Raw genomic sequence first — 225,087 nt, 5'->3', positions numbered from 1 at the left:
GGCGTAATGAGGACCCTGAATGGCACGATGGCGCCTGTCAGCCCCCGGTCCAAGCGGGCATGATGCCCTGAACCGCCGATCCTTAACATGCCGCCGATCACGCCCCCCGCATCGCTCCGCCCCCTGGATACGCTCTGGCAACCCCGGACCCTCGTCTGGGTCCTGCTGGCAGGTGAAGCCGTGGCGGCCGTGCTGGCCCTGGCGCCCGGGACGGACGGAGACCGATTGACCTACTTCGGCGTTGCCTCGCTGGCCATCCAGTGGATCTCGCTGACCGCACTGTGCCTGCTGTATCTCCTGCGCCGGCGACTCGGCTCCCTCAGCCCTCCCCTCGTCGCCCAGATCGGGCTGGGCGCGCTGCTGCTCAGTACGTGGATGGTCGTGGGCCTGGCATGGCTGACCCTGCGCGACTTCGCCCTCATCCCGCCTGACGCGTGGACGGGCTTCGCGCTGCGCATGACCGCGATCGCGCTCATCATGGGCCTCCTGGGGCTGGCCGCCTTCCAGGCGCAGTGGAATGCGAAGCAGCTGGCCGTCAGCGCGGAACAGGCCAAACTCCAGGCACTTCAAGCCCGCATCCAGCCCCACTTCCTGTTCAACACGCTCAACACCGGCATTTCACTGCTGCATGCTAAGCCAGACTTGGCGGAGCGGCTGCTCCTCGACCTGTCGGACCTGTTCCGCGCGGCGCTGTCGCAACGCGACTCGCTCCGCCTTGAAGAGGATCTTTCGCTGGCGCGCCGGTACCTGGAGATCGAGCAGCTTCGCTTGGGCGATCGCCTGCGGCTCGACTGGGATGTTCCCGCAGCGCTCCCCGCCCTGCAGGTGCCCACGCTGTCGATCCAGCCACTGGCCGAGAACGCGATCCGCCACGGCATCGAGCCTTCCACCTCGGGGGGCGAAGTCAGCATCCGGGTCGAAGTATCGGACGGGTACGTGCAGGTGTCCGTCTCCAATACCCTTCCACCGGCATCCGCGCGTGCGGCCGCCGGCCACCAGGTCGGTCTCAGTTCGGTGCGCGCGCGCATCCACGCCGCGACCCAGGGCCGTGGACGCGTGGACACACGGATCGCAGACGGCCTCTACTCCGCCGTCGTCCGACTGCCGCTCGACGCCCCGCGATAGTCCAGGGTCAGGTCACCACGCGGTAGCAGGGCTTGTACTCGCCTGCGATCTTCATGCGCCGCTGTTCGACGAAGGCACGCAGCAAGGCGTCCAGCGCCTGCATCATCGGCGCATCGCCGTGGATCTCGAACGGGCCGGACTCCTCGATCCGGCGCATGCCGTCTTCCTTGACATTGCCCGCTACGATGCCCGAGAACGCGCGGCGCAGATCGGCCGCGAGGTCGTGCACTGCACGGCCGGGATGCAACTGCAGTGCCGCCATCGCTTCGTGCGACGGGACGAACGGCTGCTGGTAGTCCTCTGGGATCTGGATGGCCCAGTTGAAGAAGAACGAATCCTTGTGCTCGATGCGGTACTCGCGCACCTTGCGGATGCCGGCCACCATCCTCTTCGCCACCGCAACAGGATCGCCGATGATGATCTCGTAGCGCTCGGCCGCGGCCTCGCCCAGCGTCAGCCGGATGAAGCGGTCGATCTGCTCGAAGTACGGCGCGGCAATGGTGGGCCCGGTCAGGATCAGCGGGAACGGCAGGTCCGCATTCTCGGGGTGCAGCAGGATGCCGAGCAGGTAGAGGATCTCCTCCGCCGTGCCCACGCCACCGGGGAACACGATGATTCCGTGGCCGATGCGGACGAACGCTTCAAGGCGCTTCTCGATGTCCGGCATGATCACCAGGTGATTGACGATCGGATTCGGCGACTCGGCCGCGATGATGCCCGGCTCGGTCACGCCGATGTAGCGCGTCTTCGCGCGGCGCTGCTTCGCGTGCGCGATCGTCGCGCCTTTCATCGGCCCCTTCATCGCACCCGGACCGCAGCCAGTGCAGATGTCCAGGCCACGCAGGCCCAGCTCATAGCCTACCTGCTTGGTGTAGAGATACTCGTCGCGCGAGATCGAGTGACCACCCCAGCACACCACCAGGTTCGGATCGTTGGGTTTCAGGATGCGCGCGTTGCGCAACAGACCGAACACCGCATTGGTGATGCCGGCGGAGGATTCCAGATCAGCGGCGTACTCCGGACCCAGCTCGATGGCCGTGTAGGCCAGGTCGCGCACGACGGCGAACAGTAGTTCGGCCACGCCGCGGATGATCTCACCATCCACGAACGCCATGGCCGGCGCATTGATCAGGTCGATGCGCACGCCGCGGTCCTGCTGCAGCACTTGGATGTCGAAATCCGGATAGAGATCGCGCGCCGCGCGCGGATCGTCGGACGCACTGCCGCTGGTCAGCACGGCCAGCGCGCAACGCCGCAGCAGCTCATGCATGCCACCACTGGAAGCATCGCGCAGGCGCGCCACTTCGGCGCGGGAAAGTACGTCCAGGCCGCCGCGCGGGTAGATCCTCGCGTCCTGCACCGGCAACGCCCTCGATGCCGTCTGATTCATGGGATTTTCCTGTCTTCGTTCGTCAGAGGCGGGACTGTAGCGCAGTCGCGCAAGCAAGAGGAGTCCGCCCAAAAGAAAACGGCCGGGTTGCCCCGGCCGTTTTCGGTACTGCGGTTGCGCGCTATCAGAACTTGTAGCGATAACCCAGCTGCAGCGACCAGCGCGACTCGACATCGGTCAGGAAACGCTTGTACACGGCGTTCTCATCGAAGTTGTACACATACTTGCCGGTGGCCTGGTCCAGGCCGATGAAGCGGACGGCACGCATGTCGCTGTACGGCGACTGGTACTCGATGTGGCCCCAATCCTTATTGATCAGGTTGCCGACATTCATGATGTCCAGCCAGATCTCGGACTTGTGGCCCTTGAAGAAGCCGGGCAGCTCCTGGCTGATGCGGATGTCGATGTTGTTGACCCACGGATTGCGGCTGCCGTTGCGCTCGGCCACCTGGCCACGGTAGCGGGCCAGGTCCGGGTTGCGCTCCAGCCAGTCGAAGAACGCGGTTTCCATCGTCGCGCCGCCGCTGAACAGCACGTCGCCCGGGCCGTTCGGCACGTACAGCAGGTCGTTGGTGTAACCGTCGCCATTCATGTCGTTGAGGTAGCGCCACGAGTGCGGCGTGCCCGAACGACCTTCATAGAAGGCCGAGACCGTGGTGTTGTAGTCGCCGAAGAACGCCTTGCGGAACTGCAGCGAGGCGATGATGCGGTCCTTGATCTCGTAGTTCGAGGTGGCGGCTTCATCGGAGTTGGGATCGAACACGCCGATGTTGGACCAGTTCGAGATGGCACGCGAGGACGTCAGCGGATTCACTTCCGTCGCGTCGGTGTAGGTGTAGCCGACCGACCAGCCCCAGGTGTCTTCCAGCGGCTTGCTCAGGCTGACCGTCAGCTGGCCGCTGCGACCCTTGTCGGTGTTCTTCATCAGGATCACGCCGTCGTTGTGCCAACCGGTGACGTTCTCGTAACCCGGGATGGTGTCGGCAATGGCGCCGATACCCGTGTTGCCGTTGGCACGCGTGCCGCTGGCGGTACCGTACAGGTTGCGCCAGTACAGATTGCGGCCGTCCACGCCAGCGGTGTACGTCGGCGCGCCGAGGTCCAGGCGCTCGAAGTAGATCGCATTATTGACCTTGGTGTAGAGCAGTTCGGCCGATGCCACCAGGCCGTGCCACGGCAGTTCGGTGTCGAACGCCAGGTTGGCCTTCCAGACCGACGGCTGCTCGATGCCGTCTTCCATCAGGTTGACCATCATCTGGTAGCCGGATGCCGGCGACGGACGGGTCGGATTGTCCGGATCAAGATTGACCGGCAGGCTCGCCCAGATCGCCTCGCGCTGCGCCTCGGTCAGGCCGGCGATGCCGTTGGGGAACGCGTTGTAACCGATCAGGCCGAAGCCCGAGTTCTGGTAGGAGTTGCCGACCCACACGTTGGCGGCCGCACCCTGGAACAGGCCCACGCCACCGCGCAGCTGGGTGGGACGGTCGCTGTCAAAGGTGTAGTTGAAGCCGAAGCGCGGCTGGATCAGCACGTCATCCAGCTTGTTGCGGTTGTCCAGGCCATAAACTTCCTGCACCAGCAGGTTGTGCACCGGCACGTCGTCCATGCTCGGCAGGTCGGCGCGCAGGCCGAACAGCAGGGTCAGGTTGTAGTTGACCGCCCAGCTGTCCTGCACGAACAGACCGGTGTTGCGGTGCTTGTAGCGCATCGCCACCGAGTTCAGGTCGTTGCCCGGCACCGGCGCATTCAGGCGGTACTCGCCGTACTCACCGTTGCGGAAGTGCTCCAGGCTGGCAAACGTGTAGGAGCCCCAGATGTTCTGGGCATACAGGTTGTAGACGTCGTTCTCTTCCAGATCGAAGCCGAACTTCAGCGTGTGGTCGCCCACATACCAGGTCGCGGCACCGAACGCGGTGTCGGTCGTGGTGTTGATCTGGTTGCCGTGGCGGAACTCGTCAGCACCGAAGTTCAGGTACGGCGAAGCCGCCTGATCAGGATCGTTGGCGGTGCCGAAGCCGATGCTGATCTGCGGCAGGCGCGAATTGACGCTGCTCAGCGAGTCATAGGTGCGGCGGCCGACCTTGAACTCGGTGGAGAAGTTGTCGGACCAGTCGCTGAACAGCTGTACGACCGAAGTCTCGACGTTCTTGGTGATGTCGTACCAACGGCTGTCCAGGCCGAGCGAAGAGCTGCTCGAACCGGCGAGGTTCGGCTCGATCTGCTCCAGCTTGGAGTAACGCGCCGACAGGCGGTGGTTGTCGCTGATGTTCCAGTCGATCTTGGCGGCGTACTCCTCGACCTCCTGCTTGATGCTGCTGGGCGCATTGAAGCCGCCGATATCCACACCGTAACGGGTGCGCGCGATTTCCTGCGCTTCCGCGATCTGCTCCTGCGTGATGTTGACGGTGTTGGTCGCGCCGGAGCCGACGGGGCCGAACGAGGCCGCCGCGCGGTCGCGTTCGAACTTCTCGTAGTTGACGAAGAAGAACAGCTTGTCCTTGACGATCGGGCCGCCGAAGGTCATGCCGTAGGTGCGCTCGTCGTTGAAACCGGTGAACGGAGCGTCATTGGTGGGGTTGTCACCCACCATGTCCTTGTCGCGGTACACGCCGTAGACCGAGCCGTGGAACTCGTTGGTACCCGACTTGGTCACCGCGTCGATCACCGCGCCGGTCGCGCCGGTGATGGTGGTGTCGTAGTTGGAGATGTCGACGTTGATCGCTTCGATGGCGTCCATGGACACCGGCTGGCGGATCGTCGGGAAGTTGTTCGATTCCAGGCCGAACGTGTCGCTGGTGTTCACGCCGTCGATGCGGATCGCGTTGTAACGCGGGTTCTGGCCACCCACCGTCAGCTCGCCGCGCGCCTTGTCGCTCTGCGAGATGCGGGGATCCATGCGGACGTAGTCCTGGATGTTGCGGTTGATCGACGGCAGGGCCTCGATCTGTTCGCGGTTCAGGTTGGTGCCCGCGCCCATCTTGCTCGAGCTGAACACTTCGGAGCCACCGGCGAAGCCCACGGCGGTCACCGTTTCCAGCGTCGCCACGTCGCCCGTCAGGGCGGCATTGACGGTGTTCACCTGGTTCAGACCCAGGAACACGTTGTCTTCGGTCTTGGTGCCCGAGCCCGACTTGGTGATCGTCACCTGGTAGGGACCGCCGACGCGCAGGCCGCGTGCGTTGTAACGACCACTGGCGTCGGTGGTGGCGCGGCTGACCGTGCCGGACTCGACGTGGGTGATGGTCACTTCGGCGCCAACGACGGGCTGGCCGCCATTGTCGGTGACCAGGCCGCCCACACCGGCCGAGGTGCTCTGCGCGAAGGCGGGAGCGGCGGCAAGCGCGACGACGAGGCCAAGGCTGAGCTTGGACAGGCGAAGACGACGGGATTGGTTCATTGGATAAACCTCAGTACGGGAGTGATGTGGCGAAGCTGGCTGACAGGACGTGCGCGGAAGCGACCTGGACGGTCGTTTCGAAGGGCGTGCTAGGGGTTCCCATGGCCCACGCGGCGTCCGCGGAGGTTAATAACAGGTTAACACGATAGGACCATTTTGTGACCGCGGCATGACAATTTTTCGCGGTGCAACATGACAGCCGGACGCCGTCTGGCCACACGTCGTTGACCTCAGGCAGAGGAGCTGCCAAGAGGGGGTGTCTCAGATGTTGGGCGGGGTCAGCTTGAGGTAGGTGCCGATGCCGTCCAGAACCATTTGGACGGAAATGGCGACCAGAAGCATGCCCATTAGCCGCTCGATGGCGGTCAGCACGCGTCGCCCCAGCCACTTGTACAGGACGGTCGCCGAGAACAGGATTACCGCCGTCGCGCCCCAGGCCAGCAGCAGGGCCAAGCTCCAGTCACCAAGCCGGGAGGGGTCGTTGCTGCCCATCAGCATGACGGCCGCCATGCCGGAGGGGCCCGCGACCAGCGGGATGGCCAGCGGCACGATGAAGGGCTCACCCCCGGGCACCTCGCCCATCAGCCCTTCCGGGCGCGGGAAGATCATCCGCACGCCGATCAGGAACAGCACGATGCCGCCGGCGATGGCCACCGACTCCTGCCGGAGGTGCATCATTTCCAGCGCGTACTTGCCGCACCACAGGAACGCCATCAGGACGGCCAGGGCGATCAGCAGCTCCCGCACCACCACGATGCGCTGCCGGCGGGGCGGCAGCGGCTTGAGCACGCTGAGGAACACCGGGATGTTGCCCAGCGGATCCAGGATCAGGAACAGCAGCAGGGCCGCCGACAGCACGGTCATGCCCGCACCTTCCATATCTGCCCCCTGTGCGTTGCGCCCTCAGATGACAGCAGGGTGACACAAGCCGAGGCGTAATCGCCGGCCTCGCGCGCCTGCGCATCGGTGTCGTCGGCATAAGCCCGCGAGCGCAGCCCCGTGCGCATCGGCCCGGGCTGCAGCGCGGATACCCGCACGGAACTCGCGGCCAGTTCGGCGTGCAGCATGCCAACCAGCGAAGTCAGTCCATGCTGGGCAATACCATAGGCGCCCCAGTACGCCTGCCCGACCCGGGCCAGGTCGTCGACGCTGAAGACCAGCGCCGCGTCATCGGACTGCTTGAGCAGCGGCAGGCACGCCTGCGACAGCCACCATGGCGCAGTGAGGTTGACGTGCACGACGCGTGCGAAAGCCGCGGGGTCGGTGTGCTCAAGCGGTGTCAGGCCCTTGAACTCGGCCGCACAGTGCAGCAAGCCGTCGAGTCGCCCCAGTTCGGCATGCAGGCGGTCGGCGAGTTCGGCGTAATCGTCGGGCGTCGCGCCCTCCAGATCGAGCGGATACAGCAGCGGCTCCGCGCCCGCCTGCGCGACCGCGTCATACACGCGGTTCAACTTCGGCACCTTGCGCCCCAGCAGCACGACGGTCGCACCCGCTGCCGCGCATGCAACCGCAGCCGCACTGCCAAGGCCACCGTGCGCACCGCTGACCAGCACGACGCGCTGGTCCAGCGCGCGTGGTGCGCGTGTCGGCAGCCCGATCAGGCTCACGGCGCGAACGCCTCGGTCACGATCCTTTGCAGCTCGCCCGACTCGTGCAGTTCCAGGGTGATGTCGCAGCCGCCGATCAGTTCGCCATTGATGAAGAGCTGCGGGAACGTCGGCCAATTGGAGAAGCGCGGCAGGTTGGCGCGGATCTCGGGCTCTTCCAGCACGTTGATGACGTGGAGATGCTCGGCACCCGCCTCGCGCAGCGCCTGCACAGCACGACTCGAGAAGCCGCACATCGGAAACTGCGGCGTGCCCTTCATGAAAAGGACGATCGGGTGGCCATCCACTTCGGCCTGGATGCGTTCCATCACCGGCATGCTGATTTCTCCTTCCTTGACGGTTTGGCAACCGCCGTCGGGTACACTTTCGGTCCGTTCCGCAGGCCACGCCCGCGGATTGCATAGTGTAAGCCTTTGCATCGCCCGCCGATGCCGGGCACGTCCCTCTGACCCGCCTAGCGTAAGGAATAAAGCCATGGCCATCGAACTGCCCCCCCTGCCCTACGACCGCACCGCCCTGGAGCCGCACATCTCCGGCGAGACCATCGACTTCCACTACAGCAAGCACCACAAGACCTACGTCGACAACCTCAACAAGCTGATCGAGGGCACCGAGTTCGCCGAAGCGTCGCTGGAAGAGATCGTGCGCAAGTCGCAGGGCGGCATGTTCAACAACGCCGCGCAGGTCTGGAACCACACGTTCTACTGGAACGGCCTGAAACCCAACGGCGGCGGCGAGCCGACCGGCAAGCTGGCCGAGCTGATCAACAAGACCTTCGGCGATTTCGCCAAGTTCAAGGAAGAGTTCACGAAGACGGCCATCGGCACCTTCGGCTCCGGCTGGGGCTGGCTGGTGCAGCGTCCGGACGGCTCGTTGGCGCTGGCCAGCACCTCCAACGCCGCTACGCCGCTGACCGGCGAAGACAAGCCGCTGCTGACCATCGACGTGTGGGAACACGCCTACTACATCGACTACCGCAACGCGCGTCCGAAGTACGTGGAATCCTTCTGGGCGCTGGTCAACTGGGACTTCGTGGCCGGCAATCTGCGCTGAGCGAAGCAGCACGCATCATGAAAAACGGCCGGGTATTCCCGGCCGTTTTCTTTTTGATCGCCTGACTGGACTGACCGATCAACCTGACAGGCGTGCGACGACCGGCGCCACCTGGGCTTCACGACCCAATGCGCGACCGACACGTTGCAGTGCTTCCGCAAGTTGCGACGCACTGTCTGCACGAAGCGTGGCATGACCCACCTTGCGGCCGGTGCGGGGCTCCTTGCCGTAGTCATGCCAGTGCCCACCTGCTTCCTGCAGCACCGCGCCGGCATCCGGCATCTCGCCGATCCAGTTGAGCATGCAGGCCTGCCCCAGTACGTCCGTATCGCCCAGCGGAAGGCCAAGCACGGCGCGCAGATGGTTCTGGAACTGCGAGGTCTCCGCGCCTTCGATCGTCCAGTGGCCCGAGTTGTGCACGCGGGGGGCCATCTCGTTGGCGAGCAGCCCGCCGTCGCGGCAGAACAACTCCAGCGCGAACACGCCCACATAGTCGAGCGCATCGGCCAGCTTGCGCGCATGCGCGCAGGCCGCCTCGGCCAACGCTGCATCGACGCGCGCCGGCGCGAGGCTCGCCGACAGCACGCCGTCGACATGCCAGTTCTCGGTCAGTGGCCAGGTGCGGAACTCGCCACCGCGACCCCGCACGGCGACCACCGACAGTTCACGCTCGAACGGAATGAAAGCTTCAACGATCAGGCCGACAGTAGTTGCCTGCGCACCCAGCGCCTGCCAGGCGGCATCGACATCGGCCGGCGACTTGATGCGGAACTGGCCTTTGCCGTCGTAACCCAGGCGGCGCGTCTTCAGGATGCAGGCGCCCCCCAGTCGTTCGACTTCGGCGCGCAGCGCGTCGAGGCTGCCCACGTCGGCGAATGCACCGACCGGAATCCCGAGCTCGCGGAACAGGGTCTTCTCGACCAGGCGATCCTGCGCCACGGCCAGCGCGCGCGGATTGGGAAACACCGGCACGCGACCGGCGAGCCACTCCGCGCTCTCCGCCGGCACGTTCTCGAAATCGAACGTGGCCACATCGACGCGGGACGCAAACTCGGCGAGTGCCGCTTCATCGCGATAGTCGCCCACCAGCAATGGCGCGAACTGGCCAGCGCAGGCATCCGGCGCGGTATCCATCACCAGGAAGCGCAGTCCGAGCGGCGCGCCCGAGAGTGCGAGCATGCGGGCCAGTTGCCCGCCGCCAAGGATGCCGACCGTGGTCATAGCGGCTGGCGGGGATCGTCGTGCGCCATCACGTCATCGGTCTGGCGCGTACGGAAGGCGTCGAGCGCAGCGCCGATGGCCGGGTGCTCCGGCGCGAGCAGTGCCGCCGCGAACAGGCCGGCGTTTGCAGCACCCGCATTGCCGATGGCGAAGGTCGCCACCGGGATGCCGGCCGGCATCTGCACGATGGACAGCAGCGAGTCCATGCCGTTGAGCGCTTTCGACTGCACCGGCACACCGAGCACCGGCACTGCTGTCTTGGCGGCGAGCATGCCGGGCAGATGAGCCGCGCCACCGGCGCCGGCGATGATCGCGCGCAGACCGCGTGTAGCCGCCTCTTCCGCATACGAGAACAGCACGTCCGGCGTGCGATGCGCGGAGACGACTTTCACTTCGTAGGGAACGCCCAACGCATCCAGTTTCTGCGCGGCATGCTGCATGGTCTCCCAGTCGGAGCGGGAACCCATCACGATGCCCACGACGGGGCTGGAAACGCTGGCGGTCATGGCCGTCCTCGGTCGCAAAGACGTATTCTACCCTCCTGACCGAACCGCTGATCGAGTCCCCCTCATGGACCGCAAACTGCTCGACCTCCTCTGCTGCCCCACCACCCGCCAGCCCTTGGCCTTGCTCGATGCGCGCGGCCTGGAAGCGCTCAATCGCGCGATCGGCGAAGGGGCGGTCAAACGCGCCGACGACACCGTGCAGTCCGACCCGCTGCGCGAAGCGCTGGTCACCCACGACCGCAAGACCGTCTACCGCGTGGACGATGGCATCCCCGTGCTGCTCGCCGAGGAAGCGATCGCCACCGCGCAGGCCGGCGACTTCCCCGCCCGATGAGCGAGCGTCCGACGCCCCCGCCCACGGAGGTCATCGCGTCGGACGTGGCACGCGCGCTGGCCGAAGACGTCGGCAGCGGCGATGTCACCGCCGCGCTCCTGCCCGACAGTGCGGACATCGCCTACCTGCTGTGCAAGGAGGCTGCCGTCGTCGCCGGGCGCCCCTGGTTCGATGCCTGTCATCGCGCAGTCGATCCCGATGTACGCATCGAGTGGCGCGTGCAGGACGGCGACCACGTCCCCGCCGGCACCGTGCTGGCCACGCTGTCCGGCCGTACGCGTGCGCTGGTCACGGCCGAGCGCTCGTCGCTCAATTTCCTGCAGACCCTGTCCGGCACCGCCACCGTCACGGCGACGTACGTCGATGCGGTCCGCGGCACGGGCTGTACGATCCTGGACACACGCAAGACCCTGCCCGGCCTGCGGCTGGCGCAGAAATATGCCGTGCGATGCGGTGGCGGACAGAACCATCGCATCGGTCTGTACGACGCCGTGATGCTCAAGGAAAACCATGTGCGTGCCGCCGGTTCGCTGGTGGCAGCTATTCGCCTGGCGCGTGCCGCGCAGCCGTCCCTTCCCCTCATCGTCGAAGTGGAAACGCTCGATCAACTGGATGAGGCATTGGCAGCAGGCTGCGACCGCATCCTGATCGACGACTTCGATGCGGGGACGCGGCGCGAAGCCGTGCGTCGGGCGAAGGCCGCGCCCTATCTTGGGCGCATCCCGCTCGAAGTCTCCGGCAGTGTCGACATGACGACGCTGCGCGGTATCGCCGAGGACGGCGTGGACTTCGTGTCGATCGGCGGCCTGACCAAGCATGTCCGCGCCATCGATCTGTCGATGAAGCTCGGCCCTGCCCCATGAGGCTGCCATGTCTCCATTGAGTGCGCTGCTGTGGCTGATCTTCGGCGGCGCCGCATTCGCCTACTGGAATGCCGCGCGCGCCGCTGCCGAACGTGCCGGCGTGCTGGGACAGAATGCCTGTCGGGCCGCCGGCGTCATCTGGCTGGACCAGAGCGTGCATGCGAACGGCCTGCGCCTGCGTCGAGGCGAGGATGGTTGGCTGGGGTTCGAACGCAGCTTCCGCTTCGAGTACTCGTACGACGGCGTTGATCGCCATGTCGGACGGCTGGTGCTGAGGAAGGGCCAGCTGGTTTCGTTCGTCGGTCCGGTCGCACCTTCGGTGACACCGATCGACCACTGAAGCCTGTCTCCCCGGCGCCTGGACGGGGAGACGCGTGGAGCCGTCCTACTTCACCACGCGCAGGAACGGAGGACGCTTGCCTCCGCCGCTGGGGGGCGGCGTGTCGTCGTCGGGCGGCGAGTCCTGCAGCGGAGCGCCATCATCGTCGTCACCCGCGGCCTCCGTGTCGTGCGGCACATCGTCCGGCAGCGCCATGCCCTGCCCGGTCTCGCGCGAGTAGATCGCCAGCACCGCACTGATCGGCACATGGACGGCGTGGCTGACACCACCGAAGCGCGCGGTGAAGCTGACAGCGTCGTTGTCGATCATCAGCCGCACGACCGCGCGCTCGGCGATGTTCAACACCACCTTGCCTTCCTTCACCGCGCTCGCGGGCACCTGCACGCCCGCCATCGTCGCGTCGACCAGCAGATGCGGCGTCATCCCGTTGTCGGCGATCCACTCGTTCAACGCCCGCAGCAGGTACGGGCGATGGCTGGTCATGCGGGAAGAGGCGTCGGTCATTTCACTTCTCGGCGGCCCATCACGACAGGGAATCGCGGCGGGCCTGGTCTTGCTCGGCGGTCGGTCAGACCGGGATCTCGCGCAGCTTCTTCTCCGCGTCCGTGAGGCTGCGCAGGAAACCGGGATGCCGGAAGATGCGGTTGCCGTAGTCCTCGATCGCCTTGCCATCCTTCGGCAGCGGTACATCAAGCGACGGCAGACGCCAGATGATCGGGGCCATGGCGCAATCGGCCAGGCTCATCTCGGGATTGAGGAAGAACTTGCTTGCCTTGAACAGCGGCACTGAGGCGGTCAGCAGTTCCTTCAGGCGCTTGCGGCCGGCTTCGGCCTGCTGCTTGTTGCCCAGCTGGATGGCCTGCACCTGCGGTACCCAGTCGTGCTCGATGCGCAGCATGGCCAGGCGAAGGCGCGCGCGCGAAAGCGGGTCGACCGGCATGAGCGGCGGATGCGGGTAGCGTTCGTCGAGGTATTCGCTGACCACCGAAGCGGCGTACAGCACCAGGTCGCGCTCCACCAGGGTGGGCACGGAATGGTAGGGATTCAGATCGATGAGGTCTTCGGGCGGATTCTGCGGATCCACCGGCACCAGGTCGTAGCTCACGCCCTTCGCGGCGAGTACCAGCCGCACGCGGTGGCAGAGCACATCATCGGTGGAGGAAAACAACGTCAGTGTATTGCGCATACGTGGACTCGCAGCCATTCACGGCTCTCCGACGATCGGAATCCGCCGATCGCACCGACGCCGCCAGCCCCTTGCTGACGGTCGCCACGGTCCCTGAGTGTGCAATCCCCGCCGGAAAAAGCCAAGCAATCCTGCCCGGCTTTCCCTCGCCGGAGCAGGCCTTCCGGCCTGCGTCCGTGGCGTCGGACGCGCGACGCCTTAGTGGACGTCTTTCCAGTACTCCTGCTTCAGCAGGTAGGCCAGGAACGTCAGCGCCGACAGGAACAGGATCACCCACACACCGATGCTCTGGCGCTTCAGGGCCGCCGGCTCGCCGACATACTCCAGGAAGTTGGTGATGTCGCGCGCGGTCTGGTCGAACTCGCGCGCATCCTGACGGCCAGCCTGCGTGACCTTCAGGCTTTCCACATGCCGCTCGCCGGTCGCCGGGTCGGGCGCACCGAACTCGGCGTGCTGCAGGCCCTGCAGCTCCCACAGCGGGTTGGGCATGGAGGCGTTGGGAAACAGCTTGTTGTTCCAGCCCAGCGGACGCGACTCGTCCAGATAGAACGACTTGAGGTAGGTATAGACCCAGTCGCTGCCACGCACGCGCGAGATGACGCTCAGATCGGGCGGCATCTTGCCGAACCACTTGGCGGCGGGGTCGTGCGGCATCGACACCTGGATCTGTTCGCCGAACTTGGCGCCGGTGAAGTTGAGGTTCTTCATCACCTCGTCTTCGGTCAGGCCCAGGTCCTCGGCCATGCGCGAGTAGCGCATGTACTTCAGCGAATGGCAGCCGGCGCAGTAGTTCATGTACAGCTGCGCACCGCGCTGCAGCGAGGCGCGGTCGCCCAGGTCGTTACCGGCCTGCAGCTTCTCGCCGCCACCGGCGGCGAACACGGAGAACGAAATCAGCAACCCGCTGGCGAAGACAGCTAGGCGAGAGGCGAAAGTCTTAGTCATGCGTCGTCACCCGCTCGGGCACTGGCTTGGTCTTGTCGATCTTGGTCCAGATCGGCATGGTCAGGAAGAACAGGAAGTAGAACGCGGTCAGGAAGCGACCGATGATCGTCTCCACCGGATCCGTACCCGGGCCGGCACCGATCTTGCCCAGCCAGACGAAGCAGATGGCGAACACGCCCAGCAGCACCTTCGACAGCACGCCGCGGTAGCGGTACGACTTGACCTTGGCGCGATCAAGCCACGGCACCAGGAACAGGATCGCGATGGCGCCGAACATCACCAGCACGCCGGACAGCTTGTGCGGCACCACGCGCAACATCGCGTAGTACGGGGTGTAGTACCAGACCGGCTTGATGTGCTCCGGCGTGACCAGACGGTTCGCCTCGGTGAAGTTGTCGTGCTCCAGGAACCAGCCGCCCATCGCGGGCGCGAAGAACACGATGAACGCCGCAAAGATCAGGAAGCAGCCGACGTAGAAACCGTCCTTGACCGTGTAGTACGGATGGAACGGCACGCCGTCCGCCGGCGCGGTGGGCGACCAGCGATTGCCCTTCGGACCCTTCTTGATCTCTACGCCGTCGGGGTTGTTCGAACCGACTTCGTGCAGCGCGAAGATGTGCAGCACCACCAGCAGCAACAGCACCAGCGGCAGCGCGATGACGTGCAGCGCGAAGAAGCGGTTGAGCGTGGCGTCGCTGGGCAGGTAGTCGCCCATGATCCACTCGGTCAGGCCGTTGCCGATCACCGGAATGGCGCCGAACAGCGAGATGATGACCTTGGCGCCCCAGAACGACATCTGGCCCCACGGCAGCACGTAGCCCAGGAAGGCTTCGGCCATCAGCACCAGGTAGATCAGCATGCCGAGGATCCACACCAGCTCGCGCGGCTTCTGGTACGAGCCGTACATCAGGCCGCGGAACATGTGGATATAGACGACGATGAAGAACAGCGAGGCGCCGGTGCTGTGCATGTAGCGGATCAGCCAGCCCCACTCCACGTCGCGCATGATGTACTCGACCGAGGCGAAGGCTTCCGCCGCGCTCGGCTTGAAGTGCATCGTCAGGAAGATGCCGGTCAGGATCTGGTTGACCAGCACCACGATCGACAGCACGCCGAAGATGTACCAGATGTTGAAGTTCTTGGGCGCGTAGTACTCGCTCATGTGCTTGCGGTACACGGGCATGAAGCCCGGCGCGCGCGCATTGAACCAGTCCACTACGCCATCGGCGGTACGGGTAAAGATGTTCGCCATGGCTTACGCGCCCCCTTGCGGATCGAGGCCGACGATGATGGTCGTGTCGTTCTCGTAGTAATGCGGCGGCACCACCAGGTTGGTCGGTGCGGGCACGCCCTGGAACACGCGGCCGGCCATGTCGAAGCGCGACTTGTGGCAGGGGCAGAAGTAGCCGCCCTTCCAGTCCGGATCGTACGGCTCGGGCTTGATCTCGGCGGCCATTTCCGGCGAGCAGCCCAGATGGGTGCACAGGCCGACCAGCACGGAGATTTCCGGCTTCAGCGAGCGCGTCTCACCGGTGATGTAGGACGGCTGCTGGTCCTTGTTGGCGGACTGCGGATCGCGCAGGTTCGCGTCCAGCGTCGGCAGCGCGTCCAGGATCGCCTTGGAACGCTTGACGATCCAGATCGGCTGGCCGCGCCATTCCAGGATCAGGCGTTGGCCTTCCTGCAGACCGGTGAGGTCGGCGGTCACCGGAGCACCGGCCAGCTTGGCCCGGGCGCTCGGATTCCACGACTTGATAAAAGGCACTGCTGCAATACCGGCACCCACTGCACCCACCACCGCGGTGGTTGCAGTCAGGAACCGGCGTCGGCCCGTATTCACAGGCCCATTGACCCCATCGATGGCCATCCGGCACTCCGCAAAACAATAGGTAGCTAAAAAGGCTGCCAAGGCTCCACCCCAAGACGCCGGGGCGGGCCGCAAAAGACGTCGAAGTGTAACGGAAGCCTTAATGGGCCGACAACGGCTGCCTTGAAATCAAAGGCTTGCATGCGCCCGAAGGCGCCCGCCGCGGCTCAGCGCGCGACGCCGGCCTGGCGGTAGCGGTCGGCCAGCACGGCCACGCGCTGCACGTAGCGCTGGGTTTCCTTGTACGGCGGGACGCCGCCGTGGCGATCGACCGCGCCTTCACCGGCGTTGTAACCGGCGGCGGCCAGGGTCAGGTTGCCGTTGAAGCGCTTCAGCAGCCAGGCGAGGTATTGCGCACCGCCCCGGATGTTCTGCCCGGCGTTGTAGGAATCGGTCACGCCGAACCGGCGTGCCGTGGCCGGCATCAGCTGCATCAGGCCCTGCGCGCCGGCATGCGACAACGCCATCGGGTTGTAGGAAGACTCGGCGTGCATGATCGCGCGCAGGATCGACTCCTCGACACCGAACTCGCGCGAGGCCGCGGCGATCTCGGCGGCATAGGCAGAAGTGTTCAGGCGCAGACGGCCGAAGTCGACGCCCGGGTTGCCGCAGGCGAAGCAGGTTTCGATGTAGCTGTACTTGATGGTGCGCAGGCTGGCGACCTGGGTGCTGCCCTGCGGACGCGTGCTGGTGTAGTGGCGCACGCCATCCTTGATATAGGAATAGACCTGCCCGCTGACCACGCGGCGCGGGCCGGTCGCCGCCGGCGCGGGTGCAGGCACCGCGGCGGGCACGATGGCGCTGGCGGAATCGGACAGGGCGGGTGCTGTGGCCGCGCCAATGGCCGGCGTCGACTCGGCGGGACGGGACACGGAGGCGACCTGGGCCGGACGGCTGCGGTCGGGCGTGTAGCGGCTGACAACCTCGCAGCTGGACCCACTGACGCGCTTGCTGACATAGGCCGGCACACCGTCCGCGCCGGTGCACTTGTACAGCGTGCCCGCGCTGGCCGGCAGTGCGGTCAACGCGGCCAGCGTGGCCAGAAGCGTCAGAGTCCCCCTCATGCCGCGCAGTGTCCCGAATTCCCGGGTGATTGCCAAGTCCTTGTCCAACAAAGGTTTCCTCCAATCTGTGCGGCGGGTCGGAGTTCGACACATCGGCGCACGGCGACCCTTGTCGGGTCCGATACCCCCTATCAACGCCATCCACTCCGGTTACCGGCCGCCCCGGCGGGCGCGTAGACTACGCGGCCCTGCCCGCCCACCCGACTGGATTAAGCGCCATGACCGGGACGCAAGCCCCCGAACTGCCGACCACGGCCGGCCCCGCCGTGACCGACCCTGCCCTCGTTCCCCTGCCCATCGGCCGCCCCCGTGCGCCGGACCAGGTCAGGGGCAAGCTCTACATCAAGACCCACGGGTGCCAGATGAACGAGTACGACTCGGCCAAGATGGCCGACGTGCTCGCCGCCTCGGACGGTCTGGAACTGACCGACAACCCCGAAGAAGCCGACGTGGTGCTGGTCAACACCTGCTCCATCCGCGAGAAAGCGCAGGAGAAGGTGTTCAGCCAGTTGGGACGCTGGAAGGCCCTGAAGGCCGGCGGACGCGACGTCATCATCGGCGTCGGCGGTTGCGTGGCCTCCCAGGAAGGCGAAGCCATCGTCAAGCGCGCGCCCTACGTGGACCTCGTGTTCGGCCCGCAGACCCTGCACCGCCTGCCGGAACTGATCCGCGCACGCCGCGAGCAGAACCGTCCGCAGGTGGACATCAGCTTCCCCGAGATCGAGAAGTTCGATCGCCTGCCCGAGCCGCGCGCCGAGGGTCCGTCGGCATTCGTGTCGATCATGGAAGGCTGCTCGAAGTACTGCTCGTTCTGCGTGGTGCCCTACACCCGCGGCACCGAAGTCAGTCGTCCGTTCGAGGATGTGCTGGTGGAAGTGGCGCAGCTGGCCGCCCAGGGCGTGCGCGAGATCAACCTGCTCGGCCAGAACGTCAACGCCTACCGTGGTCCGTACGGTGACGGTGAAGTCGCCGACCTCGGTCTGCTGATCCGTACCATTGCCGAAATCGACGGCGTGGGCCGCATCCGCTTCACCACCTCGCACCCGCTGGAATTCAGCGACTCGCTGGTCGACGCCTACCGCGACGTACCGCAGCTGGCCAACTTCCTGCACCTGCCGGTGCAGGCGGGCAGCGACCGCGTGCTGTCGGCGATGAAGCGCGGCTACACCGCGCTGGAGTTCAAGCAGAAGATCCGCAAGCTGCGCGCGGTGCGGCCGGACATTTCGATCAGTTCGGACTTCATCGTCGGCTTCCCCGGCGAAACCGATGCCGATTTCGAAAAGACCATGAAACTGATCGAGGACGTCGGCTTCGACCAGAGCTTCAGTTTCATCTACTCGCGCCGCCCGGGCACGCCGGCCGCGGACCTGGAAGACGACACCACCGACGCGGTGAAGCACGCGCGCCTGGACCGCCTGCAGCAGCACATCAACGCCTACGCCGCCGGCATCTCGCAACGCATGGTGGGTACCGTGCAGTCGGTGCTGGTGGAAGGCCCGTCGAAGAAGGACCCAAACCAACTGACCGGCAAGACCGAGAACATGCGCTCGGTGAACTTCGCCGGCCATCCGCGCCTGGTCGGCCAGTTCGTCGACGTCGTCATCACCGAGGCGCTGACCAACTCGCTGCGCGGCAGGATCGTCGGCGCCGACTGATCCTGGCTAGCCGACGGCGGGCAGAGGCACGCCGTCGCGCTCGTTGTCCCAGATCATGTGGATGATCTTCCAGCCCTCCTCGCTCCTGTAGAGCTGGATGCTGTTGATGCCGCGCCGCTCCGGCACGGCGTCGCCGGGCGCATGCCGTGCCTCATAAGCGCTCCAGACGTGCGCGATGTTGCCGAACACGCGGATCTCGCGGCCGGTCTCGACTTCGAAGAAGTCCACGTTCGCCAGCAGCGCGTCCGCATTCGCCCGGTATTCCGCCAGCGAGAACGACAGGCGCCACGGCTTGCCTTCCGCATCGACGCCGGTACGGATCTGCCGGCAGTCGGGATGGAAGACCGCATCCTGCGTCGACCAGTCGCGCGGACCCGCCGGGCCCGAGATCATCGCGTACATCGCGTCCACCACCGCACCGATCGCCGCTTCGTCCATCGCCTGCCCACCCATTCGGGAACGAAGTGCCAGCCTATCAGTCCAGCCGCTTGCGGAAGCGCAGGATCGCGGCCGTCATCAGCACGGCGGTGAAGGCCAGCAATGCGAGCACATCGGGCCACAGTTCCCACAGGCTGGCCCCGCGCAGCATCACGCCGCGGACCAGGCGCAGGAAGTGGGTCAGCGGCAACACCTCGGCGATCCACTGCACCACCTTCGGCATGCCGGCGAACGGGAACATGAAGCCCGACAGCAGGATCGACGGCAGGAACACGAAGAACGTCATCTGCATGGCCTGGAACTGCGACTGCGCACGCGTCGAGATCAGCAGTCCGAGCGTCAGGTTGGCCACGATCAGCAGGCATGCGGCGAGATAGACATGCAGCAGGCTGCCACCCAGCGGCACCTCGAACAGCCACATGCCCAGCGCCAGCACCACCGTCGTCTGCACCAACCCGATGGCCACGTACGGCAGCACTTTGCCGATCATAAGTTCCCCGCTGCTCACCGGGGTGGCGATCAGCAGCTCCATGTTGCCGCGCTCGCGCTCACGCACGATGGCCACGCCGGTGAACAGCACCATGGTCATGGTCAGGATCACGCCGATCAGGCCCGGCACGACGTTCACCGCCGACCGCCGCTGCGGGTTGTAGAAACCCACCACGCTGATCGGGCGCGTCGCCAGCGGACTGCTGCCACCGTCCAGTGGCATCTGCGCCAGCTGTGCCGCGGCGCTCTGCACTGCGTTGTCGCTGCCGTCGACGAAGATCTGCACCGCCTCGCGGCCCTCCGCGCGACGGCGTGCATAGTCCGGCGGGATGACGATGCCGATGCTGATCTCGCCACGCCGCATCGCCTCGACCAGTTCCTGCGGTGTTGCCGCTTCCCGTGTCGGCGTAACCACGCCGGTGGCGACGATATCCATCACCAGCGCGCGCGAGGCGGACGTGCGCGCCTGGTCGGCGATGCCGGCGGACAGGTCGCGCAGGTTGGTGTTGATCGCATAGCCGAACAGCAGCAGTTGCATCACCGGGATACCGACGATCATCGCCAGCGTGATGCGGTCGCGACGCATCTGGCGGATCTCCTTGACCATCACGGCCATCAGGCGGCGCAGGTTCATGCGGCCGCCTCGCGCGCCGGCTGGCCGCGCGTCGCCGATACGAAGACGTCCTCCAGATTGGCCTGCGACGCTGACACGTCCGCCTCGATCCCGGCTTTGCGCAGGCCCTGGGCGATGCGGTCGGCAGCATCGCCGCTCTCCGCCAGCAACACGCGCAGGACATTGCCGACCTGCGCCACGCTGAGGACGCCGGGGAAGTCGACCAGCACTTTCTGCGCTTGCCGCGGCTGCGCCGCGGTGACCACCAGCGTGCGACCGGCCAGTTCGCCGGTCAGCGCATCCGGCGTGCCGTCGGCCACCAGGACGCCGCGATCAAGGATGGCGATGCGGTGGCAGCGCTCGGCTTCGTCCATGTAGTGCGTGGACACGAGCAGCGTGGTGCCGGCATCGGCGAGTTCGAAGAGCTTCTCCCAGAAGTCGCGGCGCGACTCCGGATCCACCGCACTGGTCGGTTCGTCTAGGAACAGCAGCTCCGGCGAGTGGATGACAGCCCCCGCCAGTGCGAGCCGCTGCTTCTGGCCGCCGCTCATCGTGCCGGCCAACTGCTTCTGCCGGTCCTGGAAGTGGTACTGCTCCACCAGTTCGTCGATGCGACGCCGCGCCTGCGCGCGTGGGATGTCCTGCACCGCGGCGAGGAATTCCAGGTTCTCGCGCACCGTCAGGTCCTCGAACAGCGAGAACTTCTGCGTCATGTAGCCGATGCGCGTGCGCAGCTGCTCGGCCTGTTCGGGGATGCGCAGGCCCAGCACATCGATCTCGCCCGCCGTCGGCGTCAGCAGGCCGCACAGCATGCGGATGGTGGTGGACTTGCCGGAACCGTTCGGCCCGAGGAAGCCGTAGACGTTGCGTCGCGGCACGTTGAGGTCGACGTTGTTGACGGCAACCAGCCCGCCGAAGCGCTTGGTCAGCCCGCGGACGCGGATGGCGATGTCGCCGTCATTCGTCGCCATGGGACACCACCTGCAGTGGCGCGCCGACCGGCAGCTCGGCCGCCTCCTTGCCCAGGGTGATTTCGGCCAGATAGCTGAGCCGTGCGGCGTCCTGCCCGGTCAATGCGAAGTACGGGGTGAAGCTCGGCTCGCTGCGGATCATCCGCACGCGACCGGCGTACGTCGTGTCTTGGCCATTCAGGCGCACCTGCACGCGGTCGCCGACCTTCAGCGCGTTGCGCTGCGCCTGCGGCAGATAGACCCGTGCATACGGCGCCTCGCCCACCAGCATCACCGCCAGCGGTGAGCCGACCGGCGCCTGGTCACCCAGCTTGTACGGCAGGCTGTCGATGCGGCCCGCGCGCGGCGCCACGACATTGAGCTTGTCCAGCGTCACCGCCTGCACGCTGGCCTGCGCCTCGGCGGACACGACGGCGGCGACGCCCTGCGCCACCTGCTCGACGCGGGTGCCCCGCTCCAGTTCCAGCAATGCCGCCTGCGCCTGCCGCACCTGCGCCTGCGCGCTCTGCGACGACGCACGTGCACGATCCACCTCCGACGCCGCGACCAGTTGCTGACGACCGAGCGGCTGCAGGCGCGCGTAGTAGGCGTCGGCGTCGCGAGCCTGCGCTTGTGCGGCGGCCAGGCTGGCGCGCGCCTGCGCGATGTCCTCGCTGCGCGGGCCTGCGCGCAGTTCCGCCAACGCTTCCCGGCTCTGCGTGGCCTGCGCCTGCGCGGCCGCCAGTTGCGACTGCGTACGCGTCAGTTCCAACTGCAGCAGCGGTGCGCCGGCGGCCACTTGCTGGCCCTCGCGCACATCGACGCGCACGATCTTCTCGGCCACCGGCGACGGCAGCGTCACCCGGTCCCATTCCAGCGTGCCCAATGCGAGCGGCGCGTCGGCCTTGCAGCCGGCAAGCAGGATCAGCGCGACCGCCAGGGTCGCGCGCGGCAGTTCATTTCGCATGGTCCAGCTCCAGTCCACGGTCCAGCAGCACCAGCGTGTGCCGGCGCAGGTCGTTGAAGTCGATATCGTCGGCACCGAACAGCTGGCGCCAGATCGGCGCGCTCGCCATCGGGAACATCGTCAGCCCGATCAGCGACACCATCAGCAGGCGCGGATCGAGGTCGGGGTTGAGTTGGCCCGCCTGCTGCGCGGCCGCGAAGCGGCCCGCCATCATCTTCGGCAGCAGCGGGCCGACCTGGCTGATCATCATGTCGCGCAGCGCGCCGCCCTCGCAGAGGATCTCGCGCACCCACAGCGTAGGCAGCCAGGGATGCTGCTGGACCACGCCGGCGATGCCGTGCACGAAACCGGCGACCAGCGCGGCGACGTCGGCGTCGCCTGCCTGCATCAGCGGCGCGCGCATCTGGCCGATTACCGGCAACAGCCGCTCTGCCACGACCGCCTGCTGCAGCTGTGCCTTGTCGCCGAAGTAGTAATGCACCAGTGCGGGCGTGACGTGGGCTTCGGCGGCGATGTCGCGCAGCGACGTCGCGGCGATGCCCTTCCTGACGAAGCAGGCCAGCGCCGCATCGAGCAGGGTGGCGCGCAGGTCCGCCGACTCGGCCGTCGGACGACGGCCGGGACTGCGCTTGCGGGGAGGCGCACTTTTTTTTGGTGCGGTCTTTGCCGGACTGCCGGCGGTGTCTCTGGGGGGCTTGGGAGAGGTCATGGTTATATTTAATTTTCCGATTAATTAAATTTCAACCCCAACCCGACGAACGGCGGGCGGCTGGCCGCTGCCAAGGCGGCGCGCTACGCTGCGCGCCCGCCTTGCATTCGCCAGGAACGCCGCCATTTCCACCGACAGCTCCCCGTTGTGGGTGTTCACGCTGGAAGCCCGCCCCCTGCCCGACAGCCCCGATTTCACCGAGGCCGGCGGCGCCTTCGTCACCTGCTACCAGAAGCCCGGCTTCGCCGACGACCCGATGCGCCGTGCCAGCGAGTTCATCCGTGAACAGGGCTGGGAGGTCATCGCGGTCGAAGACGAGCCCGAACAGATCGGGCGCGAGGACGCCCCCGACACCGAGCCCTTCGATGTGGCGCAGCTGGACAACGAGGCCTATGTCTTCCATCAGTGGCCGGTGGACGACGCCGACGACCAGACACGCCACTGACTCCCCCGTTTACGACCCCTGCCCCATGACCGACCCCAGCAAGCGCGAATTCACCCTCGAACCCGAAAACACCGAGCGCCTGGCGAACCTCGCCGGCCCCTTCGACGCACACCTGCGCCAGATCGAACTGCGGCTGGGCGTGGAGATCGCCAACCGCGGCGCCATCTTCCGCGTCACCGGCCCCGAAAAAACCGTGCTGGCCACCGAGAAGCTGCTGCATGCGCTGTACGACGAGACCGTCAGCGAGACCTTCGACAGCGAAGCCATCCACCTGCGCCTCAATGCCTCCAACGTGGCGCACGTCGCCGACGACGGTTACGCGCCGCAGGACGTCGCCATCAAGGTCAAGCGCGGCACCGTGCGCGGTCGCGGTGCCAACCAGGCCAAGTACCTGCATGCCATCGCAACGCACGACATCAACTTCGGCATCGGCCCGGCCGGTACCGGCAAGACCTTCCTGGCCGTCGCCAGCGCGGTGGAAGCGCTGAACGAATCGCGCGTGCAGCGCCTGATCCTGGTGCGGCCGGCGGTGGAAGCCGGCGAGAAGCTCGGCTTCCTGCCCGGCGACCTGTCGCAGAAGGTCGACCCCTACCTGCGCCCGCTGTACGACGCGCTGTACGAGATGCTCGGCGTGGAAAAGGTGGTCAAGCTGCTGGAAAAGAACGTCATCGAGATCGCGCCGCTGGCCTACATGCGCGGCCGCACGCTCAACGATGCGTTCGTGATCCTCGATGAGGCGCAGAACACCACCATCGAGCAGATGAAGATGTTCCTGACGCGCATCGGTTACGGCAGCACGGCGGTGGTCACCGGCGACCTGACCCAGGTCGACCTGCCCAAGCACCAGAAGTCCGGCCTGAAGGACGCGCTGGAGGTGCTTCGCGGCGTCGACGGCATTTCGTTCAACTTCTTCACCAGTCGCGACGTCGTGCGTCATCCGCTGGTAGCGAAGATCGTGCGGGCTTACGATGCACGTGATGGCAAGGATTCCGAAACGGGACCTGCCTGATCCTCCACCGCCGGCCACGCACGCCATGACCCAAGGTCCCGTCCGTCTCGAAGTTTCCGTCAACTACGCGTTGCCGCGCACGGGCATTCCGTCCGCGGTGAGCTTCCGCAAGTGGGTGGCCGCGGCGCTGAAGGGTCGCATCCGCGAGGCCGACCTCGCCATCCGCATCGTCGACAGCAAGGAAGGACGAGCGCTCAACCGGCATTACCGTGGTCGCGACTATGCGACCAATGTCCTCAGCTTCCCGGCGGAAATGGCCGAAGGCGTCAAGCTGCCGAAAGGCGTGAAGATGCCGCTGCTCGGCGACCTGGTGATCTGCGCACCGGTGGTGGCGCGCGAAGCGAAGGAGCAGAAGAAGCCGCTGGCGGCACACTACGCGCACATGACCGTGCACGGCACGCTGCATCTGCTGGGTTGGGATCATGAGGACGACAAGGAAGCCGAGTGCATGGAGCAGCTGGAGCGCGAGATCCTCGCCGAACTCGGCATCGCCGATCCTTACGCGGAAGACTGACCGCATGCTGCGTGCCTTGTCCTTTGCGCCGCTGCTGGCGCTGTGGCTTCCGCTGACGGCGACCGCACAGGATCCACGACCGGACCTCGCCGCACTCATCGAGTGCCGTGGTGACCTCGGGCAGCTCGCCGCGCTGGCGCCCGTGCTGGAAGACCCGCTGAAGGCGGTCGCACTCGGCTGGGAGCCGCTGCCGCAGGCGAACATGTTCATGAGCGAGTACCGCCTGCTCGCGCCGATCCGGGTGTTCGGGCACGACACGCAGCACATCGCGTTCTCCGGCGGCGGCGTCGTCGCCCTGCTCGACCTGCCCGACCCGAGGCCGCTGGCGAAGCAGCTGGAGCTCGAAACCGCGATCGATACGCCCGCCAAGGCCATGTTCGGCAAGGAAGTACGCAGCGAAGAGGTCCGCGACGCCGCCACCGGCAAGGTGCTGATCGACTCGGCCGTACTCAACGTCAGCAACGTGTCCTCGCACCCCGACAAGACGCTGGCCGGCTGCAGCTACAGCCAGGATCTGCCCGAGGAGGACGTCGAAGACGAGGCCGAGGCGCCTGCGCAGGCCGTCCAACCGGGTTAGACTGGCCGCCACGCCCCCCGCGGGCGACCACTCCCCCGAGATGTCAGAAGACGACAGTACCCTCGCGCCGGAAGGCTCCGACAAACCGTCGGAGAAACGGCGCACTTGGCTGGACCGCCTCAGTTCGGCGTTCTCCGGCGAACCCAGCACACGCGACGACCTGGTGGCCATCCTGCGCGATGCGCAGTCCGACGGCCTGATTGCCAGCGACACCCTCAAGATGATGGAAGGCGCCATTGCGGTCGCCGACCTGACCGTGGGCGACGTCATGGTGCCGCGCGCACAGATGGTCTCGCTGCCGGTGGAAGCCCGCTTCCTCGACCTGATGAAGGACGTGGTGGAATCCGGCCACTCCCGCTTCCCGGTACACGGCGAAAACAAGGACGAGATCCTCGGCATCCTGCTGGCCAAGGACCTGCTGCGCGGCGTCGTGGCCGACAACGGTCCCGGCAGCGTGCGCGAACTGCTGCGTCCGGCGGTGCTGATCCCGGAGTCGAAGAAGCTCAACCTGCTGCTGAAGGAATTCCGGCTGTCGCGCAACCACATGGCGATCGTCGTGGACGAATACGGTGGCGTCGCCGGCCTGGTGACCATCGAGGACGTACTGGAACAGATCGTCGGCGAGATCGACGACGAGCACGACGAAGCCGAGGACGGTGCCGCGCTGATCGCGGCGCAGGCCGACGGCCAGTTCGTGGTGGATGCGCTGACGCCGATCGCCGACTTCAACGAGCGCTTCGGCGCCGACTTCCTCGACGACGAATACGACACCGTGGGCGGCCTGATCACCGCGGCCATCGGCCACCTGCCGGAAACCGGCGAGGAGCTGACGCTGGGCCGCTTCATGTTCCGCGTCGCACGTGCCGATGCGCGCCGCGTGCATGCCTTCCATGTCGGGGTGCTGTCCGATGCGTAGCGCTGCCGCGCGCCTGGCGTTGCTGGGCGTGCTGTGGCTGCTGGCGTCGGCCGCCTGGGCCGCGCCGCGGATCGGCGTGGCGACAATGGAACCGGGCGAAGTGTTCTTCGAACGCTTCGGCCACAACGCCATCGTCGTCGTCGACCCCGCCAGCGGCGACGCGATCTCGTACAACTTCGGTTTCTTCGATCCGGGCGAATCCGACTTCGTCGGCAACTTCGCGCGCGGCCACATGATGTATTACCTGGTCGCGCTGCCCTTCGAGCAGGACCTGCTTCAGTACCGCGACAGCGGGCGTGGCGTCTCGCTGCAATGGCTGGACCTGGCGCCCGCGCAGGCGCAGGCGCTCGCGGACGCGCTGGCTGAGCACGCGCGGCCGGAGAACGCGCGCTACCGCTACGACTACTTCACCTCCAACTGTTCGACGCAGGTGCGCGACGCGCTGGATGCCGCGCTCGGCGGCACACTGAAGTCGCAACTGGCCGGTCGCTCCCGCGGCAATACCTTCCGCAGCGAAGCGGTGCGCCTGGCGTCGCCGGCCACCTGGATGTGGCTGGGTTTCGACCTGGGCCTGGGTCCGAATGCCGACAGACCGATGTCGCGCTGGGAAGAAGCCTTCGTACCGATGCGCCTGGCCGACAGCCTGCGCGAGGCAAAGAATGCCGCGGGCCGTCCGCTGGTGCAGTCGGAAATGCAGTTGCTGCCGCACCGCATCGCGGCGGAACCGGCGGAAACGCCGCGCCGCTGGCTGCCGTGGCTGGGCGCGGGTCTGGTCATTGCGATCGCGCTCGCCGTCGCGGGTCGTCGCTGGCCACGCGCCGTGGCAGCGGTCGCCCTGCCGTTCTGGCTGCTGTGCTTCGTCGCCGGCGCCGTGCTGGTCTATCTGTGGGGCTTCACCGAGCACTGGGCCGCGTGGGGCAACCGCAACCTCCTGCTGCTGAATCCGCTCTGCGTGCTGCTGATCCCCGGCGCATTTTCCGTGTTGCGCCGCCGCACACCGGCGACGTGGTTCCGCTGGCTGACGGTGGCGATCGCGATCGGTGCTTCAGCCGCGTGGTTCCTGCATTGGCTGCCGTTGCGGCTGCAGTACAACCAGACATGGATCGCATTGCTGCTGCCGATCCATCTGGCGCTTGCATACGTATTCATGCCGCGACGCTTGTCGCACTGAGCCCTGCCACGCAGGATGCGGCCCTCTGCCTATCGCGAGGGTCGCATGCTCCGTTTTCTCTCCACGTTCGTCGCGCCACTGACGGTCATGTTCGCCGTCGCCGCGTCCGCGCATGCCGGACCCGGCCCGCGGATCGCGTCTCCCGACGGCTCCATCGTGGTGGACCTTTCAACCGACAACGACGGCCGTCCCGCCTATGCGGTCTCGCGCAAGGGTCAACCGGTCATCACGCCGTCCCGCCTCGGCTTCCTGCTGCTCGACGCGCCGAAGTTCGAGCGCAACATCGAGATCGTGCAGCCGCGCACGCGCACGTTCGACGAGACCTGGGAGCAGCCGTGGGGTGAACGCCGCTTCATCCGCAACCACTACAACGAGTTGACCGTCACGCTGAAGGAGAAGGCCAAGCCCTTCCGCAGCTACGACGTGGTGTTCCGCGTGTTCGACGACGGCGTTGGCTTCCGCTACCGCTTCCCGAAGCAGGCCGGCCTGGAGCAGGTGAAGATCAGCGAGGAACTGACCGAGTTCTCGCTGGCCCGCGATGCCACGGCGTGGTGGATTCCGGCGGGCGAATGGAACCGCGAGGAATACCTGTACCACCGCACGCCGGTGCAACAGGTCGGCGATGCGCAGACGCCGATCACCTTCAAGTTCGATGACGGCACCCATCTGTCGATCCATGAAGCCGCATTGGTCGACTACAGCGGCATGAACCTGACCCGCGTCGAAGACCGGCGCCTGAAGGCGGACCTGACGCCCGGCATCGGCGAAGGCAAGGTGGTCCGTGCAGCGCCCTTCGACACGCCATGGCGCACGCTGCTGCTCAGCGACGATGCGGCCGGGCTCGCCATGTCGAGCCTGACGCTCAACCTCAACGAACCCAACGCACTCGGCGACGTGTCGTGGGTGAAGCCGATGAAATACGTCGGTGTGTGGTGGGAAATGCACCTGGAGCTGAAGAGCTGGGCCTCCGGACCCAAGCACGGCGCCACCAACGAGAACGTCCGCAAGCACATCGACTTCGCCGCCAAGCACGGTTTCGGCGGCGTGCTGGTGGAAGGCTGGAACGTGGGCTGGGACGGCGACTGGTTCGGCAACGGCGAAGACTTCAGCTTCACGAAGCCGTATCCGGATTTCGATCTCGAAGCCCTGAGTGCTTACGCCCGCTCGAAGGGGGTGGTGCTGATCGGCCACCACGAGACCTCGGGCAACGCCGCGCACTACGAGTCGCAACTGGGCGACGCGTTCGACCTGTACCAGCGTGTCGGCGTGCCGGCGGTGAAGACCGGCTACGTGGCCGATGCCAGCCAGGCCAAGGTCACCGGCACCGACGGCAAGCGCCACTACGCGTGGCACGAAGGCCAGGACATGGCCCGCCACCACCTGAAGGTCGTGACGGAAGCCGCCAAGCGACACATCTCCGTCAATCCGCACGAGCCGATCAAGGACAGCGGTCTCCGCCGCACCTATCCGAACTGGATCACCCGCGAGGGCGCGCGCGGCATGGAGTTCAGTGCGTGGGGCCAGCCCGGCAATCCGCCGGAACACGAAGCCAACCTCGCCTTCACCCGCCTGCTCGCCGGCCCGATGGACTACACGCCCGGCATCTTCGGCATGAAGACGCGGTCCACCGACGGCATCGCGACCACCTGGGCCAAGCAACTCTCGCTGTACGTGGTCATCTACAGCCCGCTGCAGATGGCGGCCGACCTGCTGGAGAACTACGAGAAGAACCCGGCGCCGTTCCAGTTCATCAAGGACGTGCCGGTGGACTGGGACGACACCCGCGTGCTGAACGGCGAAGTGGGCGACTACGTCACCATCGCGCGCAAGGAGCGTGGCGGCGACAACTGGTACCTGGGCTCGCTGACCGACGAGGATGGCCGCACGCTGAGCGTGCCGCTGGCGTTCCTCGACGAAGGCCGCCGTTACACCGCGCAGATCTACCGCGACGGCGACAAGGCGAACTGGAAGACCGCGCCGCAGGACATCGTGATCGAAGAGCGCAGCGTGACGCGCGGTGACACGCTGACGCTGAAGCTCGCGCCAGGTGGCGGCCAAGCGATCCGGTTCGTGGCGCAGTGACGTGAACCTGGTTGTGGGAGCGACGTGAGTCGCGAGCTGTAGCTGGCGGTTTCCCTGGGACCGTCATCGCGACTTACGTCGCTCCCACACCAACCCTCGACTTGTCGGATACGGTCTTCTGGCGCACGATTCACGCCATGAATGACGTCGCGATCGCCGAAACCAGACCCGTCCTGCCCCAGTGCGTCATCAACTGCGTGGTCTACGACAAGGGCGGCAAGCGGCGCGACATCAGCCTGGACGAGATCAGCGACGTGCTGGCCGTCGACGACGGCAGTTTCATCTGGGTGGGGCTGTACGAACCCGCTGATGCGATCCTCGAGAAGCTGCAGGAGGAATTCTGCCTGCACGACCTGGCGGTCGAGGACGCGCAGAACGCGCACCAGCGTCCCAAGCTGGAGGCCTACGGCAACTCGCTGTTCGTCGCCGTGCATACCGCACAGGTGGTCGACGACCGCATCCGCTTCGGCGAGACCCATGCCTTCCTCGGTCCGCGCTATCTGGTGACGGTGCGCCATGGCGCCTCGCTGTCATACGCGCCGGTGCGTGAGCGCGTGCAGCGCGAACCCGAACTGCTCGCGCTCGGACCGTCGTACGGGCTGTATGCGGTGCTCGACTACATCGTCGACAACTACCGGCCGATCATCGACCAGTTCAAGCAGACGCTGGATGCGCTGGAAAAGGACATCTTCGCCGACACCTATCGGCGGGTGACCGTGGTGAAACTCTACGAACTGAAGCGCGAGCTGACCCAGATGCGGTTGGCCGTCGCACCGCTGCAGGACGTGCTGGCGCAGCTGACGCGCTCGCAGAGCACGCTGATTCCGGAAGAAGTCCGGCTGTACTTCCGCGACGTGCAGGACCACGTGCTGCGCGTCAACGAATACACCGACACCCTGCGCGAGATGCTGACCACCGCGCTGAGCGTCAACCTGTCGCTGGTGACGCTGGCGCAGGGCGAGACGGTCAAGCGGCTGGGCGCCTGGGCCGCCCTGCTCGCCGCGCCCACGCTGATCACCAGCTGGTACGGCATGAACTTCGAGTTCATGCCGGAACTGCATACCCGCTTCTCCTACCCGATCCTGATCGCTGCCGTCGCGTTGGCCTGCTTCGGCCTGTACCGCCTGTTCAAGCGCGTGCGCTGGCTCTGACCGCCCTACGCCGGCGGACTGCGACCAAAGTCGAAGGCTGAATCCAGCATTACGGATTGACCGGTTTCGCGCATGGGGTGACCCTTGTGCGGACCTGCTGGAGGGTTTCCGAATGAATGGTTTTTCCAAGATCGGCTGGGCGGCGCTCGCGCTGCTCGGCGCGGTGTGTCTGGGCGTGGTGGCGCTGCGCCAGGGCGAACAGATCAGTGCGTTGTGGATCGTCGTGGCGGCGGTCTCCATCTACCTGGTCGCCTACCGCTACTACAGCCTGTACATCGCCAAGAACGTGATGCAGCTGGACCCGACCCGGGCCACGCCTGCGCACATCAACAACGATGGCCTGGACTACGTGCCCACCAACAAGCACGTGCTGTTCGGCCACCACTTCGCTGCCATCGCCGGCGCCGGCCCGCTGGTCGGTCCCGTGCTGGCCGCGCAGATGGGCTACCTGCCCGGCATGCTCTGGCTGATCGCCGGTGTCGTGCTGGCCGGTGCGGTGCAGGACTTCATGGTCCTGTTCATCTCCAGCCGCCGCAACGGCCGCTCGCTCGGTGACCTCGTCCGCGAGGAAATGGGCCAGGTGGCCGGCACCATCGCGCTGTTCGGCGCCTTCCTGATCATGATCATCATCCTGGCGGTGCTGGCGATGATCGTGGTGAAGGCGTTGGCGGAAAGCCCGTGGGGCATGTTCACGGTGATCGCCACGATGCCTATCGCGATCTTCATGGGCATCTACATGCGCTACATCCGTCCCGGCAAGATCGGCGAGATCTCGGTGGTCGGCATCATCCTGCTGCTGCTGGCTATCTGGTTCGGCGGCAAGGTCGGCGCGCACCCCACCTGGGGCCCGGCGTTCACCTTCACCGGCACCCAGATCACCTGGATGCTGATCGGCTACGGCTTCGTCGCCGCCGTACTGCCCGTGTGGCTGCTGCTGGCACCGCGCGATTACCTGTCGACCTTCCTCAAGATCGGCGTGATCGTCGCGCTGGCCATCGGCATCGTCATCGCCAGCCCGGAAGTGACCTCGCTGAAGATGCCGGCGTTCACCCAGTTCGCCAGCACCGGTGACGGTCCGGTGTGGAAGGGCGGCCTGTTCCCGTTCCTCTTCATCACCATCGCCTGCGGCGCGGTGTCCGGCTTCCACGCGCTGATCAGCTCGGGCACCTCGCCCAAGCTGCTGGCCAATGAAACCCACACCCGCTACATCGGCTATGGCGGCATGCTGATGGAGTCGTTCGTCGCCATCATGGCGCTGGTCGCGGCTTCGATCATCGAGCCGGGCGTGTACTTCGCCATGAACAGCCCCGCCGCCGCCATCGGCACCACCGCCGTCGACGTGGCCGCCAAGGTCAGCAGCTGGGGCTTCGTGGTGACGCCGGAAATGCTGGAGCAGACGGCACACAACATCGGCGAGGGCACGATCATCTCGCGCGCCGGTGGCGCACCGACGCTGGCCGTCGGCATCGCGGTGATCCTGCATGACGCGTTGCCCGGTGGCGACGCGATGATGGCGTTCTGGTACCACTTCGCGATCCTGTTCGAAGCGCTGTTCATCCTGACCGCGGTGGACGCGGGCACGCGTGCCGGCCGCTTCATGCTGCAGGACCTGCTGGGCAACTTCATCCCGCCGCTGCGCAAGACGGATTCCTGGGGCGCGAACGTCATCGGCACCGCCGGCTGCGTCGCGCTGTGGGGCTACTTCCTGTACCAGGGCGTGGTGGATCCGCTGGGTGGCATCAACACCCTGTGGCCGCTGTTCGGCATCGCCAACCAGATGCTCGCCGGCATCGCGCTGATGCTGTGCACGGTGGTGCTGTTCAAGATGAAGCGCGACCGCTACGCGTGGGTCACCATCGTGCCGGCCGTATGGCTGCTGATCTGCACGACCTATGCTGGCCTGATCAAGATCTTCGACAGCAACCCGGCGGTCGGCTTCGTCGCCCAGGCCAAGAAGTACCAGGCCTCCATCGCCGATGGCCAGCTGCTCGGCGCTGCGAAGAGCATGAGCCAGATGCACCAGGTGGTGATCAACAGTTACGTCAACACCGGCCTGACCGTGCTGTTCCTGTTCGTGGTGTTCAGCGTGCTGTTCTACGCGATCAAGGCGATCCTGAAGGCGCGTGCCAGCAGCGAACGCACCGATCGCGAGACGCCGTACGTGGCGTTGACCGAAGAGCAGCAGAAGGTCTGGCTGTAAGGCCATGGGCACCGCACTCGTCCCGCTCTCGCACTTCGCCGCACACAAGCGTGTGTGGCGGAGGCTGGTGCAGACCGCGCGGCTCTGCTGCGGTGTGCCGGACTACGACAACTACGTCCGGCACATCCTGGAGAAACACCCCGACCGCGAGCCGATGGACTACAAGACCTTCTTCCGCGAGCGGCAGGAGGCCAGGTTCGGCGGCAAGAGCGGGTTCCGCTGCTGCTGAGTCAGCGGGATCCGGGAGAAACAAGAAGGGCGAAGCCGATGGCTTCGCCTTTTTCATTCCGGCTTTCCTGTAGGAGCGACGTGAGTCGCGACCGGAAACATCAACGTCGCGACTTACGTCGCTCCTACAGGGATTCCTTCGTCAGCCCTGACCCGCCATCCCCCGCAGTACGACACCGACCACGTAGGCGGCGACAGTACCGGTCGCGTAACCCAACGCGCCGAGCAACGCGCCCACCGGCGCCAGCGAGGGGTGGAAGACGGTCGCCACCACCGGTGCCGAGGCCGGGCCACCGATGTTGCTCTGCGATCCCATCGCGAAATAGAAGAACGGCACCCGCAGCAGCTTGGCGAGCAGCGCCAGCAGCACGATGTGGACGAGGATCCAGATCAGACCCAGTGCGATCAGCCACGGCTTGTCGGCCAGCGAGCCGATATCCATCTGCATGCCGATGCAGGCGATCAGGATGTACAGGAACAACGCGCCGATCTTGGATGCACCCGCGCCATCGAGCGTGCGGGCTCGGGTCAGGCTCAGGCCCAGGCCGACGAACGTCGACAGCACCACGACCCAGACGAAGGGCTCGTGCAGGCTGACCTGCTTCGCCCACGACACGTTCTGTGCGAACCACGACGAAGCGGGACCGGCGATGGCATGGGAAAGACCGACGACACCGAACGCGATACCGAGGATGACCATCAGGTCAGGCAGCGTCGTCACCCGTTCGTGCTGCTTCTGGTAGTTGGCCAGGCGCTCCTTGAGGTCCTCGATCGCGCGCGTGTCCGCACCGGTGCGCGCGTCGATCGCCTGCGCACGGTTGGCCAGGAAGATCAGCACCCCCATCCAGACGTAGCCCACGCTGACGTCGACGACGACAAACTGGCCGAACGTGGTCTCGTCGACCGCGAAGACTTCCTTCATCGCCAGCATATTGGCGCCCCCGCCGATCCAACTGCCCGCCAGCGCCGCCATGCCACCCCAGGTGTCGCCTGCGATGGTTTCCGGATGTATCAGTCCCATCAGCCAGAACGCCACCCACGCACCCAGCATCACGCTGATCGACGCTCCGGCGTACATGGCCAACAGCTTGGGCCCCAGCCTGAGCACGCCTTTCAGGTCGATCGTCAGCGTCAGCAACACCAGGGCCGCCGGCAGCAACACGCGGCTGGCGACCGGGTTGTAGAGGCTGCTGGCGTTGCCATCGATCAGCCCGACGCTGTTGTAGATGCCGGGAATGAAGTAGCACAGCAGCAACGCCGGCACATAGGTGTAGAACTTCTTGAAGAAGCCCGTTTCGCGCGAGGACGTCCAGAAGACGATGCCGAGCGTGGCGGCGATGAGGCCGAACAGGACGATGTCGTTCTGGATCAGCGCGGTGGAGGGTTCGGTGGCTTCGATCGCCATCGGCGGCGTACTCCTTCAGTCAAAGAAAAAGGGCCGGGGTGACCGGCCCTTCGATGCAGGCCTCAGCGGCCGATGTGCTGCTTCAGCCAGGCGTTGACGGTGTCGTGCCACAGGATGCTGTTCTGCGGCTTCAGCACCCAGTGGTTCTCATCGGGGAAGTACAGCAGCTTCGAGTCGATGCCCTTGCGCTGCAGCGCGGTGAACGTGGACAGGCCCTGGTCCACCGGCACGCGGTAGTCCTTCTCGCCCTGCACCACCAGCATCGGCACGCGCCACTTGGCGATATGGTTGACCGGGTTGAACTTCTCGACGTTCTTCGGCACGTCGTACGGCGTGCCGCCGTTCTCCCACTCGGTGAACCACAGTTCTTCCGTCACGTAGCCCATCGAGCGGATGTCGAACACGCCGTCGTGGTTGACCAGGCACTTCCACGGCTCGTTCCAGTTGCCCGCGATCCAGTTGATCATGTAACCGCCATAGCTCGCGCCCAGCGCGCAGGCGTTGTCGCCATCGAGGAACGTGTATTTCTGCTGCGCCGCGGCCCATCCCTTCTGCAGGTCTTCCAGCGGACGATCGCCCCAGTGCTCGCTGATCGCGTCGGTGAAGGCCTGGCCGTAACCGGTGGAGCCGTGGAAATCGATCATCACCACCGCATAGCCCTGACCCGCGTAAGTCTGCGGATTCCAGCGATAGCTCCAGCCATTGCCGAAGCTGCCCTGCGGGCCACCGTGGATCAGGAAGGCGACCGGATACTTCTGGCCTTCGACATAGTCGTGCGGCTTGACCACGTAGCCGTGCACGGTCTGGTTGTTCCAGCCCTTGAAGGTGAACTGCTCGAAGTCACCGAACGACACGTCCTTCAGCGATTCCCCCGCGCTCGGCGTGATAGCGCGCAGCGGCGCGCCCGCCAGCGAGGTGGTGTACAGCTGGTCGCCGCTCTTCAGCGTGTTGCGGGTGAAGGCGAGTGTGTCGCCGGCGATGTCGAACGCCGACACGCTGCCCTCGCCCACGACCTGCTTCACCGCGCCGCTGGCGACCTCGACGGCGAACAGCGGATGCTGGCCGACGTCCTGCGCACTGGTGTAGATCGTGGTGCCGTCCTTCGACAGCACGATGCCGTCGGCGGAGCGGTCCCACGACGGCGCGATCTCGCGCACCTGCTTGGTCGCCAGGTCCATCGCCATCAGGCCGAAGCGGTCGGCTTCGAAACCGGGTCGCTTCATCGCGCGGTAGAACAGCGTCTTGCCATCGGCGCTGAACACCGGGCCGGTGTCCCAGGCCGGATTCGATGCGGTCAGGTTGACCGGTGCGGCGCTGCCGTCTGCGGCGATCTGGTACAGGTCGAAGTTGGTCGACCATGCCTCACCCTTGCCCGCCACGCGCACCGCGGCCACGACGGAGGCGCCATCGGGCGACCAGGTGTATTCGTCGGCACCGCCGAACGGCTTGGACGGCGCATCGCCATCCAGGCGGTCGGTCAGCGACGTCGCGGTGGCAACCGGCTTGGCCTTGCCTTCCGGCAGCGCGGCCACGAACAGGCGGCTGCGGCGGCCATCGGCCCAGGTATCCCAGTGGCGGACGAACAGGCCGTCGTAGACCACGCCGGACGTCTTGCGCGCGGCGGTGTCGTCAAGCTTCTTCTTCGTGCAGGCGAAGTCGGCCTTGCAGTCGGCGAAGGTGTCGGTGCTGAACAGTACGCGGCTGCCGTCCGGGGAGAGTTTGTAGCTGGCGACATCCAGCGCGAAGTCGGTCAGCTGGCGCGGCGTCCCACCGGCGACGGGCAGCGCATACAGCTGCTGCGTGCCGGACTTGGCGCTGAGGAAGTAGACCGTCTTGCCGTCCGGCGAGAACGATGGCGAGTTGACGCTCCAGCCCTCCGGGGTCAGCCGCTTCGGCGGCGCCATGTCGCGCGTCAGCAGATGGCGGATCCACAGGCTGCTGCTGGCCTTGACCACGTCCGCATCGACCACGCGCTTGGCGAAGACGACCTGGGCGCCGTCCGGCGACAGGACAGGCGAGGACACGCGGTCCAGCTTCTGCAGGTCGCGGGCATCAAGGCCGCGGGCGGCTGCCAGCGACGGCAGCGCGGCCAGCAGGCAGAGGGGCAACAGGGCGGATTTCAGCTTCATCCGGGGCTCCGGCAACAGGGAAACCCCGATGGTAGGCGCTAAGCGCGCCGGGGCGCAAAGGCGTCAGGTCACGCCTTTGCGCCGTGTGTCAGTTCACTTGGGGCCCGGCTCGACCTCGCCCAGCGCCTTCGACTTGGCGCCGGTGCGGTAGAGCAACCAGCCGACGATCGCCAGGATCACCAGGCCGACGATCTCGCCCTGCTGGAAGGCCTCCGGCAGCACCAGCACGTCGCGGTCCTTGGTGGCGTAGATCGCCACGCCGACGGCGATGCCCATCAACGCTTCGCCCGTGATCAGACCGGCGGCGAACAGCGTGCCCGGGCGATGCAGGCGATCGCGTGCCTCCTCATCCTTTGTGCCGACCATGCCGTGGCGCTTCTCGACCAGGTAGGCCAGCAGGCCACCGAGGAAGATCGGCACCATCAGTTCCAGCGGCAGGTAGATGCCGATGGCCGCGGCCAGCACGGGAACGCGGAAGCTGCTGCCCTTGGCCTTCAGCGCCTCGTCGATCGCGATGATGATCGCGCCGATCACCGCGCCAATGCCGATGATGCCCCACGGCAGTTCGCCGCCGAACAGGCCCTTGGCGACCGACGCCATCAGCGTGGCCTGCGGCGCAGACAGCGGATTCGGGTGCTCGGCCGTCGGCGCGCCGATGCCGTAGGCCTCGGACAGGATGTTCAGCACCGGCGCCATGATCAGCGCGCAGGAGAACGCACCGATGCCCAGCATCAGCTGCTGCTTCCACGGCGTGGCACCAACGATGTAACCGGCCTTGAGATCCTGCAGGTTGTCGCCACCCACGGCCGCGGCGCAGCACACCACCGCGCCGATCATGATCGCGGCCACCGCACCCAACGGCGCGCCGCCCGCGCCGATCGCCATGCGTCCGCTTTCGCCGAGCAGCAACAACAGCACGACCGAAGCGAACAGGATGGTCGCGATGGTGATGCCCGACACCGGGTTGTTCGACGAGCCCACCAGACCGGCGAGATACGCGGACACCGAGACGAACAGGAAGCCGGCGACGATCATGATGATCGCCATCGGAATGCTGACGTGCCACATGCCGACGATGGCCTGGTACAACAGCAGCAGCGGCAACACGAAGACCACCAGCGCCACCAGCATCCACTTCATCGGCAGGTCGCGGTCGGTTTCGGCGACATCGGCGCCGCCCGAGCCCGCACGCGCGGCGGCGATGCCGCTCTTCACGCCGGACAGCAGCGACTTGCGCAGCGAGAACAGCGTCCACACGCCACCGATCAGCATCGCGCCGACGCCGAGGTAACGGATCTTGGCCGACCAGATGGCACCGGCCACGTCTTCCGCACCTGCGCCCGCGATGCTCTGCGCCAGCGCGGGATCGGTCCCCATGAAGAACATGTGGTAGAGCGGAATGGCGATGTGCCACGACAGGATGCTGCCGGACAGCACCACGATGCCGATGTTGAGGCCGACGATGTAGCCGACGCCGAGCAGCGCCGGCGACAGGTTGGTGCCCAGATAACCGAGGTACTTGCCGAAGAAGCCCGCGCCGGCCGCGGTGTCGGGGATCAGGCGCATGCCGCTGTGCGCGGCGACCTTCAGCACCGCGCCGATGGCGGCGGAGAACGCGAGGATCTTCAGGCCGGGACCGGGATTCTCGCCGGCCTTCAGCACTTCGGCCGCGGCCTTGCCCTCGGGGAACGGCAGCGGCTCTTCGACGATCATCGAACGGCGCAGCGGCACCGAGAACAGCACGCCCAGCAGACCGCCGAGGCCGGCGATGGCCAGCACCCACGAATACTGGAAGTCCTGCCAGTAGCCCAGGATGATCAGCGCGGGGATCGTGAAGATCACGCCCGCCGCGATCGACGAACCGGCCGACGCGCCGGTCTGCACGATGTTGTTCTCCAGGATCGTGCCGCCGCCGAGCAGGCGCAGCACGCCCATCGACACGACCGCCGCGGGAATGGCGGTGGCCACGGTCAGGCCGGCGAACAGGCCCAGATAGGCGTTGGCGGCGGAGAGCACCACGGCCAGCACGATGGCCAGCACGACGGCGCGGAAGGTAAGTTGCGGGGTCCCCGGCGAGCTCATGGCGCGTTCCCGAATGGCAGAAAGCGGACAACCTAGCGTCCGCTGCCCGGCAAGTCCAGCCGCGTGCACGGGCGTAGCGCCTATACTCGCCGGGTTTTCCGATACCGGAGCGGCCCTTGAGCCACCCTGCCCCCGCGGTAGCCGGCCGCGACGACTTCCTGGGCCATCCCAAGGGCGTCTACGTCTGCTTCTTCACCGAGATGTGGGAGCGCTTCTCGTTCTACGGGATGAAGGCGCTGCTGCTGCTCTACCTGACCAAGTACCACCTGTTCGCCGACGGCGCGGGCTACGACCTGATCGGTGCCTACGGCGGACTCGTCTACTGCATCCCGGTGATCGGCGGCCTGCTCGCCGACCGCTGGCTGGGCATGCGCAAGGCCGTCGTGTTCGGCGGCCTGCTGCTGGTCGCGGGTCATGCCGGCATGGCGCTGGAAGGTGCGGCGGCGGTGTCGAATGGCGGCGTGGTGACGCGCGACGAAGGCGCGCTGCGCACGATGTACCTGTCACTGGCACTGATTGTCATGGGCGTCGGCTTCCTGAAGCCGAACGTCACTGGCATCGTCGGGCGCCTGTATCCGGTCGGCGATCCGCGCCGCGATGGCGGCTTCAGCCTGTTCTACGCCGGCATCAACCTCGGTGCACTGCTCTCTTCGCTGGTGTGCGGCTATTTGGGCGAAACACTGGGCTGGAAGTACGGCTTCGGTGCGGCGGGCATCGGCATGCTGCTGGGCCTGGCGATGTTCCTGTGGGGCCAGCGCTATCTGCAGGGCCACGCGGAACCGCCTTCGCCTGCTGCGTTGCGCGTCAGCCTATTCGGGCTTCCGCGCGAGGTGGCGATCTACCTGGGTGCGCTGCTGGGCGTGCTGCCGTTGGCGTGGCTGATGTGGGCGGCGGCCAACGGCGCGTTCGCGCTCGCGGGCGAACTCTCGCTGGCGCTGGTGCTGATGCTCGTGGTGTTGATGCTGGTGCTGGGCTGGTTCGTCTGGTTCGTCACGACGCAATGCACGCCGGTGCAGCGGCGACAGATGATCGCGCTGATGGCGATGATCGCCATGTGCCTGGTGTTCTTCACCCTGTACGAGCAGACCTACGGCTCGTGGGTGATGTTCACCGACCGGCTCCTGACCAAGGATCTGTTCCCGTCGCTGGTCCACGCACCGGGCGTGCTGGTGTGGTCGGACAATCCGACATCGAATCTCGGCCTGTTCATCGGGACCGCGCCGTGGTCGACCTGGGGCCTGGTGGCGATGCCGGTGGCCTTCGTCATCGCCGTGCGCGCGAGCGAACGCCGTGCGGGCAGCCTGTTGCCGCGCGCGATCTTCCTGGCGACCGCGGCTCTGATGGTGCTGCTGGTGTTGCGCGATTCCGTCGTCCTGCCGCAGACGGCCGGCTCGCTGACCTATCTGGGCGCGCTGTTCCTGGTGGTGCTGGCGCCGGTCTTCGCGTGGCTGTGGGCGGCACTTGGCCGACGCGGACGCGACCCGTCCAAGCCCTTCAAGGGCGCGCTGGGCCTGGTGTTCGGCGGACTGTCGTTCGTGCCGCTGGCGCTTGCCGCGCAGCAGGTCGGCGACACCGGCGTGATGGCCAGCGTGTGGTGGCTGGTGCTGGCCTACCTGCTGCTGGAGATCGGCGAGATGTGCCTGGCACCGGTCAGCCTGGCGGCGGTCACCGAACTGTCGGTGCCGCGCGTCGTCGGTCTGATGATGGGCATGTGGCTGCTCGGCACCGCGTTCTCGGAGACGCTGGCCGCGCAGTTCGGCAAGCTGGCCGCGCTTGACGTGCCGGAAGGCGAGGCCTGGGACCTGGCACACGCCGCCGCCAGCTATGCCGACCTGTTCTGGCTGATGATGTGGATCGGCCTGGCCTGCGGCGCGCTGGCGCTGGTGGCCTCGCCCCTGCTGAAGCGGATGATGCGCCGCGCCTGAAATCACGACGGCGCTTTCCGGCGCCGTCGCTTTCTACCTACCACTGCGGCTTACTTGGCCTTCGCGCCGCCCAAGTGGCGATTAAAGAAGGCCAGCAGTTTGGTGTAGTACTCCCGCTGGTTGGCTTCCACGTAGAAGCCATGCCCCTCGGTCTTGTAATAGAGCGTCTCTACCGGGACGCCAGCCGCTTTCAGCCGACGCTCCATGAGTTCGGTGTGCTTGATTGGTGCAACTTCATCCTCGCCGCCGGCCGCCATGAACACAGGCACCTTGACGCGCTGCGCCATGTTGACCGGAGACACCGCGGCGAGTCCCGCTGCCTCACCAACCCAGTCTTTCGACCACCGTCCCAAGCGCAAACTCTGCCGCGCATCCTCCCGTTGCATCATCGGAAGGTCATAGACACCGACGTAGCCGGCTGCGCAACGATAGAGATCAGGCTCCTTGACTACGCCGCTCAGCGCCGCGTACGCACCATAGCTCGCACCGTAGATGCAGATGCGACGTGGATCGGCTATGCCTTGCCGGATCGCCCATCGGGTGGCATCGGTGACGTCATCCTGCATGGCCAGCCCCCACTGGCGCGCGCCTGCCTCCAGGAAGGCGCGTCCATAACCGCCTGAGCCACGGAAATTTGGTTGCAGTACGGCGTAGCCCGCGCCCGCAAGCATCTGCGCTTCATCGTTGAAGTGCCACGTATCACGGATGCCGAAAGGCCCTCCGTGCGGCAGCACGATCAATGGCAGATTGCGTGGCTCAGTCCCTTTCGGCACCGTCAGATAACCGTGCAGTACCAAGCCATCGCGGGCGATCCACTGCACTGGCTTAGACTCAGCCATCGCGTCAGGATCGAACCAGTCACGACGACTCAGCAGATAGTCCGCTTTCCTCTCGTTGGTTCGGAACAGGTAGAAGTCGCCGGGATTCCGATCGCTGGACACTTGGACCAGCGCGACACGGCCGTCCGAAGTGATGGACGTGATGCTGACGAGATGCCCGGCGAACGCGTGCTCGAGTTCCCGCTGCAGCAAGGCTTCCTTGGAATTCTTGTCGAAGAAGGCGGTACGCGGGCGACCATCCATGTAGAGCGCGCCCACCGGCACGCGTCCACCCCTACTGCCGGCGCCAAGACCCGTCACGCCATCGCTGAATATGATGCTGTGGGGATCGACCACCGCATCCTGCAGCACGGTCGTTCGCTGTCCTGTTTCTAAGTCATACGCAACGATCAAGGTGGGAGCGTTGCGTTGCTCGGTCAACAGGTAAGCCGTGCGATTGTCGGAGGAGAAGCCGATCGCGTACTCGCCGATGCCCGAAACCGACTCATCGTTGATCAACGTCCACTCGGAGGCATCACCGGGGCGGTAATAGAGTTTGCGGACATTGTCTGCCCCGGCACCACTAGTGAATCTCACGACGCCGGCATTATCGGTCACGAAGCTTGCGCGTCGGACAGGTGCACGCGCGACCTGGGTGCGCCGTCCGCTGTAAACGTCCATGCGTTCCGCGCGCGTATAAGGATCTTCGCTGAAGGGCCATACCGAGATAATGACGTTCTTGTCGTCGTCCGGCAGGGTGTCGACCAGGAACGCGGCGACATCCTCGACCTTCTTCGGCTGGATGCGGGTTCCTGCACCACGGCTCTCGACCCGATACCCCACCAGCATTTCCAATTGGGTGCCATCAGCATTGATGCCATACAGCTCACCGGTCGGTTGCGGCTCGTCGAGCGCACCGTACTTCTCCGAGATCGCGATCAGCACGCGCTCCGGATTGACCCACCAGAAACCGGAGACATGCGTGTTCTTGCCGAGCACGAAATGCGCGGTCAGCTTGTTGCCGCTCCGCAGCATGATCGCCAGCCCCGTCCGGTCCTCGAGCCGGACGGTGGCAGCGTAGAACTCACCGCTCGGCGATAGCTTGATGTCGGCAAACTTGTCCTTGCGGACGAAGGCCTCCACATCGACTTGCGCGGACGCGTTGAACGACGCGAGCGCAATACCGGCCACGATGGCAGCCAGGATTCCCCTGATCATCTCCCTTCCCCTTGAACCTATCCCTGATGGGTAGCGACGATAGCCGGCCATCACAACAAGGCGCAATCACCCGCTAGCCGTACGCTATCTGATCCAGCACGTGACCCACGCCCTCTTCCCAGCCGGGCATCGGCCCCAGCAACGACTCCAGCCTCCCCACCGCCATTCGGGAGTACGCGGGCCGCTTGGCGCGCGTCGGGAAGTCGGTTGTTCCGACGGGCACTACGCGTGGCGCCCGCGGCAGCAATCCCCGTTCGGTCGCACCGGCCACGATGGCCTCCGCGAAACCATGCCAGCTGGTACTACCCGCGGCAGTGACGTGCAGAGTGCCTTGTGCGGCCCGATGTGAGGCGAGCAGGCGTGCGGTGGTGTCCGCAATCAGATAGGCGGGCGTTGGCGTGCCGACTTGGTCGGCAACAACGCGAAGTTCGTCGCGCTCGACTGCCAGCCTCAGCATCGTCCGCAGGAAGTTATGTCCGCGCACACCGTACACCCACGCCGTACGCAGGATCAGGTGCGGCCCGCCTGCTGCGCGCACTGCCTCCTCGCCCGCCAGTTTGCTCGCGCCGTATACGCCGAGGGGCGCTGTCGCGTCGTCTTCGCGATACGGCCGGGAAGCCTCACCATCGAACACGTAGTCCGTGGAGTAGTGGACGAACGGAATCCCGCGCGCGGCGCATGCAAGCGCCAGCAAGCCAGGCGCCTCCGCATTCACCCGGAAGGCGGCGTCGACGTCGTCTTCAGCCTTGTCGACCGCGGTGTAAGCGGCAGCGTTGATCACCACATCGGGCGCTATGCGCTCGACCAGTCCGGCGAGCTCGCGAGGACGATCCAAATCGGCGACTTCGACTGTCCCGCCATCGGACAGCACGCCAGATCGCGTCGCCGCGACCGCGTCGCCCAGCGGTGCCAGGCTGCGCCTCAGCTCGTGGCCTACCTGACCATTCGCGCCGAGCAGCAGGATCTTCATGGATCGCAGGTCGGCAGTCGCTCCGACGCGACATCGGCCAACAACGGCGCATGCGTATCTTTCGGCGACAGAATGGGTTCCGTCACCGGCCAGCCGATGGCGATGGCAGGATCATCCCAGCGGATCGCAGCATCCGCCGTCCTGTCGTAGGGTGCGGTACAGAGATAGTGGAAGACCGCACGCTCCGAGAGCACCACGTACCCGTGCGCGAAGCCTTCGGGGATCCACATCTGGCGCCGGTTCGCCGCACTCAGTACGACGGCTGTCCAGCGACCGAACGTCGGCGATCCCTGGCGCACGTCGACCGCCACATCGTAGACCTCGCCTTCCAGCACACTCACCAGCTTTCCCTGCGGGTTGGGCCACTGGTAGTGCAGGCCACGCAGGACGCCACGCGCAGAACCCGCCACGTTGCTCTGGACGAAGGTCTCCGGCAATCCATGCTGCGCGGCGGTTTGCGCATTCCAGCTTTCGAAGAAGAACCCGCGATCATCCTCGAACACGGCGGGTTCGATCACGCGGCAACCGGGCAGCGAGGTTTCGATGATCCGCATCAGGTCGTCCCGCGCGTCACGAGGGCGCGGAGATAGTCTCCGTAACCACTTGCCCCATGGCGGGCCGCAAGCGCTTCCAGCCGGGCCGCATCGATCCAGCCGTTGCCGAACGCGATCTCCTCCGGGCAGCACACGCGCAGCCCCTGTCGCGCTTCGATGGTGCCGATGAAATTGGATGCCTCGAGGAGCGACTGCGGCGTGCCCGTATCCAGCCAGGCATGGCCGCGTCCCAGCATGTCCAGGTGCAGGTCGCCCGCGTCGAGATAGCAGCGGTTGAGATCGGTGATCTCCAGCTCGCCACGCGCGGAGGGCTTCAACGAAGCGGCATACTCGCTGGCACGCCCGTCGTAGAAATAGAGCCCCGTGATCGCGTAGTGGGACCGCGGATGCGCCGGTTTCTCTTCGATGCCCACGACCTTGCCGGTGGCGTCGAACTCGGCCACGCCGTAACGCTGCGGATCGTTGACCCAGTAGCCGAACACCGTCGCGCCACTCGGCTTCGCGTCGGCGCGTTTCAGCATCTCGGTCAGGCCATGTCCGTGGAAGATGTTGTCGCCGAGCACCAGGCAACTGGGGCCGCCGGCCACGAACTCCCGCCCGATCAGGTAGGCCTGCGCCAACCCGCCCGGACTTTCCTGCACGGCGTAGCGGAAGGTCATGCCCCATTGCGAGCCGTCGCCCAACAGCGTCTTGAACAGGGGCTGTTCGTGCGGCGTGTTGATGATCAGGACATCGCGGATGCCCGCCAGCATGAGCGCGCTCAGCGGGTAGTAGATCATCGGCTTGTCGTAGACCGGCAGCAGTTGTTTGCTGACCGCGTGCGTCAGTGGATACAGGCGGGTGCCGGATCCACCGGCGAGGATGATGCCCTTTCGTGTCGTCATCTCGTCTGCCTTCTCAAACCGCCGCGCCAATGCGCTGCAGGCGGTAACTGCCATCCAGGACACGCTCCACCCAGGCCTGGTTGGACAGGTACCAGTCCACCGTTTCGGCAATGCCCTGTTCGAACGTGTAGTGCGGTGCCCAGCCCAGTTCGTCCCTCAGCCTGGAGGCGTCGATCGCATAACGCCGATCATGCCCCGGCCGATCCTCGACAAGGACGATCCGGCTGCTGTGCGGCTGGCCGTCGCTGCGCGGCGCGCGGGTGTCGAGCAGCGCGCAGATCGTGCGGACGACCTCGATATTCTGCTTCTCGGCATTCCCGCCGATGTTGTAGGTCTCGCCCACCCGCCCCTGCTCGATCACGCGGCTGATCGCGTTGCAGTGGTCATCGACGAACAGCCAGTCACGGATGTTGCCGCCGTCACCGTAGACGGGCAGCGGTTCATCGGCCAGTGCGCGCGCGATGATCAACGGGATGAGTTTCTCCGGAAACTGGTACGGACCGTAGTTGTTCGAACAATGGGTCGTCAGCACCGGCAGGCCGTACGTGTGGTGGAACGCGCGGACCAGGTGGTCCGAAGACGCCTTCGATGCCGAATACGGCGAGTTGGGCGCGTAAGGCGTCGTCTCGGTGAACGCACCGGTGTCACCCAGCGAGCCGTAAACCTCGTCGGTGGACACATGCAGGAAACGGAACCGGTCGCTTCGCTCGCGATCCAGTGCTTTCCAGTAGTCCCGCGTCGCTTCCAGCAATCCAAGCGTGCCCACCACGTTGGTCTGGATGAAGGCGGCCGGCCCGTCGATGGAGCGGTCCACGTGGCTTTCCGCCGCGAAATTGACCACGGCGTCAGGCTGGTGCTCCTGCAGCAGTCGCGACACCAGCGCACGATCGCCGATGTCGCCATGCACGAACACGTGCAGGGAATTGTCCTGCACGGACGCCAGCGTGTCCGGATTGCCCGCATAGGTCAGGGCATCGAGATTGACCACCTTCACGCCCTGCGCGATGGCGCGCAGGACGAAGTTTCCTCCGATGAACCCGGCCCCGCCGGTCACCAGCCATGTCGACACCTTCACTGCTCCTCGTCAGGATGCCGGCAGCGTGTTGCTGACACGCGCGTGCGGGTCAGAACGGGATGTCGTCGTCCGCGAAGTCGTCCATCGGTGCCGGCTGCGAGGCCGGTGCGGGCGCGGAACGGCGCTGGCCGCCACCGCCCTGGTTGCCGTAGTCCTGCCGCGGCGCACGCGCCGGGCGATCGCCACCACCACCCGCACCACCGCCACCGCCTTCGCGGCCACCGAGCATCTGCATCTCGTCGGCGATGATGTCGGTGGAGTACTTCTCCTGCCCGTCCTGGCCGGTGTACTTGTCGTAGCGGATCGAGCCTTCCACGTACACCGAGCTGCCCTTGCGCAGGTATTCGCCAGCGATCTCGCCGAGCTTGCCGAAGAACACCACACGGTGCCATTCGGTACGCTCCTGCTGGTTGCCATCCTTGTCCTTGCGCACGCTGGTCGTGGCCAGGCTGATCCGGGTGATCGCCATGCCACCCTGGGTGTAGCGGGTTTCGGGGTCGTTGCCGAGATTGCCGACCAGGATGACTTTGTTGATGCCGCGGGCCATATCGATATCCGTTCAGGGATGCCCGCCGAGCGCGGGCAAAGACCAGTGAAGTATAACCGCCAGACCCCTCCCATCGGCCCCCGACCCGCCCGCATGTAGGGCATTGCCGCACACGGGCGCCTATAATTCAGCGACTTCCCGGCCCATCGTCCTATGTCCGTCGTCGAATCTTCCCGCACCGCCCTGGCCCTGCCTGCCATCCAATCGCTGGCCCAGGCCGACATGGTCGCCGTCGACGCCCTCATCCGGGCCCGACTGGCCTCGGACGTGGTGCTGATCAACCAGATCGCAGACCACATCATCTCTGCCGGCGGCAAGCGCCTGAGGCCCATGCTGGTGGTGCTGGCCGGACAGGCCTGCAGCCCGACCACGCCGGACCACCACCAGCTGGCGGCGATCATCGAGTTCATCCACACCTCCACCCTGCTGCACGACGACGTGGTGGACGAGTCCGACCTGCGCCGCGGTCGCAGCACGGCCAATGCGCTGTGGGGCAACGCGCCGAGCGTGCTGGTCGGCGACTTCCTCTATTCGCGCAGCTTCCAGCTGATGGTGGAACTGGACCGCATGGACGTGATGCGCCTGCTGGCCGACACGACCAACCGCATCGCCGAAGGCGAAGTGCTGCAGCTGCTGCACGTCCACAATCCGGACACCGACGAGGCCGCCTACCTGCGCGTGATCGAGCGCAAGACCGCCGTGCTGTTCGCGGCCGGCACACAGCTGGGTGCCATGGCCTCGGGCGCGGACGCCGACATCCAGCGCAAGCTCTACGACTATGGCATGGCACTGGGCTATGCCTTCCAGATTGCCGATGACGTGTTGGATTACACGGCGGACGCCGAGGCGCTGGGCAAGAACCTGGGCGATGACCTGGCCGAGGGCAAGGCCACGCTGCCGTTGATCCACGCGATCCGCCATTCCGACGCGACCGTTGCGGACCGTTTGCGCACCATCGTGCAGGAAGGCGATGCCGCGGCGATGCCCGAGGTGCTCGCCGCCATCCGTGGGACCGGAGGACTGGAGTACAGCCGCGAGCGCGCGCATCACTACGCCACCCTGGCCGAGCAGGCCCTCGAAGGCCTGCCGGAATCCGATGCGCTGGCCGCCCTGCGCGGCCTGGCACGCTATGCGGTGGAGCGCGGGCACTGACCCGCGCCGCACGTCATTTCGCGAAAACCTCGCTGAAGAAGTCCGCCATCATCCGATAGGCGCGCTTGGCCGAGCGCTCGTGATAGACACAGCCCGGCGGGTTCTGCGCATCCGACTCGGCGAAGCAGTGCACCGCGCCGCTGAAGTTCACGAACTGCCAGTCGGCACCGGCCTTGCGCATTTCGTCCTGGAACGCGGTGATTTCCGCGGCCGACACATAGGTGTCGTCGGCACCATTGAGCACGAGCACCGGTGACTTCGCTGCACCCGCCGCCGGCAGATCGGTCGCCAAGCCACCATGCAGGCTGACCACGCCGGCGAGCGAGTCGCCTGCTCGCACGAGTTCCAGCACCGTGCTGCCGCCGAAGCAATAGCCGAACGCGCCGATGCGCGCGTGATCCACCAGTGTGGCCGGCTGCTGCTTCAGCACGTCGACCGCCTTCTGCACGCGGGCACGCAGCTTCGGGCGATCGGCACGCATCGCGGTCGCAATCGGGCCGGCCTCAGCGTCGGTCTTCGGGCGGATGCCCTTGCCATAGACATCGGCGACCAGCACCACGTAGTCGTCGCCCGCGACGAGGTGCGCCTTCTCGATGGCGGAATCGTTCACGCCCTTCCAGTTGGGCACCATCACCAGGCCCGGGCGCGGCGTCGTCACGCTGTCGTCGTAGACGAGATAGCCGGAGAACGTGTCGGCGCCGATCTTCCATTCGACCGGCTTGGCGACCGGCGCCGCGAACAGCGCGGGCGACCACAGCAGCGACAACAGGCAGGACAGCAACAGGCGACGGCGCATGGCAGGTTCCTCGTGGGGGACCTGCCGAGTGTAAGACCGAATGCTTACAACGGCCGTGACGGCTCGTGTCCTCAGGCGATCCCGAGTCCGGGAATCGCAGTGATGTCATCAGGATTGAAGCCGGCCAGTTCGGCGAAATGCCGGCCGCGCGCCACGTAGTCGCGGTACTGGCCAAAGCTCGGCGCGCCAGGCGACAGCAACACGACACCCTCGCCATCCAGTGACGCATGGGCGGCAGCGACAGCCTCAGGCAGCGTCTCCACGCCCTGCAGGATGAAGCCACCCCCGCCTGTCACCGGCGCCAAGAGCTCATGGATGCGGGGACCATTGGCGCCCATCGTGATGATGGCGTGCGGTGCCTGGTCGCGCATATGCGCCGCGAAATCCGCCCAGTCCACGCCGCGGTCGTGACCGCCGACCAGCAGCGCGATGCGGCGGCCGGCGAAGCACTCCAGCGCCGCCAGCGTCGCATGTGGCGTGGTGCTGATGGAGTCGTTGACCCAGGTGATGCCGTCGTGCGTCCCCATTGTCTGCAGACGGTTCGGCAACGGACGGAAGGAGTGCGCATGCGCGGCCAGCGGCAGCGCATCGATGCCCGCCGCTTCCAGCGCCGTCAGCACCGCGCACAGGTTGCTGCGGTTGTGCCGCCCCGGCAGCGGCAGTGGCAGCGTGTCCATGACGAACACGTCGCCGCGATACAGATCATCCTCGCGCAGGTGCCAGCCGTCGGCACGGTTGAACCAGCGCACATCGCTGTGCGGAAGTGCCAGCGCGGCGAGGCGCGGATCGGCGGCGTTGAGCACCGCGATGCGCGGATGCGCGTCGGTGACCAGCTTCAGCTTGTCCTCGACATAGCGCGCTTCGCTGCCATGCCAGTCCAGATGTTCCGGAAACAGGTTCAGCACGACCGCGACGTCAGGATGCGCGCCGCTCGCCGCGACATCGCCGGTCTGGTAACTCGACAGCTCGATGGCCCATGCGTCGGGTGCCGCCTGCGGATCCAGCACCTCCAACAATGGCAGGCCGATGTTGCCGACCAGCGCGGTGCGACGACCCGATGCGCGCAGCAGATGAGCCAGCAGCGAGGTCGTCGTGCTCTTGCCCTTGGTGCCGGTGACGCAGAACGTGTTCGCGACCACACCGTCGTCGCCCGCATGCTCGGCGAACCACAGGCCGGTGCCACCAATGAAGCACGTCCCCATGGCCGCGGCCGTGAGCGCCACCGGACTGTTGGGGCTGATGCCCGGCGACTTGATGACGATGTCGAACGACGACAGGCGCTCGGCAGTCGCTTGCGTCTCCACCGCCAGCAGCGCATCGCCCAGCGAGGCCGCGTCCGCCGCCTCGGCGTCGTTGCAGAACAGCGTCAGCGGCAGCGCCGGCAGCCGCTCACGGATCGCATGATGGGCGGCGCGACCTTCACGGCCCCATCCCCACAGCGCGACGCGTTTTCCCTCAAGCTGCGAAATTCGCACGCAGGCGCTCCCACAGCGCGGCGGGGACGCGGTGCTCGCCGCCGATCTCCAGCAGCGGCGCCACGGTCAGTTCGACGGCATCGAGTTGCGGACGGATCTCGTGATTGAAGCGCGCTACGATCGTGTCTTCGCGCCATTCGGGGCGGTCGCCCAGCGTCGCCATCGCCGCGCGCGATTCCTGGCCTTCACCGACGCATTCGAACGGCTTGTGGTCCTGGTACTCCAGCAGCGCGTCGAAGCCGGCGGTCTGGTTCGCGTCATCCAGCAGGTTGCGGCCAAAGATGCCGACCAGCCGCGGCTTCGGCATGAACGGTGCCAGCGCCAGGAACACGAAATGGCACTTCGGGCACACGCCGCACCAGCGGTTGGTCGGACGCTCGCCCAGCAGGTGGAAGTTGCGGTTGCAGCTGGAGAAGTGCGCGTCGTAGTGGTCGGTCCGCGCGAACTGTCGCGCCACCGCCAGTTCCGACAGCGGACGCAGCAGCGAGTAGTAGTGCAGATCGGCAGCGACATGCGACTGCACGAACTCACCGAACGCCAGCTCGAACGCCCAGCCCTTCGACCACTGGTGGTTCACCTCGCCTGTGCCGGGGATCATGCTGCCGTAGCTGGCCGAGCGTTCGTTGGAGAACACCACCTGGTCCACGCCGTGCAGCAGCGCAGCCAGCACCATGATCGCCGAGTTGATCGCGGTCACCGGGATATGACCGTTCCACGCGCCCTGGCGGTTGTACTCGAACAGCTCCGGCGCCAGCGCGCGGCCGATGTTGAGCGTCGGCAGGCCGGTACGCGCGGCGCAGGCCGCGATCAGTTGCGAACCGCCGATCCAGGTCACGGTCTGGTCGACGCCAGCGCCACGCAGCGCCTCGATGCTGACCAGCGAATCCTTGCCGCCGCCGATGGCGACCAGCGCATGTTCGCCCAGCCCCGCGGTGGGTGCGGCCGGTTGCGCCGGCGCACCGACCGGGAAGCGGACACGGCCATGCAGGCTCAGGCCATTGCGATAGGCGAACTCGCCCAGGCCGTGCACGTAGACCTGCTCCATCAGCACGGCGGTCGCGGCATCGATGGCATACCCGTCGATGCGGATCTCGTTCGGCACCGCAGCCTTGTAATAGCTGACGCCGGTGATCAGGTGCAGCAGCCGCACCGCCTGCTCGACAGCCTGCGCGCGCGTTGCATCCAGCGTGAACGGCGCGCCCGGGATGGTCACCGTCTCGGTCAGCTCCGGGCCGTCGTCGAAGGCGTAGACCAGCCTCGCCACGCCGCTGTCCGCGTCGAAGTCGCAACGGACGAAACGGAAGATGCGGATGCTGGATTTGTCGAACGTCGTCATGCGTGATCCATGGAAGAAGCCGCCTGCCCTTCATGGCAGGCAAAACAATGAAGAAGAACAGCGGGCACGTCAGGCTGACGCATCGACGGCGATACCTTCGATGACATCTTCGCCCGGCAAGCCGCGCAGGTTGTAGTGGCTGGCCATCACGTAACCGTAGGCGCCGGCATCGGAGAACAGCAGCACGTCGCCTTCGTTGGTCGCGGACGGCAAGCGACGACGCTTGCCGAAGATGTCGCTCGATTCGCAGATCGGACCGACCACGTCGAACGGTTCCTGCGCCGTGTCGTCCAGCCGCGACAGGTTGGCCACGTCGTGCCAGGCGTCGTACAGCGCGGGGCGCACGAGCGTGTGCATGCCTGCATCGCTGCCGACGCGGCGGATGCCCAGCTTCTCGACGACCTGCGTGACGTGGGCGAGCAGCACGCCCGACTCCGCCACCAGGTAACGGCCCGGTTCGATCACCAGCTGGTAGGCGGGATAGGCCGCCTTGATCGCAGCGAGGCCTTCGCCCCATGCGGCCAGGTCGAACGGTTCGTCGCCCTCGGCATAGGGAATCGGCAGGCCGCCGCCGATGTCGATGGTCTCGATCGTACCGATCTGGTCGGCCAGCCCGCCGAGTTCGTCGGCGATCTGGTTCCAGTGCTGCGGACTGTCCACGCCGCTGCCGAGATGCGCATGCAGGCCGGTGATGCGCACATCCAGCGCGCGGGCGGCGACGAGGAATTCGTCCAGCTTGGCCAGCGGCAGTCCGAACTTCGAGCTCTTTCCGCCCGTCTTGACCTTGTCGTGGTGGCCATCACCGCGCCCCAGGTCCACGCGCAGCCACAGTCGACGCCCACGGAACACCTCGGGCCACTGCTGCAGCGCCTCCACGTTGTCGAGCGTGACGTTGATGCCGCGCTCCAGTGCGAAGGCGTACTCGGCGCGCGGGGCGAAGCTCGGGGTGAACAGCACGCGCTCCATCGGCAGCGACGGTGCGACGTCGAACACGCGTTCCAGCTCGCCGCGGGACACGCACTCCAGGCCGAAGCCCTCTTCCACCAGCGCGCGCAGGATGGCGGGGTGGGAGTTGGCCTTGATCGCGAAGAAGCGGTGATCCACCGCCGCAATGCCCGCCAGCGCACGGGCGCGGGCACGTACGACGTCCAGGTTGTAGACGTAGCGCGGGGTATCGCCCTGCGCCAGCGACAGCAGCTTTTCACGCGCAGTCGGCAGGCTCCACCAGCGCACGTCACGCTGGCGCACCGCGCCGTTGATCTCGCGCCAGCTGGGACCGAACACGCTGGCCTCGTCGGCCGGCATCGCACCGCTGTCGATCAGCGCCTCATGCAGCAGCGGCAGCATGCCGTCGGCGTCGGCCTCGTCGATGACGAAGGTCAGGTTGAGGTCGTTCGACGACTGCGAGATCAGGTGCACGCGCTCGCGACCGAACATCGCCCACACATCCGACAGCTTGTGCAGCAGCGAGCGCATGCCGCGACCGACCAGGGTGATGGCCGTGCACGGCGCGATCACCTTCACCCGGCAGATCTCGGCCAGATCGGCCGACAGCGCGGCCAGCACGTCGGTGTTGACCAGGTTCTCGCTGGGATCCAGCGACACGGTGACGTTGGTCTCGGACGAACCGATCAGGTCCACCGACAGACCGTGCTTCTTGAAGCGGGCAAACACGTCGGCCAGGAAGCCGACCTGCTGCCACATGCCGATGCCTTCCATCGACACCAGCACGATGCCGTTGCGGCGACTCACCGCCTTCACGCCCGGCACCGTCAGCGCGTTGCCGTCGATCGTCGTGCCCGGCAGTTCCGGACGCTCGGTGTCCAGGATCGCCATCGCCACGCCGGCGTCGCGGCAGGGCTTGATGGAGCGCGGATGCAGCACCTTCGCGCCGGTGGTCGCGATTTCCTGCGCTTCGTAGTAGTCCAGTCGCGTCAGCAGGCGCGCATCGGGCACTTCGCGCGGGTTGGCGCTGAACATGCCGGGCACGTCCGTCCAGATTTCCACACGCTGCGCACCCAGCAATGCACCGAAGTACGCCGCCGACGTGTCCGAGCCTCCGCGACCGAGGATGGCCGTGCCGCCGTCGGCATGGCGCGAAATGAAGCCCTGCGTCAGCAGCATCTGCGCCGGCTGGCCGGCGAAGGCACGGCGCCAATCCTGGTCCGGCGCGGTGTTGCACGACACCGACAGACGTTGCGCCCACGCGCTCTGGTTCGGCAGGAAGTTGGCCTGCAGCCAGTGGCGCGCATCGACCCAGCCGAAATCCAGTCCCTGCGCGCGCAGGTAGGCCGCGCCCAGCGTGGATGACAGCAGTTCGCCCTGCCCCAGCACTTCGGCCTGCCAGTCCAGCGCACGGCTGGCGGCGCGGGAATCGGTCAGCAGGTTGCGCAACGCCGCAAGGCGCTCGCCGAGTACCGCGTCGGCGTCCAGTTCCAGTTCGGCGAGGAATTCGCGATGGCGCTGTTCGAGCTTCGCCACGCGTTCCGCGCTGTCCGCGGCGCCGTCGGCGATGGCGGTCAGCTCGTTGGTGACGCCCGACAGCGCCGACACCACCACCAGCACGCGCGCTCCCTGTTCGTCCGCCCGCTGTTTCGCCAGTTTTCCGATCGTGTTCCAGCGGTGGCGACGCGACACCGAGGTGCCGCCGAACTTGAGGACGATCCAACGATCAGACGCGGGGGTGGCAGAGGGCATGGATAGAATGGGGAGGGATGCCCGAACCGTTCGGGCGTGAACCGTCGATTCTAGCCGAAGCCTCCCGGCGCGACCGGACCGTACCGCATGCAACGAACCTCCCATCGCTATCTGCAGGTCGACGTATTCGCCGACCGCCCCGGCGCCGGCAACCCGCTGGGCGTGGTGCTGGACGCCGCCGACTGGGACAGCGAGCGCATGCAGGCGTTCGCGGCCTGGACCAACCTGTCCGAGACCATCTTCTTCCTGCCACCGACCACGGCCGATGCCAGTTACCGCATCCGCATCTTTACGCCGCGCCAGGAACTGCCGTTCGCCGGCCATCCCAGCGTCGGTGCAGCCTGGGTGGCGCTGGAGACGGGCCTGGTCACCGACACCGCTGCCCTGATCCAGGAATGCGCCGCTGGCTTGCTGCCGGTCCAGGCCGACGACCAGAGCCCGCAGCGCACAATCAGGCTGCGTGCACCACGTGCGGGTCGTGTCGACCTCGCACCGCCAGACAACGCCTTGCAGGCCGTCCTCGCCACGCTGCCCACCGCTGGCCTGCCGGCGGCGCTATGGAACAACGGCCCCTCGTGGTGGCTGGTGGAACTGGAAAGCGAGGACGCCGTGCGCCAGCTCGCACCCGATCTGGCCGCGATCGCCACACTGACCCAGGCGACCGACGCCGTGGGGCTCGCGGTGTTCGGCCGCGCACCCTCGGGCACGGGTCACCAGCTCGCGGTGCGCGCCTTCTGCCCCGCCGACAACATTCCCGAAGACCCGGTCACCGGGAGCGTCAATGCCTGCATCGCCGCCGCCCTGCAGGCCGCGGGCACGCTGCCCGGCGACGACGGAAGCTACATCGCCAGCCAGGGGCGCGAACTGGGTCGCGATGGTCGCGTGGCCTTGCGCGTCGATGAGGAGGGCGAGGTCTGGATCGGCGGTCAGGCGCAGTTGGTCATCGACGGCCGGATGACTTGGTAAGCTGCGCGGCCCCCACGCGACAACATCCCCCATGACCCTCCGCCGCTACGTCCAGCTGGACGTATTCGCCGACCGTCCCGGTGCCGGCAACCCGCTGGCCGTCGTCCTCGACGCCGCCGGCCTGGATGACGCCGCCATGCAGGCCATCGCCCGCTGGACGCGCCTGCCGGAAACCACGTTTGTGTTCGCGCCCACGCAACCCGGCGCGAGTTATGCCGTCCGCATGTTCAGTCCGCGCCGCGAAGTCCCGTTCGCCGGCCATCCCAGCGTTGGCACCGCGCACGTCGTGCTCGACGCGGGACTGGCGACACCGGTCGACGGCCTGCTGATGCAGGAAGGCGCGGTCGGGGTGCTGCCGTTGCGCGTGGACGGCGACGGTGCCGGCCGCACCATCGCCGTGCGCACGCCACGCGCGCAGGTGGTGAAGGTGGGTGATCCTTCGAATAATGAAGCCCTGCGCGCGGCGCTCGCGAACCTCCCGGCCGGCGATCTGCCGCCTGCCCTCGTCGATGGCGGTCGCCGCTGGTGGCTTGCCGAGGTGAGCGACGAAGCCACGCTGCGTGGCGCCATGCCGGATTGGGACGCCATCGGCGCCCTCGCCCGTGCCACCGAAAGCATGGGCGTCTGCGCCTATGCCCGCACCCCAGGCCAACCGTATGACCTCGCCGTGCGTGCCTTCGTCGGTGCGCCTGCCGCGTTCGAAGATGCAGCCTCCGGCGCCGCCAACGCGACGCTGGCGGCCTGGCTGGCGTCACGCGATGCGCTGCCCGGCCGCGATGGGCGCTACATCGTCAGCCAGGGGCGCGAAGTCGGTTATGACGCGCGCCTGCAACTGCGCGTCGACGACGCCGGCGAAGTCTGGTCCGGCGGTCATGTGCGCACCATCGTCACCGGTCAGATCGACTGGTGATATCCGCTCCCACTGTAGGAGCGACGTAAGTCGCGACCGGAAGATTTCCGCTCACTTACGGCCTGATGTGTGCAGTCACTGCACACTTCATGGTTCAAGGGCCATCGAGGCACGCGGTCGCGACTGACGTCGCTCCTAGAGGAAGCAGCCGCTACTCGACTTCGTAGACCGCCTTGCCATCCACCCACGTGGAACGGACGTGCAAGTCGTCGAGCTGTTCGCCCGGGATCGCCAGCGGATCCTCGTCGAGGATCACGAAGTCCGCGCGCAAGCCCGGTGCTAGCCGACCAACTTTCGCTTCGTCGTGACCCGCCCATGCGGCGTCCGCGGTGAATCCGCGCAGCGCCTCCGCAGCACTCAGACGCTGGTCCGGCATCCAGCCGCCGTCGGGATGATCCTTGCCATCCTGCCGCGTCACCGCTGCATGCAGGCCGCGCCGCGGATCGACCGACTCCACGGGGAAGTCCGAACCCAGCGCCAGCTTCACGCCACTGCCCTGCAGACGCTGCCAGGCGTAGGCGCCGGTGATGCGTACGGGCCCCAGCCGATCCTGCGCCCACGGCATGTCGGACGTCGCATGCGTCGGCTGCATCGACGCGATCACGCCGAGCGCAGCGAAGCGCGGAAACTCCTCCGGTGCCACCACCTGCGCATGCTCGATACGCCAGCGATGGTCGGTTTTCGCCGCATCGCCCAGCACGCGCTGGTAAGCGTCCAGCACCAGGCGGTTGCCACGATCGCCAATGGCATGCGTCGCCACCTGCACGCCGCAGCCACGCGCCTTGCGCATCGCCGATTCCAGCGCCGCCGGCTCGGTCACCAGCAGGCCGCGGTTGCCGGGATCGTCGCTGTAGTCCTCCAGCAACGCCGCGCCGCGACTGCCCAAGGCGCCATCGGCGTACAGCTTCACGCCTGTCATCTGCAGGCGGCCACCCGCGTGGCGATACGTCCCGTGTTCGCAGAGGTCCGCCAGCGCGGCGCCATCGCCGTCGGCGTAGGCATCGATGCGCAGCGGCAGGCGACCCTCGTCGGCGAACTGCTTCATCAGCGCCAGATCCTCGCGCGACACGCCCATGTCGTGCACACCGGTCAGGCCGTTGCGCACGGCGGCCTGCGTGGCTTTCTCCAATGCCTGGCGCCGATATGCGGCATCGGGCGCCGGCACCACGGCATTGACCAGCGCCATCGCGGCATCGATGAACACCCCGCTCGGCTTGCCGCCGACGCGTTCGATGCGCCCACCCTCGGGCTGCCAGTCACCGTCGAGCGAACGCGTGGCCTTCGCCGCCACCGCACGCAGCGCCGCACTGTTGGCCCAGCCGGCATGGCCGTCCACGCGCTCAAGCCAGACCGGACGGTCAGGGAACGCGGCATCGAGATCCGCGGCGCCAGGGAAGGCCTTTTCCGGCCAATCGTTCTGGTCCCAGCCGCCGCCCAACAACCAGGCATTCGGCGGGAGCTGTTTTTCGAACGCGCGCAATCGCGCGATCACCTCGTTCTTGTCCTGCGCATCCACCAGGTCGGCGCGCATCAGGGCGTAACCCAGGCCCATGACATGGCCATGTGCGTCGATCAGACCGGGGATCACCGTCTTGCCGGCAGCGTCGATGCGTGTCGCATCGGGATAGCGCGCAAGCAGCTCGCGCGTGTCGCCCACGGCCAGGATGCGCCCCTGGGCGTCCCACGCCATCGCTTCGGCAACCGGTCGCGAGGGATCGGACGTATGCACGCGTGCGGCCGTCACCACCTGTACCTGTGCCTGCGCAATACCCGCACAGGCCAATAACCCGCCCATTCCCCATGCCAGACGCCGCATGCCGCACTCCTGTCCTGATCCAGCGCGGGACTATGCGCGGTGGCGCGCGCGACGGCAACGGGCGCAAAAAAGGGGCCTTGCGGCCCCTTTCGCGGCAATCCCCTGCCTACCGCCCCGGGCTCCCGCGTAACGCAGGAGTCATTCGGGACGTACGTCCACGCGTACGCGCATGCGCTCGCCCGGGTGGTAACCGGTGCGCGTGCGGTAGGTGCGGCCGCCGTACTCGTAGGTCACGTCGTAACCGGAGACCCGGCCATCGCCGTAGTAGTCGTCGCCATAGCGGCCATCGTTCACCGGCACCGGATCGCAGACGCGCACCTGGCCGCGTTGCACCTGGCGGTTGCGCTGGTTGTTGTCGTAGATGGAGCGACCGGCCATACCGCCGACCATCGAACCGACCGCCGTGCCGACGTAACGGCCACTGCCATCGCCGACCTTGCTGCCCAGCACCGCACCGGCGATGCCGCCGATCACGGTAGCCACGGTACGGCCGGCTTCGGTACCGCCGGTGGAGGTGCGGCGCTGGCCATAGCCGTCTTGTCCGTACACGTCGCGGTAGTCCCCGTTGTCGTACACATCGCCGTAGCCGCGGTTGGAATACGCATCGTCGCGGTAAACGTCACGCGCATATACATCGTCCGCGTCGCGGTAGTAGCACTGCTGGGAAGTCGTGCCACGCGTGTCGCGATAGCCGCCTTCGATGATGGGATCCACCCGCACGACACGCGCATAGTCGTAATAGGGTTCATCGCCGTACCGGTCGGAGGTGCCGTAGTGCCGCGTGGACTGCGCGGAGGCCACACCGGTGGCGAGCAGGCCGAGGGCCAGCACGGTGGCGGAAAGACGCTTCATGTCGGGTACTCCCCCACGCCGGATTGGCGTGAGCGCATGCTCGGCTCCAACGGGTGAAATCGGGCTGAACTCAGCCGACATGAACAGCGCGGTTTACCCATTCGACAGTTTGCGCGGCGATGCCTGCCGCTTCGCGGCCCAGCAACGGACCGACGTGCGAGCGTGAAAGCGTTTGCAGGATGTCCAGCTTCCACGCGGTGGCCATCGCCTGCGTGATCGCTGGCGGCACATCCTCGTCTTCGAGGGATGCGATGACCAGCGTCGGACAGGCGGGCCGCGCCAGTGGCAGGCCATCGCACGCCGTGCGCAACACCTTCCCGGACTCGTTGCGCCAGTGGCGGAACGCGAACAGCGCCGTCGCTTCATCGGCGCCCGGCAGCGCACGACGCGTCCCATCAAGCCGCGCATCGCGACGCCACGGCACGACATCCGGCCACACCCGCGACGGAAGCGATGCATGCCACGGGGCAGGCGGCAGCGGATTCACCAGGACCAGCGCATCGGCCGCATCGGCGATGCCCAGCGCGAGCAGGCCACCCAGGCTGGCGCCGACGAGGACGCGTGGGCGCGGCAGCGACTCCAGCGCATCGCGCGCCTGCTGCAGGTAATCATCGAAACCGGTGGCCGCGAGTCCCGCGGCCACCGGTTGCAGATCGGGCGCGACGACGGCGATCCCGTTCGCTTCGAGCACGCCGCGCCACACGTTCCACTCCCAGCCGCCGCCACCGGCGCCATGCACCAGCAGCGCGGCCCGTACCGCTGTCAAAGCAGCGTCGCCTCCAGCGACACCGGCACCGACAGCGCGCGCGAAATCACGCAACCGGCCTTGGCCTGCTGGGCGATCTCTTCGAACTGCGCCGCGCTGATGCCCGGCACGCTGCCCGACACGGTCAGCTTGATGCCGGTGACGGTCGGGCCTGGATCCATGCCCGGCTCCATCGTCGCTTCGGCGCGCGTCTGCAGCTTGTCCGCGGTGAAGCCGGCCTTGCCCAGCACCGCCGACAGCGCCATGGTGAAGCAGCCGGCATGCGCCGCCGCCAGCAGTTCTTCCGGGTTGGTACCTTTCTCGTCGCCGAAGCGGGTCTTGAAGGAGTAGTTCTGTCCTTCGAACAGGCCGCTCTGCGGCGTGCTCAGCGTGCCCTTGCCGGACTGCAGGTCACCGGTCCACACCGCATCCGCGTAACGCTTCAAAGCCATGGTCGTGCTCCATCAGGGTCAGGGGAACGCAGGGTACACCTCTGGATGTTCACGGCATGTACCGCAGTGCGGCTTGACCCCGCCCGGGCACATGCCGATGCTGGCCGTCCGCCATGACCGCCCGCCGAGCGCCACGCTCACGGGATGCGCTCTGCCCGGACAGCCATGACGGCCCTTCGACCCCAACCTTCGGGAGGAACGGCCTCATGTCGTACAGCACGCAACAGATCCGCAACGTGGCCCTGGCGGGCCACCCCGGCGCCGGCAAAACAACCTTGTTCGAAGCCCTGCTGCATGCCGGCGGCGCCCTCCAGGTGGCAGGCACCATCGAACGCGGCACCACCGTGTCGGACCACGATCCGATCGAAAAGACCCGCGGCCATTCCATCGACACCGCCATCGCCAGCACCGACCACGGCGGCATGCACGTCAACCTGATCGATACGCCCGGCTATCCGGAATTCCGCGGACCGGCGCTGTCGGCGTTCTCCGCCGTGGATACCGCGCTGATCGTCGTCGACGCCGATGCCGGTGTCGCGCACGGCACGCGCCGGCTGATGGAGCGCGCCCGCGAACGCAACCTGTGCCGCGCCATCGTCATCAACAAGATCGACCACGAAGGCGCCGACTGCGCCGGCGTGCTGGCCGCGCTGCGCGAGGAGTTCGGGCCGGAAGTGCTGCCGCTCAACCTGCCGGCCGACGGCGGCAAGGCGGTCGTGGACTGCTTCTGGCAATCGACGGGCGCATCCGACCTCGGCGAGGTGGCCGACTGGCACCAGAAGATCATCGACCAGGTCGTCGAGATCAACGAGACGGTGATGGAGCACTACCTGGACCTGGGCGAAGGCGGCCTGTCCGGCGAGGAACTGCACGATGCCTTCGAGCAATGCCTGCGCGAGGGCCATCTGGTGCCGGTGTGCTTCGCGTCCGCGCGCACCGGGACGGGCGTGAAGGAACTGCTGGACGTGGCGGAGCGCCTGTTCCCCAACCCGGCCGAAGCCAATCCGCCGCCGTTCGTGAAGCTCAATGGCAGCGGTCCGCAACCGATCGAAGCGGTACCGGATCCGCGCGCGCACGTCATCGCCGACGTCTTCAAGATCGTCAACGATCCCTTCGTCGGCAAGCTGGGGATCTTCCGCGTCTACCAGGGCACGCTGAAGAAGGACACGCAGCTGTTCGTCGACGACGGCAAGAAGCCGTTCAAGGTCGGCCACCTGTTCAAGCTCAAGGGCAAGGACCACGTGGAAGTCGACCAGGCGATTCCGGGCGACATCGCGGCCGTGGCCAAGGTCGACGACCTGCATTTCGATGCGGTGCTGCACGACAGCCACGACGAGGACCACATCCATCTGGCGCCGGTGGCGTTCCCCAAGCCGATGTTCGGCCTGGCGATCGAAGCCGCCAGCAAGGGCCAGGAACAGAAGCTGTCGATCGCGCTGCAGAAGCTGGCCGAAGAGGATCCGGCCTTCGTCGTCGAGCACCAGCCGGAGTTGAACGAGACCGTCATCCGCGGCCTCTCCGACCTGCACCTGCGCGTGATGTTGGACCGGCTGAAAGATCGTCATGCCGTGGAAGTGAAGACGCGGCCGCCGCGCATCGCCTACCGCGAGACGATCGGCGCGAAGGCCGAGGGACATCATCGGCACAAGAAACAGACCGGCGGCGCCGGCCAGTTCGGCGAAGTGGCCCTGCGCATCGAGCCGCTGCCGCGCGGCGGCGGTTTCGAATTCGTCGATGAAGTGAAAGGCGGCACCATTCCCGGCCAATTCCTGCCGGCGGTGGAGAAAGGCGTGCGCCAGGTGCTGGGCAGCGGTGCGGTGGCCGGCTATCCGCTGCAGGACATCCGGGTGGTCGTCCACGACGGCAAGCACCACGCGGTGGACAGCAAGGAAGTGGCCTTCGTGGCGGCGGGCAAGAAGGCCTTCCTCGACGCCATCGCCAAGGCGCGACCCCAGGTACTGGAGCCGGTCGTCGATCTGGAAGTGGCCGTGCCCGAGGCGCAGGTCGGCGACATCACCGGCAACCTCGCCGGCAAGCGGGCGCGCATCAACGGCACCGATGCGGCGCGCGGCGAGATCGTGGTGAAGGCGCAGGTACCGCTCGCCGAACTGGAGGGGTATGCCGCCGAGCTTAAGTCCATGACCGCCGGCCAGGGCCGCTACAGCCTGGATTTCAGCCACTACGAGCCCGTGCCCGCCGCCGTGCAGCAGAAACTGGTGGACAACTACAAGCCGAAACACGACGACGATTGAGCGTCACGGGGGTGCGGCATCCGGTCGCGCGATGCGCGCCGGACGCCGCTTCCGGTGCATGTGCGCGAGGTGATTTCGTCATGCCTGCGGGCAATTTCCGACGCGCGGCGACACGAAAACAGAAAAAAACCGAAAAAAAAGCCGTTTCAGGTGCTTTCTGCTCTTGGCGCAGCGAATGCTTTGCCCTACATTTCGCTTGCCGATGCGATCGGCCCGATTACCCAACCACTCGACATCAGAGACAGGACACATGGCAAAGAGCACCAAGAAGGCCGCGCCGAAAAAGGCCGCCAAGAAAGCTGCACCGAAGGCCGCCGCCAAGCCGGCCGCGCCGAAGCCGATCAAGGAAGCGCTGAGCAAGTCGGGCCTCGTCGCCCACATCGCCGAAGCCACCGCCGTTGCCGCGAAGGACGTCCGCGCCGTGCTGGCCTCGCTGGAAAGCGCCGTGCACGCCTCCGTCAACAAGAAGGGCGCTGGCTCCTTCACCCTGCCGGGCCTGCTGAAGATCAGCGCCGTCAACGTGCCGGCCAAGCCGAAGCGCAAGGGCATCAACCCGTTCACCAAGGAAGAGCAGTGGTTCGCCGCCAAGCCCGCCTCGGTGAAGGTCAAGGTGCGCCCGCTGAAGAAGCTGAAGGACGCCGCAGCCTGATCGCTGCGACACCCTGACGCGACACGAGATCGGGACGGCCATGCCGTCCCGATTTTTTTGCGCCGCCAGAAGTCACGGTTGCGAAAGACGGTCACCGCCCGCAGGTAGTCTGTGATCCCCACCACGCAAGGTAGTGACCGCATGAAGATCCAGGGTTTCCTCGACCACCTGCTGAAATCCTCCAGTGGCACCGGCAGCGTGCTCAATGCCGATTTCGGCAAGGGCGCGATTTCCGGCGGTGCGCTGGGCCTGCTGCTCGGCAAGAACAAGACCACGCGCAACCTGGCCACCTACGGCGGCCTGGCCGCGATCGGCGTGATGGCCTACCGCGCCTACGGTGACTACAAGCAGCAACAGGGGGGCTTCGCCGCCGGCGCCACGCCGCAGACGGTCGATCGTCTGCCGCCGCCGCAGGCCGAGTTGCACAGCCAGGCCATCCTCAAGGCGCTGGTGGCGGCCGCAAAAGCGGACGGCCACATCGATGCGCGCGAGCGCGAAGTGATCGAAGGCGAGTTCTCGCGCGTCGGCACCGACGGCGAACTGCAGCAGTGGCTGCACGCCGAACTGGAAAAGCCGCTGGACCCGGCCGAGGTCGCGCGCGCCGGCAGCACGCCGGAGATCGCGTCCGAGATGTACCTGGCCAGCCTGATGGTGGCCGACGAACAGAACTTCATGGAACGCGCCTACCTAGACGAGCTGGCGAAACAGCTGAAGCTGGATCCTTCGCTGAAGGCGCAGCTCGAGCGCCAGCTGTCGCAGTCGCAGCCGCAACCGCCGCCGCTGCCCTGACCGATGCGTCCGGCCGCACGTCGTTTGCGCCGGCTGGCCTGGACGCTGCTGTGGCTGGCGGCGCTCGGCGCACTGCTGGCCTGGGCGTGGGGCCAGCCGTTCATGGCGTCGGCACGGATGATGTGGGACATCTCCCGCGCGCCGCCGCCGACGAGCTTGCCCGTGCCCGTGCAGGACGTGCGCGTGCGGCAGATCGCGGATACGTTCGGTGCACCGCGCGGCCGCGACCGTACGCACCAGGGCGTGGACATCTTCGCCACGCGCGGCACGCCCGTGCTCAGCGCGACGCGCGGCGTGGTGGCCTCGGTGCGTGACGGCGGTCTCGGCGGCAAACAGGTCTGGGTGATCGGCCCCGGTCGCGAGCGCCATTACTACGCGCACCTGGACGACTGGGCGCCGGCGTTGTCGACCGGACAGGTCGTGCAACCGGGCGACACGCTCGGCTTCGTCGGCACCACCGGCAACGCGCAGGGCACGCCGCCGCACCTGCATTACGGCATCTACGGCGCCGACGGCGCGTACGATCCGCTGCCGCTGTTCAGGGCCCACGGCCGCCCGACGGCCGCTGACTGAACCACCGCGGCGCGCGGAACAGTCCATCGCGGCCCGGCCCCTCGTTCGTGCGCCGGTGGGGGCCTATCTTGGCCTTACTCCCCCACCGCGCCCCCGCGCACACCATCATGTCCACCACACCCCACCGTTACCGCATCACCGTCACGCCCATCGAGGACGACGGTCTGCAGTGCAACGGCCGTTGCACCATCGAATTCGAACACGGCTGCCACGACGACTGGATGCGCATCCTCGAGAACGTCCAGCGCCAGCGCGGCTTCAGCGGCGACGAGCGCGCCGCGCTGGTCGTCGGCACCAAGCTGCTCAGCGGCCTGATGCTGGACCATCGCAAGGACAGCGACGACCTGTTTGCCGGACTGCGTCCGCCCATGATGGAATTCATCCAGACGTTGAAACAGCGCAGCCGCGACGCCGGCTGATTCCTTCGCGCCCTCCCCGGAGCAGCAGGCCATGTTCGACACCACTACCCTGCTGGCCTACACCGCCGCCGCGGCCGTGCTGGTGCTGATTCCGGGCCCCGGCACGGCGTGGATCGTCGCGCAGAGCGCTTCCGGCGGCGTGCGCCGCGGCGCGCAGGCGGCACTGGGACTGGAAACCGCCACGCTGATCCACGCGGTGGCCGCGGGCCTGGGCCTGTCTGCGGTATTGGCGACATCCGCGCTGGCGTTCGAAATCGTCAAGTACGCCGGCGCCGCGTATCTGGTGTGGCTCGGCATCCAGGCGTGGCGCGAGCGCGATCCCGCGGCGGACCCTTCCGCCGCTCCCGTGGTGGCCGTGCCCGCGCGGCAGGTATTCCTGCGCTCCGTGCTCACCGGCGTCCTCAACCCGAAGGTGGCGCTGTTCTTCCTGGCGTTCCTGCCGCAGTTCGTCGATCCGGCGCGCGGCGCGGTGCCGCTGCAGTTCCTGCTGCTGGGGCTGATCCTGTCCGCCATCGGCCTGTGCCACAGCCTCCTGCTGTCCTGGTTGGTGGGCCGCATGGGGCGCCGCTTCGCCGGCAGCGCGCGCGGGGCACGCTGGATGCGCAGGATCACCGGCAGCGTCTTCATCGCGCTGGGCCTGCGGCTGGCGACACAGTCGCGCACCTAGTAAACCGGCCGCGCGCACACCGGGCGCACGGTTAGTTGCCGGACAGGCGGCGCCGGCTAAGGTGCGGCCATTCCTTCCGGAGCCGTCCATGCGCACACGCCGCCGTTTCCTGCTTGCCACGCTCGCCGCCGGCGCCACCCTGGTCGTGGCCGGCTGCAGCACGCTCAACGCCGTCACCGGCCTGTTCGGCAACGAGATCAACTTCACCCAGCCGCAACTGCAGCGCTATCTCAACCAGAGTTTTCCGCGCGAATTCGACAAGCTGGGCGGCCTGGTATCGGCCACGCTGACCAATCCGCGCCTGAGCATCCCGTCGGGCGACGACCGCCTGCGGCTGGATTTCGACATCGGCGTCAGCGCCCTCGGCGCGCGCGATGTCAGCCGCGGCCACTTCGCGGTCGCCAGCCGGCTGCGCTACGACCCCGCCACCCAGGGCCTGCACCTGGACAACCCCGAAATCCTGTCGGTCGACGTGCCCGGCGCCGGTTCGCTGATGTCCGGCGGCACGCGCCAGATGGTGAACACCGTGCTGGCCGAATACGCGCGCAGCGAACCGGTCTACCGCATCGACAGCGACGTGCTGAAGCGGCTGCCCGCCAGCAAGCGCATCGGCAGCACGCAGATCGACAACGGCCGCGTGGTCATCCACCTGCAGTGAGGACGACGATGATGAAGACCTTCTTCGCCCGTGTGGCGCTGGTCGCCCTGGCCACCCTGCCCCTGCTCACGCAGGCGGCGACCGACAACACGCTGCGCTTCACCGCGGCGCAGTTGCAGTCCGCCGCACGCGCCGGCTTCCCGATGGAACAGGACCTGCTGCAGGGCTTTGCCTCGCTCACGCTGAGCGATCCCGACGTGCGCATTCCCACGCCGGGCGAGCGCCTGCAGTTGCGGATGAACTACGACATCGCGCTGGTCAGCGGCGAGCGGCTGGAGAACGGCAACGTGGTGGTCAGCAGCGGCCTGCGCTACGACCCCGGCACGCGTGGCCTGCACCTGGTGGACCCGCAGCTGGAACATCTCGGCACCGGCGCCGGCGGTCGCGGCCTGCCGGGCGGTTCGCGCGAAGTGCTGCAGGACCTGATCCGCGAGTACGCGCAGACCCGGCCGCTGTACCGCCTGACCGACGAAGACCTGGCGCAGGTGCCCGGCACGCTGTCGGCGGAGTCGCTGCGCATCCGCGATGGCCACGTGGAACTGCAACTCGCGACCGGCGCTACGCCCTGATTGCGCGGGAACCGCCCGGCGGCGGTTCGTCTCACATTACAGAGGAAGATCCCGCGCCAGCACGGTAGCGCCGGGATCCTGCGCCTTGCGCGCAACCGCCTCCATGTCGCGCGCAAGCCTCGGAGGCTTGCGCGCAAGGCGTGGAAACCGACATTTGGGTCCGGGCGGCTTGCGCGCGAGTTCTGACGTCTTGCGCGCAAGACGGCCGCATCCCGCACGCGAGTTCCGCAGCCTTGCGCACGAGCCCCCACCGCTCGACGCGCACGTCTTTTCTGCTTGCGTGCAAGCCGTGGAGACTCGGCCGCAAGACGCCAGGGCTTGCGCGCAAGGCGCCCGAGGGTCGGGCGCGACTCCGTGACGCTTGCGTGCGAATCGCCAGGACTCGCGCGCAAGGTGCTCGATACCGGCGGTCGGGTTTCGGAGGCTTGCGCGCCGTGTTGCGACGGCGCCGCCGTCAGATCTCGAAGCGGTAGCTCAGCTTGACGACCAGCTGCTCGTCATCGCGCAGACGCAGGCTGTCCTGCAGCAGGTCGTCGACGCCTTCGGTACCGGTGCGCTGCTCATAACCACCGCGCGCGTACACCACGTACAGATAGGACAGCGGCGCCAGCTCGTAGCGGTAGCGGATCTGGAAGCCCAGGTTGCGCACGCTGAAGTCGTCGACGGTGTCGTTCACCGCCACCGCATGACCGCGCGGGTCGAAGCGCCACGCATCGTTCACGCGCGCATCCAGTGCGATGGCCTGCATCTTCACCCGCAGTTCGTGGCGCGGATCGATCACCCAGTCCAGGCCGGCGCTGAGGTCGAACTGGCGGCGCGTGAAGCCGCCCACCAGGTCTTCGCCCTGCCACACCAGCCAGTCCGGCGTGTAGATCGCGTAGCCGCCGGCGTACACGCTGAAGGCGTCGTTGACGAAGTACGTGGCGGTGTAGCCCAGGCCCGCACCCAGCTTGCGGTTGCCGGCCAGTCCGCCGGTGAACGCTTCGATTTCGGTCTCATGCGCCCAGTCGCCCTTGCGCGGCCGCTCGTACTCGAAATAAGTGTTGAAGTTGGCGGGCATGCGCACCACGCCGTTGCCACGCAGCAGCGTGTCGTTGAGGCCGGCGCTGTTGACGTTGATCTGGCCGTACTCGTAACTGCCGTTGCGCAACTGGCCCTCGCGGCTGACGCGGAACTGGTCGTTGAGCTTGTCGCCATGGTTGTTGTGGCTGCTGCTGACGCGCCAGCGCCAGTCCTTCGACGAATAGCGCGACGCCTCCGGCAGGCCGGTGAAGCGCTTGCGCAGTTCCCAGTGCAGGTAGTTGGTGCTGTTGCGCGACAGGTAGCCGAAGTCGTTGAGTTGCAGGTCGTTGCCGAAGTGCATGGCGATCCACTGCTGGCGCCAGCCGTGGTCCATCTCGTAGTCGGCCCACACCGTGGCGCCGACGTCGTCGGTTCCGGTGGTGGCCTGGTCGATGCGGCTGCCCAGCAGGCGGGTGCGGATGTTCCAGCGCGCGGTCGGCCGCCAGTTGTGGTCCACGCCCAGCACGGTGGCCTCGCGGTCGCGCCAAGGGTCGTCGACACGGGTCAGCATCGCGCCCAGGTTCTGCGTCTCGAAATCGCGCACCAGCCGCAGCGCGTGGTAGCTGCGTCCGGTCGTGCCGTCCTCGTCGGCGGTGAACAGGCCGTAGTTGACCTTGCCCAGGCTGCCGTTCAATTTCACCGCCGCGGTGATGTCGCCGGTGCTGCCCACGCGCCGCGTGTACAGCTGCTGGCTGTCGTCCGACGGCGTGGTCAGTTCGAAGATGCCCTGGTTCTCGGTGAAGAACGGGCGCTTGTCGCTGATGAAGGTCTCGGTGGCGCTGAAATTGACGACCAGGTCGTCCGCTTCCACCTGGCCGAAGTCCGGCTTCAACGTCGCGGTCAGCTGGAAGCGGCCGTTCGGCTTCCAGAACAGGTCGGCGCCGGCGTTGAAGTCGCTGCCACCGCCGACGTTGTCGTACAGGCCGGACACGTAGGGCGTGATGGCCAGCAGCGACTGGTCGTACTGGGGCACGGTGATCGGCGCGAAGTCGGACAGGAAGCGCGGCCGTTCGAAGCTGGCCGACGGCCACGCCATGCGCTCGCCGGTGGCGCCGATGACGCGCGCCAGGAAGATCTTGAGCGTGCGCTGGCCGTCGGTGCCATCGCGCATCGGCGCGGTATGCCAGGGGATCAGCAGTTCGACCGACCAACCCTGTTCGTCCTCGCTGACGGCATGCCGCCACTGGCCGTCCCAGTCGTCGCTGAACTGGTTTTCGTTGGTGATGATCTCGTCGGCGATGCCGCCGGTGGAGCTGACGGTGAAGGCGTAGCCGGTGCGGCCGTCACCATCGAAATCGATGAAGGCGTTGACGCGATCGACCTGCGCGTCGAAGTCGCGCTGCACCTTCTGCCGCGTGCGCGGCACGCTGGCCGGGTGCGTGGCGCGGAAGGCGATGGCCAGGCCGTCGGGCGTGGCCAGCACCCAGGCTTCGGTGGGCAGCGAGCCGGGTTCACCGGTCAGCGGCTGGGTCTTGCGGAAGTCGGCGATGTGCCGGGCGCCCTGCCATTCGGCGGGATCGATGCGGCCGTCGATTTCGACGGCGTGGACAAGGCTGCAGGGCAGGGCCAACGCGAGCGCGCAGGCAGAACGGAAGAGGTTCATGGAAGTCGGGTGGTGGTCCGGTGCGCGCAAGGTAGCGACGGGAAGGACGGACCACACCTGCCTTCGGTCATTTCAACCTTCGGGTGTTCTGCGGCATCCGTGCCTGCGAAGGAGCGTGCCGGGGTCAGCGGCCCTTCTTGGGTTGCAGCATCGTACCCGTGCACTTCTTGCTGCCGCAACGGCAGGCCCAGACCTTCTTGAGGCGGGCGGTGTGCGGCTCGGCCAGCACGATGCCGTAGTTGTAGGTCAGTTCCTCGCCCGGCTTGATCGCGCGGATCGCTTCGATGAACACCTTGTCCTTCTTGCGGTTCTTGCCGTCGTGCTCCTCGATGACCGCTTCGCAGTTCGGATCGCAGCTGTGGTTGATCCAGCGCGCCTTGTTGCCCTTGTGGTTCGCGTCGATGACGTATTCGTCATTGAGCGTGAACAGGAAGGTGTGGCCGGATTCCACGTCGCCGGTGTCGTCTTCGTCCACTTCGTCGTGGCTGCGACGCTTGCCCTTGTACTCCACCACGCGCTCGCCCTTCTCGATCGGGGCGATGGCGAACACGCCGTTGCCGTGGATGTCGGATTGGCGGGCTTCGATCTTGCGGGGCATGCGGCGTCCAGGGGGAAGGTGGAGGCGGGATTCTCGCCCATGCCCGCGGGATTCCCAAATCCATGACCTGAATCGCCGTCCGTCGAGCGGTGGCCGGTTCGCGTGGAACGGCGCGTTCGAAGCCGCATTGCCCCTGCAGAGCCTTCGCCATGCGCCCGATCCGTTCCCTGTCCCTGCCCGTGCTGCTGCTCGCGCTGGCCGCCTGCCAGTCCGAAGCGCCGCGTGCACTCGCGACGTTGCCCGCGGCGACGCCGTCCGACGCCGACCTGCGGGCGCGCGGCGAATACCTGGTGAAGATCGCCGGCTGCAACGACTGCCACACGCCGGGATATGCAGAGGCTGGCGGCAAAGTCGCCCAGGACACCTGGCTGGTCGGCTCGCCGATGGGGTTCAACGGCCCGTGGGGAACGACCTATCCCACCAACCTGCGGCTGCGCATGCAGCAGCTGACCGAGGCGCAATGGCTGGAGTACAGCGCCAACCTGCGCACGCGGCCGATCATGCCGGACTTCGCCGTGCGCGACATGACGGAAACGGACCGCCGCGCGATCTACCGCTTCGTGCATGCGCTGGGTGCCGCCGGCCAGCCCGCGCCCGAGGCGCTGCCGCCCGGCAAGGCGCCGCCGCTGCCGTACTTCGGCATGGTGCTGCCGGAGGCGCCGGCCGCGAAGTGAGCGGCCGGCGATGCCTCAGCCCCACGGAAACACGCGGCCGTTGAACATCCACACCAGGCCCATCGCCAGTCCGAAGACGGTCCAGAACACCTGGCCCAGGCCGCGGAACAGCTTCACCGCCAGGTAGACGCCGCCGATGGCCAGCAGCACGCGCCACAGGAAACCCTGGTCGAGGCCACGGGTGGAGGAGGTGGCGTCGGAATGACCGTGCATGGTGTTCATGGCGAGGATCCTGTGAAGAAGGCCGTCCGGGAGTGGACGGGGCCCATGTTCCCGATCCACGCCCTCCGGCATCAGTCGCAGCCGTCAGCCATCGCGGGTGACATTCGTCAGCCGGGCACGCGCCTGAACGGGGAAAACCCCGGGGTTTGAGCCCGGCGGCGTTAAAGCGTACAATTTCGGTACGTTTTCAGAGTCCCTTCCCCCCATGCTCCGCGTCACCAAGCTGACCGACTACGCCACCGTGGTCCTGACCGTGCTCGCCGCGCGGCCGGGCGAGGTGCTCAGTGCGTCCGACCTGGCCGAACACTCCGGCCTGGAGACCCCCACCGTCAGCAAGGTGCTGAAGCCGCTGGCCCAGGCCGGCCTGGTCGAGGGCCTGCGCGGCGCGCATGGCGGCTACCGCCTGAGCCGCGACGCCTCCGACATCAACCTGGTGGAGATCGTCGAGGCCATGGAAGGTCCGCTGGCGATGACCGAGTGCAGCCAGAGCGAAAGCCAGTGCGGCATCGCCCACCAGTGCGGCGCGCGCGCCAACTGGCGGCTGATCAACGACGTGGTGGCCGACGCCCTGCGCGGCTTCACCCTCGCCCAGATGATCACCCCTCCCCCTTCCTCTTCCGACGACGTGCGCAGGCGACCCATCGCCGTGCAGGTCGCGACCCGTTGAACCGTAGGCAGCCCGATGGCCACCGAGAACGCTGAAATCCTGGAACAGCTGGGACGTCGCTACGACGCCGGCTTCATTACCGACATCGAATCCGACTCGCTGCCGCCCGGCCTCGACGAGGACGTGGTGCGCGCCCTGTCCGCCAAGAAGGACGAACCGGAGTGGATGACCGAATGGCGCCTGGCGGCCTACCGCCACTGGCTGACCATGCCGGTCCCGCACTGGGCCAAGCTGAAGATCGCGCCGATCGACTTCCAGGCCGTCAGCTACTACTCCGCGCCGAAGGCCAAGTACGCCTCGCTGGATGAGGTCCCGCAGGAACTGCTGGACACCTACGACAAGCTGGGCGTGCCGCTGCACGAGCGCGCCAAGCTGGCCGGCGTGGCGGTGGATGCGGTGTTCGACTCCGTGTCCGTCGGCACCACGTTCCGCAAGGAGCTGGCCGAGAAGGGCGTGATCTTCTGCTCGATGAGCGAAGCCATCAAGGAATACCCGGAGCTGGTGAAGCAGTATCTGGGCAGCGTGGTGCCGGTGGGCGACAACTACTTCGCCGCGCTGAATTCGGCGGTGTTCTCCGACGGCAGCTTCGTATTCATCCCCAAGGGCGTGCGTTGCCCGATGGAGCTGAGCACCTACTTCCGCATCAACGCGGGCCACACCGGCCAGTTCGAGCGCACGCTGATCATCTGCGAGGACAAGGCCTACGTCTCGTACCTGGAAGGCTGCACCGCGCCGATGCGCGACGAGAACCAGCTGCACGCGGCAGTGGTCGAGCTGGTCGCGCTGGAAGACGCCGAGATCAAGTATTCGACGGTGCAGAACTGGTACCCGGGCGACGAGGAAGGCCGCGGCGGCATCTACAACTTCGTGACCAAGCGCGCCGAATGCCGCGGCGCGCGCAGCAAGGTGACGTGGACGCAGGTGGAAACCGGTTCGGCGATCACCTGGAAGTATCCGTCCTGCGTGCTGCTGGGCGACGACTCGGTGGGCGAGTTCCACTCGGTCGCGCTGACCCACCACCGCCAGCAGGCGGACACCGGCACCAAGATGATCCACGTGGGCAAGCGCACCAAGTCCAAGATCGTCAGCAAGGGCATCAGCGCCGGCCGCGGCCAGAACACCTACCGCGGCCTGGTGAAGGTGGACCGCAACGCCGACGGCGCGCGCAACTACACCCAGTGCGACAGCCTGCTGATCGGCAAGAAGTGCGGCGCGCACACCTTCCCCTACATTGAAGTGAAGAACCCCACCGCGACGCTGGAGCACGAGGCCACCACCTCCAAGATCAGCGACGACCAGCTGTTCTACTGCCGCGCCCGCGGCATCGGCCAGGAAGACGCCGTCAGCATGATCGTCGACGGCTTCTGCAAGCAGGTCTTCCGCGAACTGCCGATGGAATTCGCGGTGGAAGCGAAGAAGCTGCTGGAAGTGTCGCTGGAAGGCAGCGTGGGATAAGGCTTCTCCCTTCTCCCTCCGGGAGAAGGTGCCCGTAGGGCGGATGAGGGGCAACGAAGTCCGGTGGCCTCAAAGATCCGGACTCCATCGCCCCTCACCCCAACCCCTCTCCCGATGGGAGAGGGGCTCAAAAGAATCAAACGGAAACGAACATGCTGAAGATCGACAACCTCCACGCCAGCGTCGCCGGCAAGGACATCCTCAAGGGCCTTTCGCTGGAAGTGAAGCCGGGCGAAGTGCACGCCATCATGGGCCCCAACGGCGCCGGCAAGTCCACGCTGGGCAACATCCTGGCCGGGCGCGAGGGCTATGAGGTCACCGACGGCAGCGTCGAGTTCGACGGCAAGCCGCTGCTGGAGCTGGACCCGGAAGAACGCGCCGCCGCCGGCGTGTTCCTGGCCTTCCAGTACCCGGTCGAGATTCCGGGCGTGAACAACACCTATTTCCTGCGTGCGGCGCTCAACGCGCAGCGCAAGGCGCGCGGCGAGTCGGAGCTGGATTCCATGCAGTTCCTCAAGCTGGTGCGCGAGAAGCTGGCCGTGCTGCACCTGAAGGACGAACTGCTGCATCGCGGCGTCAACGAAGGTTTCAGCGGCGGCGAGAAGAAGCGCAACGAGATCTTCCAGCTGGCCGTGCTGGAACCGAAGCTGGCCATCCTGGACGAGACCGACAGCGGCCTGGACATCGACGCGCTGAAGAACGTCGCCGATGGCGTCAACGCCCTGCGCTCACCGGACCGCGCCTTCCTGGTCATCACCCATTACCAGCGCCTGCTCGACTACATCAAGCCGGACGTGGTGCACGTGCTGGCGGGCGGTCGCATCGTCGAGAGCGGCGGCCCCGAACTGGCGCTGGAGCTCGAGCAGCACGGTTATGCGTGGATCAAGGACCGCGTGGCGCCGGAGCAGGCAGCCTGATGAGCGCGTTGCTGGATTCCCTGTCGGCAGGCTTCAGCGGCGACGCCGCGCGCCGCGCCGTGTTGGACGAGGCGCTGCGCGACGGCCTGCCCGGCCCGCGTACCGAAGCCTGGAAGTACACCTCGCTGCGCCAGCTGGAGCGTCGCAGCTTCCAGCCGGTGGACACGCTGCCGGCGCTGGACCCGATGCTGCTGGCCGACATCCCGGCGCCGCGCGCGGTGTTCGTCAACGGCCGCTACTCGGTGGCGCTGTCGCTGACCACCGACCTGCCGGACGGCGTCAGCCTGCAACTGCTGTCCGAGGCGCTGTCCGAAGGCGGTGACGCCGCGCGCTTCCTGCAACGCCGGTTCGAGCGCAGCGATGAAGTGTTCGCGCGCCTCAACGCCGCGCTGGCCACCGAAGGCGTGCTGCTGCGCGCCGAGCCCGAGGTGCGCAGCGACAAGCCGCTACACCTGGTCTTCATCGGAACGGCCGACGATGCGGACCGCGCATGGCACCTGCGCAACCTGATCGAACTGCGCGCGGGCGCGTCGCTGTCGGTGGTCGAGCACCACATCGCCGCCACGCCACACGCGCACTTCATCAACGCACTCAGCCATGTGCACCTGGCGCAAGGCGCCACGCTGACGCATGCCCGCGTGCAGAACGACAGCGACCGCGCCACCACGCTGCTGCGCACCGACGCGGTGCTGGCCCGCGACGCGGACTACCGCCGCGTCGACCTGGAACTCGGCGCTGCGCTGTCGCGGCATGAACTGAACGTCCGGCTGGAAGGCGACAATGCGCGCCTCAGCGCGAACGGCGTGCTGCTGGCCGGCGGTCGACGTCATGTCGACACCCGCCTGGGCATCGACCACATCGGTCGCGACACCGGGTGTGCATTGACCTGGCGCGGCCTGGGCGCAGGACGCGGCCGCGTGGTGTTCCATGGCGGCATCCTGATCCGCGAAGGCGCCGATGGCACCGACGCAGCGCTATCGAACAAGAACCTGCTGCTGTCGGACAACGCCGAGATCGACACCCAGCCCGTGCTCGAGATCCACGCCGACGAAGTGAAGGCGGCGCACGGTGCCACGGTCGGCCAGCTCGACGCCACGGCGATGTTCTACCTGCGCTCGCGCGGGCTGTCGCAGGCCGAGGCACGCCAGTTGCTGACTACGGCGTTCTGCCGCGAGCCGCTGTCGGTCATCGAATCGGCCGACATGCGCGAGGCCCTGCTGGCGCGCGTGGACGGCGCTCTGGCGGCACTGGAAACGGCATGAACGGCGAAGCGCTGCCGCAGGCGAGCGGAATCGACTGGGCGCGCGTGCGCGCCGACTTCCCGCTACTGACGCGCCAGGTGAATGGCAAGCCGCTCACCTACCTGGACAGCGCGAATACCGGACAGAAGCCGGCTTCGGTCATCCAGACCGTCGATGACTTCTATCGTCGGCACAACGCCAATGTCAGCCGTGCCGTGCACACGCTGGGCACCGAGGCGACCGAGGCCTACGAAGGCTCGCGCAAGACACTCGCGTGCTTCCTCAACGTGCGGCCCGACGAGCTGGTGCTGTGCAGCGGCACGACGTTCGCGATCAACCTGGTGGCGTATTCGTGGGCGCTGCCGCGACTCAAGGCCGGCGACACGATCCTGGTGTCGCGCATGGAGCACCACGCCAACATCGTGCCGTGGCAGCTCGTCGCGCAACGCACCGGCGCCACCGTCAAGGTCGCCGAGATCCATCGGAACGGCACGCTCGACCTGGAGGCGCTGTACGCCGCGATGACTGGCGACGTGAAGCTGCTGGCCGTCACCCATACTTCGAACGTACTGGGCACAGTGAATCCGGTCCGCGACATCTGTCGCGAGGCGCGCAAGCGCGGCATCGTCACCGTGGTCGACGGCTCGCAGGCCGTGCCGCACCGTGCAGTCGACGTCACCGCGATCGGTTGCGACTTCTATGCCTTGACCGGCCACAAGATGTGCGGCCCGACGGGCACCGGCGCGCTGTGGGCACGCAAGGAACACCTGCAGGCCATGCCGCCCTTCATCGGCGGCGGCGAGATGATCAAGGAAGTCAGCTTCGACGGCACCGTGTTCAACGACGCGCCACACAAGTTCGAGGCCGGCACGCCGAACATCGCGGGCTTCATCGGCTTGGGCGCGGCCGTCGACTACCTCGATACGCTGGGCATGGCGAATGTCGAGGCGCGTGAAGCCGAGTTGCTGGCGCATGCCACGGAAGAACTCGACCGGATCGACGGCGTCCGCATCTTTGGTCGGGCGCCCGAGAAGGCCGCGGTCATCTCGTTCCTGATCGAAGGCGCGCACGCGCACGACCTCGCCACCCTGCTGGACCTGGAAGGCGTCGCCGTCCGCTCCGGCCAGCACTGCGCCCACCCGCTGCTGCAGTTCTACGGCGTGGCCGCCACGCTGCGCGCTTCGTTCGCGTTCTACAACACGCACGAGGAAGTGGAGCGCTTCATCGCCGCGCTGAAGAAGGCACGCGGCCTGCTGGCCTGACGCTGCGGTAGAACGGTCGGCCGCCCTACAATGGGCGGCATGGAACCCCTGACCTTTCGCCCCGCCGTCCACGCCGATATCCCGGCCCTCGTCACCCTGGTCACGTCCGCCTATCGCGGCGACGCCAGCAAGCAGGGTTGGACCACCGAAGCCGACATGCTGGACGGCCAGCGCATCGATCCCGGCGTCCTCGCCGGCGACATCGACCGCGATCGCAGCCGCATCGTGCTGGCCGAACGGGCCGGCTTGTTGCTGGCCTGTGCGCATGTGGCGGAAGAGGACGGCGCGGGCTACTTCGGCATGTTCTCGGTACGTCCCGACCTGCAGGGCGGCGGCGTGGGCAAAGCGCTGCTGGCGGAAGCCGAACGCGTCGCCGGTGAGGAATGGGAGCTGCCTGCCATGCGGATGACCGTGATCGACATCCGTGACGAGTTGATCGCTTTCTACGAGCGCCGCGGCTACGCGCGTACCGGCATCAAGAAGCCATTCCCCTACGGCGACGAGCGTTACGGCATCCCTAAGCGCGACGACCTGCGCTTCGAAGTGCTGGAGAAGCCCCTGACGGGAGCCCCCGCATGAGCGAGACCTGGACCTTCGTCTGCGCCACCGGCGAATTGCTGCCGGGTGAAGTGAAGTCCGTCTTCGACGAGGTCACTGGCACGCCGATCCTCGTCGTCAACCACGACGGCGAGGTGTATGCGCTCGAGGACAAGTGCAGCCACGAGGACTTCGAGCTCTCTTCCGGCAGCTACGACCCAGCGGAAGCCAGCATCGAATGCGTGCTGCATGGGGCGCGCTTCGATGTCCGCGACGGCCGGGCCCTGTGCGCACCGGCCTACTCCCCGGTGGTGAAGTTCCCCACCAAGCACGAGCATGGCGGGGTCTGGACCCGCGACGACCGGGACTGAGCCCTTGGTCCGATCGGGCAGCTAGCCCAGCGACTTGTAAAAGTTCCGTTGCAATCGCGAATAATTCTCATTATTCTGGCGCCCCGCCTGCGACCGGCTGTCGCAGTCCTGCGCTGGACACGCTTGGCCTCTTCGCCCTCCCTCGTTGCCCGGATTGCCTCCCGCCTGCTTTTGGGCTGGATGTTGCTGATCGTGGCCGGCGCAGCGATGGCCACCGGCAACACCGTCGCAGCGGACTACGCGACACCGCCGTCCCAGCACGGGAAGGCGTTCGCCGAGCCGGGGACGGCTGATCGTGATGACGCGTCCTGCTCAAAGGCACCGTCGATCCAGCGGATCCAAGAATCCGACTTCGCGAAAGCCGAAGCCGAGCCTGAGCTTTCTCTCGATAGCATCCGCCTCGCGCGCTGCGCGCTGGCGCCTCGCGTGCCCGACGGCCTCCACGACGCTGCCTGTGTCGTACGCCGCAACACACCCTTGGGCCGTGGCCCCCCGCGCCTGACCTAAGGCTCCACGCACGTCATCGACGTGCGCCTCGCGTCACTCCCCTGATCCGTTTTGCCCCTCGGTCGTCGCCCGACCGCGGCCGCGTCAGCGATCCCCCATTCCCCCGCCAGCCTTCGCCACCGGGTGCTTCCATCACCTTGAGGATGCTCATGAACCTTCGTCACTCCCCGCTTGCCGCCGCCCTGATGCTGGCGATCACCGCCCCGGTCCTCGCCGCCCCCGCCGGCGACGCACCTGCCGATGCCTCTGGCCAGGCCAAACAGCTCGATACCGTCGAAGTGCACGGCGAACGCGTGCGCAAGGCCAGCTCGCCCAAGTACACGGAAGAGCTCGTCGACACGCCGCAGACCATCACCGTGGTCACCAGTGAGGTGATGGCACAGCAGAACCTGTTGGGCCTCCGCGACGTCCTCAGCACGCTGCCCGGCATCACCTTCGGTGCCGGTGAAGGCGGCGGCGGCTACGGCGACAGCATCAACCTGCGCGGCTTCACCGCCAGCAGCGACATCACGACCGACGGCGTGCGGGATAGCGCGCAGTACACCCGCACGGACAATTTCAACCTGGAAGCCATCGAACTGATCAATGGCGCCAACTCGGCCATGTCGGGCGCCGGCTCGGTCGGCGGCAACATCAACCTCGCAAGCAAGGTCGCGCGCGAAGGCGAATTCCAGACCTACACCCTCGGCGCCGGCACGGATGGCTACGGGCGTGCCACCGCCGACAGCAACTTCTCGCTCGACAGCGGCATTGCCGTTCGACTGAACGCGATGGCGCATCAGAACGATGCGCCGGGTCGCGATTACGAAGAATTCAAGCGCTGGGGTTTCGCTCCGTCGGTGGCCTTCGGCGTGGGCTCGGACACGCGTCTGACGCTGAGCTATTTCCACCAGCACGATGAAAACGTCCCGCAGTACGGCGTTCCGTACTACATGAACGCGTTCAACAACGGCCCACTGCCGGGGGTGGATACCAGCAACTACTACGGTTACCACAACATCGACGAGCAGGAAATCGACGTCGATTCGGTGACGGGCGTGTTCGAACACGATTTCGGCAACGACACTACCCTGCGCAGCCTCGCCCGCTTCCAGAAGGTCGATCAGCTTTCGGTGGTGGATGCCACCCAGGGCACCTGGTGCCTGGCGAACGGCATCAACCCCGCCACCGGCGCCGTGTGCACGCCCGCAGGCACGTACCAGCCAAGTGGCCCGCGGGGCTACTCGCGCGACACCAGTAATGCCATCGCCATCAGCCAGACCGATCTCACCACGCGCTTCAACACAGGCGCCGTAGAGCACACCTTGGTGGCGGGTGTTTCGTTCTCGCGAGAGACCTTCGATCTCGATGTCGGCAGCCTGCTGCGCACCGCCAACGGCGTGCCCGCGACGCTGCCGAGGATGGATCTCTACAATCCCGACTCGACCTGGACCGGCCCGGTCAACTACACACTGACGGGCCGCACCGAAGGCACCCTGAGCAACCAGGCCGTCTATGTGTTCGACACGCTGAAGCTCAGCGAGCGCTTCCTGCTGAACCTCGGCGCACGCTACGAGCGAATCGAGGGCGATACGACAGCGTGGAACATCAAACAGTACACCGCCCCTACGCCGGCCATCCCCAATCCGGACAACACCGGTATCGGCAACGTACTGGGCAAGGGCACCACGTTCAAGAACGAGGACGATCTGTTCTCGTACCGCGTCGGCCTGGTGTTCAAGCCCACCGATAACAGCTCGGTCTACCTGTCCTATGCGAACTCCAAAACGCCTTCCAAGGCGTCGGTCAACGGTGCCTGCACCGCGCAGACTTGCGAGGTGGATCCGGAGACCGCCGTCAACATCGAACTGGGCACCAAGTGGGACCTGCTGGACAATCGCCTTGCGCTGACCGCCGCGCTGTTCCGCAATGAGCGGCAGAACTACAAGGTCGCTGACCCTGCCAACCCCTTGAACCCTTCTGGCGAGCAGCAGCTCGACGGCAAGGCTCGCGTACAGGGCGTCGCGCTCGGCATGGCTGGCAACATCACCCGCGAATGGTCGATCTTCGCCAATTACACCTATCTGGACAGCGAAGTTTTGAATGGTGTGTCCAACTACTGCGCCGCCAATCCGAACGACCACCTGCTTAACGGTAGTCCCGTCAACATAGACAACGTCAACTGCAGCAACAGCACCCATTTCCCGGACCCGTTGAAGGGCAATCCGCTCACCGCGACCCCGGAACACTCGCTCAACCTGTGGACGACCTATCAGCTGAGCAACTGGACGTTCGGCTACGGCATCACCTATCTCGGTGAGATCTACCTCAACAACAACGTTCTGCCAACCGCCAACCCGATCACCAACACCACGCCGGCCGTGCTGTACAAGTCGCCCGATTACGTGACGCATCGCGCCATGATCGGCTACCAGATCAACGACCATGTCGGGCTGCAGTTGAACGTCAACAACCTGTTCGACAAGGAGTTCTACACGCGCATCCGCAACAACGGCTGGGCAACGCCCGGCGACGCGCGCTCTGCCGTACTGACCGCGACGTTCAAGTTCTGATCTGCTTCACGCCGTCGTCCCTGTACACCCCGCCCGTGCACAATGGGCGGGGCGTACTTTCGAGGTAGTCCCACATGCTGCTGGCGATCCCCGATGTCCTCACTCCCGCCCAGGTCGCTCAGGCGCGGGCCAAGCTCGACGCTGCCGACTGGGCCGACGGCCGTATCACGGCCGGCTACCAGTCAGCAAAGACGAAAGACAACGCCCAACTGCCGGAAGACACTCCAGCGGCGAGGGAAATCGGCGCACTGATACTGGACGCGCTCTCCCGCAACAGCACCTTCTTCTCGGCTGCGTTACCCAAACGTATCTATCCGCCCCTGTTCAACCGGTACGGCGGCGGCCAGTCGTTCGGCTATCACGTCGACAATGCCATCCGCTACGACCGAAGCCGTGGCGGCGTGGATCCGGTCCGCACCGATCTTTCTGCAACGCTTTTCCTCAGCGCGCCGGACGACTACGACGGCGGCGAACTGATCATCGAGGACACGTTCGGCACGCAGAGCGTGAAGTTGCCCGCCGGGCACATGGTCCTTTACCCCGGCACCAGCCTGCACAGGGTCACGCCGGTGACCCGCGGCGCCCGCGTGGCTTCGTTCTTCTGGCTGCAGAGCATGGTCCGCGACGATGGCCATCGCCGGCTGATGTTTGAACTGGACCTCTCGATCCGTCGCCTGACCCAGGACGTGCCTGAGCACCCTTCGCTGGTCCAGCTAACCGGCGTGTACCACAACCTCCTGAGGCAGTGGGCCGAGGTCTAGACTCTCGGCGAATAAGATTCATCCTTGTTTGCATCTGATAAGTATTCTCAATTACTATAGTCCCGTTCAGCTAGCCGTGACGGCTGGCCCCGGGGACCCCGCTTGATCCTGCCTTCGCCCAGCCTCTGCCGTCCTGCGCGTGCGCCGATGCATCGCGCACGCTCGGCGTGGCGTATGGCTGCGGTGTATCTGCTAGTCCTTATCGGGCTGGCGACGCTGGCTTCGGCGGCAACAACGGTTCGTCGTGATGGCAGTGGGTCGGCAGCAACCTCCAACGCCAGTTTCATTCCGCATGAGCTGAGTGAAGAGGATCCCCCGCGGGAACCGAAGCATCAGGAATCGCCCGCCAAGAAGCCCCGCCTGAAGGCGTTGCTGGTGCAAACGGCACCAGCCGCCGATCCAGCGCTACCGCTGGCGTTTCATCTGTGTGCTGACGCTACGACCCCGACCTCGCACGTCATCCCACGGCGCGCCGAACCCGAGTCGTGCGCACGGCGCGAAGACCCTGTTCTGCGTCTGCATCCAGGCCAAGCGCCTCCTCCGCACACCGTCTGACGTGTGCGCCGGCACCATGCCGGTGACCCTCTGCTGATTCTTCGTGGCGCCGGCGTCTGAGCCTGCGCCGCGCTCTTCGTTTCCCTCACTTCGTGAATGCCATGACCCACACCCGTTTCTCCGGGCGCGCTTGCCTGCGCCGCCATCGCCTCGCTGTCGCCGTGATCGCCCTCACCGCGGCACCCGCCTTCGCCCAGATCGCTCCTAATGGTGCTACAGACGCGACCGATCTCGATACCGTTGTCGTGACCGCCGCAGGCTTCGAACAGAAGATCACCGATGCGCCCGCCAGCATCAGCGTGATCACCCGTGAAGAGCTGAGCAAGCGTCCCTACATGACGCTGCTTGACGCGGTGCGCGATCTTGAAGGCGTCGACGTCGGCGAAACGCGCGACAAGACCGGTCAGGGCACCATCTCCATGCGCGGCATGGGCTCGGACTACACGCTGATCCTGGTCAACGGCAAGCGCCAGAACAATCACGGCGACATCTACCCGAACAGCTTCCAGGGCAACCAGTTCAACCACATTCCGCCGTTGGACGCGATCGAACGCATTGAAGTGATCCGCGGCCCCATGTCGACGCTGTACGGCGCAGACGCGATGGGTGGCGTCATCAACATCATCACCAAGCGGACGCTGGACAGTTGGCACGGTTCGGCTACCCTCGCGCGGACCTTCGAGAGCGACGATCAGTTCGGCGACGACAGCACCGCCGATCTGTTCGTGACTGGCCCGCTCGTCCCGGGCACCCTCAGCCTGAGTGCACGTGCCAGCTGGTACCAGCGCGATGCCTCCAATCCGGTCTATGCCAGCGCGACCGATCCCTCCGGCGTCGTGCACCAGCCGTCGCTCGGCTTCGGCGGCGGCGGCAAGACCGTCGACAACACCAACAAGGCCGGCGGCATCAGCCTGGCCTGGACGCCAACCGACAGCCAGACCATCACGCTGGATTACGACGTTTCACGGCAGGAGTACGACAACGCCATCAAGATCAACGACGACGGCGTTGAGGAGTATCCGGTAGGCACAGTGGACAACTACGGTGCCGTCCTTCGCATCGGCAACAATGGCCGCGTGGAGCCGCGCGCCGGCTACGCGCCGACGCAGGAGTTCACCCGCGACAGCTGGACGCTGACGCACGAGGGCAACTGGGGCTTCGGCAACAGCTTCGTCTCGCTGTCGCACGTGGCCACCAACAACGATGGCCGCACCCTGCCGTTCACCGTCGATCAACGCCAGGAACTGCAGACGCTGTGGAATGCGGCGTGCACCAACCTGGGTGGCACCGTAGGCGGCAGCGGCTACTGCGCACCCGGCACGGCGATTGGATACAACAATGCCAACGCATGGAACAACCTGTCCGAGGCACGCAAGCTGGAAGTCATGCGGGCGAACCTCAACGATGCGCAGTACGCTGCCCTGATGGGCACGCTGCCGCGCCCGAAGCGCACACTGGAAAGCGCGCAGTACACGCTCGATGCCAAGCTGGATATTCCTTTCGAGCTGGCTGGCGAACATACCGCTGTGATCGGCACCCAGGTCATCCGGGGTGAACTGACCGACGGCGTCTTCGGCATGGAAGCGGGTGTGCCCGGCGGCACGCAGGACCACAACATGTACTCGCTGTTCGTGGAGGACACCTGGAAAGTGCTGGCGCCGTTCTCGCTTACCGGCGGTGTGCGCTATGACAACCACGACGTATTCGGCAGCCATGTCAGCCCGCGCCTCTATGGCGTGTACTCCATCAGCAGCCAGTGGACCGTCAAGGGCGGTATCAGCACCGGCTTCAAGACGCCCAAGACGACGCAGCTCTACGACGGCGTCACGGGCTTCGGCGGCCAGGGCACGTCGCCGATGTTCGGCAATCCGGACTTGCAGCCCGAAACCAGCACCAGCACCGAGATCGCGACCTATTGGGAGCACCCGGCGGGCCACACCTTCAACCTGACGCTGTTCCGCAACGAATTCGACGACAAGATCGCGTCGCAGCCCTGCGGCGCCAACTTCACGCTGGTGTGCTCCAGCACGGGCGAGTACGCCGAACTCGGCTATTCGACCAGCACCAAGACGGTCAACATCGATGAGGTGGTCATCCAAGGTGCGGAAGTGGCGGGACGCTGGCAGATCGTCGACAGCGTGAGCTTCCGGGCGAACTACACCTACACCGACAGCGAACAGAATAGCGGCGCGCAGAAGGGACTGCCGTTGGGCAACAGCGCCAAGCACATGGCCAATGCCACCATCAGCTGGCAGGTCTCCGAGCCGCTGAGCATGTTCCTGACCGCAGAGGCGCGCTCCAAGCGCTATCGCGGGCAGGACGCCGCCACCGGCGCCCAGCTCTACTACAAGGACTACGAAGTCCTCCACCTGGGCGCGGCCTACAAGGCGACGGATTGGCTGACCGTCAACGTGCGCATCAACAATCTGCTGGATCGCGATTTCACTACCTACCAGCACTCGTTCATCAACAACAACGACGGCAGCTGGACGCTGTCGACGCTGGACGACTACAACAACAAGGACAAGGCCCGCAATTTCTGGCTGAGCTTCAACGTCAACTTCTGAGCCGCACAGGCGTTCCCCTCCTGACCGGGAGGGGAACGCCCCTTCAATTGAGAGCCATTCTCATCTGTGATGTAATGGCGGGCCGCTACACCCTGCGTCGAGACTGCCGTTGTCCCCTTCCGCCTCCCCTGCCCTCCAGCAACAGCGCCGTGGCTTCTGGCTGCGGACGTTGCATCAGTGGCACTGGATCAGTTCGGCGATCTGTCTGATCGGGATGCTGCTGTTCGCGATCACGGGGATCACGCTGAACCACGCCTCTAAGATCGAGGCCACGCCCGACGTCACCAATCTCACCGCCACCATACCCGCGCCCGTGCTCGCGACGCTGGGAGACCGGCAGGAGGGCAATGCACCGCTGCCCGCCGAGATTGCCGGCTGGCTGGAACAGGAACTGTCGGTGTCGATCGGCAAGCGACCCGCGGAATGGTCGGATGTGGAGCTCTACCTCTCGATGCCGGGTCCGGGCACCGACGCCTGGCTGAGCATCGATCGCGAATCCGGCGCGGTGGAATACGAGCAGACCAACCGCGGCTGGATCTCCTACTTCAACGATCTGCACAAGGGTCGCAATGCCGGCCCGGCCTGGGGATGGTTTCTCGACATCTTCGCCGTGGCCTGCCTGGTTTTCTGTATCACCGGCCTGTTCCTGCTCTACCTGCATGGCAGGCAGCGCAGCATGACCTGGCCGATGGTCGGCCTGGGCCTGCTGGTACCACTGCTGATCGCCCTGCTCTTCATTCACTGACTCCCCTCCACGAACCCACGAGTGACCGCATGTCGAAGATCGCTGTCCACACCACGCTGACCATCGCGCTCAGCGGCCTGCTGGCCACGCCGGCCTACGCCGCCACGCTCGACGTCAACGTCGAAGTCCCCAAGCTCAACGTCGCCGAATACCACCGCCCTTACGTCGCAGTGTGGGTCGAAGGGGCCGACCAGAAGGTCGCCGCCAACCTCTCCGTCTGGTACCAGCAGACCAGCAACTCCGAAGGCCACGGCACCAAGTGGCTGCCCGACATGCGTCAGTGGTGGCGCAAGTCCGGGCGCACGCTGCAGGTGCCGGTGGACGGCATCACCGGTCCGACCAAGCCGGTCGGCAAGCACGCTCTGAGCTTCAGCGACAAGCAGCACCTGGCGAAGCTCGCCCCCGGCGAGTACACGCTGGTCGTGGAAGCCGCGCGTGAAGTCGGTGGACGCGAACTGTTGAAGATTCCGTTCACTTGGCCCGCCAAGGGCAAGCCGCAATCGGGCAAGGCACAGGGCACCTCCGAACTCGGTGCCGTCACGCTGACCGTCAAGCCCTGACCTCTTTCCATTCCCCTACGAAGCTGGAGATCCCGATGAAGCGTTCCCTTGCCGTGGCCATCGCCCTGGCCTCTGTCATCCCCGCCACCGCGCTGGCCCACAAGGCCTGGCTGCAGCCCTCGCAGACGGTCATCGCCGGCAATAACCCGTGGATCACGGTAGACGCTGCCGTGTCCAACGACCTGTTCTACTTCAACCACGTACCGCTGCGCACCGAAGGCCTTGCCATCACCGCGCCCGACGGCAGCACGGTGGAAGCGCAGAACCTGGCGACCGGCAAGTACCGCACGGTGTTCGACGTCGAGTTGAAGCAGCAGGGCACCTACCGCATCGCCACGGTCAACAAGGGCCTGATGGTTCGCTGGGAAGGCGCGGACGGCAAGCCGGGCGGCCTGCGTGGCGCCAAGCCGGAAGACCTGGCGACCAAGGTGCCGAAGGACGCGAAGAACCTGCAGGTGTCGCAGTCCATCGGCCGCATCGAGACCTTCGTGACCAACGGTTCACCGAACGACACTGCGCTGAAGGCCACCGGCGAAGGTATCGAGCTGATGCCGGTGACGCATCCCAACGACCTGTTCGCCGGTGAGCCGGCGAAGTTCAAGATGCTGGTCGACGGCAAGCCGGCAGCGGGCCTGGAGTTCGAGATCACCCGTGGCGGCACGCGCTATCGCAACGCGCAGGAAGAGATCAAGGTCACCACCGACGCCAATGGCGAGTTCAGCGTGACCTGGCCGGAAGCCGGTATGTACTGGCTGGAAACCGGCACGCAGGACGAAAAGACCACCGTGCCGCAGGCCAAGCAGCGTCGCCTGAGCTACGTCGCCACGCTGGAAGTCCTGCCGCAGTAAGTGCTCACCGCACCGCCGGACACGCGTCCGGCGTTGCGCACTGGAATGACCATCTCCCCCTCCCCTTCCTCCGCACACGCGGCGCACGTCCATGCGCTGCGCGGGCAGACCATGGGCACCACCTGGTCCGTGCAGTACGTCAGCGCAGCACGCCCGGACCTGCATGCGTTGCATGACGCCATCCAGGCGCGTCTCGACGTTGTGGTGGCGCAGATGAGTACCTGGCAGGCCGACGCGGACATCATGCGTTTCAATCGTGCGCAGGCGGGGACCTCGTTCACGTTGCAGGACGATTTTCTGCAGGTGCTGAAGACAGCCCTGGAGGTTGCAGCCACCAGCCATGGCGCATTCGATCCCACCCTGTCGCCGCTGGTGGCCGCGTGGGGCTTTGGCGCGCACGCTGAGGGACATGGCAGGCCGGCGATGGACGAACTGATTGCGGCACGCACTCGTGTCGGTTGGCAACAACTGCAGCTTGATGCCGTCCAACGCTGCGTCATCCAGCCCGGCGGTGTGATGCTCGACCTGTCAGCCATTGCCAAGGGCTACGGCGTGGATGTCGTCGCCCGCCTGTTGCGTGTGCGCGGCGTTGAAGCCGCCCTGATCGAAGTCGGCGGCGAACTGTATGGCTACGGGCGCAAGGCCGATGGCACGCCCTGGCGCGTGCTGGTGGAATCCTCGCCGGACGAGGAAGCGGACAGCGAAGGGCTGGAGCCACGCGTTCTGGCGCTCGATCGTCTCGCCGTCGCCACCTCTGGAGACCGCTGGCACGCCTATACGCACGATGGCCGACGTTACTCCCACACGATCGATCCCCGCACCGGTGAGCCGGTGACGGATGCTGCCGCTGCGGTCACCGTGATCGCCGCTGACGCGATGCATGCCGATGCCTGGGCTACCGCGTTGACCGTAATGGGGCCGGAAGAGGGCCACGCGTTTGCCGTCCGCCAGGATTTGGCCGCACGCTTCCTGCAACGTGATGCTGGCGGCCTGCGGGAAACGATGACGCCCGCCTTCGAGCGTCATCTCGCCGCATGAGCGCGCCATCGTCCGTCCAGCCTCGCGACATCGCTCCGGTGCTTGGCAACGCGCTGGTCATGCTTTCACTGGCCGCGTGCGCCTGGCTGCTCGCTGGCTTGCACGACGAGGCCTGGTGGCAGGCCATGCCCTCCGCGGCACGCCGCTACGCGGCGGCGGGTTCGGTGCTGGCCTATGTGGGGCTCGTCGGCTGGTTCCTGCACCGCGCGCGCGCGCGCGACCGGGCTACGCAACCCACCACCACCGCCGGACACGACGCCCTGTGGGTGGTGCATGCCAGCCAGACGGGCTTCGCGATGGAACTGGCCGACATGACGGCTGATTCGCTGCGTCACGGCGGCGTCACCGTGCAGCGCGCGGGACTTGAGCATCTGGATGCAGCGCGCCTGCAAGGCATCACGAAGGCGGTCTTCGTGATCAGCACCACCGGCGAAGGCGACCCACCGGATCCCGCGCTGGGCTTCGTACGCCAGGTCATGTCGCAATCGCTCCCGCTGACAGGCTTGCAGTACGCCGTGCTGGCGCTGGGTGATCGCGAGTACGAGCAGTTCTGCGCCTTCGGCCATCAGGTGGACGACTGGCTCCGGCGTCAGGGCGCGCAGCCGATGTTCGATCTGGTTGAAGTCGACAACGCCGACGACAGCGCACTGCGCCATTGGCAACACCATATCGGTCAGCTCGGCAATGGCGATGAGGCGCCGGACTGGGCGGCACCCCGCTACGAGTCGTGGCGCCTGCGCGACCGTGTCGAATTGAATCCTGGCAGTCTCGGCGGGCCGGCGTACCACCTCTCCCTTGCACCGGAGGACGGCACATTGCCTGCCTGGACGGCCGGCGACATCGCCGAGATCGGGCCGAGGCATGCCGCCGGGGACGTCGAGGATTTCCTGCGCCTCATCGACGTGCAAGGCGCCACGCAGGTTCGATGGCAGGACGAAATGCAGGCACTGGACGCCGTGCTGGCGCGCAGCCACTGGCCCGACAGGGATGCCATCGCCGTACCCGTGGACGCCCAGGCGTTGGCGAACGCGTGCACGCCGCTTCCGCACCGCGAGTACTCGATCGCGTCCGTACCTGCGGACGGCGCATTGCACCTGCTGGTGCGCCTGATGCAGCGCGCGGACGGCACGCCGGGGCTGGGCAGCGGCTGGCTCTGCCGGCACGCGCGCCCGGAAGATGACATCGCGTTGCGTGTGCGGCGCAATCCCAACTTCCATCCGCCGGCCGACGACACGCCGATGATCCTGATCGGCAACGGCACCGGACTCGCCGGCCTGCGCGCCCATCTGAAGGCCCGCGCGCGGGCGGGAGCCACGCGCAATTGGCTGCTGTTCGGCGAGCGCCAACGCGCGCACGACTTCTTCCATGCCGACGAACTGCTCGCTTGGCAGGCGCAGGGAACGCTGGAGCACCTCGACCTGACCTTCTCCCGCGACGGCGGCGAACAGCGCTATGTCCAGCACGCCTTGCTGGCGCAGGCAGAGCGCTTGCGACAATGGGTCGACGGGGGCGCCGCGATCTACGTCTGCGGCAGCCTGGCAGGCATGGCACCCGAGGTGGATGCCGCACTGCGCACCGTGCTCGGCGACGAGCTGATCGAAGACCTGCGCAGCAGCGGCCGCTACCGCCGCGACGTCTATTGACGGATCGGCATCGTCAGTCGTCGACAGCTTCGATACGGATGGCCAGCAGCTCGCCGCCACCCTGCAGCGCATAACGCGTCCGCTCTTCGCCCGGCACGAGGATGGCGGTGTCGCCGCTCCAGAGATGACCCAGGCCGCCCGCCGCATCGAATGCCGCCTGCCCGGCGATCAGATGGACGACCCAGTGCACGCCCGGTTCGGTGAAGAACAGCATCGGCCCCACCAGCGGGCGATGCAGCAGCTCGGCGCGGACACGATCACGCCGCCACATCAGGTTGAAATCGTGCGTCGCGCCATCGATCAGTTCACCGGTCACCGCATCCTCGCCAGCAAACCGCAGGCGATCATGCGGCGGAAGCAGGTCAACGGCGCGTCCATCGTCGAACGTCAGGCGCAGCCCGTTTCCACGGAGCAACACAAGTTCGCGATCAATGCCGGGAAATGACGAGAACGCCGCGTCGCGTTCGATTTCGGCGATCGACAGCCGCCAGTCCCACGCATCGCTGTCCGGCACCCGCACGATCTCGCGCGTCCAGCCCAGGCCGTTCTTCCAGCGCTCCCGCCGGTACTCGTTCGCGGGGATGAGGCGTGACGATGCAGGCATGGTGTCTCCGTATCTGGACGCCGCGCGATTCTAGCCCGAGCGTTCACCCGCGATGCGCGCCCCCGGACGCAAACACGACAACGCCCGGGTGCGCATCCTGCGCGCCCGGGCGTTGTCCACCTCCGTGTCGGCATCCTGCCAGTATCAGGCTCCTGCCCGTTCCTGATCCTTGCGCGTCCAGCGCGATGTGGATACGTCCTTGTCGGCCTCCTGCCTGTGTCCCCCTGGCATCCTGCCCCTGTGCATGGCGCCCCACCTCCTGTGGAGACGCCCCGCGCGGGATTCGATCAGCGACGCGCCACCGGCTTGGCGGGTGCCGCTGCTGCAGCCGCCGGCTTGCCGGCTGGCGTGGTGCCGGTGCGCAGTTCAATGCGGTCGCGGTTCTGCTCGATGGTGCTCAGGCCGATGCCCTTCACCATGGCCAGTTCCTCGGCGCTCTTGAACGGTCCGTTGGTCTTGCGGTACTCGATGATGGCGGCGGCCTTGGCCGGCCCCACGCCGATCAGCACGCGATCCAGCGCGGCCGCGTCGGCGGTGTTGATGTTGACCTTCTCTGCCGCCATCGCCTGCACGGCGAACAGCAGCGACAGCGCGGTGGCGAACACGATGTGGATGAACGACTTCATGACGACTCTCCTTGTGGTGTTGGACTCTCCATGCATGACCGATGCGTCGCAGCATCCGCCATGTTTCCGTCGGTGGTCCGGGGACCGCTGCGGTAGGGAAAGTGTCCAACGCCGACGGGAGCCAAGATATCGCCCGGGCGCGGGAGAATCTGCCCGTAAACACCGCGACCAAGTGTAGGAAAAGTCCTACCCTCGGCCAGGGCGTAGAATGGCGCCCTGCCTTTTCAGTACCCGGAGTTCCCATGGATACCGCCAAAGTCGACCGCTTCGTTGCCGAGAAGTGGGATGACGACATCGTCCCGCAACTGGTCGAGTACATCCGTATCCCCAACAAGTCGCCGATGTTCGACAAGGACTGGGTGGCCAACGGCTACATGGAGCAGGCGGTACAGCTGATGGAGCGCTGGGCGAAGGCACAGTCTGTGCCGGGCATGCAGGTGGAAGTGGTCCGCCTTGAGGGCCGCACGCCGCTGATCCTCATCGAGATTCCCGCCAGCGGTCCGGAAACCGGCGCCGACACGGTGTTGCTGTACGGCCATCTGGACAAGCAGCCGGAAATGACCGGCTGGGACGACGACCTCGGCCCCTGGGTGCCGGTGATCAAGGGTGACAAGCTCTATGGCCGCGGTGGCGCCGATGACGGCTACGCGATTTTCGGCTCGCTGGCCGCCATCCAGGCGCTGCAGCAGCAGGGCGTGCCGCACGCGCGCTGCGTGGTGCTGATCGAAGCCTGTGAGGAATCCGGCAGCTACGATCTGCCCGCCTACGTGGACCACCTGGCCGACCGTATCGGCAAGCCGTCGCTGGTCGTCTGCCTGGATTCGGGCTGCGGCAACTACGAGCAGCTGTGGTGCACCACGTCGCTGCGCGGGCTGGCCGGTGGCAACTTCACCGTCAAGGTGCTGGAGGAAGGCGTGCATTCCGGCGATGCCTCCGGCGTGGTGCCATCCAGCTTCCGCCTGCTGCGCCAGCTGCTGTCGCGACTGGAAGACGAACAGACCGGCCGCATCCTGCCCGAAGGCCTGCAGGTGGAGATTCCCGCCGCGCGCCTGGCGCAGGCGCAGGAAGCCGCACGCGTGCTCGACACGGCAGTGTTCGACAAGTTTCCGTTCCTGCCCGGCATGACGCCGATGGCCGAAGATCTGGCCGAGCTGGTGCTCAACCGTACCTGGCGCCCTGCCCTGTCGGTCACCGGCGTGGACGGCCTGCCGCCGCTGTCGTCGGCAGGCAACGTGCTGCGCCCCTACACCTCGGTGAAGCTGTCGCTTCGCCTGCCGCCGACGCTGGAAGGCAAGCAGGCCGGTCAGCTGCTGAAGGAACTGCTGGAGAAGGATCCGCCGAACGGCGCGCAGGTCAGCCTTGATCTTGAGAAAGCCAGCACCGGCTGGAATGCGCCGGCGATGTCGTCGTGGCTGGAGAACGCCATCGACGCCTCCAGCCGCGAGTTCTTCGGCAAGCCCGCCATGTACATGGGCGAAGGCGGCACGATCCCCTTCATGGGCATGCTGGGCGAGAAGTTCCCCGGCGCGCAGTTCATGATCACCGGCGTGCTGGGACCGCACTCCAATGCGCATGGTCCCAACGAGTTCCTGCATATCCCGATGGGCAAGAAGGTCACCGCCTGCGTGGCGCGCGTGATCGCCGAACACCACGCTGCCAGCGTCCGTGGCGAGACCACCGGCGTGGCCGCCGTGGCCGGTGGCGAGCAGCACGGCGATCACGGCTGCTGCTGATCTGAGGGGACAGGAAGCGGAAACGCCGGGGAAACCCGGTGTTTTCATTTCCAGCACCAGGGATGGCAGGGCAGCCCTTCGCCCTGCTAGGCTCGCATCGCCCCACACCTTCCCAACCGGAGTGATTCGATGGAACAGATTTTCGGTGGCGGTATTCTCTGGACCCTGCTGATCGGCTTCCTCGCCGGCCTGCTTGCGCGAGCGCTCAAGCCGGGCAATGACAAGCTCGGCTTCTTCATGACCATCCTGCTCGGCATCGCCGGCGCTCTGCTGGCGCGTTACGTCGGCGGCGCGTTGGGCTGGTACGGCCCGGGTGAACCCGCAGGATTCATCGCCTCCGTGGTCGGCGCCATCGTGCTGCTGGTCATCTACGCGATGGTGAAGAAGAAGCGCTGATCCTCACGTGCAACGCGATCGAATGCCCCCGCTCGGGGGCATTTTTTTCGAGGAATTTCGATGCGCAACACATCACTGACCCTGTTCCGCTTGCTGCTGGCGATGTCCAGCCTTGCTGCCGGTTCCACGCTGGCCGCATCACCCCTCGACGGCGCCTGGCGCCTGGAATCCGGCAGCCATGTCGACGCCGACGGCAAGGAGAAGGACTACGCCAGCCTCAAACTGCAGGGCACGAAGTTGCTGGCGGATGGCCGCTTCTCCTTCACCACCGCACAGGATGGGCGTTTCTGGGCTGGCGGTTCGGGCCGCTTCACGGCTGATGCGGACACCTACGTCGAGACGCCGGAGATTGCGTCCTATCCTCTTGTGGACGGTGGCAGTTACCGTTTCCGCTACACGCTCGAGGGCGACACATGGACGCTGGAACGGTACGAGGACGGCAAGCGCGTCGAGCGCGAAGTCTGGCGGCGCGTGACTTCCGCGCCGTGACCGCACGCCTGCCGGTTTACTGGCTGCGACCGTAGACGTCCTCGAAACGCACGATGTCGTCTTCGCCCAGATAGCTGCCGGACTGCACTTCGATCAGTTCCAGCGGCACCTTGCCGGGATTCTCCAGGCGATGCTTCACACCGAGCGGGATATAGGTGCTCTCGTTCTCGGACAGCAACAGCGTCTCGTCACCACGCGTCACCTTGGCGGTGCCGCTGACCACGATCCAGTGTTCCGCGCGGTGATGGTGCATCTGCAGGCTCAGTGACGCACCCGGCTTGACCTTGATGCGCTTGACCTGGTGACGGCCGCCGTTGTCGACCGAGTCGTAGCTGCCCCACGGACGGTGCACTTCACGATGCAGGACCGCCTGGCTGCGCTGCTCCTTCTTCAGTTGCGCGACCACCTGCTTGACCTCCTGCACGCGATCCTTGCGCGCGACCAGCACGGCGTCATCCGTTTCCACCACGACGATGTCGTCCACGCCCACCAGCGCGACCAGGCGCTGCGCGTAGGCATAGCTGTTGCGGCTGTCCACCGCGATCACGTCGCCATGGTGGGCGTTGCCCTCGGCATCGCGCTCGGCGACATCCCACAACGCGGACCAACTGCCGACATCGTTCCAGCCGATATCGACCGGCAGCACCATCGCGTGATCCGTCTTCTCGAAGACGGCGTAGTCGATCGAGTCGGACGGACAGGCAGCGAACGCCTCCTTGTCCAGACGCACGAAATCGCCGTCGTGCCTGGCCGACCCATGCGCTGCGCGCACCGCCTCGACGATGTCGGGACGGAATCGAGCGAGTTCTTCGAGGTAGCGGCTGGCACGGAACAGGAACATGCCGCTGTTCCAGTAATAGCCACCGGCATCGAGATACGACTGCGCGGTCGCGGCATCGGGTTTCTCGACGAAGCGCGACACCTTGCGCAACCCGTCACCGGTCTCGGCCTGGATGTAGCCGAAGCCGGTTTCCGGTGCATCCGGCACGATGCCGAAGGTCACCAGTGAACCAGCATCTGCGGTGGACGAGGCTTCGTGCACGGCGCGCTGGAAGCCCGCAACATCACGGACGACGTGATCCGACGGCAGCACCAGCAGCAGCGGATCCGAACCATCCGCCATCGCCTGCAATGCGGCCGCGGCGATCGCGGGCGCGGTGTTGCGTCCGACAGGCTCCAGCAGGATGGCCGGCGCAGGCGCTCCGATCTGGCGCAGCTGTTCAGCGACCAGGAATCGATGTTCCTCGTTCGCGACCACGATGGGAGCGAGCTCGGCGATGGCGTCGACGCGACGCCAGGTCGCCTGCACCATCGTGTCGTCGCCCGCGAGCGGAAGGAACTGCTTGGGATAGGCCTCGCGTGACAACGGCCACAGGCGCGTACCGGAGCCGCCGGACAGCAACACGGGTTGGAGTTTGGCCATGCAAGCCTCGCAAGTCGGTAGGGCCCCAGTTTACCCTGTAGCCCTTATCGCCTTCGCGTGGCCGCAACTGCATGAACCCGACGATTCAGGACCCTTCCGGGCGGGAAGCCCAGCGTTTGGAGTGGGCACGCGGTGCGCTCGGCGACCCGTATGCGCAGCTCGAACGCGCGTCGATGGATGCCGGTTTCCGTAGCTACTGGCGCAGCCTGGGCGATGGCCCCGGCCGGATCGTGATGGATTCCCCGCCCGACCTCGAGGACGTGCGCCCCTGGCTGGCGATGCGCGAGTTGCTTTCAGGCGGCGGGGTGCGCGTGCCGGATGTGCTGGCCATCGACAGCGAACTCGGCTTCCTGCTGCTGGAGGACCTCGGCGGCCCGACCCTGGCCCACGTGATCAGCGAAGACAATGCCGACACCTGGTTCGATGCCGCCATTGAGCAACTGCTGCGCCTGCAGGCCATCACACCTCCGGAAGGCATGGGCGAGTTTGGCGAAGCGCTGCTGCAGCGTGATGCCGGGTTGTTCGACGAATGGTTCCTGCGCCGCCATCTGGGGCTGACGCTGGACTGCGGCGAGTCCGAAGGCCTGGAACTTGCCCAGCGCCGCCTGATGGACAACGCGCTGACGCAGTCGCGCGTGCTGACACACCGCGATTTCATGCCGCGCAACCTGATGCCGATCACGCCCGGCCCAGCGGTCCTGGACTTCCAGGACTGCGTTCGCGGACCGGTGGCCTACGATGCGATGAGCCTGTTCAAGGACGCGTTCCTGAGTTGGCCGATCGAACGCGTGGACGGATGGCTGGCGCGTTACCACGCGCGCGCCACGCGCGCCGGCGTGCCGGTGCCCGAGCTGAAGGTATTCCTGCGCGATGCCGACTGGATGGGCATCCAGCGGCACCTGAAGATCCTCGGCATCTTCTCGCGCCTGCATTACCGCGATGGCAAGACACGCTATCTGCCGGACGTGCCCCGCTTCATCCGCTATCTGGACGAAGTGTTGCCGCGTTACCCGGAACTTGCCGGACTACGCGTGCTGCTGGACACCCGCATCAAGCCGGTGCTGCTCGCCCGCGGTGAGATCGCATGAAGGCGCTGGTGTTCGCGGCAGGCCTCGGCGAGCGCATGCGGCCGCTGACCGACCACACGCCCAAGCCGTTGATCGAAGCCGGTGGCAAGCCGCTGATCGTCTGGCATCTGGAGAAGCTGGCGGCAATGGGCGTGCGGGACGTGGTGGTCAACACCAGTTGGCTGGCCGACCAGTTTCCGGCGACGCTTGGCGATGGCGCTCAATGGGATCTTCGGCTCCACTACCTCTACGAAGGCGATACACCGCTGGAAACCGGTGGCGGCATGCTCAATGCGCTGGCCGTGCTCGGCGATTCACCATTCCTGCTGGTGAACGGCGACATCTGGACCGACTTCGACTTCGCCCGCCTGCCGTCCGAGCCGGCTGGGCTGGCCCATCTGGTGATGATCGATCCACCCGGCTATGCCACCCAAGGCGATTTCGCGCTAGATGAAGCAGGCCTGGTACGCCGCGACGGCACGCAGCGATTGACCTACTCGGGCATCGGCGTCTATCGCCCCGCCTTACTGGACGATTGGCAACGTCACGTGGACGAGCAAGCCGGCGTCGCCAGCAATGGAAAGCCGCGCTTCCGCCTGGCACCCATCCTGCGTGCGCACATGGACACGGACGGCATCCGCGGTGAACGCCACGCCGGGCGCTGGACCGACGTCGGCACGCCGGAGCGCCTGGCGGAACTGGAAAGAACGCTCGTGAACCCGCCGCGCTAGCCGTTCAGAGCACCTGCCGCAGGAACGGCACGGTGATCCGGCGTTGTGCGGCGAGCGAGGCGCGGTCCAGCTTGTCCAGCAATGCGACCAGCGCGCCGAGATCGCGATCGGTACGCGTCAGCAGCCAGTCCAGCGCGGCCTCCTCCAGGACCAGGCCTCGCCGTTGTGCGCGATCCCGCAGTACCTCGCGACGGCCCTCGTCATCAAGCGGATCCAGCGCGAAGCGCAGGCACTGCTGCAGGCGCGACCGCAGGTCGGGCAGCACCAGGCCGATGTCGTCGGGGATGCTGCGCGCGGTGTACAACACGTTCAGTCCGGATGATCGGGCGCGATTGTGGAAATCGAACAGCGCGACTTCGTCGTCGCGGCCGCCGGCGACCGCGTCAAGTCCATCCAGCGCCACCACGTCGTGGCCTTCCAGCGCGTCCAGCGCGTCACGCAGTCGCCCTGCTGCTGCCGCCAGCGGCAGATAGGTAGCACGCCGCCTCTGCTGTTCGGCTGCCGCGCAGACCGCCAGCGCCAGGTGGGTCTTTCCGGTCCGCGATACGCCGGACAGATACACCCAGTCCGCACCTGCCGTCGTGGCCAGTGCCGACAACGCTGGCAGGGCGCCTTCGGGGGGCGCGATGAAACTGTCGAAACGCTGGTCCGGCGGATACCGCAGTGCCAGCGGCAACTGCGGCCCCAAGCGGGTGCCTTGCAGGTCGTGGCTCACGGGGTATCGGAGTCGACGCGAGGCGCCGCCTGCTCCACGCTGCCCTTGTCGATATAGGAGTCCAGCACGATGGACGGCCGGTCACCGGCATACAGGCGACTCTGCGTATAGCGTTCGTGGGCGAAGCGCAGCAGCACGTTGGCGATGGCGGCGATCGGCAACGCGAGCAGCATGCCGAGGAAACCGAACAACTGGCCGCCCGCCATGATCGCGAAGATCACCGCCACGGGATGCAGGCCGATCCGGTCGCCGACGATGCGCGGTGTCAGCACATAGCCTTCCAGCATCTGGCCGACCACGAACACGCCCATCACCATCGCCACCAGCGACCAGTCCCCGCCCGACTGCACCAGCGCGGCGATCACGCCCAGCACGATGCCGGTCGCCGTGCCCAGGTACGGAACGAAGCTGATCAGGCCGGCGATGATGCCGACCAGCAGGCCAACCTTCAGGCCGACGACCGACAGGCCGATGGCGTAGATCGCGCCCAGTGCCAGCATCACCAGGAACTGGCCACGCAGGAACGCGCCGAGCACCTCGTTGGATTCCAGCGCCAGCCGCGTCACGGTCGCGATATGGTCGCGCGGGACGAGTGCAGCGATGCGCTCGACGAGCTTGTCCCAGTCGCGCAGGAAGTAGAACGTCAGGATCGGCAGCAACACCAGGTTGGCCACCCACGCCATCACCGCGAAACCGGAGCGGGAGAAGTAGCCGAACAGCGTGGCGGCGACACCGCCCGCCTGCTGCCAGTGACTGCGGATCCACTCCGTCAGGCGATCAGGATCCAGCCATGCCACCAGCTCCAACCCGGTGCGCTGCTCGACCCAGGGCAGCGCCGTCTGCACGAACCAGTCGCGGTACGTTGGCAGCGACTCGATCACCGTCACCACCTGGCGCTCGATCATCGGCACCAGGATCACCAGGGCCAGCACCAGCAGCAGCGACATCAGCGTGAAGACCAGCACCACGGCGGTGGTCCGCGAGCGTCCGCTGCGTTCCAGGCGATCGACCCACGGATCGCCCAGCCAGCCGAGCAACGCCGCGCAGACGAACGGCGTCAGCACCGGCGCCAGCAACCAGATCAGCCAGCCGACGATCAACGCGATCAGCAGCCATTGCCAGCGACGGGCCAGCGTGCCCGCCGGCGTGGTGGAAAGATCCATGCAGCGTCCTTGTGTCAGCGCATCTGGTAGGCCGGCGGCTCGCCTTCGCCGCCGGTGAAGGGAGCCTCGTCGCCCATGGTGCGGCGGAAGCCGGCCAGGCCCGAGACCAGTTCCAGGTCGAGCTCCAGCACGTCGCCGCTGGCACGCACCGGGGTGATGCGGCGGACCACGGCCATCTTCTGCAGGTGGCCGGTCAGGCGCAGGTAATCGTCCGTGTTGCGGATGCCGGTGAAGATCACCCGGTAGGTGCCGGCGGGCCCCGCGCTGCCGCGCTTGCCGTAGCGCTTCACCAGCGCATCGGCGGTGCCGTCGGCACCCGAGGCCATCGCGCGGCGCGCATCGGCATCGGTCACCGACCAGTTCGCCAGCACCTTGCCTGCGTCGACGAACACCCAGTCGGCTGTCCAGCCGCCCTTGGCATTGCGGTAGAGCTTGCCAATCAGCTGCATCGGCGGGCTGTAGCGGGCCGACGCCCGCGCGACGGCGGCGGTGTCCTGGCGCCAGATCGCACCCACCAGCGCCTGCTCCGCCGCACCACCGGCCGGCAGGCCGAGGCCGTAACCGCGCTCGATCGCGCGATTCAACAGCGGGCGCGCGGCATTGGACTGCGGCAGGCCGACCAGACGCGGGCCGCTGCCATCGTTGATCGCAAGCCAGACCACCGGCTTCGGGCGCGGCTGCGGCCACACCGGCAGGCCGAGCGCACCGGCCAGCCCGTTGACCTGATCTTCGTCGAAGCGCACCACCAGCGTGGTGCGGAACGTCGGCGCACCGGTGGACGAGGTGCCCTGGTCCTGGCGGTAGTCGTAGCCGTCCACGTAATCCTTGGCGTTGCGCAGCTCGGCGCCGACGCCGGGGCGCGACATCGCCGCGCGGTCGCCCGACAGCTTCGCCAGCACGCTGCCCAGCGCGCGCGCGAAGCCGCCCTGGCGCTCCGCCTCGCCCTGCCCGCTGACCGGCACTTCCGCCTGGTACAGACCGCGCGCGGAGACCGCATCGCCTTCCGTGCGCAAGCCGGACTGCGCCTGCACGGCGGGCGTCGTGGTCAATGCCGCCAGCAGCAATGCCGTGGCGAGTGCGATACCTGGGATCCGGCGCATCGAGCGTCCTTGAGCTCTACAGACCCGGGGAATTGTTGCCCGAATGACCCGATACCGCCAACGGCACCCGTTCAGGACGGTCGCTCGGCCCACTGATTCCTTTAAAATCACGCCTCTTGCCCCACCGACGACCGCCCGTGACCCAGCCGACGCCTTCCTCTCCCACCCCGATGACCTATCGCGACGCGGGTGTCGACATCGACGCCGGCAACGAGCTGGTCGAACGCATCAAGCCGCTGGTGAAGCGCAGCTTCCGGCCGGAAGTGATGGGCGGCCTGGGCGGCTTCGGCGCGCTGTTCGACCTGTCCGGCAAGTACCGCGAACCGGTGCTGGTGTCCGGCACCGACGGCGTGGGCACGAAGCTGAAGCTGGCACAGCAGTTGGGCCGCCATGACACCATCGGCATCGACCTGGTGGCCATGTGCGTCAACGACGTGCTGGTGCAGGGCGCCGAGCCGCTGTTCTTCCTTGACTACTTCGCCACCGGCAAGCTGGATGTCGACACCACGGTCGCCGTGATCGGCGGCATCGCCCGCGGCTGCGAGCTGTCGGGTTGTGCACTGATCGGTGGTGAGACCGCCGAGATGCCCGACATGTACGGGCCGGGCGAATACGACCTGGCAGGTTTCTGCGTGGCCGCCGTGGAGAAGTCGCGCCTGCTGGACGGCGCCAAGGTCCGCGCCGGCGACGTGCTGGTCGGTATCGCCTCCAGCGGCCCGCATTCCAACGGCTATTCTCTGGTCCGCCGCATCTACGACCGTGCCGGTCGCCCGGGCGACATCGACGTGGGCGGCGTGAAGCTGGCCGATGCGTTGATGGCGCCGACCACGCTGTACGTGAAGCCGATCCTCGAGCTGCTGCAGGCGCATGACCTGCACGGCATGGCGCACATCACCGGCGGCGGCCTGACCGAAAACATCATCCGCGTGATCCCCGACGGCCTGGGCCTGCAGATCGATGCCAGCGCCTGGACGCTGCCGCCGGTGTTCGACTGGCTGCAACGCGAAGGCGCGGTCGAGAACAGCGAGATGTGGCGCACCTTCAACTGCGGCATCGGCTTCGTGCTGGTGGTGGCGCCGGACCAGCTGGCTGCCGTGCAGGCCGACCTGGCCCGTCTGCAGCTGACCCACTGGCAGATCGGCGAAGTCGTCACCGCCACCGGCGGCGAACGCGTCCGCATCGGCTGAGCGCGGCATGCCGCGCAGCAAGGCGACCGCCCTCGGTCTGACGCTGGCGGTGTTCGCCGCCAGCTGGATCGCGCCGCGCTGGCCGGTCGAACAGGCCATGCACAGCAGCCTGACCGTGATCGGACTGGGGTGGCTGTGGTGGCACGACCGCCGCTGGCCGCTGCGTCCGGCACATTTCGCGCTGATCTGCGCCTTCATCGTGGCGCACTGCATCGGCGCGCGCTGGCTGTACTCCTATGTCCCCTACGACGCGTGGCTGCAGGCCGCGACCGGCTGGTCGCCGGCGGAGGGCTTCGGCTGGCAGCGCAACCACTTCGACCGCTTCATCCACCTGATGTACGGCGTGTGTTTCACGCCTGCCGTGTGGCACTGGCTACGCCAGCGCTGGCCGCAGCTGTCGGTGGGTCACGCCTTCACGCTGGCCGTGATGCTGATCATGTGCACGAGCCTGGTGTACGAGTGGCTGGAATGGGGCATCGCGCTGACGATGTCGCCCGAAGCGGCCGAGTCCTACAACGGCCAGCAGGGCGATGTGTGGGATGCCCACGCCGACATGCTGTTGGCCACGCTCGGTTCCCTGCTGGTCTGGCCATTGGCACGCGCGGAACGCCGTGGAGTGACGGCATGACCGCGCGCATTGCCGTGCTGGCGTCCGGCCGCGGCAGCAACCTGCAGGCGATCCTCGACGCCATCGCCGCCGGCACGCTGCAGGCCGAGGTGGTCGGCGTGTTCTCCGACAAGCCGTCCGCGCCCGCCTTGCGGCAGGTCCCGGTGGCCCGGCGCTGGGCCGCAAAGCCGAGCGCATTCCCTGACCGCGCCGCCTACGAAACCGCCCTGGCGGATGCCGTCGCCGCGACCCGCCCGGACTGGGTGGTCTGCGCGGGCTACATGCGCATCCTGGGTGACGCCTTCATCGCCCGCTTCCGCGGCCGCCTGCTGAACATCCACCCGTCCCTGCTACCCAAATACCGCGGATTGCATACCCATGCCCGGGCCATCGAGGCCGGCGATTCCGAGCACGGCGCCAGCGTCCACTTCGTCATTCCTGAACTGGATGCCGGTACCGTGATCGCCCAGGTGCGGGTGCCGATCCTGCCCGGCGATACCCCGGAAACGCTGGCCACGCGGCTGCTTCCACGCGAGCACGCCCTGTTGCTGGCGGTGCTGGGGCTGGCCAGCGCCGGCCAGTTAACTGAACAGGGCGACGTCACGCTCTGTCACGGTCAGCCGTTATTAAATCCCCTCTCCCTAGATTCAGCCGACCGTTTGGTTTCCTGACGCTACTACCCCCGGATGATTGCCCTGTCCCGCTCCCTGCTGCTTGGCCTAGTTTTGGCCGGATCCAGTGCGTCCGCATGGGCGCTGGAGCCGTTCGTCGCCAGCTATCAGGCCTACAACGAAGGCAAGCTGGCTGGCAGCGCGAGCATGAAGGTCGTGCCCAAGGCCGGCAGCCAGTGGCAGATCGACCTGAACGTCAAAGGCACCCGCGGGTTCGCGCGGCTGGCAGGGTTGAACATCGAGCAGAGCACCGTCTTCGACGTGACGGGCGACCAGTTCCGCCCGCTCAGCCAGGCCACCGTCCGCCACGCGCTGTTCATGGGCAAGAAGATGGTCGGCACCTACGACTGGAACGCCCGCACGGCGCAGTGGCAGGGCGACATCAAGAAGAACCGGCGTGCACCGCTGCCCCTTCAAGCAGGCGACATGAGTGCGCTGTTGATGAACCTGGCGGTGATCCGCGATGCCGCGCCTGGGAAGCAATTGGATTACCGTGTAGTGGACAACGGGCGCATCCGCGAATATCAGTACGTGGTGTCGCCGGAACCGGAAACCGTGACCGTCGAGGACCTGAGCTACAGCGCCCTGCGCGTGAGCCGAGCCAACGGCGGCAATGACGAAACCATCTTCTGGGTCGCCGACGGCGTGCCCACTCCCGTGCGCATCCTGCAGCGGGAGAATGGCCAGGACGGCGTGGACCTTCGCCTGGTCGAATACCAAGGAGCACCGTGAACATGACGAAGACCGCGTTCCCCTCCCCGCGCCTGCTGCTGGCCACCGCGTTCCTCGCCGTTGCCAGCAGTCCCGCCCTCGCCGTCGAAGCGTTTACGGCGCAATACAGCGCCAGCGCGCTGGGCATGGTGGGCGAAGGCCAGATGTCGGTGACCCCCCAATCCGGCAACCGCTGGCAGTACGCGCTGACCGTGCGCAACCAGGCGGTGGACCTCAGCCAGAAGACCGTATTCGACGTGCAGGACGGCCGCATGCGGCCGCTGAGCAGCAGCGACAGCTCGCGGTTGTTGATCAAGAAAAAGACCGTCAACACCGTCTACGACTGGTCCAGCGCGCAGGCCACCTGGACCGGAGACGTGAAGCCCGACCGTGCCGGTCCGGTGAAACTGGCGGCGGGCGACATGGATGCCCTGCTGGTCAACCTGGCCATCGTGCGCGACGTCGCGGCGGGCAAGCCGCTGACCTATCGCATGGTCGAGAACGGTCGCGCCAAGCCGATGAGCTACCAGATCGCCGGCAAGGAGCGCATTACGGTCGCCGGCAAGCCGCAGGAAGCCACCAAGGTCGTCCGCACCGACGGCGACAAGCAGACCATCGTCTGGGTGGTCGCCGACGCTCCGGTGCCCGCGCGCATCCTGCAGCGCGAAAAGGGCCAGGACATGATCGACCTTACCCTCAAGTCCTGGCGCTGAGCCGCCTTCCGGAGAGCCTGCGATGACACGGATGTCCGTATCGTTGGCGACCATCGCTGCCGTACTCGCGATGGTCGCCGCGCCCGCGCATGCGCTGAAGCCTTTCACCGCCCAGTACGACGCATCCTTCAAAGGGATTTCTGCGGGCGGATCGATGTCGCTGTCACAACAGGGCAATCGCTGGACATACTCAATGGGCATCCGCAACGCGATGGCCAATCTGAGCCAGGCCACGGTGTTCGACACCGCTGCGGGCCGCTATCGGCCGTTGGGCGGTAGCGACCGTTCGACGTATCTGATGAAGACCCGCTCGGTGGTGACGCGTTACAACTGGAATGGCCTCCAAGCGCGCTGGACGGGCGACGTGAAACCGCAACGCGCCGGCCCCGTTGCGATGCAACCGGGCGACATAGATGCACTGCTGGTCAACCTTGCGCTCGTGCGCGACGTCGGCGCCGGCCGGACATCCATGAACTACCGCCTCGTGGAGAACGGCAAGGCCAAGTCCTTGGCCTACCGGGTCGCCGGGCGCGAAAGGATCACCGTGGGTGGTCGTGCGCTCGATACAACCCGAGTGGTGCAGAGCGCGGGCGGCAAACAGACCACCGTGTGGGTGGCCACCGGCGTGCCCACGCCCGTACGCATCGTGCAACGCGAGGACGGCAGCGAGGTTTTCCGCCTCCAGCTTTCCTCCTGGCGCTGACCCCTCGATTGAAAAAGCCCGGCAATGCCGGGCTTTTTTCATTCCTTGCCGGGCGCTTCTTCGGCCTGGAACACGGTCTTGCAGTCCATCCGGATGGTCCCTGCACCGCTGCGCCACGCGAAGGTGTCGCAGTGCCGGTTGCCATCCTGCTTCTGTTCGACCACCACGGTAAACACCGCCTGCGCGATCTCGCCCTGGGTCACCGTGCCGTCGCCGTTCCAGTCCATGTCCTGCGTGGTGATGCCGTGCGTCGCGGCCGAACCGGTGTAGTGCAGCCACGCGACCAGCGCGAGCAACGCCACCACGACACCCAGCAGGATCTTGCGGCGCAGCGGGAAACGCGGACGGACACCCGAAAGCTTGGGGTTGTGCTTGCTCACGAGACGCGCCTGATCTTCGCGCCCAGGCCGCCCAGCTTCTCCTCGATGTTCTCGTAGCCGCGATCGAGGTGGTAGATGCGGTCGATCGTGGTTTCTTCGTTCGCGACCAGGCCGGCCAGGATCAGCGACGCCGAGGCGCGCAGGTCGGTCGCCATCACCGGTGCACCACCCAGCTTCTCCACGCCGCGCACGATGGCGGTGTGGCCTTCGACGCGGATATCCGCGCCTAGGCGCAGCAGTTCGTTGACGTGCATGAAACGGTTTTCGAAGATCGTCTCGTTGATCACGCCCACGCCATCGGCCACGCAGTTCAGCGCCATGAACTGCGCCTGCATGTCGGTGGGGAATGCGGGGTACGGCGCGGTGGTCAGGCTGACGGCCTTCGGACGCTTGCCCTGCATGTCCAGCGTGATGCTGTCGGCGGTGGTCTCGATCTTCGCGCCGGCTTCGGTCAGCTTGTCGAGCACGGCTTCCAGCGTGTCGGGGCGGGCGTTGCGCGCGGTGATCTTGCCGCCGGTCATTGCCGCAGCGACCAGGAAGGTGCCGGTCTCGATGCGGTCCGCCACCACCGCATGGCGGCCACCACCGAGGCGCTCGACACCGTGGATGACGATGCGCGAGGTGCCGGCGCCTTCGATCTTCGCGCCCAGCGCGTTGAGGCACTCCGCCAGGTCGGTGACCTCTGGCTCCATCGCCGCGTTCTCGAGCACCGTGGTGCCTTCGGCCAGCGTGGCCGCGGCCATGACGTTCTCGGTGCCGGTCACGGTGACCATGTCGAACACGAAGCGCGCGCCCTTCAGACGGGCCGCACGTGCCTTGATGTAGCCGTTCTCGACCGTGATCTCGGCGCCCAGCGCCTGCAGGCCCTTGATGTGCTGGTCGACCGGACGCGAACCGATCGCGCAACCACCCGGCAGGGACACCACCGCGGCGCCGTGGCGCGCAACCAGCGGACCGAGCACGAGGATGGACGCACGCATGGTCTTCACCAGCTCGTACGGCGCGACGAAGCGGCTCACAGTGGTCGGATCGACGGTGATGCCACGGCCCTTCGCCAGCGTGCCCTCGTCGATGGTGATGCCGGCACCCAGTTCGCCCAGCAGCTTCACCGTGGTCACTACGTCGTGCAGGTGCGGCACGTTGGTGATCTCCACCGGCGCATCGGCCAGCAGCGTCGCGCACAGGATGGGGAGCACGGCGTTCTTGGCGCCCGAGATGGTGACTTCGCCGTTGAGCGTGTTGCCACCGGTGACGATGATCTTCTGCATGGAATTCCGGAGTGGAAGGTGCGGAGGGAAGGCGAAGCGGGACGGCGGCGGCGCGCCTCAGCGCGCGGCGCCAGCCTCGTCGGGGGTGATGGTCTTCAGCTGCAGGGCATGGATCGCGCCGCCCATCAGGTCGCCCAGCGTGGCGTAGACCATCCGGTGCCGGGCCAGCGGCAGCTTGCCGCGAAACGCCTCCGACACGACGGTCGCCTCGAAATGGACGCCATCGTCGCCCTGTACGTCGGCGCGGGCATCCGGCAGGCCGGATTCGATCAGTTTACGGATGGTTTCGGCGTCCAACGGGCTTTCCTAATAAAATACCCGGCCATTCTACCCGCCGGCGCCCCCTCCGCATGTCCCAGCCGCTCCCCCTGACCCCGACCGTCTCGCCCGCCAGCCTGGCGGCCAGCGGCCGTCGGGTCATCGAGATCGAAGCTCAGGCGCTGGACGCGTTGGCCGCCCGCATCAACGACACCTTCGCCGCCGCCTGCCAGGCCATCCTGGCCGGTAACGGGCGCGTCGTGTGCACCGGTATGGGCAAGTCGGGACACGTGGCCCGCAAGATCGCCGCGACGCTCGCCTCGACCGGCACCCCGGCGTTCTACGTGCATCCGGGCGAAGCCGGGCATGGCGACCTGGGCATGATCACCGATGCGGACGTGGTGCTCGCGCTGTCGTATTCGGGCGAGTCGGACGAAGTGCTGATGCTGCTGCCGGTGCTCAAGCGCCAGGGCAACACCGTCATCGGCATGACTGGCCGGCCGCAGTCCACGCTGGCGCGCGAGAGCGACATCCACCTCGACGTCAGTGTCCCGGCAGAAGCCTGCCCGCTGGACCTGGCGCCCACCAGCAGCACCACCGCCTCGCTGGCGATGGGCGACGCGCTGGCCGTCGCGCTGCTGGACGCGCGCGGCTTCACCGCCGATGACTTCGCCCGTTCGCACCCCGCCGGCAGCCTCGGCCGCCGCCTGCTGCTGCACATCACCGACGTGATGCACGCGGGCGACGACGTGCCGCGCGTGGACGTGGGCGCGACGCTCAGCGAGGCGCTGGTTGAAATGAGCCGCAAGCGCCTGGGCATGACCGCCGTGATCGATGCCGACGGCCGGCTGGCCGGACTGTTCACCGACGGCGACCTGCGCCGCACGCTCGACAACCCCTCGCTCGATGTCCGCACCGCCCGCATCGCCGACGTGATGACGCGCGCGCCCAAGACCATCGGTGCCGACCAGTTGGCCGTGGAAGCCGCACGCCTGATGGAAACCCACAAGATCAGCGGCCTGGTCGTGGTGGACGATGGCCTGCGGCCGGTCGGCGCGCTTAACATTCACGACCTGTTGCGTGCCCGCGTGGTGTAACCCCTAGGGCTGCTTCCCCATTCACTTTCATTCTCCCTGCCTTCCTGCCCATGCCGCTCCGCCATCTCCATGACCTGACCGAAGACGTGCTGGCCCGCGCCGCGCGCGTCCGTCTGGCGTGCTTCGACGTGGACGGCACGCTCACCGATGGCCGCCTGTTCCTCGACGGCGAAGGCCGTGAGCAGAAGGCGTTCCACGTGCAGGACGGCCAGGGCCTGGTGCTGCTGAAGCGCGCCGGCATCGAGGTGGCTTTCATCACCGCTCGCGGCGGCACCGTCGCCGTGGCGCGTGGACGCGAGCTCGGCGTGCAGGTCTTCACCGGCGTCAAGGACAAGCTGGCCAAGGTACGTGAGCTGGCCGCGGGCATGGACATCGGCCTGGACCAGGTTGCGTTCATGGGCGATGACCTGCCGGATGTACCGCCGTTCCAGGCCGTGGGCCTGGCCATCGCACCGGCCGACGCGCACGCCTGGACCGCGCAGCACGCGCACTGGCGTACCCGGTCCGCCGGCGGCCAGGGCGCTGCGCGCGAAGCCTGCGACCTTCTGCTCGGTACGCAGGGCCATGCACCGAGCTTCGAAGGGGTTACGGCATGAGCTGGCGTGCGACCCTGGGACTGGTGTTGCTGTTCGCCGCCGTCATCAGCGGCTGGTCGGCCTGGAAGAACCGCGACATTCCCGCGCCCAACCAGGTGGCCGTGGACCGGTCCGACTACGTGATGCGCGACTTCGAGATGATCGCGTTGAACGGAGAGGGCCAGGAGGCCGTGGCTGTGCGCGCGCCCGAGATGGCACGCAATCCGCAGGACGAGACCTACACCATCACCACGCCGCTGTTCCTGCTGCCGGAAGAAGGCGGACGCTCGTGGGAACTGCGCGCGAAGACCGGCTGGCTCAGCGCCAAGGGCGAAGAACTGCGGCTGAAGGGCGACGTGCACGGCACCTCGCCCGCGGGCGGCACGCGCCCGGCGGAGTTCCGCGCCGACACACTCAACGTGTTCCCCGACCGCGACCTCGCCCAGACCGACGACGAGGTGACGGTGACCCAGCCCGGCTCTAGACTGAGCGGGCGCGGTTTTGAGACCAACCTCAAGACCAAGGAATACACTTTCAAATCCCAGGTGAAATCCATCTATGAACCGCGTTCTGCTCGCTAGCGCCGCGCTGTTGCTCCTGCTGCCTGCCGCAGGCGCCGTGGCCAAGTCCACCGACCGCAACCAGGCCATGACCATCGATTCCGGCAGCCAGTCCGGCAACATGGAAGGCAGCGGCAAGACCGTGCTGGGCGGCGGCGTGGTGGTCAGCCAGGGCTCGCTGGAGATCAAGTCGTCCGCCGCCGAGATCTACATGGCCGACGGCGAGATCTCGCGCTCCATCTTCACCGGCAAGCAGGTCAAGATGCGCCAGCAGATGGACGACGGCACCTGGATGGATGCGCAGGCCGACCGCGTCGAATACGACATGAAGACCGAGACCATCACCTTCATCGGCAATTACACGGTGAAGTCCGACCGCGGCTCGAACAGCGGCCAGCGCATGGTCTACAACACCAAGAGCGGCAACATGCAGAGCGGCGGCGACGGTACCCGCGTGCGCACGGTGATCCAGCCGAAGGCCGCGCAACCGGCGCAGGGCAAGAACTGATGCTGACCGCGAAGGGACTGCGCAAGCGCTACAAGCAGCGCGAAGTCGTCGCCGACTTCGGCCTGACACTGCAGCCGGGCGAAGTGGTCGGCCTGCTGGGTCCTAACGGCGCCGGCAAGACCACCTGCTTCTACATGATCGTCGGTCTGGTCGCTGCCGACGCGGGCAGCATCGAACTCGACGGCCAGGACATCACCGCCCAGCCGATGTACCAGCGCGCCAAGCTCGGCGTGGGCTACCTGCCGCAGGAGCCGTCGGTGTTCCGCAAGCTCAGCGTCGCCGACAACATCCGCCTGGTGCTGGAATTGCGCGACGATCTGGACAGCGCCGGCATCGAGCGCGAACTGGCCTCGCTGCTGGACGAACTGCAGGTCACCCACGTGGCCGACCAGTTGGGCGCCAGCCTGTCCGGCGGCGAACGCCGTCGTGTCGAAATCGCCCGCGCCCTCGCCGCCCGTCCGCGCCTGATGCTGCTGGACGAACCCTTTGCTGGCGTCGACCCGATTTCGGTCGGCGAGATCCAGCGGATCGTGAAGCACCTCAAGGATCGCGGCATCGGCGTGCTGATCACCGACCACAACGTGCGCGAAACCTTGGGAATCTGCGACCGGGCGTATATCCTCAATGCCGGTAGCGTTCTGGCGCAGGGGGCCCCGGACGCGTTGCTGGCCAATCCGGACGTACGCCGGGTCTATCTGGGCGAAACCTTCCGCCTGTGATCCCGTCGGCGGCCACTGGCCGCCTTACGGGTTTCCAAGGTCGGGAATGAAGCCACGCCTGCAGACATCGCTGGGACAACAACTGGTCATGACGCCGCAGCTGCGTCAGGCCATCCGGCTGTTGCAGATGTCCACGGCCGAACTCGAGATCGAACTCACCGAAGCGGTCGAAACGAATCCGTTGCTCGACTGGAGCGAACCCGAGGAAGAACCCGCGCAGGTCCGCGGCAACGACGACGACCAGCCGCCCTCCGAACCCGTGCAGCAAGTCGAACGCGACACCGACGGCGAACGCGACGACTGGTCGCCGGATGAGGGGCCCTGGGCGACATCCGGCAGCGGCGGCTCCTTCGACGATGACGATGGCGGCAGTCCCGCAGAACGCGTGGCGGAAGCCGACACGCTGCACGGCCACCTGCTGTGGCAACTCCATCTTTCCCACCTTTCCGCGCGCGACCGTCGCATCGGCGCCACGCTGATCGACGCGCTGGAAGAGGATGGCTACCTGCGCGAGCCGCTGTCGGGCATCGTGCAGGCGCTGCGTCCGGACATCGAAGCGCGCGAGGACGAAGTACTGGTCGTTCTGCGCCAGATCCAGCGCTTCGATCCGGTCGGCGTCGCCGCACGCACGCTCGGCGAGTGCCTGCACTTGCAGTTGGCCGTACTGAGCGACGACACGCCCGGCAAGATGCTGGCCCTGCAGATCGCCGACACCGCGCTCGAACGCCTCCCGCGCAGCGGCGTGGCCGGCATCGCACAGGAAATGAAACGCCCGGTCGCCGAGGTGGAGGAAGCCGTGCAATTGCTGCGCACGCTCGACCCCAAGCCCGGCGCGCAAGTGGGCGATCTCTCGCACGACACCTACGTGGTCCCGGACTGCGTGGTCTGGCGCCAGCGCGGTGTCTGGCGCGCGGCCCTGTCGGGCAACACGCTGCCGCGCATCACCATCCACCGCGGCTACGAGCAGATGATCCGGCAGTGTGGCGACAGCGACGCCGGCTACCTCAAGGCACAGCTGCAGGAAGCGCGCTGGCTGCTCAAGAGTGTCGAAGCCCGTGGCGACACACTGTTGAAGGTCATGCGCTGCCTGCTGCACCAGCAGGCCGGCTTCCTGGAGTTCGGCGAACAGGCCCTGCGCCCGCTGACCCTGCGTGACGTGGCCGAAGAAGTCGGCCTGCACGAATCGACCGTCTCGCGCGCGATCGCACGCAAGTACGTGCGTACGCCGCGTGGCACCTTGCCGATGCGTGCCTTCTTCGCTTCCGGCATCGACACCGAAGGCGGCGGCGAGGCGTCCAGCACGGCGATCCAGGCGATGATCCGGCGACTGGTCGATGGCGAGAACCCGCGCAAGCCGCTGTCCGACGCCAAGCTGGCGGACCTGCTGAAAGCCTCCGGCATTCCCGTGGCACGGCGCACCGTCGCCAAGTACCGCGAAGCGCTCAACATCCTGTCATCGCACGAACGCGTGCGCATCGCCTGACCGGCCTGCCGCGGCCCTTCCGACACCGCGCCGACACCCTCTATACGTTTTTCTAACGCGCTCGTCGCAAGTTGGAAAAAAGACCGTCGCCGCCTGTTGATACTTGGGCGGGACAGGTCCATCTTTGGGTTGTGAGGCCGCATGGCCTCCACCCACCCATCACCGAGGAGATTGCCGGAACCCAGCCCCCATCGCGTGGTCACACCAGTGAGTGCCACGCTCTACCGCGGCCACCGCGGACCAACAGACTTGAAGGAGGTAGCAACGATGCGTATCGAGACTTACGGCCATGAAATCGAAGTCACTCCCGCCCTGCGCGACTACGTCGAGACCAAGTTGAAGCGGCTTGAACGCCACTTCGACCAACCCTGTGAAGTCCGCACGCAACTGGGAACCCGCAAGCCCGATTACTTGGCCGAAGCTACCGTGAACGTCTCCGGTCGCACCCTGCATGCCGATGCCGGCGCACAGACCATGTACGCCGCGATCGACATCCTCGCCGACAAGCTCGATCGACTGCTGGTCAAGCACAAGGAAAAACGTACCGGTTCGCAGCGTGGCGGCACTACCGTGCGCGGCGAGCTGCTCGGCTGATTTCTTCACCCATGGAGGCGCCCTGCCCTGCAGGGTGCCTCGCATCGCACGCGCCGACCCACGAGCGCCTCGCAGCGACGGTCGCGCTCCTCCGAACCTCCCATTACACTGGCGCTCGCCCAGGGTGTCGCTGGCCTGGACGACGCTGATGCGTCCTCCCGACGGTGCGGACCCTTGCCCTCCACGAAGGCCGCGCCCGCATGATGAATACCAGCATCACCGCCCGTGAACTGTTCGACCAGCAGAAGGACAAGCTTTCGCTGCGCTGGCTGGCGGGACAGAAGGGCGAGAAGCGCGTCCTCGAATCTGGCGACACGGTCTCGCGACGCCCATCGTTGGCCGGCTATCTCAATGCGGTCTATCCCAACAAGGTGCAGATCCTCGGCACCGAAGAGCTGACCTGGCTGGACTCGCTGGATTCGCGCCAGCGCTGGGAAACGATCGAGAAGATCGTGCAGGCCAAGCCACTGGCGCTGGTCATCAGCAAAAGCCAGTCGTGCCCCGAAGACCTGCGCGAGGCCGCGAACGAGAACGACACACCGCTGTGGGGTTCGCCCAAGCGCGGGCATGAACTGCTCAACCACCTGTCCTACCATCTCGCGCGCACGCTGGCGCCGCGGGTGACGCTGCATGGCGTCTTCATGGAGATCTATTCGATCGGCGTACTGATCACCGGCGAGGCCGGTTCGGGCAAGAGCGAACTGGCGCTGGAACTGCTGAGCCGCGGCCACCGACTGGTCGCCGACGACGCCCCCGAGTTCACCCAGATCGCGCCCGACGTACTGGACGGCACTTGCCCCGAGCTGCTGCAGGACCTGCTGGAAGTACGCGGACTGGGCGTGCTCAACGTGCGCGAGATGTTCGGCGACACCGCAGTCAAGAAGAACAAGTACCTGCGCCTGATCGTCCACCTGACCCGCCCGATGACCGAACCCAACCCGCACGGCTACGAGCGGCTCACCGGCGACTCGGGCACGCGGCACGTGCTGGACCTGGACGTGCCGCTGATCACCCTGCCGGTCATGCCCGGCCGCAACCTCGCGGTACTGACCGAAGCCGCGACGCGCCTGCACATCCTGCGCACCAAGGGCATCGACCCGGCGGCGATGTTCATCGCGCGCCACAGCAACCTGCTCGAGCGCAGCACGCCATGACGGACCTGCCCGCCCCGCACGCCGACCCGGCGCACGAGGACGACGGCGCGCCGGCGACGCCCGTGCCGACGGTCGTCATCGTCAGCGGCCTGTCCGGCTCCGGCAAGTCGGTGGCGCTGAAGACGTTCGAGGACCTGGACTACTACTGCGTCGACAACCTGCCGGTGGACCTGCTGCCGTCGTTCGTGCGCAGCTTGGTCCGCGAGGACGAACTGCCGCCGAAGATCGCCGTGGGCATCGACGTGCGCAGCCGCCACAGCGACCTGTCGAAGCTGGCGCAGTGGCGCGCGGCGCTGGCGCAATTGGGGCTGTCGGGCCGGCTGGTGTTCTTCGACGCCGGCGACGAGGTGCTGCTGCGGCGTTACTCCGATACCCGCCGCCGACACCCGCTCGGCCATGGCGGCCTGTCGCTGCAGGAAGCGATCCGCCGCGAGCGCGAGATCATCCAGCCGCTGCGCGACGAGGCGGATGTCGTCATCGACACCAGCCAGCTCAACGTGCACCAGCTGCGGCGCCGGATCATCGCCGAGTTCGCCCTGAACAAGGGCACGCAGCTGTCGCTGCTGTTCGAATCCTTCGCCTACAAGCGCGGCGTGCCGGCGGACGCGGACTTTGTGTTCGATGCGCGCGTGCTGCCCAACCCGCACTGGAATCCGGAGCTGCGGCCCTATGCCGGCCGCGACCCGAAAGTGCGGGCGTTCCTCGACGCACAACCGGAAGTGGCCGAGTACGTCGGTCAGGTCAGCGGTTTCCTCGACACCTGGCTGCCCCGCCTGCGCGGCGAGACCCGCAGCTACGTGACCATCGCGTTCGGCTGCACCGGTGGCAAGCACCGCTCGGTCTACCTGGCGGAAACCCTGGCCCGGCATGCGCGCGAACAGGGCTGGGAAGAAGTCGCCACCTTCCATCGCGAGCTGGATTGATCGGATCCCCGCATACCGCCGGGTAATGTGATCCGGCCACACCCGCTCCGTTCCATCCGCGCGGCTTCCAGCGCGTCATACCCGTCTGTTAACGTTCCGGCATGGCCTGTGGCATTCTTCTTGTGACTCATCCTGGCGTGGGCGCGGCGATCCTGGCGGTCGCCACGGCGCTGCTGCGACAACTGCCCCTGAAGGCGGAAGCCTTCGAGGTGCCGTTCGACGCCGACCTCGATGTCCTGCTCCCGCAGGCATCGGCCGCGTTGCGGCGCGTGGACGGTGGCGACGGTGTGCTGGTGCTGACCGATCTGTACGGGGCCAGCCCCAGCAACCTGGCCGGCAAGCTGGCCCGCCTGGGTACCCCGATACGCCGTGTGTCGGCGCTCAGCCTGCCCATGCTGCTGCGGGTGATGAACTATCCGGAACAGGGACTGGACGAACTGCCGGCCACCGCCGCGGCCGGCGCGCGCAATGGAGTCATCCACGACGATGCTTGAACAAGAACTCATCATCTCCAACCGCCTCGGCCTGCATGCGCGCGCGACCGCCAAGCTGGTGCAGACGCTGTCCGGCTTCCGCTGCAACGCCACGCTGGCGGCCAAGGGTCGCGAAGTGAACGCCAAGAGCATCATGGGCGTCATGCTGCTCGCCGCCGGCCAGGGCACCCCGGTCATCGTCCGCATCGAAGGCGAGGACGAAGCCGCCGCGATGCAGGAAATCGTCTCGCTGTTCGAGCGACGATTCGACGAGGAGTCCTGAGTTGAGGGCGCTGCTGCCGGGCCATGGGGCTTCGCGCGGCAGTGCGCTGGGACGCGCCCGGGTCCGGCTGCCGCATGTGCTGGACGTCGTCGAGCAGCACATCCGTCCGGGCCAGATCGACGATGAAGTCGGCCGCCTGCACGCGGCCGTCGACGCCACCCGCGGCGAGATGCGCACCTTGCGTGCCCGCCTGCACGGCGCACTGGCGAAGGAAGTCGGCGAGTTCCTCGACCTGCACGCGCTGCTGCTGGACGACCCCGAGCTGCTGCACGGCCTGGACGAACTGATCCGTACCGGCCGTTACACCGCCGACTACGCCCTGCGCCTGCAACGCGACCGGCTCGCCGCCGTCTTCGACGGCATGGACGACGCCTATCTCAAGAGCCGCATGGACGACCTCGATCACGTGATCGGTCGCATCCACGCGCACCTGCACCAGCGCGCGCCCGATGCGCCTGCCGTTGCCGGCGAGATCCTGGTCAGCGACAACGTGGCCCCTTCGGAACTGGCACAGCTGCAGACCCAGGGCGTCGTCGCCGTGGTGACCGCCGCCGGCAGTACGCTGTCTCACAGCGCCATCCTCGCACGCAGCCTGCACCTGCCGCTGGTGGTGGGCACCGCGCAGGCGCTGCAGAGGATCAATGACGGCGACGTGCTGCTGGTCGACGGCGCCACCGGTGAAGTGGTGGTCGATCCCGATCCGGACGACCTGCGCCGCTATCGCGAACGCCTGCGCGACGCGGCGCGTGAAGCCCGCGAACTCGGCCGCCTGCGCTCCAAGCCCAGCCGTACCCGTGACGGCGTCGACATCGCCCTCTGGGCCAACGCGGAATCGCTGGAGGACGTGGCGAACGCCCACGCCCTCGGCGCTGCCGGCGTGGGCCTCTACCGCACCGAATTCCTGTTCCTGCAACAGCGCGAACTGCCCAGCGAGGACCAGCAGTTCCAGGTCTACCGCGACCTCGTGCTCGGCATGGGCGGCCGTCCGGTGACCATCCGCACCCTCGACCTGGGTGCCGACAAGGCGGACCGCGCCGGCCTGGTAGCCGGTGATGAGGAGAACCCCGCCCTCGGCGTGCGCGGCGTACGCCTCTCGCTGGCGCACCCGGGCGTATTCGACACGCAGTTGCGCGCCATCCTGCGCGCCTCGAACTACGGACCGGTGCGCGTGCTGGTCCCGATGGTCAGTGGTCGCGAGGAAATGCTGGACGTCCGTCGCCGCCTGCAGCGCGCGGCCCTGCAGCTGCGCAAGCAGGGCCACGAGATCGCGGTGCAGCTCGAACTGGGCGCGATGATCGAGGTCCCTGCCGCGGCCATCGCACTGCACGGCTTCGTCGACATCGTCGACTTCGTGTCGATCGGCACCAACGACCTGGTGCAGTACCTGCTGGCGGCGGACCGCAACAACGAGGCCCTGGGCGAACTGTATTCGCCGCTGCATCCCGGCGTGCTGCGGCTGCTGCGGCACGTCATCCGCACCGGCGCCGAGCACGACATCCCGGTGGCGATGTGCGGCGAGATCGCCGGTGACGCCACGCTGGCGCCGATGCTGCTGGCATTGGGGCTGCGCGAGTTCAGCCTGCACCCGGCGACCCTGCTGGAAGTACGCCGCGCCATCCGCGACGTTGATCTCGGCGACCTGCAGGCGCGCACCGAGAAACTGCTGCAGGCGCGTGACCGCGCCGGCATCGAGCGCTGGTTGAAAGCGGCGACCGCAGGCTGACCGCCTACGTCTGATGGGAGAGTCAGGTGTGGGAGCGACGTAAGTCGCGATGAGGCTGTCCCGCTGGTCCATCGCGACTGACGTCGCTCCCACAGGACCTGCTCACTGCCCTTCCCAAGGGTGTCCATAAATCGCATGCCGGGCGATAATGGCGGAATGAACGCTTGATGCCCCGGTCGCATCCGCCTGACGGATCGGCCCCATTCCGGAGTACCGAATGGTCGAGACCATCCGCCACGACAAGACCGCACGCCAGTTGCGCCTGCTCTCCGACGCGCTCGACAGCGGTCGGCTGGGTCCCGTGCGCCGGCTAGTCAACACCTTGTCGCCCGCGGAAATCGGCAACCTGCTGGAGTCGCTGCCGCCCGGCAAACGCGAAGTGGTCTGGGGCCTGGTCGATCCCGAGGACGACGGCGAAGTGCTGGTGCACGTCGGCGACGAAGTACGCGAAAGCCTGCTGGCCGACATGGACACCGACGAAATCGTCGCCGCGGTCGAAGACCTCGACATCGACGATCTTGCCGACCTGGTCGAAGACCTGCCCGACACCGTCATCGACGAAGTCCTCAAGTCGATGGACCGCGAGAATCGCGAACGCCTGGAACAGGTACTGTCGTACGCGGAGGACACCGCCGGCCGCCTGATGAACCCGGACGTGGTCACCGTGCGCGCCGACGTCAACGTCGACGTGGTGCTGCGCTACCTGCGCCTGCGCGGCGAACTGCCCGACCACACCGACCACCTGTACGTGGTCAGCCGTCGCCACCAGTACCTCGGCCGCGTATCGCTGACCTCGCTGGTCACGCACGAGGACACCACGCCGATCAATCGTCTTGTCGACGACGAACAGCCGGCCATCGACGTGGGCGAGAGCGCGCAGGAAGTGGCGCGCCAGTTCTCCGACCATGACTGGGTGTCGGCGCCCGTGGTGGACGACAACAACATCCTGCTCGGCCGCATCACCATCGATGACGTGGTCGACATCATCCGCGAGCAGGCCGAGCACCAGGCGCTGGGCGCCGCCGGCCTGGACGAGGACGAGGACCTGTTCTCGCCAGTCAAGCGCGCCGTGCGCGGTCGCGTGGTGTGGCTGGGCATCAACCTGTTTACCGCCTTCATGGCGGCCAGCGTGATCGGCCAGTTCGAAGTGACTCTGGAGAAGATCGTCGCGCTGGCGGTGCTGATGCCGATCGTGGCGGGCATCGGCGGCAATGCCGCCGTGCAGGTGCTGACACTGATGGTGCGCGGTCTGGCACTCGGCCAGGTGGGCGCAAGCAACGCGCGCATCCTGCTGTGGAAGGAGATCCGCGTGGCGCTGATCAACGGTGTACTGATCGGCAGCATCGTCGGCGTGATCGCCTTCGTATGGTTCCGCAGCCCCATGCTGTCGCTGGTCATCGCGATGGCACTGGTGCTGAACTTCTGCGCCGCTGCGACTGCGGGCGTACTGCTGCCGCTGCTGCTCAAGCGCATGAACATCGACCCCGCCGTCGCCGGCACCGTCGTCGTCACCGCAGTGACCGACGTGATGGGCTTCTTCTGCTTCCTCGGCCTGGCCACGCTGATCCTGCTGCATTAAGGGCCGCACCCCGAGCAGGGCGCTTTCCTACACGCGGTGACGGTACGCACCGATCCCGACCTTCGCACGCGGGCGCGACGCTGACGCTTCCTCGGTCCGGTTCGTCGCCATGCGCCTGCTTATCACCGCCCTGCTCTGCGTGCTGACCTGGCCTGCCCTGTCGGCGCCACCACCCGAACCGATGCTGGGTGCGACGTACCGCGAAGGCGTGGCCGTGCAGTCCTTTCTCGTCAGCGAGAAGCTGGACGGTGTGCGTGCGCGTTGGGATGGGCGGGCGCTGTGGACACGGGGAGGCGCTCGGATCGCGGCACCCGCCGCGTTCACGCGCGGGTGGCCGACCGACGCCATGGACGGCGAATTGTGGATGGCGCGCGGCCGCTTCGACGACGTGAGCGCGCTCGTCCGGCGGGTGAACACCGGCGCGACCGAATGGCGCGGCGTGCGCTTCATGGCCTTCGACCTGCCAGCCCATCCGGGGCCGTTCACCGCCCGCGTCGCACGCCTGCGGACCCTGATCGCGTCGGCACGCAGCGCGCACCTGGCGATGATCGAGCAGAAGCGCTTCGGCTCGACTGCAGAACTGGACGCGGAACTGGCCCGCGTCGTCCGCGCCGGTGGCGAAGGCCTGATGCTGCATCGACACAACGCCATCTACCGTGCCGGACGCAGCGAGGACCTGCTGAAGTACAAACCGCACGAGGACGCGGAGGCGCAGGTGGTCGCGCACCTGCCCGGCAAGGGCAAGTACGAGGGCATGATGGGCGCGCTGCAGGTGCGCATGCCGGACGGCCGCCGCTTCCGACTCGGCACCGGCTTCACCGACGCACAACGGGCGGCGCCACCGCCACCCGGTACATGGGTCACCTACCGCTACAACGGCTTCACCTCGACCGGGCTGCCGCGCTTCGCCCGCTTCATGCGCGTGCGCCACGACATGCCGCCGCCGGAACCGAGGCGCTGACGCGGGCACCGCCCCTTGCACGACGGGGTATGCTGCCGCCCGTTACCTTCGGACCGCGACCACCATGCGCTCTCTCGCCACCGCCTGCCTGGGCCTGCTGCTGATCCTGATGACCGCCTGCACCACGACATCCCCCATGAATCCGACCGGCGAGTTCGTCGCGCGCGAGGTCGCCGTCGATGGCAAGACGTACCGCTACCAGGTGTTCGTCCCCGCGGCCCGCTTCCGCAGCGGCAAGCCGCCGGTCGTGCTGTTCCTCAACGGCTCGGGCGAACGCGGCAGCGATGGCGTGAAGCAGACGATGGCGGGCCTGGGACCTTACCTGCGCCAGCACGCCGACACGTTCCCGGCCGTGGTGGTGTTTCCGCAGGCACCGGACGACACGGAATGGACCGAAGTCGCCGGTCCCATCGCCTTCGCCACGCTCGATGCGGCGATGAAGGAATTCAACGGCGACCCGGACCGCGTCTCGCTGACCGGCATGTCGATGGGCGGCTACGGCACCTGGGAACTGGCGATGCAGCAGCCCACGCGCTTCGCCGCGCTGGTGCCGGTCTGCGGCGGCATCACCGTCGACTGGACCGATGCGCGGCCCGGCCTGCGTGCGCACAGCGTCGGCAATGCGGCCGATCCGTTCGCCGCCGCGGCGCAGCGCCTGAAGGACATTCCGGTGTGGATCTTCCACGGCGGGCAGGACAACGTGGTGCCGCCGTCGCAGTCGCGGCGCATGGAGGCTGCGCTGAAGGCCGCCGGCGCGCGCGACGCGCGCTACACCGAGTTCCCCGACGCCAACCACAACAGCTGGGACGCGACCTATGCCTACGCCCCGATGTGGGCCTGGCTGTTCGAACAGCGACGTGGGCGCTGAGCCGTGGCCGAACTCGTTCCCGACTACTTCACCGCCGGCTGGCGCGAGCGCGACCTGACCTGCCCCTGCGACTGGCACGGCAACAGCCGGGCGATGGCGATGGAGCTGCACGACGCCGTCACCGACTACGCCTGCCCCCAGTGCGGCAACCTGCTGCTGATCGTCTCGCATCCGAGCCTGGACCAGGTCCGCGCCGCGGCCGACGCCGGCAACGACGAAGCCGCCGCCCAGCTGGCCATCATCGAGGAAGCCCAGGCCCGCTTTCCCCGGGACGCCGGCTGAGCCTGCCCCGGGGCGCCCTGCGTCACGCTTCCGCCGCCCCGCAGCCACGGGCGAACACGCTCCCCTCAATCCGCGCCTCACGCGGCCGATAACCCGGCATCCCCTGGTGGCTGACGGGCATCCGCCCAGGCCGTGAGAGCGACACGAATGGCTGACGTGGCCGACGACAATTCCGGTAGTTCCGGCGGTTTCCGCCGCCTGTGGTCGCGCCGTCGCGAGACGGCGGCACCGGCGTCGCGCGAGCTCGCCACGACGGCGACTACCGGCGCGCGTCCGGCGATCAGCAGCGCGCAACTGCAGGCGCTGTTCGCGCACGCGGAAGAACCCGGCGCCCTGCTGTCCGCCTTCGCCGACGGCGTCGCCGGCCTGCCCGGCGAACTGCACGGCATGGGCGAGCGCCTGCAGTCCGCGCATGCCGACAGCGACTGGCCGCGCTATGGCCGCGCGATGCGCCAGCTCGTCGACAAGTACATCCGCACCGTCCAGGACGAGCCGCTGTCCGGCGAGGCCGAACAACTGCGCGACCTGCTGCACCACCTGCTGGTGGGTGGCATGGAACACCTGCTGCGTGAAGATGCCGCGTTGCTGCCGCAGGCGCATGCGCTCGCCGACCGTGTCCGCCAATGGCAACCCGCACAGCCGCTGGTCGAGCTGGGCAGCGACCTGAAGGAACTGTGCCAGCAGGTCGGCCTGCGCACGCACGAAGTGAACGACGCGCAGGAACTGATGCGCAGCCTGTTCGACCTGCTGCTGGAAAACGTCGGCGAACTGATCGAGGACGGCAGCTGGTTGCAGGACCAGATCGGCGCCGTGCGCCAGCTGCTCGCGGGCCCACTCGATCGCACCGCGCTGGAGCAGACCCGCGCCGGGCTGCGCGAAGTCATCTACAAGCAGGGCCTGCTGAAGCAGGGACTGGCCGAGTCGAAGGCCTCGATGAAGGAGATGATGGTGACCTTCGTCGAGCGGCTGGACGGCATGGCCAGCAGCACCGGCGAGTACCACGACCGCATCAGCTTCCATGCGCAGGCCGTGCGCGACAGCCGCAGCATCGCCGAGCTGGGCAAGCGGATGGAAGACATCCTGGAAGACACCGCGCAGGTGCAGGCGCAGGCGCTACGTGCGCGCGACAGCCTGCTGGAAGCACGCCGCGAGGTGGAGGAAGCCGAGCGCCGCGTGATGAATCTGGAGCAGGAGCTGCAGTCGGTCTCCGAGCTGGTGCGCGTGGACCAGCTGACCGAAGCACTGAACCGGCGCGGCTTCGACGAACTGTTCAAACGCGAATCGGTGCGTGCGCTGCGCAGCGGCCAGACCCTGAGCCTGGCGCTGCTGGACCTCGACGACTTCCGCCACATCAACGCCGCGCACGGCCACCTGGGTGGCGACGCCGCGCTGTGCCATGTGGTGACGCTGGCACGCGCCACGTTGCGCGCCAGCGACGCCGTGGCGCGCTTCGGTGGCGAAGAATTCGTGCTGCTGCTGCCGGAAACCAGTTTCCTGGAAGCGATGGGCACGCTGGAACGCCTGCGCGACCGTCTGGCGCACAAGCCGCTGGTCTACGAAGGACGCGGCATCCTGGTGACCTTCAGCGCCGGCGTGGCGCGCTGGCTGCCGGGCGAATCGCAGGACGAACTGCTCGCCCGCGCCGACCGTGCCATGTACCAGGCCAAGCAGGCCGGCAAGAACCGCGTGGTCGCCGCGCCGGACTGACGCACGGCGCAGCGTTCGCCTGCGGCGCGCGTTCGCGCCTCAGCCCAGCAGCATCTCCAGCACCGCCATGCGGATGGCGACACCGTTGCTGACTTGGCGCAGCACCAGCGACTGCGGACCGTCCGCGACTTCGTCGGTGATCTCCACGCCGCGGTTGATCGGGCCGGGATGCAGCACCACCGCATCCTTCGCCGCGCGCGTCAGTCGCGTCGTGGTCAGGCCGTAATCGCGGTGGTAGTCCTCCAGCGAGGACACCAGGCCTTCTTCCATGCGCTCGCGCTGCAGGCGCAGCATCATCACCACGTCCACGCCGTCGAGCATCGCGTCGAAGTCCTGCCCGGTCACGCAGCCGGCCAGCGTGCCGTCGTCGGGCAGCAGCGACTGCGGTCCGCATACGCGGATCTCGCCCGCGCCCAGCGTGCGCAGCGCATGCAGGTCCGAGCGCGCCACGCGCGAATGGTTCACGTCGCCGACCATCAGGATCTTCAGGCGCGAGAAGTCCGCGCCCTTGGCCTGGCGGATCGTCAGCACGTCCAGCAGGCCCTGGGTGGGATGCGCGCTGCGGCCGTCGCCAGCATTGACCAGCGCCGTGCCCTCGCCCGCCTCGGCCGCCAGCGCGGCGACCGCGCCGTCCTCGGCATGGCGGACGATGAAGCCACGCACGCCCATCGCCTCGAGGTTGCGCAGCGTGTCGCGCGCGGTTTCACCCTTGCGGGTCGACGAGGTGGAGGCATCGAAGTTCAGCACGTCCGCGCCCAGCCGCTGCGCCGCGATATGGAACGAGCTGCGCGTGCGCGTGGACGGTTCGAAGAACAGCGTGCAGATGGTGGTGCCGTCCAGCACCTGGCGGCGCGGCGTGCGGCCGAGCGCGGCATCGCGGATCTGGCCCGCGCGGTCGATCAGGCGGCACAGGGTCTCGCGGGGCAGACCATCGAGGGTGAGCAGGTGGCGCAGGCGTCCGTCGGAATCGAGTTGAGGCGTCATGGGGCGTAGTCGGGAGGGAATCAGGTCAGCTGGGTCGCGTCCTGGGGCGCGGCCAGCCAGCGTTCGATGATGACGGCCGCGGCCACTGCATCGAGGGCAGCGGCATCACGGCGGCGCTTGCGCCCTTCGGCGCGGTCCAGGGCGAAACGTTGCGAGGCTTCGACGGAACTGGTGCGTTCGTCCACCAGCACCACCGGCAACTGGTAGCGCGTGCGCAGCTCGCGGGCGAAGGCGTGGGCGCGCTTGCGGATGGGCTGGTCGCCGCCGTCCAGCGTCATCGGATCACCGACCACCAGGCCATCGGGCTTCCACTCGGCGTGCAACTTGTCGATCGCCGGCCAGTCCGGTCCATGGCCATGCACGTCGATCACCGCCAGCGCGCGTGCGCCGGTGCCGAAGGCGCTGCCCACCGCCACGCCGATGCGGCGGGCGCCCACGTCGAACCCCAGTACGGTGCCGTCCAGCTTCATGCCCAGTGCCTCCGTTCGCTACGGTCTGCGCCATCCTGCAACAGCGCCGGTGGAGACGACGTCGGCATGCGCGGACTCATGCGTGGCCGCTGTAGTCCGTCAGCCGGGTCATGTCCACGCCGATCCGCTGGCCGGCCGTCTGCCAGCGCTGCTCCAGCGGCACGGCGAACAGCAGTTCGGCGTCGGCCGGCGCGGTCAGCCAGCTGTTCTCGCCCAGTTCGTATTCCAGTTGGCCCGCGCCCCAGCCGGCGCAGCCCAGCGCCACCACCGCATGGTCCGGGCCTTCGCCCACGGCCATCGCTTCGAGGATGTCGCGCGAGGTGGTCAGGTACAGGCCGTCGGCCACTTCCAGCGTGGATTCCCAGGCACGCGCACTGTCGTGCAGCACGAAGCCGCGCTCCGGATGTACCGGGCCACCAGCCAGCACGATCTGGCCGTCCAGCCGCGGATCGTGCGATGCCAGGTTCATCTGCCGCAGCACCTCGCCCAGCGTGTATTCCGACGGACGATTGACGACCACGCCCATGGCGCCTTCGTCATCGTGCTGGCAGATCAGGGTGACGGCGCGCGCGAAATTCGGGTCGGACAACGCCGGCGAGGCGATCAGCAACTGGTTGGCCAGGGGCGTGGACGTCTCTTGCATGGCGACCATTCTAGCCCGGTGCCGACCGCACCGCGCCCGTGCGGTCGGATCCTGTCCGCAACCCGGCCTAGAATCAGCCACGTCCCCACTCCTGATGGTCCCATGTCCGGCTACTGCGACATCGCCCCCGGCCACCCGCTGCACGGCCCCTACCACGACCGCGAGTACGGCTTTCCGCAGCGCGAGGAATCCATCCTGTTCGAACGCCTGCTGCTGGAAATCAACCAGGCCGGCCTGAGCTGGGAAACCATGCTGAGGAAGCGCGAGGGCTTCCGCGCCGCCTACAGCGGCTTCAACGTCGACAAGGTCGCCCGCTATGGCGACAAGGACCGCGCCCGCCTGATGGCCGACCCCGGCATCATCCGCAACCGGCTGAAGGTGGAGGCGGCGATCCACAACGCCCAGGTCATCCAGCAACTGCGCAAGAGCCACGGCAGCTTCGCAGCATGGCTCGATGCGCATCACCCGCTGTCGAAGGCCGAGTGGATCAAGCTGTTCAAGAAGACCTTCCGCTTCACCGGCGGCGAGATCACCAACGAATTCCTGATGAGCCTGGGCTACCTGCCGGGCGCGCATCGCGAGGATTGCCCCGCCTTCAAGCGTGCCGCGAAGCAGCGCCCACCGTGGCTGGCCGCCGCGGGGCATTGATCCGGCGCAACACGCGCGTGCCACGATGGTCGTATCCTGACCGCCACGGCCGCCGACGATAATGGCGGTTTCGCGAGCACCGCTTCCGCCATGACCGAAGACCGTATCCGCCACGCCGGCCTGCGTGGCCGCGTGATCAGCGCCGAGCACGCCGCCAGCCTCATCCAGCCCGGCGAAACCGTCGCCATGAGCGGCTTCACCGGCTCGGGCTATCCCAAGGCCGTGCCGCTCGCGCTGGCCAGGCGCATCGAACAGGCCCACGCCGCCGGCCAGCCGTTCCAGATCAAGCTGATGACCGGCGCCTCCACCGCGCCGGAACTCGATGGCGCGCTGGCCAAGGCCGATGCGATCGCCCTGCGCATGCCGTTCCAGAGCGATCCGGACGCACGCAAGCGCATCAACGACGGCACGCTGGACTACATCGACATCCACCTGAGCCACGTGGCCCAGCACGTGTGGTTCGGCTTCTACGGCCCCATCGACACCGCCGTGATCGAAGTGTCGGCGATCCGCGAGGACGGCACGCTGGTGCCGTCCACCTCGGTCGGCAACAACAAGACCTGGCTGGACCTGGCGAAGAAGGTCATCGTCGAGGTCAACGACTGGCAGCCCGCCGATGTCGAAGGCATGCACGACATCTACTACGGCACCGCGCTGCCCCCGCACCGCAAGCCGATCCCGCTGGAACACGTGTCCGACCGCATCGGCGACACCGCGCTGCACTGCGACCCGGCCAAGATCGTCGCCGTCGTGCGCACGAACGGCCCCGACCGCAACAGCCCGTTCACCCCGATCGATGAAACCAGCGAACGCATCGCCGGGCACCTGATCGACTTCCTCAAGCACGAAGTCGCGCAGGGCCGCCTGCCGGCCAATCTGCTGCCGCTGCAGTCCGGCGTGGGCAACATTCCCAACGCCGTGCTGGCGGGGCTGGCGAAGAGCGGCTTCCGCGGCCTCACCGCGTTCACCGAGGTCATCCAGGACGGCATGCTCGACCTGTTGCGCGAAGGCGTGCTGGACGTCGCCTCATGCACCGGCTTCGCGCTCAGTCCGGAGGCGAACGAGGCGTTCAAGCGCGACATCGCCTTCTACCGCGAGCGCATCATCATGCGCACGCAGGAAATGTCGAACCATCCGGAACTGGTGCGCCGTCTGGGCTGCATCGGCATGAACGGGATGATCGAGGCCGACCTCTACGGCAACGTCAATTCCACCCACGTGATGGGCAGCCGCATCCAGAACGGCATCGGCGGCTCCGGCGACTTCGCCCGCAACGGTTTCATGTCGGTGTTCCTGAGCCCCAGCACCGCCAAGGGCGGCAGCATCTCGGCGCTGGTGCCGATGGTCAGCCACGTGGACCACACCGAGCACGACGTGTCAGTGATCGTCACCGAACAAGGCCTGGCCGACCTGCGCGGCCTCACACCCAAGCAGCGCGCCCGCCTGCTGATCGCGAACTGCGCGCATCCGGAGTACCGCGACGCGCTGCAGGACTACTTCGACCGCGCCCTGCACCACAGCTACGGCAAGCACACCCCGCACCTCCTGCCCGAAGCGCTGTCGTGGCACCAGCGCTGGCTCGATACCGGCACGATGAAGGGATAAGCCGCTTTCGTAGGATGGGTGGAGCGGAGCGATACCCATCATCGCGATGTGTCAGGCACCTTGATGATGGGTATCGCTTCGCTCCACCCATCCTACGTCCTAGCTCTCGCAACGCTCGGCCAGATCCAGGCCGTCCCGATGCTTCAACACGAAGGATTCGAATCCTGTCGGCTCCGACGGCATCCCGGAACGTGCCGGAGTCGACTGCATCGGCACAAGCGCGTCGGACAGCACGCCGACCTTGGCGGCCAGTCCCGGCGCGCGCGTGTCGAACCCTGCGAACTCCATCACCACCAGTGCCTGCTCACTGTTCATCAGCGAAACCAGCGGTACGCCGTTGCAGGAGAACAGGAGCGCGTGGGATGCCTCGTCTCCCGCTTCCAGTTCAACGCCTGCCCCCACGCCCGATCGCGCGATCCCTAAGGCGAGTGATCGGATGGCGCGGAACTCGGCCGCCGGGACCGGCCGGTAGACCTGCTGCCTTGCCGGCAGCGACGTCGGGTACATGACCCACGTCAGCGCCCCGGCCAGCACCACGAGGCCGAATGCAATGACGATCGCCTTCATGTGATGGGCCATGCGGGCTCAGCAGCTCCGATAGACATAGGTACCCTTCCGCGACGGCGGGCTCACGCCACGGTCGCGGTAGACCACGGAGATCCGGTCGCCCCGTGCCTTGCAGGCGGTGTTGAAGAACGATTCCGCCGCTACCGGCTTTCCATGGGAATCGCGATCGACGTCGCTGTATTCGATCTCGTACACCTGCTGGCCGTACGCGGCGGTGTACGCCTCGCATTCCGACCACACTTGGCAGCCTTCGACGACGGCGAAGTCGAACCCGATGTCGGTGGCGCCCTGCGATGCGTATTCGGAAGCGTTCTTCTGCGCGATGGCCAGTCCGCTTGCATGCGCGCGCGTCACCAGCAGGCGGGCGAAGGCGAGGTTGTCCGACGGTTCCAGCTGTTGTGCGGAGCGCGTCCACGAATCCAGGTTGTCCGGCTCCATCGCATCGAAGCCCTCCTGCGCGCACCGGTCGATCCACTCGCCGACGACCGCCAGCAACGCGTCGCGCTTCGCCGCGATGGAGGTATCGAACAGCAGTTCGTCGGGCCAGTGGGGATCGATGACGTAACGCCCACCCTTGCGCAGCAGCAGGTCGGGATGGTGCGTCTTCCACCACGCCGCCTCGCCCGGCTGCGTCTGGAACGCGTTGACGTAGCAGACGTTGTAGATGCCCGGCACCGGCGTCGCCAGCCGGTCGCGCACCACGATCGCCACATCGGCCTCGGGCTCATAGGCCCCGCCCAGCTGGTAGTCGAACTTCCCGTTCGCCGGCGGCGGCGTCACCGCGAACGCGGTGGTGGCCACCAGCATGGCGGCGAAGCAGAACAGGCGCGCAAGGGTGCGGCGGGAGAGCGTCATGTCGTCACCGGATCGTTGGAGCGGGAAGCACAGGGCGTCATTCGATCACCATCCGTCGCAGGAACGCCCACGGGTCGGAGCGGACAACGTGCCCCTGGACATCGAACACCCTGCACCACCTGGACGGATGCAGGTCGCAGGCCGACTGCAACCTATCACGCCCCGTCGCACCAGCGGCGACGGGGGGCGGCTAGCATGGCCTCGTCCCCACCCGAGACGACACGTCCATGCGCGCACTGGAAGCCGAGCACTACGTCTTGGACGTCAAGCTGAAGCGCGACAAGGTTCCGTCCTTCGACACGTACCCGTTCTCCCTCCCGGTCGTCCGCCACCTGGAGACGCTGGAACTGCACCCCAAGGTCACCTTCATCGTCGGCGAGAACGGGAGCGGCAAGTCGACATTGCTGGAAGCCATCGCCACGGCCTGGGGCTTCAATCCCGAAGGCGGCACGAAGAACTTCAACTTCAACACGCGCGCCTCGCACTCCGCGATGCACGAGTACCTGCTGTTAGTGAAAAGTACGAAACGGGCCAAGGATGGGTTCTTCCTGCGCGCCGAGAGTTTCTTCAATGTGGCCACGGAGATCGAACGACTGGATAGCGACAGCCATTACGGCGCAAGGATCATCGACTCCTACGGGGGGACGTCACTGCACCAGCAGTCGCACGGCGAGTCGTTCTTCGCCCTGATGCTCAATCGATTCGGCGGCAAGGGCTTCTACGTGCTGGACGAACCCGAGGCCGCGCTGTCGCCGAACCGCCAGCTGGCGATGCTCTCGCGCCTGCACGACCTGGTGCATGACCGCTCGCAGTTCGTCATCGCCACCCACTCGCCGATCCTGATGGCCTATCCGGACGCCTGGATCTACCAGATCGGCGACGGCGGCCTGGAGCGCATCGCCTACGAGCAGACCGAGCACTATCGGGTGACCCGGGACTTCCTGGGGGACCCGAAGCGTCGTCTCGCCGATCTGCTGGGCTGACGTCGCAGTTCGTAGGAGGGGAGGAGCCGGAGGCGGCTTTCAACGGCGAAGCCGGTCTAGCCATCGGCGCCATCTCGCCGGCATCCAAAAAGTCGGGCGATCACTCCCACGGACCATCGACAATCTTTCCGCGCCATATCCCTTCGCTTCCGGGGCTCATCACCACAACGGTCGCGAAGAGATCACCATCACTCACGGGGATCGACAAGCCTTCCACGAGAACGAGCCCTGCTTCGGCGAGATCCTGCGTCGTTCCCACAAGATTGAGCCGCAGGTGACCATCAGGATCAACGTTGTTGAAGTCCGCGAATATCCTATCCATATCGTCTCAAGCCTCTTTCTCTCTTACGGCCGGATCCTGCTGACCGCAATTGAGTGCAGTGTCCTCCATCGATGGGTAGACCGGCTTTGCCGTTGAAAGCCGCTTCGCTCCACCCATCCTACGCGTCCCCTCACGCGCTGCGTTCCACCAAACGCACCGGCTTCATCACCGACAGCACGCGCAGGGCGCGGGCCATGAACAGGCCACTGAAGAGACCGTAGGTGCCAGCGACCACGGCCACGGCGGTCGTCGCGTCGAACATGCCGGGCTTGATGGCATGCATCACGGCCACCGCGTACTTGACGAAGAAGATGCCCATCATCAGCGCCAGCGGCACCCAGCTGCCGGGGACGGTGAACTGCTTCGCGTCGGCATCGTAGGACACGCCCTGCAGCGGCGCCCGGACCAGACCCAAAGCCACCACGGCACCCCAGGCACAGGCCCACGCCGCGAGGGCCGTCACGTGGGCATCGAACGTCGACCACACCGAGTACAGCGACCAGCCCATCATCACCACCGGCAGCACGATCAGCCGCTGGCGTGAGACCTGCCGCGCCTTGCTCTGCAGGTAACCCAGGTAGACCAGCCCGAAGAACAGGCCGAAGACCCAGAGGGGGGTGTGGGTGAGGATCTGCATCATGGGGCGGTTTCCTGGCATCCCGACGCCGTGTCGGTTCACAGCTATCTTCGGATCCGCCCGCCCCGCCGTGAGGTGCCGGAAGTCAACACTTTCAGGTGCCGGAGGTCGTGCCGCGCCATCCGCGGGCACGGCGGCCAGGGTCGTCCCGCCGCCCGCCCCGCTCGAAAAGACCGCGACGAAGAAATTTTCTCCGCCCGCGACCCTTTCTGGTGCAAGCCCAAAGCATTCAGGTGAGATGACAAGGAAAATTGCTTCGACGCCAAAGCACTTTTGTGCGATGACGAAGCGAATCGCTTCGACGTCGATGCACAAAGGTGCCATGACGAAGCAGATTTCTCTGGCGTCGAAGCGATTTTCGGGTGATGCCAAAGAAAACTGGTTCGGCGTCGAACCTTTCTGGTGCGCGAGCGAAGAAAATTTCTCTGCGGGATACACGATCCGCTCCTCGCGCCTCCGCTGACTGCCGGATGTGACACCCCGTCCGAGAGCGCGCAGCGCCCGGACTGCGCGACCGGGGCCCCGGCTTCACTCCCGCAGTGGATCCTGCGGCGCGCCAAGTCCCGGGAGTCGCACGCCCAGCATGGAGGCCAGGCTCATCAGATAAGCCAGCAGATACGGGACTGCGATCAACAGGACCACCCAGACCCATGCCTTCTTTCTCGCGCAGATGACGATCCAGCACACCATGCCGGCGGAGAAGCCGAAGAAGGCGGCGAGCGAGCACACCAGAACCAGTCCTTTCAGCAGGACGTTGTCCGGTAACGGACCGCCAGTGACATTCATGTAGACCAGCGCAGCGAACAGTACGGCGACGGACGTCGTTGCCATCCAAAAGCAAACGGCCAATGGAAAACGGCTCATCCCGGGTCCTTTACGTTCAAGTTGGAGGTCATCCCTGCATCACGCTGGCGAGCGCTTGGCCCGGAAACACATCAGGCAGCCGAAGCTGCCTGACGGAAGGAACAGAAAGACACGCCGGTCAGCGGACTTCGGCAATCTCCACGCCGTCCAGACCCTGCGCCAGCGTGCGGGCGTCGCCGCCCTGGGCCAGCTTGATGCGCAGGCGCACTTCGTTCTGCGAGTCGGCGAAACGCAGCGCGTCCTCGTAGCTGATCTCGCCGGCCTGGTACAGCTCGAACAGGGCCTGGTCGAAGGTCTTCATGCCGAGGTTGGTGGATTCCTTCATCACTTCCTTCAGCTTGTGGATCTCGCCGTCGCGGATGTAGTCCTGCACCAGCGGCGTGCCGAGCAGGATTTCCATCGCCACGCGGCGACCCTTGCCGTCCGGCGTCGGGATCAGCTGCTGCGCCACCACGCCCTTGAGGTTGAGCGACAGGTCCATCAGCAACTGCGTGCGGCGGTCTTCCGGGAAGAAGTTGATGATGCGGTCCATCGCCTGGTTGGCGTTGTTGGCGTGCAGCGTGCACAGCACCAGGTGGCCGGTTTCGGCGAAGGCGATGGCGTGGTCCATGCCTTCGCGCGTGCGCACCTCGCCGATCATGATCACGTCCGGCGCCTGGCGCAGCGTGTTCTTCAGCGCGGCTTCCCAGCTGTCGGTGTCGATGCCGACCTCGCGCTGGGTGATGATGCAGCCCTCGTGCTTGTGCACGAACTCGATCGGGTCTTCGATCGTGATGATGTGGCCGGTGGAATTCTGGTTGCGATAGCCGATCATCGCCGCCAGCGAGGTGGACTTACCGGTACCGGTGGCGCCGACGAACAGGATGATGCCGCGCTTGGTCATCGACAGCGTCTTGATGACCGGCGGCAGGTTCAGCTCTTCGATGGTCGGGATGCGCGTCTCGATGCGACGCAGCACCATGCCCACCTGGTTGCGCTGGTAGAAGCAGCTGACACGGAAGCGACCCACGCCCGCCACGCCGATGGCGAAGTTGCACTCGTGGGTCTTCTCGAACTCCTCGCGCTGCGCCGGCGTCATCACGTTCAGCACCAGGTCGCGCGACTGCTGCGAGGTCAGCGGCGTCTGCGTGATCGGCGAGATCTTGCCGTGCACCTTGATGGACGGCGGCATGCCGGACGTGATGAACAGGTCCGACGCCTTCTGGTGCGCCATCAGCTTGAGGAAAGAGGTGAAGTCGATGGTGCTCATGGCGATGCTCCGTAAGACGGAAGAAGCCGCGGGACGGCGGCCGCCGGTGGCGGCGCCGCGCGGCCGTTACTCGAACAACCGCTTTTCCTTGGCGTATTCCTTGGCCTGCTGGCGCGTGATCAGGCTGCGCTTCACCAGGTCCTGCAGATGCTGGTCCAGGGTCATCATTCCGTAGTTCTGGCCGGTCTGGATGGCCGAGTACATCTGCGCCACCTTGTCCTCGCGGATCAGGTTGCGGATGGCCGGCGTGCCCACCATGATTTCCCAGGCCGCGGTGCGGCCGCCGCCGATCTTCTTCAGCAGCGCCTGCGAGATGACCGCGCGCAGCGATTCGGACAGCATCGAGCGGACCATCGGCTTTTCGCCGGCGGGGAACACGTCGATGATGCGGTCGATGGTCTTGGCCGCCGAGCTGGTGTGCAGGGTGGCGAACACCAGGTGGCCGGTTTCCGCGGCGGTCAGCGCCAGGCGGATGGTTTCCAGGTCGCGCAACTCGCCGACCAGGATGTAGTCGGGGTCTTCACGCAGTGCCGAACGCAGGGCCTCGTTGAAGCCATGCGTGTCGCGGTGCACTTCGCGCTGGTTGATCAGGCACTTCTGCGAGGTGTGCACGAATTCGATCGGATCCTCGACGCTGAGGATGTGGCCGTATTCGTTCTTGTTGATGTGGTCGATCATCGCCGCCAGCGTGGTCGACTTGCCCGAGCCGGTCGGACCGGTCACCAGGATCAGGCCCTGCGGCTGCTGGATCAGCTCGCGGAACAGCGGCGGGCAGCCCAGGTCTTCCAGCGTCAGCACTTCCGACGGAATGGTACGGAACACCGCACCCGCGCCGCGGTTCTGGTTGAACGCGTTGACGCGGAAGCGCGCCAGCGACGGAATCTCGAACGAGAAGTCGACCTCGAGGAATTCTTCGAAGTCGCGGCGCTGCTTGTCCGACATGATGTCGTAGACCAGCGAGTGCACCTGCTTGTGGTCGAGCGCCGGGATGTTGATGCGGCGCACGTCGCCGTCCACGCGGATCATCGGCGGCAGGCCGGCCGAGAGGTGGAGGTCGGATGCTTTGTTCTTTACCGAAAACGCCAAGAGCTCGGCGATATCCATGACGCTGCTTCCCCAAGTTGCTGCGAACTGGAACCTTGATTCCCCGGAGGGCAGTATAGCGCCCTCGCCGTCCCCGCCAATGGTTGGACCAACATGCTCGCCGACACCCTCAGCGAGACCCTGCAACGTCTTGAAAACGCAGCGAAAGCCGCACATCGGCCAACGCCCGCGCTGCTGGCCGTCTCCAAGCTGCAACCGGCCTCTGCCGTGGCCGAACTGGCCCGCGCCGGACAGCGCGCCTTCGGCGAGAACTACGTGCAGGAAGCGCAGGGAAAGATCGGCGAACTGGCGGACATGACGCTGGAATGGCACCTGATCGGCCACCTGCAGTCCAACAAGGCCGACGTTGCCGCGCGCGTGTTCGATTGGGTGCAAACGGTCGACCGTCACAAATTGATCGGCGCCCTGTCACGGAATCGCCCTGCCGACCTGCCGCCGCTGAACGTGCTGATCCAGGTGAACATCGACGACGAGGCCAGCAAGCATGGCTGCGCGCCGGACGAGGTCGACGCGCTGGCCACGGCGATCGCCGCCGAACCGACGCTGCGTTTGCGTGGCCTGATGGCGATCCCCGCACCGCATGCCGACCCGGCGCTGCGGGTGGCCGCCTTCGTCCGCATGCAGGCGCTGTACGCCGCGCTGGCTGCCCGGCACGCGGCCGTGGACACGTTGTCGATGGGCATGAGCGACGACTTCCCGCTGGCCGTCGCGAACGGCGCCACGATGGTCCGCATCGGCACAGCGCTGTTCGGCGCGCGACCGGCAAAGTAGCGCATGGACCCCGCCCAGGACCGCATCCATTTCCCCGGCAACCCGTGGCCCGAAGGCCACGCGCTGACGGAGTTCGCCTGGACGGTGCGCGTGGTCGACGGTGTGGTCTGGTGCGATCTGCATCTGCGCAGCGCGGACTATTACGCCGAACGCGATATCGAACTGGACGAAGACGAAGACGAAGACGCAGATGAAGACGACCACGACAGCAGCTGGGAGGCGCCCGGTGTGTGGGGCAACTACCATCGCTGCACGCTGTCGTCGACGTTCTGGGACGACGACCGCGGCTTCCCGCTGTGTGCGATCGAGGATTTCACGCCGGCGTGGCTGGACGGCCGGACGTTCGAGGTCGACACGATCACCAACGGCACGCTGGAGGGTGTCGAACTGGACGACCTCGCTTTCCACGTCTACCTGCTCGGCCACGACAGCGTGGCCAACCACCGCATCACCTTCCATCGCATCGGCGACAGCGACCGCTTTGACATCGCCTGGACCGGCGACATCGCCCTGACCTACGCCGGCGACGACGACCTCGCCCACCGGTTCGAGGCACGCATCAGCGCCGTGCCGTTCCCCACGCCTTCTCCGTGAGCCTGCCGCCATGACCGCATCGCACTCCCCGCTCCTGACGCATCCGCTGGCCTTCATCGGCGGCGGCAACATGGCGCACAGCCTGATCGGCGGCCTGATCAAGCGCGGCGCCGATCCTTCGCGCATCCGCGTGGCCGAACCGGCGGAACCGCTGCGCGCCGCCCTCGCCGCGGACTTCGGCGTACAGGTGTTCGCCGACGCCGGCGAAGCGACCTATGGCGCGGACACCTGGCTGTTCGCGGTGAAGCCACAGGTGATGCGCACGGTGTGCGAAAGCCTCGCGTTACGCGCGCAGACGCAGCGTCCGCTGTCGGTCTCCATTGCGGCGGGCATCACCGCCGCGCAGATGCAACGCTGGCTGGGCGGCAACGTACCCGTCGTGCGCAGCATGCCGAACACGCCGGCCATGCTGGGCGCCGGCGTCACCGGCCTGCATGCCAGCGATGAAGTCGACGCGGTGGGCCGCCAGCGCGCGGAACTGCTGCTGTCATCCGCCGGCCCCACCGTGTGGATCGACAGCGAAGCGAAGATGGATGCGGTGACCGGCGTATCCGGCAGCGGCCCTGCCTATGTGTTCCTGCTGGCCGAAGCGATGGAAGACGCGGCCAGGGCCGAAGGCCTGTCGGACGACGCGGCGCGCACGCTGGTGCTGCAGACGATCCTGGGCGCGGCGCGCATGCTGACCGAAAGCGGCGAGACGCCCGCAGAACTGCGTCGCCGCGTCACCTCGCCGAACGGCACCACGCAGGCCGCGATCGAAACCTTCCAGGCCGGCGGCTTCGAAGCCCTGGTCGCGAAGGCCGTGCACGCGGCGACGGTGCGCGGTGGCGAGTTGTCGGCGGCGAACGACTGAGCTCCATCCCTGCGATGACCGCGTCCATGAAAACCCGCTTGCTGCCCGCCCTCTTCCTCGCCTTGCTGGCCGCCTGCTCCGGCGGCGAAGCACCGCGCGCCGCCGAGTTCGTGCAGGCCGCACCGGCCGAAGCCGACTTCGGCGACCTGCGCGTGCGCTACAACGCCGTGCCGACGCTGGCATTGAGCGAGCCCGTCGCCAGGGAGTACGGCGTGCAGCGGGATGCCGGCACCGCGCTGGTGCTGGTCGCGCTGCGCACGGTGACCGGCGGCGAAGAAGTCGATGCCGACGGCGAGGTCAGCGTCACCGCGCACGACCTGTCCGGGGCCCGGCAGGCCCTTAATCTGCGCAAGATCGACGCGGGCGGGTACCGCGACCACATCGGCATCGCCCGCATCTCGCCGCGTAATTCCTACCGCTTCGAAGTGGTCGTGACCGCGGATGGGCGCAGCGAGACCGTCAAGTTCCAGCGGAATTTCTGAGGCGAAGCGGAAAGGCTCCATGTAGCCAGCCTGCTGGAGCGAAGAGCCTTCCTGTGGGAGCGACGTAAGTCGCGATGAGGCGCCGCGGTGCTTCATCGCGACTTACGTCGCTCCCACACCCGATATCTCGACCAGCCCCCCCGCAGATGCAGTGGCCCTCAGCCCTGGCGCGCTGCCCACCTCTGGACGATCGCCGCGATCGCCTGCACGCCATCGGTCAGCGCGGCCGGCCCGGGCTGCAGGATCAGCGGCGACTTGATCTCGTGCAGTTCGCCGTCGCGAACGGCGGGAATGGCATCCCAGCCGGGACGTGCGGCGACGCGGTCGGGGCGGAATTTCTTGCCGCACCACGAGCCGAGGATGATGTCCGGCGCACGGCGCACGACCTCGCTGCCATCCGCCAGGATGCGGTGCTTGGCCAGCGATTCCTTCGCGATTTCCGGGAAGACATCGTCGCCACCGGCGATACCGATCAGTTCGGACACCCAGCGGATGCCGGTGATCTGCGGCTCGTCCCATTCTTCGAAATAGACCGTCGGCCGACGCGGCAGGCGCGCGGCCTGTGCGCGGACGTCATCCAGCCCGCGCGCCAACGTATCGGCGTAGTCGTTGGCCCGCGACGCGGCGCCGACCAGCGCGCCCAGTCGCCGCACATAGTCGACGATGCCTTCGACGCTGCGGTGGTTGCTGATCCAGACTTCCACGCCGTGCCGCACCAGCTCGGCGGCGATATCGGCCTGGATGTCGGAGAAGCCGATGGCGAGGTCGGGCTGCAGCTTCAGGATCTCGCCGATCTTCGCGCTGGTGAACGCGCTGACCTTCGGCTTCTCCTTGCGCGCCTGCGGCGGACGCACGGTGAAGCCGCTGATGCCGACGATGCGGTCCTGCTCGCCGAGCGCGTACAGCGTTTCGGTCGGCTCCTCCGTCAGGCAGACGATGCGTTGCGGGCCGGTCATGCCCGGGTGCCCCCTGTGGGAGCGACGTCAGTCGCGAGCTTCCCGCAACAAGCCATCGGTTCGCGACTGACGTCGCTCCCACCAGGGATGCAGATGCCGCTCAAGGAAACAACATCCGCTTGCTCCACGCGCCGGCGGCATCGCGCTCGTAGCGCCAGCGCTCGTGCAGACGAAACTGCGCGCCGTACCAGAACTCGATCGCCTCGGGCGCCACGCGGTAACCGCTCCACCCGTCCGGCCGCGGCACGTCGCGATCGGCGAAACGCGCTTCCACCTCGGCCATGCGCGCCTCGAACGCCTCGCGCGAGTCCAGCGTCTCCGACTGGATCGACGCCCACGCGCCCAACTGGCTCTGGCGCGGACGCGAGGCGAAGTAGGCATCGGCCTCGGCGTCGCTGACCGGCGTTACCGCGCCTTCCACGCGTACCTGGATGCCGGCTTCGCGCAGGCTGCGCCACAGGAACAGCAACGCCGCGCGCGGGTTGTCGTGCAGCTCGCGACCCTTCTGGCTGTGCGTGTGCGTGTAGAAAACGAAGCCGCGCTCGTCGAACGCTTTCAGCAGCACGGTGCGCGCGGAAGGATGGCCGTCCGGCGTGGCGGTGGCGAGCGTCATGGCATTCGCCTCGACTTCGGTGCCCGCGGCCTTGGCTTCGCCGAACAGCGTGGCGAACGTGGACAGGGCTTCGGCGTACAGATCGGTCATGGCGTCGTCAGGCAGCGCCCGCGTATCGGGCATGCGCTATTGTCGCGCGATGACGCAGGCAACGCACCCCGATGGTTTTCCCGACGCTATCGTCGCCGAGGCGCTGGCCGCCGCACGCGCGCTGACGCCGCGCACGCCGGTGTTCGCCATCAGCGGCCTGCAGGGAAGTGGCAAATCGACGCTGGCCGCGCAGATCGCCACGCGTGCCGAGACCGATGGCCTGCGCGTGGCCGTGCTGTCGCTGGACGACCTGTACCTGACCCGCGACCAGCGCGGACAGCTGAGCCGCGATGTCCATCCGCTGCTCGCCACACGCGGCCCCCCGGGCACGCACGACGTGGCGCTGGGGTGCGAGGTACTGGACGCACTGCGTGCGGGCGACGACGTCGCCCTGCCCCGCTTCGACAAGCTGGCCGACGATCGCGCGCAAGACGCGTGGACGCAGGTGCGGGGGCGCGTCGATCTGGTGCTGTTCGAAGGCTGGTGCCTGGGCGCCGTAGCAGAAGACGAGGCAGCCCTGGCGACACCGCTCAACGCGCTGGAGCGCGACGAGGATGCGGACGGCCGCTGGCGACGCTACTGCAACGCGGCGCTACGCCAGGACTACCCGGCGCTGTGGGCCCGCATCGACGCGCTTTGGTTCCTGCAGCCGCCGGGCTTCGACATCGTCCGCACGTGGCGCTGGCAGCAGGAACAGGCGATGGTGGCGCGCGATCCCGCACGCGGCGGCATGGACCGCGCGCAGCTGGACCGCTTCATCCAGCACTACGAACGCACCAGCCGGCACCTGCTGGCGACGCTGCCGGCGACGGCGGACCGGGTCATCGGGCTGGATGAGGCGCGTAGACCTGTCGTTGCGTAGATGCGGGTGGTGGGAGCGACGTAAGTCGCGATGACGACATCCGGACGCTTCATCGCGACTTACGTCGCTCCCACACTTAGCTATCCCACACTTAGCTATCCCACACTTAGCTATCCCACACCTATCTATCCCGCACCTGCCTACCCGGTGCGTGCCCCTCGCCTCACGCCACCACGAAGGTGATGCGCAGGTTGACGCGCCACTCCTGCACGTTGCCGCCGTCGTCGGTGACCACCTTGATCTCGTTGACCCAGGCGCCCTTGATGTTCTTCACCGTCTCGGACGTCTTCTTCAGGCCGACCTTGACGGCGTCCTCCATGCTGGTCTTCGACGATGCGTTGACCTCGATGATCTTGGCAACGGACATGGCGCATTCCTCCTCGGATGACCGGCTCTGTGCCGGAGCGCCACCGTAGTCCTGCTGGTGTTAAGCCCACGCCACGCACGCGGGCGGTGCTAGCATCTGTCCCATCATGAATCCGGCCCCCAACCTGATCCTGGTCGGCCCCACGGGGGCCGGCAAGACGTCCATCGGCAAGCGCGTGGCCGAGCGCTTCGGGCTGGTGTTCGTCGATGCGGACCAGGCCATCGTCGACCGCACCGGCGCCAGCATCGCCTCGCTGTTCGAGCATGTGGGCGAAGCCGGTTTCCGCGAGCGCGAGAAAGCCACCCTGCACGAACTGCTGGCCGGCCACGGCCAGTTGATCTCGACCGGCGGCGGCGCCGTGCTGGATGCCGACAATCGGATACAGATGAAACAACGTGGCTACGTGGTCTACCTGCAGGTCAGCGTGGACGCGCAGCTCAAGCGCCTGGGCCGCTGCACCAACCGCCCGCTGCTGCAGCGCCCCGACCGCGAGCAGGTACTGCACGACATGGCGGTGACGCGCGAGCCGCTGTACCGCGACGTGGCCGACCTGACCCTGGACACCGACGGCCTGACGCCGCCCGAGGCGACAGCCCGCCTGACCCAGTTGCTGGCGCATCGCTGGCAACCCATCGAAGAGAACGCATGAGCCAGCTCCGCACCGTCGATGTCGGCGGCGACATTCCCTACACCATCGCCATCGGTCCCGGCCTGCTGTCCGACGGCGGTGCGCTGGCGCGCCACGTGCGCGGCCGCCACGTGCTGCTGGTCAGCGACTCGGTGGTCGCACCGCTGTATGCCGGCGCCGTGCGTGAAGCGCTGCACGCCGCACGCCCCGAGCTGGCCATCGGCACCTTCATCCTGCCGGCCGGCGAAGAGTCGAAGACGCTGGCGCACTTCGGCCATGCCATCGAAGCGCTGGCGACGCTCGGCGCGACGCGCGACGCCTGTGTGGTGGCGCTGGGCGGCGGCGTGGTCGGCGACCTGGCCGGCTTCGCGGCCGCGTGCTGGATGCGCGGCGTGGACTGCGTGCAGGTGCCGACGACGCTGCTGTCGATGGTCGATTCGTCGGTCGGCGGCAAGACCGCGGTCGATATCCCGCAGGGCAAGAACCTGGTGGGTGCCTTCCATCCGCCGCGCGCGGTGTTCGCCGACACCTCGGCACTCGCGACGCTGCCCACGCGCGAGCTGCGCGCCGGGCTGGCCGAAGTGATCAAGTACGGCGCGATCCGCGATGCCCGCTTCTTCCAGTGGCTGGAGCAGGAGCGCACCGCGTTGCTGGCGATGGACGGCGAGGCGCTGGCGCTGGCCATCGCCGCCAGTTGCGAGCACAAGGCGGAGATCGTCGCGCGTGATCCGCTTGAGAAAGGCGAGCGTGCGCTGCTGAACTTCGGCCACACCTTCGGCCACGCCATAGAGACCGAGCAGGGCTACGGCGGCCTGGGCAACGACAACCTGAACCATGGCGAGGCCGTCGCCGTGGGCATGGTGCTGGCCGCACGCCTGTCGGCCGCCCTGGGCATGGCATCGGCCGATGACGCCGATCGCCTGGAAGCGCTGCTGACCGCGTACGGCCTGCCGACCCGCATTCCTGCCGGGCTGGCACCGGACGCCCTGCTGACCCGCATGCGGCTGGACAAGAAGAACCTGGCCGGCCGCCTGCGCCTGGTGCTGTGGCGCGGCTTGGGCCAGGCCGAGGTGGTGCCGGACGTGGACGAGGCCCGCGTGCTGGCCGCGCTGTCCGGCTAAAATGTCGCCATGCGCGTCCTCCTCCAGCAGCGCCCCGATGCGGGCGAAGCCCCCCGCTACGTCCAGCTGACCCTGCAACCCGACCTGTTCGGCGGCTGGGAACTGTTGCGCGAAAGCGGTCAGATCGGCGGCCGTGCGACGCTGAAGCGCGAGCAGTACCTGCTGCAGGACGAGGCCAACGCCGCGTTCGAGAAGGCCCGCGACAGCCACCTCAAGCGCGGCTTCCAGCTGATGTTCGCTCGCGGCGCCGACGCGCCCAAGTAACCCCTTCCCGGATTCTCCCGATGACCGCTTTGAAGAACGACCCTGCTTCCAACAGCAGATTCCTGCGTGCCCTGCGCCGCGAATCCGTGGACCGCACGCCGGTGTGGCTGATGCGCCAGGCCGGCCGCTACCTGCCGGAGTACCGCGCCACCCGCAAGGAAGCCGGCAGCTTTCTCGGGATGGCGAAGAACCCGGAGGTCGCCTGCGAGGTGACCCTGCAGCCGCTGCGCCGCTTCGACCTGGACGCCGCGATCCTGTTCTCCGACATCCTGACCATCCCCGATGCGATGGGCCTGGGCCTGTACTTCGTGGAAGGCGAAGGTCCGAAGTTCGAACGCACCGTGCGCAGCGCCGCCGATGCGGCGAAGCTGGGCGTGCCGGACATGGAAACCGAGCTGCGCTACGTGATGGACGCGGTGCGGGTGATCCGCCACGAACTGGACGGCAAGGTGCCGCTGATCGGCTTCTCCGGCAGCCCGTGGACGCTGGCCTGCTACATGGTGGAAGGCGGCGGCAGCAAGGACTTCGCCCGCATCAAGGCGATGGCGTTGAACGAACCGGCGGTGCTGCACCAGCTGCTGTCGGTCAACACCGATGCGGTGATCGCCTACCTGGCCGCGCAGCGTGCGGCCGGCGCGCAGGCGCTGCAGGTGTTCGACACCTGGGGTGGCGTGCTGTCGCCGGCGATGTACCGCGAATTCTCGCTGCCCTACCTGCAGCGCATCGCGCGCGAGCTGGATCGCGGCGACGGCGCCGAGCGCGCCCCGCTGATCCTGTTCGGCAAGGGCACCGCCGCATACCTGGAAGAACTGGCCGCCAGTGGCGCCGATGGCGTCGGCGTGGACTGGCTGATCGAGCTGGGCGACGCCGCCCGCCGTACGCAGGGCAAGGTCGCGCTGCAGGGCAACCTGGACCCGGCCACGCTGTACGGCTCGCCCGATGCGATCCGCCGCGAAGTGCGCCGCGCGCTGGACAGCTACCGCGACGGCAATGGCGGCTCACGCGAAGGCCACGTGTTCAACCTCGGCCATGGCATGTCGCCGGACATGAATCCCGACCACGTCGCCGTGCTGGTGGACGAAGTCCACGCCTACAGCGCACGCTGACGCCCCTGCTCCACCCGCCGGAGTGACGCAATGGAATGCCGCCACCTGCTCGCCCCTGCCGCCGCCGGCCTGTTGCTGATGGCTGGCGCCCGCGTGCGCGCCGAGGAAGCCGGCGCCGTGCGGATGATGCAGGTTGCCGGCGGCGACTTTCCCGCACTGGTGATGGTGGTGCCGGGCGAACATGCCACGCAGGGCCCGGACACGATGCCCGGCTGCGACCGCATCCGCGCACGCCGGGTGGATGAACTGGCGCCCGGATGGCGGACGCGCGTGGCGCGCGTCGAGCTGGAGTGCGAAGACACGCTGGCGGACGACGAGCAGCAGACCCTTACCGCGGTGACCGCGCGTGCGGTGCTGCATCCCGGCGGCGTGCAGTTCGCCGGCCAGCCGGTGACCGAGGTCCGCCTGATGGATTCGCAGCGCTGGGGCGACCACCAGTACGTGCTGGCCGCGCCGTTCGCCGCCGCCGGCCCGATCGTCAGGCGCTTCGTCGAGGAAGCCTGCCTGGCACGGACGCTGGCGGAAGAAACGCCCGCGACGGCCTGCACCATGCTGGCGGCCGATGACGGTTTCTACCTGGCGTCCTCCGATGCTGGCGGCATCTGGGTGCACGCCGATCCCGATGACGCCACGCGCACGCTGTATGTCGAAGCCTGGGCGGACTGAATCGATGCGCCCATCCTTCCTGGTGTGCCTGCTCGCCTTGTCGCCTGCTGCGTGGGCAAGCGAATCGGCTCCGTTCGCCGGCGACTACGGCCACAGCGCGACCCGCGAGGCCGACGAGGTGGTGTGGCGTGTGCAGCAGGCGGACACTGGATGGCGCCTCATCTCCACCGGTGACGGTGAGGTCGTCGATGCACACCGGCTGGGACCGCGCGGCCGTGAGGCGTTCTGGACGCGCATGGGCTGGCCCGTCGACAGCAGCAACGACGCCGACTGCCTGACCTGGGGCAAGAAGCCGGCTTCGCTGGACGACCTGTTCGCCGACGCACCGCCTGCCCCTGCCGCACCCGGCGACGACTATGGGCTCGGCGTGCTCTGCCACGTGCCATCTGCCACGCGTGCACGCATCGACTGGCTGGCCAGCAATGCCAGCGACTGGTTCTACTACGACCCGGTCGCCGGCGTGATGGACATCCGCCGGCTGCGCTGATCGCGTCAGCCTACGCCGGATCGCGGGCTGCGCAGGCGTGGCGTGGTGCCGTCGCTGCCGGCATCCGGCCGTTGGTATTCGAAGCGGATCTCGCGCATGCCGTCGGGCACCACGATGTCCATCGCTTCGGGCGAAACGCAGCGGCCGCGCAGCACGTTGCGGATCGACTGCGCCTCGCTCTGCAGCTCCGCCGCTTCCTCGGTCCGCGCGATGACGGCAGGGCGCAGGTAGACCGCGTCGTCGACGATCCACATCTCGTTCTCCTGCCCGTCATTCGTGCTGGCGAGCACGGCGTCCGGACGCGCGCCGCCGGCGGGTATCGGGCGGACCTGCAGCACCTGCCGGCAGCGGCCGGTGTTGAGGACGCGCACATCGGCGGCGAAACCTGCCAGGAAGGTCTCCGCCTGCTGCTGCACGTCCTCATCGGACACGCGATCGGCCTCTACGCTGTAACGGACCTTGATGAAGTACAGGTCGCGCACGGTCATCGCGAGGGCGGAGCGGTAGCGCTTGTCGCGCATCGGCATTTCCATCGCGAAGGACCGCGCCTTCAGCGCCAGCTCGCCGAGCATGCCCTCGCCGGCGCTCGGTGCCGTGGTGAACGTGCGCACCTCACCCAGCCGGACGTCGCCGGCCTTGCGGTTGTTCGCGATCTGCACGATCTCGTCGACGCCGTACTGGAACACCTGCGCGAATGCGGGATCGAACATCACGCCGGCCGGATACAGGTACAGGTCCATCCAGCGGTCCGGCTTGCGCGTGTCCTGGTAGCGCACCGACACCCCCAGTTCCTGCTGCTCGTAACGCTTCTCGCCCACCGCCTCCCAATCGCCCACGCGCAGCGGATACAGCGCGCGTGAAGCGGTGATGTAGTCACCCAGCAGCGGCGGTTCGGGCGTGTCCGCCAGGGCGGGACCGGCCAGGACGAGTACAGCAACGGCGAGCAGACAGCGCGTGATCATCTTCATGGTGTGTCTCCCTGCGACGGCGATGCGCGGCGCTCGATCTGCGTGGCGATCACCGCGGCCAGCATGTCGCCGGTGACCGGCTTGCGGATGAAATCGTCGAACCCCGCCTGGCGCGCCAGCGATTCGGCCTCGGCATCCGTCCGCGCGGTCAGCGCGACCAGCGACGTGGGCACGCCCTGCAGGCGCAGTTGCCGCGCCAGCGCCATGCCGTCCAGGCCCGGCAGGTCGAGGTCGAGGAACGCCACGTCGAACTCGGTCGTGACCACTTCGGTCAACGCGGCCAGGCCGTGCGGCGCGTGCGTCACCCGATGGCCGCGCGCACGCAGCAGGCCGGCGACGACGTCGGCCACCGTCGCATCGTCCTCGACCAGCAGGATGTCCAGCGGTCCGACGGCCGCAGGTGCGTGCGCTTCCTCCACGACCGCCGGCGCTTCGGCATCGTGCTGCGCCACCGGCTGCAGCACCGGCAGGTCGACGGAGAAGCGCGTGCCTTTGCCCGGCGCGCTGTCGACCTCGATGCGCCCGCCCATCGCCACGGCCAGTTCCTGGCAGATCGCCAGACCCAGGCCACTGCCGCCGTAGCGCGCGGTGGTCTGCGCGCCTTCGGCCTGTTCGAAACGCCGGAAGAGCCGCGCCTGCTGTTCGGCATTGATGCCAGGACCGGTGTCGCCGACCGTCAGCCGCACGCCCTGCGGCGCCAGCGGCACCGCGTGCAGCGAGACGTGGCCGGCTTCGGTGAACTTGATCGCGTTGCCCAGCAGGTTGAGCAGGATCTGCCGCAGCCTCAGCGGATCGCCGCGCACCAGCCGCGGCACGCCGGTGGCGATGCCATCGTGGAAGGTGAGGCCTCGCTTGCCCGCGACGGGCCCCATCAATGCGACAACATCGGACACCAGTGCGTGCAGGTCGAATTCGACCTGCTGCAATTCCAGTTTGCCGGCTTCGATCTTCGCCAGGTCCAGCGCATCGTTGACCAGCCGCAGCAGATGCGTGCCGGCGCGCTGGATCGCATCGGTGTAGCCCTTCTGCCGATCGTCCAGCGGCGTGGCCTGCAGCAGCTCGGTCATGCCCAGCACGCCGGTCATCGGCGTGCGGATCTCGTGGCCGAGCGTGGCCAGGAAACGGGTCTTCGCCAGCGACGCCTGCTCGGCGACTTCGCGCTTGTGTTCGGCCAACTGCCATGCGCTTCGACGACGCACGCGCCGGCGGTACGCGGCCGCGGCGATCAGCAGCAGCACGACACCGAGGACGGCGAACAGGGCCAGTCCCCACGCGCTTCGCCACCACGGCGGCAGCACGTGCACGGGCACGACGAGTTCGCGCGAGGCATTGCCGGCGGCGTCGTAGGCCTGCACGCGCAGTTCGTAGCGTCCGGGCGTCAGCGACGAGAACACGCGCTCACCGCTGGCGCCCTGGTCGACCCAGCCGCTGTCGAACCCGTCGAGCAGCGAGCGGTAGCGGTTGCCCAGCGGATTCTCGTAACTCAGCAGGCGGGTGCCGACCAGCAGTTCATGGTCTTCCGGCTGGAGCACCAGCGGCTGGTCGATCCGCAGCGGCAGCACATCGTCGCCGCGGCTCACCTGCAGGCTGTCGAGCACCAGGTTCGGCGTCACCGCGCGGGGATCGGGCAGATGCGTGTCGAGCAGCGCCACCGAACCATCCGCTGCCGTGGTCGCCAGCAAGCCGTCCGCCGTCATCAGCAGGCCGCGGTCGTTGAGCTCCTGGCTCAGCAGGCCTTCGCGCACGCCGAAGTTGCGCAGCAGCGCACGCGAGCCATGCAGGTTGGGATCGATACGGAACAGGCCGCGACGCGTGCCCAGCCAGACGCGTCGCTGCGGATCCACGGCCAGGCCGGTCGATTCGACCGCCGGCAAGCCTTCCGCGGCACCGATGCGCCGCTCGCGAACCCAGCGCGTGCCGTCGCGGCGCCAGGCTTCCACGCCGGACATCCGGTGCAGCCACAGACGATCCGCATGCTCGAACGCGAACGCATAGACACGCTCGCCTCCCATCGCACCCACCGGGACGAAGCGCTCCGCCGCCGCATCCCAGACCATCATGCCGGCGGCGCCGCCCAGCCAGACGCGGCCATCGGGCGCCACCGCGACACCTTCGATGTCGGGCAGTCCGCTGCCGTCTTCCTGCTTCACGATCGTGCGCAGCACGCGTCCGTCGGCGAGCGAGCGCTGCTGCACGCTGCCCATCTGCGAGACCAGCCACAGCGTGTCGTCGGGGGCTTCGACCAGCCAGTCGACCGACGTGTTGTCCGGCACCGCGTTTTCGCCTTCCTGCGCCCATTGCCGCAGGGCGCCGGTGCGGGGATCGATGCGGATCAGGCCGCTGCGATGGCCGATCCACAGCTGTCCATGGCGATCCTGGCGCACCGAGGTGAGCCGCAACTCGCCGAGCAGCGCCGCGTGATGCGCCAGCGGCACGACATGACCGCCGCGCGTATCCAGCCGTTCCACCTTGCCGGTGCTGCTGGCGATCCAGAGGCCGTCGGCGCCGGCCTGCGACAGGCCGCGGTAGAGGCCACCACCCAGGCCCTGGGCCGACGAGAACGCCGCGATCCGGCGCCAATCCGAACGGAGGTAGGCCAGGCCACGCGTCGGCACCGGCACCCACAGCCCGCCATCCGGCAGCGCGAGCACCGTCTGCAGTACGCGGCCGATGCCCACGTTCTGCGCGTCGTAATTCACCGGCGCCGGCGCGCGATCGCCCTCGGTCCGCCACAGGCCGCCCTGGCTGGCCAGCCAGTACTCGCCCTGGCCATCGCTCGTCATCGCGATCACCGCATTCGGTCGCGCGAACATCGGCGACCACGGCGGCGACACCCAACGGCCGTCCGGCGACCAGCGGTGTACGCCGTCCGATGCACCGACCCAGACCGCGTCCGCATCGGCGGTCACCGAATAGATGATCAGGCCGTCGCCGCCCGGCAACGGCATCCGGCGCAGCTGTCCGCCTTCATAGCGCGCCAGGCCGCCCATGGTGCCGATCCACAGCACGCCCTTCGCGTCGAACGCCAGCGACAGCACGTTGTCCGACGGCAGGCCCTCCTGCCCTTCCTGGGCCGCGGCGAAGCGGGTGATGCGCCCATCGGCGGCCAGCTTGTGGAGTCCGCCGCCGAACGTGCCGAACCAGACGTCGTCGCCGCGGCTGGTGATCGCGAACACATCGTCGCTGCCCATCTCGGGGTGCTGCGCCTGCCGGTAGTGGCGGAAGCCGACGCGGTCGACATCCATCACGCTCAGGCCGCTGTTCTCGGTGGCCACCCAGATGCGGTCGCGGGCATCGATATGCAGCGCCTGCACGACGTTGCCGGACAACGAGGCGGGGTCGGCGGGATCGTGCCGCCAGACCTTGAAGCCGACGCCGTCGTAACGCGCCAGTCCGTCCCAGGTGGCGATCCACAGATGGCCGGCACGATCGCGCGCGAGCGCGGGGATGGTGGTGGACGGCAGGCCGTCGCCGGCCCCGAGCAGGCGGAAGCGCGGGATCTCGGGCACCGTGGCGGGCGCGGACGCGCTCAGCAGGCAGAACAGCAACAACCACCACGCGCGCATCGCCATTCCTGTCCGCCCTTCAATCCCTGGTTGCCCCGTCCGGCATCGTCGCAACGGACCGTTGCACGCGCAAGCGGGGTATCTTCATGGACCGGCCCCTAGAATCCGTCCCCATGCCCGGATCGACCGCCCGCCGTTTGCTGATGCGCAGCCTCTGCCTGCTGGCGCTGCTGCCTGCCACGGCGTTCGCGCGCGACACCGCAGCCGAGTACCGGCTCGATCCGGTGCACACGCGCGTGATGTTCGCGATCTCGCATGCCGGCTTCTCCAACGCGATCGGCACCGTGTCCGGCAGCACCGGCACCGTGGTGTTCGATCCTGATGACTGGACGCGTGCGCGCGTCGACGTGCGCATTCCCATCGCGCGTGCCGACCTGGGCGATGCCGACTGGAACAAGGCCACGCTGGCCAAGTCGCTGCTGGATGCGGAAGGCCATCCGGAGGCGCGCTTCGTCTCCACGCGCGTGGAGCCCGTCGACGCCACGCATGCCCGTGTGTACGGCGACCTCAGCCTGCGCGGCGTGACGCGCGAGGTCGTTCTCGACGTCACCCTCAATGCGGCCAAGCGCCACCCGATGCCACCGTTTCGCCGCACGGTGGGCTTCTCCGCCACCACGAAGCTCAGCCGTGCCGACTTCGGCATCACCGCGTGGAAATCGGTGATCGGCGACGAGGTGGAACTGCGCATCGAGGCCGAGGCCACCTACGACGGCAAGGCCGACGACGACACCGCGCCCGCCACACCGCCATCCCCATCCCCTCAGGAGCCGACGCCATGAACCTGAAGAACACCGACGAGCGCTGGGGCGCCGTCAGCCAGCTGTTCCACTGGACCATCGTCGCGCTGATCCTGGTGATGGCCTATATCGGCCTGACCATGGGCGACCTGCCCAACGGGCCGCGCAAGATCAACATCTACGCGCTGCACAAGTCGATCGGCCTGACCATCCTCGCGCTGGTCGTCCTGCGCGTGGTGTGGCGCGTGTATGCCGGCGCACCGGTACCGGTGCCGGGCACGCCGACCTGGCAGCAGCGCATGGCATCGGTGACGCACTTCCTGCTGTATGCACTGCTGTTCGCCATCCCGTTGTCGGGATGGGTGCTGAACTCGTCCGCCGGGTATCCGCTGCAGTGGTTCAAGCTGTTCAACCTGCCCGCCATCACCGGCCGCAGCGACAGCGTGCATGAAGCCGCTGAAGGTGCGCACGAACTGCTGTTCTGGGTGCTGGTGGTGCTGGTGCTGGCGCATGCCGGTGCCGCGCTGTACCACCACCTGTTCCAGGGCGATGCCACCCTGCGCCGCATGCTGCCGGGCCGACGCGCCGCGGTGGCCGCGCCGGTCGCGGCTCCCTCCGTTCCTCCTTCCCCCACCCCGCAGGATTCCCCCGATGAAAACCCCTGATCGCGTGCGCCTGGCGCTCGCTTCCCTGCTGCTGGCTGCCACGCCGGCGATGGCCGCCGACTACGTGCAGGCGCCCGGCTCCACGCTGGTATTCGCCAGCAACTACCAGGGCGAAACCTTCACCGGCAAGTTCGGTGGCTTCACCACCACGCTGAGCTTCGATCCCGCGCAGCTGGCCACCAGCAAGCTGGACGTCGCCATCCAGCTGGCCGGCACGCAGACCGGCAACGGCGACCGCGACGGCACGCTGGTGTCGGCCGACTTCTTCAACGTCGCCAAGTTCGCGCAGGCGCGCTACACGGCGACGAAGTTCCGCGCACTCGGCGGCAACCAGTACGCCGCCGACGGCACGTTGTCGCTGCGCGGCGTCAGCAAGCCGGTGACGCTGACCTTCACCTGGACGCCGGGCGCACAGCCCGTGCTGGCCGGCAAGGCGACCGTGAAGCGACTCGACTTCGGCGTCGGTGGCGGCGACTGGGCCGATACCGCGACGATCCCGAACGAGGTCGCGATCAGCACCAAGGTCGTGCTGAAGCCGGCCAAGTAAGTGCCGACGCGCCGGCGACGCCTGCTTCTCCGCATCGGCGTCGTCGGCCTCCTGCTGTCTGTCTGTGCGATGGGTGGCCTGTGGTGGCTGGGCGGCCAGTTGCTGGCGCCGCGTCCCTCCGTCATCGGCGCCCCGCCAGCGGACCTGCGGGCCATCGACGTCCGCATCGACGGTCCCGGTGCGGAACCGCTGGCCGGCTGGTGGATCGAAGGGAAACCTGGCCGCGCCAGCGTGCTGTTGCTGCATGGCATCCGCGCGGACCGTCGCGCGATGCTCGGTCGTGCACGGCTGCTGGCACAACACGGTTACGCCGTGCTGCTGATCGATCTTCCTGCACACGGCGAGAGCAAAGGCGACGCGATCACGCTGGGCGCGCGTGAGTCCATCGCGGTCACCGCTGCGCGCGACTGGATGAAGGAACGCCGCCCGGACGAGAAGTGCGCCGTGATCGGTGTGTCGCTGGGCGGCGCATCGGTATTGCTCGGTCCGCAACCCAGCGGCTTCGATGCGGTCGTGCTGGAAGCGGTCTACTCGACCGCGCGGCAGGCGATCCGCAACCGCATCGCGATGCGGCTGGGTGACGCGGCGGCCGGGCTGTCACCGCTGCTGGAAATGCAAGTCGGGCCGCGCCTCGGCATTCCGGTGACCTCGTTGGCGCCGATCGACCACATCGACGACGTCGGTGCGCCGGTGCTGGTGATCGCGGGTGGACGCGACCGCCATGCGCTGCCTGCCGAATCGCGCGCGATGTTCGAACGCGCGCGATCGCCCAAGTCGTTCTGGCTGCTGCCGGATGCGGCCCATGTGGATTTCCAGGCGCATGATCCCGCGGGCTATGCCGCGCACGTGATCGGTTTCCTGGACCAGCAACTCGATCAAGGCACGCAGGAACGTGCGCCCGGTACCTCCGCCGACACGGTGACGCGCCCTAGCCCGTAACTGAGGGCGCCCAGGACATCGCCCTCGCGATGATCGGCATGGCATGAAAGACAGTCGCGGCGCGCGCGGATGGCCCCCATCGCGCGCTCACCGCCGGGCGTCGTGTGCAGGACAATGGGCCGGCCCGCCTTCAGCATGGCGACGGCGTCGCGTTCCCATGCCTGCAACGTGCGGGCAGGCATCGCGGGTAGTCGCAGGGCGGCATCGCCGTCGTGATGCTGGAACCCCATGAAGTTGGCGGGATAGACGACCGGTGGATAATGTCGGGCGATGCCGACCAGTTCCACGTCGCGTACGCAGCGCCCGTCGTCACCGAACCCTTCGAACTGGTAGTGGCGCATGCGCACCATCATCGGCGTCACGCGGGTCTTTCCGAACCCCTGGCTGTCCACAAACGCACGGACGAAATCGTCGTGCATCCGGCCGAGCGTCGCCTCATCGTCGTGGACACCGCCGGAGACCGCGGCCGGCATCCCGACCAGGGCGAGGACGAGGGCGAGCAGCGGCGATCGTGTCGACATCATCGTAGTCCCGACCCTGGATGCGGCGAGCCTAGCGTGACGGTCGACGGCGCCGACGCGCGCTCGAACCTTCGTTCCGCTGGCGGACAGCTTTACGGGTGCAGGAACGCCGCAACGCCGTCGGCATCGAACGGCCAGTCCAGTTCCGCGCCGGTGTCGCTGCGATGCAGCACCGGCACGCGGATGCCGTAGCGCGACTCCAGGCTGTCGTCTCCATCGATGAAAACGCTTTCGAACTCGGGAATGCGGGCATTCGCGAGCACATCGAGCGCCAGGTCGCACAGGTGGCAGTCGTCGCGCTGGTACAGGATCAGGGACATCGCAGTCGGGGGTGAAGGGTGTCGGGCGTCGGCGTGCTTAGAATAGCGGCCTTTTTTCGACCGCGGTTTTTGCAGCATGGCAGTCAGCACGTTCGACCTGTTCAAGATCGGCATTGGCCCGAGCTCCTCGCATACGGTGGGACCGATGCGGGCGGCGGCGCGCTTCGTGGGCCGCTGGCTGGTCGATGCCGGCCGCTTGCAGGACGTGGTGCGCATCCGCGCCGAGGTGTTCGGCTCACTGGCCCTGACCGGCCGCGGCCACGGCACCGACAAGGCCGTGCTGATGGGTCTGGAGGGCCACTACGCCAACGAGATCGACCCGGACATCATCCCGCCGGCGCTGGCGCGCATCCGCGCCGGCAAGCGCCTCCTGCTGGGCGGAACGCATGAGGTCGCCTTCGACGAGAAGCGCGACCTGCTGATGAACAAGCGGCAGAAGCTGCCCTACCACACCAACGGCATGCGTTTCACCGCCTACGACGCCAATGACGAAGTGATCGCCACGCGCGACTACTACTCCGTCGGCGGCGGTTTCGTGGTCAACCAGGACGATGCAGCCTCCGACCGCATCGTCGCCGACGAAACGCCACTGCCGTATCCGTTCAAGAGCGGCGATGAGCTGCTGGCCCAGTGCCAGCGCAGCGGACTGAGCATCGCCGCGCTGATGTTCGAGAACGAGAAGGCCTGGCGCAGCGAAGAAGAGATCCGCGACGGCCTGCGCGCGATCTGGGGCGCCATGCAGTCGTGCATGGCGCGCGGCATCCGCGAGGAAGGCACCCTGCCCGGCGGACTGCATGTCTCGAGGCGCGCACCCACGCTGCACCGCGAACTGGCCAGCAAGCCCGAAGCCGCCATGCGCGATCCGCTGACGGTGCTGGATTGGGTCAACCTGTACGCGCTGGCGGTGAACGAGGAGAACGCGGCCGGTGGGCGTGTGGTTACTGCACCGACCAATGGCGCGGCCGGCATCATCCCGGCCGTACTGCATTACTTCGACCGCTTCTGCCCAGGCAACAGCGAACAGCGGGTATTCGACTTCCTGCTGACCGCGGCGGCCATCGGCATCCTCTACAAGGAGAACGCGAGCATCAGCGGCGCCGAAGTCGGCTGCCAAGGTGAAGTCGGCGTGGCGTGTTCGATGGCCGCCGGCGGCCTGGTCGCCGCCTTGGGCGGCAGTCCCAGCCAGGTGGAGAACGCGGCCGAGATCGGCATGGAGCACAACCTGGGCCTGACCTGCGACCCGATCGGTGGGCTGGTGCAGATCCCCTGCATCGAGCGCAACGCGATGGGCGCGGTGAAGGCGATCAACGCCAGCCGCATGGCGATGCGCGGCGATGGCAAGCACAAGGTCTCGCTCGACAAGGTGATCAAGACCATGCGCGACACCGGGCGCGACATGCAGGACAAGTACAAGGAAACCAGTCGCGGCGGATTGGCTGTCAACGTTATCGAGTGTTGAACGGGCATGACCGATAACCACACCAGCGCATCATCGACAGCGTGGCGCTCCTATCGCATCGGGAAAGCCCTGTTGTGGGGCGGCCTGATCCTCTTTCTGCCCGCCGTGCCTCTGCTTGGCATGGCGCTGCATGCATTGAGGGTCCCCGGCAATCCCGCCGCGATTGCAGCGTTCGCATTGATCGCGCTTTGGCTGATCAACGGGCTGTGGCTTGCGAAGTTTCTGTGCCCCGTATGCTGTAAGCGTTTCTTCGTCTACGGACCACTGCGCATCGGCAACCTGTGGGCACGTCGTTGCTGCCATTGCGGCGCCTCTGCGCCAATCAACACCCGCTGATCCCAGATTGAGAGCGCTGCCGCTACGCTTCGGGACCTGATTCAGCTGTCGCCGTCGTGGCGACGCGCGCCGCAGACCACCCCGTCATGCACGCAGTCGGCGCGTGATCCGTTGTCGCGCGCGGCGAGATCCTTGCCGAGCGTGTAGCCGAACCAGACCACCAGCAGCACGAACAGCATCGCCATCACCACCTACGTCGGCAGCTTGGTCGCTAGTGCATAGGTTGGGGTGAACGAAGTGAACCCCAACTTCGGTATCCTTAAGCGCCAAGTTGTTGGGGTTCGCAAGCTCACCCCAACCTATGCGCTGGCCACTTCGACAACCGTGGTCAGCGAGCGCTACAACCTCGATCCATCAACGACAGTCGGTGGCGTCCTGTTCGCAGACGGCTTCAGCACGGTTGTCGCGCAACGCGGCATCCTTGCCGATCGTGTAGCCGAACCAGACCACCAGCAGCACGAACAGCATCGCCATCACCACCCACGTCGGCAGCCTGGTCGCCAGCGCACCGGTTGAGTGGCGATCACGACTTCCGTCCACGGCCGAGGCTCCGGTCAGGTCGTCCACGGTGACGTTCAATGCCGCCGCCAACGCCAGACAGGTTTCCTGGGTCGCGGCTGAGCCCGCTTCGATCCGCTGCAGCGTCCGCGTACTCAACCCGGCCACCGTCGCCAAGTGCTCCTGCGACCAGGCACGCTGTTCCCGCAGGGCGCGGATCCGTTCGGCGTTCAGTTTCATGTCCATCATTGTCGGTCTTGTCCCGGCCAGTGTACGTTCGGTCCCAGCCTCCCTCCGTGCCGGCCGGACCGCCACGACAGGGACGCGACAGCGGCACGACACGCGCGCCTTCGCCCTTTAGGCGCGCGGACTTACGCCGATACCGTACTTTGGTAAACCGACTTACCGGAGACGCGTTCTGTTCCACCTCGTGGACAAGAACCGCCGCGGCCGCCTGTCCTGGCGGCACCGACTGGCGGCCTGGTGCCTGCCCCTGCTGGGCGGAATGGCACTGCTTTGCCCGTCCGCACAGGCGTTGGACCCGTCCAAGTCGTTCCATCACTACGTGCGCAACCACTGGAGCCTGGAACAGGGCCTGCCCCAGCTCAGCGTGCTGGCCATCGCGCAGGACAGGCCGGGCTATCTCTGGTTCGGCACCCAGGCCGGCCTGAGCCGCTTCGACGGCGTGCGCTTCACCAACTTCGACCTGGACAACACGCCGGAGCTGCCCAGCACCTGGATCCAGGCCCTGCATACCGACCGCGAGGGCCGGCTGTGGATCGGCACCCCGCAAGGGCTGGCGGTCCGCGACGGCAACCGCATGAAGACCCTGTCGGTCGCGCCTGGCGAGGCCGCCGGTGTCGTCGACGTGCGTGCACTGGCACGCGACATCCGCGGACGCCTGCTGGTCGCCACGCATGGCGGCGTCATGGTGGTGGTGTCGGACCGCCTGCAGACCCTGCATCCGATCGGCGATGGCGGCGCACTGTCGCTGCTTGTCGAAGACAACGGCACCGTCTGGATCGGGGCACGCGGCCGCGTGCACGTCTTCGATGGCGCGGGCGAACGCGTTTTCAAGCTGCCGGCCGGCGCGTCGCTCGCCACGGTCACCGCGCTGGCGCGCCATGACGGCCGCATCTGGGCCGGCTGCGATGCCGGCCTGTTCGTGCTCGACGGCACGCACTGGCAGCGCGACACGGATGTCGGCGCCGTCAGCGGCGGTGTGCAGGCGCTGCACCAGGACCGCGACGGCATCCTGTGGGTCAGCACGCGCGACACCCTGTACCGGCTACAGAAAGGCGATCTGCTCGAAAGGATCGCCGCCGACGGTCCCCTCGCGGAGATCCGCGCCTTCTACGAAGACCGCGAATCGAACCTGTGGCTGGGCAGCAACAACGAAGGCATCAGCCGCGCGTGGAACGGCTGGACGCGTCGCTACAGCGGTGCCGAAGGCCTGCAGCAACCCTTGCTCTGGTCCATCGCGCAGGCGCCTGACGGACGTGTCTGGGTCGGCAGCGACGATGGCGTGAGCGTGCTGGAAGGCGGCCGCTTCCGTACGATGGTCGCCGGCAGCGCGCTGCCCAACCCGGCCGCCTACAGCCTGTTGCCCGAGAACGGGCAGACCTGGATCGGCACTCGCGACGGCGCCGCGCTCTATCGCGATGGCCGCGTGCAGCGGCCGCGCATGCTGGCGGCAATGGACACCGCGCAGGTGAACGGCATTGTCCGCGACCGCCAGGGACGGGTGTGGTTCGCCACCAGCACCGGCCTGTACCGGTGGACGGAGGGCGATGACCGTCTGCAGCACTACGGCGAACGCGCCGGCCTGCGCGACGTACGCGTGCGCGTGCTGATGGAGACGCGCGACGGACGGCTGCTGGTCGGTACGCAGAGCGGCCTGTACGAATTCGTCGACGAGCACCTGGTCGCGCTGCCGCTGACCGGCACCGGGCTGGATGCACCGCACATCGTCTCCCTGCACGAACTCGCCGGCGGCCAATGGCTGGCCGGCGCGCTGTCGGAAGAAATGATGCTGCTGTTCGACGGCCATCGCTGGACCCGCCTGGACAAGGCGCGCGGCATTCCGGCGAACGCACCGTTCTTCTTCGCCGAGGACGCCAGCGGCTTCCTGTGGGTGGGCGGCCTGCGCGGCATCTACCGGGTGCCGACCGCCGACCTGCTCAATGCGGCTGACAATCCGGCCTTCCGGATATCGGCCCGCACGCTGCTCAACGAACGGGGTGACCGTCATGGCGGCCAGAAGGGCGACTGCTGCAACGGTGCCGGCAACAGCCGTGGCTTCATGGCCGACAACGCGCTGTGGCTGCCGACCCGCGACGGCGTGGTGGTCATGGCGACCGACCAGTCGCTGGCCAACGACTACCTGCCCGAGTCGGTGATCGAACGCGTGCAGGTGCAGGGCCAGTGGCGGCCGGCGGAACGCGTAGTGGAGTGGACGCTGCCGAGCGCCGCACGCGACCTGCGCTTCGAATTCACCACGCTCAGCTTCCAGGCGTCGGACCATATCGACATCCGCTATCGCCTGAAGGGCTACGACGAGGAGTGGAAACTGCTCGACGACCCGCACCAGCGCAGCGCGACCTATACCAATCTTCCTGCGGGCCGCTACGTGTTCGAGGTGCTGGGCACAAACAACAGCGGCGTATCCGGCCGCACCGCGGCCACGCAAGCGTTCGCGATCGCGCCGTACTTCTACGAAAGCCCCTGGTTCTACGTGCTACTGGCCTTCGCTTTGGGGATCCTGGTGCTGCTGTCCAACCGTTGGGTCCTGCGGCGCCACCACAACCGCAACATCGCGCTGGAGCGCCTGGTCGAGCAGCGCACGCGCGACCTGCAGCAGGCCAACCGGCAACTGGAAGCGATCAGCCTTACCGATCCGCTGACCGGCCTGCACAATCGCCGCTACCTGACCCGTCAGTTGCCCGCGGACATCGCCTATTACCAGCGCAATCCCGGCTTCGCCGCGGGCGTAGACGTGCTGGCGTTCGCGCTGCTCGACATCGACCACTTCAAGTCGATCAACGACGGCCACGGTCACCAGGCGGGTGACCATGTGCTGCAGACGGTGGCGCACCGCCTGCGCACGCTGTCGCGCGACGGCGACTATGTGATCCGCTGGGGCGGCGAGGAATTCCTGATGGTGTTCCGGCCGATGCCGCGACACGAACTGCATGCGCTCGGCCGCCGCATCTGCACCGCGATCGCGACCGAGCCGGTCGATGTCGCCGGCGTATCGCTGCAGGTGACGGCCTCACTGGGACTGGTGGGCTATCCGCCGTTCCCCAGTGCGCCCGACCTGCTCGGATGGGAACAACTGGTCTCGCTCGCGGACCGTGCGCTGTACGAGGTCAAGGCGCATGGCCGCAACGGCTGGGCGCTCTACGAAGCCACCGCGTTGCCGCTGCCATCGCTCGATCCGGACCAGGTGCGGCGCGATCCCGGCGACCTCGTCCGCAGCGGCCATCTGGCGCTGCGTGGCCCGCATCATCCTGCGGCGACACCGGCGCCACCTTCACCGAAGGTCTAACGACCCTGCCACGTATCCGCGGTACGCTGGCCCGCCACGTCGCCGAGACCGTCTCATGAAGATCTCCCGATCGCTGCTGGCCGCATCCGCCCTGCTGCTGGCGTCCAGCGCGCTGGCACAGACCGAATCCCTGCCCCGCTACGGCGCACGCCTCGAAGGTTTCGACTATCCGCATCCGGTGCGAACGTTCGCCTTCTCCTCGCAGGCGCAGCCGCTGGAAATGGCGTACCTCGACATCGCGCCGGCCACGCCGAACGGCCGCACCGTCGTGTTGCTGCACGGCAAGAACTTCTGTGCCGCCACCTGGGAGTCGGCGATCACTGCGTTGTCCACAGCGGGTTACCGCGTGGTCGTGCCGGACCAGATCGGCTTCTGCAAATCGAGCAAGCCGCAGCGCTACCAGTACTCATTCGCACAACTCGCGGGTAACACCCGAGCGCTGCTGGCATCGCTGGGTATCGAGCGCGCGGTGATCGTCGGCCATTCCATGGGCGGCATGCTGGCCGCGCGTTATGCGCTGCAGCACCCCGCGTCGGTCGAGCGCCTGATGCTGGTCAATCCCATCGGACTGGAGGACTGGAAGGCGGAAGGCGTGCCGTGGCGGAGCATCGATGCCTGGAACGAGCGCGAGCAGAAGACCACGTTCGACAGCATCCGCGACTACCAGCGCACGGTGTACTACGGCGGCGCGTGGAAACCCGAGTACGAGCGCTGGGTGCGGATGCTGGGTGGCATGTATGCCGGCGACGGGCGCGAGGCGGTTGCGTGGAGCCAGGCGCTGACCTCGGACATGGTGTTCAACCAGCCCGTGGTCTACGAACTGCCGAAGATCACCACGCCGACCACGCTGTTCATCGGCCTGAAGGACCGCACCGCCATCGGCAAGGACCTGGCGGCGCCGGAACTGGCAAAGCGCCTCGGTGACTATCCCTCGCTCGGCAAGCGCGCGGCGGCGGCGATCCCGGGAGCGACGCTGGTGGAGTTCGCCGACCTGGGCCACTCGCCGCAGGTCGAGGATTCCACACGCTTCAACGCCGCCCTGCTCGACGCGTTGCGCTGAAGCGGTGGGTTGCAGGCGCTACGCGCGCCCGCCGATCGCCAGCACGTCGTCCAGCAACGCGGCCGCCGTGACTTCGGCACCGGCGCCGGGTCCCTGGATGACCAGTGGCTGTTCCGGATACCGATCGCTGTAGATCGCCACGCGGTTGTCGGTACCACCACCGCCGCACAACGGATGGTCCAGCGGCAATGCCTGCAGGCCGACACTGGCGCGCTCGCTGTCGAAGCGGCCGAGGAAGCGCAGTCGTGCACCGTTGCGGTAGGCCTCCTTGAATCGCGCCGCCAGCGGCGCATCGAGCTGCGACAGGGCCGCGTCGAGGGCGGGCAACGGCAGTGCAGCGAGTTCCGCCGGCACCAGCGAATCCACGCGCACGTCCTCGGCCTGCAACGGCAATCCCGCAGCGCGCGCGAGGATCAGCAGTTTGCGGCGCACGTCCTCACCGGACAGGTCGAGTCGCGGGTCGGGTTCGGTGTAGCCGGCCTGGCGCGCCTGACGGACAAAGCCTGAGAACGCGCGCATGCCGTCGTAGTGGTTGAACAGCCACGCCAGCGAACCCGACAGCACGCCCTCGACGCGGTGGATGCGGTCACCGCCAGCGACCAGCGCGCGCAGGCTGCTCAACAGCGGCAGACCCGCGCCGACGGTGGCGGCGTCGCCGTAGCGGGCGCCGGACTCCGAACGCGCCCGACTGATCGCCTGCGCACGCGGCAGGGCACCGCCGACGCCGAGCTTGTTCGCCGTCACCACGTGCACGCCGCGCGACAACCATTCCACATGCCAGTCGGCCACGCTCTCGCTCGCGGTCGCGTCCACCACGATATCGCCGGCCCGCAGCGCTTCGCCCTCCGCCCACGGTGGCAGATCGGCGTCGCGCGGAGTCGCCTGGTTGGCGTCCTCCAGCGCCTGCTGCGCCTCGCTTCCGCAGGCATGGAGCGCGCGGGAGTTGGCCAGCCAGGCAAGCGTGGGGACCGGCAACGACTGCGCCTGCAGCCGCTGGTAACGCGCAACGAAGGCGCTCCCCACCACGCCGGTGCCGAGCAGCGCCAGCTTCGACGCGCTGCGCGGCGTGGTCGCGAGTCGGACGACCGTGCTCATGCGTCAGCGAGTTTGCGTTTGGACTCCGTTGCGACGGCTTCGGCACGCGCCAGCGCGGCAGTGAGATCGGCCAGCAGATCGTCGGTGGCCTCGATGCCGACCGACAGGCGCAGCAGGCCGTCGGTGATGCCGGCCTTGGCGCGCGCTTCCGGCGTCATCGCCGCATGCGTCATGGTGGCCGGGTGCGCGACCAGGCTTTCCACGCCGCCCAGCGATTCGGCCAGAGTGAAGTAGCGCAGACCTTCGACGAAAGCGCGCACCGCTTCCTCACCGCCGTCCAGTTCGACGCTCAGCATGGCGCCGAAGCCCTTCTGCTGGCGCGCGGCGACGGCGTGGCCCGGATGCGAGGCCAAGCCCGGGAAGTAGACCTTCGACACCACCGGATGCGCGTCCAGCAACGCGGCGATGGCATTGGCGTTTTCCTGGTGCGCGCGCAGGCGCGCGTCCAGCGTGCGCAGGCCGCGCAGGGTCAGGAAGCTGTCGAACGGCGAGCCGGTCAGGCCCAGCGCATTCGCCCACCACACCAGCTGCTGGTGCGTGTCGGCATCGCGCGCGATCACCGCGCCGCCGACGACGTCGCTGTGGCCATTGATGTATTTGGTGGTGGAGTGCAGGACGATGTCGGCGCCGAAGGCGATCGGCGTCTGCAGGGCCGGCGACAGGAAGGTGTTGTCCACTACCGTGCGCGCGCCGGCCTTGTGCGCGGCCTCGATGACGAAGCGCAGGTCGGTGATGCGCAGCAGCGGGTTGGACGGGGTCTCGATCAGCACCAGCTTCGGCGACTGCGCCAGCGCGTCGGCCAGCGAGCGCGGATCGGTCAGGTCGGCGGTGATCAGCTCGAAGTGGCCCTTCTTCGCCAGCGCGTTGAACAGGCGCCAGCTGCCGCCATACGCGTCGTGCGGTACCACCAGCCGGTCGCCCGGTTCCAGCAGCGCATTCAGCACCAGCGTGATCGCGCCCATGCCGGTCGCGGTGATGACGGCGCCGGCGCCGCCTTCCAGTTCGGCCAGCGCCTCGGCCAGCAGGTCGCGGGTGGGATTGCCACTGCGGGTGTAGTCGTACTCGCGCTTCTGCGCGAAGCAGGCGAAGCTGAAGTTCGACGACAGCACGATCGGCGGCGTCACCGCGCCATAGGCGGTGTCGCGGTCGATGCCGGCGCGCACGGCGGCAGTGGCGGGACGACAGGGCGCGTCGGCGTCGGTGGGGATGAAGCTGCTCATGCGGTTTCTCCGGCGGCGCGCAGGGCCGAGGTGAGGATGGAATCGATGCGGTCGGTTTCTTTCAGGAAGGCGTCGTGGCCGTAGGGCGAGCGCAGCACGCGCAGCTGGCCCAGCGTGGCGAGACCTTCGACCAGCGAGACGGAATCGGACAGCGGCACCAGGCGATCGCCTTCCACCGCGACCACCAGCGTCGGCACGCGGACATCGGCTGGATCGACGCGGTGCAGGTCGATGGACTCGGACAGGCGCACGTAGGCGGTGACGGGCGTGCGCGCGACGTATTGCGCACCTGCGGCGTCCAGGTAGTCTTCGGCGGCCACGCGCACGCGGCCGTTGACGATCTCCGGCGCGCTGTCGAAACGCTCGCCGAACTCTTCGGGCGTGCGGTAGCTGAGCATGGCGAACTGACGTGCCAGCGACAGGCCCTGCGCGTCGGCGCATTGCAGCTGGCCAAGCGTCACGGCGCGGCGTTGTAGCGCACGCCAGGCGGCAGCGTAAGGGTGCGCGCGATGTGCCCCGCTGACCGCGACCAGCTTCTTCAGGCGCTCGGCATGGCGCACGGCGAACTGCAGACCGACCAGCGCGCCATACGAATAGCCAACGAAGGCGTCCAGCCGCGCGATGCCCAGTGCGGACAGCAGCTTGGCGATGGCGTCGGCCTGGTCGGCAGTATCGATCGGCGCGTCGAGGCGACCGTCGGCACCGATGAAATCGAACGCGAGCAGCTGGCGCTGCGCCGGATCCAGCGCGCGGCCGGCGCCGACCAGCTCGTTCAACCAGCCGCTTTCGGGAAACACGTCGCTGGCCGTCAGATGGCGATGCGCGGAAATGCCGCCGGCAACGAACACCACCGGCGCGCCAGCCTGACCCTGCAGTTCGTAGCGCAGCGTCACCGCACGCGTGCCGGCATGACGCATCGACAGTTCCACCACCACTTCGCCGCGCAGCGCGCGCGGACCATCGTCCTGCGTGGACGACAGGGGGAAACCGTCGATCGGCGACGGTTCGGGCAGGCGGTTCAGGGCGGGACTGGCGTAACTCATGGCGGCATCCGGTGGGCGTGATCCCTTGCGGGACGGGACTGCACCACCGAGCTTCGCGGAGCTCGCGTTCGCCGTGCGAGGGCACGGTACGAACCATCTTCCGGCAGACGCTGAGGTCCCCGCAGGATTTGGCACCACCACGGCGCTTGCGCGTCGCTGGCTGCCCCGGCTTCTTCGGGCCTGTCCCTCTGCCGGTCTCGATGGTGGACGTACTTTGCCCAGCCCGTCGGCGGATGTCAATCGCTTTATTCGGATGAAGCGATGGATTTTGACCGCGGTCGCCCTGCCGGCAGGTCGGGCGATGCCGCATAATTCATGACATGACCCGGAATCTCCTCCTGGGCGGCCTGTGCGCAGCCTTGCTGGCCGCCTGTTCCACCGCCCCCGTCCACACTTCCACGCCCCCCGCTCCCCCGCCGAAAACGGCGGCCGATGCCGTCATTCCGGAAGCCTGGGTCTCGGACCCCGTCGCCGGGGACGAACTGGACTCGCTGGTCGCCTGGCCGACCGAGGCCGGGCAGGTCTGGCTGATCGCCACCGCCAAGGCCACCCACCACCTGGCCGTCTACGACGCCGACACCGGCCAGCGCCTGCGTACGGTCGGTGCGCCAGGCAGCGCGGTGGGCCAGTTCAACCGGCCGAACGGCATCGCGGTATTCGGCGACCTGCTGTTCGTGGCCGAGCGCGACAACCACCGGGTGCAGGCCTTCCGCCTGCCGGAGTTCGCGCCGCTGGGCGCCTTTGGCGCCGACGTCCTGCGCTCGCCGTACGGTCTGTGGGTGCACGAGACCGCGCCGGGCGAACTGGAACTGTTCGTCACCGACAGCTTCATGGCCGATTTCCGCACCATGACCCTGCCCCCGATGGCGGAACTGGATGGACGCGTGAAGCGGTTCCAGGTGCGCGTGGAGGAAGGCGGCAAGCTGGAAACCCGGCTGCTGGGCCAGTTCGGCGACACCGGCGCAGCGGGCGCGCTGCGGATGGTCGAGTCCATCGCCGGCGATCCGGCGCACGGCCGGCTGCTGATCGCCGAGGAAGACCGGCGCGTCGGCTCCACCCTGCGCGACTACCGGTTGGCCACCGGCACCTACAACGGACACAGCCTGCCGGTGTTCGATGCCGATGCCGAGGGCATTGCGCTGTGGTCATGCAGCACCGAAGACGGCTACTGGATCGCGGTGGACCAGCTGACGCCGACCCGCTTCCGCGTGTTCGACCGCGCCACGCTGGCCCCCGCCGGCGTGTTCTCCGGCAAGGTCACCTCGAACACCGACGGCGAGACCGTCTACGCGATGCCGACGAAGCGCTTCCCCGCCGGCGCGCTGTTCGCGCTGCACAACGATGCCTCGCTGGCCGCCTTCGACCTGCGCGACATCGCCCGCGCGCTCGACCTGCAAGGCGGCTGCCCGCGGTGAACGCGCGCCTGCTGGCCCTGGCCTGCGGCGTCGCGGTGCTGGTCGGCAGCATCGGCGACCTGGGCGCTGCCCGCCTGTACCGCTGGAAGGACAAGCAGGGCTACACGCAGTACGGCGACCAGCCGCCGCCACCGGACCAGCTGGCCGGCAGCGGGGTGGACGTCATGCGCTTCCGCAACCCGCCCAGCGCGCTGGTACGCCTGCGGCTGGAGAAGCAGGGCGCGCGCTACCAGGCCTGGGCCGACAACCTGATGCACGGTCCCGTGGAGGTGCAGCTAGGCTTCCGCCGCCAGCGTGACGTCCGCAGCGCCCCCGCCCTGCCCGCGCGTGCCGTGGTCCCGGCGCGCAGCAGCGTGCTGGTGGCCAACATCAGCGTGACCGACCCGCTGCGTGGTGGCGACTTCGAACTGACCCTGGACGGCATGCCCGGCGACCCGGCCAGCCAGCCACAGGACTACGAGTACCGCCTGCCGTTCGACTACGGCCGCGTCCGGGTCGACCAGGGCCCGGGCGGCCGCTTCAGCCACAGCGACGTGCAGAACCTTCACGCGGTGGATTTCGCGGTGCCCGAAGGCACCCGCATCGTGGCGGCGCGCGAGGGTCTGGTGATGCAGGTGGAATCGGACTTCGACAAGGCCGGCCTGAACCGCGAGAAATACGGCGGCCGTGCCAATTTCATCCGCATCCTGCACAGCGACGGGAGCATGGCGCTGTATGCGCACCTCAAGGCCGAGGGCGCGCAGGTGCGCGTGGGCCAGTACGTCCGCAAGGGCCAGTACATCGGCCTGTCCGGCAACACCGGCTTCTCGACCGCGCCACACCTGCATTTCGTGGTGCAGGCCAACCGCGGCATGCGGCTGGAATCGGTGCCGTTCCGCATGTTCGGGCCGCTGGGCCAGCTGCAGTTCCCCGCCGGCCGCTGAGCCAGCAGGGCCGGCCTGCGTCCCGGCCGCTATAATCGCCGCCTTCCCGCTCCTTCAGCGCCCGTCCGGGCGTCCGCCCCATGTCCAATCCGACCAGCGCCGTGGCCAACGAAGCCACGCGCCGCCGCACCTTCGCCATCATTTCCCACCCCGACGCCGGCAAGACCACGCTGACGGAAAAGCTGCTGCTGTTCGGCGGCGCGATCCAGATGGCCGGCTCGGTGAAGGGCCGCAAGGCCGCGCGCCACGCGACCTCGGACTGGATGGCGCTGGAAAAGGAGCGCGGCATCTCGGTCACCTCGTCGGTGATGCAGTTCCCGTACGAAGGCAAGATCGTCAACCTGCTGGACACACCGGGCCACGCCGACTTCGGCGAGGACACCTACCGCGTGCTCACTGCGGTGGACAGCGCGCTGATGGTCATCGACGTGGCCAAGGGCGTCGAGGAACGCACGATCAAGCTGATGGAAGTCTGCCGCCTGCGCGACACGCCCATCATGACCTTCATCAACAAGCTGGACCGCGAGGGCAAGGACCCGATCGAGCTGCTGGATGAAGTGGAAAGCGTGCTGGGCATCCAGTGCGCGCCGGTGACATGGCCGATCGGCATGGGCCAGCGCCTGAAGGGCGTGGTGCACCTGCTGACCGGCGAAGTGCACCTGTACGAGCCGGGCCGCAATTTCACCCGCCAGGACTCGACCATCTTCGCCTCGTTCGACGACCCGCAGCTGGAAGCGCGCATCGGTAGCGAGATGCTGTCCGCGCTGCGCGACGAGTTGGAACTCGTGCAAGGCGCCAGCCATCCGTTCGATAAGCAGGCCTACCTGGACGGCAAGCAGACGCCGGTGTTCTTCGGCTCGGGCGTCAACAACTTCGGCGTACAGCCGCTGCTGGACTTCTTCGTCGAGCATGCGCCGTCGCCGCTGGCGCGCGAGACCACTGGCCGCGAAGTGCAGCCGGACGAAGGCAAGCTGACCGGCTTCGTGTTCAAGATCCAGGCCAACATGGACCCGCAGCACCGCGACCGCGTGGCGTTCATGCGCGTGTGCTCGGGCCGCTTCGAAGCTGGCATGAAGACCTTCCATGTGCGCAGCGGCAAGGAAATGAAGCTGGCCAACGCGCTGACCTTCATGGCCAGCGACCGCGAGATCGCCGCGGAGGCCTACCCCGGCGACGTGATCGGCATCCACAACCACGGCACCATCTCCATCGGCGACACGTTCACCGAGGGCGAGGCGCTGTCGTTCACCGGCATCCCGAACTTCGCGCCTGAGCTGTTCCGCCGCGCCCGCCTGCGCGATCCGCTCAAGCTCAAGCAGTTGCAAAAGGGCCTGGCGCAGCTGTCGGAAGAAGGCGCCACCCAGTTCTTCCGCCCACTGATGAGCAACGACCTGATCCTGGGCGCAGTCGGCGTGCTGCAGTTCGACGTGGTGGCCTACCGCCTGAAGGACGAGTACGGCGTGGATGCGTCGTTCGAGAATGTCAGCGTGGCCACGGCGCGCTGGATCCGCTGCGACAACGCGAAGAAGCTGGAAGAGTTCCGCGACAAGAACGCGATGAACCTGGCACTGGATGCCGCCGGCGAGCTGGTCTACCTGGCGCCGACACGGGTGAACCTGCAATTGGCGCAGGAACGTGCGCCGGACGTGCAGTTCCTGGCCACGCGCGAGCATGCCCACAGCGTCGACCTGGGCTGATCGGGCCCTTGCGCAGGACGACCACCCGCAGGACGTGTCTTGCGGGTTACGTTCGGTGCGCGTATTTCCTTGCGGCATCCCGCCGGCGACATTGATCCGCTAGGCTTCGCCGGACCGCCATCCGGCGGCGCAACGGGGAGAGGGCGATGTACTTTCTTGGGGTGGTGCTGGTGCTGGCGGGCGCGATCTGGATGACCGTGAACGCCGCGAAGAAGGATGGTGCGCTGGCCGCCGTCTTCTGTTTCATCTGTGGCTTCTACACGATCTACTACGGCATCAAGAACTTCGCCCAGAACAAGATCCCACTGATCCTGTTCCTCGCCGGCCTTGCACTTTGTCTGGTGTTCCGCCCCGACATGGCGGCACTGAGCGGCGCCGCCGCGATCTGATCACGCACGCGTCGACCGGTGCCGGGTTGGCGGGGACATCCCGAAACCCGACACCGGCTGACGGATCGCCGGACGGTCCATGCACCACGTGCTGCATTGCGGTAACGTGGCGCCATGAGCAAGCCGACTTCCTTCCAGACCCTGCGCAACCGCAAGCGGGCCGATCATCTGGTCGACCTGCGCGACGAGATTGCCAGCGCGCTGACGCATGGGCTGGGCGCGGTACTCGCACTGGCCGGCGGCGCGGTGCTGATCACCCTGGCGGCGATCCACGGCGACGGCTGGCAGCTCGGTGCCTCGATCGTGTTCGGCGTCACCCTGCTGCTGCTCTACACGGCGTCCACGCTGTACCACGCCATCCAGCACCCGGTGGCGAAAGGCCGGCTGAAGGTGTTCGATCACTGCGCGATCTATCTGCTGATCGCGGGTACCTATACGCCGTTCACCCTGATCGGCCTGCGCGGTCCGTGGGGCTGGGGCCTGTTCGTCGCGATCTGGACGATCGCCATTGCCGGCGTGATCTTCAAGCTGTTCTATACCGGCCGCTTCAAACTGTTGTCGACCATCATCTACATCGCGATGGGCTGGCTGGTCGTCGTGGCGATCAAGCCGCTGCTGACGTCGGTCGATCCGTGGACGCTCGGCTGGCTGCTGGCAGGCGGCCTGTTCTACACGCTGGGCACCTTCTTCTATCACCGCGAATCGATCCCCTACTCGCATGCGATCTGGCATCTCTTCGTGATCGGCGGCAGCGTCTGCCACTTCGTGGCCGTTACCCAGCAGGTGCTGTTGCCCCGCCTGGCGTGAAACGCGCATCGACGTTCGTGTCCCGCACATGAACCAGAAAATCCTGTTTCGCGGTACGTGAACGCGCGGTCCCCAACCATGGGGCCATGAACGCCGCGCCTTCCCCACGTCGCCGCTTCGCTCTGCGTCCTCTCTCGAAGACGAGTGCCGTCATCCTCGGTGTCGTGGCGGCGATCATCGTGGTGGTGGCGATCCTGTTCGAATGGAACTGGTTGCGCCGCCCGATCGAGTGGGTCGTCGAGCGGCAGACCGGGCGCAGCTTCCACATCGCCGGCGACCTGGACGTCGATCTTGGCCGTGTAACGACCGTAAGCGGTGATGCGCTGACCTTCGGCAACGCCACGTGGTCGAAGGTGCCGACGATGGCGGCGGTCGATCGTGCGGAACTGAGCGTGGAAGTGTTACCGCTGGTGTTCAAACGCGAGACCCGCATTCCGCGCATCCACCTGACGAAGCCTCAGCTGCGACTGGAAACAGGACCCGACGGCACGGGCAACTGGGTCTTCGGCGACACGAGTGGTGAAAGTCGAACGACGTTCCGCGACCTCTGGATCGACGACGGCCGTCTGCTGTTCCTCGACCCGAAGACGAAGACCGATGTCGACATCACGCTGGACAGCGCGAAAGCCCCGACACCGGACGAGGCATCCGCCGTCGACGTGGAAGGCAAGGGCCGCTGGGCAGGCAACCGCTTCACGCTGGCCGGCCAGGTGGCGTCTCCGCTGGCCCTGCGCGATACCGACAAGCCCTACCGCATCGACCTGCGTGCGACCGCCGGACCCACCCGCGCCCATGCGCGCGGCACCCTGCTCGACCCGTTCCGCCTGCGCGACTTCGATCTGAAGCTGATGCTGGCCGGGCAGAACCTGGAAGACCTGTTCCCGCTGATCGGTGTCGCCACGCCGCCCTCGCCGCCCTACCGGCTGGACGGTCGCTTCACGCGCGACGGCAACACCTGGAACTACGAAGACTTTGCCGGTGTCGTCGGCGACAGCGACCTCGGTGGTTCGGCCAGCGTCACGGTCGGTCGCGAACGCCCGCTGCTCAAGGCGAATCTGGTATCCAAGCGACTGGACTTCGACGACCTGGCCGGCTTCGTCGGCGCGCCCCCGCAGACCGGTGGCAGCGAGGCCAGCAATGCGGAGCAGCGTGCGGAAGCGGCCGCCGTCGCAGCCGATGCGCGCGTGCTGCCGGATACGCCCTACGACCTCGTCAAGCTGCGCGCGATGGATGCCGACGTGCGCTGGAAGGCGCACCGGATCAACGCACCTAGCCTGCCGATCGACGACATGGACGCGCACCTGCTGCTGGATGCGGGCCTGCTGCGACTGGAACCGTTGAACTTTGGCGTTGCGCAGGGCGACATCCGTTCGCAGATCCGCATGGACGCTCGCACCGACACCATCCGCACCAACGCGAAGATCACCGTGCGCGGGCTCGACCTGGGCGAGTTGTTCCCGAATGCCGAACTGACGAAGACCGCCATCGGCCGCATTGGCGGCGACCTGACGCTGGCCGGCACCGGCAACTCGATCGCCGGCATCCTTGGCACGGCCGATGGCGACATTGCCGTCGGCATGGGACGCGGCCAGATCAGCAACCTGCTGATGGAACTGGCGGGGCTGGATATCGCCGAGGCACTGAAGTTCCTGGTGACCAAGGACAAGACCGTGCCGGTGCGCTGCGCCTTCGGCGACTTCGCGGTGAAGGGTGGCGTGATGCAGACGCGCACGCTGGCCTTCGACACCAGCGACACCATCATCGTCGGCAAGGGCCAGGTCAGCCTGAAGGACGAGACGCTGGATCTGGAGATGCGGCCGCGTCCTAAGGACCGCAGCATCCTGGCGTTGCGGTCGCCTTTGGTCATCGGCGGAACGTTCAGGGATCCCTCGTTCCGCCCGGACTTCAAGCGCCTGGGACTGCGCGGCGCCGTAGCCGTGGCGCTGGGCACCATCACGCCGCCGGCGGCGCTGCTGGCCACGATCGAGGTGGGCCCGGGCGAGGACAGCGCCTGCGGCGGGCAGTACGCTAAGTAACGCGGATCAGCTGGCGATGTAGCGCTGCAACTGGTCGAGTTCCACCTGCTGGTCTTCGATCACCGCCTTCACCAGATCGCCGATCGAGATGACACCAACGATGGCATCGCCCTCCGCGACCGGCAGGTGGCGGATTCGGTGCTCGGTGACGACCTGCATGCAGTGATCGACACTGTCGTCAGGCCGCACCGTCACCACCTTCGCCGTCATGATGTCGCGCACCGGCGTATTCGATGACGAGCGCCCCTGCAGCACGACCTTGCGTGCGTAGTCGCGCTCGGACACGATGCCGCACAGTCGCGGGCCCTGCATGGCGAGTACTGCGCCAACCCCCTTCTCGGCCATCAACTTGATGGCATCGAGGACTGAAGCGTCCGGGGATACCGCGAAGACTTCAGGGGTCTTGGCCCCCAGCAACTGACGAACCGTGCGCATGGCGATCTCCTGGAAAGGGAGCGGGCCGATCTGGCCCGGCCAAGGATACTCCTGCCGACGCGGGTTGCCATGCATCGACCAGGTACAGCGGGCGCTGTTTGGATTCCTCGTACAGGCGGCCCAGGTACTCGCCGATCAGGCCCAGCGCCACTAACTGCACGCCGCCCATGAAGAGGATCACGGTCATCATCGTCGGCCAACCCGCCACCGGGTCGCCAAACAGCAGGGCCTTGCCCACGATATAGATCGCGAAGGCGAATGCCAGCAGCGCGGTCAGCACGCCCAGGTAGGTCGCCACGCGCAACGGCGCGGTGGTGAAGCTGGTGATGCCCTCCAGCGCGAAGTTCCACAGCTTCCAGAAACCGAAGCTGCTGTTGCCTGCCACGCGAGCCTCGCGATGGTAAGGCAGTGCTTTCTGGTTGAAGCCCACCCAGCCGAACAACCCCTTCATGAAACGGTGCCGCTCGCGCAGTTCGCGCAATGCGGCCAGCGCGCGCGGCGACAGCAGGCGGAAGTCACCGGTGTCGGCCGGGATCGGCGTCTTCGACAGGCGACCGATCACGCGGTAGAACGCATGCGCGGTGGCGCGCTTCAACCAGCCCTCGCCATCGCGCTCGACGCGCGTGCCGTGCACGTTGTCGTAGCCGGCCTGCCACTCCCGCACGAACTCGCCGATCAGCTCCGGCGGATCCTGCCCGTCGGCATCCAGGATCAGCGCCGCGCCGCTCTCGACACGGTCCAGGCCCGCGGTCAGCGCCGCCTCCTTGCCGAAGTTGCGCGAAAGCCGCAGCACCGACACGCTCGGGTCAGCCGCCGCCAGCGCGCACATCACCGGCCACGTGGCGTCACGACTGCCGTCGTCGACATACAGCACGCGTCCCTGCACGCCATCCAGCGCATCCAGCGCCGCCATGACGCGCGGATGCAGCAGCGGCAGCGCTTGCGCTTCGTTGTAGGCGGCCACCACCACGGTGACCTGCCAAGGACCCTGGTGGTTCATTGCAGTGCCTCGAGATACGCGACGCCGCCAATCTGCCGGACCTGCCGCTGGATGCCGGCGGCGCGGCGCTGCACATAAGGACCGGGACGGTGCGCGTTATACCGGCGCGGCGATGGCAGCACGGCCGCGAGACGCGCGCTTTCATTGGCCGTCAGTCGACCTGCATCCTTGCCCCAGTAGCTTCGCGCCGCCGCCTGCCCGCCATACACGCCATCACCGAACTCGGCGACGTTCGCGTAGACCTCCAGAATCCGGCGCTTCGGCCACAGGGTTTCGATCAACACCGTGTACCAGGCTTCCAGTCCCTTACGGGCCCAGCGCGAGACACGATTCGTGCCCTGCCAGAGGAACAGGTTCTTCGCCACCTGCTGGCTGATGGTGCTGGCCCCCCGCAGGCGCGTCACCGGCCGTCCGCGCTTCTCGGCGCGCTCGACCATCTTGCGATTGTGGACCCGCGCTTTCTCGATCGCGCCCAGGTCGAACCCATGGTGGATCGCGAAGTTCTGGTCCTCCGCGGCCACCATCGACAGCGGCAGGCTGGGCGCCATGCGATCCAGGTCGCGCCAATCGTAGGCCACGCGGAAACCGAACTCGCCCTGCCCCCACGCCTCGATCACCCGCGCCGCCATGAACGCCGTGAACGGCGGATCCACGAACCGGAGCACCACGACCTGCAGGATGCTCGCCGCTCCGAACAGGAACGGCAGTGCCAGCAGCCATCGGAACCAGCGTCGTCGGCGCGGCACCGTTGCGACCGTTGCCGTGCTCATCGGGCCAGCCGGATCTTGAGGATGGTGTTGGTTGCCCCCATCGTGTCGGTTCCCCTTTGTGATGTGCGTATCTCGGCATTATGCCGAGACGCCCACCCACCCCGCATTCCCTGCACGGATTCCCATGACCGCCGACGCGTCCCCCGACACTCTGACCCGCTTCCTCTTGCCTGCCGCCGGCGTCCGTGGCGTGGCCGTACGGCTGGACGAGACCTGGCAGACGGTGGCCGGGCGCACCGACTATCCGGCGGCAGCGCGCGAACTGCTGGGCGAGGCAAGCGCAGCCGCCGTGCTGTTCACCGGCCACACCAAGGTCGATGGCCGGCTCTCGATCCAGTTGCGCAGCCAGGGCAACCTGCGTGGCCTGTTCGCCGAGTGCACCGCGGCGGGCACCGTACGCGGCATCGCTCAGCTCTCCGAGAACCAGGATGCGCCGCGTGACCTGCGGGACCTCGGTGATGACGCCCTGCTGGCCATCACCATCGAAAACCCCGGGCTGGATCCGCGCGAGCCGCAGCGCTACCAGAGCTTGGTCGGCCTGCAGGCCAGCCGTCTGGCGGAAGCCTTCGAGGACTATTTCCGACAGTCCGAACAGCTCCCCACGCGCCTGCTGCTGGCGGCGGACCGCGAGCGGGCTTGCGGCCTTATGTTGCAGAAGCTGCCCGGCGACGAGGGCGATGACGACGGCTGGAATCGGGTCGGTGCGCTGTTCGATACGCTGGGCGAGTCGGAACTGCTCGCCACCCCGGTCCTGGACTTGCTGCACCGCCTGTTCCATGAAGAATCGCCGCAAACCCTGACCCAGCGCTCAATTCGCTTCGGCTGCTCTTGTTCACGTGAACGGGTGGAGAGCATGCTGCAGTCGTTGGGGCAGCAAGAGGCGACGGCCGCACTGGCCGACGGCGTGGCTGAAGTCCGTTGCGAGTTCTGTGGGCAGGAATACCGGTTTTCCCCTCAGCAGATCTCGGAACTTTTCAGCCAGCCCAAGGTCGATGTGGACGCGCCAAGCCGACTGCAGTGATCCTGCGGTCGGTTAGCCGCCTCGGGGACTTGTTAAAGAAACATAAACGGCATAGCATCGGTTCCCCTTCGGGAGGGGAACTCCGGGTCGACCCAGGAGTCTGAAGCGAGCCATGAAACTGCGTAGCCTGACACTGTTGCTTGCCCTGCTGCTCGCCTCTGGCGTGGCAGCGGACGCGTATGCGCAGAAGGCCACGCGCAAGCCGGCCGCGGACCCCAAGCCCACCGCCCTGCCGATCTGGAACAACGACGGTAAGGTTGAAGCCGTGCTCCTGCTGGAGCCGACGGGTCAGACCGAGGCCGGCGCGCGTTGGCGCCTGGGCCGCAACTCCCTCACCACTGCATTCGGCCTGGACAGCGGCGATGAGCTGGGCCTGGTCTGCAACCGCAACGCTGGCGTGGTCGGCAATATCGGCAACCTGGCCAGCCACTGCATGCTGGCGACGCTCGGCGACGACGACGACGCCACGGCCAGCCAGCGCGTCAGCGCTTCGGCAATCCTGAGTCGCCCGGGCGGCAAGCTGGGCCTGTCCGCCGGCACCGGTCGCGACACCCTGCCCGCCTGGCTGTCATCCGGCCGCGGCACCAGCCGTGTCGAGCAGAACGACCTGACCGTCTTCGGCCAGAAGAACATCGGGCGCGAAGGTTTCGTGTCGATTGGCGGCGCTGTCGCAAAAGCGACCTTGGTTCCCGCCTCAGACCTTCCCGCCCTCGCCGACCGCTGGAACAGCCGCAGCCTGACCGTCGGCGGCGGCTACGGTCCGTTTAGCGCCAACATCATCGGGCGGGTCATCGATGTGCCCGGACAGCCTGGCAAGTTCGAAGGCCTGGGCTTGGGCCTGACTTGGCGCACCCCGTGGAGCGGACAGCTCACCGTCGGCGCCGAGAACGTCATTACCCGCGGCAAGAATCCCTTCTCGTTGACGAACGAGAACGCCGATGAGGGCACCGTGCCCTACGTCCGGTACGAGCAGGACCTCTAAGGCCACACCTTTCTGCGACACGCTTGGTTGCCCGTGCTACAGCAGCGCGGCGTAGGCGTGCGCCCGTGCTCGTCACGTTGCTAAGGAAAGCCGGCCGACGGCAAGCTAGCGTCAAGGCGTGAATTTCATCACATTTACGTAACTAACCTTGCTTCTCTCCGTGTTCAGTCTTCACGCGGGTTTAATTCTTGTTAAAACCCGACTAGTATCCGGTCACCCCCTCGTTTCGTGGTCACCCTTTTTGACCGCCTCGAGGGACACCTTGGGATACCCCCTTAACGGGAGAGAGAGAGAATGAACTGCAAAACCACGAAGCTCCGTGAGGCGATCTCGTTCGCGCTCGCGGTGGGTACGGTGTCTGCCTCCGGCATGGGCGTCGCCTTTGCCCAGGAGTCGAGCAGCGACTCGAGCACCACCACGCTGAACCGCATTGAGGTGACCGGCTCGCGCATCAAGCGTACCGACATCGAAACCGCGGCACCGATCACCACGATCACCCGCGCGGACATCGAAGCTGCAGGCGAACTGTCGGTCTCCGACTTCCTGCGCAACAACGTCTACAACTCGTTCGGCTCGGTCCGCGAATCCTCGGGCTCCGCTACGGGTTCGCAGGCCACCATCAACCTGCGCGGTCTGGGTTCTGCCTACACGCTGGTTCTGCTCGATGGCCGCCGCATGACCAATTCCGGCGCCCTGTCCGGTGGTGCAGCGAACATCAACATGATCCCGACCTCCGCGGTCGAGCGCATCGAGATCCTGCGCGAAGGCGCCGGCGCCGTGTACGGCTCCGACGCGATCGGCGGCGTGGTCAACATCATCCTGCGCAAGGATTATGAGGGCATGAACGTCACCGCCAGCTACGAGACCTCGTCCGAAGCCGGCCCCGATGGCAATACCCTTTCGCTGTCCGGCGGCATCTCGTCCGACCGCGGCAACATCACGTTCGTGATCGATCATCAAGAACGCGACATGATGTACAACCGTGACATCCGCGAGAAGATTCCGGCCGCGTGGTGGACCGCTGGCCTGAGCACCTACAATTCGTCGGCCACGTTCTCCAACGCGAACGGCACCCGCAACGTTGCCAACTGCGACCAGTTCGAAAACAGCATCCGGATCAGCCCGACCCGTTGCGCCTTCGATCACGGCGCCACCTCGGCCAATGAATCCTCGCTGCGCCGCAACGCGCTGCTGGTCAACGGCAACTACAACCTCTCCGAAGCCACGCAGTTCTTCTTCCGCGCGCTGAATTCCGAGACCCGCAGCCTGGGCGTCTACGCCTCGGCGCCGGTGGACAACGGTGGCCGTGGCGCAGGCTTCCTGCCGACGATCTCCGCCACCAACCCGTTCAATCCCTTCGGCGAAGCGGGCACGCTGTACTACCGCTTCACCCCGCTGGGAACCCGCGATTCGCTGCGTTATGACAAGCAGCGCGAGTACCTGGTCGGCCTGAATGGCAGCAACGACTGGTTCGGCGGCTCGGACTGGGAAGTCAGCGTCGGTCATGGCCTGAACACCCAGAACAGCGTCAACTACAACTACGGTATCGGCAGCACGCTGCAGCAGCTGATCGATTCCGGCTCGTTCAACCCGTTCGATCCGAACCACTCCAGCGTCGCCGCGAATGCTGGTCGCATCGGTCACACGGTGTTCGTGGAATCGCAGTACCGTTCCGTCACGGCTGATGGCCACATCAGCTTCGACCTGTTCGAAATGCCCGCAGGCGCTGTCGGTTTCGTGACCGGCTTCGAGTACCGCGACGACCGCTTCACGCAGATCTACGACGCCCAGAGCGCGGCAGGTAACGTGTTCGGCTCCGCCGGTGCGGGTGGCGAGGGCGAGCGCGCCTACTACGCTGCCTACTTCGAAACGCTGGTTCCGATCTTCGAAAGCCTGGATCTGACCCTGGCCGGTCGCTATGACAGCTACAACGATCAGGGCAGCAAGTTCTCCCCGCGCGTGTCGCTGGAGTTCCGCCCGATTGATTCGCTGCTGTTCCGCGGTACGTGGGGCGAAGGTTTCCGTGCACCGACCCTGGTCGATATGTACGGCGACAACCGCAGCACCAACCTCAACAGCGGCCCTGGCCCGACGCTGACCCCGCCGCACGCCGGTGGCGACGAACTGGCCTGCGCCGCGCTGACCGCAGTCCGTACGGCGATCTCCAATCCGACGTACCAGCCGTACGCCGTCAATCCGTGTATTGCCAGCCCGCAGTACACCTGGCTGATCACCTCCAACCCGGACCTTACGTCGGAAGAGTCGACCAACTGGGGTCTGGGCGTTGTGTGGAGCCCGAACGCCGATCTGTCGTTCGCACTGGACTACTACGACGTCGAGCTGGAAAACATCATCGGCACCATCCCGCGCGCGCTGGCATTCCGCAACGGTGACAACAATGTCCCGCTTTACGGCGTGACTCGCGGCGCCGCGATCGTGGCTCCGAACGGCACGATTCTGCCGGGTCAGGCCAACCTGATCCTGCTGCCGACGGTCAACGGTGCGGTCCAGACCGCCCGCGGTCTGGACTTCGAGGGTAGCTGGCGCTTCCAGACTGATGGTTGGGGCACCTTCAACACCAAGTTGTCCTGGTCGCACCAGATGGAGTATGACTTCACCCCCGTGGGTGCAGGCACCATCGAGCAGGCCGGCACCGGTGGCTTCCCGGATCACCGTGGTCAGCTGGCAATCAACTGGAGTGGCGGCATCTACAACTTCGGTGTGATCACCAACTACATCGGCGACAGCGGCAAGAAGAGCACGGTGGCTGCGCAGAACACCTTCCTGCCTTCGTGGACCACGGTCGACGTGCAGGCGGGCGTAACCCTGCCGTGGAATGCCAAGGTCACCGTCGGCGCGCGTAACGTCGCGAACAAGGACGCGCCGATGAGCAACGTGCTGTACGGCTTCCCGTTCTACAGCAACACCCTGCACAACATGTACGGCCGCATGATGTACATGAAGTACGAGCAGAACTTCTGATCCATCCGGAAGCTGCAACCTAGGACCCGGTCCGCCGGGTCCACGCGATGCCCCCTTACGGGGGCATCGTGCTTTTCGGACCATTGCGACGCGTCCATGGCATCATGAAATCCTCACATTCCAGAGTTCGGACATGACGGACAACACAGTCCAGGCGCAGGTGTTTCCGCTGTACGCAGTCCCCATGCTCCAGTGCCAGATTGCAGACGCCTCCCGGCTCAATGTCGAACTGTCTTCATTGTTCCTTAGATTGGAAAGCTACGGCGACAAGCATCGGGATCCGATCCAGCGCGACACCCAGTACGGCATCTTCGAGAGCCATTTCTTCCTGCACCAACGTCAGGAGCTGGCCATCAAGGAGTTGTTCGGCTTTCTTCGTGCATCACTACTGACATTCATCCAGGGGATGAACCAGTACACCGACGCTGAGATGGCGAACTTCGAACTGGATATGCACTCCTGGTTCCACATCACCCGCAAGGGCGGCTTCCAGAGCCTGCACAACCATCCGAACGCCAGCTGGTCCGCGATCTATTGCGTCGATCCCGGCGACGGTGCCACGCCTGAGAGCGGCGCTGTGCGTTTCCATGATCCGCGGACAGGTTGCGACATGTATCGCGACCCGGCCGTCGAGCGACTGCAGTCGCCGTACCGGATAGGCCCCTGGCAACTGAACCACAAGCCGGGCCAGATGATCGCGTTCCCTTCCTACCTTCTTCATGAAGTGTTTCCCTACACCGGTGAGCGGCCACGGATCGTCGTTGCGCTGAACGCATGGTGCCGCCGGAAGAACATGCCCGCACCGTGAGCCACGACCACGCCATGTCAATTGGGCCGACTCCTGAGAGTGGTGACGCTTGGAGCACGCTCTGGCGCGCCGGCGTCCTGCATTCCTGTTCAACGGCTATCGATGGCAACTATGACGGCGAGATGGCGGCCTTCTGGAAGGCTCGCTTCGATGGCCTCGGCACAGGACAGCGCGTCGTGGACATCGGCACCGGCAACGGGGCGTTGGCCCTGCTGGCCAAGCATCACGCCGCGCAACGAGGCCTCGACCTGGATATCCATGGGGTGGATGCAGCGGATATTGATCCTCCGCGCTGGGCCTCCGGCGCCGACTCGTTCGCCGGCATCACCTTCCATCCCCGTACGGGCATGGACACTCTGCCTTTCGATGACGGCAGCGTCGCACTCGTCACGTCGCAATATGCATTCGAGTATTCGCGGCCACGCGACGCGACGCTGCATGAGGTGTTCCGCGTCATCGGTTCCACCGGGAGCGCAGCCTTCCTGATACATAGCTCGGATTCTCTGATTTCGTCGACGGCCGACCAGCAACGCGAGGCGTGCGACCTTGTGTTCGACAGAACCCGCATCCTGGACCTCGCGCATGACTGGGTGTCCAGCCTCGTAAAAGGGACGACCCAACCCCCTCGCGCAGGGTCGGAGGCAACTTCCATCCATCGTGCTTTCCAGCAGGCATCGACACAGGTCGTCGCCGGCGCGGCCGCACTTCCGGAGGCCGCCATCCTGCGCAAGACTTTCCATTACCTGCACACCACGCTGGAGCACGCGCAGACCTCGCCCGCACACGCCCTGGAGTATCTGGCGCGCGCGCGCGCGGACCTGGAGGCTGAACGCGTACGCCTGCAGCATCTGTCCGCGGCCATCATGGCGCTGACCGAGATCGAGCAACTACGCACGCAGAGCATCGCCGCAGGCTACGGATCCTCCGTGCTGGCGCCTCTGGACCAAAGCCCAGGCAGCCGCATGGGCTGGACACTAGTCGTATCGCGATGACCGACGCCGAACGCGCGCGTCACGCCCACGCGGCCGGGGACATCGCTACCGCGTCGGCCCACTACCAGCGTGCGCTCGCAGCCGCGCCCGGCGACGCCATGCTGATGTTGGACTACGCGATCCTGCTGATGCAGATGGCGCACAGGAAGGAGGCCGCGACACTGCTGCGCGAGGTCAGGCGACACATGCCTGACGATGCGCGCGCGCTGCTCGCACTCGTCGTCTGCCTGCGCGTGGATGGCGAGATTGAGGAAGCGTTGCGGATCGCCGAGGAAGCGACGGGGCGACTGCCCCACGACGCCGCTGCGTGGATGTTGCGTGGAAGCATCGAGGTCCGTGGAGGGCACTACGCCCGCGCGGAAACGGCACTTCGACGTGCGTTGTTGCTCGCGCCGGCGTTCGGTGAAGCCTGGCACTACCTTGGCGAAAGCCTGCACCATCAGCAACGCTGGGCAGAAGCCATACAGGCTTACCGGAAGGCGGCGGAAGAACAGCCCGGCGAGATCTACAACATCGCCATGTGTGCCGAACAGGCGGGAGATCTGGAACTGGCGCGAGACAGCTACCAGCAGGCGAGCGGAATCTTCCCGGGTCGCGCTGACGTGCTGCTGCGGTTGGCACAGACGCAAGCGCGCCTGTGCGATTTTTCCGGCGAACACGCGGCGCTCGACAAGTTCCGCCGTGTGGTCGCACACGGCATCCCCGCGGGACAGGTCCTGGAGGTGTTCCCGCTCACTTATCTCCCACTGGAAGCATCGCTGGTCCAACATGCGCTGGATCGTTACATGGGGGCCGTGCTCGAACGGGCGCCTTCCCATGCCCCGTCCGATGCACTGCAAACGATCCATCCCGAAGACAGGATCCGGATCGGCTACCTGTCCTCCGACTTTGGCATGCACGCGGTTGGCCAACTGGTGGGCGACGTGTTCCGCTCCCATGACCGGGACCGATTCGAAGTCTTCGCCTACTCGCTCCGCACGTACGACGATCCCGTCGCGGCCGGCATACGCGAGGGCTGCGACGTCTACGTGGACTGCGCCTCGCTGGGTACCACGGACATCGTCCAGCGCATTCGTCACGATGGCATCCACGTCCTGATCGATTTGAACGGTCCCACCGTGGGTGCGCGGCTGGAGATCCTGGCGGTGCGACCTGCGCCCCTGCAACTGGGGTGGCTCGGCTTCCTCCATGCCCAGCAGGCGCCCTGGTTGGATGCTCTCCTGCTCGACGAACACGTGCAGCCCTCAGACAACACCTGGTCCTTCAAGGACCGTATCGTCCATCTGCCTGTCAGCCTCTTTCCGCCTGCACCCGGTGCGGGCGGACAAAGGCAGCGCGAACGTTTCGGCATGCCGGCGGAAGGAAGGGTGGTGCTCGCCAGCTTCAACAACAGCTACAAGCTGGATATGCCCTTGGTCGCGGCGTGGATCAGGATTCTGGAGTTGGCGCCTGATGCGACCCTGATGGTGTACCTGCCAGCGACGGCCCGACCGGGCTTCCTTCGTCACTGGCACAGCCTGGGCGGAAGCCCGTCGCGACTCATGGTCGTCGACGCGCTCGCGCCGGGGGACCAAGCGGATCGCGCGGCAAGCTGCGACCTGATGCTTGACGCATTCCGCTACCAGGGAGGTGCCACAAGCCTCGATGCCGTGACCAGCGGGCTACCAGTGCTGTGCCGCACGGGCGAAACGCCCCCTGCACGCCTCGGTGTAAGCATCAATCGGGCGCTGGGATTGGAGGACCTGGTGGTGGCGGACACCGAAGAGTACATCCGCCGGGCCGCATGGCTGGCCAACCACCCTGCGGAACTTGGCGCCCTGCGCCAGCGCGTCAAGGCTGCCGTGCAGCAAAGCGGCTTTTCCGATCCGCGACGCTCCGCGGCCGCCGTAGAGCAGGTGTGCGAGCAGTTGTTGCGGGAAAAAGGCGTACTGGCCTGACGGACCTTCCCCTCAGACATGCAACCATCGGCTACGTGATGACGCACCCAACTCCTTCCGTCACAGAACTTGTGGCCTCGGCGCGCACCGCATTGCAGCGCGGACTGATGAACGACGCCATCCGGCTGTATCGTCTTGGCTTGGCGCAGGGAGCACCGGTCGCGAGCGAACTGGCTGGCGTGCACTACCAGGCCGGTGACTTTCACGCCGCCCGCGAGGTACTGGATGCGGCGCTGGAGCGGGATCCCTCCTACGACGACGGGTTCTTCCAACGTGGCCTCGTCCTGATGGCGATGAATGAGCCGACGCAGGCCAGTGTCGACTTCGACCGCTTCCTCTCGGCCGCCCCGCGCTTCGCACCCGCTTACCTCCAGCGTGCCCTCGCCCGTCTCCGGCTGCACAGGCAGGATGATGCGCTGGAGGATTTCCGCCAGGCTACCCGTCTGCAACCGGACCTGGTGGACGCATGGATCAATCTGGGAATTCTGCTGCTGCGAAGAGGCGATGCGGTCGGCGCCGTCGATGCCCTGCGCGCGGCTGACCAGCGCACCCCCGGGCGCGCGGAAATCCTGCACGCGCTGGCCAGCGCATACGACGGCGCGGGGGATGTTCCTTCGGCCCTGCAGCTGTACTCCCGGCTCGAGTCCACGCATTCATCCGCGCCCGACTTCCTGACCAACCACGCGTTGTGCCTGCTCCGCGGGCACCAGCCTCGCGCGGCCCACCAGCGTTTCACGCGTGCGCTGGGACTGTCGCCGGGAGACCAGACCGCGCTGGCCGGCCTGTACCTGTCGGCGAACGAGCTTGGCCACCATCATGAAGTGGACGCGCTGATGGACTTCACCGCGTTGCTGCACACAACGACCCTGGCCACCCTTCATGGCGCTGGCGGGGAAGCGCTGAGACGGGCGGTGGTCTCGCATCCCGGCCTTGATTGGGAGCCCACGGGTCGCTCCACCGTGGGTGGACAGCAGACCGTCATGCTGGATCTTGCGGAAGGCTCCCCGTTCCACGACCTGGGCAGTGCGATAGCCGGCCTGGTCTCCAACCGGATGGCTACATTGGCAGCCAGTACCGCAATGGCCGGGCATCCCTGGCTGCATGCCGCGCCAACCCGCTGGCGGTTGCAGATGTGGGCGACGGTCCTGCGTGAAGGTGGCCACCAGACCCCCCATATCCATCCGGCAGGCTGGATGAGCGGCGTGTTCTATCTTGATGCGGGCCAGGCAGCGACAGCAGATGCGGGCGACATCGTGTTCGGGCATCCACAACCCGAGTTCGCCCTGTCTGCGGCACCCCGCAGCACGCGTTACCGCCCTCGTACGGGTGATGTCCTGCTCTTCCCCTCCTACTTTTTCCACCACACCGTTCCCTACAGCGGACCCGCCACCCGTATCAGTCTCGCCTTCGACGTGATCCCTGCATGAGCATGCGCGTCAAAACCTTCACCAGATCGTCACCTAGGTGAATCCGGGGTGGCGCGGATTGTCCTTTTTCGCCCCTCTAAAAAGCGCTTAACGACTCTTTAATTCTCTCTTGGGCCCGACTATGATCGGGCCACCCTTGCTTCTTGGTCGCCGCTATTTGGCTGGCCGGCGAGGTTTCCTTAGGGCTTCAACAACGTCACCCGGAGAGAGAATGAACCACAAGACCACCAAGCTGCGCGAAGCCATTGGCTTCGCCCTCGCAGTGGGTGCGACCAGCGTAGCCGGCACCGGCCTCGCGTTTGCGCAGGAGTCCACCGAAAGCGCCAAGACCCTGGATGCTATCCAGGTGACCGGCTCCCGCGTGGCCCGCGTTGAAACCGAAACGGCCAGCCCCGTCGTCGTGATCGATCGCGCCGCCATCGAACAGACCGGCAAGCTGACCCTGGGCGACCTGATCCAGGAACTGCCTGCCGTGTCTGGTGCTGCCACCAATCCGCAGGTCAACAACGGCGGCGGCGACGGTTCTTCGACCGTCGAACTGCGCGGACTGGGCGCCGAACGCACCCTGCTGCTCGTCAACGGTCGCCGCATCGTCAACAACGACCTCAACTCCATCCCGTCTTCGGCCGTCGAGCGTATCGAAGTACTGATGAGCGGTGCGTCCGCCGTGTACGGCTCCGACGCCGTCGCGGGTGTGGTCAACTTCATCCTGCGCCGCGACTTCGAAGGTCTGACCGCCTCGATCGATTTCGGCCTGACGCCCAGCCACCAGGACGGTCAGCGCAGCGGCGGTTCCGTGACGTTCGGCCAGGTGGGCGAGAAGGGCAACATCATCGCCGGCCTGAACTACAACAAGTTCGACGGCATCTCTTCGGCCGACCGTGACTTCTCCAAGGACGCCACGTACCTCTACAGCGGCGGCGTTTCCGTGGCCGGCTCGAGCCGTGCGCCCCGCGGTCGCATCTTCTTCCCGGAAGGCAGCCCGCTGATCGACGAGTACGGATGCGACAACATCACCCGCATCCCCGGCGCCGCCGGCGACAGCACCGACGACTACCGCTGCTACGACGGCGCGACGGACTCCTACAACTACCAGGCCACCAACCTGATCATGACGCCGCAGGAGCGCACCAACGCGTTCTTCCTGGCGAACTACCAGATCACTGAAAACCTGAATGCCTTCGCCGAGGTCTACCACAACAAGACTTCGTCCAACTTCGCGATCGCGGCCCTGCCGTTCGACACCTCGTCCGACGGCGTGATCATTTCGGCGGACAACTATTACAACCCGTTCGGCATGAATTTCGGTCCGGTCAGTGCGACGGACGACAACCTGTTCCTGACCCGCTTCACCTCGCTCGGCCAGCGCCGTTCCTACTACGACACCACCACCTCGCAGGTCGTGGCCGGTCTGGAAGGCTTTGTCGGCGAAACCTGGAAGTGGGATGCAGCGTTCAACTACGGCCACTACCTCAGCGAGAACACCAGCTACGGCTACGTGTACTACGCCGGCCTGGCCGACGCGCTGGGCCCGTCGTTCATGGACAGCGACGGCGTGGTCAAGTGCGGTGCGCCGGGCGCTATCATCGCCGGCTGTACCCCGCTGAACATCTTCAACATCGACGACCCGCAGACCATCGCGACGCTGTCGCAGTACGAAGCGCGTCCGTACTACTCCACCATGCGCCAGAACCGCAGCTTCGAGGCCAATGCCTCGGGCGAACTGTTCTCCCTGCCCGCCGGCGCAGTGCAGTTGGCGTTCGGCGCTGCATGGCGCGAGGAATACCAGCGCAGCGAAGTCGACTACATCGCGATCGCGAACGAGGAAGGCCGTTGCTTCATCTCGCAGGAAGCCTGCAGCTCGGCCCTGTCCGGCAAGTTCGACGTGACCGAACTGTACGGTGAACTGTACGTGCCGATCCTGTCCGAGGTGCCGTTCGCGCACCTGCTGTCGATCAGCCTGGGCAGCCGCTATTCCGACTACAGCACCTTCGGCGACACCACCAACAGCAAGCTGCAGGTGGAATGGCGTCCGATCGAGAACCTGCTGTTCCGCGGTACCGTGGCGGAAGTCTTCCGCGCCCCGCGCATCCAGGATCTGTACGCCGGCCCGCAGGGCGACTCGCCGCAGCTGGATGATCCTTGCCAGGGCTACGGCGCCGTCGGCGCACCGCGTGACCACGAAAACGCCTGCGGTGCCGGTGCGGGTGCGACCAACATCCCCACCACCGGTATCGGCGCAGCTCCCACGTCCCAGACCAACGGCGTGTGGTCCGGCTCCGTGGCCGCGGGCTTCGACCTGCAGCCGGAAGAAGGCAAGTCGTTCTCTTGGGGCGTGGTGTACGACCCGGACTTCCTGCCGGGCTTCTCGGTCAGCCTCGACTACTGGCGCCTGTACCTCAACGAGACCATCACCCGCGCCGACGCGCAGACGGTGGTCAACACGTGCTACGGCAACGACAGCCACCCGTTCTGCGAATTCATCAACCGCCGTTCCAACGGCCAGGTCGACTTCATTCGCGAGCCGATCGTGAACCTGGGTCGCCTGGACACGAAGGGCTGGGACCTGGCGTTGCGTTACCGCCTGCCCGACACCGCGTGGGGCAGCTGGGTGCTCGGCATGGACGCGACGTACATCGCGCAGTACGACAACGACGTCAACCCGCTGGACGACACCGACGAGGTCGTCAGCCTCGCCGGCACGTACAACAAGTCCTACGGCAACTACTCGCGCGTCCGCGCCCGTACGTTCGTCAACTGGCAGAAGGGTGATTTCGGCGTTTCCTGGCGCACGCGTTACGTCAGCGGCTTCGAGATCGCCAGTGCTGACGGTGGTTGCAGTGTCGACAGCCCCGAGTACTGCTACTCGGTGGACTTCGACGACTACCTGACGCACGCGATCAGCGCCAGCTACAACCTGCCGTGGTGGAACTCCAAGGTCGAAGTGGGCCTGGACAATGTGTTCGACAAGCAGCCGCAGATGATGTACCAGAACAACGTGCTCAACGCGAATACCGACGTCAGCACGTACGACACCGTGGGCCGCTACCTGTGGGCCCGCTACACGATGAACTTCTGAGTCTAGACAGCAACGTCGTGTACCTGAGCCGCGCGGTGACCCCGCGCGGCTTTTTCATTCCCGGTTTGCGATACTCGCGCGATGAACCACAGCCCCATCACCCGTATCGTCGAGGCCTACGAGTCGGGACACCACGACACCGCGCTGGCCCTCTGTCATGCCGCGCTGGAGGATCGGCCGGACGACCCTACGTTGTGGACGCTCATAGGGATGGCGCTACAGGCCAAAGGGCGCTACGCCGACGCGATCGCGGCATACGAACGCATGACTGCGCGATATCCGGAATCGCTGGCGCACTGGGCGAATCTCGGCGCTGCCGCGCGACTGGGCGGCGACTACCGGAAGGCGGACCACGCGTACCGGAATGCGCTGGCGATCGACCCGCGACATGTGTCGCTCATCATCGACCACGGCCTGCTGTTGCTGGAAATGGGCCTTCTGGGCGAGGCCAGGCACCGTTTGCTCGACGCCGTGGACCTTGCACCTGGGATGGCCGAGGCCCGCATCAATGCGGCGCTGGTCTGCTTCGAATGCGGGGACGCGCAGCGTGCGGCAACCCTGATTCCGCCCGCTGCCGAATGGGATGCACTGCCCTCTGACCTGAAGCGCGAACTGGCTACCGTCCTGGTGCAGGTGGGGCGGACCGACGACGCGGAGCGCCTGCTGCTGTCCACCGAATCGGACAGCGCCGGCACGATGGTGCGACTGGCCCAATTGCTCGAACGCACCAACCGCGTCGAGCAGGCAAGGGAACTGGTGAGCCAACTCGGCGAACGCGCCGAATCGCTGGGCGGGCACGAGCGCGTGGATCTGCTGCAGCTCCAGGCCGCCATTGCAATGCGCGACAAGGACTATGCGCAGGCGCGACTCGCATCGGAAGCGATCCTGCTGCGCAACCCCCATGTGCAGGCCGAGACCACCGCCCTGTTCACGCTCGCCAGTATCGCGGACAGACAGAAGCAACCTGCCGACGCGATGATCCACCTGGAGAAGGCACACACCATCCAGTTCCGACTGGCGGCCGATGTGGTCCCCGAGATGACCTATGCCGGCGCCGAACCATTGAAGGTCTCCAGCAAATGGCTCACGGCGGAAGAAGCCCGCTTCCGGCATGCACCGCATGCACCTTTCGCCGGCGAGTCGCCCACCTTCATCGTCGGCTTTCCCCGCTCGGGCACCACCATGCTGGAGCAGATGCTGGATGCGCACCCCGGCTACGCCTCGATGGACGAGCGCGCCACGCTGCAGCGCTGCATCGAACACATGGAAAAGCGCGGCTTCGCGTATCCGCACGCGCTTGACGCGATGGATGCGTCAAGCGCCGACGAGCTGCGCACGGTCTACTGGACCGAAGTGGCGAAGGTCATCTCCCTGGCGCCCGGCCAGCAACTGGTCGACAAGAATCCGCTCAACATGCTGCGCCTGCCGATGATCGTGCGGCTGTTCCCCAACGCGAAGATCATCCTGGCGCTGCGCCATCCCTGCGACGTGCTGCTGAGCTGCTACATGCAGAACTTCCGCTCGCCCGCCTTCATGGTGCTGTGCTCCAGCCTGGAGCGGCTGGCCAAGAGCTATGTCAACGCGATGCGTTTCTGGATCCATCATCAGGCGCTGCTGTCGCCGGACACGCTGACGCTCCGCTACGAGGACACCGTCGGCGACTTCCCCGCGCAGGTCGAGCGCATCGGCGCGTTCCTCGGCATCGAGGACCGCGACTTCCTGGCACAGTTCAGCCAGCATGCCGCGCGCAAGGGCTACATCAGCACGCCCAGCTATTCGCAGGTGGTCGAGCCGGTCAACGCGCGCGCGGTGGGCCGCTGGCAACCGTACGCACGCTGGCTGGCCCCCGCCCTGCCGATCCTGCAGCCGGTGGCCGACCACTGGGGCTATGACCTGACGATACGATGAGCCCATGAAAGCCCTCGCCGACTACATCCGGACGTACGACGACGCGCTGCCCGCCGCGTTCTGCCAACAACTGATCGACGGGTTCGAATCGTCCACCCAGTTCCAGATGCCCAATGGCCAGGGTTATCGCCCCGCGCTCGACGCCAGCCGCTGGACCGAGCTCAACCTGAGCCGGCTGGCGGACCCTGCCTTCCTCGGCTTCTTCATGACCCGCATCGAAGACGCGCTGGCACGCTACAACGCCGACCTGGGGCTGAGCCTTGCTGTGCCGTACCGCCCCCGCATCGACAAACTGATGATGAAGAAGTACCGCGCCGGGAGCGGCGATGGTTTCCAGCCGCACTTCGATTCGGTGGATGAAGCAGCGGGGCGCTACCTCGTGTTCCTGTGGTATCTCAACGACGTCGACAACGGCGGCACCACGCGATTCATGGACCTGGACGTGGAAGTCCGGCCACGCACGGGACGCCTGCTGGTGTTCCCCCCGTACTGGATGTTCCAGCACATAGGCTCACCGGCGATCTCCAACGACAAGTACATCCTGTCGACCTACATGCGCTTCGACACGGGCGAGCACGATCACGAATAACGTCGCGCTCAGCTCACGCCCGCGCGGACGTTGAAATCCCCGATCGTCTCCACCAGTTGCTGCAGCGCCTGTACTTCCACCTCGCGCAGGCGTGGATGCCAGGTGTCGAGGATCATCACCACGCGCAGCCGGTCGCTGCGGTTCCAGGCCGCGTGCAGGAAGGAATCGTCGAACGTCACGCAGCGCCCTTCCGTCCAGGCGTGTTCCACGCCCCCCACTTCCAGCGCGCAGTCCGGCGGCACGATCAGGGGCAGGTGCGTGACCACCCGGCTGTTGGTGACGCCATGGTGCGGCTTGATCACCGTGCCGGGCGACAGCAGCGAGAACAGCACTTCCGGCGCATGGCCGTCGATGCGTGTCAGCGGCACCTGCGCCAGCGCGCCTGCGGTCGCAGGGCACGCGGCCAGATGCTCGGCGAACGCTTCGCCGTGGCGGTAGAAGAAGTAGGCGTCCCACGCCGCGGTATCGAGATCGCGCGGGTTGTCGAGGAAATCGCTCTTGCGCGCGCCGCCGCTGAAATCGAGGAACGGCTGCAAGCCGTCGCGTGCCGACAGCACGCGCTGCAGCTCGGCGCGGATCGCGTCGGTGGCCTGCTCCAGGGCCGCGTACCAGGGGAACAGCGCGCGGTCGAAGTAGGGTTCCGGTTGCAGGTCGGGCACGTAGAAGAACGTCGGCTTCTGGCGTGGATCGGGGCTGGCGGCGGAGCGCAGCCCCAGGTATCCCTCTAGCGCCTGCACCACGCGCCGCAGGTCGTCGGTACCGTGCTGCTGGATCAGGGGCGCGATCGCACCGGAAAACAGCGCCTGTCGTCCCGCGTCGATGATCGCCATTGCCTGGCGCACGCGGTCGCGCAGATCCGGCGCGGTGGTCTGGTCGTTGAGCCAGCGCCCCTTCGCCTGCGCCGTGGTCACTGCGCGAAAGAAATGGACCAGCGCCTCGTCGGTCCGTCCCAGCACATGCAGGCATTCGGCCAGTTGCAGGCGGGCAAGGAAGGCCTGCGGCGCCAGTGCCAGCCCACGCTCCAGTGCGACCACCGCGCCTGCAATGTCGCCCAGGTGCACACGGCAAACGCCCAGTCGCATCCAGGCTTCGCTGCTCTGCGGCGACAAGGCCGTCAGTGCGTCCAGCCTGGCGACCGCGTCGGCGAACCGCTCCAGCGCCATCAATCCCTGCACGGCGACCAGCTGAAGGTCGTCATCACGGGGATGTACTGCCAGGCCCTGCTCGGCGTCGGCCAGCGCCTGTGCCGCATTGCCGGTTTCCAGATGGCGTCGTGCCTGCTGGACGTGGAACGCGGCGCTGGTCATGTGGCGGAGCCTCGGTCGTGATCATCGGGAACGCATCGATGATACGGGACATCGCGGCGCCGCCGATGCGCTTACTCCAGCCGCACTTCCGCACTGCCCGAGAAGGTTTCCACGCTCACCCGCGCGCTGCCGCTGCCGTAAGTGGTGGAGAAGCTGGCACCGGGGCCACGGCGCTTCTCGATGGTCACGCCACTGGCCTTCAGGCTGCCGCTGAAGCTCTCGCCGCTGACCTGCGCGGAAACGTCCTTCGGCAGGCGCAGCAGCAGGTCGCCGCTCACCGACTCCATGCTGATCTCGCCCGCCGGCGCCAGCGCGGTCGTCACTTCGGCGCGACCGCTGACGGTGCTGGCGCTGAGGTCGCGGATGCGTTCGCCGTTGACGTTGACCTCGATGCGGCCGGAAACGGTCTCGGCATCGATGTCCCCATTCAAGCGGCCACGCAGCACGATCGAGCCGCTGACGGTACTGACATCCACGTCCTCGCTGTTGAGCGTCAGGGTGGCGTTCCCGCTGACCGTCTCCACGTCCGCCTTGCGCGGTGCGGCGGCCGCGACCACGCTACCGCTGACGCTGCTAATCGACAGTTCGCCGGGTGCCACGCCTTCGACGTGCACGCTGGCGGCCACGGATTCGATGTCCAGGTCCGCGCGCACCGGCACCATCACCACCAGCTCGGTCGGCCCGGTCTTGCTGCCACCCCAACCGCCGTTCTTGGGATAGCGCACCTCGATGCTGAGTTGCTCACGCGAGCCATCGATGTCGAGACGCTCCACGCCCTTGCCCAGCGTGCCGGTGATCTGGACTTCGTTGCGCTCCCAGCCGCGTACTTCGATGCGACCGCTGACGTTGCTGATGTCGACCCGGCCGCGCGCATCGAGCGGACGGGTTTCGTTGATGGCGGTCTGCGCCAGGGCGGAGGGCGCCAGCAGGGCGGCGGCCAGCAGCAGGGAGAAGGAATAGGTGCGCATGGGGAAACTCCTCAGGTCATGACGGCGCGCTGGGTCAAGGCCAGGCGTCGGGCGTAGGTACGGCGCAACTGTTCCAGCAGGAAGCGCGCTTCGGGATCGGTGGCGATGGCGTGGCGGATCTCGGCCGCGCTCTGGTCCAGCGCATGCAGCGCCGGCGCGTAGTCGGGCGATGCCTTGGCCTGCGTATCCATCTGCGCCAGCGCGCCGGTGTAGTCGCGGGTCATCGCCGCGGCCTCGCGCTGGATCAGCGCATCGCCTTCGGGCGTGCGCTGCAGCTGCCAGGTGATGGTGACGGCCAGCAGCACCGACGCCGCCAGTGCGAACGGCGCCACCCGGCGGGGACGTCGCTCGACCGGCACGGACGGTGCGGGCGCCTCCGCCATCTTCGCGGCGATGTCCGGCCACAGGTCGCGCGAGGGCGGCGTGTCCTGGCGCAGCGCACGCAACTGCCAGCGCAGCGCGTCGTCGGACAACGGAGTGGGATCGTGGGGGGTCATGCGTGTGCTCCTAGACGCTCGCGCAGCAGGTGCCGCGCGCGGTGCAACTGGGCTTTCGAACTGCCGACCGCCATGCCCAGTTCGGCGGCGATCTCTTCATGCTTCCAGCCTTCCACGTCGTACAGGACCAGCACGGCGCGGGCGCGGGGCGGCAACGTGGCGACCGCGCGCTCCAGATCCATCGACAGGGCCGTGCCCTGCCCCGCGCTGTCGGCCAGGCCCAGCCCGTCCAGCGTGTCCTCGTCATCGTCGAAGCGCGGGCCGGTGCGGCGGCTGCGCAGCTCCATCAGCGCGGTGTTCACCGCCAGCCGGTGCAGCCAGGTGCTGAACGCACTTTCGAAGCGGAACGCCGGCAGTGCCTGCCAGGCCCGCACGAAGGCTTCCTGCGTCAGGTCCTCCGCGCGGACGCCGTGCTGGCCCACCAGTCGCTGGATAACGCCATGGATGCGGCCGGCGTGGCGCCGGTACAGCGCCTCGAAGGCCCGCATGTCGCCCGTGGCGGCCGTGCGCGCCAGGGCGGTGTCCTGGGCGGCGGCGTCCTCGGGCGCGAGGCTGTCGGCGAAAGGTTCGATCACGGCATTCAGCATACTGACTACGATGCGGGCGGAGGCGCGGGGGTTTAGATCGGCCTGGCGATTTTCTCGACCGACTGTTCGGCCGCAGACACCTCCCCTCGCCCCGTGCAACGGGGAGAGGGTGCCGAAGGCGGGTGAGGGGCGAACGGAGTCCGCGGAAGTGCGCGCCGTGGTCGCTTCCGGATCCGATCACTCGACAGGCGGCTGCGATGTTGGCGCCACGTGCGCCGTTGCCCCCTCATCCGCCCTTCGGGCACCTTCTCCCACAAGGGGAGAAGGAAACACCCCTTCGCCCCATGCAACGGGGAGAGGGTGCCGAAGGTGGGTGAGGGCGAGCGGAGTCCGCGGAAGTGCGCGCCGTGGTCGCTTCCGGATCCGGTCACTCGATGAGCACCTTGCGTGTCGAAGCCACGTGCACCGTTGGCCCCTCATCCGCCCTGCGGGCACCTTCTCCCCGCACGCGGGGAGAAGAGAAAAGCGCGCAGCCTCGCGCTTCCAAGAAAAAGCCCCGCAGCATCCGGGGTGGACGCGGCGGGGCTTGCGCAGGAAAGGGATGCGCGAGGCGGGGAATCAGGGGGCCAGGCGGGCCGCGATGCGTTGCTGTTCGTCCTTCAGCGCCTGCGGGGTGCGGGCGCCGAATTCCTCCAGGTACTCGCCGATGCTGGCGAACTCGGCCTGCCAGCCGGCGCGCTCGAAACCGAACAGCAGATCGTGAGCTTCATCGCTCAGCGCCACGCCGTCCAGGTTGAGGTCCTCGGCGCGCGGCAGATGGCCGATGGGGGTGTCCACCGCATCAGCGGTGCCTTCGACGCGGCGGATCATCCACTCCAGCACGCGCAGGTTCTCGCCGAAGCCGGGCCACAGGAACTTGCCGTCGCCGCCCTTGCGGAACCAGTTCACGTGGAAGATCTTCGGCAGCTTCGCGCCCGCACCGTCGAACGACAGCCAGTGCGCGAAGTAGTCGGCGAAGTTGTAGCCGCAGAACGGCTTCATCGCCATCGGGTCGCGGCGCATCACGCCGACCGCACCGGTCGCGGCGGCGGTGGTTTCCGACCCCATCGCGGCACCGACCAGTACGCCGTGCGTCCAGTCGCGCGCTTCGAACACCAGCGGCACCAGCGAGGCGCGGCGGCCGCCGAAGACGATGGCACTGATCGGCACACCCTGCGGATCCTCGGCCTTGGCCGAGTAGCTGGGGCACTGGCGCGCGGACACGGTGAAGCGCGAGTTGGGATGCGCGGCCGGGCCGTTGGCGGCGTCGTACGGACGACCCTGCCAGTCCAGCGACGGCGTGCGCGAATCCAGGCCTTCCCACCACGGTTCCTGCTCGTCGGTGACGGCAACGTTGGTGAAGATGGTGTGGTGGCTGATCGTCGCCAGCGCATTCGGGTTGGAACTGTCCGAGGTGCCGGGCGCCACGCCGAAGAAGCCGGCTTCCGGATTGATCGCATACAGGCGGCCGTCAGCGCCGGGGCGCATCCAGCAGATGTCGTCGCCGACGGTCCACACCTTCCAGCCGGCCTGGCGATAGCCCTCCGGCGGAATCAGCATGGCCAGGTTGGTCTTGCCGCACGCCGACGGAAACGCGGCGGCGATGTAGTGCGTCTCGCCCTGCGGATTCTCGATGCCGACGATCAGCATGTGCTCGGCCAGCCAGCCTTCGCTGCGCGCCTGATGCGAGGCGATGCGGAGCGCGTGGCACTTCTTGCCCAGCAGCGCGTTGCCGCCGTAGCCCGAGCCGAAGCTCTTGATGGTCAGCTCGTCGGGGAAATGCATGATGAAGCGGCGATCCGGATCCAGCTCGCCGGTGGAATGCAGACCCTTCACGAAGGTGCCTTCGCGCTCGATGCGCGCCAGCGCCGGCGCGCCCATGCGGGTCATGATGCGCATGTTCGCCACCACGTACGGCGAGTCGGTGATCTCCACGCCGCAGCGCGACAGCGGCGAATCGATCGGCCCCATGCAGTAGGGAATGACGTACAGCGTGCGCCCGCGCATGCAGCCGGCGAACAGCGCATCCATCTTCGCGTGCGCCTCGGCCGGGGCCATCCAGTGGTTGTTGGGGCCGGCGTCTTCCTGCTGCGCGGTGCAGACGAAAGTCAGGTGCTCCACGCGCGCCACGTCGCTGGGGCTGGAACGGTGCAGCCAGCTGTGCGGGTGGGTTTCGGGGTTGAGCGGCAGCAGCGTGCCGTCGGCCAGCATCTGCTTGGTCAGGCGCGCGTTTTCGGCATCGCTGCCGTCGCACCAGTGGATGTCATCGGGTTGGGTGAGCGCGGCGACTTCCGCAACCCAGGCATTCAACGCGTCCAGCGAACTGCCCGGAAAATCGTTGCGTTTGAAAACATCGACCGCTGCGTTCATGCGCCACCCTCGAAAAGTGAGACCAAAATGATACCAATGTCTTGTCCTTCAGACGAGGAGAACGCGGCCGAGGTCGGCGGGCGGTCAGGTTGGGGGTACGGATGGCGCCATTCCCGTCATCGCACGTCGCTGCGTCTCAAAGGTCAGCGAGAACGCGTGGATCGCAAGGCCCGGAGGCTTGCGAATGGAGCGCTGAGCTCCGCGAATGGCATTCGGAGCCCCGTGGACGGGTGCCGGAGAGCCAGCAATGGCCCTCGGAATGCCAGGGCCAGAGCAGTACAGCCCCGTCGATGGCTTCCGGAAAGCCAGCGATGGGATCAGGAGCGCCATCGCCCGGGCATTTCGCGCCGTCGTCCGGGCCCGGCGTGTCATCGATGGGACTGAAAGAGTCGACGACGGCGCCTCCCGCGTCCCGCCGCTGGCACTCGGAGGGCGGACGTTGGGATTCCGAGGGCCGTCGCCGGCATTCCGAGAGCCGTCGACGGCGCTCCGAGCTCCATCGATGGCACTCGGAGCTCCGTCCCGTTATGGCGCCTAGGCGTCGCGCGAGCGCCGGTAGGGATTGAACAGCTGCAGCAGCCAGGGCTTCTGCGCCAGCACCAGGCTGACGCCCACCCGATCCTCGGCCGGCAGCGTGGCGTCGCGGGCCAGCAGGGCGTCGAACTCGCGCGCGACTTCTTCCAGCCGCTGCCGCAGCTGCTTCACCCCGTCGATGCTCAGGCTGCCGCTGAGCAGCAGCAGCGCGTCCTGTTCGCCATCGAACGGATCGGCGAAGTAGTCGGTCAGCAGGGTCAGCCGGAAATAGCGCTCCATCGGGCCGTCGGCGCGCCAGCGGAAGTTGCGCGCAGTCAGCGCGCGGCCGCGGTTGCCGGGCATCAGTTCGATGATGCCCAGCCGGTCCAGCTTCACCAGCAGGCCGGTCCACTGCGCGGGGGTGAAACCGAAATGGCCCAGCACGTCGTCCTGGCGCCAGCGGTTGAGGGTGAGGAACAGCGCCATCAGCAGCGGCGGGTCGTCGACCAGCGCCTGCTCCTGCGCCTCGCTCAACTGCGCCATCGCCTTGCGTCCGCGCGAGGCCTCGGCGCTGAGTTCGGCCAGGCCGACATCCAGCACCTCGCAGATCTGTTCCAGCCGCTGCAGGCTCATCGCGCGGCGGGAGAACATGCGCTTCACCGCCGCCTCGCTCATGCGGATGCGCGTGGCGAGCTCGCGATAGGTGAGGTTCTGTGCGCGCAGGCAGCGCTTCAGGGCATCGATCAGGTCGACCGAGACGGCCATCGGTAGCGCATTCCTATACCGGTTGTTGCGCCGGAGCTTACCTCGTCGATGCCGGTTGAACACCGGTCGTCGCCGCGCCCATGGTCCGGCCCATGCCGGAGACACCTGCCATGACCCGTCTGATCGCCCGCTCGCTGACGCTTGCCCTGGCCACCGCGCTGTCCGGTGGCCTCACCCTGCCCGCCCAGGCCGCGCCGCAATCCGATGGCGCCAGCCGGATGTCGCAGGCCAGCCTGGAAGCCTCCATCGAGGTACCGGTCGCGGTGATCCACGCGCTGGGCCATGGCGCCTCGGCGGTGGTCACCGGCGTTGCCGTCGTCGCCGGCAGTGTGGCGGTGACCGTGTCGGTTGCCGCCGCAGGCGTGGTGGCCGGCGCCTCGTTCGTGGTCTATCTGAGCGTGGAAGTGATCAAGCGGTTGGGCATCGCCCTCGGCACGGCGATCAGCGTGGCGGCGGTGTCGACGGGCTGGATCCTCAGCGCGGCCGGCGAGGCGTTGTGCTTCATCGCCAACGATGCCGCCCGCCCGCACATCCACAGCCATCGCTACGGCGGGTGAGCGCGTGATGCGTGCGCTCGCGGTGCTGTGTTTCGTCTTCGTTCTCGCGTTGCCAGGGACGGCACGCGGGGGCGATGCCTGCCGGCAGATGGAGATGCCACCGTACAAGGTGGCCGAAGCCGCACGCACCGCCCTGCTCGCGGCACAGCAACTGGACGAGGTGGATGCACCGGTCGCACTGCTCGCGCGCGTCGGCACCGATCTGTCGAAACAGGGACTGGTCTACAGCCACGCCGGCTTCGCGGTGCGCGACCACGCACACGGACGCTGGACCGTCGTGCACCTGCTCAACGAGTGCGGCAGCGATCGTTCGGGCCTGTATGCGCAGGGGCTGGTGAACTTCTTTGCGGATGATCTCGTCAACCAGGACTTGCGCATCGTGTGGTTCCCACCCGACGTCGCCGATCGCCTGGCCGCGCGCCTGCAGCAGATGCCGCGCCACAGCCTGCACCACCCACGCTACAACCTGATCGCGCGGCCGGGCAGCGAGGATTACCAGAACTCCACGGCGTGGATCATGGAAGTGATGGCCGCCGCCCTCGCCGACCGCGGCATCTACGACCGCCGCAGTGCGTACGCCTTCGCCCGCGGCGATGGCTTCGTGCCGGACAGCGTGCATGTCGCCTACTCGAAGCGCGTGCTGGGCGGCCTGTTCTCGGCCAACACCGACTTCACCGACCACTCCGTCGGCACGCGCCTGTCCGGCGACTACCCCGTCGTCACCGTGCGCTCGATCTTTCGGTGGCTGGAGCGCAGTGGGTATGTGCGCGAGCAGCGGGAATGGCGCAGTGGTGTGCGGCAGCGGGTGATGGGGCCGGCGTGAGGGATGCCATGCGAGCGGATACGTCGCGGGCGCCTGCGGGCGCGCGGGTTTTCCGCGTGCTCTCGCGCCTGCTGGTCGCCTGCGTGCTGACGTCGATCCCGGTGCACCTCGCGTTGCTCGTGTCCGACAGTGCCACGTATCGCGGCTGGGTCTACCTGCAGATGGCGCTGCTGACGGCATCCGCCTGGCTGCTCTGGCGCGCACGCACGCTCGATGGTCGCGCGGTTCTCGCCCTCCCGCTGACGACGATCCCCGCGATCCACATCAACGCCACCCACCTGAACTACGGCAATGGCCCGCAGGTCTGGACGCTGCCGCTTGCACTCGGCCTTTGCTACGTCGTGCTCTATGTGGTCGCCCGCGCTGGAACGACGCGGCAATCCGGCGCGAGCGCCGCGGAGTGACGCGTCACCGCCAGCGATGAGATCGGTGTACCCCGCTTTCCCGAGGAGATCGACATGTTCCTGACCCTGCTCGCCGTGACGCTGCTGCTGTCCGCCACCGTCGCCTGGTGCGTGACGTGGATGTTTTCCAAGCCCATCGACCGCATCCTCACCCGCATCATCGCCGACGACATCAGCAAGGCATGGCTGCGCTACATGCAGTTCGCCGTCCTCGTTGTCGGCGTGTCGTCCGGCGTGCGCATCCACGAACTGGAGCGCTACATCACCGCGCCGCAGTGGATGGAGAAGGACAAGGCGCAGATCATCGCGCTGACCACCGAGCGCTGGGTGCTGGAGGTGTACCGCACCGTCATCGAGACATTGCAGGGCATCGCCTGGATGCTGCTGGCGTTCTTCGCGGTGGCGTTGCTGGCGTACGTGGTGGTGCGGCTGTCGGAGTTGAAGCGGGCGGCATCCGCAACTCCGTAGGGCGGGCCTTGGCCCGCCATCGATGCGAGGATCCTGCGCGGTGGGCCAAGGCCCACCCTACGAAACTCAGGTCGGGATCAGCGTCGAGATCACGTGTTCAAGGTAGGTCTCGAATTCTTCCGAGGTCATGCGCGGCTGCTGCAGCTGCAGCGACAGCTGCAGGAAGCCGACGTAGGCGGCGTAGGTCAGGCGCGCGCGATGTACGGCGTCGCTGCGCTGCATGCCGGCCTGGCGGAACGAAGCGACGAGATACTCGAGGCGACGCTGCGAGACGCGATCGATCACCGGCTGCACGGACGGATGATCGAGCGCCTTCAGCAGTTCGCTGTAGATGATGTGCGGCTTCACTTCATGGCCGACCAGCTGGAACAGCGCACGCAGGCGCTCGCGCGGGTCGGGCACCTTTTCCAGATTGCCGAACACGCTTTCCTGCTCGACCACTTCCCAGCGCTCCAGCGCGGCCTGCAGCAGCGCATCGCGCGACGGGAAATGCCAGTAGAAGCTGCCCTTCGTGACACCCAGTCGACGCGCCAGCGGTTCCACGGCCACCGCCGACACGCCCTGCTCCGCGATCAGATCGAGGGCCGCCTGGGCCCAGTCATCCGCGCTGAGACGCGCGTTGCGGGTGGGGGCAGTGGCGGGGCTTTCCGGGCTGGGTGTGCTCATGAGCCGCATTTAACCATACGCCGAGGTGTGTAGCGGTATGTATGCTGCGCCGCACAACAAATAAAGCCAAATCAATCGGTTGCATGTGAAACGCGAATGCCCAAACCGATTGACTGCTCTAAATGCGACAACCCATACTAGCCCGTATGGTGACACACGCCTCTCCCACCTTCACAAGCTCTCCCGGCGTCATCGGCGCGGGATCGGATCGTGTGGTGAACGGACAGGGCGACGTCGCATTGGCGGTCCGCCGCTTTCCGTCGCCGCGCGCCCTGCAGAGCCACCCCGCACTTATCTATGCGCACGGCTTCGGCCAGACCGGCGGTGCCTGGAACCGCACCGGCGAACTGATGGCCGCACAGGGTTATGCCGGCCTCGCCTACGACGCCCGCGGCCATGGCGGATCCGGCCGCAATGCCGCCGACCTGCCCTACACCGGTGACCAGTTCGCCGACGACCTGATCGTCGTGGCCGGCGAACAGCCCGAGCCGCCGGTGCTGGTGGGCGCCTCGATGGGCGGCCTGTTCGGCCTGATCGCCGAATCGCGCTGGCCGGGCCTGTTCCGCGCCATGGTGCTGGTCGACATCACCCCGCGCTGGGAACACGCCGGCCTGCAGCGCATCCTGGCCTTCATGACCGCGTTCCCGGACGGCTTCGACTCGCTCGAGCATGCGGCCGACACCATCGCGGCCTACCAGCCGCAACGCCGCACCCGCAAATCCGCCGACGACCTGCGCGAACTGCTGCGCGAAGGCGCCGACGGCCGCTGGCGCTGGCACTGGGATCCGCGCCTGGTCGACGAACTGGCGCGCGACAGCGCGCAGCACCAGGACGCCATCGCCGACGCCGCGCGCCAGGTGCAGTGCCCAGTGCTGCTGATCAGTGGCGGCCGCAGCGACCTGGTGTCCGAGAAGACCGTCGAAGAGTTCAAGCTGCTGGTGCCGCATGCGCGCCACGCGCACCTGCCGCAGGCCACCCACATGGTGGCCGGCGACGACAACGACGCATTTACCGCCACCGTGCTGGAATACCTGGCAGGCCTGTCGGCCGCGCCCGGTAATGCCGAATCCGATGTAACCGAATCCGTGTCCGGAGCAAACCCATGAGCATCGTCATCCCCTTCCTCGCCTTCCTGCTGGCGGGCGCGTTCGCCGCCTACCACCGGCTGCGGCTCGCCTACTGGGCGGCCCTCACCGCCAGCCTGCTGGTCGCGTGCTGGCTGCTGGGCGCCAATCCCACCGCCACCGTCATCGCGGCGCTGGTCGTCGTGGCGATCGCCGTGCCGCTGCTGATCCCGGCGATCCGCAAGCCGCTGATCACCGCACCGGCGCTGGGTTTCCTGCGCCGCGCGCTGCCGCCGCTGTCGCAGACCGAGCGCATCGCGCTGGAAACCGGCTCGGTGGGCTTCGAAGGCGACCTGTTCACCGGCGACCCGGACTGGAACAAGCTGCTGGCCTATCCCAAGCCGCAGCTCACCGCCGAAGAGCAGGCCTTCCTCGACGGCCCGGTGGAAGAGCTGTGCAGGATGACCAACGACTGGGAAATCACCCACATCCACGCCGACCTGCCGCCGGAGCTGTGGGACTACATCAAGAAGAACAAGTTCTTCGGCATGATCATTCCCAAGCAATACGGCGGCCTGGGCTTCTCGGCGCTGGCGCACCACAAGGTGATCCAGAAGATCGCCTCGGTCAGCAGCGTGGTCAGTTCGACCGTCGGCGTGCCCAACTCGCTGGGCCCGGGTGAACTGCTCAACCATTACGGCACGCAGGAACAGAAGGACTACTACCTGCCGCGCCTCGCCATCGGCCAGGAAGTGCCCTGCTTCGGCCTGACCGGTCCGTTCGCCGGCTCCGACGCGACCTCGATCCCGGACTACGGCATCGTCTGCAAGGGCGAGTGGAACGGGGCCAACGTCCTGGGCATCCGCCTGACGTTCGACAAGCGCTACATCACGCTGGCGCCGGTCGCGACGATCATCGGCCTGGCCTTCCGCATGTACGACCCGGACGGTCTGATCGGCGACACCCGCGACATCGGCATCACCCTGGCGCTGCTGCCGCGCGAAACGCCCGGCGTGGACGTCGGCCGCCGCCACTTCCCGCTCAACTCGCCGTTCCAGAACGGCCCGATCCACGGCAAGGACGTGTTCATTCCGCTCAGCCAGCTGATCGGTGGCGTGGAGATGGCCGGCAAGGGCTGGAACATGCTCAACGAGTGCCTGGCCGTGGGCCGCTCGATCACCCTGCCCTCCACCGCCAGCGGCGGCGCGAAGGCCGGTGCACGCGTCACCGGTGCGTATGCGCGCATCCGCAAGCAGTTCGGCCTGTCGGTCGGCCGCTTCGAAGGCGTCGAGGAAGCGCTGGCCCGCATCGGCGGCAAGGCGTATGCGATCAGCGCGCTGTCACAGGCCACCGCGGCCGCGGTCGACCGTGGCGACGTGCCGTCGGTGCCGTCGGCCATCGCCAAGTACCACTGCACGAACATGGGTCGTGATGTCGCCAAGGACGTGATGGACATCGTCGGAGGCAAGGGCATCATCCTGGGGCCGCGCAACTTCGCCGGCCGCGCGTGGCAGGCCTCGCCGATCGCCATCACGGTGGAAGGCGCGAACATCATGACGCGCAGCCTGCTGATCTTCGGCCAGGGCTCGATCCTGTGCCATCCGTACATCATGAAGGAGATGCGCGCAGCGACCGACCCGGACACCCGGGCCGGCGTCAACGCGCTGGACGCCGCGCTGTACCCGCACATCGGCGGTGCGATCTCCAACGCCGTGCGCTCGTTCTGGTTCGGCATCACCGGTTCGAAGATCGGTGCCGCGCCGGGCGATGCGTACACGAAGAAGTTCTTCCGCAAGCTCGACCGCTACGCCGCCAACCTGGCGTTGCTGACCGACATCTCGCTGGGTGCGCTGGGCGGCAAGCTGAAGTTCAAGGAATCGCTGTCGGGTCGCCTGGGCGACGTGCTGAGCCATCTGTACATGATGAGCGCGGTGCTGAAGCGTCACCACGACGAAGGCACGCCGGAAGCCGACAAGCCGCTGCTGGCCTGGGCGTTCCACAACAGCGCGTACGAGATCGAGCTGGCGCTGTCGCAGGCGCTGCGCAACTTCCCGATCAAGCCGCTGGGCTGGCTGCTGTGGCCGGTGGTGTTTCCGTTCGGCCGTCGTGCCGTGGCGCCGGGCGATCGCCTGAGCCACCGCGTCGCCATGCTGCTGATGGCGCCGAACGAAGCACGCGACCGGATCGGCCAGGGCGTGTTCCTGACCCCGTGCGAGAACAACCCCGGCGGCCGCATCGACAGCTACCTGGCCACCGCCGTCGCGGCGGAGCCGGTGGAGCGCAAGTTCCTGAAGGCGCTGAAGACCAAGGATATCGAAGCCTTGGACTACAACGCGCAGCTGGACGAAGGCGTGCGTGAAGGCTGGATCACCGCCGACGAGCGCAAGCTGTTGGAAGAGCTCCGTGCGATCACGCTGGACACCATCACGGTGGACGACTTCGAAACCCACGAGCTGCGCGCGGCCAGTTTCTACGACCTGCCGCAGCACAAGCGCCAGCCGCGCGAAGCGGCCTGACGCCCACCACAACAGCAACGATCACGACGGCGGGCATGTCCCGCCGTCGTCGCGAGAGGAGTTCCGATGAGCGCCGATGTTCTATCGATCTACCGCAGCCTGAGCCGCAAGCCGCTGGGCCACTGGCTGTTCTCACGCCTGATCTGCTTCAAGGCGCCCTACTTCGGCAGCATCGGTCCGCGCATGACGCGGCTGGAACCCGGTCGCGGCGAGGCGACCATCCGCCACCGGCGTTCGGTCACCAACCATCTGGGCACGGTGCATGCGATCGCGCTGTGCAACCTGGCGGAGTTCGTCGGCGGGCTGACCACCGACGTCAGCATCCCGCGCGCGATGCGCTGGATTCCCAAGGGCATGACGGTGGAATACCTGAAGAAGGCCGTGGGAACGATGACGGCGGTCGCCACGCCGGCGTTCGAGCCGCGCGAATCCGCCGACGGCTACGAGCTGCCGATGGACGTGGTGGTCAGCAACCCGCAGGGCGAGCCGGTGTTCCGCGCGCGCATCAGCATGTGGGTGTCGCCGAAGCCGGCGAAAGGCGGCTGACATGCTGCTCACCGCTGCTGCGCTGATGTTCCTGCTCGGCCTGGCGCACTCGGTGCTGGGCGAGCGCTATCTCCTGATCCGTCTGTTCCGCCGACCCGATCTGCCGAAGCTGTTCGGCGATACCTGGTTCACCACGCGCAGGTTGCGCTTCGCCTGGCACCTGACCACGGTGATCGCGTGGGGGCTTGCGGTCGTGGTGCTGCAACTCGGGCAGTTGCCCGACACGGCGGAACGCAGCATCGGCACGACGCTCGCGATCACGCTGCTGGTCTCCGGCCTGTTGCCGCTGCTGTTCACCCGCGGTCGTCACCTGGCCTGGGTGGTGCTGTTCGCGGCCGGCGCGCTGGTGCTGGCCTGGACGCTGCGCTGACGCCTACCGTCGCTGCAGCGGACTAGACGAGCAGCGTCGCGGCCAGTGCCGCGATCGCGGGCAGGCCCTGCACGTAGAAGATGCGCTTGTTGACGCTCCATGCGCCGTACAGCGCGGCGACGATCACGCACAGCAGGAAGAAGACCACCACGTTCCACTGCGCGGTGAACAGGCCCCACAGCAGGCCGGCGGCGAGGAAGCCGTTGTAGAGCCCCTGGTTGGCGGCCAGCACACGTGTGGTCTCCGCCTTCTCAGGAGTGTTGCGGAAGGTCTTCAGGCCCAGCGGCCTGGTCCAGAGGAACATCTCCAGCACCAGGAAATACACGTGCAGCAACGCCACCAGTACCACCAGAACCGCCGCGATCACGCCCATGCCCGTCTCTCCCCTTGTCTGCGCACAGCATAACGACGGCGCACGGCAACGTCTGCCCCGGCAGGTTCAGCGCATCCCGGCAGGTGGTCCGCCTTCACCCGCGTTCGCGGCTTCCGAAGGCAGCTTCTTTTCCTCGCGCAGCAACCGCCAGGCGCTGGCGGTCATCACGCCGGCGATCAACAGGCCAGCACCGAACACCACCTGCGAGCCAAAAGCCGACAGTGCCTTGTACGTCCACGAGAACGTGATCTCGCCGCCACGGAAGAACGCCGTGTCGATCGCTGCGCCCGCCTTGTAGCGCCATTGCCGGTCGACGCGCGTATAGATGGTTTCGCGCCCCGGCTTCATCAGCGAGAACTCGTTGGAGCGCGTCACCACCTGGACGATGCCGACCACGATGGGAAGCGGCGACGCCGTCAGTACCGCGAAGCCAAGCAGCAGGGCCGCCATCGGGATCAGCAGCACCGGCGCCAGCCCGAAGCGAGACAGCAGCCAGCGCGTGGCGAACAGCTGCACGACCAGGGTCAGCACGTTCACCGCGATGTCGATGCCGGCGTAGTACGCAGTGCGGGCCTCGGCGGTGGCGAAGGCCTCGCGCGCGATCGCCGCCTGCTGGTTGTAGAGCAACTGGCCGATACCGACGCCGAGGAACACCAGCGCCGCCAGCCAGCGCAGCAGCGGCTCTTTGGCGATCAGCTTCAAGCCGGCCAGCACGTCGCCGCCCATCGCGCTCTCGTTGTCGCGGCCGACGATCGCCTCGCGCTGCAGCGCCCAGCGACGGAGGCGCCAGATGCAGACCACGGAGGCGGCCAGGAACGCGGCGGATACCAGCATCAGGTTGGCCAGGCCCACCTTTTCGGCCAGCGTGCGGGTGATCAGCGGCCCGGTGAACGCGCCGATGGTGCCGGCGGCGCCGATGTAGCCGTAGTACTTCTTCGCCTCGTCATGCGAGAACACATCGGCCATGAAACTCCAGAACACGGCGACCGAAAACACGTTGAACACCGTGACCCACAGGAAGAACGCCAGGCCGCGCCCGGCCACCTGGCTGTCGAACAACAGATGGAAACCGAGCAGGCACAGGATGAAGAAGCCGAACAGCACGGGCAGGAATACCCGGCGCGGGAGACGGCTGACCAGCGCGCCGTAGATTGGCTGCGCGATCAGGATCAGGACAAACGAGCAGGTGGACAGCACCTGCAGGATCAGTTCCTTCAACGGGATGCCGTGCGCGGCGAAGAAGCCGATCATCGCCGGCGGGAACACCGCTTCGACGTCGCTCGACGCGCCCATCGCATCGCGCACCGGCCGCAGCACGTAGTAACCGCTCAGCAGGCAGAAGAAGTAGACGAAGGCCCACAGCAGCGGCGGTGACTCGGACATCGCCGCGCGGAGTCGCTCGAACCGGGTGGTCGCGGGGGAAGACGGGTCCATGGGGCGCGGTCTGCGATCGCATCATCGGGACGCGGGCACCGCCCGCCTGTGGCGCGCAAGGTATCCGATGCACTGCAACATCGCCAGCGTTTTCCCGATCGCCGCGGCGCTGGAACCGCACAACACCCGCAGGTGCGGCAATCCGCCGCAGCCACAGAGCATTTGCTCTATCCCCCGCCGCTAGGTTCGGCCGGTCTTCGCAACAGGGCTGCATGTGTACGACTACATCATCGTGGGCGCCGGATCGGCCGGCTGCGTGCTGGCCCACCGCCTGAGCGAAGACCCCGCGTGCCGCGTGCTGCTGCTGGAAGCCGGCCCGCGCGACTGGCATCCCTTCATCCACATGCCCGCCGGGCTGGCCAAGCTGGTCGGCCAGAAGGGCGTGAACTGGAATTACGACACCGCCCCCGAGCCCCACCTCGACAACCGCCGCCTGTGGTGGCCGCGCGGCAAGGTGCTGGGCGGCTCCAGCTCGATCAATGCGATGTGCTACATCCGCGGCGTGCCGCAGGACTACGACGACTGGGCGAATGCCGGCGCCGAGGGCTGGGACTGGGCCAGTACGTTGCCCTACTTCCGCCGCTCGGAGCGCAACTCGCGTGGCGCCGATGCATTGCACGGCGGTCAAGGTCCGCTGCACGTGTCGGACCTGCGCTACACGAACCCGCTGTCCGCGGCCTTCATCGAAGCCGGCACGCAGGCGGGCTTCGTGCGCAACGACGACTTCAACGGCCCCACGCAGGCAGGCTTCGGCCTGTACCAGGTCACGCAGAAGGACGGCGCGCGCTGTTCGTCCGCGGTCGCGTACCTGGACCCTGCCCGCGACCGGCAGAACCTGGACATCGTCACCGGCGCGCTGGTCCGTCGCGTCCTGCTGGAGAAGGGTCGCGCAGTCGGCGTGGCCTACGCCCGCGGCGGGCATGAAGTCATCGCGCGATGCGGCAGCGAAGTGCTGCTCAGCGGCGGTGCGATCAATTCGCCGCAACTGCTGATGCTGTCCGGCATCGGCCCATCGGAGCACCTGGAGCAGACCGGCATCAGCGTGCGCCATGCGTTGCCGGGTGTCGGCCGCAACCTGCAGGACCACCTCGACATCTGCACCCTGCAGCACAGCACCCAGCGCGTCACCTACGACCGCACCAGCGAACTGAAGACCGCCTTCGACTACTTCCTGCGCGGGCACAGCGGCCCGGGCAGCAGCAACATCGCCGAGGCCGGCGCATTCGTGCGCTCCCCGCTGGCGCCGGATGATCGCCCCGACATCCAGATGCACTTCGTGCCGGCCATGCTCGACGACCATGGCCGCAACCGGCTGCCGGGCGACGGCTACACCGCGCACGCCTGCTTCCTGCGTCCGCGCAGCCGCGGCCACATCCTGCTGGCCAGCGCGGATCCGCGCGCCGATGCGCGCATCGAGGCCAACTACCTGAGCGATCCGGAAGGCTTCGATCTGAAGATGATGGTCGAGTGCGCCAAGCTGTCTCGCGATTTGTTCGCGCAGCCCGCGTTCGATGCCTATCGCGGCGCGCCGATCCATCCCGCCCGCACCGACCTGTCCGATGCCGAGCTGGTCGCGTTCATCCGCGCCAAGGCGGAAACCGTCTACCACCCCGTCGGCACCTGCCGCATCGGCGACGACGAGGACGCCGTGGTCGATCCGCAACTGCGCGTGCGCGGCGTGGACGGCTTGCGCGTGATCGACGCCTCGGTGATGCCATCGCTGATCGGCGGCAACACCAACGCGCCGACCATCATGATCGCCGAGCGCGCGTCGGACCTGATCCGCGGCGTCCCGCCGCTGTCCGGTGCGCACCTGCACGTCATCGCCGAGCCGCCCGTCCCCGTCACCGCGGACTGATTCCCGCAACGCCCATTGCATCGCCTTCGCCCTGCAGGGCGAAGCAGACGAGCACGTGTGTTCAGGCTGGAATCCGACTGAATACGCGCTCGCGGTGATCGCGCACGCCACTGCACCGTGATCAGACGCGTATTCAGCATGATCCGGCGCGGAAGTTGCATGTCCTCCTGCGTGCATGCATTCCTGAACGCACTTCGCACGCTCGCAGCCCCATCGTCGAGGCGTATGCCCGACAAAATGGGACGCGCGCCACACCTGTAATCAGCAACAGGATGAACAACATGGGCACGGAACTTCTCCCTGTTTGTGCAATCGAAAAAAGCGGCGTTATGATCCCCCGACAGCAACCGCTCACGCAGGCGTCACGCACGATGAAACACAAGACAAGCCGGCGATCGCTGCACGTCTTCCGGATCGGCCTGGTCGGCCTGCTGCTTCCGCTGACGCTGTCGTCGACGGCGCAGACACCATTGCGCTGGACGGCGGCCAATCGTGGCGCCGAGACTGCAGTCGCATCCGGCAGCGCCGCGGCCAGCGTGGCGCCCTACGTATCGCCGACGCAGCCGCTCCCGTACCGCACCTCGCTGGCGGAACAGAACATCCAGCCGCTCGCTGCTGGCTTCGACGTGCGCTCGTTCGAGACGATGGCCGAGCATCTGACCGTGGGTCAGCGCGTTCCCGGCCTGGCGATGGCCATCGTCCACAACGGCCGCGTGCTCAGCGCGCGCGGCTACGGCGTGACCGATGTCGTCAACCCTCAGCAGGTCGATTCGCACACGGTGTTCCGGCTGGCCTCGCTGTCGAAGGCCTTCGCCAGCACGCTGACCGGCCTGATGGTACAGGACGGCTCGCTGCGCTGGGACAGCAAGGTCAACCAGTTCGTCCCCGGCTTCCAGCTGAGCGATGCCAACGCCACCTCGCACGTGACCGTCGCGGACGTGCTGAGCCACAGCGTCGGCCTGCAGGCGCACAACGCCTTCGACCGCGACATCGAAGCGAACGCCGAGTACTACGATGTCGCCCGCAAGCTCGCCTACGCGCCGCTGAAGTGCGCGCCCGGCGAGTGCTACGCCTACCAGAACGTCGCCTTCAGCCTGATCGGCGACGTGGTGTTCGCAGCCTCCGGCACCTTCTACGATCAGGCGGTGGATCGGCGCATCTTCAAGCCGCTGGGCATGAACGACGCCAGCATGGGCCTGGCCGGCATCGAAGGCAGCACGCGCTGGGCACGCCCGCACGTGCGCAGCCGTAACGGCTGGGTGTCGCTGACGCCCAAGCCGACGTACTACCGCCTGCCGCCCGCCGCCGGCGTCAACGCCAGCGCCAGCGATCTGGCGCAGTGGCTGATCGCCCAGACCGGCCATCGCCCCGATGTGCTGCCTGCGCCCCTGCTGGCGACGCTGCATGCACCGGTGGTCAACACGCCGGGCGAAATGCGCGGCGGCTGGCGTCGCGAGCGCATCCACTCCGCCAGCTATGCGCTGGGATGGCGCGTATTCGATTACGCAGGCCAGCAGGTGGTCTTCCACGCAGGCGCCGTGCAGGGCTATCGCGGCCTCGTCGCGCTTGTGCCTGGCCAGGATCTCGGCGTGGCGCTGGTCTGGAACAGCGACAGCTCGCTGCCGTCCGGCCTGCTGCCGACGATCCTGGATCGCGCAATGGGCCTGCCGGGCCAGCCGTGGGTCGAGACACCCGCCGACTACGACCTGCTGCTCGCCGAATCGCCCGACGCGACGCCCACCGACAGCCGGAAGGACAGTGGCACGTCCTCCCAGCGCGGTACCGCGTCTCCGCACTGAGCAGGCATCGCACGCGGCGAGGACTTGTCTCCTCGCCGCAGACGATCTGTGTCAGCCCTGCGGTTCCTGTTCGAGCATGGCCTTCAGCTTGGCCAGTCCCTTCTCGTAGTCCGCGCCGATCATCCGATCGAACACCAGGCCCAGCCAGCGCTTGAACGGGTTCAGCCCGTGCGCGCTGTCGAATGCCCACGTCACGCGCGTCCCCTGGCCTTCTGGCGCCAGCAGATAACTCGCCTGCGCCTTGCTGCCATCGAAGTCCAGCGCCACCGCGATGCGACGATGCGGTTCGCTGGCGGTGATCTCCTGGCTGCCGCTGCCGACTGCGCGGTTGCCAACCCAGCGCATGCGCGCGCCGACGCCGCTGGCTGGTCCCTCGAAGGTGTAAGCCGCCTGCGGGTCGTACTCGGCCCAGGGCGACCAGGCGTTGAAGCGCTTGAACGAATCCAGCGTGGCGAAGACCTGGGCCGGGCTGCGTTCGATGACGACGCTGCGCTCCACGTGGGTCGTCGAGGGCAACAGCAGCCCGCCTGCGATGAAGACCACGCCCAGCACGGCGATCGTCGCCAGCACCCACCTGATGAACTTCATGCGCTGCCTCCTCGGCATTCCGGAACCGGCAGCCTAGCCGCTCGCGCATAAAAAAACTCTCCCCCCGCTGGGCACAGGGAGAGAGTCCATGGTGTTACGTGTAATCGGGGTTGGCTTAGATCAGCGGAGCCGGGGTGGCCGGCAGCGCGACGGGGGCCGCTTTCTTCTTGGACTTCTTGGCAGGCTTCTTGGCGGCCTTCTTCGCGGCCTTCTTGGCCGGCTTCTTGGCTACTTTCTTGGCAGCCTTCTTCGCGGTCTTCTTGGCGGCCTTCTTGGCAACCTTCTTGGCCGGCTTCTTGGCTACTTTCTTGGTGGCCTTCTTCGCGGTCTTCTTGGCAGCCTTCTTCGCCGGCTTCTTGGCTACTTTCTTGGCGGCCTTCTTGGCGACCTTCTTCACTGCCTTCTTGGCCTTGGCGACCTTCTTGGCGACCTTCTTGGCAGCCTTCTTCACTGCCTTCTTCACGGTCTTCTTAGCAGCCGCCTTCTTGGTGGCCTTCTTGGCAGCCTTCTTGGCGGCCGGTTTCTTCTTCGCAGCTTTCTTCGTTGCCATGTTATGGCTCCTCGTCAGTGAACTATGGATTTTTACGTCTGGTTACAGCACATCTGCCCGGAGGCAGGCCCAGCTGCAAGAAACGCCGCGGGAGTCGGACCCGTCGGCAGCCGTCGTCGCGACACGCGCGGCGATGCGGATTCCCCAGGGGTCCGGGCGTGCGAAACCCGGCCCCCTACAAATACGAAAACACCCGCGTCGCCAGGCGACACGGGTGCGTTGAAGAGGGGGCGTTGCGTTTTTCCGGGGGAAGCGAGTCCTGCGTCCACCGCGATCTGGGTGCGGACGATGGGCTGTGTTGTCTCTCGCGCTGTCGTGTTGATTCGACTCACTCGCTTCCGCAGCAAGTGCTGCTTGGGGCGAAACCTAATCACGGTTTTTCTAGGTGTCAACACCTTCGCGCAACTTTTTTTTTCCTGCCGCCCCGGCGGCACGGCGGCGGCACACGTGGAAGACGACGGCACCGCAGCGACTCAAGATGCCGTCGACACCACGCGCCGACATGCGCCTGAAAAAAAACATCGGTAAAACGCGCTTTTTTTTCTCCGACGTCGCGCGCGTCGCGCTGGAAGGCGATGCCGCGGCATGCACCGCAAGCGCATCGTCGTCGGTGCGAACGGCTTGAACGGTGGCTAAAAAAAACTTTCCGCAGGGGTGTCGGATTTCGCGTCGCACAAGCCCGATTGCGCCGATTTGCGCAAACTTTTTTCCCCGTCGAGGCGACGCTTCGCCATGTTGGATGCCGCTTCGTCGACGCGGGAACGGGGATGCACGCCATCCCTTCGACGCGCTCGGCGCGCATCAGCGACGTTCGATGCGCACCCCGTTTCCCTTCCGCCGTTCGTCGGTCGGGACGCAACCGGACGACGCCGCGCGCCGTGGTCCGCGCATGCACGACGCACGTCGCCGGAAACGAAGCGGGGAACCGGCTGCGGGGGAACGTCTGTTCCGCCGTCGCCGGTTCCCCGCCAGGGGACCGCCTGTGGGAATGCCTCAGTGGTCTTCGTCTTCGATCAGCTCGGCGTAGTCGTCGGGCGACAGCAGTTCGTTGAGCTGGTCCGGTTCCTCGGCTTCGATCACGAAGATCCAGCCGTCGCCGTAGGCGTCCTCGTTGATGGTCTCGGGCTTGTCGGCCAGCGCTGCGTTGACCTCCAGCACCTTGCCGGTGACCGGGCTGTACACGTCGGACGCCGCCTTGACGGACTCGACCACGGCGCTGGCGTTGCCGGCCTCGATGCGGTCGCCGATGTTGGGGAGCTCGACATAGACCAGGTCGCCCAGCAGGCCCTGCGCGTGATCGGAAATGCCGACGGTGACGCGACCGCCGGCTTCCAGGCGGGCCCACTCGTGGGACTTGAGGAACTTCAGATCGCCAGGAATCTCACTCATGGGGTGCTCCGTATCGCTGCCGGGGTCGGGTAGGGAAAGATAGTTTAGCGGAGGAACGCGGAAGTGAAGGCACGCCGTCCCACTTCATTCCAGGACGCCGGTCTGCGCCTGGCCATCGCGCACGAACGGGAACTTCACCACGCGCACCGGCACTTCCTTGCCGCGGATGTCCACGCGCACGCCACCGTCGGTGCCGAGCGGGATGTCGCCGGCGGGCACGCGCGCGAACGCGATGGCCTTGCCGAGCGTCGGCGAGAAGGTGCCGGACAGGATCTCGCCATCGCCGTGGGCGGTGAGGACCTTCTGGCCGTGACGCAGTACCCCTTTCTCGTCCATCACCAGCCCGATCATCTGTCGCGGCGCGCCCGACGCTTTCTGCGCCTCCAGCGTGGCGCGACCGGTGAACGCGCGCCCTTCATCCAGCGACACCGTCCAGGCCAATGCGGCTTCATACGGCGACACCGTGTCGTCCATGTCCTGGCCGTACAGGTTCATGCCGGCTTCCAGGCGCAGCGTGTCGCGCGCGCCCAACCCGGCGGGCTTGACGCCGGCGTCGAGCAGCGCATTCCAGAACGCCACGGCCTGCACCTGCGGCAGCACGATCTCGTAACCGTCCTCGCCGGTGTAACCGGTGCGCGCGACGAACAGCGGTACGCCGCCGGTGCTGGTGGCGTCGGCCGCGGCGAAGCGGGTCAGCTTGCCCACCCTCGCGCGGTCGTCCTCGCGCAGCAGGCCGTGCACACGCTCACGCGCGGTCGGGCCCTGCACGGCGACCATGGCGAAATCGGGGCGCTCGGTGACCTGCACGTCGAAGGCAGCCGCCTGCGAGGTGATCCATGCCAGGTCCTTCTCGCGGGTCGCGGCGTTCACCACCAGGCGGAAGAACGCCTCGTCCATGAAGTAGATGATCAGGTCGTCGATCACGCCGCCCTGCTCGTTGAGCATCGCGGTGTACAGCGCCTTGCCGGGCTTCTGCAGCTTGTCGACCGAGTTGGCCACCAACTGGCGCAGGAACTCGCGCGTCCGCGGCCCGCGCAGGTCGACCACGGTCATGTGGCTGACGTCGAACATGCCGGCGTCGCGACGGACCTGGTGGTGCTCCTCGATCTGCGAGCCGTAGTGGATCGGCATGTCCCAGCCGCCGAAGTCGACCATCTTGGCGCCGAGCGCGCGATGGGTGTCGTTGAGGATGGTCTTCTGGGTCATGGCGGCTTCCGGGACGGACAAAGAAGCGCATTATCCCAGAACGCACCAGCGCGGTGCGCCACCCTTACAGGCCGTAGTAGGCCTCGTTGATGCAGTCCACGGTGCGCGCCTCGAGCACATCGAAGCGGCCATCGGGCAGGTGCAGGCGCCCGGCCCAGGCGACGTCCTTCAACCACTCCGTCGAAGTGTCGTGCTGGCGCACGATCGCGGCCACGCGCGCGTCGTCGCGCCCGTTCACGCGGCAGGTGCCGAACTGCAGGTAGTAGCCGGGACGATCGGTCGGATACGGCAGCGCGTCGGTGATGCGCCATTGCGCGCGGGGACCATCGCGGCCGACGAGCTGGCCGGCGACGACGAAGCGCGGCACCGGTTCGCCTTCACTGTCGGCAGCCGGCAGGGCCAGCACGCCGATGGAGTAGTCGCAGACATGCTCAGGGTCGGTGGAATCGGACACGCAGCTGCCGCCCAACTCGTCGAGCCCGCCGGGATACGGTGGCATCACCTTGCCCACCAGATCCGTCGTGGCCACCGACAACGGCGCCAGCATCGACATCGACCACGCCAGCACCCTTGTCGCGCCCACTTACGCCTCCTGCACCTTCAAGGTCATGCCATTCACCGCGATCACCCGCACGCGCGTGCCCAGCGGCAGGTCGGCGCCTTCCACCGTCCAGAACGCATCGTCGATCTTGACCCGGCCGCGGCCGCCTTCGATCGGCTGGTCGAGCGTGGCTACCGTGCCGACCAGTTGTTCGGCCCGGCGGTTAAGCAACGGCTTGTCGCTCTGACGACCTTTGCCACGGAACCATGTCCGGTAGACCGCCACCGAGATCACCGCAAGCACGGAGAACAGGACCGCCTGCGCCAGCCAGCCGAGACCGGGGGCGAGCAACACCGCCACCGCCATCGCCACCGCGGCGAAACCGAACCACAGCATGAAGGCGCCCGGCGCCATCGCCTCGGCGGCGAACAGCACCAGCGCCGCGATCGCCCAGAACGCGAACTTGAAACTCATGTCAGCCCCCTGGGACGCGCGGAGGACGCGGCGGCGCGACGGCCTGCTGCTTGTCCAGCGCGCCCTTGGCCAGTTCCGCGATACCGGCGATCGAGCCGATGATGCCGCTGGCCTCCATGGGCATCAGCACGAACTTCTGGTTCGGCGCCGTGGCCAACTCCTTGAACGCCTCCACATACTTCTGGGCGATGAAGTAGTTGATCGCCTGCACATCGCCCTGCGCGATGGCGTTGGACACCAGTTCGGTCGCCTTGGCCTCCGCTTCCGCCAGACGCTCGCGCGCTTCGGCCTCGCGATAGGCGGCTTCGCGCTTGCCTTCGGCCTCCAGGATGGCGCTCTGCTTGTCGCCCTCGGCGCGCAGGATTTCGGACTGGCGAGCGCCTTCGGCTTCCAGGATCGAGGCACGCTTGTCGCGCTCGGCCTTCATCTGTCGGGCCATCGCGTCGACCAGGTCGCGCGGCGGCTGGATGTCCTTGATCTCGATGCGGTTGACCTTCACGCCCCACGGGCTGGTGGCATGGTCCACCACGCCCAGCAGCTTGGCGTTGATGGTCTCGCGCTGGCTCAGTGATTCGTCCAGGTCCATCGAGCCGATCACGGTACGGATGTTGGTCTGCACCAGCGCGATCATCGCCTGGTCCAGGCTGGAGACTTCATAGGCGGCCTTGGCCGCGTCCAGCACCTGGAAGAACACCACGCCGTCGACCTTCACCACCGCGTTGTCCTTGGTGATGACGTCCTGCGAGGGCACTTCGAACACCTGCTCCATCATGTTGACCTTGCGGCCGATGCTCTGCATGTACGGGATCAGGAAGTGCAGCCCCGGCGACATGGTGTGGGTGTACTTGCCGAAGTGCTCGACGGTGAACTCGTACCCCTGCGGGACGACACGCACGCCCTTGAAGAAGGTCACCACGATGAACAGCAGCACCGCTGCCACCACGAGTGTCGAAAGACCGAAATCCATGTTGCGCCCCTCCCCTTGATGTTGATCCGATTATAGGCCCGCCCGCGGGAACTTCCCCGGCGCTGCGACGGTATTGCCTTCGGCTGCATCCCTTACCTTCGAACCCCCGAAGAACGCCTGCCTTGAGCCGATCGCAGTTCGCCATCGACATCCCCGACAGCCTCGTCGCCCGTGCGCGCGGCGGCTGCCGGGAGGCGTTCGAGCAGATCTACCGGCGCTTCGAGCGACCTGTGTTCACGCTGGCGCTGCGCATCTGCGGCGACCGCGAGGAGGCAGGCGACGTGCTTCAGGACACCATGCTGAAACTGTTCCACCACCTGCCGGACTTCCGGTCGGACTGTCCCTTCTGGGGCTGGCTGCGCCAGATCGCGGTCAACGAGGCGTTGCTGCGCCTTCGCCGGCAGAAGCGGTTGGTCGCGGAGATCGCGGTGGACGAGGACGATCTTCCGGAAGAACGCGGCCTGCCGCCAGCCGCCGCTGCCGATGCAGCGCTGTTGCAGCGCGCGCTAGACGCCCTGCCCGCCGCCACCCGCAGCGTGTTGTGGCTCTACCACGCCGAGGGATACACCCATGACGAGATTGCCGCGCTGATGCAGCGCACGCCCAGCTTCTCCAAGTCGCAACTTTCGCGCGGCACCCGACGCCTGCGGGTGCTGCTGAAGATCGAGGAAACCGTCCATGCCTGATTCCCTCACCCGCGATCCGATGCCGCGCGACTGGGACGAAGCCTTCGGTGCCCTGCCACTGGACGTACCGCCGGCAGGAAGCTGGCAACGCCTGTCGACCGCGCTTCCCGTTGCACCCGCGCCGCGCCGGCGTTGGGGACGATCGGCGCTCGCGCTCGCGGCCACCCTGGCGTTGGCGGCCGTCGTGCCCTTGATGTCGCCACGCCTGCAGCAACGGCAGGCACCGCTTCCATCGGAGGGAGACCGCGCGGTCGCCTCCGTCCGCGCGCACAGTGAGGTGCCCGCCAACGCCGCTCCTCCCGTCGCAGCGGAAGACATGGTCAAGACACCTACCCCTTCGCCGCCGATCGTTCTGACGGCCGCAAGCGCATCGCGGTCCGTCGGTCGCGCCAGGGACGCGCGGCTCGATGCACTGTACGGCGAGTCCGCCCGGCTTGAAGCCGTGCTGGCACAGCTTCCGGACAGCGGCGTCACCGACGCCGCGTCGATCGCCGTGGCGACCGGGCTGCAGGACCAGGTCGCGCATATCGACGTTGCCCTTTCGCAGCCCGCCCTGCCCATCGATGCCCGCACCGCGCTGTGGCAGGAACGCGTCGACACGCTTCGCCAGCTCACCGGCGTGGAAGCCACGCAGCACTGGAACGTCGCGTTCGGCGACATCGCCTCCGCCTCCGACACCACCATCTACTGATCCCGCACCCAGACGAGGACTCTCATGACGACTTCCCTCACCCGCACCCTGCTGGCCCTTGCGCTGTTCACGGCATTGCCCGCCTGGGCACAACAGGACGATGCCGCCGCCCGACAGAAGGAACTGGAAGCAGCCCGCGCCGATCTGCAACGCGCGGCCAAGCGCCTGGCCGAACTGTCCCGCACTTCAGGCAGTACGGGGCTGCCGATCACGCTCGATGCACGCGTGATGGGCAAGCCTCGCCTGGGCGTATTGCTCGCCGGCGACGATGGCGCCGGCGTGCGCATCACCGGCGTCACGCCGGACAGCGGTGCCGCGAAAGCCGGCCTCAAGGCAGGCGACCGCCTGCTCCGCGTCGCCGGCGCACCCATCGTCGGCAGCAGTGCCGAGACCCGCGTGGAGAACGCGCGCGCCGCGCTCTCCACGCTCAAGGTCGATGTCCCCATCGTGTTGTCGTACCAGCGCGATGGGAAGACGAGCGAGGTGAAGGCCACGCCGACGCGGGTGTCGCCGCGCATCGCGCTGGGTGGCCCCACCGACGCGCAGGCCTTCGTGTTCCGCGATCTGGACAACCTGCCGGCCATGGACGGCGTGCAACTCGATCGCCTGAAGACGCTGGTGGCACCCGACGTACGGTTGGAACTGCAGCGTCTGCAGGACTGCAACGGTGAGGATTGCCAGTTGCCGATGCTCGCCGACGCGTTCCGCTGGAGCGGCTTGAACCTGGCCCCCGTCGATGCCCGGCTGGGTCGTTATTTCGGCACGGAGCGCGGCGTGCTGGTGCTCGGACGCGAACCGCTGCCGCAACTGGAACCGGGGGACGTGATCCTGGAGATCGAGGGCAAGGCGGTGGCGTCGCCACAGGACGCCATGCGCGCGCTGACCGCACGCAAGCCCGGCGAGCAGGCCAGTGCCCGGATCCTGCGCGACAGGCAACCACGCACGGTGCAGATCGACGTGCCTGCCCGCATGTCGAACATCCGGCTCCTGCCTGCGCAGGGTGGCGCCACCGGCAGCTCCGGCCCGGCGCCGCACATCGTCACCCGCCGCAGCGTCATGACGGTCGATAGCAACGGCAACGTGCAGTCCTGGGAAGACGCTGGCGATGCACCGGCGCCATCAGCCACGCCGGAGGCAACGCCGCGCTGATGCGAGGTCCGGTGCGGACACCTATCTAATAACAAGAGAGCGCGTGAATCCCCTGCCCCCGCTACTGCGGGGGTCTTTTTTGCGAAGAAAGGCACTTCCCTGTGCCGGAGAGAACGCTCAGCGGGTCGCGCCTGCGGTCCGCGGGGTGTCGGCCGGTGCCGGTTCCACCCAATCGGAGAACACCTTGGCAATGGCGGCGTCCGCCACCGGCTTGCCGTCCTGAATGTCGCCGGCCTGCGTGAACAGCGGGATGATCATCGCCATGCCGTCGACCTTGGTCTTCAGATGCACGCCAGGCGCCTTCGACAGGAAGCCGTTCCAGTGCGCGCGCACCTTGGCCCAATAACCGGCCGTGGCCTGCCAGTAGTCGCGCGCGGGCTTGAAGTCGACCTCGGTGGTCTTGAGGTAATCGTTGAAACCGAACTCGCGCGCCAGTTCCACCTGCGTACCGTCGGGCTTGCGCAACACCTTGGTATTGAACTGCTCGTGGGTCCAGCCGTTCGGTGTCAGCGTGTGGCGGTTGACCACCGACAGCGCGTTGTAGTCGCTGCGCTTGGTGTACTCGCGGCGCGGCAACGGCCGCCAGCTCAGGTCGCTGGTCCAGGTGGCCACGCCATTGGTGTAATCCCAACGACCCGTGCCGCAGTAGCGCGGGGCGTCGCTGACTTCGTAGACACACTGCGTCCAGGCGCCACGCGTGGCATCGGCAGGAATCGACCGCACATGCCAGGTCTGGTCGGCGGTGAACTCGAAACGCGTCGGCGCTTCGTAGAACCAGTCCTGGCGCCAGTGCTTGGTTACATGGCCACTCTTCGCGTCCACCAGGATGTGCTGCAACACGATGCGCGTGGGAGTGTCCTCGACGACGATGACCGTCTCATCGCCGCCACTGCGCATGGCGGCCTGACGCTCGTAGCCGGGCTGGAGCAGGACGGTTTCGTCGAACGCGAAATCGACGGTGTAGTCGCCCTGCATCGCCAGGATGGACTGGCGGTCGCGGGCGGGATCCGCGGCCAGGGCGGAGAAGGACAGGCTTAGGAGAACGGTGGACAGCGCGATGGCGACCGGCTTCTTCATGGTGGCTCTCTGGTTATTTGAGTCTGATCAGCGGCACGACGTTGTCGACCGCTTCGTTGTTGTGTTCCGGTTCCAATGCGGCAGCGAATCGCGCCGACTGTTCGCAGCAGCAGTCGTGCAGGCCGCTTTCCAGTTCGGCGCCTTCCGCCTGCGCGATGCGCTGCGCGGTCGTGACGCCCAGCGGCGACATCAGCGACAGACTGGCCGCAAGAACCGGCAATGACGCAGGCCGTGGGACCGCGTGCAGTTGCAGGGCGCAGGCGCGCCACTGACCGCCGAGCAGGCGCCCGGCAAGCCGTTGCCACAGGCGATCGGCGAGGCCGGCAACCTCAGCGTCGACGCCCGCCGGCAACGACGCCACCAGACGATCCCAGGCGACGAAGTCGCTGTCCGGCAACAGGCACAGCCGCCAGCAGCAACGCCCTTGCGCATCGAAGAACAGCAGGCGCTCGTCCAGGCCGTCGCTGTCGACGCCGGTGTGGGCTTCCACCCGCACCGCCTGCTGCCAACCGGCGAGTTCGCTGCCCTGCTGCGTGCGGTACAGGCACAGCACCGGTCCCAGCGCCGCCAGCTGCGCGGCGGCAGGGAACGCATCAGGCGATGCGCCCGTCATCGTGCCCGGCAACGCGCGCAGCGTGGCCACGGGACTACCAGCTCACCGACAGGCTGGCCGACAGCGTGCGGCCGGGCCGGGTGTAACGGTCGAGCACGGTACTGGTGGCGGCAATGCCGTTGACGTCGGCCCAGTCGGTGTACTTCTTGTCGGTCAGGTTCAGCAGACCGAGGTTGACCTTGGCGCCCCGCGCGAATTCCCAGTGCGCGTACCAGTCCAGCACGCCATAGCCGGCGGGCTGGTAGTACTCCACACGCGTGGGCGTAAGCTGCATCGGTGCCAGTCGGTCCTTCTTGCGGGCGAACGTGCTGACCAGCTCCGTGCCCCAGCGGTCACGGTCGTAGGCCAGACCCAGGGTGCCGCGCAGCGGATCGATCGAGTACAACGGCTCGTCGTCGGTCTTGTTGTCGCCGCGCGAATAGGCCAGCGAACCACGCAGCGACAGGCCTTCGAGCGTCGCCGTCAACGCACCGAAATCGAGGCCGGCCTTGAATTCCGCGCCGTAGATCCGCGCGTCGGCCACGTTCTGCGACTGGAAGATCATCAGCGGCGTCTGCGGCGGCGCACTCACCAGCACCTGCGACTCGATGAAGTCCTTGTAGCTGTTGTAGTAACCGGTCAGACCTGCGTACACGGCCGCATTGCTGAAGCGCAGACCGAGCTCGAAGCCATCGCTGGTCTCCGGCTTCAGATCCGGGTTGGCGATCACCGTGTAGCCGCCCTGCAGGTTGGTGAAGCCGACGTTGACGTCGCCATAAGGTGGCGAGCGGAAACCGCGCGCGTAGTTGCCGAACAGCGACCAATGCTCGTTGAAACGCCACACCGCGCCCAGCTTCGGCGACACCGCGGTATCGGTCATGCCCTCCACCGCGACACCCGGGTTGTCCTCCGCGAAGATATTGTCCAGGGTCGGATCGAGCTTGTAGTAGTCCACGCGCAGGGCCGGGATGACGCTCAGTCGACCATCGGCGAACGTCATTTCGTCCTGCAGGTAGGCGCCGATCTTGGTGGTCTCACTGATCGGGAAATCGCGTACCGGAAACCGATCCTGGCCCACCAAGTTGCTGACCACGCCGGTCGCCAGATTGGTCGACGTACCGTCGCGCTTCTCCTTGCTGTCGGTGATCGAGGCATCCAGGCCGTAGGTCAGGTCATGCTCCACCGTTCCCGTCGTGAACGCCTTGTACAACGTTGCCTGCAAGCCGTAGACGCGCTGGTCGAAGTTGTGCAGGTTGTTGCGCCGGGTATTGTTGCCACGCAGCTCGACCGTCCGCTGCGTCGATTCGCTGTCCTGACGATAGATCTGCCAACGCAGGCTGTCGGCGAATGTCGACGTGATGGCGTCGACTTCGTGCTCAAGCGAGACGCGGGCACGCGTCTGATGGTCGCGGCCGTCCTGCGACCAGATGCTCAGGCTGGTAGGCGCCGGCGTCACGGGCAGGCTGCTCAGGCCGACGATGGTGCTGTAGTCCTCGTTCGCATCGACAGTGAATCGGAAGCGCTGGTTGTCGCTCGGCGAGAACACCACCTTGCCCAGCAGGCTGCGGCCGTTCCGGCTCTGCGGATTCGGCGCGGTGCGGCTGCTGTTAGGGCTATCGTTGTCGCCCTGGTTCTCGGTTTCCTTGCCCTGACGGTGGCTCGCCGCCACCATGCCGCTCCAGCGATCGCCACCAAAGGCTGCGGTCGCGCCGGCGAACAGGCCCTGCCAGTCGCCCTCGTAACCGAATTTCAGGCCGACGTAACTGTCCTTGCCATCTTTGAGGTAGTCGGACGGATCCTTGGTGACGTAGGCCACGACACCGCCAAGCGCATCGGAGCCGTACAGCGAGCTGCCCGGTCCGCGCACGATTTCTACACGCTTCAGCGTATCGAGATCGACGAAGTTGCGATTCGCATTGAGGTAACTGCCGAACGCGAAGCTGTCCGACACCGCTACGCCATCCGTCAGGATGAGCACGCGGTTGGCATCCAGACCACGGATGCGGAAGCCGCCCAGCGCGCCGAAGCGGCCGCTGGTCGAAGTGACCGATACGCCGGGTTCGTAACGCACCAGATCCTTGATGTCGCGCACCAGCTGGTCGTCCAGCTGCTCGCGCTCGATGACATCGACGGTGTTGGGGACGTCGGCCACGGTACGTTCGGTGCGTGTGGCGGTGACCTGGATGCGTTCGAACTCGCGGGTGCCGCTGTCGGCGGCGGAGGAAGAAGCGGTATCGGCAGAAGTTTCGGCGTGCGCATGGCCGGCAAGGGCCATCCACACGGCCGCGGTCAGCAGCGTGGGGCGGATCATGGCTACAGCATTCCTGTGGCTTGGAGTTAACCCGGAAGGCTGGCGGCCGGAGATTCCTTGGCTGGCGCCGGGGGAGAGTCGACATCGCCGCCGCGACGAAGTCCGGCGGCATGCCCCGCCGACGCGGGCGGGACATCCAATACGTGTATTACTTGGTGAGGATCAGCTTGTCGTTGCTGGTGTGGCGCAGGCGATAGACGCGATCACCGTGGCGGATCAGCACTTCGCGCTGACCTTTCAGCAGGGTCTCGCTGTCCAGGGCGTCTTCCTCGCGGGCAGCAACGGCCGGCAGGGAAAGGCGCTCGCGCAGCGTCGGCGTGTCGGCAAGGGGCAGTGCAGTGACGTTCGAGATCATGGGAGGGCTCCGGAAGGAACGCCAGTGATGATAATGATTCTTATTTGCGAGTCAACGCCCTCACGACACCTCCAGACGACCGGTCAAATGAGAACGGCTCCGCCCTCCTCCACCTCATATCCGTACAATCGCCGCACTTTCCTCCTCCGGGGAGTAGCCCACCCGTCCTGACGGGTTCCGCGCGTCAACACACTTGGTCGCCGACCATGGTGCGCGGGACGAAGCGATCCGCTTCGCCGGGCAAGACCGAAGGCAGGCGTCGCGCTAACCCGGGCCGGGCAGTGCGTCGTTTGCCTTCGCGCTCGACGCGAATGCCTGGCCCCGGAGTTGTTGATGCAATCGCTGCACGCCCTGCTGGTGTCCACCGGCACCGTCACCCTGGCCGAAATCGGCGACAAGACACAGTTGCTCGCCCTGTTACTGGCGGCGCGCTACCGCAAGCCCTGGCCCATTGCCTGGGGCATCCTGGCCGCCACCCTGGTAAACCACGCCATCTCCGCCTGGCTGGGCGCGGAACTGACCGAATGGCTCTCGCCCGAGGTGCTGCGGTGGCTGGTGGCCGGCAGCTTCCTGGCCGTGGCGCTGTGGACATTGAAGCCGGACACCTTGGACGAAAACGAGAAACTGCCGGCCCATGGCGCCTTCATCGCCACCACCATCGCCTTCTTCCTGGCTGAAATCGGCGACAAGACGCAGGTCGCCACTGTCCTGCTGGCCACCAAGTACGAGCCGCTGTGGCAGGTCATCGCCGGCACCACGATCGGCATGCTGCTGGCCAACCTGCCGGTGGTCTGGCTGGGCCACCGCTTCGCCGACAAGCTGCCGCTGACATTGGCCCGCAGTCTGGCCGCGGTGGTGTTTCTTGCCCTAGCCCTGTGGGTAGCCTGGCGCGGGGTTGGCTGAACGGCCGGGACCTGGCCGCGCGGCTGCTAGACTGCCCGGTCAGAACAACAAGCAAGGTCTGGGGGAATACATGCTGGAAGTCTTGGGGCGGATCGGCTTCGGCCTGTTCGGTCTGGCGGTGCTGATCGGCATCGTCTGGCTGTTTTCCAACAACCGTAAGGCTGTCGACTGGAAGCTGGTCGCCACCGGCATCACCCTGCAGATCGGTTTCGCCGCGCTGGTGCTGCTGGTGCCGGGCGGCCGTGAAGTCTTCGACTGGCTCGGCCATGGCTTCGTGAAGATCCTGGAGTTCGTGAAGGCCGGCTCCAGCTTCATTTTCGGCAGCCTGATGGATACCGAGAAGTTCGGCTTCATTTTCGCCTTCCAGGTGCTGCCTACCATCATCTTCTTCGCCGCCCTGATGGGCGTGATGTATCACCTGGGCGTCATGCAGTTCGTCGTGCGGATCATGGCGCTGGCGATCACCAAGGTGATGAAGGTGTCCGGCGCGGAAACCACCAGCGTCTGTGCTTCGGTCTTCATCGGCCAGACCGAGGCGCCCCTCACGGTGCGTCCGTACATCCCCAAGATGACCGAGTCCGAGCTGATCACGATGATGATCGGCGGCATGGCTCATATTGCCGGCGGCGTGCTCGCCGCCTATGTCGGCATGCTGGGTGGTGGCGATCCCGAGCAACAGGCGTTCTACGCCAAGCACCTGCTGGCGGCGTCGATCATGGCCGCCCCCGCCACGCTGGTCGTGGCCAAGCTGCTGATCCCGGAAACGGGTACCCCGCTGACCCGCGGCACGGTGAAGATGGAAGTCGAGAAGACCTCCAGCAACATCATTGACGCCGCTGCTGCCGGTGCCGGCGATGGCCTGAAGCTGGCACTGAACATCGGCGCGATGCTGCTGGCCTTCATCGCGCTGATCGCGCTGATCAACGCCCCGCTGACCTGGTTCGGCGATGTGACCGGCCTGGCCGCCGCGATCGGCAAGCCGACCGACCTGGCCACCATCTTCGGCTACCTGCTGGCGCCCATCGCCTGGGTGATCGGCGTGCCGTGGCAGGACGCGACCACCGTCGGTTCGCTGATCGGTCAGAAGGTCGTGATCAACGAATTCGTTGCCTATCTGCAGCTGGCCGGCATCGTGAACGGCCAGACGCCGGGCGTGACGCTCACTGACGAAGGCCGCCTGATCGCGACCTACGCGCTGTGCGGCTTCGCCAACTTCAGCTCGATCGCGATCCAGATCGGCGGCATCGGCGGCCTGGCGCCGGAACGGCGCTCGGATCTCGCCCGCTTCGGCCTGCGTGCCGTGCTGGGCGGCACCATCGCCACGCTGATGACAGCCACCATCGCCGGCGTGCTGTCGCACTTCGGCTGATCGGCTGAATCCGAAGGCGGTCCACCACGACCGTCTTTCCCTTCCGGTTTACGTTTCCTTCCCGTGACCGTGGCGCTGCCACGGTCCGGACCTCAGGTATCACCGCATGAATACGCCATCGCCCGCCCTGTCCCGCGTCGTCGTCGTGGGCTCCTTCAACGTCGACCACGTGTGGCGCTGCGACGCCCTGCCGGTCGCTGGTGCAACCATTGCCGGCCGCTATGCCAGCGGGCCGGGCGGCAAGGGCTTCAACCAGGCGGTCGCGGCCGTGCGCGCCGGCGCGGACACGACCTTCGTCTGCGCACTGGGCGACGACGCGGGCGGACGTCTGGCGCGTGATCTGGCCGCGGCGGATGGGCTGGCTCTGCGTGTGCAGGCGAGCGAGGAGCCGACCGGCACGGCCGGCATCTACGTGGATGCGCACGGGCGCAACACCATCGTCATCGGCGCCGGGGCGAACGCGATCCTGTCGGCGGAGTTCGCCACCGGCCAGGCGGATGTGCTGGCCGCGGCGGGCGTGGTGCTGGCCCAACTGGAATCCCCTGCGGACACGGTACTGGCTGCGCTGCAGGCCGGGCGCCAGTGCAGCGCCACCACGGTGCTGAACCCGGCACCGGCGAATGCCGCCACGACGACCGAGCTGCTGGCGCACGCCGATGTCATCACGCCGAACGAGACCGAGTTCGCCGCACTGCTCGCGCGCCATCTGGGCGAACGCATCACCGCCGACGACGTCGCCACGCTCGATGGCGTCACCCTGCACCAGCATTGCCGGCAGTTGCTCCCGCACGGCACGGTGGTGGTGACGCTGGGCGCCACTGGCGTGTATGTGTCGCACCCGGAAGACGCGTTGCGCGGCGATGCGCGCCCGCACTACCGCGTCGCGGCGGAAAGCGCGGCGGTCGTCGATACGACGGGCGCCGGCGATGCCTTCAATGGCGCGCTGGCCGCCTCGCTGGCGGAAGCCGCCCTGCCAGCCTTCGCCGACCACGTACGCTTCGCCAACCGCTACGCGGCGCTGTCGACCGAGCGCCCCGGGGCTGCGCTGGCGATGCCCTCGCGTGCGGACCTCGTCGCCCGTTACAGCGAGTAGGCGCCGAGGTTTCCCCGTCGAGGCTGGCGGCGGATAATGCGCGCCATGCAGATCGGCCCCTACCGCATCGACCCGCCGGTGATGCTGGCCCCCATGGCCGGCGTCACCGACAAGCCATTCCGCCTGCTGTGCAAACGGCTGGGCGCGGGACTGGCGGTGTCGGAGATGACGATCAGCGATCCGCGATTCTGGAACACCAGCAAGTCGCTGCACCGGATGGACCACGAGGGCGAACCCAGTCCCGTCAGCGTACAGATCGCCGGCACCGAACCCGAGCAACTGGCGAATGCCGCCCGCCACAACGCCGACCACGGCGCACAGATCATCGACATCAACATGGGCTGCCCGGCCAAGAAAGTGTGCAACGCCTGGGCCGGCTCGGCACTGATGCGCGACGAAGCACTGGTAGGGCGCATCCTGGAGGCGGTGGTCAAAGCGGTGGACGTGCCGGTGACGCTGAAGATCCGTACGGGCTGGGACTGCGACCACCGCAACGGCCCGGTGATCGCCCGCATCGCGGAGGAGAGCGGCATCGCCTCGCTTGCGGTGCATGGCCGCACGCGCGACCAGCACTACACCGGCACCGCCGAATACGAGACCATCGCGGCGATCAAGGCCGCACTGCGCATTCCCGTGGTGGCGAATGGCGACGTCGATTCGCCCGAGAAGGCGGCGCACGTGCTGGCGAAGACCGGGGCCGATGCCGTCATGATCGGCCGCGCTGCACAGGGGCGGCCCTGGATCTTCCGCGAGGTGGCGCACTACCTGGCTACCGGCGAACGCCTGCCGCCGCCCTCGCTGCTGGAAGTGCGCGACATCCTGCTCGGCCACCTGCATGCGCTGCACGGTTTCTACGGCGAACCGCAGGGCGTGCGCATCGCACGCAAGCATCTGGGCTGGTATGCGAAGGACCGCCCGGAAAACCTTGCGTTCCGCGCCGTGGTGAACCGGGCGGAGAACGCCGCGGAGCAGGTCCAGCTGACACGCGATTACTTCGACGCACTGGCCGCGGGCGTGGCCCCTTCCCTGCCTGCGGCTGCCTGACCTCTTCCGGAGCGACCATGAGCGACAGCGACGCCAACGTTTATCTGCACGGTTTCTCGTCCGTCGAGCAGGCCCGCCTGGTCAAGCAGGCCCGTCTGCTGGAAAGCACGATCTTCAACCGCATCGACTACACCGGCGTGCGTCGCCTGCTGGAAGTCGGCAGCGGTGTCGGCGCGCAGACCGAGATCCTGCTGCGCCGGTTCCCGGACCTGCATGCCACCTGCGTGGACCTCAACACCGCGCAGCTGGACGCCGCGCGTCACAACCTCGCGAAGATGCCGTGGTGCCGCGACCGCTACACGCTGCAGGAAGCCGATGCGAGCCGCCTGCCGTACGGCGCGCGCGACTTCGATGCCGCCTTCCTGTGCTGGATCCTGGAGCACGTGCCCAATCCGGCTCGGGTGCTGAGCGAAGTTCGCCGCGTGCTGGCGCCGGGTTCGCCGATCTACATCACCGAGGTGATGAACTCCTCGTTCCTGCTGCATCCGTATTCACCGAACACGTGGCGCTACTGGATGGCGTTCAACGACTTCCAGTACGACAGCGGCGGCGATCCGTTCATCGGCGCCAAGCTGGGCAACCTGCTGCTCGCCGGCGGCTATCGCGACGTCGTGACCGAGATCAAGACCGTGCATTTCGACAACCGCGAACCGGCGCGACGCAAGGACATGATCGCGTTCTGGGAGGAACTGCTGCTGTCGGCGGCCGATTCGCTGGTGGAGGCGGGTCGCGTCACGCAGGAGGTAGTCGACGGCATGCGCCGCGAGATGCACGACGTGCAGAATGACCCGGACGCCGTGTTCTTCTATGCATTCGTGCAGGCGCGTGCAACGGTTTACTGACGAAGATATACGCACGGTAAACATGACCTGAGGCACGGTGCTTTCCGGCACTGGGGGATGCCCCAACGCAGCGCAAGCATGGGGCGCCGGCACTCGCTGCCGGCCTGCGGAACATCGCAGCGACCCAGCGTCAACCAACCCCCATGGAGACTGTCATGAACGCCAGAACTCCGCTCCTCGTCGCCCTGTTGGCCTTGCCCCTTTACGCACAAGCAGGCGACAGCATCAAGCAGCTCGCCGAGTACGCCGGCATGAGCGAACGCAAGGTGCAGATGGTGATAGGCCCACGCACCGCCTTCCCGGAGTACCGCGCCTCCTACCAGCGCGCCGCCGCGCAGTTCCGCGTCGCCGTCGGTGAAGACAACTTCCGGCGCGCGATGAAAGGCGAATCGTTTGTCATCGATCTGCCGTCCGTGCCTGCCGAGCACGCGCGCATCGCCGTGCACAAGACCTCGACCGCGCCGCAGGCCGGGACCGCGCACGAGGCGCGCGCCAGCGACACCTGATGCCGGTGGCGCCGCGATCGCCCCGCTGCCTCAATCGAGCGTGGAGCGCAACGGCTCCGGCGACGGGTGGCGGATACGGGTCCACATCGCGGCGAACAACTGCCGCAGCCCCGCCATGCCGGAGACCGGCGCGGACCAGGGTTGCTGCACCGGCGGCACGGGATGCCACCCACCTTCGCGGCGCTCCGCGACCTCGAAACTGAAGTTGTAGTCCGGCTCCAGCCCCATCCGCAGGTCGGACAGCACCAGTCGATCCTGCCTGACCTGCGCCCGCATGAAGCCGCGGTTGAACCACGTCAGTCGCTGCACGGCCGGCACGGCCGCCGCTTCGCGCAGCGCCTGCACGTTGGAGGGATAGCCGCGGAAGTGCATCGGGCCGTCGTCGACCAGCACCGAGCGTTCGGCTTCTACATAGCCTGAGGGTGTCATCGCCACCACGCGCCACAGCAGCGTGTTGAACGGCATCGGCACCGAGAAATACGGCGCATCGCCCAGTCCCATCGCAGCCAACGAGCGCTCGGCCTCGCGGTCCACCATCGACTTCGCCACCAGCGACCAGCCCAGGTAGGCCGTGCTCAGCACCAGACCCGCCATCAGCGCCCGTCCGGCGACCGGCCTTGCGGGTAAGCACCATGCAACCACGCAGGCGATCAGCAGCCAGATCGTGTACAGCGGGTCGATGATGAACATGCTGGACCACATGGTCGGTGCCGGCTTCAGCGGCCACCACAGCTGCGTGCCGTACACCGTGAACGCGTCCAGCAGCGGGTGCGTGACCAGCGCCAGCTGGATCGCCCAGAACCAGCGCGTCGGCGACGCGGCGACGCGCCCGTTGCCGAAGCGCTTGGACAGCCACCAGATCAGCCATCCCACCAGCGGCAGCACGAACAGCGAATGGCTGAAGCTGCGGTGCACCGTCATCAGCGTGACCGGATTGTCCGAGAACAGCGCGATGGGCAGGCTGTCGAGATCCGGCAGCGTGCCCAGGGCGGCACCGGCGAGCAGCGCGGCGCGACGATGCGCGGCGGGGACGATGGCGGCGGCGAGCGCGCCACCGAGGACAATCTGGCTGAGGGAATCCATGCGGCGATCCTAGCAGCCGCTGGCGGCTTTCCTCACGCCGCCCGTTGCGCGTCCTGTTCCTGCGGTACCAGGCGCAACCGCGGCGCCACTTCACCCAGCACCTTGCCGGTGTGCGACAGCAGGCACAGCGTGCCGTCGGCTTCTTCGGTCAGCGCGGTCAGGCTTTCCACCCAGTCGCCGTCGTTCGCGTAGAGCAGCCCATCGCGCTGCAGCAGCGACGCGCGGTGGATGTGTCCGCAGACGATGCCGTCCAGACCACGACAGCGGGCATCGTCCAGGCCCGCCTGCACGAAGCGCGCGATGTAGCGCTCGGCGGCATCGCTCTGGCGTTTGAGGTATTCCGCCAGCGACCAGTAGCGCAGGCCCAACCGGCGGCGCAGCTGGTTGGTCAGGCGATTGCCGGTGAGGATGCGGTAGTACAGCCAGTCGCCGAACTTTTCCTGCAGGCCACCGAAATGGGTGATGCCGTCGTAGTCGTCGCCATGGG

225 protein-coding genes and 1 riboswitch (1 of these 226 cut by a window edge) are annotated in these 225,087 nt (G+C 67.0%); of the genes, 131 read left to right on the top strand and 94 right to left on the bottom strand.

Going from position 1 to position 225,087, the window contains the following annotated elements; translation table 11 throughout:
• The first annotated feature begins 87 nt into the window (after positions 1 to 87).
• The gene (locus IB225_RS11695) at positions 88 to 1,125 is read left to right on the top strand and encodes a histidine kinase (RefSeq protein WP_192311413.1); all 1,038 of its coding nucleotides are present in this window, start codon (positions 88 to 90) and stop codon (positions 1,123 to 1,125) included.
• Positions 1,126 to 1,132: 7 nt separating this feature from the next.
• Here IB225_RS11695 and ppnN read toward each other — a convergent pair whose 3' ends face one another.
• The 5 genes from ppnN to grxD all read right to left on the bottom strand — a co-directional run bounded on the left by ppnN (position 1,133) and on the right by grxD (position 7,836).
• Positions 1,133 to 2,515, bottom strand: a complete 1,383-nt coding sequence (ppnN, locus tag IB225_RS11690; RefSeq protein WP_192311412.1) for a nucleotide 5'-monophosphate nucleosidase PpnN — start codon at positions 2,513 to 2,515, stop codon at positions 1,133 to 1,135.
• Between the two features lie 124 nt (positions 2,516 to 2,639).
• Positions 2,640 to 5,912, bottom strand: a complete 3,273-nt coding sequence (locus IB225_RS11685) for a carboxypeptidase regulatory-like domain-containing protein (protein ID WP_192311411.1) — start codon at positions 5,910 to 5,912, stop codon at positions 2,640 to 2,642.
• Positions 5,913 to 6,173: 261 nt separating this feature from the next.
• Positions 6,174 to 6,776 carry a YhgN family NAAT transporter gene (locus IB225_RS11680; protein ID WP_192311410.1) on the bottom strand — a complete coding sequence of 201 codons (603 nt, stop codon included), beginning with the start codon at positions 6,774 to 6,776 and terminating at the stop codon, positions 6,174 to 6,176.
• Positions 6,773 to 7,519 carry an SDR family NAD(P)-dependent oxidoreductase gene (locus tag IB225_RS11675; protein WP_192311409.1) on the bottom strand — a complete coding sequence of 249 codons (747 nt, stop codon included), beginning with the start codon at positions 7,517 to 7,519 and terminating at the stop codon, positions 6,773 to 6,775. Before IB225_RS11675 ends, IB225_RS11680 begins: the two co-directional genes overlap by 4 nt.
• Positions 7,516 to 7,836: a Grx4 family monothiol glutaredoxin gene (gene grxD / locus IB225_RS11670; protein ID WP_192311408.1), complete on the bottom strand. Its 321-nt coding sequence runs from the start codon at positions 7,834 to 7,836 to the stop codon at positions 7,516 to 7,518. Before grxD ends, IB225_RS11675 begins: the two co-directional genes overlap by 4 nt.
• Positions 7,837 to 7,993: 157 nt before the next feature.
• Here grxD and IB225_RS11665 point away from each other — a divergent pair, with 157 nt between their 5' ends.
• Positions 7,994 to 8,572, top strand: coding sequence for a Fe-Mn family superoxide dismutase (locus tag IB225_RS11665; RefSeq protein ID WP_192311407.1), 579 nt, complete (start codon positions 7,994 to 7,996; stop codon positions 8,570 to 8,572).
• Between the two features lie 78 nt (positions 8,573 to 8,650).
• Here IB225_RS11665 and IB225_RS11660 read toward each other — a convergent pair whose 3' ends face one another.
• Positions 8,651 to 9,793 carry a 5-(carboxyamino)imidazole ribonucleotide synthase gene (locus IB225_RS11660; RefSeq protein ID WP_192311406.1) on the bottom strand — a complete coding sequence of 381 codons (1,143 nt, stop codon included), beginning with the start codon at positions 9,791 to 9,793 and terminating at the stop codon, positions 8,651 to 8,653.
• Entirely contained in the window at positions 9,790 to 10,299 is a 510-nt protein-coding gene (gene purE / locus IB225_RS11655) for a 5-(carboxyamino)imidazole ribonucleotide mutase (RefSeq protein WP_192311405.1), read from the bottom strand. The genes IB225_RS11660 and purE overlap by 4 nt, the downstream gene beginning before the upstream one ends.
• A 64-nt stretch (positions 10,300 to 10,363) precedes the next feature.
• Between purE and IB225_RS11650 the strand changes: the two genes are divergently transcribed.
• Genes IB225_RS11650 through IB225_RS11640 form a run of 3 tightly spaced genes read left to right on the top strand, consistent with a single transcriptional unit; the run spans position 10,364 to position 11,836 of the window.
• On the top strand, positions 10,364 to 10,633 hold the full coding sequence (locus IB225_RS11650) for a Trm112 family protein (RefSeq protein WP_192311404.1): 270 nt from the start codon (positions 10,364 to 10,366) through the stop codon (positions 10,631 to 10,633).
• Entirely contained in the window at positions 10,630 to 11,496 is an 867-nt protein-coding gene (gene nadC / locus IB225_RS11645; RefSeq protein ID WP_192311403.1) for a carboxylating nicotinate-nucleotide diphosphorylase, read from the top strand. Before IB225_RS11650 ends, nadC begins: the two co-directional genes overlap by 4 nt.
• Before the next feature lie 7 nt (positions 11,497 to 11,503).
• Positions 11,504 to 11,836, top strand: coding sequence for a DUF3301 domain-containing protein (locus IB225_RS11640; protein WP_192311402.1), 333 nt, complete (start codon positions 11,504 to 11,506; stop codon positions 11,834 to 11,836).
• 45 nt (positions 11,837 to 11,881) lie between these two features.
• On the opposite strand, the gene IB225_RS11635 is transcribed toward IB225_RS11640, so the two are convergent.
• The 6 genes from IB225_RS11635 to IB225_RS11610 form a co-directional block, all read right to left on the bottom strand.
• The gene (locus IB225_RS11635; RefSeq protein ID WP_192311401.1) at positions 11,882 to 12,340 is read right to left on the bottom strand and encodes a ClpXP protease specificity-enhancing factor; all 459 of its coding nucleotides are present in this window, start codon (positions 12,338 to 12,340) and stop codon (positions 11,882 to 11,884) included.
• 64 nt (positions 12,341 to 12,404) lie between these two features.
• Positions 12,405 to 13,040, bottom strand: coding sequence for a glutathione S-transferase N-terminal domain-containing protein (locus tag IB225_RS11630; RefSeq protein ID WP_162339302.1), 636 nt, complete (start codon positions 13,038 to 13,040; stop codon positions 12,405 to 12,407).
• 180 nt (positions 13,041 to 13,220) lie between these two features.
• Complete coding sequence (locus IB225_RS11625; protein WP_192311400.1) at positions 13,221 to 13,967, bottom strand: cytochrome c1; 747 nt, start codon at positions 13,965 to 13,967, stop codon at positions 13,221 to 13,223.
• Positions 13,960 to 15,219, bottom strand: a complete 1,260-nt coding sequence (locus IB225_RS11620) for a cytochrome bc complex cytochrome b subunit (protein ID WP_192311399.1) — start codon at positions 15,217 to 15,219, stop codon at positions 13,960 to 13,962. The genes IB225_RS11625 and IB225_RS11620 overlap by 8 nt, the downstream gene beginning before the upstream one ends.
• Before the next feature lie 3 nt (positions 15,220 to 15,222).
• On the bottom strand, positions 15,223 to 15,834 hold the full coding sequence (gene petA / locus IB225_RS11615; RefSeq protein ID WP_192311398.1) for a ubiquinol-cytochrome c reductase iron-sulfur subunit: 612 nt from the start codon (positions 15,832 to 15,834) through the stop codon (positions 15,223 to 15,225).
• Between the two features lie 167 nt (positions 15,835 to 16,001).
• The gene (locus IB225_RS11610) at positions 16,002 to 16,907 is read right to left on the bottom strand and encodes a lytic transglycosylase domain-containing protein (protein ID WP_192311886.1); all 906 of its coding nucleotides are present in this window, start codon (positions 16,905 to 16,907) and stop codon (positions 16,002 to 16,004) included.
• A gap of 209 nt (positions 16,908 to 17,116) precedes the next feature.
• Between IB225_RS11610 and miaB the strand changes: the two genes are divergently transcribed.
• Positions 17,117 to 18,553 (top strand): tRNA (N6-isopentenyl adenosine(37)-C2)-methylthiotransferase MiaB, encoded by a 1,437-nt coding sequence (gene miaB / locus IB225_RS11605; protein WP_192311397.1) that lies wholly within the window; start codon positions 17,117 to 17,119, stop codon positions 18,551 to 18,553.
• Positions 18,554 to 18,559: 6 nt separating this feature from the next.
• On the opposite strand, the gene IB225_RS11600 is transcribed toward miaB, so the two are convergent.
• Genes IB225_RS11600 through IB225_RS11580 form a run of 5 tightly spaced genes read right to left on the bottom strand, consistent with a single transcriptional unit; the run spans position 18,560 to position 22,719 of the window.
• Positions 18,560 to 18,991 (bottom strand): hypothetical protein, encoded by a 432-nt coding sequence (locus IB225_RS11600; protein ID WP_192311396.1) that lies wholly within the window; start codon positions 18,989 to 18,991, stop codon positions 18,560 to 18,562.
• Positions 18,992 to 19,028: 37 nt separating this feature from the next.
• The gene (locus IB225_RS11595; protein ID WP_192311395.1) at positions 19,029 to 20,114 is read right to left on the bottom strand and encodes an ABC transporter permease; all 1,086 of its coding nucleotides are present in this window, start codon (positions 20,112 to 20,114) and stop codon (positions 19,029 to 19,031) included.
• Positions 20,111 to 21,037 carry an ABC transporter ATP-binding protein gene (locus IB225_RS11590; RefSeq protein ID WP_192311885.1) on the bottom strand — a complete coding sequence of 309 codons (927 nt, stop codon included), beginning with the start codon at positions 21,035 to 21,037 and terminating at the stop codon, positions 20,111 to 20,113. The genes IB225_RS11595 and IB225_RS11590 overlap by 4 nt, the downstream gene beginning before the upstream one ends.
• Before the next feature lie 13 nt (positions 21,038 to 21,050).
• Entirely contained in the window at positions 21,051 to 22,010 is a 960-nt protein-coding gene (locus tag IB225_RS11585; RefSeq protein WP_192311394.1) for an HlyD family efflux transporter periplasmic adaptor subunit, read from the bottom strand.
• The gene (locus IB225_RS11580) at positions 22,000 to 22,719 is read right to left on the bottom strand and encodes a TetR/AcrR family transcriptional regulator (protein WP_192311393.1); all 720 of its coding nucleotides are present in this window, start codon (positions 22,717 to 22,719) and stop codon (positions 22,000 to 22,002) included. Before IB225_RS11580 ends, IB225_RS11585 begins: the two co-directional genes overlap by 11 nt.
• 145 nt (positions 22,720 to 22,864) lie before the next feature.
• On the opposite strand from IB225_RS11580, the gene IB225_RS11575 reads away from it, so the two are divergent.
• From IB225_RS11575 to IB225_RS11530, 10 genes are all read left to right on the top strand, one after another.
• Complete coding sequence (locus tag IB225_RS11575) at positions 22,865 to 23,164, top strand: hypothetical protein (RefSeq protein ID WP_192311392.1); 300 nt, start codon at positions 22,865 to 22,867, stop codon at positions 23,162 to 23,164.
• Positions 23,165 to 23,189: 25 nt separating this feature from the next.
• Positions 23,190 to 24,173 carry a PhoH family protein gene (locus tag IB225_RS11570; RefSeq protein ID WP_192311391.1) on the top strand — a complete coding sequence of 328 codons (984 nt, stop codon included), beginning with the start codon at positions 23,190 to 23,192 and terminating at the stop codon, positions 24,171 to 24,173.
• A 25-nt stretch (positions 24,174 to 24,198) separates the two neighbouring features.
• Positions 24,199 to 24,687: an rRNA maturation RNase YbeY gene (gene ybeY / locus IB225_RS11565; protein ID WP_192311390.1), complete on the top strand. Its 489-nt coding sequence runs from the start codon at positions 24,199 to 24,201 to the stop codon at positions 24,685 to 24,687.
• A gap of 4 nt (positions 24,688 to 24,691) precedes the next feature.
• Complete coding sequence (locus tag IB225_RS11560; RefSeq protein WP_192311389.1) at positions 24,692 to 25,264, top strand: hypothetical protein; 573 nt, start codon at positions 24,692 to 24,694, stop codon at positions 25,262 to 25,264.
• A 40-nt stretch (positions 25,265 to 25,304) separates the two neighbouring features.
• Positions 25,305 to 26,180, top strand: a complete 876-nt coding sequence (locus tag IB225_RS11555; RefSeq protein WP_192311388.1) for a transporter associated domain-containing protein — start codon at positions 25,305 to 25,307, stop codon at positions 26,178 to 26,180.
• Positions 26,173 to 27,351: a DUF4105 domain-containing protein gene (locus IB225_RS11550; protein ID WP_192311387.1), complete on the top strand. Its 1,179-nt coding sequence runs from the start codon at positions 26,173 to 26,175 to the stop codon at positions 27,349 to 27,351. Before IB225_RS11555 ends, IB225_RS11550 begins: the two co-directional genes overlap by 8 nt.
• Before the next feature lie 45 nt (positions 27,352 to 27,396).
• Positions 27,397 to 29,433, top strand: coding sequence for a glycoside hydrolase family 97 protein (locus IB225_RS11545; protein ID WP_225583704.1), 2,037 nt, complete (start codon positions 27,397 to 27,399; stop codon positions 29,431 to 29,433).
• Between the two features lie 137 nt (positions 29,434 to 29,570).
• Positions 29,571 to 30,584: a magnesium/cobalt transporter CorA gene (corA, locus tag IB225_RS11540; RefSeq protein ID WP_192311386.1), complete on the top strand. Its 1,014-nt coding sequence runs from the start codon at positions 29,571 to 29,573 to the stop codon at positions 30,582 to 30,584.
• Between the two features lie 112 nt (positions 30,585 to 30,696).
• Complete coding sequence (locus IB225_RS11535) at positions 30,697 to 32,784, top strand: carbon starvation CstA family protein (RefSeq protein ID WP_192311385.1); 2,088 nt, start codon at positions 30,697 to 30,699, stop codon at positions 32,782 to 32,784.
• Positions 32,785 to 32,788: 4 nt separating this feature from the next.
• The gene (locus tag IB225_RS11530) at positions 32,789 to 33,013 is read left to right on the top strand and encodes a CstA-like transporter-associated (seleno)protein (RefSeq protein ID WP_192311384.1); all 225 of its coding nucleotides are present in this window, start codon (positions 32,789 to 32,791) and stop codon (positions 33,011 to 33,013) included.
• A 141-nt stretch (positions 33,014 to 33,154) separates the two neighbouring features.
• Here IB225_RS11530 and IB225_RS11525 read toward each other — a convergent pair whose 3' ends face one another.
• From IB225_RS11525 to IB225_RS11515, 3 genes are all read right to left on the bottom strand, one after another.
• On the bottom strand, positions 33,155 to 34,417 hold the full coding sequence (locus IB225_RS11525; protein ID WP_192311383.1) for a DUF819 family protein: 1,263 nt from the start codon (positions 34,415 to 34,417) through the stop codon (positions 33,155 to 33,157).
• A gap of 62 nt (positions 34,418 to 34,479) precedes the next feature.
• Positions 34,480 to 36,546 (bottom strand): S9 family peptidase, encoded by a 2,067-nt coding sequence (locus IB225_RS11520; RefSeq protein WP_192311382.1) that lies wholly within the window; start codon positions 36,544 to 36,546, stop codon positions 34,480 to 34,482.
• Between the two features lie 93 nt (positions 36,547 to 36,639).
• Complete coding sequence (locus IB225_RS11515) at positions 36,640 to 38,628, bottom strand: oligopeptide transporter, OPT family (RefSeq protein WP_192311381.1); 1,989 nt, start codon at positions 38,626 to 38,628, stop codon at positions 36,640 to 36,642.
• Positions 38,629 to 38,744: 116 nt separating this feature from the next.
• Here IB225_RS11515 and IB225_RS11510 point away from each other — a divergent pair, with 116 nt between their 5' ends.
• Positions 38,745 to 40,553: an oligopeptide:H+ symporter gene (locus tag IB225_RS11510; RefSeq protein WP_225583702.1), complete on the top strand. Its 1,809-nt coding sequence runs from the start codon at positions 38,745 to 38,747 to the stop codon at positions 40,551 to 40,553.
• 50 nt (positions 40,554 to 40,603) lie between these two features.
• Here the strand turns inward: IB225_RS11510 and IB225_RS11505 are convergent, their stop codons facing one another.
• From IB225_RS11505 to IB225_RS11480, 6 genes are all read right to left on the bottom strand, one after another.
• On the bottom strand, positions 40,604 to 42,589 hold the full coding sequence (locus IB225_RS11505) for a S9 family peptidase (protein ID WP_192311380.1): 1,986 nt from the start codon (positions 42,587 to 42,589) through the stop codon (positions 40,604 to 40,606).
• Positions 42,590 to 42,662: 73 nt separating this feature from the next.
• Positions 42,663 to 43,559, bottom strand: a complete 897-nt coding sequence (rfbD, locus tag IB225_RS11500) for a dTDP-4-dehydrorhamnose reductase (protein ID WP_192311379.1) — start codon at positions 43,557 to 43,559, stop codon at positions 42,663 to 42,665.
• A complete protein-coding gene (gene rfbC, locus IB225_RS11495; protein WP_192311378.1) occupies positions 43,556 to 44,113 on the bottom strand; it encodes a dTDP-4-dehydrorhamnose 3,5-epimerase in 558 nt (185 codons plus the stop codon). Before rfbC ends, rfbD begins: the two co-directional genes overlap by 4 nt.
• Positions 44,113 to 44,997, bottom strand: a complete 885-nt coding sequence (gene rfbA / locus IB225_RS11490; protein ID WP_192311377.1) for a glucose-1-phosphate thymidylyltransferase RfbA — start codon at positions 44,995 to 44,997, stop codon at positions 44,113 to 44,115. Before rfbA ends, rfbC begins: the two co-directional genes overlap by 1 nt.
• A 13-nt stretch (positions 44,998 to 45,010) precedes the next feature.
• A complete protein-coding gene (rfbB, locus tag IB225_RS11485) occupies positions 45,011 to 46,066 on the bottom strand; it encodes a dTDP-glucose 4,6-dehydratase (protein WP_192311376.1) in 1,056 nt (351 codons plus the stop codon).
• A gap of 55 nt (positions 46,067 to 46,121) precedes the next feature.
• Positions 46,122 to 46,619, bottom strand: a complete 498-nt coding sequence (locus IB225_RS11480; protein WP_192311375.1) for a single-stranded DNA-binding protein — start codon at positions 46,617 to 46,619, stop codon at positions 46,122 to 46,124.
• A 153-nt stretch (positions 46,620 to 46,772) separates the two neighbouring features.
• Here IB225_RS11480 and IB225_RS11475 point away from each other — a divergent pair, with 153 nt between their 5' ends.
• On the top strand, positions 46,773 to 47,771 hold the full coding sequence (locus IB225_RS11475) for a polyprenyl synthetase family protein (protein ID WP_192311374.1): 999 nt from the start codon (positions 46,773 to 46,775) through the stop codon (positions 47,769 to 47,771).
• Between the two features lie 13 nt (positions 47,772 to 47,784).
• Here IB225_RS11475 and IB225_RS11470 read toward each other — a convergent pair whose 3' ends face one another.
• From IB225_RS11470 to IB225_RS11455, 4 genes are all read right to left on the bottom strand, one after another.
• Positions 47,785 to 48,567: a dienelactone hydrolase family protein gene (locus IB225_RS11470; RefSeq protein WP_192311373.1), complete on the bottom strand. Its 783-nt coding sequence runs from the start codon at positions 48,565 to 48,567 to the stop codon at positions 47,785 to 47,787.
• A 71-nt stretch (positions 48,568 to 48,638) separates the two neighbouring features.
• Complete coding sequence (gene murD, locus IB225_RS11465; protein WP_192311372.1) at positions 48,639 to 50,042, bottom strand: UDP-N-acetylmuramoyl-L-alanine--D-glutamate ligase; 1,404 nt, start codon at positions 50,040 to 50,042, stop codon at positions 48,639 to 48,641.
• A complete protein-coding gene (gene murL, locus IB225_RS11460) occupies positions 50,023 to 51,378 on the bottom strand; it encodes a UDP-N-acetyl-alpha-D-muramoyl-L-alanyl-L-glutamate epimerase (RefSeq protein ID WP_192311371.1) in 1,356 nt (451 codons plus the stop codon). The genes murD and murL overlap by 20 nt, the downstream gene beginning before the upstream one ends.
• A 69-nt stretch (positions 51,379 to 51,447) precedes the next feature.
• The gene (locus IB225_RS11455; RefSeq protein ID WP_192311370.1) at positions 51,448 to 54,075 is read right to left on the bottom strand and encodes a bifunctional aspartate kinase/diaminopimelate decarboxylase; all 2,628 of its coding nucleotides are present in this window, start codon (positions 54,073 to 54,075) and stop codon (positions 51,448 to 51,450) included.
• 87 nt (positions 54,076 to 54,162) lie between these two features.
• Here IB225_RS11455 and IB225_RS11450 point away from each other — a divergent pair, with 87 nt between their 5' ends.
• Together IB225_RS11450 and IB225_RS11445 are read left to right on the top strand one after the other, a co-directional pair.
• A complete protein-coding gene (locus IB225_RS11450) occupies positions 54,163 to 55,041 on the top strand; it encodes a PhzF family phenazine biosynthesis protein (protein WP_192311369.1) in 879 nt (292 codons plus the stop codon).
• A gap of 31 nt (positions 55,042 to 55,072) precedes the next feature.
• Complete coding sequence (locus IB225_RS11445) at positions 55,073 to 55,951, top strand: PhzF family phenazine biosynthesis protein (protein WP_192311368.1); 879 nt, start codon at positions 55,073 to 55,075, stop codon at positions 55,949 to 55,951.
• 151 nt (positions 55,952 to 56,102) lie between these two features.
• Here the strand turns inward: IB225_RS11445 and IB225_RS11440 are convergent, their stop codons facing one another.
• The 4 genes from IB225_RS11440 to IB225_RS11425 form a co-directional block, all read right to left on the bottom strand.
• Entirely contained in the window at positions 56,103 to 57,767 is a 1,665-nt protein-coding gene (locus IB225_RS11440; RefSeq protein ID WP_305076409.1) for an amidohydrolase, read from the bottom strand.
• 138 nt (positions 57,768 to 57,905) lie between these two features.
• Complete coding sequence (locus IB225_RS11435; protein WP_192311367.1) at positions 57,906 to 58,619, bottom strand: glycine zipper 2TM domain-containing protein; 714 nt, start codon at positions 58,617 to 58,619, stop codon at positions 57,906 to 57,908.
• 70 nt (positions 58,620 to 58,689) lie between these two features.
• The gene (locus IB225_RS11430; RefSeq protein WP_192311366.1) at positions 58,690 to 59,385 is read right to left on the bottom strand and encodes an alpha/beta fold hydrolase; all 696 of its coding nucleotides are present in this window, start codon (positions 59,383 to 59,385) and stop codon (positions 58,690 to 58,692) included.
• Positions 59,382 to 59,816, bottom strand: a complete 435-nt coding sequence (locus tag IB225_RS11425; protein ID WP_192311365.1) for an OsmC family protein — start codon at positions 59,814 to 59,816, stop codon at positions 59,382 to 59,384. Before IB225_RS11425 ends, IB225_RS11430 begins: the two co-directional genes overlap by 4 nt.
• 206 nt (positions 59,817 to 60,022) lie before the next feature.
• Between IB225_RS11425 and fusA the strand changes: the two genes are divergently transcribed.
• The 8 genes from fusA (at position 60,023) to IB225_RS11385 (ending at position 66,392) form a co-directional block, all read left to right on the top strand.
• Positions 60,023 to 62,068, top strand: a complete 2,046-nt coding sequence (fusA, locus tag IB225_RS11420; protein WP_192311364.1) for an elongation factor G — start codon at positions 60,023 to 60,025, stop codon at positions 62,066 to 62,068.
• A gap of 250 nt (positions 62,069 to 62,318) precedes the next feature.
• Positions 62,319 to 62,717, top strand: a complete 399-nt coding sequence (locus IB225_RS11415; RefSeq protein ID WP_056878154.1) for an HU family DNA-binding protein — start codon at positions 62,319 to 62,321, stop codon at positions 62,715 to 62,717.
• Positions 62,718 to 62,858: 141 nt separating this feature from the next.
• Entirely contained in the window at positions 62,859 to 63,506 is a 648-nt protein-coding gene (locus IB225_RS11410) for a tellurite resistance TerB family protein (RefSeq protein WP_192311363.1), read from the top strand.
• A 3-nt stretch (positions 63,507 to 63,509) separates the two neighbouring features.
• Positions 63,510 to 64,079: a M23 family metallopeptidase gene (locus IB225_RS11405; RefSeq protein WP_192311362.1), complete on the top strand. Its 570-nt coding sequence runs from the start codon at positions 63,510 to 63,512 to the stop codon at positions 64,077 to 64,079.
• 107 nt (positions 64,080 to 64,186) lie between these two features.
• Positions 64,187 to 64,498 carry a DUF3861 domain-containing protein gene (locus IB225_RS11400; protein WP_192311361.1) on the top strand — a complete coding sequence of 104 codons (312 nt, stop codon included), beginning with the start codon at positions 64,187 to 64,189 and terminating at the stop codon, positions 64,496 to 64,498.
• 31 nt (positions 64,499 to 64,529) lie between these two features.
• Positions 64,530 to 65,165 carry a LysE family translocator gene (locus tag IB225_RS11395; protein ID WP_192311360.1) on the top strand — a complete coding sequence of 212 codons (636 nt, stop codon included), beginning with the start codon at positions 64,530 to 64,532 and terminating at the stop codon, positions 65,163 to 65,165.
• Positions 65,166 to 65,253: 88 nt separating this feature from the next.
• On the top strand, positions 65,254 to 65,823 hold the full coding sequence (locus IB225_RS11390) for a DUF1439 domain-containing protein (protein WP_192311359.1): 570 nt from the start codon (positions 65,254 to 65,256) through the stop codon (positions 65,821 to 65,823).
• An 11-nt stretch (positions 65,824 to 65,834) separates the two neighbouring features.
• Positions 65,835 to 66,392 carry a DUF1439 domain-containing protein gene (locus tag IB225_RS11385; protein WP_192311358.1) on the top strand — a complete coding sequence of 186 codons (558 nt, stop codon included), beginning with the start codon at positions 65,835 to 65,837 and terminating at the stop codon, positions 66,390 to 66,392.
• A gap of 454 nt (positions 66,393 to 66,846) precedes the next feature.
• Here IB225_RS11385 and IB225_RS11380 read toward each other — a convergent pair whose 3' ends face one another.
• Both IB225_RS11380 and IB225_RS11375 read right to left on the bottom strand, forming a co-directional pair.
• A complete protein-coding gene (locus tag IB225_RS11380) occupies positions 66,847 to 69,057 on the bottom strand; it encodes a DUF5916 domain-containing protein (RefSeq protein WP_192311357.1) in 2,211 nt (736 codons plus the stop codon).
• A 124-nt stretch (positions 69,058 to 69,181) separates the two neighbouring features.
• Positions 69,182 to 69,655: an SET domain-containing protein-lysine N-methyltransferase gene (locus IB225_RS11375; RefSeq protein WP_192311356.1), complete on the bottom strand. Its 474-nt coding sequence runs from the start codon at positions 69,653 to 69,655 to the stop codon at positions 69,182 to 69,184.
• 149 nt (positions 69,656 to 69,804) lie between these two features.
• Here IB225_RS11375 and IB225_RS11370 point away from each other — a divergent pair, with 149 nt between their 5' ends.
• The gene (locus tag IB225_RS11370) at positions 69,805 to 70,329 is read left to right on the top strand and encodes a cytochrome C (protein ID WP_192311355.1); all 525 of its coding nucleotides are present in this window, start codon (positions 69,805 to 69,807) and stop codon (positions 70,327 to 70,329) included.
• A 15-nt stretch (positions 70,330 to 70,344) separates the two neighbouring features.
• Here IB225_RS11370 and IB225_RS11365 read toward each other — a convergent pair whose 3' ends face one another.
• The gene (locus IB225_RS11365) at positions 70,345 to 70,551 is read right to left on the bottom strand and encodes a hypothetical protein (RefSeq protein WP_192311354.1); all 207 of its coding nucleotides are present in this window, start codon (positions 70,549 to 70,551) and stop codon (positions 70,345 to 70,347) included.
• Between the two features lie 205 nt (positions 70,552 to 70,756).
• Between IB225_RS11365 and IB225_RS11360 the strand changes: the two genes are divergently transcribed.
• The 16 genes from IB225_RS11360 to IB225_RS11285 all read left to right on the top strand — a co-directional run bounded on the left by IB225_RS11360 (position 70,757) and on the right by IB225_RS11285 (position 88,777).
• Positions 70,757 to 71,218: an SUF system Fe-S cluster assembly regulator gene (locus tag IB225_RS11360; protein ID WP_192311353.1), complete on the top strand. Its 462-nt coding sequence runs from the start codon at positions 70,757 to 70,759 to the stop codon at positions 71,216 to 71,218.
• 15 nt (positions 71,219 to 71,233) lie between these two features.
• The gene (gene sufB / locus IB225_RS11355; protein ID WP_192311352.1) at positions 71,234 to 72,673 is read left to right on the top strand and encodes a Fe-S cluster assembly protein SufB; all 1,440 of its coding nucleotides are present in this window, start codon (positions 71,234 to 71,236) and stop codon (positions 72,671 to 72,673) included.
• A 152-nt stretch (positions 72,674 to 72,825) separates the two neighbouring features.
• Positions 72,826 to 73,590, top strand: a complete 765-nt coding sequence (sufC, locus tag IB225_RS11350; RefSeq protein WP_192311351.1) for a Fe-S cluster assembly ATPase SufC — start codon at positions 72,826 to 72,828, stop codon at positions 73,588 to 73,590.
• Entirely contained in the window at positions 73,590 to 74,852 is a 1,263-nt protein-coding gene (sufD, locus tag IB225_RS11345; RefSeq protein ID WP_192311350.1) for a Fe-S cluster assembly protein SufD, read from the top strand. Before sufC ends, sufD begins: the two co-directional genes overlap by 1 nt.
• On the top strand, positions 74,849 to 76,093 hold the full coding sequence (locus IB225_RS11340; RefSeq protein WP_192311349.1) for a cysteine desulfurase: 1,245 nt from the start codon (positions 74,849 to 74,851) through the stop codon (positions 76,091 to 76,093). The genes sufD and IB225_RS11340 overlap by 4 nt, the downstream gene beginning before the upstream one ends.
• Positions 76,094 to 76,132: 39 nt before the next feature.
• Positions 76,133 to 76,672, top strand: coding sequence for a GNAT family N-acetyltransferase (locus IB225_RS11335; protein ID WP_192311348.1), 540 nt, complete (start codon positions 76,133 to 76,135; stop codon positions 76,670 to 76,672).
• Entirely contained in the window at positions 76,669 to 77,001 is a 333-nt protein-coding gene (locus IB225_RS11330) for a non-heme iron oxygenase ferredoxin subunit (protein WP_192311347.1), read from the top strand. The genes IB225_RS11335 and IB225_RS11330 overlap by 4 nt, the downstream gene beginning before the upstream one ends.
• 180 nt (positions 77,002 to 77,181) lie before the next feature.
• A complete protein-coding gene (locus tag IB225_RS11325) occupies positions 77,182 to 77,508 on the top strand; it encodes a hypothetical protein (RefSeq protein ID WP_192311346.1) in 327 nt (108 codons plus the stop codon).
• Between the two features lie 149 nt (positions 77,509 to 77,657).
• Positions 77,658 to 80,060 carry a TonB-dependent receptor gene (locus IB225_RS11320; RefSeq protein ID WP_192311345.1) on the top strand — a complete coding sequence of 801 codons (2,403 nt, stop codon included), beginning with the start codon at positions 77,658 to 77,660 and terminating at the stop codon, positions 80,058 to 80,060.
• Positions 80,061 to 80,134: 74 nt separating this feature from the next.
• On the top strand, positions 80,135 to 80,821 hold the full coding sequence (locus IB225_RS11315; protein WP_192311344.1) for a Fe2+-dependent dioxygenase: 687 nt from the start codon (positions 80,135 to 80,137) through the stop codon (positions 80,819 to 80,821).
• 656 nt (positions 80,822 to 81,477) lie between these two features.
• Positions 81,478 to 83,943, top strand: coding sequence for a TonB-dependent receptor (locus IB225_RS11310; RefSeq protein ID WP_192311343.1), 2,466 nt, complete (start codon positions 81,478 to 81,480; stop codon positions 83,941 to 83,943).
• Between the two features lie 109 nt (positions 83,944 to 84,052).
• Positions 84,053 to 84,688, top strand: coding sequence for a PepSY-associated TM helix domain-containing protein (locus IB225_RS11305; RefSeq protein WP_192311342.1), 636 nt, complete (start codon positions 84,053 to 84,055; stop codon positions 84,686 to 84,688).
• 29 nt (positions 84,689 to 84,717) lie between these two features.
• Positions 84,718 to 85,248 (top strand): DUF2271 domain-containing protein, encoded by a 531-nt coding sequence (locus IB225_RS11300; RefSeq protein WP_192311341.1) that lies wholly within the window; start codon positions 84,718 to 84,720, stop codon positions 85,246 to 85,248.
• Positions 85,249 to 85,283: 35 nt separating this feature from the next.
• Positions 85,284 to 86,096 carry a DUF4198 domain-containing protein gene (locus IB225_RS11295; protein WP_192311340.1) on the top strand — a complete coding sequence of 271 codons (813 nt, stop codon included), beginning with the start codon at positions 85,284 to 85,286 and terminating at the stop codon, positions 86,094 to 86,096.
• A gap of 45 nt (positions 86,097 to 86,141) precedes the next feature.
• Positions 86,142 to 87,134: an FAD:protein FMN transferase gene (locus IB225_RS11290; RefSeq protein WP_225583700.1), complete on the top strand. Its 993-nt coding sequence runs from the start codon at positions 86,142 to 86,144 to the stop codon at positions 87,132 to 87,134.
• A 59-nt stretch (positions 87,135 to 87,193) separates the two neighbouring features.
• Positions 87,194 to 88,777 carry a flavodoxin domain-containing protein gene (locus IB225_RS11285; RefSeq protein WP_225583698.1) on the top strand — a complete coding sequence of 528 codons (1,584 nt, stop codon included), beginning with the start codon at positions 87,194 to 87,196 and terminating at the stop codon, positions 88,775 to 88,777.
• A 13-nt stretch (positions 88,778 to 88,790) separates the two neighbouring features.
• On the opposite strand, the gene IB225_RS11280 is transcribed toward IB225_RS11285, so the two are convergent.
• Complete coding sequence (locus tag IB225_RS11280; protein ID WP_192311338.1) at positions 88,791 to 89,381, bottom strand: HutD family protein; 591 nt, start codon at positions 89,379 to 89,381, stop codon at positions 88,791 to 88,793.
• Between the two features lie 287 nt (positions 89,382 to 89,668).
• Entirely contained in the window at positions 89,669 to 90,007 is a 339-nt protein-coding gene (locus IB225_RS11275; protein ID WP_192311337.1) for a helix-hairpin-helix domain-containing protein, read from the bottom strand.
• 242 nt (positions 90,008 to 90,249) lie between these two features.
• On the opposite strand from IB225_RS11275, the gene IB225_RS11270 reads away from it, so the two are divergent.
• The 3 genes from IB225_RS11270 to IB225_RS11260 all read left to right on the top strand — a co-directional run bounded on the left by IB225_RS11270 (position 90,250) and on the right by IB225_RS11260 (position 92,625).
• Positions 90,250 to 91,740 carry a M20 family metallopeptidase gene (locus IB225_RS11270; protein WP_192311336.1) on the top strand — a complete coding sequence of 497 codons (1,491 nt, stop codon included), beginning with the start codon at positions 90,250 to 90,252 and terminating at the stop codon, positions 91,738 to 91,740.
• A gap of 129 nt (positions 91,741 to 91,869) precedes the next feature.
• Positions 91,870 to 92,136: a GlsB/YeaQ/YmgE family stress response membrane protein gene (locus tag IB225_RS11265; protein ID WP_192311335.1), complete on the top strand. Its 267-nt coding sequence runs from the start codon at positions 91,870 to 91,872 to the stop codon at positions 92,134 to 92,136.
• A gap of 60 nt (positions 92,137 to 92,196) precedes the next feature.
• Complete coding sequence (locus IB225_RS11260) at positions 92,197 to 92,625, top strand: hypothetical protein (protein WP_192311334.1); 429 nt, start codon at positions 92,197 to 92,199, stop codon at positions 92,623 to 92,625.
• Between the two features lie 16 nt (positions 92,626 to 92,641).
• Here the strand turns inward: IB225_RS11260 and IB225_RS11255 are convergent, their stop codons facing one another.
• Positions 92,642 to 94,048, bottom strand: coding sequence for a mannose-1-phosphate guanylyltransferase/mannose-6-phosphate isomerase (locus IB225_RS11255; protein WP_192311333.1), 1,407 nt, complete (start codon positions 94,046 to 94,048; stop codon positions 92,642 to 92,644).
• Between the two features lie 71 nt (positions 94,049 to 94,119).
• Here IB225_RS11255 and IB225_RS11250 point away from each other — a divergent pair, with 71 nt between their 5' ends.
• Both IB225_RS11250 and murU read left to right on the top strand, forming a co-directional pair.
• Positions 94,120 to 95,136: a phosphotransferase gene (locus IB225_RS11250; RefSeq protein ID WP_192311332.1), complete on the top strand. Its 1,017-nt coding sequence runs from the start codon at positions 94,120 to 94,122 to the stop codon at positions 95,134 to 95,136.
• Positions 95,133 to 95,846 (top strand): N-acetylmuramate alpha-1-phosphate uridylyltransferase MurU, encoded by a 714-nt coding sequence (gene murU / locus IB225_RS11245; protein ID WP_192311331.1) that lies wholly within the window; start codon positions 95,133 to 95,135, stop codon positions 95,844 to 95,846. Before IB225_RS11250 ends, murU begins: the two co-directional genes overlap by 4 nt.
• Before the next feature lie 4 nt (positions 95,847 to 95,850).
• Here murU and hda read toward each other — a convergent pair whose 3' ends face one another.
• The 3 genes from hda to IB225_RS11230 are packed head-to-tail and all read right to left on the bottom strand — an operon-like array spanning position 95,851 to position 98,824.
• Positions 95,851 to 96,534 (bottom strand): DnaA regulatory inactivator Hda, encoded by a 684-nt coding sequence (gene hda / locus IB225_RS11240; protein ID WP_192311881.1) that lies wholly within the window; start codon positions 96,532 to 96,534, stop codon positions 95,851 to 95,853.
• A gap of 23 nt (positions 96,535 to 96,557) precedes the next feature.
• Positions 96,558 to 97,724 (bottom strand): AI-2E family transporter, encoded by a 1,167-nt coding sequence (locus IB225_RS11235; protein ID WP_192311330.1) that lies wholly within the window; start codon positions 97,722 to 97,724, stop codon positions 96,558 to 96,560.
• A 14-nt stretch (positions 97,725 to 97,738) separates the two neighbouring features.
• Positions 97,739 to 98,824, bottom strand: a complete 1,086-nt coding sequence (locus tag IB225_RS11230) for a DUF2066 domain-containing protein (protein ID WP_192311329.1) — start codon at positions 98,822 to 98,824, stop codon at positions 97,739 to 97,741.
• Between the two features lie 170 nt (positions 98,825 to 98,994).
• Here IB225_RS11230 and purM point away from each other — a divergent pair, with 170 nt between their 5' ends.
• The 6 genes from purM to IB225_RS11200 are packed head-to-tail and all read left to right on the top strand — an operon-like array spanning position 98,995 to position 103,416.
• Positions 98,995 to 100,011: a phosphoribosylformylglycinamidine cyclo-ligase gene (purM, locus tag IB225_RS11225; RefSeq protein ID WP_192311880.1), complete on the top strand. Its 1,017-nt coding sequence runs from the start codon at positions 98,995 to 98,997 to the stop codon at positions 100,009 to 100,011.
• Positions 100,012 to 100,018: 7 nt separating this feature from the next.
• Entirely contained in the window at positions 100,019 to 100,639 is a 621-nt protein-coding gene (locus IB225_RS11220; protein ID WP_192311328.1) for a DUF2238 domain-containing protein, read from the top strand.
• Positions 100,636 to 101,289 (top strand): phosphoribosylglycinamide formyltransferase, encoded by a 654-nt coding sequence (gene purN, locus IB225_RS11215; RefSeq protein WP_192311327.1) that lies wholly within the window; start codon positions 100,636 to 100,638, stop codon positions 101,287 to 101,289. Before IB225_RS11220 ends, purN begins: the two co-directional genes overlap by 4 nt.
• 15 nt (positions 101,290 to 101,304) lie before the next feature.
• Positions 101,305 to 102,021: a DUF3108 domain-containing protein gene (locus IB225_RS11210; RefSeq protein ID WP_192311326.1), complete on the top strand. Its 717-nt coding sequence runs from the start codon at positions 101,305 to 101,307 to the stop codon at positions 102,019 to 102,021.
• 2 nt (positions 102,022 to 102,023) lie between these two features.
• The gene (locus tag IB225_RS11205) at positions 102,024 to 102,713 is read left to right on the top strand and encodes a DUF3108 domain-containing protein (protein ID WP_192311325.1); all 690 of its coding nucleotides are present in this window, start codon (positions 102,024 to 102,026) and stop codon (positions 102,711 to 102,713) included.
• A gap of 43 nt (positions 102,714 to 102,756) precedes the next feature.
• Entirely contained in the window at positions 102,757 to 103,416 is a 660-nt protein-coding gene (locus IB225_RS11200; RefSeq protein ID WP_225583697.1) for a DUF3108 domain-containing protein, read from the top strand.
• Between the two features lie 38 nt (positions 103,417 to 103,454).
• Here the strand turns inward: IB225_RS11200 and IB225_RS11195 are convergent, their stop codons facing one another.
• From IB225_RS11195 to IB225_RS11185, 3 genes are read right to left on the bottom strand one after another with little or no spacing between them, the layout of a single operon-like run.
• A complete protein-coding gene (locus IB225_RS11195) occupies positions 103,455 to 103,796 on the bottom strand; it encodes an EF-hand domain-containing protein (protein ID WP_192311323.1) in 342 nt (113 codons plus the stop codon).
• Positions 103,793 to 105,064, bottom strand: a complete 1,272-nt coding sequence (gene murA / locus IB225_RS11190; RefSeq protein WP_192311322.1) for a UDP-N-acetylglucosamine 1-carboxyvinyltransferase — start codon at positions 105,062 to 105,064, stop codon at positions 103,793 to 103,795. The genes IB225_RS11195 and murA overlap by 4 nt, the downstream gene beginning before the upstream one ends.
• A gap of 57 nt (positions 105,065 to 105,121) precedes the next feature.
• On the bottom strand, positions 105,122 to 105,361 hold the full coding sequence (locus IB225_RS11185) for a BolA family protein (protein WP_192311321.1): 240 nt from the start codon (positions 105,359 to 105,361) through the stop codon (positions 105,122 to 105,124).
• Between the two features lie 53 nt (positions 105,362 to 105,414).
• Here IB225_RS11185 and IB225_RS11180 point away from each other — a divergent pair, with 53 nt between their 5' ends.
• The 17 genes from IB225_RS11180 (at position 105,415) to IB225_RS11100 (ending at position 120,811) form a co-directional block, all read left to right on the top strand.
• Positions 105,415 to 106,419, top strand: a complete 1,005-nt coding sequence (locus IB225_RS11180) for a KpsF/GutQ family sugar-phosphate isomerase (protein WP_192311320.1) — start codon at positions 105,415 to 105,417, stop codon at positions 106,417 to 106,419.
• Positions 106,420 to 106,469: 50 nt separating this feature from the next.
• On the top strand, positions 106,470 to 107,015 hold the full coding sequence (locus IB225_RS11175) for an HAD hydrolase family protein (protein WP_192311319.1): 546 nt from the start codon (positions 106,470 to 106,472) through the stop codon (positions 107,013 to 107,015).
• Positions 107,012 to 107,575: an LPS export ABC transporter periplasmic protein LptC gene (lptC, locus tag IB225_RS11170; RefSeq protein WP_192311318.1), complete on the top strand. Its 564-nt coding sequence runs from the start codon at positions 107,012 to 107,014 to the stop codon at positions 107,573 to 107,575. The genes IB225_RS11175 and lptC overlap by 4 nt, the downstream gene beginning before the upstream one ends.
• The gene (lptA, locus tag IB225_RS11165) at positions 107,553 to 108,062 is read left to right on the top strand and encodes a lipopolysaccharide transport periplasmic protein LptA (protein ID WP_192311317.1); all 510 of its coding nucleotides are present in this window, start codon (positions 107,553 to 107,555) and stop codon (positions 108,060 to 108,062) included. The genes lptC and lptA overlap by 23 nt, the downstream gene beginning before the upstream one ends.
• Positions 108,062 to 108,781: an LPS export ABC transporter ATP-binding protein gene (gene lptB, locus IB225_RS11160; protein ID WP_192311316.1), complete on the top strand. Its 720-nt coding sequence runs from the start codon at positions 108,062 to 108,064 to the stop codon at positions 108,779 to 108,781. Before lptA ends, lptB begins: the two co-directional genes overlap by 1 nt.
• Before the next feature lie 46 nt (positions 108,782 to 108,827).
• On the top strand, positions 108,828 to 110,264 hold the full coding sequence (locus tag IB225_RS11155; protein WP_192311315.1) for an RNA polymerase factor sigma-54: 1,437 nt from the start codon (positions 108,828 to 108,830) through the stop codon (positions 110,262 to 110,264).
• Between the two features lie 267 nt (positions 110,265 to 110,531).
• Positions 110,532 to 110,858: a ribosome-associated translation inhibitor RaiA gene (raiA, locus tag IB225_RS11150; RefSeq protein ID WP_192311314.1), complete on the top strand. Its 327-nt coding sequence runs from the start codon at positions 110,532 to 110,534 to the stop codon at positions 110,856 to 110,858.
• Between the two features lie 203 nt (positions 110,859 to 111,061).
• Positions 111,062 to 112,012: an HPr(Ser) kinase/phosphatase gene (gene hprK, locus IB225_RS11145; RefSeq protein WP_192311879.1), complete on the top strand. Its 951-nt coding sequence runs from the start codon at positions 111,062 to 111,064 to the stop codon at positions 112,010 to 112,012.
• Positions 112,009 to 112,935, top strand: a complete 927-nt coding sequence (rapZ, locus tag IB225_RS11140) for an RNase adapter RapZ (protein WP_192311313.1) — start codon at positions 112,009 to 112,011, stop codon at positions 112,933 to 112,935. The genes hprK and rapZ overlap by 4 nt, the downstream gene beginning before the upstream one ends.
• A 101-nt stretch (positions 112,936 to 113,036) precedes the next feature.
• A complete protein-coding gene (locus tag IB225_RS11135) occupies positions 113,037 to 113,429 on the top strand; it encodes a PTS fructose IIA subunit family protein (RefSeq protein ID WP_192311312.1) in 393 nt (130 codons plus the stop codon).
• A complete protein-coding gene (locus tag IB225_RS11130; protein WP_192311311.1) occupies positions 113,422 to 113,691 on the top strand; it encodes an HPr family phosphocarrier protein in 270 nt (89 codons plus the stop codon). The genes IB225_RS11135 and IB225_RS11130 overlap by 8 nt, the downstream gene beginning before the upstream one ends.
• Position 113,692: 1 nt before the next feature.
• Positions 113,693 to 115,414: a phosphoenolpyruvate--protein phosphotransferase gene (ptsP, locus tag IB225_RS11125; RefSeq protein ID WP_192311310.1), complete on the top strand. Its 1,722-nt coding sequence runs from the start codon at positions 113,693 to 113,695 to the stop codon at positions 115,412 to 115,414.
• A gap of 217 nt (positions 115,415 to 115,631) precedes the next feature.
• Entirely contained in the window at positions 115,632 to 116,993 is a 1,362-nt protein-coding gene (gene mgtE / locus IB225_RS11120; RefSeq protein ID WP_192311309.1) for a magnesium transporter, read from the top strand.
• 109 nt (positions 116,994 to 117,102) lie between these two features.
• Complete coding sequence (locus IB225_RS11115) at positions 117,103 to 117,954, top strand: DNA ligase (protein WP_192311308.1); 852 nt, start codon at positions 117,103 to 117,105, stop codon at positions 117,952 to 117,954.
• Positions 117,955 to 118,018: 64 nt separating this feature from the next.
• Positions 118,019 to 118,822, top strand: a complete 804-nt coding sequence (locus IB225_RS11110; protein WP_192311307.1) for a prolyl oligopeptidase family serine peptidase — start codon at positions 118,019 to 118,021, stop codon at positions 118,820 to 118,822.
• Positions 118,823 to 118,825: 3 nt separating this feature from the next.
• Complete coding sequence (locus IB225_RS11105) at positions 118,826 to 119,104, top strand: hypothetical protein (protein WP_192311306.1); 279 nt, start codon at positions 118,826 to 118,828, stop codon at positions 119,102 to 119,104.
• Positions 119,105 to 119,251: 147 nt separating this feature from the next.
• Positions 119,252 to 120,811 carry a GGDEF domain-containing protein gene (locus tag IB225_RS11100; protein WP_192311305.1) on the top strand — a complete coding sequence of 520 codons (1,560 nt, stop codon included), beginning with the start codon at positions 119,252 to 119,254 and terminating at the stop codon, positions 120,809 to 120,811.
• 39 nt (positions 120,812 to 120,850) lie between these two features.
• Here IB225_RS11100 and IB225_RS11095 read toward each other — a convergent pair whose 3' ends face one another.
• The 3 genes from IB225_RS11095 to IB225_RS11085 all read right to left on the bottom strand — a co-directional run bounded on the left by IB225_RS11095 (position 120,851) and on the right by IB225_RS11085 (position 122,908).
• Positions 120,851 to 121,795: an aspartate carbamoyltransferase catalytic subunit gene (locus IB225_RS11095; protein WP_192311304.1), complete on the bottom strand. Its 945-nt coding sequence runs from the start codon at positions 121,793 to 121,795 to the stop codon at positions 120,851 to 120,853.
• 20 nt (positions 121,796 to 121,815) lie between these two features.
• Complete coding sequence (gene ruvX, locus IB225_RS11090; RefSeq protein ID WP_192311303.1) at positions 121,816 to 122,265, bottom strand: Holliday junction resolvase RuvX; 450 nt, start codon at positions 122,263 to 122,265, stop codon at positions 121,816 to 121,818.
• A 76-nt stretch (positions 122,266 to 122,341) separates the two neighbouring features.
• Entirely contained in the window at positions 122,342 to 122,908 is a 567-nt protein-coding gene (locus IB225_RS11085) for a YqgE/AlgH family protein (protein WP_192311302.1), read from the bottom strand.
• A 102-nt stretch (positions 122,909 to 123,010) separates the two neighbouring features.
• Between IB225_RS11085 and IB225_RS11080 the strand changes: the two genes are divergently transcribed.
• Complete coding sequence (locus tag IB225_RS11080) at positions 123,011 to 123,556, top strand: DNA-3-methyladenine glycosylase I (RefSeq protein ID WP_192311301.1); 546 nt, start codon at positions 123,011 to 123,013, stop codon at positions 123,554 to 123,556.
• 90 nt (positions 123,557 to 123,646) lie between these two features.
• Positions 123,647 to 125,161, top strand: coding sequence for an acetyl-CoA hydrolase/transferase family protein (locus IB225_RS11075; protein WP_192311300.1), 1,515 nt, complete (start codon positions 123,647 to 123,649; stop codon positions 125,159 to 125,161).
• A gap of 99 nt (positions 125,162 to 125,260) precedes the next feature.
• On the opposite strand, the gene IB225_RS11070 is transcribed toward IB225_RS11075, so the two are convergent.
• Both IB225_RS11070 and IB225_RS11065 read right to left on the bottom strand, forming a co-directional pair.
• On the bottom strand, positions 125,261 to 125,728 hold the full coding sequence (locus tag IB225_RS11070) for a hypothetical protein (protein WP_192311299.1): 468 nt from the start codon (positions 125,726 to 125,728) through the stop codon (positions 125,261 to 125,263).
• Positions 125,729 to 125,746: 18 nt separating this feature from the next.
• Positions 125,747 to 126,583 (bottom strand): endo alpha-1,4 polygalactosaminidase, encoded by an 837-nt coding sequence (locus IB225_RS11065; RefSeq protein ID WP_192311298.1) that lies wholly within the window; start codon positions 126,581 to 126,583, stop codon positions 125,747 to 125,749.
• A 227-nt stretch (positions 126,584 to 126,810) separates the two neighbouring features.
• Between IB225_RS11065 and IB225_RS11060 the strand changes: the two genes are divergently transcribed.
• The gene (locus IB225_RS11060; protein WP_225583696.1) at positions 126,811 to 127,566 is read left to right on the top strand and encodes an AAA family ATPase; all 756 of its coding nucleotides are present in this window, start codon (positions 126,811 to 126,813) and stop codon (positions 127,564 to 127,566) included.
• Positions 127,567 to 127,666: 100 nt separating this feature from the next.
• Here the strand turns inward: IB225_RS11060 and IB225_RS11055 are convergent, their stop codons facing one another.
• From IB225_RS11055 to IB225_RS11035, 5 genes are all read right to left on the bottom strand, one after another.
• Positions 127,667 to 127,888 (bottom strand): hypothetical protein, encoded by a 222-nt coding sequence (locus IB225_RS11055; RefSeq protein ID WP_192311297.1) that lies wholly within the window; start codon positions 127,886 to 127,888, stop codon positions 127,667 to 127,669.
• A 130-nt stretch (positions 127,889 to 128,018) separates the two neighbouring features.
• Entirely contained in the window at positions 128,019 to 128,963 is a 945-nt protein-coding gene (locus tag IB225_RS11050) for a DUF6622 family protein (RefSeq protein ID WP_192311296.1), read from the bottom strand.
• Between the two features lie 90 nt (positions 128,964 to 129,053).
• Positions 129,054 to 129,356, bottom strand: a complete 303-nt coding sequence (locus IB225_RS11045; protein WP_192311295.1) for a hypothetical protein — start codon at positions 129,354 to 129,356, stop codon at positions 129,054 to 129,056.
• Positions 129,357 to 129,507: 151 nt separating this feature from the next.
• Positions 129,508 to 130,638, bottom strand: coding sequence for a PilT/PilU family type 4a pilus ATPase (locus tag IB225_RS11040; protein ID WP_192311294.1), 1,131 nt, complete (start codon positions 130,636 to 130,638; stop codon positions 129,508 to 129,510).
• 66 nt (positions 130,639 to 130,704) lie between these two features.
• On the bottom strand, positions 130,705 to 131,742 hold the full coding sequence (locus tag IB225_RS11035) for a type IV pilus twitching motility protein PilT (RefSeq protein ID WP_192311293.1): 1,038 nt from the start codon (positions 131,740 to 131,742) through the stop codon (positions 130,705 to 130,707).
• A gap of 93 nt (positions 131,743 to 131,835) precedes the next feature.
• Here IB225_RS11035 and IB225_RS11030 point away from each other — a divergent pair, with 93 nt between their 5' ends.
• From IB225_RS11030 to IB225_RS11015, 4 genes are read left to right on the top strand one after another with little or no spacing between them, the layout of a single operon-like run.
• Positions 131,836 to 132,513: a YggS family pyridoxal phosphate-dependent enzyme gene (locus tag IB225_RS11030; RefSeq protein WP_192311292.1), complete on the top strand. Its 678-nt coding sequence runs from the start codon at positions 131,836 to 131,838 to the stop codon at positions 132,511 to 132,513.
• A 3-nt stretch (positions 132,514 to 132,516) separates the two neighbouring features.
• The gene (locus IB225_RS11025; protein WP_192311291.1) at positions 132,517 to 133,107 is read left to right on the top strand and encodes a hypothetical protein; all 591 of its coding nucleotides are present in this window, start codon (positions 132,517 to 132,519) and stop codon (positions 133,105 to 133,107) included.
• A gap of 10 nt (positions 133,108 to 133,117) precedes the next feature.
• A complete protein-coding gene (proC, locus tag IB225_RS11020) occupies positions 133,118 to 133,960 on the top strand; it encodes a pyrroline-5-carboxylate reductase (protein ID WP_192311290.1) in 843 nt (280 codons plus the stop codon).
• A gap of 26 nt (positions 133,961 to 133,986) precedes the next feature.
• Complete coding sequence (locus IB225_RS11015) at positions 133,987 to 134,442, top strand: DUF4426 domain-containing protein (RefSeq protein WP_192311289.1); 456 nt, start codon at positions 133,987 to 133,989, stop codon at positions 134,440 to 134,442.
• A gap of 158 nt (positions 134,443 to 134,600) precedes the next feature.
• Here the strand turns inward: IB225_RS11015 and IB225_RS11010 are convergent, their stop codons facing one another.
• Positions 134,601 to 135,398, bottom strand: coding sequence for a cobalamin-binding protein (locus tag IB225_RS11010; protein WP_192311288.1), 798 nt, complete (start codon positions 135,396 to 135,398; stop codon positions 134,601 to 134,603).
• 100 nt (positions 135,399 to 135,498) lie between these two features.
• Positions 135,499 to 136,101: a pyridoxamine 5'-phosphate oxidase gene (pdxH, locus tag IB225_RS11005; RefSeq protein WP_192311877.1), complete on the bottom strand. Its 603-nt coding sequence runs from the start codon at positions 136,099 to 136,101 to the stop codon at positions 135,499 to 135,501.
• A 31-nt stretch (positions 136,102 to 136,132) separates the two neighbouring features.
• Between pdxH and IB225_RS11000 the strand changes: the two genes are divergently transcribed.
• Positions 136,133 to 136,963, top strand: coding sequence for a kinase (locus IB225_RS11000; RefSeq protein WP_225583694.1), 831 nt, complete (start codon positions 136,133 to 136,135; stop codon positions 136,961 to 136,963).
• Between the two features lie 163 nt (positions 136,964 to 137,126).
• Here IB225_RS11000 and IB225_RS10995 read toward each other — a convergent pair whose 3' ends face one another.
• The gene (locus IB225_RS10995; protein ID WP_062352254.1) at positions 137,127 to 137,330 is read right to left on the bottom strand and encodes a dodecin family protein; all 204 of its coding nucleotides are present in this window, start codon (positions 137,328 to 137,330) and stop codon (positions 137,127 to 137,129) included.
• A gap of 106 nt (positions 137,331 to 137,436) precedes the next feature.
• On the opposite strand from IB225_RS10995, the gene IB225_RS10990 reads away from it, so the two are divergent.
• From IB225_RS10990 to IB225_RS10965, 6 genes are read left to right on the top strand one after another with little or no spacing between them, the layout of a single operon-like run.
• On the top strand, positions 137,437 to 137,979 hold the full coding sequence (locus IB225_RS10990; RefSeq protein ID WP_192311287.1) for a shikimate kinase: 543 nt from the start codon (positions 137,437 to 137,439) through the stop codon (positions 137,977 to 137,979).
• Entirely contained in the window at positions 137,976 to 139,079 is a 1,104-nt protein-coding gene (gene aroB / locus IB225_RS10985) for a 3-dehydroquinate synthase (protein WP_192311286.1), read from the top strand. Before IB225_RS10990 ends, aroB begins: the two co-directional genes overlap by 4 nt.
• Positions 139,080 to 139,088: 9 nt before the next feature.
• On the top strand, positions 139,089 to 139,343 hold the full coding sequence (locus IB225_RS10980; protein ID WP_192311285.1) for a WGR domain-containing protein: 255 nt from the start codon (positions 139,089 to 139,091) through the stop codon (positions 139,341 to 139,343).
• Positions 139,344 to 139,363: 20 nt separating this feature from the next.
• Positions 139,364 to 140,449: a uroporphyrinogen decarboxylase gene (gene hemE / locus IB225_RS10975; RefSeq protein ID WP_192311284.1), complete on the top strand. Its 1,086-nt coding sequence runs from the start codon at positions 139,364 to 139,366 to the stop codon at positions 140,447 to 140,449.
• A gap of 30 nt (positions 140,450 to 140,479) precedes the next feature.
• Complete coding sequence (locus tag IB225_RS10970; RefSeq protein WP_192311283.1) at positions 140,480 to 141,115, top strand: hypothetical protein; 636 nt, start codon at positions 140,480 to 140,482, stop codon at positions 141,113 to 141,115.
• Between the two features lie 4 nt (positions 141,116 to 141,119).
• A complete protein-coding gene (locus IB225_RS10965; RefSeq protein ID WP_192311282.1) occupies positions 141,120 to 141,602 on the top strand; it encodes a hypothetical protein in 483 nt (160 codons plus the stop codon).
• Between the two features lie 5 nt (positions 141,603 to 141,607).
• Here the strand turns inward: IB225_RS10965 and IB225_RS10960 are convergent, their stop codons facing one another.
• Positions 141,608 to 142,570, bottom strand: a complete 963-nt coding sequence (locus tag IB225_RS10960) for a hypothetical protein (RefSeq protein ID WP_192311281.1) — start codon at positions 142,568 to 142,570, stop codon at positions 141,608 to 141,610.
• Positions 142,567 to 146,136, bottom strand: coding sequence for a hybrid sensor histidine kinase/response regulator (locus IB225_RS10955; RefSeq protein WP_192311280.1), 3,570 nt, complete (start codon positions 146,134 to 146,136; stop codon positions 142,567 to 142,569). The genes IB225_RS10960 and IB225_RS10955 overlap by 4 nt, the downstream gene beginning before the upstream one ends.
• A 143-nt stretch (positions 146,137 to 146,279) precedes the next feature.
• Here IB225_RS10955 and IB225_RS10950 point away from each other — a divergent pair, with 143 nt between their 5' ends.
• The 4 genes from IB225_RS10950 to IB225_RS10935 are packed head-to-tail and all read left to right on the top strand — an operon-like array spanning position 146,280 to position 149,024.
• Positions 146,280 to 146,915 (top strand): YceI family protein, encoded by a 636-nt coding sequence (locus IB225_RS10950; protein ID WP_192311875.1) that lies wholly within the window; start codon positions 146,280 to 146,282, stop codon positions 146,913 to 146,915.
• Entirely contained in the window at positions 146,912 to 147,538 is a 627-nt protein-coding gene (locus IB225_RS10945; protein ID WP_192311279.1) for a cytochrome b, read from the top strand. The genes IB225_RS10950 and IB225_RS10945 overlap by 4 nt, the downstream gene beginning before the upstream one ends.
• Entirely contained in the window at positions 147,525 to 148,085 is a 561-nt protein-coding gene (locus IB225_RS10940; protein ID WP_192311278.1) for a YceI family protein, read from the top strand. Before IB225_RS10945 ends, IB225_RS10940 begins: the two co-directional genes overlap by 14 nt.
• Positions 148,086 to 149,024, top strand: coding sequence for an alpha/beta hydrolase (locus IB225_RS10935; RefSeq protein WP_192311277.1), 939 nt, complete (start codon positions 148,086 to 148,088; stop codon positions 149,022 to 149,024).
• Here the strand turns inward: IB225_RS10935 and IB225_RS10930 are convergent.
• Both IB225_RS10930 and IB225_RS10925 read right to left on the bottom strand, forming a co-directional pair.
• A complete protein-coding gene (locus tag IB225_RS10930; protein WP_192311276.1) occupies positions 148,961 to 149,545 on the bottom strand; it encodes a hypothetical protein in 585 nt (194 codons plus the stop codon). The genes IB225_RS10935 and IB225_RS10930 overlap by 64 nt on opposite strands.
• Before the next feature lie 92 nt (positions 149,546 to 149,637).
• Complete coding sequence (locus IB225_RS10925; protein WP_192311275.1) at positions 149,638 to 149,865, bottom strand: glutaredoxin family protein; 228 nt, start codon at positions 149,863 to 149,865, stop codon at positions 149,638 to 149,640.
• 76 nt (positions 149,866 to 149,941) lie between these two features.
• Here IB225_RS10925 and IB225_RS10920 point away from each other — a divergent pair, with 76 nt between their 5' ends.
• Together IB225_RS10920 and IB225_RS10915 are read left to right on the top strand one after the other, a co-directional pair.
• Positions 149,942 to 151,324 (top strand): L-serine ammonia-lyase, encoded by a 1,383-nt coding sequence (locus tag IB225_RS10920; RefSeq protein WP_192311274.1) that lies wholly within the window; start codon positions 149,942 to 149,944, stop codon positions 151,322 to 151,324.
• Between the two features lie 6 nt (positions 151,325 to 151,330).
• Positions 151,331 to 151,660 (top strand): hypothetical protein, encoded by a 330-nt coding sequence (locus IB225_RS10915; RefSeq protein WP_192311273.1) that lies wholly within the window; start codon positions 151,331 to 151,333, stop codon positions 151,658 to 151,660.
• Positions 151,661 to 151,701: 41 nt separating this feature from the next.
• On the opposite strand, the gene IB225_RS10910 is transcribed toward IB225_RS10915, so the two are convergent.
• Together IB225_RS10910 and IB225_RS10905 are read right to left on the bottom strand one after the other, a co-directional pair.
• Positions 151,702 to 151,845 (bottom strand): hypothetical protein, encoded by a 144-nt coding sequence (locus tag IB225_RS10910; RefSeq protein ID WP_192311272.1) that lies wholly within the window; start codon positions 151,843 to 151,845, stop codon positions 151,702 to 151,704.
• Between the two features lie 169 nt (positions 151,846 to 152,014).
• Positions 152,015 to 152,398, bottom strand: a complete 384-nt coding sequence (locus IB225_RS10905) for a helix-turn-helix transcriptional regulator (protein WP_225583692.1) — start codon at positions 152,396 to 152,398, stop codon at positions 152,015 to 152,017.
• A 190-nt stretch (positions 152,399 to 152,588) separates the two neighbouring features.
• Here IB225_RS10905 and IB225_RS10900 point away from each other — a divergent pair, with 190 nt between their 5' ends.
• Entirely contained in the window at positions 152,589 to 155,705 is a 3,117-nt protein-coding gene (locus IB225_RS10900; RefSeq protein WP_192311271.1) for a ligand-binding sensor domain-containing diguanylate cyclase, read from the top strand.
• Positions 155,706 to 155,760: 55 nt separating this feature from the next.
• Positions 155,761 to 156,765 carry an alpha/beta hydrolase gene (locus tag IB225_RS10895; RefSeq protein ID WP_192311270.1) on the top strand — a complete coding sequence of 335 codons (1,005 nt, stop codon included), beginning with the start codon at positions 155,761 to 155,763 and terminating at the stop codon, positions 156,763 to 156,765.
• An 18-nt stretch (positions 156,766 to 156,783) separates the two neighbouring features.
• Here the strand turns inward: IB225_RS10895 and IB225_RS10890 are convergent, their stop codons facing one another.
• The 3 genes from IB225_RS10890 to IB225_RS10880 are packed head-to-tail and all read right to left on the bottom strand — an operon-like array spanning position 156,784 to position 160,123.
• Complete coding sequence (locus tag IB225_RS10890) at positions 156,784 to 157,860, bottom strand: homoserine dehydrogenase (protein WP_192311269.1); 1,077 nt, start codon at positions 157,858 to 157,860, stop codon at positions 156,784 to 156,786.
• A complete protein-coding gene (locus tag IB225_RS10885; protein ID WP_192311268.1) occupies positions 157,857 to 159,080 on the bottom strand; it encodes an O-succinylhomoserine (thiol)-lyase in 1,224 nt (407 codons plus the stop codon). The genes IB225_RS10890 and IB225_RS10885 overlap by 4 nt, the downstream gene beginning before the upstream one ends.
• On the bottom strand, positions 159,077 to 160,123 hold the full coding sequence (locus IB225_RS10880; protein WP_192311267.1) for a homoserine O-succinyltransferase: 1,047 nt from the start codon (positions 160,121 to 160,123) through the stop codon (positions 159,077 to 159,079). Before IB225_RS10880 ends, IB225_RS10885 begins: the two co-directional genes overlap by 4 nt.
• Positions 160,124 to 160,213: 90 nt before the next feature.
• Positions 160,214 to 160,330: riboswitch (SAM riboswitch) on the bottom strand.
• A 113-nt stretch (positions 160,331 to 160,443) separates the two neighbouring features.
• Between IB225_RS10880 and IB225_RS20380 the strand changes: the two genes are divergently transcribed.
• The 6 genes from IB225_RS20380 to IB225_RS10855 all read left to right on the top strand — a co-directional run bounded on the left by IB225_RS20380 (position 160,444) and on the right by IB225_RS10855 (position 167,390).
• A complete protein-coding gene (locus tag IB225_RS20380; RefSeq protein WP_225583690.1) occupies positions 160,444 to 161,538 on the top strand; it encodes a phytase in 1,095 nt (364 codons plus the stop codon).
• On the top strand, positions 161,535 to 162,461 hold the full coding sequence (locus IB225_RS10875) for a M23 family metallopeptidase (RefSeq protein WP_345776612.1): 927 nt from the start codon (positions 161,535 to 161,537) through the stop codon (positions 162,459 to 162,461). Before IB225_RS20380 ends, IB225_RS10875 begins: the two co-directional genes overlap by 4 nt.
• An 80-nt stretch (positions 162,462 to 162,541) precedes the next feature.
• The gene (locus IB225_RS10870) at positions 162,542 to 164,158 is read left to right on the top strand and encodes a peptide chain release factor 3 (RefSeq protein WP_192311265.1); all 1,617 of its coding nucleotides are present in this window, start codon (positions 162,542 to 162,544) and stop codon (positions 164,156 to 164,158) included.
• 146 nt (positions 164,159 to 164,304) lie between these two features.
• Entirely contained in the window at positions 164,305 to 164,547 is a 243-nt protein-coding gene (locus IB225_RS10865) for a hypothetical protein (RefSeq protein ID WP_192311264.1), read from the top strand.
• A gap of 114 nt (positions 164,548 to 164,661) precedes the next feature.
• On the top strand, positions 164,662 to 165,354 hold the full coding sequence (locus tag IB225_RS10860) for a hemolysin III family protein (protein WP_192311263.1): 693 nt from the start codon (positions 164,662 to 164,664) through the stop codon (positions 165,352 to 165,354).
• 86 nt (positions 165,355 to 165,440) lie between these two features.
• Positions 165,441 to 167,390, top strand: a complete 1,950-nt coding sequence (locus IB225_RS10855; RefSeq protein ID WP_192311262.1) for an AsmA family protein — start codon at positions 165,441 to 165,443, stop codon at positions 167,388 to 167,390.
• A 6-nt stretch (positions 167,391 to 167,396) separates the two neighbouring features.
• Here IB225_RS10855 and IB225_RS10850 read toward each other — a convergent pair whose 3' ends face one another.
• Genes IB225_RS10850 through mtgA form a run of 3 tightly spaced genes read right to left on the bottom strand, consistent with a single transcriptional unit; the run spans position 167,397 to position 169,595 of the window.
• Entirely contained in the window at positions 167,397 to 167,825 is a 429-nt protein-coding gene (locus tag IB225_RS10850; protein ID WP_192311261.1) for a CBS domain-containing protein, read from the bottom strand.
• Positions 167,785 to 168,825, bottom strand: a complete 1,041-nt coding sequence (locus IB225_RS10845) for a glycosyltransferase family 2 protein (RefSeq protein ID WP_192311260.1) — start codon at positions 168,823 to 168,825, stop codon at positions 167,785 to 167,787. Before IB225_RS10845 ends, IB225_RS10850 begins: the two co-directional genes overlap by 41 nt.
• Positions 168,822 to 169,595 carry a monofunctional biosynthetic peptidoglycan transglycosylase gene (gene mtgA / locus IB225_RS10840; protein ID WP_192311259.1) on the bottom strand — a complete coding sequence of 258 codons (774 nt, stop codon included), beginning with the start codon at positions 169,593 to 169,595 and terminating at the stop codon, positions 168,822 to 168,824. Before mtgA ends, IB225_RS10845 begins: the two co-directional genes overlap by 4 nt.
• Positions 169,596 to 169,719: 124 nt before the next feature.
• On the opposite strand from mtgA, the gene IB225_RS10835 reads away from it, so the two are divergent.
• The 10 genes from IB225_RS10835 to IB225_RS10790 all read left to right on the top strand — a co-directional run bounded on the left by IB225_RS10835 (position 169,720) and on the right by IB225_RS10790 (position 185,320).
• A complete protein-coding gene (locus tag IB225_RS10835) occupies positions 169,720 to 170,616 on the top strand; it encodes an Hsp33 family molecular chaperone HslO (protein WP_192311258.1) in 897 nt (298 codons plus the stop codon).
• 136 nt (positions 170,617 to 170,752) lie between these two features.
• Entirely contained in the window at positions 170,753 to 171,598 is an 846-nt protein-coding gene (locus tag IB225_RS10830) for a hypothetical protein (protein ID WP_192311873.1), read from the top strand.
• A gap of 294 nt (positions 171,599 to 171,892) precedes the next feature.
• Positions 171,893 to 174,580, top strand: a complete 2,688-nt coding sequence (locus tag IB225_RS10825) for a TonB-dependent receptor (RefSeq protein ID WP_192311257.1) — start codon at positions 171,893 to 171,895, stop codon at positions 174,578 to 174,580.
• 133 nt (positions 174,581 to 174,713) lie between these two features.
• The gene (locus IB225_RS10820; RefSeq protein ID WP_192311256.1) at positions 174,714 to 175,388 is read left to right on the top strand and encodes a TIGR02466 family protein; all 675 of its coding nucleotides are present in this window, start codon (positions 174,714 to 174,716) and stop codon (positions 175,386 to 175,388) included.
• Positions 175,385 to 176,380 carry a class I SAM-dependent methyltransferase gene (locus tag IB225_RS10815; protein WP_192311255.1) on the top strand — a complete coding sequence of 332 codons (996 nt, stop codon included), beginning with the start codon at positions 175,385 to 175,387 and terminating at the stop codon, positions 176,378 to 176,380. Before IB225_RS10820 ends, IB225_RS10815 begins: the two co-directional genes overlap by 4 nt.
• Positions 176,377 to 178,317 (top strand): tetratricopeptide repeat protein, encoded by a 1,941-nt coding sequence (locus tag IB225_RS10810; protein WP_192311254.1) that lies wholly within the window; start codon positions 176,377 to 176,379, stop codon positions 178,315 to 178,317. Before IB225_RS10815 ends, IB225_RS10810 begins: the two co-directional genes overlap by 4 nt.
• Entirely contained in the window at positions 178,278 to 179,744 is a 1,467-nt protein-coding gene (locus tag IB225_RS10805; RefSeq protein WP_345776611.1) for a putative 2OG-Fe(II) oxygenase, read from the top strand. Before IB225_RS10810 ends, IB225_RS10805 begins: the two co-directional genes overlap by 40 nt.
• Before the next feature lie 211 nt (positions 179,745 to 179,955).
• Positions 179,956 to 182,823, top strand: coding sequence for a TonB-dependent receptor (locus IB225_RS10800; protein WP_192311252.1), 2,868 nt, complete (start codon positions 179,956 to 179,958; stop codon positions 182,821 to 182,823).
• 81 nt (positions 182,824 to 182,904) lie between these two features.
• Complete coding sequence (locus IB225_RS10795) at positions 182,905 to 184,731, top strand: tetratricopeptide repeat-containing sulfotransferase family protein (RefSeq protein ID WP_192311251.1); 1,827 nt, start codon at positions 182,905 to 182,907, stop codon at positions 184,729 to 184,731.
• 4 nt (positions 184,732 to 184,735) lie between these two features.
• Positions 184,736 to 185,320, top strand: coding sequence for a 2OG-Fe(II) oxygenase (locus tag IB225_RS10790; RefSeq protein ID WP_192311250.1), 585 nt, complete (start codon positions 184,736 to 184,738; stop codon positions 185,318 to 185,320).
• An 8-nt stretch (positions 185,321 to 185,328) separates the two neighbouring features.
• On the opposite strand, the gene IB225_RS10785 is transcribed toward IB225_RS10790, so the two are convergent.
• From IB225_RS10785 to IB225_RS10760, 6 genes are all read right to left on the bottom strand, one after another.
• Complete coding sequence (locus IB225_RS10785) at positions 185,329 to 186,627, bottom strand: aspartyl/asparaginyl beta-hydroxylase domain-containing protein (RefSeq protein WP_192311249.1); 1,299 nt, start codon at positions 186,625 to 186,627, stop codon at positions 185,329 to 185,331.
• 71 nt (positions 186,628 to 186,698) lie between these two features.
• Positions 186,699 to 187,595, bottom strand: a complete 897-nt coding sequence (locus IB225_RS10780; RefSeq protein WP_192311248.1) for a DUF4097 family beta strand repeat-containing protein — start codon at positions 187,593 to 187,595, stop codon at positions 186,699 to 186,701.
• 11 nt (positions 187,596 to 187,606) lie between these two features.
• Positions 187,607 to 188,092, bottom strand: coding sequence for a hypothetical protein (locus IB225_RS10775; RefSeq protein WP_192311247.1), 486 nt, complete (start codon positions 188,090 to 188,092; stop codon positions 187,607 to 187,609).
• The gene (locus IB225_RS10770; RefSeq protein WP_192311246.1) at positions 188,089 to 188,679 is read right to left on the bottom strand and encodes a sigma-70 family RNA polymerase sigma factor; all 591 of its coding nucleotides are present in this window, start codon (positions 188,677 to 188,679) and stop codon (positions 188,089 to 188,091) included. Before IB225_RS10770 ends, IB225_RS10775 begins: the two co-directional genes overlap by 4 nt.
• A 558-nt stretch (positions 188,680 to 189,237) precedes the next feature.
• Complete coding sequence (locus IB225_RS10765; RefSeq protein ID WP_192311245.1) at positions 189,238 to 191,028, bottom strand: phosphoenolpyruvate carboxykinase (GTP); 1,791 nt, start codon at positions 191,026 to 191,028, stop codon at positions 189,238 to 189,240.
• A 534-nt stretch (positions 191,029 to 191,562) separates the two neighbouring features.
• Positions 191,563 to 192,306, bottom strand: coding sequence for a helix-turn-helix transcriptional regulator (locus tag IB225_RS10760; RefSeq protein WP_192311244.1), 744 nt, complete (start codon positions 192,304 to 192,306; stop codon positions 191,563 to 191,565).
• 110 nt (positions 192,307 to 192,416) lie between these two features.
• On the opposite strand from IB225_RS10760, the gene IB225_RS10755 reads away from it, so the two are divergent.
• Genes IB225_RS10755 through IB225_RS10740 form a run of 4 tightly spaced genes read left to right on the top strand, consistent with a single transcriptional unit; the run spans position 192,417 to position 194,558 of the window.
• Positions 192,417 to 192,863, top strand: coding sequence for a hypothetical protein (locus tag IB225_RS10755; RefSeq protein ID WP_192311243.1), 447 nt, complete (start codon positions 192,417 to 192,419; stop codon positions 192,861 to 192,863).
• A gap of 7 nt (positions 192,864 to 192,870) precedes the next feature.
• Positions 192,871 to 193,686: a DUF2145 domain-containing protein gene (locus tag IB225_RS10750; RefSeq protein WP_192311242.1), complete on the top strand. Its 816-nt coding sequence runs from the start codon at positions 192,871 to 192,873 to the stop codon at positions 193,684 to 193,686.
• A gap of 56 nt (positions 193,687 to 193,742) precedes the next feature.
• Positions 193,743 to 194,090, top strand: coding sequence for a hypothetical protein (locus tag IB225_RS10745; protein WP_192311241.1), 348 nt, complete (start codon positions 193,743 to 193,745; stop codon positions 194,088 to 194,090).
• Positions 194,091 to 194,144: 54 nt separating this feature from the next.
• Positions 194,145 to 194,558 carry a hypothetical protein gene (locus IB225_RS10740; RefSeq protein ID WP_192311240.1) on the top strand — a complete coding sequence of 138 codons (414 nt, stop codon included), beginning with the start codon at positions 194,145 to 194,147 and terminating at the stop codon, positions 194,556 to 194,558.
• Positions 194,559 to 194,624: 66 nt separating this feature from the next.
• Here IB225_RS10740 and IB225_RS10735 read toward each other — a convergent pair whose 3' ends face one another.
• A complete protein-coding gene (locus tag IB225_RS10735) occupies positions 194,625 to 195,233 on the bottom strand; it encodes a TetR/AcrR family transcriptional regulator (protein WP_192311239.1) in 609 nt (202 codons plus the stop codon).
• Positions 195,234 to 195,463: 230 nt separating this feature from the next.
• On the opposite strand from IB225_RS10735, the gene IB225_RS10730 reads away from it, so the two are divergent.
• The 4 genes from IB225_RS10730 (at position 195,464) to IB225_RS10715 (ending at position 199,720) form a co-directional block, all read left to right on the top strand.
• Positions 195,464 to 196,330, top strand: coding sequence for an alpha/beta hydrolase (locus IB225_RS10730; protein ID WP_225583803.1), 867 nt, complete (start codon positions 195,464 to 195,466; stop codon positions 196,328 to 196,330).
• Complete coding sequence (locus tag IB225_RS10725) at positions 196,327 to 198,804, top strand: acyl-CoA dehydrogenase (RefSeq protein ID WP_192311237.1); 2,478 nt, start codon at positions 196,327 to 196,329, stop codon at positions 198,802 to 198,804. Before IB225_RS10730 ends, IB225_RS10725 begins: the two co-directional genes overlap by 4 nt.
• A gap of 66 nt (positions 198,805 to 198,870) precedes the next feature.
• Positions 198,871 to 199,350 carry a hotdog fold domain-containing protein gene (locus IB225_RS10720; RefSeq protein WP_192311236.1) on the top strand — a complete coding sequence of 160 codons (480 nt, stop codon included), beginning with the start codon at positions 198,871 to 198,873 and terminating at the stop codon, positions 199,348 to 199,350.
• 1 nt (position 199,351) lies between these two features.
• Positions 199,352 to 199,720: a hypothetical protein gene (locus IB225_RS10715; RefSeq protein ID WP_192311235.1), complete on the top strand. Its 369-nt coding sequence runs from the start codon at positions 199,352 to 199,354 to the stop codon at positions 199,718 to 199,720.
• Between the two features lie 22 nt (positions 199,721 to 199,742).
• Here IB225_RS10715 and IB225_RS10710 read toward each other — a convergent pair whose 3' ends face one another.
• Complete coding sequence (locus tag IB225_RS10710; protein WP_192311234.1) at positions 199,743 to 200,093, bottom strand: DUF1304 domain-containing protein; 351 nt, start codon at positions 200,091 to 200,093, stop codon at positions 199,743 to 199,745.
• A 66-nt stretch (positions 200,094 to 200,159) separates the two neighbouring features.
• Positions 200,160 to 201,527 carry an MFS transporter gene (locus IB225_RS10705; protein ID WP_192311233.1) on the bottom strand — a complete coding sequence of 456 codons (1,368 nt, stop codon included), beginning with the start codon at positions 201,525 to 201,527 and terminating at the stop codon, positions 200,160 to 200,162.
• 214 nt (positions 201,528 to 201,741) lie between these two features.
• Between IB225_RS10705 and IB225_RS10700 the strand changes: the two genes are divergently transcribed.
• Both IB225_RS10700 and IB225_RS10695 read left to right on the top strand, forming a co-directional pair.
• Positions 201,742 to 203,385, top strand: coding sequence for a choline dehydrogenase (locus IB225_RS10700; RefSeq protein WP_192311232.1), 1,644 nt, complete (start codon positions 201,742 to 201,744; stop codon positions 203,383 to 203,385).
• Positions 203,386 to 203,756: 371 nt separating this feature from the next.
• Positions 203,757 to 205,184, top strand: coding sequence for a serine hydrolase domain-containing protein (locus IB225_RS10695; protein WP_192311231.1), 1,428 nt, complete (start codon positions 203,757 to 203,759; stop codon positions 205,182 to 205,184).
• Between the two features lie 51 nt (positions 205,185 to 205,235).
• Here the strand turns inward: IB225_RS10695 and IB225_RS10690 are convergent, their stop codons facing one another.
• Both IB225_RS10690 and IB225_RS10685 read right to left on the bottom strand, forming a co-directional pair.
• Entirely contained in the window at positions 205,236 to 205,772 is a 537-nt protein-coding gene (locus IB225_RS10690; protein ID WP_192311230.1) for an SRPBCC family protein, read from the bottom strand.
• Between the two features lie 115 nt (positions 205,773 to 205,887).
• Positions 205,888 to 206,322, bottom strand: a complete 435-nt coding sequence (locus IB225_RS10685) for a hypothetical protein (protein WP_192311229.1) — start codon at positions 206,320 to 206,322, stop codon at positions 205,888 to 205,890.
• A 385-nt stretch (positions 206,323 to 206,707) separates the two neighbouring features.
• Between IB225_RS10685 and IB225_RS10680 the strand changes: the two genes are divergently transcribed.
• Positions 206,708 to 206,947 (top strand): hypothetical protein, encoded by a 240-nt coding sequence (locus tag IB225_RS10680; RefSeq protein WP_192311228.1) that lies wholly within the window; start codon positions 206,708 to 206,710, stop codon positions 206,945 to 206,947.
• Between the two features lie 368 nt (positions 206,948 to 207,315).
• Here the strand turns inward: IB225_RS10680 and gcvH are convergent, their stop codons facing one another.
• The 5 genes from gcvH to IB225_RS10655 form a co-directional block, all read right to left on the bottom strand.
• On the bottom strand, positions 207,316 to 207,711 hold the full coding sequence (gcvH, locus tag IB225_RS10675) for a glycine cleavage system protein GcvH (protein WP_192311227.1): 396 nt from the start codon (positions 207,709 to 207,711) through the stop codon (positions 207,316 to 207,318).
• 84 nt (positions 207,712 to 207,795) lie between these two features.
• Entirely contained in the window at positions 207,796 to 208,917 is a 1,122-nt protein-coding gene (gene gcvT / locus IB225_RS10670) for a glycine cleavage system aminomethyltransferase GcvT (RefSeq protein ID WP_192311226.1), read from the bottom strand.
• Positions 208,918 to 208,981: 64 nt separating this feature from the next.
• A complete protein-coding gene (locus IB225_RS10665) occupies positions 208,982 to 209,500 on the bottom strand; it encodes a hypothetical protein (RefSeq protein ID WP_192311225.1) in 519 nt (172 codons plus the stop codon).
• On the bottom strand, positions 209,501 to 209,932 hold the full coding sequence (locus IB225_RS10660; RefSeq protein ID WP_192311224.1) for an NfeD family protein: 432 nt from the start codon (positions 209,930 to 209,932) through the stop codon (positions 209,501 to 209,503).
• Between the two features lies 1 nt (position 209,933).
• The gene (locus IB225_RS10655) at positions 209,934 to 210,899 is read right to left on the bottom strand and encodes an SPFH domain-containing protein (protein ID WP_192311223.1); all 966 of its coding nucleotides are present in this window, start codon (positions 210,897 to 210,899) and stop codon (positions 209,934 to 209,936) included.
• Between the two features lie 122 nt (positions 210,900 to 211,021).
• Here IB225_RS10655 and IB225_RS10650 point away from each other — a divergent pair, with 122 nt between their 5' ends.
• Genes IB225_RS10650 through IB225_RS10640 form a run of 3 tightly spaced genes read left to right on the top strand, consistent with a single transcriptional unit; the run spans position 211,022 to position 213,425 of the window.
• On the top strand, positions 211,022 to 211,585 hold the full coding sequence (locus IB225_RS10650; RefSeq protein ID WP_192311222.1) for a sigma-70 family RNA polymerase sigma factor: 564 nt from the start codon (positions 211,022 to 211,024) through the stop codon (positions 211,583 to 211,585).
• Positions 211,578 to 212,276 carry a hypothetical protein gene (locus IB225_RS10645; RefSeq protein ID WP_192311221.1) on the top strand — a complete coding sequence of 233 codons (699 nt, stop codon included), beginning with the start codon at positions 211,578 to 211,580 and terminating at the stop codon, positions 212,274 to 212,276. The genes IB225_RS10650 and IB225_RS10645 overlap by 8 nt, the downstream gene beginning before the upstream one ends.
• A 24-nt stretch (positions 212,277 to 212,300) precedes the next feature.
• Positions 212,301 to 213,425 (top strand): PDZ domain-containing protein, encoded by a 1,125-nt coding sequence (locus IB225_RS10640; RefSeq protein WP_192311220.1) that lies wholly within the window; start codon positions 212,301 to 212,303, stop codon positions 213,423 to 213,425.
• Between the two features lie 117 nt (positions 213,426 to 213,542).
• Here IB225_RS10640 and IB225_RS10635 read toward each other — a convergent pair whose 3' ends face one another.
• From IB225_RS10635 to IB225_RS10620, 4 genes are all read right to left on the bottom strand, one after another.
• Positions 213,543 to 214,502, bottom strand: coding sequence for a DUF6607 family protein (locus IB225_RS10635; protein WP_192311219.1), 960 nt, complete (start codon positions 214,500 to 214,502; stop codon positions 213,543 to 213,545).
• Between the two features lie 13 nt (positions 214,503 to 214,515).
• On the bottom strand, positions 214,516 to 215,115 hold the full coding sequence (locus IB225_RS10630) for a Hemin transport protein (RefSeq protein ID WP_192311872.1): 600 nt from the start codon (positions 215,113 to 215,115) through the stop codon (positions 214,516 to 214,518).
• A gap of 34 nt (positions 215,116 to 215,149) precedes the next feature.
• Positions 215,150 to 217,405, bottom strand: coding sequence for a TonB-dependent hemoglobin/transferrin/lactoferrin family receptor (locus IB225_RS10625; RefSeq protein WP_192311218.1), 2,256 nt, complete (start codon positions 217,403 to 217,405; stop codon positions 215,150 to 215,152).
• Positions 217,406 to 217,553: 148 nt separating this feature from the next.
• Complete coding sequence (locus IB225_RS10620) at positions 217,554 to 217,760, bottom strand: hemin uptake protein HemP (protein ID WP_192311217.1); 207 nt, start codon at positions 217,758 to 217,760, stop codon at positions 217,554 to 217,556.
• Positions 217,761 to 218,093: 333 nt separating this feature from the next.
• Here IB225_RS10620 and IB225_RS10615 point away from each other — a divergent pair, with 333 nt between their 5' ends.
• The 6 genes from IB225_RS10615 to IB225_RS10590 all read left to right on the top strand — a co-directional run bounded on the left by IB225_RS10615 (position 218,094) and on the right by IB225_RS10590 (position 223,517).
• The gene (locus IB225_RS10615; RefSeq protein ID WP_225583688.1) at positions 218,094 to 218,663 is read left to right on the top strand and encodes a TMEM165/GDT1 family protein; all 570 of its coding nucleotides are present in this window, start codon (positions 218,094 to 218,096) and stop codon (positions 218,661 to 218,663) included.
• 70 nt (positions 218,664 to 218,733) lie between these two features.
• Positions 218,734 to 220,032, top strand: coding sequence for a nucleoside transporter C-terminal domain-containing protein (locus IB225_RS10610; protein WP_192311216.1), 1,299 nt, complete (start codon positions 218,734 to 218,736; stop codon positions 220,030 to 220,032).
• 127 nt (positions 220,033 to 220,159) lie between these two features.
• Positions 220,160 to 221,125, top strand: coding sequence for a ribokinase (locus tag IB225_RS10605; protein WP_192311870.1), 966 nt, complete (start codon positions 220,160 to 220,162; stop codon positions 221,123 to 221,125).
• A 45-nt stretch (positions 221,126 to 221,170) separates the two neighbouring features.
• Positions 221,171 to 222,169: a tRNA dihydrouridine synthase DusB gene (dusB, locus tag IB225_RS10600; RefSeq protein ID WP_192311215.1), complete on the top strand. Its 999-nt coding sequence runs from the start codon at positions 221,171 to 221,173 to the stop codon at positions 222,167 to 222,169.
• Positions 222,170 to 222,186: 17 nt separating this feature from the next.
• Positions 222,187 to 223,011: a class I SAM-dependent methyltransferase gene (locus tag IB225_RS10595; protein WP_192311214.1), complete on the top strand. Its 825-nt coding sequence runs from the start codon at positions 222,187 to 222,189 to the stop codon at positions 223,009 to 223,011.
• A 155-nt stretch (positions 223,012 to 223,166) separates the two neighbouring features.
• The gene (locus IB225_RS10590) at positions 223,167 to 223,517 is read left to right on the top strand and encodes a hypothetical protein (protein ID WP_192311213.1); all 351 of its coding nucleotides are present in this window, start codon (positions 223,167 to 223,169) and stop codon (positions 223,515 to 223,517) included.
• 30 nt (positions 223,518 to 223,547) lie between these two features.
• Here the strand turns inward: IB225_RS10590 and IB225_RS10585 are convergent, their stop codons facing one another.
• Together IB225_RS10585 and IB225_RS10580 are read right to left on the bottom strand one after the other, a co-directional pair.
• Complete coding sequence (locus IB225_RS10585; RefSeq protein ID WP_192311212.1) at positions 223,548 to 224,600, bottom strand: metal-dependent hydrolase; 1,053 nt, start codon at positions 224,598 to 224,600, stop codon at positions 223,548 to 223,550.
• A gap of 32 nt (positions 224,601 to 224,632) precedes the next feature.
• A protein-coding gene (locus tag IB225_RS10580) for a UDP-2,3-diacylglucosamine diphosphatase (protein ID WP_192311211.1) crosses the window boundary here: on the bottom strand, positions 224,633 to 225,087 show its 3' portion. Its footprint extends 370 nt past the window's final position; only the last 455 of its 825 coding nucleotides appear in the window; its start codon lies beyond the right edge, outside the window; the stop codon is at positions 224,633 to 224,635.

It is taken from the genome of Pseudoxanthomonas sp. PXM02 (assembly GCF_014851805.1).
Lineage (GTDB): Bacteria > Pseudomonadota > Gammaproteobacteria > Xanthomonadales > Xanthomonadaceae > Pseudoxanthomonas_A.
This window is presented reverse-complemented; position numbering and strand designations above follow the sequence as displayed.

Coding starts and splice junctions, on each gene's coding strand:
- IB225_RS10785 (WP_192311249.1), bottom strand. CDS start 186,627: ATGACCAGCGCCGCGTTCCACGTCCAGCAGGCACGACGCCATCTGGAA.
- IB225_RS10835 (WP_192311258.1), top strand. CDS start 169,720: ATGACCGCCGACGCGTCCCCCGACACTCTGACCCGCTTCCTCTTGCCT.
- IB225_RS11155 (WP_192311315.1), top strand. CDS start 108,828: ATGAAGCCACGCCTGCAGACATCGCTGGGACAACAACTGGTCATGACG.
- IB225_RS10930 (WP_192311276.1), bottom strand. CDS start 149,545: ATGTCGACACGATCGCCGCTGCTCGCCCTCGTCCTCGCCCTGGTCGGG.
- IB225_RS11685 (WP_192311411.1), bottom strand. CDS start 5,912: ATGAACCAATCCCGTCGTCTTCGCCTGTCCAAGCTCAGCCTTGGCCTC.
- IB225_RS10590 (WP_192311213.1), top strand. CDS start 223,167: ATGAACGCCAGAACTCCGCTCCTCGTCGCCCTGTTGGCCTTGCCCCTT.
- IB225_RS11435 (WP_192311367.1), bottom strand. CDS start 58,619: ATGAAGCGTCTTTCCGCCACCGTGCTGGCCCTCGGCCTGCTCGCCACC.
- IB225_RS11010 (WP_192311288.1), bottom strand. CDS start 135,398: ATGACCGGCCCGCAACGCATCGTCTGCCTGACGGAGGAGCCGACCGAA.
- IB225_RS11175 (WP_192311319.1), top strand. CDS start 106,470: ATGCCGCTCCGCCATCTCCATGACCTGACCGAAGACGTGCTGGCCCGC.
- IB225_RS11370 (WP_192311355.1), top strand. CDS start 69,805: ATGCGCCCGATCCGTTCCCTGTCCCTGCCCGTGCTGCTGCTCGCGCTG.
- IB225_RS10655 (WP_192311223.1), bottom strand. CDS start 210,899: ATGGATTTCGGTCTTTCGACACTCGTGGTGGCAGCGGTGCTGCTGTTC.
- IB225_RS10760 (WP_192311244.1), bottom strand. CDS start 192,306: ATGGCCGTCTCGGTCGACCTGATCGATGCCCTGAAGCGCTGCCTGCGC.
- aroB (WP_192311286.1), top strand. CDS start 137,976: ATGAGCCAGCTCCGCACCGTCGATGTCGGCGGCGACATTCCCTACACC.
- IB225_RS10620 (WP_192311217.1), bottom strand. CDS start 217,760: ATGATCTCGAACGTCACTGCACTGCCCCTTGCCGACACGCCGACGCTG.
- IB225_RS10825 (WP_192311257.1), top strand. CDS start 171,893: ATGAACTGCAAAACCACGAAGCTCCGTGAGGCGATCTCGTTCGCGCTC.
- IB225_RS11030 (WP_192311292.1), top strand. CDS start 131,836: ATGCTCGCCGACACCCTCAGCGAGACCCTGCAACGTCTTGAAAACGCA.
- proC (WP_192311290.1), top strand. CDS start 133,118: ATGACCGCATCGCACTCCCCGCTCCTGACGCATCCGCTGGCCTTCATC.
- gcvH (WP_192311227.1), bottom strand. CDS start 207,711: ATGAGTGAGATTCCTGGCGATCTGAAGTTCCTCAAGTCCCACGAGTGG.
- IB225_RS10635 (WP_192311219.1), bottom strand. CDS start 214,502: ATGAAGAAGCCGGTCGCCATCGCGCTGTCCACCGTTCTCCTAAGCCTG.
- IB225_RS11365 (WP_192311354.1), bottom strand. CDS start 70,551: ATGAACACCATGCACGGTCATTCCGACGCCACCTCCTCCACCCGTGGC.
- IB225_RS11065 (WP_192311298.1), bottom strand. CDS start 126,583: ATGACGCTCTCCCGCCGCACCCTTGCGCGCCTGTTCTGCTTCGCCGCC.
- sufB (WP_192311352.1), top strand. CDS start 71,234: ATGGCCACCGAGAACGCTGAAATCCTGGAACAGCTGGGACGTCGCTAC.
- IB225_RS10790 (WP_192311250.1), top strand. CDS start 184,736: ATGAAAGCCCTCGCCGACTACATCCGGACGTACGACGACGCGCTGCCC.
- IB225_RS10845 (WP_192311260.1), bottom strand. CDS start 168,825: ATGAACCACCAGGGTCCTTGGCAGGTCACCGTGGTGGTGGCCGCCTAC.
- IB225_RS11570 (WP_192311391.1), top strand. CDS start 23,190: ATGACCGACCCCAGCAAGCGCGAATTCACCCTCGAACCCGAAAACACC.
- IB225_RS11025 (WP_192311291.1), top strand. CDS start 132,517: ATGGACCCCGCCCAGGACCGCATCCATTTCCCCGGCAACCCGTGGCCC.
- IB225_RS10735 (WP_192311239.1), bottom strand. CDS start 195,233: ATGCGGCTCATGAGCACACCCAGCCCGGAAAGCCCCGCCACTGCCCCC.
- IB225_RS10915 (WP_192311273.1), top strand. CDS start 151,331: ATGACCGATAACCACACCAGCGCATCATCGACAGCGTGGCGCTCCTAT.
- IB225_RS10775 (WP_192311247.1), bottom strand. CDS start 188,092: ATGACCCCCCACGATCCCACTCCGTTGTCCGACGACGCGCTGCGCTGG.
- IB225_RS11475 (WP_192311374.1), top strand. CDS start 46,773: ATGTCCGTCGTCGAATCTTCCCGCACCGCCCTGGCCCTGCCTGCCATC.
- IB225_RS11415 (WP_056878154.1), top strand. CDS start 62,319: ATGGCAAAGAGCACCAAGAAGGCCGCGCCGAAAAAGGCCGCCAAGAAA.
- lptA (WP_192311317.1), top strand. CDS start 107,553: ATGAACCGCGTTCTGCTCGCTAGCGCCGCGCTGTTGCTCCTGCTGCCT.
- IB225_RS11650 (WP_192311404.1), top strand. CDS start 10,364: ATGGACCGCAAACTGCTCGACCTCCTCTGCTGCCCCACCACCCGCCAG.
- lptC (WP_192311318.1), top strand. CDS start 107,012: ATGAGCTGGCGTGCGACCCTGGGACTGGTGTTGCTGTTCGCCGCCGTC.
- IB225_RS11085 (WP_192311302.1), bottom strand. CDS start 122,908: ATGCAAGAGACGTCCACGCCCCTGGCCAACCAGTTGCTGATCGCCTCG.
- gcvT (WP_192311226.1), bottom strand. CDS start 208,917: ATGACCCAGAAGACCATCCTCAACGACACCCATCGCGCGCTCGGCGCC.
- IB225_RS11255 (WP_192311333.1), bottom strand. CDS start 94,048: ATGGCCAAACTCCAACCCGTGTTGCTGTCCGGCGGCTCCGGTACGCGC.
- IB225_RS11405 (WP_192311362.1), top strand. CDS start 63,510: ATGCGTCCGGCCGCACGTCGTTTGCGCCGGCTGGCCTGGACGCTGCTG.
- IB225_RS11600 (WP_192311396.1), bottom strand. CDS start 18,991: ATGGACGAAGCGGCGATCGGTGCGGTGGTGGACGCGATGTACGCGATG.
- IB225_RS10865 (WP_192311264.1), top strand. CDS start 164,305: ATGTACTTTCTTGGGGTGGTGCTGGTGCTGGCGGGCGCGATCTGGATG.
- IB225_RS11075 (WP_192311300.1), top strand. CDS start 123,647: ATGACCGAAGACCGTATCCGCCACGCCGGCCTGCGTGGCCGCGTGATC.
- rfbA (WP_192311377.1), bottom strand. CDS start 44,997: ATGACGACACGAAAGGGCATCATCCTCGCCGGTGGATCCGGCACCCGC.
- IB225_RS11380 (WP_192311357.1), bottom strand. CDS start 69,057: ATGAACCTCTTCCGTTCTGCCTGCGCGCTCGCGTTGGCCCTGCCCTGC.
- IB225_RS11400 (WP_192311361.1), top strand. CDS start 64,187: ATGTCCACCACACCCCACCGTTACCGCATCACCGTCACGCCCATCGAG.
- IB225_RS11390 (WP_192311359.1), top strand. CDS start 65,254: ATGCGCACACGCCGCCGTTTCCTGCTTGCCACGCTCGCCGCCGGCGCC.
- IB225_RS11665 (WP_192311407.1), top strand. CDS start 7,994: ATGGCCATCGAACTGCCCCCCCTGCCCTACGACCGCACCGCCCTGGAG.
- IB225_RS10925 (WP_192311275.1), bottom strand. CDS start 149,865: ATGTCCCTGATCCTGTACCAGCGCGACGACTGCCACCTGTGCGACCTG.
- IB225_RS11545 (WP_225583704.1), top strand. CDS start 27,397: ATGCTCCGTTTTCTCTCCACGTTCGTCGCGCCACTGACGGTCATGTTC.
- IB225_RS10945 (WP_192311279.1), top strand. CDS start 146,912: ATGAACCTGAAGAACACCGACGAGCGCTGGGGCGCCGTCAGCCAGCTG.
- IB225_RS10880 (WP_192311267.1), bottom strand. CDS start 160,123: ATGAGTTACGCCAGTCCCGCCCTGAACCGCCTGCCCGAACCGTCGCCG.
- petA (WP_192311398.1), bottom strand. CDS start 15,834: ATGGCCATCGATGGGGTCAATGGGCCTGTGAATACGGGCCGACGCCGG.
- IB225_RS11055 (WP_192311297.1), bottom strand. CDS start 127,888: ATGGATAGGATATTCGCGGACTTCAACAACGTTGATCCTGATGGTCAC.
- IB225_RS11680 (WP_192311410.1), bottom strand. CDS start 6,776: ATGACCGTGCTGTCGGCGGCCCTGCTGCTGTTCCTGATCCTGGATCCG.
- IB225_RS11235 (WP_192311330.1), bottom strand. CDS start 97,724: ATGGATCTTTCCACCACGCCGGCGGGCACGCTGGCCCGTCGCTGGCAA.
- IB225_RS11625 (WP_192311400.1), bottom strand. CDS start 13,967: ATGACTAAGACTTTCGCCTCTCGCCTAGCTGTCTTCGCCAGCGGGTTG.
- IB225_RS10780 (WP_192311248.1), bottom strand. CDS start 187,595: ATGCGCACCTATTCCTTCTCCCTGCTGCTGGCCGCCGCCCTGCTGGCG.
- raiA (WP_192311314.1), top strand. CDS start 110,532: ATGCGTATCGAGACTTACGGCCATGAAATCGAAGTCACTCCCGCCCTG.
- IB225_RS11260 (WP_192311334.1), top strand. CDS start 92,197: ATGCGCAACACATCACTGACCCTGTTCCGCTTGCTGCTGGCGATGTCC.
- IB225_RS10740 (WP_192311240.1), top strand. CDS start 194,145: ATGTTCCTGACCCTGCTCGCCGTGACGCTGCTGCTGTCCGCCACCGTC.
- IB225_RS10970 (WP_192311283.1), top strand. CDS start 140,480: ATGGAATGCCGCCACCTGCTCGCCCCTGCCGCCGCCGGCCTGTTGCTG.
- mtgA (WP_192311259.1), bottom strand. CDS start 169,595: ATGAGCACGGCAACGGTCGCAACGGTGCCGCGCCGACGACGCTGGTTC.
- fusA (WP_192311364.1), top strand. CDS start 60,023: ATGTCGTACAGCACGCAACAGATCCGCAACGTGGCCCTGGCGGGCCAC.
- IB225_RS11100 (WP_192311305.1), top strand. CDS start 119,252: ATGGCTGACGTGGCCGACGACAATTCCGGTAGTTCCGGCGGTTTCCGC.
- IB225_RS11375 (WP_192311356.1), bottom strand. CDS start 69,655: ATGCCCCGCAAGATCGAAGCCCGCCAATCCGACATCCACGGCAACGGC.
- IB225_RS10630 (WP_192311872.1), bottom strand. CDS start 215,115: ATGACGGGCGCATCGCCTGATGCGTTCCCTGCCGCCGCGCAGCTGGCG.
- IB225_RS10885 (WP_192311268.1), bottom strand. CDS start 159,080: ATGAGCAGCTTCATCCCCACCGACGCCGACGCGCCCTGTCGTCCCGCC.
- dusB (WP_192311215.1), top strand. CDS start 221,171: ATGCAGATCGGCCCCTACCGCATCGACCCGCCGGTGATGCTGGCCCCC.
- purM (WP_192311880.1), top strand. CDS start 98,995: ATGACCTATCGCGACGCGGGTGTCGACATCGACGCCGGCAACGAGCTG.
- IB225_RS11530 (WP_192311384.1), top strand. CDS start 32,789: ATGGGCACCGCACTCGTCCCGCTCTCGCACTTCGCCGCACACAAGCGT.
- IB225_RS11640 (WP_192311402.1), top strand. CDS start 11,504: ATGTCTCCATTGAGTGCGCTGCTGTGGCTGATCTTCGGCGGCGCCGCA.
- IB225_RS11315 (WP_192311344.1), top strand. CDS start 80,135: ATGCTGCTGGCGATCCCCGATGTCCTCACTCCCGCCCAGGTCGCTCAG.
- IB225_RS10690 (WP_192311230.1), bottom strand. CDS start 205,772: ATGAAGTTCATCAGGTGGGTGCTGGCGACGATCGCCGTGCTGGGCGTG.
- IB225_RS11040 (WP_192311294.1), bottom strand. CDS start 130,638: ATGAGCACCATCGACTTCACCTCTTTCCTCAAGCTGATGGCGCACCAG.
- IB225_RS10800 (WP_192311252.1), top strand. CDS start 179,956: ATGAACCACAAGACCACCAAGCTGCGCGAAGCCATTGGCTTCGCCCTC.
- IB225_RS11210 (WP_192311326.1), top strand. CDS start 101,305: ATGATTGCCCTGTCCCGCTCCCTGCTGCTTGGCCTAGTTTTGGCCGGA.
- IB225_RS11385 (WP_192311358.1), top strand. CDS start 65,835: ATGAAGACCTTCTTCGCCCGTGTGGCGCTGGTCGCCCTGGCCACCCTG.
- corA (WP_192311386.1), top strand. CDS start 29,571: ATGAATGACGTCGCGATCGCCGAAACCAGACCCGTCCTGCCCCAGTGC.
- IB225_RS10980 (WP_192311285.1), top strand. CDS start 139,089: ATGCGCGTCCTCCTCCAGCAGCGCCCCGATGCGGGCGAAGCCCCCCGC.
- IB225_RS10705 (WP_192311233.1), bottom strand. CDS start 201,527: ATGGACCCGTCTTCCCCCGCGACCACCCGGTTCGAGCGACTCCGCGCG.
- IB225_RS11325 (WP_192311346.1), top strand. CDS start 77,182: ATGTTGCTGATCGTGGCCGGCGCAGCGATGGCCACCGGCAACACCGTC.
- IB225_RS11450 (WP_192311369.1), top strand. CDS start 54,163: ATGCAACGAACCTCCCATCGCTATCTGCAGGTCGACGTATTCGCCGAC.
- miaB (WP_192311397.1), top strand. CDS start 17,117: ATGACCGGGACGCAAGCCCCCGAACTGCCGACCACGGCCGGCCCCGCC.
- IB225_RS11480 (WP_192311375.1), bottom strand. CDS start 46,619: ATGGCCCGCGGCATCAACAAAGTCATCCTGGTCGGCAATCTCGGCAAC.
- IB225_RS10610 (WP_192311216.1), top strand. CDS start 218,734: ATGCTGGAAGTCTTGGGGCGGATCGGCTTCGGCCTGTTCGGTCTGGCG.
- IB225_RS10920 (WP_192311274.1), top strand. CDS start 149,942: ATGGCAGTCAGCACGTTCGACCTGTTCAAGATCGGCATTGGCCCGAGC.
- IB225_RS11015 (WP_192311289.1), top strand. CDS start 133,987: ATGAAAACCCGCTTGCTGCCCGCCCTCTTCCTCGCCTTGCTGGCCGCC.
- IB225_RS10960 (WP_192311281.1), bottom strand. CDS start 142,570: ATGAAGATGATCACGCGCTGTCTGCTCGCCGTTGCTGTACTCGTCCTG.
- IB225_RS11360 (WP_192311353.1), top strand. CDS start 70,757: ATGCTCCGCGTCACCAAGCTGACCGACTACGCCACCGTGGTCCTGACC.
- hprK (WP_192311879.1), top strand. CDS start 111,062: ATGAATACCAGCATCACCGCCCGTGAACTGTTCGACCAGCAGAAGGAC.
- IB225_RS11035 (WP_192311293.1), bottom strand. CDS start 131,742: ATGGATATCGCCGAGCTCTTGGCGTTTTCGGTAAAGAACAAAGCATCC.
- IB225_RS10585 (WP_192311212.1), bottom strand. CDS start 224,600: ATGGATTCCCTCAGCCAGATTGTCCTCGGTGGCGCGCTCGCCGCCGCC.
- IB225_RS11230 (WP_192311329.1), bottom strand. CDS start 98,824: ATGCGCCGGATCCCAGGTATCGCACTCGCCACGGCATTGCTGCTGGCG.
- IB225_RS10755 (WP_192311243.1), top strand. CDS start 192,417: ATGACCCGTCTGATCGCCCGCTCGCTGACGCTTGCCCTGGCCACCGCG.
- IB225_RS10645 (WP_192311221.1), top strand. CDS start 211,578: ATGCCTGATTCCCTCACCCGCGATCCGATGCCGCGCGACTGGGACGAA.
- IB225_RS11320 (WP_192311345.1), top strand. CDS start 77,658: ATGAACCTTCGTCACTCCCCGCTTGCCGCCGCCCTGATGCTGGCGATC.
- IB225_RS11070 (WP_192311299.1), bottom strand. CDS start 125,728: ATGAAGGCGATCGTCATTGCATTCGGCCTCGTGGTGCTGGCCGGGGCG.
- IB225_RS11330 (WP_192311347.1), top strand. CDS start 76,669: ATGAGCGAGACCTGGACCTTCGTCTGCGCCACCGGCGAATTGCTGCCG.
- IB225_RS11285 (WP_225583698.1), top strand. CDS start 87,194: ATGCTTTCACTGGCCGCGTGCGCCTGGCTGCTCGCTGGCTTGCACGAC.
- IB225_RS11250 (WP_192311332.1), top strand. CDS start 94,120: ATGAACCCGACGATTCAGGACCCTTCCGGGCGGGAAGCCCAGCGTTTG.
- IB225_RS10940 (WP_192311278.1), top strand. CDS start 147,525: ATGAAAACCCCTGATCGCGTGCGCCTGGCGCTCGCTTCCCTGCTGCTG.
- sufC (WP_192311351.1), top strand. CDS start 72,826: ATGCTGAAGATCGACAACCTCCACGCCAGCGTCGCCGGCAAGGACATC.
- IB225_RS11080 (WP_192311301.1), top strand. CDS start 123,011: ATGTCCGGCTACTGCGACATCGCCCCCGGCCACCCGCTGCACGGCCCC.
- IB225_RS10770 (WP_192311246.1), bottom strand. CDS start 188,679: ATGCTGAATGCCGTGATCGAACCTTTCGCCGACAGCCTCGCGCCCGAG.
- IB225_RS11410 (WP_192311363.1), top strand. CDS start 62,859: ATGAAGATCCAGGGTTTCCTCGACCACCTGCTGAAATCCTCCAGTGGC.
- IB225_RS10890 (WP_192311269.1), bottom strand. CDS start 157,860: ATGAGCACGGTCGTCCGACTCGCGACCACGCCGCGCAGCGCGTCGAAG.
- IB225_RS11525 (WP_192311383.1), bottom strand. CDS start 34,417: ATGGCGATCGAAGCCACCGAACCCTCCACCGCGCTGATCCAGAACGAC.
- IB225_RS10660 (WP_192311224.1), bottom strand. CDS start 209,932: ATGAGTTTCAAGTTCGCGTTCTGGGCGATCGCGGCGCTGGTGCTGTTC.
- IB225_RS11515 (WP_192311381.1), bottom strand. CDS start 38,628: ATGAGCTCGCCGGGGACCCCGCAACTTACCTTCCGCGCCGTCGTGCTG.
- IB225_RS11585 (WP_192311394.1), bottom strand. CDS start 22,010: ATGCGAAATGAACTGCCGCGCGCGACCCTGGCGGTCGCGCTGATCCTG.
- IB225_RS10795 (WP_192311251.1), top strand. CDS start 182,905: ATGAACCACAGCCCCATCACCCGTATCGTCGAGGCCTACGAGTCGGGA.
- IB225_RS11220 (WP_192311328.1), top strand. CDS start 100,019: ATGCCGCGCAGCAAGGCGACCGCCCTCGGTCTGACGCTGGCGGTGTTC.
- rapZ (WP_192311313.1), top strand. CDS start 112,009: ATGACGGACCTGCCCGCCCCGCACGCCGACCCGGCGCACGAGGACGAC.
- IB225_RS10615 (WP_225583688.1), top strand. CDS start 218,094: ATGCAATCGCTGCACGCCCTGCTGGTGTCCACCGGCACCGTCACCCTG.
- IB225_RS11505 (WP_192311380.1), bottom strand. CDS start 42,589: ATGATCAGGGGAATCCTGGCTGCCATCGTGGCCGGTATTGCGCTCGCG.
- IB225_RS11340 (WP_192311349.1), top strand. CDS start 74,849: ATGAACGGCGAAGCGCTGCCGCAGGCGAGCGGAATCGACTGGGCGCGC.
- IB225_RS11280 (WP_192311338.1), bottom strand. CDS start 89,381: ATGCCTGCATCGTCACGCCTCATCCCCGCGAACGAGTACCGGCGGGAG.
- IB225_RS11135 (WP_192311312.1), top strand. CDS start 113,037: ATGGCCTGTGGCATTCTTCTTGTGACTCATCCTGGCGTGGGCGCGGCG.
- IB225_RS11520 (WP_192311382.1), bottom strand. CDS start 36,546: ATGAAGCTGAAATCCGCCCTGTTGCCCCTCTGCCTGCTGGCCGCGCTG.
- IB225_RS11180 (WP_192311320.1), top strand. CDS start 105,415: ATGTCCCAGCCGCTCCCCCTGACCCCGACCGTCTCGCCCGCCAGCCTG.
- grxD (WP_192311408.1), bottom strand. CDS start 7,836: ATGCCGGTGATGGAACGCATCCAGGCCGAAGTGGATGGCCACCCGATC.
- IB225_RS10725 (WP_192311237.1), top strand. CDS start 196,327: ATGAGCATCGTCATCCCCTTCCTCGCCTTCCTGCTGGCGGGCGCGTTC.
- IB225_RS11130 (WP_192311311.1), top strand. CDS start 113,422: ATGCTTGAACAAGAACTCATCATCTCCAACCGCCTCGGCCTGCATGCG.
- IB225_RS10990 (WP_192311287.1), top strand. CDS start 137,437: ATGAATCCGGCCCCCAACCTGATCCTGGTCGGCCCCACGGGGGCCGGC.
- murA (WP_192311322.1), bottom strand. CDS start 105,064: ATGCAGAAGATCATCGTCACCGGTGGCAACACGCTCAACGGCGAAGTC.
- IB225_RS11045 (WP_192311295.1), bottom strand. CDS start 129,356: ATGGCAACGACGTCCGTCGCCGTACTGTTCGCTGCGCTGGTCTACATG.
- IB225_RS10955 (WP_192311280.1), bottom strand. CDS start 146,136: ATGCGCGCGTGGTGGTTGTTGCTGTTCTGCCTGCTGAGCGCGTCCGCG.
- IB225_RS10765 (WP_192311245.1), bottom strand. CDS start 191,028: ATGAACGCAGCGGTCGATGTTTTCAAACGCAACGATTTTCCGGGCAGT.
- IB225_RS11595 (WP_192311395.1), bottom strand. CDS start 20,114: ATGAACCTGCGCCGCCTGATGGCCGTGATGGTCAAGGAGATCCGCCAG.
- IB225_RS11630 (WP_162339302.1), bottom strand. CDS start 13,040: ATGGCTGCGAGTCCACGTATGCGCAATACACTGACGTTGTTTTCCTCC.
- IB225_RS11695 (WP_192311413.1), top strand. CDS start 88: ATGCCGCCGATCACGCCCCCCGCATCGCTCCGCCCCCTGGATACGCTC.
- IB225_RS10855 (WP_192311262.1), top strand. CDS start 165,441: ATGAACGCCGCGCCTTCCCCACGTCGCCGCTTCGCTCTGCGTCCTCTC.
- IB225_RS10640 (WP_192311220.1), top strand. CDS start 212,301: ATGACGACTTCCCTCACCCGCACCCTGCTGGCCCTTGCGCTGTTCACG.
- hemE (WP_192311284.1), top strand. CDS start 139,364: ATGACCGCTTTGAAGAACGACCCTGCTTCCAACAGCAGATTCCTGCGT.
- IB225_RS10870 (WP_192311265.1), top strand. CDS start 162,542: ATGTCCAATCCGACCAGCGCCGTGGCCAACGAAGCCACGCGCCGCCGC.
- IB225_RS10710 (WP_192311234.1), bottom strand. CDS start 200,093: ATGGGCGTGATCGCGGCGGTTCTGGTGGTACTGGTGGCGTTGCTGCAC.
- IB225_RS10965 (WP_192311282.1), top strand. CDS start 141,120: ATGCGCCCATCCTTCCTGGTGTGCCTGCTCGCCTTGTCGCCTGCTGCG.
- IB225_RS11290 (WP_225583700.1), top strand. CDS start 86,142: ATGACCATCTCCCCCTCCCCTTCCTCCGCACACGCGGCGCACGTCCAT.
- IB225_RS11550 (WP_192311387.1), top strand. CDS start 26,173: ATGCGTAGCGCTGCCGCGCGCCTGGCGTTGCTGGGCGTGCTGTGGCTG.
- IB225_RS11635 (WP_192311401.1), bottom strand. CDS start 12,340: ATGACCGACGCCTCTTCCCGCATGACCAGCCATCGCCCGTACCTGCTG.
- rfbD (WP_192311379.1), bottom strand. CDS start 43,559: ATGAAGATCCTGCTGCTCGGCGCGAATGGTCAGGTAGGCCACGAGCTG.
- purN (WP_192311327.1), top strand. CDS start 100,636: ATGACCGCGCGCATTGCCGTGCTGGCGTCCGGCCGCGGCAGCAACCTG.
- IB225_RS11275 (WP_192311337.1), bottom strand. CDS start 90,007: ATGAAGTCGTTCATCCACATCGTGTTCGCCACCGCGCTGTCGCTGCTG.
- IB225_RS10810 (WP_192311254.1), top strand. CDS start 176,377: ATGACCGACGCCGAACGCGCGCGTCACGCCCACGCGGCCGGGGACATC.
- pdxH (WP_192311877.1), bottom strand. CDS start 136,101: ATGACCGATCTGTACGCCGAAGCCCTGTCCACGTTCGCCACGCTGTTC.
- ybeY (WP_192311390.1), top strand. CDS start 24,199: ATGACCCAAGGTCCCGTCCGTCTCGAAGTTTCCGTCAACTACGCGTTG.
- rfbC (WP_192311378.1), bottom strand. CDS start 44,113: ATGCGGATCATCGAAACCTCGCTGCCCGGTTGCCGCGTGATCGAACCC.
- IB225_RS10625 (WP_192311218.1), bottom strand. CDS start 217,405: ATGATCCGCCCCACGCTGCTGACCGCGGCCGTGTGGATGGCCCTTGCC.
- IB225_RS11470 (WP_192311373.1), bottom strand. CDS start 48,567: ATGCGCCGTCGCCTGTTGCTGTCCTGCCTGTTGTCGCTGCTGTGGTCG.
- murL (WP_192311371.1), bottom strand. CDS start 51,378: ATGACGACGTTCGACAAATCCAGCATCCGCATCTTCCGTTTCGTCCGT.
- IB225_RS11115 (WP_192311308.1), top strand. CDS start 117,103: ATGCGCCTGCTTATCACCGCCCTGCTCTGCGTGCTGACCTGGCCTGCC.
- IB225_RS11440 (WP_305076409.1), bottom strand. CDS start 57,767: ATGCGGCGTCTGGCATGGGGAATGGGCGGGTTATTGGCCTGTGCGGGT.
- IB225_RS11295 (WP_192311340.1), top strand. CDS start 85,284: ATGAAGCGTTCCCTTGCCGTGGCCATCGCCCTGGCCTCTGTCATCCCC.
- IB225_RS10595 (WP_192311214.1), top strand. CDS start 222,187: ATGAGCGACAGCGACGCCAACGTTTATCTGCACGGTTTCTCGTCCGTC.
- IB225_RS10695 (WP_192311231.1), top strand. CDS start 203,757: ATGAAACACAAGACAAGCCGGCGATCGCTGCACGTCTTCCGGATCGGC.
- IB225_RS10905 (WP_225583692.1), bottom strand. CDS start 152,398: ATGAAACTGAACGCCGAACGGATCCGCGCCCTGCGGGAACAGCGTGCC.
- IB225_RS10715 (WP_192311235.1), top strand. CDS start 199,352: ATGCTGCTCACCGCTGCTGCGCTGATGTTCCTGCTCGGCCTGGCGCAC.
- IB225_RS11310 (WP_192311343.1), top strand. CDS start 81,478: ATGACCCACACCCGTTTCTCCGGGCGCGCTTGCCTGCGCCGCCATCGC.
- nadC (WP_192311403.1), top strand. CDS start 10,630: ATGAGCGAGCGTCCGACGCCCCCGCCCACGGAGGTCATCGCGTCGGAC.
- IB225_RS11060 (WP_225583696.1), top strand. CDS start 126,811: ATGCGCGCACTGGAAGCCGAGCACTACGTCTTGGACGTCAAGCTGAAG.
- IB225_RS10820 (WP_192311256.1), top strand. CDS start 174,714: ATGACGGACAACACAGTCCAGGCGCAGGTGTTTCCGCTGTACGCAGTC.
- IB225_RS11095 (WP_192311304.1), bottom strand. CDS start 121,795: ATGACGCCTCAACTCGATTCCGACGGACGCCTGCGCCACCTGCTCACC.
- IB225_RS10860 (WP_192311263.1), top strand. CDS start 164,662: ATGAGCAAGCCGACTTCCTTCCAGACCCTGCGCAACCGCAAGCGGGCC.
- IB225_RS10750 (WP_192311242.1), top strand. CDS start 192,871: ATGCGTGCGCTCGCGGTGCTGTGTTTCGTCTTCGTTCTCGCGTTGCCA.
- IB225_RS11000 (WP_225583694.1), top strand. CDS start 136,133: ATGCGCTATTGTCGCGCGATGACGCAGGCAACGCACCCCGATGGTTTT.
- mgtE (WP_192311309.1), top strand. CDS start 115,632: ATGGTCGAGACCATCCGCCACGACAAGACCGCACGCCAGTTGCGCCTG.
- ppnN (WP_192311412.1), bottom strand. CDS start 2,515: ATGAATCAGACGGCATCGAGGGCGTTGCCGGTGCAGGACGCGAGGATC.
- IB225_RS11560 (WP_192311389.1), top strand. CDS start 24,692: ATGCTGCGTGCCTTGTCCTTTGCGCCGCTGCTGGCGCTGTGGCTTCCG.
- IB225_RS10950 (WP_192311875.1), top strand. CDS start 146,280: ATGCGCAGCCTCTGCCTGCTGGCGCTGCTGCCTGCCACGGCGTTCGCG.
- IB225_RS10720 (WP_192311236.1), top strand. CDS start 198,871: ATGAGCGCCGATGTTCTATCGATCTACCGCAGCCTGAGCCGCAAGCCG.
- IB225_RS10685 (WP_192311229.1), bottom strand. CDS start 206,322: ATGGCAACGAAGAAAGCTGCGAAGAAGAAACCGGCCGCCAAGAAGGCT.
- sufD (WP_192311350.1), top strand. CDS start 73,590: ATGAGCGCGTTGCTGGATTCCCTGTCGGCAGGCTTCAGCGGCGACGCC.
- IB225_RS10910 (WP_192311272.1), bottom strand. CDS start 151,845: ATGGCGATGCTGTTCGTGCTGCTGGTGGTCTGGTTCGGCTACACGCTC.
- IB225_RS11300 (WP_192311341.1), top strand. CDS start 84,718: ATGTCGAAGATCGCTGTCCACACCACGCTGACCATCGCGCTCAGCGGC.
- IB225_RS10895 (WP_192311270.1), top strand. CDS start 155,761: ATGAAGATCTCCCGATCGCTGCTGGCCGCATCCGCCCTGCTGCTGGCG.
- IB225_RS11335 (WP_192311348.1), top strand. CDS start 76,133: ATGGAACCCCTGACCTTTCGCCCCGCCGTCCACGCCGATATCCCGGCC.
- IB225_RS11455 (WP_192311370.1), bottom strand. CDS start 54,075: ATGCCCTCTGCCACCCCCGCGTCTGATCGTTGGATCGTCCTCAAGTTC.
- IB225_RS11205 (WP_192311325.1), top strand. CDS start 102,024: ATGACGAAGACCGCGTTCCCCTCCCCGCGCCTGCTGCTGGCCACCGCG.
- IB225_RS11660 (WP_192311406.1), bottom strand. CDS start 9,793: ATGACCACGGTCGGCATCCTTGGCGGCGGGCAACTGGCCCGCATGCTC.
- IB225_RS11425 (WP_192311365.1), bottom strand. CDS start 59,816: ATGGCTTTGAAGCGTTACGCGGATGCGGTGTGGACCGGTGACCTGCAG.
- IB225_RS20380 (WP_225583690.1), top strand. CDS start 160,444: ATGACCCGGAATCTCCTCCTGGGCGGCCTGTGCGCAGCCTTGCTGGCC.
- IB225_RS10995 (WP_062352254.1), bottom strand. CDS start 137,330: ATGTCCGTTGCCAAGATCATCGAGGTCAACGCATCGTCGAAGACCAGC.
- IB225_RS11555 (WP_192311388.1), top strand. CDS start 25,305: ATGTCAGAAGACGACAGTACCCTCGCGCCGGAAGGCTCCGACAAACCG.
- lptB (WP_192311316.1), top strand. CDS start 108,062: ATGCTGACCGCGAAGGGACTGCGCAAGCGCTACAAGCAGCGCGAAGTC.
- IB225_RS11535 (WP_192311385.1), top strand. CDS start 30,697: ATGAATGGTTTTTCCAAGATCGGCTGGGCGGCGCTCGCGCTGCTCGGC.
- ruvX (WP_192311303.1), bottom strand. CDS start 122,265: ATGAAGCTGGACGGCACCGTACTGGGGTTCGACGTGGGCGCCCGCCGC.
- IB225_RS10850 (WP_192311261.1), bottom strand. CDS start 167,825: ATGCGCACGGTTCGTCAGTTGCTGGGGGCCAAGACCCCTGAAGTCTTC.
- IB225_RS11265 (WP_192311335.1), top strand. CDS start 91,870: ATGGAACAGATTTTCGGTGGCGGTATTCTCTGGACCCTGCTGATCGGC.
- IB225_RS11270 (WP_192311336.1), top strand. CDS start 90,250: ATGGATACCGCCAAAGTCGACCGCTTCGTTGCCGAGAAGTGGGATGAC.
- murU (WP_192311331.1), top strand. CDS start 95,133: ATGAAGGCGCTGGTGTTCGCGGCAGGCCTCGGCGAGCGCATGCGGCCG.
- IB225_RS11580 (WP_192311393.1), bottom strand. CDS start 22,719: ATGACCTCTCCCAAGCCCCCCAGAGACACCGCCGGCAGTCCGGCAAAG.
- purE (WP_192311405.1), bottom strand. CDS start 10,299: ATGACCGCCAGCGTTTCCAGCCCCGTCGTGGGCATCGTGATGGGTTCC.
- IB225_RS11395 (WP_192311360.1), top strand. CDS start 64,530: ATGTTCGACACCACTACCCTGCTGGCCTACACCGCCGCCGCGGCCGTG.
- IB225_RS11620 (WP_192311399.1), bottom strand. CDS start 15,219: ATGGCGAACATCTTTACCCGTACCGCCGATGGCGTAGTGGACTGGTTC.
- IB225_RS11110 (WP_192311307.1), top strand. CDS start 118,019: ATGCGCTCTCTCGCCACCGCCTGCCTGGGCCTGCTGCTGATCCTGATG.
- IB225_RS11445 (WP_192311368.1), top strand. CDS start 55,073: ATGACCCTCCGCCGCTACGTCCAGCTGGACGTATTCGCCGACCGTCCC.